The following is a 230686-nucleotide window of genomic DNA, read 5'->3' on the forward strand; positions in this document are numbered from 1 at the left end:
TATCATTCCGAATTAGCTCAGTTGGTAGAGCACACGACTGTTAATCGTGCTGTCGTCGGTTCGAGCCCGACATTCGGAGTAATTGCCGACTTAGCTCAGTTGGTAGAGCAACGGTATCGTAAACCGTAGGTCGAGGGTTCGAATCCCCCAGTCGGCATGCGATAAAGCTCTTACATTCCTTGATAAAGAGGTTTGTGGGAGTGCTTTTTATTTTCTGACACTTTTAGTGTTTGTGAAGGTAATTAAAAATTATTAGTAAGCGTACGTAACTCATTTTTGAGTTATTGTACGCTTTTTTTGTATACATTACATTATTGGTAGTAAAATAATCAGCAATAGTTTAAAGTAGAAGAAATAAGGTATACTAACTTATAATAATGAAAATAAAAAATGTTAATTTGGGGAGATTTTTATATGACTCAGAAATACTTTGGGGTAATAACCGTTAACATTACAGGAGTAGAGCTAGTAATTGTTAATCTAAAAACACATAAATCTCTTGAAAGAGTAAGTAAAGATATCAATTTGGGGGATGATATTTATCGTAATCGGCCAGTACAATTTGAAGCGGTCAGTCGCATTGTGGATGCGTTGAGTGGTTTTATTCAATTACTACGTGATTATGATGTTGATAATTACCAACTGTGGGGTAGTCAAGGGTTATCACAGGCACTTAACGCGGATTTCATCGCAGATCAATTTTATCTACATACAGGCCTAGAAATTCGGTGGCTATCAATAAGTGATGAAGCATATTACCGTAATCAAAATATTTCATTAGACTTAGCTAAAGAGAATAAAGGCATGAACAAAGTGGTTTATTTGGTAGGAATTACATCTGGTAATACTTCAATTACGCGCTTTGATGGTGGTGACTTTGTAACTTCAACGAATTTTTCTTTAGGACCTATCAAGATTGCTGAAGATTTAGAGAGCTTACGCCGTTCATCGCCTAATTCAATTGGTGTTCTAAATGATTATATTAACAGTAAGTTGAAAGATTTTGATCGTGATGGTCAAGCCAGTTTATTAGCTGGTAAAAAAGAAACACAAATTATTTTATTAGGAACTTCATCAATTAAACCAATTGTTGCTAAGTATGCAACTAATGAAAAAGATGCATCACTTTCGACTGAAGTCTTTAATGATATATTAGATGATGTTATCGATGCTTCAGATCAGTATTTAATTGATAAATTTATGATTAGCCCGTCAGCAGTACCTTTAGTATTGCCTGAATTACTACTAGTACACCGTATTAGTAAGTTAACGAATGCTAAAACATTAAGATTTTCTGATTCTAGCATTATTGATGGTGTCATTAATAATGAAGAAGTGGCATTAGGATTTTCAAAGCATGATTTTAGTGATCAAACCATTAAGATGGCTACTAATCTTGCTAACCATTATAATGTTGAACCTGTGCATCGAAAGATGGTTACAAAGTTTGCATTACATTTATTTAAGCAATTAAAACCACTACACAGGTTGGGTAAGCGCGAGGCAATTTTGTTGGAAGTGGCTTCTATTTTACATGATGTTGGTAATTATATTAGTAGTCATTCGCATTATATTCATTCTGAATATATTATTCGTCATTCGGATATTATCGGTTTGTCACAAGAAGAATTAGAAATTGTTGCTGCTATTGCTAAGTACCATAGTTCGACAACGCCAAGTGCTGATTTGAGTCATTTTGGTCAAATTTCGGCTGAAAATCGACGTTTGATTTCAAAATTAGCAGCTATTTTACGTTTAGCAGATGCATTGGATGATGACCGGCAACAAAAGATAGAAAAAATATCAGTATCAATTAAAAGCCATCATGTTGTTATTTCAGCATATAGTAATGATAATTTGGCTTATGAAAACTGGGTGTTTAATTCAAAAAGTCAGTTTTTCCAGGAAACGTACGGCTTAAAAGCAGTACTTAAACAGAGGGGGGTTAAGTAATGACAAAAATTAATTATGAAGACCCAAGTCTTTACACGAATCGTGAATTAAGTTGGATTGATTTTAATGATCGTGTTTTAGAAGAAGCACGGCAAAAAGATAATCCACTATTAGAACGACTAAAGTTTTTGAGTATTACACAAAGTAATATGGACGAGTTTGTGATGGTGCGTGTTGCATCATTAGCAAAGTTAATTGCCGTTGATTGGGATGGTCGTGATGCATCAGGTTTAACCGCACCACAACAATTAAAGGCTGTTAACAATAAAGCACATGAACAATTAATTAAACAATATACGACGTTAAATCGAATGTTGTTACCAGCAATTAAGCAAGTGGGTATTAATTTATTACGTGTGCCTGATTTAACGGATGAACAATTCCAATTTATCAAGAGTTATTTCCATGATGAATTGTATCCAGTATTAACACCAATGGCTGATGATAGTTCACGACCTTTCCCTTTTATCAGTAATGACACGATTAATTTAGCATTACGATTAACAAAAAAGGGCTCTGATACGTCATTGTATGCCACGCTGCAAGTACCTAAGATTTTTTCACGTGTGGTTAAGTTGCCGGGTGGTGAAAATGATTTTATCTTGCTAGAAGATATTATTGAACGTTTCGTTTCACAATTATTTATTAATTATGATATTAAAGAAGTTGCTATTTTCCGCGTTATTCGCGATATGGATTTGGATGTGGCTGAAGAAGATACGTCGGATCTTTTGAAGGAAGTGCAACAACAGTTAAAGTTACGAGCACACGGTAAAGTTATTCGCTTAGAAGTAACCGCAACAATTAGTAAGAAACTCAAAAAACGTTTGATTCATGAATTAGGAACGGATGAAGATTCTGTTTATGAAGTTAACGGCATGGTAGATTTGAATTTCTTAGATGAATTGGCAAGTGCGGTAACTGGGCACGATGATTTAAAGTATCCGCCATTTAAGCCATATCAAAATGAAAAATTGACGGCTGAATATAATATTTTTGACACAATCAAACAACACGATCAATTATTACATCATCCATATGATAAATTTGATTCGGTGGTGGAATTTATTCGTCAGGCATCAACCGATAAAGATGTTTTAGCGATTAAAATGACCTTGTATCGTGTGTCAGGTAATTCACCAATTATTAAATATCTCGGTCGTGCCGCTCAAAATGGTAAACAAGTGACAGTGCTAGTCGAAGTTAAAGCACGATTTGACGAAGAAAATAATGTTCATTGGGCGCGTGAGCTTGAACATATGGGCTGTCACGTTATTTATGGTCTAGTTGGACTAAAGACCCATTCTAAGTTGTCATTAGTTGTACGGCGCGAAGAGAGTGGTATCCGGCGCTACGTTCATTTGGGAACGGGAAATTATAACGATAGCACAGCCCATTTCTATACTGATCTTGGCTTGTTAACGGCTAATAATAACATTGGTATTGATGTGACCAATATTTTTAATATGCTATCTGGTTATTCACAACCGCCATATTTCCACAAATTGCATATCTCGCCTAATGGTATTCGTGAATTCATTATTGATCAAATGAATCAGGCAATTAAATTAGCTGAAACTGGTCATCCGGTTAAAGTTCGTATGAAAATGAATTCATTATCTGATCAAGAAATGATTGCGAAAATGTATGAAGCTTCGCACGCAGGTGTCACAATTGATTTAATTGTCCGCGGTATTTGTTGTTTGAAGACTGGCATTAAGGGTATTAGCGATAATATTACGGTTCATTCAATTGTTGGCCGTTTCTTAGAACATAGTCGTATTTATATTTTTGATTTTGATGGTGAGAAGCAAGTTTATTTGGCATCGGCTGATTTGATGACTCGTAATTTGAATCGTCGTGTTGAGCAGATGTTCCCAATTGAAAAGCCAACCTTGATGCAACGGGTATTGGAAATTTACCAAACGATGTGGGATGATAACGTTAAAACACGGTCATTGGCTGCTGATGGTACGTATCAACGTGTTGATCGGCGTGGTCATGTTTCACTTGACGCACAAGAATTTTTTGCTGCTCAAGCCACGAAATTATCAATAACCAGCAAAGAAAGTTTAAGTCAAAGTAATCCAAACCAGTTTCAACCCATGATGAGTCCAGAGAATCATCATGAACCCTTAAATGATTAGTAAAGGAAGTGGGAAAATATATTATGGAAAATTTTGTAGTGATCGACCTAGGCTCAAATTCAGTACGTATGACAGTTACCAAAATTAATGAAGATGGTACGCACGAACACGTTATGCAGATGAAAGAATTCGTACGTCTATCTGAAAATATGGGACCTGAGAAAGAATTAAAGTCGGCTGCGATTGACCGCACATTAAAAGCATTACATTCATTTAAGGATGTTTATGATAAGTTGGATAATGTTCACATTAAGGCAGTTGCAACAGCAGCAGTACGTCAAGCAACCAACCAAAAAGCCTTTTTGAAGAAGGTGAAGTCTGAGTTTGATATTGATTTAGAAGTTATCTCAGGTACACAGGAAGCTTATTATGATTATATCGGGGTAACCGAGACGTTATCAGTAACTAATGCAGTTTTGATTGATACTGGTGGTGCAAGTATTGAAATTGTGCTTGTTCAAAATGGTAAGGTTCAAAACTTAATTAGTATTCCAATTGGTTCAGTTACCATTTCATCTGATTTTGACTTTAGTAATAAGGTTGCAGCATCAGAATTATTTAAGGCTGTTGTGGCAATGAATGATATTTTCCAAGACATTTGGTGGCTAAAGAATGGTATGAACTTGCCTATTATTGGATTAGGAGGTAGTAATCGTACCTTAGCCAAGATCAATCGTCGTCGTGATCAATTATTTAACATGGAAGATATTCATGGTTATAAAATTGATCGTAAACGTGCCAATGATACTTTTAAAGACATTATCGGCTTAGATTATGAAGGCCGTCGTGAGGTACCAGGAATTAGTAAAGATCGTGCTGACATCATTGTTGGTGGACTGATTCCAATTGTGCTAATGATGAATGCATTGGATTCTGAAAAAATCACGTTCTCAACTAGTGGGTTACGTGTTGGTATTTTGTATGAACATCTACATGATGTACAACGTGCTGCTATTGAAGATAAAGAGAATAAATAAACGCTTAATCAGAGTCGAACATCCATGTTTGGCTCTTTTTTATATACTTGTTTTTATATACAAACTATTGACAAATACCCTAGTTGGAGATATTATAAATTACTGTAAGTTATATAAATATAACAAAACAACGTGTCGTGATGATGGCACTGAGGTCACACCTGTTCCCATACCGAACACAGCAGTTAAGCTCAGTAGCGCCAAAAGTAGTTGGAGGATCGCCTCCTGCGAGGATAGGACGTCGCGATGCATATCATTCCGAATTAGCTCAGTTGGTAGAGCACACGACTGTTAATCGTGCTGTCGTCGGTTCGAGCCCGACATTCGGAGTTCCTAGCCATTCCATTGTGGATGGCTTTTTTTGTATCAAAAGTGGGAGGATATAATGAAATTAACCATGGAAGAACAAATTAAAGAGTTATCAAGTGCTTTAGAAACAGCGCAACAAGAGGCTGATAAATGGCAAACTGGTGCTGAAATTTATGAAGCACAAGCATCTGAATTGCAGGAAACTGTGCAAGTGATGACTGAAGAAATTGAAAAGTTACGACGTGAAAATGATGCGCTTCACCAAAATGGTAACCAACCACAAACGCTAACACCACAAAATGACCAGCAGACAACTATGATGCAACAAGAAATTATGCGGTATAAAATTATTGAAGATGCATTAATTGATAAAATTCAATACTTGGAACAAGAATTAAATAAACAGAATAACTAAATTGTTATATACAAAAACCATTGGCTGATACGGCCAATGGTTTTTTAGTTAAAAGAACTTTTAATAATGTTGCTGATTTTAATTTGATCTTCTGTCATATAGTGTTGCTTTCTAAAAGCCATGTAAATATGAAAATTAGGTTGTGGTTCATCGATTAAACGAATGCTTTTTAAGCCAAGCTCATTTTCAGGCATTGCTAAGGCAGTTAAAAATGCTAAACCGATACCTTGGCGGACCAAATTTTTCATTGTGGTTACATTATTTGTTTGATAAAGAACAGAAGGATGTACACCTAATTGTTGTGACAAACTTTTAAATGCTTTTGGATGGACGAATTGTTCATCTAGTGAAATGAAGGCATCATTTGCAAAATCGGCAAATGAAGCGAATTTTCTCGGATCGTTGTCTTTAGTCACAATGACAAATGGAAATGTTGCTAGTTCAACGACTTCTAAATCAGTTAAATCAAAATTTTCTGTGGCACCAATGAGGGCAATGTCGATATTTCCTTCGCGCAGCATCGACAATAAACGGGAACTACCGTACTCTTCAGTACTGATTAAATGCAAAAAATCAGCTTCTAGTAAGCGTTTTGCGACTGTTGGAAAGAAGTACGTCCCAATAATCGGAGGCAATCCTAAACGAATTTTATTGCTTTCTAAGCGCTTTATTTCCTTGGTTGCCGTTGACCATTCCACTTGGATGTGGCGTGCACTTTGCAATAAAATCTTACCCGCTTCGGTTAAAATGATCTCTTTATGGGCTTGATTACGCGTGAATAATGGGGCGTTAACTTCCTGTTCTAAACGCTTTATGGCGTATGTGATAGTTGGTTGGGTGACATGAAATATTTCCGCAACTAAGGTGTAGTTTTTATGCACAGCGAGGCTTTCAAAATAATCTAAATCTTTTAAATGCATGTTATTTCCTCATATAAATAATTTTTATGTAAACGTATGCTTTTGACTATAATTGCTTTAACCAACTATTATACGCTTTGTACTTAATAGGAGGTATATTATTTATTATGAGTAACGGTATGCAAATTTTACGCGATCCCTTTTTGAATAAAGGGACTGCCTTTACAACGGCAGAGCGTGAAGCTTTAGATTTAGTTGGGCTATTGCCAACAAAGGTTCAATCATTATCAGAACAAATTGAACAAGCCTATGCGCAATATAACACTAAGGTTAACGATGTTGAAAAGCGCTTATTCTTAAGTCAAATTTTCAATGAAAATCGCACTCTATTTTATGCAGTTTTAGGAGCACATTTAACTGAGATGATGCCAATTGTGTACTCACCAACAGTGGGTGAAACTATTGAACATTATTCAGAGTTGTTTGTTAACCCACAAGAAGTTGCATTTTTGGATATTCATCATCCAGAAAACATTGCAGCTAGTTTGAAGAACGCAGCTAACGGTCGTGATATTGATATGTTAGTTATCACTGATGGTGAAGGAATCTTAGGTATCGGTGATTGGGGTGTTCAAGGTGCTGACATTGTTGTTGGTAAGTTGATGGTTTATACCGCTGCTGCTGGTATCGACCCTCGTCGTGTATTGCCAGTTGTTTTGGACGACGGTACTAATCGCGACACATTATTAGAAAATGAAAATTATCTTGGTAATCGTCATGAACGTGTACGTGGTGATGAATACTTTAACTTTATTGACCAATTAGTTGATGAAGCTGATCAATTGTTCCCTAACTTCTACTTGCATTTTGAAGACTTTGGTCGTTCAACGGCAACTAAGTTGTTAACGCGTTACCAAGATCGTTTGGCAACGTTTAACGACGATATTCAAGGTACTGGAATTGTTGTAACTGCAGCTGTATTGAGTGCTTTGAAGATTTCAGGTGAGCAATTAACAGACCAAACGTATGTGACATATGGTGCTGGTTCAGCCGGTGTTGGTATTGCAAATCGTGTATTACAAGAATTTATAAATGCTGGTTTGAGTGCTGACGAAGCGCGTAAGCATTTCTATTTGGTTGATCGTCAAGGATTGTTGTTTGATGATGATGAAAACTTAACACCAGAGCAACGTCCATTTGCACGTTCACGCACTGAATTTGAAAATGCTGATGCCTTAACAGATTTGGAAGCAGTTGTTAAGGCAGTACACCCAACAATCTTAGTTGGTACGTCTGGACAAGCTGGTCACTTTACAGAAGCAGTTATTCGTGACATGGCTGCACATGCAAACCGTCCAATTATTTTGCCATTATCAAACCCTACAAAGCTACATGAAGCAATTCCTGAAGATGTCATTAACTGGTCTGACGGACGTGCATTAGTTGCAACTGGTATGCCATTTGAACCTGTTAATTATGATGGTGTTACTTACCATATTGGACAAGCAAACAATGCGGTCGTTTACCCAGGTATCGGTTTGGGTGTCATCGCAAGTAAAGCAAACTTGCTAACTGAAAACATGTTATCAGCTTCAGCTGCCGCTTTGGGAGAATTGGTTGATACAAGCAAGGCTGGTAGTGCAATCTTGCCATCTTTTGAAAAGTTGTCTGAAATTTCTACTGCTGTTGCGACTGCTGTTGCTCAAGCTGCAATTGATGACAGTGTGGCACAACAACAAGGGGATGCGAAGACATTGGTTGAAAATTACCAATGGCATCCAGTATACGGGGAGGATTAAGCAATGAGTGCGATTTTAACCTCACTGGATAGCATTATTAAGATTATTTTTGTTGTATTGATTGGAATTTATTTACGTAAGAAAAATCATTTCCATGATTCTTTTAAGAAGGATTTGGAATTTTTGATTGTTAACGTTGCTTTACCAATCTCTGTGTTTGTGGGAATCCAAGAGAACTTAACTCGTGGTTTGTTAGGTAAGTTTGGTATGAGCGTTTTGTTCGTTGCCATTGGTTTCTTTATTCTTTATATTTTGAGTTTTATTGTAAATAAAGTATTCAAAATTCGCGTTGGTCGTCGTGGTATTATGATTAATACTTTCACTAACGACAATGTTATTTTTATTGGTTTGCCACTAGCATTAGCTATTTTTGGTAACAAAGCTATGCCATTTTATTTGGTTTACTACCTAGTTAATACACTTTCAACATGGGCTGTTGGTATTTTCTTCATTCAAAATGATTCAACTGAAGCACATGAGAAAACAGCTTTCAACTGGAAGAAGTTGTTGCCAGCACCAGTGCTTGGTTTCTTGATTGGTATTGTTTGGTTGTTAATTGGCTTGCCATTACCAGAAGTTGCTAGCTCAAGTTTGGATATGTTAGGTGGTCTTGTTACACCTCTTGCACTACTTTACTTAGGTATTATTATTGCTGATGCCGGTCTAAGTTCATTAAAGATTGAGCGTGATACAATTATTGCCTTGTTGGCACGTTTTGTAATTGGTCCAGCTGTGATTTTTGCTGTACTAAAGGTGGTACAACAAACACCATTTGCTTTGTCTGATTTGGGTGTGAAGGTTATCTTCCTAATGTCAGGTATGCCAGCTTTGACTGCCATGGCTTTGCTTGTTGGTCAAGCTAAAGGAGATACAAAGTTCGCAAGTAATGTAATTACTATTTCAACATTGCTGTTCATTATTTTGGTGCCAGTCTATTTGGCTGTTGGTAACTTAATTTAATATGATACAAAAAAACCGTTAAATTCATTTTTATGAATTTGACGGTTTTATCGTTTGTAAACGTGCTCCAAAAGCCTGAATCCTCAATGTAACGCATTTGCCCGCTTCATGGTCTAACGACCACAAACCGTTCAAACGACGTTACATACTGGATTCAAAGCGGCTTTTGTCGGCACTCTTGATATTAAACAGTCTTTTGCAAATTACGTAGCGTAACACTAGGATCTAGAATACCGGCGTCACTTGATAAGCTATAACGTAGATAACGATCAACATCTAGCTTAAGTTTAGGTTCTAGTTGGCTTGTGGTATAATCCTTGATGTATACGGGTCCAAAGTCACTATCAATGGTTTCATTGAAGTCGGCTGATAAGTCATCAGCCTCGCAAAGAACAAGATTGAAAGCAACATCAAATGTGCATGTTGCTGAATCAGAAAATGGACCAACACCATCATCTAAATCAAGGACGATTTTGGTGGTAGGTGTGATAAGTTGTGAAATTCGCTCTTTAGCAGAATCTGTAAATGATAAATACATAATAATTCCCCCTTTGTCGGGTATTATATCATATTTTATTATTTATTGTATGAATTTTGAAAGGATGTTTTATGTTTCATTTAATATGGGTTTTGATTATTGGTGCCGTGATTGGGGCTATTGCTGGTGCAATCACTAAAAATGGTAGTTCAATGGGTTGGATTGCTAACATTGCAGCTGGATTAGTTGGATCATGGCTTGGTGAAAAAGTTTTTGGTTCGTGGGGACCAAATGTCGCCGATATGGCAATTATTCCATCAATTATTGGCGCCGTGATTGTTGTCATTATGGTATCTTGGTTATTAAGTCGAAATGATTAATGAAGGAGTAAGTTGTGGTTAAACAAGGACATTATGCAGGCGTTCAGTCTAATAAGAAAAAGCGTTCGTTTAAGCAGCGACACCAACAAACTCAAAATAATTTGGTTAGTCGTAATGACATAGCGGACTTTTTACAAGGACGTTATGTCTTAACACAACAAGGCACTTCAAAAGTAGTCGATGAAACGATGCAGCGATTCTTATCAGAATGGTTAGTGCAGGCAACTACTTCAACTGAGAATGTTTGGCAGATTGATAAAGTGACCCAGCAAACATTGGCCCAAATTGCTAATCAGGTGCCATGGCAATTTTATGCTATTGTGGCAAAGCAGTGGTCAAAATTAAAACGATTTTTGATAAAAGAACTTCCAGCAGTACCAACAGCGGCAGCAATTAGAGTTGATAACCAAAACTTTAATTTGACGCCACTAATTAGTAAGCAACTTGCAGTTAATTGGTATTTAACGCGTTTTGGTACGGTGAGCCAATTAGCGACAGTTACGACTACCGACATTGAACAGGTGGCTAATTCATTTGTTACGGATGACCAAATTGCTTGGCAAAATGTTGCAGTCGTTTATTCAACAACACCATTTGTGGTTAATGCGAGTGATGAACAGGTTAAACAATGGTTGATTGCTTTAAATGATTTAAAAATTGAATAATTATAAAAAAACAGACTATGAAAAAACTTTTCATAGTCTGTTTTTATTATTCACGACTAGCTTCAATCGTTAAACGTGTCTTATCGACGACAGCTTGTGTTTTTTCACCTAAATGCACACCAATTAACGTGAATAGACTATCAACAATTGCAATTTGGGCAATTAATGAAGACATTGATTCACTACGGATGTTAATTTCTTCAGCCACACTAGCTAAAGTAACGGTGGCAAGTTTTGCTAATTCAGATTTAGGGAATGCTGTAATAGCGATGATCTTGACATTGTTATCCTTTAGACGTCGTGCAAGATTTAGCGTGTTGTGATTACGTCCCGAATGCGAAATAACGATTGCCACATCTTGATCAGTCATATGAACGGTTTGCATTAATTGCACGTCATAATCGGGATGTTGTTCCACGTGTAAAGGTGTGCGCAAAAACTTATGGTAAGCATCTAAAGCCACGATGGATGAACCACCAACACCAAATATGCCGATATGATCAGCGTTGATTAACAGCTTTGTTGCTGCTGACCAAGTCTGAGGTTTAATAAGATTAACAGTTGCATCAAGTGCATTTTCAGCTCCACTAAAAACTTTATGGACGATACTATTTTGATCGTCGGTTACATCAATTTCCCCAAAGAAACTATTTTGTGTAATAGGCGAACTAGCCAAACTTAATGAAAATTCGCGGAAAGAGGTAAAACCAACACGTTTAACAAAACGTGAGATGGTTGCAGTGGATACCCCAATGGCATTAGCTAATTCTTGAATAGTTAATGACCGAATTTCGGTAGGATTGCTTAAAATAAATGTTGCTATTTTACTGTCAGAACCGGTAAGTTGATCGTTCAACGACCGGATCCGAGCGAAACCTGATTGTGCCATAATTTCTCCTTAATAATTTTAATCAATATTAGATAATATAAATTAAAATAACCTATGAAAATATTTTACAACAAAATACTTGCAATGTGAAAAAGTCTTGCATTATAATGATGGAGTAGACAAAAGTAAAAGAAAAAAAGGGGTATTAAACATGAAGTTCGCAATGATCGGTCTTGGTAAGATGGGCTTGAACTTGGTAAAGAATGCCGTTGACAATGGTCATGAAGCCGTTGCATATGATTTGAGTGCTGAAACAGTTAAAGAAGCTGATTCATATTCAGATGCTGTAACTGGTGTTACTGACTTAGACGACATGTTGGCAGAATTGCCATCTCCAAAGGTTGTTTGGGTAATGGTTCCTGCTGGAAAGCCAACAAATTCAACTATCGATACTTTGATTGAGAAGATGTCAGCTGGTGATATTATCATCGACGGTGGAAACTCAAACTACAAGGATAACTTGGAGCAAAATAAGCGTACTACTGCTGCTGGTATTAAGTTCTTTGATGCTGGTACTTCAGGTGGTATGTCAGGTGCTCGTAACGGTGGAAACTTCATGATCGGTGGAGATGACGCTGAAGCATGGAAGACTATCGAACCATTGTTTGAAGGTATTGCTGAAAAAGATGGTTACCTATACACTGGTAAGCTAGGTTCAGGTCATTACTTGAAGATGGTTCACAACGGTATCGAGTATGGTATGATGCAATCAATCGCTGAAGGTTTCGAAGTATTGGAAGCTTCACAATATGATTACGACTACGAAGCTGTTGCTAAGTTGTGGAACCACGGATCAGTTATCCGTTCATGGTTGATGGAATTGGCTGAAGAGCAATTCTCAAAGGATCCTAAGCTAGAAAAGATTTCTGGTGTTATGCACTCATCTGGTGAAGGTAAGTGGACTATTGAAGAAGCATTGGACTTGCAAGTTCCAGCACCAGTTATCGCATTGTCATTGATGATGCGTTACCGTTCATTACAAGAAGACACATTTACTGGTAAGGTTGTGTCAGCTTTGCGTAATGGATTCGGTGGTCACGCAATGGATGCCGCTAAGAAGTAATTACTTGGTAAGATCTACAAAATAATTTGATTGTGAAAGTAAAGCTGGGACAGTTTATGCTGTGCCGGCTTTTTTATGCGTAAAGAGAAAAAATTGTAGTACTTCAGGCCTTTGTCACATGTTTATGCAGAGTGAGATAAAGACCGGTTTGAATCTGTAGTGTAACGTAAGAGCATGTGTCGTATAATAATAGTATTAACCGATAGGAGTCATTATGAAATACACATTAATTATTGATATGACGATGTCAGCAATCAACATAACGCTTGTTGATGAAAATGATGACGTATCGCATAAAAATTTTCCTTTTCCTAATACAGTAAAAACTTTATTTCCTAAAGATATTGTTGATAATGTGATTGCAGGAATTCAACAAGTGCAAGTTGATTTAAACAAAAACAATGATTCAATCACAACAATTAAATTTGCCGAAAATACATTGGACGGTTTGATACCTTTCGATGAAAACAATGATGCTTTAATGCCATTAACGTACGGCCATGATACACAAAAATATATTGATGCATTAAAAATGAATGGTGTAATTGGTCAAATTGAACGAAAAACGGGCTTGTTGATTCAAGAAACAACCCCACTGATTACAATGCTTTGGTTAAAAAATAATCAACCCGAGATTTTTACAAAAGCAAAACATTATATGAATATACAAAGCTATATAATTAATCAGTTATTTGGTTTGCGAATTACCTCACCGGCTGCTGCGATGCGGACTGGTTTTTATGATGTGACTCGCCAAAATTGGGATGATCAAGCGCTTGCCTTAATGGGTATAAAAGCTGATGTACTCCCAACTTTGGCTGATTTTGAGACACAAACGTTTACGCTAACCGATGAAATGCGTAATCGGCTTGGAATTGCCCAGTATATCATATTTCAGGTAAATTAAAATATGATATAATAGTAATTGTTATCGGGGATGCAGTTGGTCAAGGGGTGATGTCCTAGGACCGCCTTTACGGAGGGTGCAATGCCCTGCTGTCCGATAATGGTTTTGCTGGGGTTGTGAAGGAGCCTCAGCGAAGCGGAAGGAGTTCTAAGACGGGATTCTTAGAACAAAGGGGATTGTTAATGGGGTGGTGCCCGTTAACATGATATGGTGAAAAAGTATAAGTGGTACGTGGTGGTCCACTTATACACGAAGAGGTCTGCGCTCATTTAGTGAGAGAGACCTCTTTTTTTGTGTTATACAGAGTGCTGTAATCTGTGCTATAATTTCAGTATCATGTATGGTTCCAGTAGAAAAATAAGTGGACAAACAGAGAATTAGTGGTCGCTGTGAACTAATCAAACTTATTAACGAATTACGATCAAAAAACACATGAACGGGCATCTCACGTTACGAGAGATAAGTGGCTACAAGATGTAGCAATTTAGGTGGTACCGCGTTTAACTGCGCCCTAATCAAGAATTCTTGGTTGGGGCGCTTTTTATTTAACTATAAAACGCATCAAAAAATAATAATCAATTATTGGAGGCAAAATAAATGGCAGAAGATATATTAAATGAACTAGCTTGGCGTGGCGCAATTAACCAAGTTACCGATGAAGATGGCTTACGTGAATTAATTCAAAAAGAACAAATTGGTTTATACGCAGGAATTGATCCAACTGGTGACTCAATGCATATTGGACATTTGATTCCATTCATGATTTTAAAGCGATTCCAACTAGTTGGTCATAAGCCAGTTATCGTTGTTGGTGGTGGTACCGGAACAATCGGTGATCCATCAGGTAAGAAGTCAGAACGTAAGTTACTTTCACAAGAAGACGTTGCCGCTAATGTTGAAAAAATCCGTGCCCAAATGGTGAAATTATTTGGTGAAAATGGTTTTACAATCGTTAATAATTACGACTGGCTAGGCAAAATGTCATTGCTAGAAATGCTTCGTGATTATGGTAAGTTGTTCTCAATTAATGCCATGTTGGCTAAGGATGTGGTTGCTTCACGTTTGGATGCAGGAATTTCATTTACCGAGTTTACATACCAAATTTTGCAAGCGATTGATTTCTATGAATTGTACAAGCGTGAACATGTTCGTCTACAAATTGGTGGTTCTGATCAATGGGGAAACATCACAAACGGTGTTGATTTGATTCACAAGTTAATTGGCAGTGAAGCACCTGCATTTGGTTTGACTGTGCCATTATTGTTGAAGGCAGATGGTACTAAGTTTGGTAAAACTGAAGGTGGCGCCGTATGGTTGGACCCAGAAAAGACCACACCATTTGAGTTCTACCAATTCTGGTTGAATACTGCCGATGCTGACGTTGAAAAAATGCTAAAATTCTTCACGTTTTTGTCACAAGAAGAAATTGCTGACTTAGTAGCTGACTTGGCTGAAAACGCCTCAGCACGTAATGCACAACGTCGTCTAGCCCAAGAAGTAACGACATTTGTGCATGGTGAAGAAGCGATGCATACTGCTGAAGTCATGACGAATGTGCTATTTGGTAATGCTGATGTTGCTAGTTTAACGACTGATGAAGTGGCGGTATTGGCAGGAAATGTGCCAACATTTACAATCGATAATGCTGAAATTGGTCTATTAGATCTAATCGTTGCAGCTGGTATGGAAAAGTCAAAGACGGCAGCTCGTCGTTCAGTAAAGGACGGTGCCGTTCGGATTAACGGTGTCCAAATTAAGGATGAGGATGCTATCATTAATCCAACAGATAAATATGACGGTAAATATGTCATTGTAAAGCGCGGTAAGAAGAAGTGGGCCGTTGCGGTCGTTAAATAAGCGCTAAATTTTTAAAATTTGGCCACATGTCCGAATTTTAGGATTGTGAATGTGTAAAAATTAAGGGTTGACAATTATCTCATTGTATTCTCATAATTAGTTAAAATTTATTCATACGGGGGATTTATATTATGGCAAAAGCTAAAGCATCAGATTTTGATTGGAACAATCTAGGGTTTGCTTATCATGATTTACCTTATCGATATCGTGCAGAATATCATGATGGTGAATGGCAGCCTGGTAAGTTAGTAACAGATAGTGATTTGGGCATTAATGAAGCTGCTGTTGGACTTCATTATGGTCAACAAGTCTTCGAAGGGTTAAAGGCTTATCGTCGTAAGGATGGTGGCGTAAACATCTTCCGTCCTGATCGTAATGCAGCCCGTATGGCACGTTCAGCTGAACGACTAATGATGGCGGGTTATCCTGAAGATTTGTTTGTGGAAGCCATCAAAGAAGTGGTCAAAGCAAACCAAGATTTTGTACCACCTTACGAGTCAGGAGCAACGTTGTATATTCGCCCATTGTTGATTGCTTCCACCCCAGATATTGGGGTTCATCCTGGGGATGACTATATCTTCAATATCTTTGTAACCCCAGTTGGTGCATACTATCCAGGTGGTTTAGCTCCTACTGCTTATGTCACAAGTGACTTTGATCGTGCTGCTCATGGTGGTACTGGTCAAGCCAAGGTTGGTGGAAACTATGCCGCTTCAATGCTACCAGGTGAGCAAGCTCATAAGGCTGGTTTCTCTGACGTTGTTTACTTGGACCCACGTTTGCATGAAAACATTGAAGAGTTAGGTTCAGCGAACTTCTTTGGAATTACCAAGGATAATCGCTTCTTAACACCTAAGTCACCATCAATTTTGCCATCAGTGACAAAGTTCTCATTGCTAGAATTGGCTGAAGAAATGGGCATGCAGCCTGAAGAGACAACTATCAGCATCTATGATTTGGATCAATTTGCTGAAGCTGGTGCAATGGGTACTGCTGCCGTAATCTCACCAGTTGGTTCAATTACACATCATGGTGACAAGCATGTCTTTTATTCTGAGACTGAAGTTGGTCCGAAGACACAAGCATTGTATGATCGCTTAGTTGCTATTCAATATGGTGACGAAAAGGGTCCTGATGGTTGGATTGTTGATGTGCCATTAGACTAAAATAATAATTTTATCGAAATCAAAATCAGTTTGCGTTAGTGCAGATTTGGTTTTGATTTTTTTGTTTATTAAAGAAAAACAATTTAAATTAAAAATAAATTAGAAAAAGTGTTGACTTTCAAATTTTTAGGTCCATAATAATAAACATCAAATAAAAAACGGAGAAACAGATTATGACAAATGTAGTGATGAACAACGCAAATAACGCTTTATTACTCGGCTTAATTTTAGACGTGATTATTATCAGCTAAAAGGTCGAGCAATTTGTGTCGGCCTAAAAAAGGGCCGACTAGTTCATTACTCGAATGTGATATTCGTGAACCGCTAGTCAGGTGTAACTGACTAGCGGTTTTTTGTATTTCCAAGTTCTATGGAGAAGGGGTAAAAGTTATGGATCAAGCACAGACACAAGAAAAGAAGCTAACAACAAAGGATTATGTTTTCCTTGTTTCACAAGGAGTTTCAAACACAGTATTGGTATTTTTGGGAATTGGTTTGTTGGTTAACACTTTGGGAACCGCAATTCATTGGGATGCATTGGTGCAAGTCGGTGATATTGCACAAAAGTTGTTGGCACCTGCTTTGGGGATGGCCATCGCAGTTATGATGCGAACCTCAACATTGGTTATTGGTGGTACGATGATTGCTTCAACTGTTGGTGCCAATAGCGTCTACTTTACGGCTGGAAATGTTGCGAACACAATGACCGCTACCGGTTGGCAAGCAACACAAGATGCTGGTGCTCAAATTATGACGGCTGGTCAACCGGTATCTGCTGTGCTAGCTGGTATCATCGCAGCCATGGTTGGAAAATGGTTGACTGGTAAAACACCATTGGACATGGTTCTGGTACCATTTGCTGTTACAATGATTGGTTCCGTTGCTGGTCTAGGTTTGGCTTCAGTTACTACACCTGCTCTTAATTGGGTAAGTGGTGCTTTGGGACACACGATGCAGGTTAACCCAGTGTTGGGCTCATTGGTTGTTTCACTAGCATGGTTTGCTTTCTTGATGACACCCGCATCTTCAGCAGCATTGGCAATCGCCGTCCAGCTTGATCCAATGTCATCAGGTGCAGCTTTGATTGGAACAACCGTTGCCTTCGTTTCATTTACGGCAATGTCATACAATCAAAACACAATCGGTGGTAACATCGCCCAAGGTTTGGTTACGCCCAAGGTTCAATTTGCTAACTTGCTAAAGCGACCAATCTTGGCAGTTGGTCCAGCCGTCATTGCGATGGTTACCGCAGTCATTGCCGTTGTTGGTTTTGGTCTAAAAGTTCCTTATACACTTGCAGGTTTGGGCTTGAATTCATTGATTGCCCCATTGTGGTTGGTTGCACATGATATGCGTGGATTGATCTTGCTAATCGTGTTTGGTGTTGTTATCCCAGCCGTACTTTCATGGGCTTACTACCGTTTCTTGAAAGTTATCGGACAAACTCGTATGCAAGATTTGAAATTGCAAGAAGTTTAATTTACAGAGGCTTGCCAAATAGTTATTAAGCGTTCATACTCAAAACAGGTTAACTTGACTATTTAAGTTTTAATCGATATACTTACAATAAATAAGCAAAAAGAGGGTGTGAACATGGAATTCTATCAACCAGAATTAAATGATGATGAAGTGATTCGTCAAGAAATCGCTAAGCCTGGTAAGCAAGTAATGTTCTTGCAAGCTGATTGGTGTGGTGATTGCAAGGCGATTAAACCATTTGTAAAAGATATTAAATCAAGTGTGACATCAGCCGGTGTTAACTGGTTCGATGCTGACCGTGATGCTAACTTGGCAATTGCCCAAGAACAAGGCTTAATGGGAATTCCTGCATTTGTCTTGTTTGAAGACGGCAAGCAAGTTGATCACATTGGTAATGGTGAGCGTTTATCACCAGTGCAAGTGATGGACTGGGTTGCTCAAAACGTTTAATTAAAGCGATTCTCATAAAGTAATTGACAAGTATCTATGTAATTCGTATGATATGGTCAATTGAATTTTTAAAATTCTATGATGAGAAGAGTAATGTTATTATGCCAATTAAGAAAGCACTTGGTTGATGAGAAAGTGTTTGGCAAGTAATTTGAAGATGAACTCAGAGAATGATAATTTGTGCAAGCAATTATCACGGTAGTTACCGTTATCAACTATAGTTATGCAATTTAGCATAATACCAGAGACTTATTGCGTAGAAAATAAGTGAATTTGGGTGGTAACACGAGACATCGTCCCTTATAAAAGCAAAATCGCTTTTATAGGGGACGTTTTATTTGGAGGAATAAATCATATGACAGAACAAACAACGCCACTATTATCACAATTACTAACGTCGTGGATTACCGGTGAACAATCTGAAGAGTTTGCTTTGGCGAACTTATCAAATGCAGCCGCTATTTTATTTGAAAATTTGGATGCGGTTAATTGGGCCGGCTTTTACTTGTTTAATCAAGCAAAGGATGAATTAATTTTAGGACCTTTCTTGGGTAAGCCAGCGGTTGTTCGGATTAAGCCAGGTAATGGCGTTGTTGGCCAATCGTTTTCAAATGAAGAGACCATGGTTGTTGCTGATGTGCACCAACATGCAGGTCACATTGCTTGTGATGCTGCTTCAAATGCAGAAATTGTTGTGCCATTGACGCGTGATAATGGTGAAAAAGTTGGCGTTATCGACATTGATTCAACCAGAATTAATCGTTTTTCAGAGCAAGATAAAGACGATTTAGAACATTTTGCACAAACTTTATTAGCTTACATTTAATGAAAATCTGCGATAATACAATTAGTGAATCTTGGTAAAGGATGGTAAAAATTAATGAGTGAAATCAAACAATATGATGTCGCAATTATTGGTGCTGGTCCAGCCGGATTAGCAGCTGCCCACCAACTACATGATGCGGGCAAGCATGTCGTGATTATTGAAAAGTACTTGTGGGGTGGTACTTGCCCAAATTATGGTTGTGATCCTAAAAAGATTTTAGTGGGTGCTGTTGAAGCAAAGGAACATGCTGAATTTCTAAATGAAAAGGGAATTGATGGTCAGGTTAACATTAATTGGCCTGATTTAATGGCCTATAAAAATCAATATACAAGTGGTATCTCACAAGGGACTGAACAATCATTGACCACAAGTGGTATTGACCATTTGGCCGGTCAAGCAAGCTTTATTGATGAACAAAATGCGCTTGTGACGGCGCCTAATCAAGACGACGTGCAAGTGTATGCCAATGATTGGATTGTAGCAGTTGGTCAAAGACCTGCTGCATTATCATTTACTGGTGCTGAACTAACCATTGATTCAGAACAATTTTTGAGTTTGCCAGAATTGCCTGATGAGATTTTGATTATTGGTGGCGGTTTTGTCGCAATTGAATTAGCAACGATTGCCGCTGCTGCTGGCGTTAATGTTAATTTGGTTATTCGTGGTGACCGATTGTTACGTTCATTTGATGAAACAATGGTTGATTCATTGATGGATCAATTAGATGACCGTGGTATTCATATGTATTTTGGTACCGAAGTAACGGAATTGGTTACGGTAGACCAACATTATGAAGCAACGTTGAGCTTTGGTAATACATTAGCAGCTGATTTGGTTGTCCGTGCGGCTGGTCGTGTGGGAAACCATGATACATTAGCATTGGACAAAGCAAATGTGCAATTTAATGACAAGGGTATTTTGGTTGATCGCCAATTACGGACTAGTAATCCCCATGTTTATGCGGTAGGAGATATTGCGGGTTCACCAGTCCCAAAGATTACACCGTTAGCTTCATACGAATCACGTCATGTTGTTGAAGAAATCTTAACGGGCGACGACCGACCAATTACGTACCCAGCAATCCCAGTGGTTGTTTATGGTACGCCAAAATTAGCTCGGGTTGGTGTGGCAACTGAAACGGCTGAACAACAAGGCTATAAAGTTAATGATATTGATATGACAAGTTGGTATACGGCATATCGTCAAGGTGACCCAGCTGCGCGAATTAGAGTAGCTCTTAATGAAGCTGGTCAGCTAGTTGGAGCAACTGTGATGAGCAGTCATGCTGATGAATTAATTAATTATTTGACTAATGCGATTAATCAAGGATTAACACAAGCAGGTGTTGAACAACAACTATTTGCTTATCCTTCAGTCGCATCAGATTTACCTTATTTTTTCTAAAAATAAAATCCATTAAAGAATGGTTATCATATAGTTTGGGTTGTTTTGACGATTTGCGGTCGTTAAATCGTGAAGTGGCAAACAGTGTTACATTGAGAATCCAGTCTTTGAGAGCACGCTTAGATGCACAATGTAAAATGGTTGTTAGTTAAAAAAGGTGGTTGGAACATGTTAAGTGTTCCAACCACCTTTTTGTATATTATTAAATTGTTGCTTGATGTTTAGCATTAACATGATTCAACATAATAATTGAAATTAAGGCGAATACGATAAATACTGCACCACCAATACCGACACTGTTCAATCCTAAGTTAGCAACGACAACGCCACCAACTGCTGAACCTAGTGAAATACCTAGATTAGAGAAGATGGAATTCAATGATGATGCAAGTACCAATGATTGTGGATAATCACGTTCGGCAACGCCCATAATGTGTAGTTGCAAAGGTGAATTGATTAAGTACATAAAGACACCAACTAGCATGATATCTAATAGTCCAAAGATTTTACTGTGTAACATTAATGGCATGGCACAGAAGATAACAAACTCTATAGTGTAAAGCGTTGGCATGGCTTTTAAACCTTTATAATCAGCGATTTTACCACTAGCTTGGTTACTAATTAATGACATCACACCATAAAGTGTTAGTAGCAACGTAATCCAAGCTGGATCGAATGACAATGACTTTGACAAGAGTGGACGTAAGTATGTGTAGAATACATAAACACCAGCTAAACTACATGTTTGTAAAATAACACCTAGATAAATACGAGGATCTTTGAATAAAGTAAATTGTTGTAGAATATTACCTTGCTTTTCTTGCATTAGATTGTGTGGCAAAGTCTTAATGATTAAGAAAATCGTGATTAGACTAATAATTGTGATTGTAATAAATGTTAAGCGCCATCCAAATGTAGTACTAATCCAAGTTCCCAATGGAACACCGAATACTGAGGCAACACTGAAACCGGAAAAAATCCAACTGACTAGCCAAGCCCTTTTTTCCATTGGTGCGATAACAGTCGCAAAAGTCATTGATAATGAGACTAATGAACCAGACACAATCGCCACGATAATTCTTGAAATAACCAAAATCGTATAGTTAGGCGAAAAGATGGTTAAGGCGTTACCAAACGTAAATATGACAATTAACACCAGCACCGCGTGATATAGATTGTTTTTTAACATTGACGTGATAACTGGCGTACTAATTGCATAGACTAAAGCGAAAATGGTAACTAGATAACCTGCTGTTGCCACGCTCACTGAAAATTCCTTGGCTAGATCGTCCAGAATTCCAATAATGATGAACTCACTAAAGCCCAAAACGAATGATATTAAAATAAGGACGAAACTTTGAATTTTAAATTCTTTCACATGCAGCCTCCTAACTACTGTAATGACCCATAAAAAACCTACTCTGCCTAAATTAAAGGAATCTGCCCTCGCTTGTCAATGCTTTTTAATAATAAGTAGTTAATTGATACCAAATAGTAAACTTTTGGTTATGTTCTCTGGTGATTCATTCCAAGATAAGATGTGATATTTATGTAAATTATGTGCATGATTTGGCGAATTTTGCATATAGTTGTTTTCAAAAGTTATAATCTCTGCTATATTAAATTACGTAATAATTAAAACGTAATCACTATCGGTATAATTGTTGGAGAATGGCCAACGAGTTCCTACCTGTCTCCCAAGAGACGGACTACCGATAGTGTTTTGATATTTGAGTGCATCCATTCTGCATGCTTTTTGCGTGTGTTGGATGCTTTTTTTATTGCCAAATTTCTATTAGGGATAGTGGTTACGTAGTATCTAAATTGGAGGATAGTTTAGTTATGGAGTCGAACACATCGATGTCGACAGGACGTTTTAGCAAGTTACGTAATCTTATATTGGGATTGCAACACGTTTTGGCAATGTATTCCGGTGGTATTTTAGTACCATTGTTGATTGGTGCCGCATTACATTTCAATGCGCAACAAATGGCTTATTTGATTTCTGCTGATATTTTTATGACAGCTATCGGAACATTATTTCAACTGAAAGGTACGCGATACACTGGTATTGCAATGCCTGTCGTCATTGGTTCGGCGGTGCAAACCGTTTCGCCGTTAATTAATATTGGTAGCACACTTGGTATTGGTGCCATGTATGGTGCTACTATTGCAGCCGGTATTTTTGTATTTTTGATTAGTGGTTTATTTGCACGTTTGCGTGCATATTTCCCACCAGTTGTAACGGGTTCATTAATTACAGTTATTGGTTTTACGCTTATTCCAGTTGGTTTCCAAAACTGGGGTGGTGGTGATGTAGATGCCAAAAGTTTTGGTAGTTTAACTAATCTATCAATTGGACTTGTAACGATTATCATCATTTTATTGTTTAACTTGTTTGCAAAAGGATTTATGAAATCAATTGCGATTTTGTTAGGAATTGTTCTTGGAACTGTTTTTGCTGGCTTGTTAGGCGAAGTATCATTGCAACCGGTTGCTGACGCTTCTTGGTTCCATATGCCAAAGCCATTCTTCTTAGCTACGCCAACGTTCCATTGGTCAGCAATGATTACCATGATGATTGTGGCCTTAACCTCAATGATGGAATCAACGGGTGTTTATTTTGCGCTAGCTGACTTAACGGGTCGTAAATTGACCAACGAAGATATGGCCAAGGGATACCGTGCTGAAGGACTAGCCGTTATCCTATCAGGTATTTTCAATACTTTCCCTTATTCAACATTTTCACAAAATGTGGGAGTCGTACGTCTATCAGGTGTTAAAACGAAGCAACCAATTTATTACGCCGTTTTGATTTTGTTGTTGATTGGTTTGCTACCAAAGTTTGGTGCTTTAGCAACCATCATTCCATCATCTGTTTTGGGTGGTGCAATGATTGTGTTGTTTGGTACAATCGGAGTACAAGGAATTACAATTCTAAAGCAAGTTGATTTTAATGCAGAGCGTAATTTGATGATTGCGGGTATTTCAATTGGTGCCGCGATTGGTGTGACGGTTTATCCACAAATCTTCCAACACCTACCAGAACTTGTAAAGCTAGTGATTGAAAATTCAGTTGTTGTAACGTCAGTACTAGCTGTTGTGTTAAATATTGTGCTACCAGGTCGTGAGAAAGAGGTAATGTAGACAACATGAAAATTTTAGAAGATCGTATTAAAAAAGATGGTCGTGTCTTAGGTGAAGATGTTTTGAAAGTTGATAACTTTTTAAATCATCAAGTTGATCCAAAGTTGATGCAAGATATGGGTGATGAGTTTGCCCAATTATTTGCCGATGAAAAAATCGACAAGGTGTTGACGGTTGAATCATCTGGAATTGCGCCAGCTGTCTTTGCAGCTTTGTCTTTGAATGTGCCATTAGTCTTTGCACGTAAGAAGAAGTCAATTACGCTATCATCTGAATCATATGTTGCTGATGTTTACTCATTCACGAAACAAGAGACAAACCATGTGATGATCGATAAGCGTTTCTTACATGAAGGTGAACGCGTATTGATTATTGATGATTTCTTAGCTAATGGACAAGCTGTTACTGGTTTGATGGAAATTGCTAATGCCGCTCAAGCTGAAGTTGTTGGTGTTGGTATTGTGATTGAAAAGACATTCCAAAAGGGTCGTGCCATGTTAGATGAACAAGGTGTTCATGTTGAATCATTAGCACGTATTGCTGCTTTTGAAGATGGACAAGTTGTTTTTGCTGATTAATATAAGAGAAGAGCGTGAGCAAAAGCGGGTTGAACCTGGAGTATAACGTTGTTGACGCCAATTATGGCCGGAGCAACGCGCAGGACATGATTGGTGCCAATGACTTTATATTGAGGGTTCAGCTTTTGTGAACGCGTTTAAGAAGACCGAGACATTTTAATGTCTCGGTCTCTTTTTATAAATAAACATATTATTCCTATTTACTTTTATAAATAATGAGTATAAAATGAAATCGTTTTCTATAAAATAATAAAACGTGCACAACATTGCATGTTAAGGGAGATAATATGGGATTTTTAAAGGGATTTGATCATATTGGTGTGCCAACACAAAATTTTGAGAAGAGCATACCAGCTTATGAATCACTCGGTTTTACGTTTATCAATGAAGAAGATGAAAATGGTCACCGCGTGGGCTTTTTCCAATTAAATGATTTATTACTTGAAGTGTATGAAGGTGAATCAACTTCTGAATTTGGAACGATTAATCACATTGCCATTGCAACTGATGACATCGAAGGGGCTTTTAAATTTATTGATGAATCTGAATTTGAATTGATTGATCATGAGATTGTGTCATTACCATTCTGGGATTATGGTATTCGCTACTTTAAGTTCTTTGGTCCAAACAAGGAAATCTTGGAAGTTTGCCAAAAAAATAAAGCTTAATAACTAGACTACAAAGTTGATGAGATACGGCAACTTTGTAGTCTTTTTTTGTTAAATTAAGGGAATTTAAGATAGAATAATGAGTATAAGAATTATGATAAACGCGCGATGAAAAGGGGAGAAAAATGAAATTAGGATTTATTGGTACTGGTGTAATGGGTACTGGTATTATTAATAACTTGCTAAAGGCTGATTATGAAGTTTTTGTTTATAATCGCACGAAAGCCCATGCGCAATCAGTGATTGATAACGGGGCCGTATGGTTAGATTCACCACGTGAAATTGCTGAAACAGCTGATGTTGTGATGACGATGGTTGGTTACCCTAAGGATGTTGCCGAACAATATTATGGTGACAAGGGGATTTTCGCTGGTGCACATGCAGGTCAAATCGTAATGGATATGACTACTTCGACACCAACTTTGGCGGAAGAGCTAACAAACGCTGGTGAAAAGATTGGTGTGACGGTTCTGGATGCACCTGTCTCTGGTGGCGATACTGGAGCTAAGAATGGTACCCTAACTGTTATGGTTGGTGGTGGCGCTGCACAAAATTGGTCAATGGATAATTATGGACCACGTGTGTTGTCAGATGACTATGAACCAGGATTCTATGTAAAACATTATATTAAGGATTTGCGCATCGCATTGGATGAGGCTGAAAAGATGTCTGTACCAGTACCAATGACTAAGATGGCAGAAGAATTTTATACAAAACTAGCAGATGAAAAGCAATTAGCAGATGCTGGTATCCAAGCTATTGTACGTTTATGGACCCAGTTTGCTTAATAATGCTTGAAAGGCGTAACAAATGAATTTTTTTATTAATGCAACGATGCCTGACCATAAATCGGGGATTGAGCATGCTGAATTAAAGCGGTTGGATTTATTTAATAAACACGAAGAGCCTGTAAAAGTGGTGTTATGTGATTGGGACCCAAATGGGCATGTGACGGCAAATCAAGCCGGTATTTCAGATGAACAGATTATTAATTTGTTTGATTATTTTCAAGAAACAATGCAAGTAATTGCTAAAAAAGTTCAGGTGCAAGATGTTGAATATGGCGTTTTAAATCCTATATATACAGATGATCCTGATAATGAACGATACTTGGTTACGGCGAATGGCCAATTAGTTGCACGTGTTAATTATAATGAGGCACTTGATATGCAAGTGAAATCAGTTGAGTGGTTTGATGGTTTTAATAATTTATATTGCGTGGAACATTATGATTCACGTGGCTTTGTCTCATTAAAACAGTGGTATACGGCTGATAATAAAATTGGTACGGAAGCGTGGGTGACACCAAGTGGTCGAACGGTTATTGAAGCTTTTCATAAACAAACAATGGCAGGTGAGATGCATAAAACTGGTTGGCGTTTAACTAACCGTCAGCATAAAGTGTATCAATTTGATACGCGGAATGAATTAATAACATACTTTTTAAATTGCTTGAATGAAGATTTTTGGTCAATTGATCGACCTAATGTGTTTATCGTGGATCGTGCTCATTTGGGTGATCAAGGTTTGCTGGAATTGAAGAAACCAGCCTATACGGTCTTTCATTTGCATAATGCACATACTGCGGATGCACAAGATCCGGAGGCACCATTGTTTAATAACAACTATGAATTTGCTTTAAACGCAATTGATGGTTATGATGCCGTGGTATCAGCTACGCATAAACAAACAGCTGATGTCCGCACTCGTTTGCAACCCAAAGCACAGCTATTTACGATTCCAGTCGGAGTTGTGCCGGAAAAATTATTAAATGCGCCACGAGTTCCATTAGCTGATCGTCAATTTGGTAAAATGGTTGTTTTTGCACGAATTGCCTGGGAAAAGCATTTAGATGATTTAGTTCGGGCTATTGGGATTGTGCATCAAGAATTTCCGCAAGTTACGTTGGACTTATATGGTTATCCAGATCCAAGTGATGATTATAAGGCACGGCGTGAAGTTGAGGACGTAATTGCAGCATACAATTTAGGTGATGCGGTTACGTTAAAAGGGTATACGACTGATATTGATGCTGTTCAAAATAATGCGATGATGTATGGGCTGACGTCACGTATGGAAGGTTTTAACTTGGCAATTATGGAGGCTATTTCGCACGGCTTAATTGCTTTTTCATATGATGTCAATTATGGACCAAATGAAATTGTTCAAGATGGTGTTAATGGTGCTGTTGTACCATATGGTGATTATCAAGCGTTAGCTAATGCAATTTTGCAAGTTTTGCGTAATCCTAAGTTAGCAGAGCAATATATAAATGGTGCTTATGAGTCAGCACATCGTTATTCTGAAGCATCAGTATGGCAAGCATGGCAAGCCTTACTAGCAGATGCTCAGGATAGCTGGTCAGCTAAATTAGCTGCTACACCAGGTTATCGGAGGGAACAGTAATCATGTATTATTTCGTAAGTGAAAATATTTTTGCCTATAATTCTGGGACGGAACATGCGCAAGCTAAGCGAGTACAATTTTTTAATCGTGAAGTTGTGCAAGGTAATTTAGATCAAGCTGTTTATGTCACAAGAGATTACAATCGCTTTTTAAACCGTGATGCAACCGTCATGCACTTGAGCACGGACGAAGTGTTGAATATGTATGATTACTTTCAGGGAACGACTAGTATACCGCGAAAGAAACAACATTTGCGTTTACTACCGCAACTGCCACTAGATCAATATCATATTGTTAGTCACGGACCTAATTATTCAACAATTGAAGACGCCGGTCGTGTAATTGGTCGTATTAATGTAATGCCGGCCACAGTTGGTTTGGTCAACGACATTACTTATTATGATCGGGCCGATAATATTACTGCTCGTGAAAATTTTGATTGGCGTGGTTTTAAGTCGTCAGTCGATTATTTCCATCCTGATGGTCAATTAGCCGTACAACAATTTTTGAATTTAGCTGGGGAACCAGTTATTGAAATTACACATATGAAGATCAATGGACAATTGATGCCGACTATGTATAAATTGAAAAATTATTTAGGTCATGATTACCGGTTTAATTCACAAGATCAGCTTTTTTTGTTTTTCCTAAATGAGATTACGCGCCAACAAGACGATGTTACTCTGATTTCAGATCGACGGGGATTGGATCAAGCAGTGGCTGCTGTGCAAGGTACAACTAAAAAGTATGCCTACTTGCATGACATTCATACTGGGGATATTAAGCATCCGGTACGTGGTAAATTATATCCAGCTTATACAAATGTGTTAGAAAATTATGGGCAAGCATTTACCGCAATTCTTGTACCAACAACAGCGCAGCAAAAGGATTTAATGGCACGTTATCCGGACCTTAGGATTAAGGTTGCACCAGACATGGCATTACCATCAGCTGTTTTTGAGCAACCTCACGTATCATTGGAAGAACGGTACCGTCATCAAATGATTTATGTTGGTCGGTTGTCATCTGAAAAAAGACCTGATCAAGCTTTACGTGTGCTAGCGAAAGTGATTAAAAAAATACCTGATGCAACCTTGGTACTATATGGTTATGCAGCTTCGCAAGCAATCATGGACGAGTTGCAGTCTTTGGCAACCAAATTAAAGATTAATGATCATATTACATTTGGTGGTTATGTCACAGGGCAGTCACTTAAGCAAGCCTATGAGCAAGCACAAGTTATTTTACAACCCTCATTGGCTGAAGGATTGGGCATGAATCTTGTTGAAGCTATGAGCTATGGTGTGCCGGCAGTTAGTTACGATGTGCCATATGGTGCCCATGCTTTGATTGACGATGGTGTTAATGGTTATATTGTGCCTGATAGTTCTAGTAACGCGATGGCGCAACAGATTATTAAATTAATGTCACAGGATGACTTATGGACTAAGATGTCTGCGGCAGCCTATGAGAAAGCTAAAATGTTTGCTGACGAAGACATGCAAGCAATTTGGCAACAAGTTTTAAAATAGCATGGCAAACAAAAAGGACAAATTGACGCGACACTGTCAATTTGTCCTTTATTGTATAAGGTAGTGGCGGGAATCGAACCCGTGATGACGGTTTTGCAGACCGTTGCCTTACCACTTGGCGACACTACCATAATTACTACCACGATTACATATTATAGGGGAAATTTGGAAAACTTGCAATTGTCTAAACATGTGTAATTGATAATTAAATTATTTTTTAATAAAATGATATTTAAAAAGATGCATTTATAAGTTTTATAAAAAAATATGTTAATTTATATATTAATATCAAATATTAGTCGTGTAAGGGGTTGCCAAGTGAGCAAAATATCTGTATAATAATTTCTGTTGTTGAGATTACAACAATAATAAAAATGGACGTTTAGCTCAGCTGGGAGAGCACCTGCCTTACAAGCAGGGGGTCACAGGTTCGAGCCCTGTAACGTCCATTGGTCGCATGGTCTAGTTGGTTATGACGTTCGCCTGTCACGCGAAAGATCACGGGTTCGAATCCCGTTGTGACCGTTTATAATGGCGCGGTAGCTCAGTTGGTAGAGCATACGATTGAAGCTCGTAGTGTCGACGGTTCGATTCCGCCCCGCGCCATTTCATAATACATTGTATTGTGAAAATAACCATCTTGTAATAGGGGTATAGTTTAATGGTAGAACAACGGTCTCCAAAACCGTCGGTGGGGGTTCGACTCCCTCTACCCCTGTTTTATGATGATGGCGGTAGTGGTGAAGTGGTTAACACACCGGTTTGTGGTTCCGGCACGCGTGGGTTCGATCCCCACCTACCGCCCTTAAAGTTAGCAATAACTTTTTTATTTTTATATTGATAATAATTGGATATGCCGTTGTGGCGGAATTGGCAGACGCGCTGGACTCAAAATCCAGTTCCCGCAAGGGAGTATGGGTTCGACCCCCATCGACGGCATTGGGTAACCATTGTTAGTAAAGTTCGTATTTAATTATTATTATGCCGTTGTGGCGGAATTGGCAGACGCGCTGGACTCAAAATCCAGTTCTCGCAAGGGAGTATGGGTTCGACCCCCATCGACGGCATTCCTATAAGTCTTGAAATCCTTTATTTAGGGTTTTGAGGCTTTTTCTTTTATGTTAAAAATAAGGATTGAGACACCGTGATCTCAATCCTTAATTTTTTATATATTCCTTTGTAAAGGCAACCACGCAAAAATCTTCTTAAGTTCCCTTTCCCAGAAAACCCATTCGTGACTACCAGGGGATACTTGATAGGTTTCGTTGAGCTGTTGTTCACTCATAAAGTTAGTAAATTCATCATTGGCAACTTTAAGGAAATCATCTTCACCAATCGCACGATACCAATGAATGGCAGCTAAATCTTGATAATCAGCATTTTTAGCGAGCTCTTCAAGATAGTGCTCGGGTAATGCATTACCAAAGACACTTTTAATATCAGGCATAATTGGAATCACGTCATGCAAATCGATGACCGGTGATAGGGCCGCAACGTAGCTAAACCAATCTGGATGACTAAACCCTAGTTTTAAGGCACCAAAACCACCCATGGAATTACCAACAACGAAGTTATCTTCACGTCGACTGCTCAAAGGGAACATGTGGCGCATTTCTGGGATTAATTCTTCGGTTAAATATGTCCAATAAGGTAAACCATATGCTTCATCCATATAAAAACTACGATTGACATTGGGCATGATAATCGCAACTTGGTAATCTAATGCCAAATTTTCGACTGTTGTGCGCGCTGACCAACACGTACCACTTTCACCAAGACCATGTAATAACCAAAGCGTTGCTAATGGTTCTTTTGGTAATGTGTCCGGCAAAATAACCTCAATGTTCATATGTGTTTGCAGAGTATTTGAAAAACGTGTGATTCGTAAATGTGCCATAATTTCCCCCTAATTTAATTGGTTGCTACGTCGTTTTGTGAATAGTAAACAGTTGCTTTAATATTTTGGGGATGATTCCCAAAATCACTCCCGAATAAAGTTAAACCACCATACGTGTCATTATCGATTGGCAGTACGGCCATTTTTAACGTTAAGCGACGCGTGTGACCTAAATCAAGGTCGCTAATTTTAACGTTAGAAATGCTGACACTATCGATTGATGTATCTAGTTCCCCAATGCGAATGTGATTTAGTAAACCATATTGACTGAATTTCTTAGGCCACCAATCGGGTGTATAACGCCCATGAACGTCAGAATAATTTCCTGGTAATTCACTGGCACCAATAAAGGTATCATTTAGCCAAAAGCCAATTTTTGAACGCCAGTTATTGTTGGATAACGGAAATTCACTCGACATTTCAATATCAAATTCCAATAATTCAATTTGACCATTTTCAGGTATTTCATTAGGAATAATATATTCAATACTACCTTCAGTAAACCAAAGTAGTTGTGCTTCTAATCGATGCATACTAAAAAAGACGTTGCTATCATCCATTGGTGTGATTAATTGCGTATTGGTCGCCAACCCACAAGATGGGGCCACGTTATCAATAGCAAAATAATTTCCAATCGGAATATCATAAGTTTTCTTATAGTATTCCGGAAAGATTTTCTGTGGAAAGTTAATTGAAATTTTATCAATATTTATTTTGGGAACATTTTGACGATTGTCAGTTCCTTTTTGAAAACAAATAATATTTGCTTGTTCTAAAATATGCAAATTTTTAGAAACTGCTGCCTTACTAATGTTCATACGTTGTGCTAACTGGGTAGCGGTTATTTTTTCGTGTGAAATAATCTCAATCATTTCTAAACGGACCGGTGAATCTAGTGCCTGATAAATAGGCAAATAGTCCATACTAATATCAATATCCATAGAGCCCCCTCTTTGACATAATAGTTAACCATTTTGTTAACTATCATACGAATTATTTTCAGAGGTGTCAACAATGTTCCCATTATAATTAATAACGACCATATACCGCCATGTCAATGTTGACAGCGCTTACATTGCGGGATGATAATACACATGTTAAGAAGTTAAGGTTAACGTTAATTATTTCATTATGTGCCTAGTTTAAGAGGGGAAAGTTATGAAAAAGTCACATTTTTGGGGAGCAATTGCATCATCAATTGCACTATCATTTGGCTTAACTGGTTGGTTTAGTACCCCAGTTCATGCCGATGACACCAAAGAAATTGTTTTTTGGAATCCGTTTACTGGACCGGATGGTACTAGTATGCAGAAGCTTGTTAATCAATATAACAAGACGAACCCAGAATACAAAGTTAAGAATGTATCACTTACTGAAGCTGATATGTATTCAAAGATTCCAACAATTGTTAATTCTAAGAAAGGAATTCCAGATTTACAGATTGTCCATGTTGAGCGTATTAAGGACTATGTCAATAATGGCTTGTTAGATAATTACAATCCTTATTTGGGTAAGTTCTCTGACATCAACAAAGATAATTATGTTCCAGAAGCTTGGGAAAATGGTGATTATAGAGGTAAGCGCTACGGGATACCACTAGATATTCACACGACGTTTATGTATTACAACAAAGAGTTGGTGAAGAAGTATGCACCACACGCTTTGGATGACAATATCGTCACATTTGATGAGATTAAAGCAGCTGGTGAGAAATCACAAAAAGATGGTATCGCCAGTTTGGGATTAACTTGGTGGAAACCATTATTTCTATCAATGTACGGTCAATTAGGTGGTGAATTAACCAAGAATGGTAAGGATCCTGATTTAAATAATAAAACTTCACGTGAAGTGATTAAGACATATAAAAAGTTACATGATGAAAAAGTTACCACGCAAGACGGTGATGACCCAATGCAATTATTCTTAACAGGTAAAGAAATTTTCCATCCCGAAGGAATTTGGATGAATAACCAAATTAAAGAAGGTGACATTGATTACGGTGTAACAAACTCACCTCAGTTATCATCTGATCCAGATAAGATGGTTAACTGGTCATCAAGTCACCAGTTCGTTTTGTTGAAGCAGCCTAAGCGTGATAAAGCAAAAACAGAAGGAACATTGGCCTTTGTTAACTGGGTTCGCACTCACTCATTAAATTGGGCAAAGTCAGGGCAAAATCCTGCCGCATTGGCCATTACGAAAGATCCACGTTACTTGAAGATGCAACAGTCATTCTTATTGACAGATAAAGTTGAACAAAAGTCACTTAAGATTTTCAACTATCGTTATAACGGATACTTAGCTGACTACTTGGACCGCTACACTTACGATGCGGTATTTGGTAAGACAAGTATTTCACAGTATCTAAATAAGATGCAAAACACGGTGCAAGATGAAGTTGACGCACAGATGGATTAGTAAAAACACTGTGTACAAAAAAGAGGGAGTTAAGTACTAATGGCAGAAGTTTCTTTAAAGCCAACTGAGCAAGTGACAGCAGGTAAAAAAAATAAGCGTAAGCTAACCAAAAGCCATCCTTTGATTTACCTATTGCCACATTTGGCAATTTTTACGATATTTTTCTTCATACCTTTAATTTTTGGTATCTATATTGCGTTTACAAAATGGGATTTAGTTCGGACACCGATATTTGTTGGTTGGGATAATTTTAAAACAATCCTGTTTTCGAATTCGATTTTCCATGATCAACTAACAAGTGGTTTATGGCACACAATTTTGTTCGTACTAATTTCAGTACCATTCTGTGTGTTGGTGCCTTTGTTATTAGCAGTTATGTTAAATACAAAACCTAAGTTTGCTAAGTTCTTCCAAGGACTATTCTATCTACCAAGTCTATTTTCAATCTCAGCGGTTGTTATTGTTTGGTCATTGATTTTCAATCCTAACTACGGTCCGTTAAACACACTATTTAACCTGGATCAGGTTTGGACAGGTACGCAACCATGGGCATGGATTACCATTGTTATTTTGACTGTTTGGTGGACGATTGGTGGAAACATGATTATCTATCAAGCTGCCTTAAATGGTATTCCACAAGATTACTATGAAGCAGCTGATATTGACGGTGCTTCAAATTGGCAGAAATTTATTCACATTACTTTACCAAGTATTCGTGGTCAATTGCTATTTACGATTGTGACAACAACGATTGCCCAGTTCAACATTTATGGACAACCATTAATGTTGACGAACGGTGGTCCTAATGGGTCAACAACAGTGCTAATGATGCACGTGTAACAAAATGCGTTCGGTTCAGGACAATCATTGGCTGGAATTTCTTCAGCAATGTCAGTTATCTTGGGTATCTGCATTACGATTGTGTCAATGGTTCAACTATTTTTGCTAAGAAATAAAGATTGATGTAGGAAGGTAAAAGATAATGAAAAATAAGAAGCAGGGCACAGCACAGTGGTTATCGTTTATCTTTTTGGTCCTATTGAGTATTATTTGGATCATGCCATTGTTATATGGTGTCATGTCATCATTCAAAAGCAATATTGAAATGCAGTCAGTTGGTTTTAAGTTCTTGCCAATTAATTGGATTATCTCAAACTATTCAGATTTGCTACAAAACACAGGGAACACACCAGTATTCCGCTGGTTCTTGAATTCAATTGTCATTGCGGGTGGTTCAACAATTCTCGTATTGGTTGTCACATCATTATCAGCCTTTGCGTTCTCTCGTTTAGATTTTAAGGGAAAGAATGTGCTATTCATTTTCTTATTAGCAACGATGATGTTCCCACCAGTTATGAATATTATTCCACTATACAAAATTATGACGTTCTTAGGTTGGGCTAACACGCCTTGGGCAATGATCTTCCCAGCTGCAACCGGAGCATTTAATATTTTCTTGGTTCGTCAGTTTATGGATAATATTCCAATTGCGTATGACGAAGCTGCGCGTATCGACGGTGCTAGTGATTGGCAGATCTTTAGAATTATTATTTTGCCACTAATTAAACCAGTGTTATTCGTGGTGGCATTGTTTACATTTACAGGTTCATGGAATGATTTCTTGTGGCCATCAATCGTCTTCTCAGACATTAACAAGATGCCAATTACACCTGGTTTGAAGCTACTACAAGGTATGTATGTTGCTGATATTCCAACGTTGATGGCAGGTGCGATTATCGCAATCATCCCAACCTTTATTTTGTACTTGTTTGCACAAAAGTACTTCTTGCAATCAATGTCTTTGTCAGTAGGTGTGAAGGGATAATTGTTTATGTTAGAAAAAAATTGGGACAAAAAGCTATTAATAACGTGTGCCATTTGGCAATTTATGGATGGTGTCTTAACAATCGGATTGGGAATGTTTGATGCTAGTACCTCAACGCATGAAACATTGCTACCGGTTAGTTCACTAAGCGGCTTAGTGGGTACGTTATTTATCTTAGCCGGCTTGATTAATTTGTTAATGGCGAAGTATTTTTTGAAAGAAAAAGAATTAAACAAATGGCTATTGCCAACTGTCATTATTGAAGTCGTTGTTGCTTACTTCTGCATTGACATCATTACAGTTGCTTTGTTGGTACCAACGGCAATCATCATTAGTTTAAAGAAGAAAAGACAAAAATTAGTTAATTCATAACATAGAAAGTAGGAAAAGTATGTATCGAACAGAGTATCCTGAACCACAATTTCAACGCGAAAACTGGACTAATTTAAATGGTCGTTGGGACTTTGATTTTGATGATAGTAATGAAGGTATTAAAGAACGCTGGTATCAACAAGAAGGATTGACCAAAGAAATTGAAGTGCCATTTGCTTATCAAACGCAATTGAGTGGTGTTAATGATCAAAGCGAACACAGTGTTGTTTGGTATCAACGTCATTTTCAATCAGACCAAACTGCTGATGAAGTCACCATTCTACATTTTGGTGCGGTAGACTTTGAAGCTGATGTTTGGATTGATGGTCAACATGTAGGTCATCATGCTGGTGGTCATACGAGTTTTGCTTTTGACATTACTGCCTTTGTGCAAGCTGGTGCTGACCATGTGATTACTGTCCGAGCAAATGATCCAGTACATGATGAAGAGTTGACCCGTGGTAAGCAAAATTGGACGGGTGAAAGTGCAGGTATTTGGTATACTAACACGACTGGTATTTGGCAAACGGTTTGGTTGGAAAAGAAGCCACAAACGAATTTGGCTAGTGTTCAATTTGTGACTGATATCGATAAAGGTATCGTCGAAATTGCTGGTAAAATCGATAATTTTGTCCCAGATACAGCTGTTACCGCAACTATTAAATTCGGGGATGAGAAGTTAACCAAGCTAACCATTTATCCAGAAGATAGTTCATTTGAGTGGCATGTTAATGTTTTGGGTAATCACATTTTCCGAAGGGGTTACCACAATGAAGGTTGGCTTTGGACACCAGAGCATCCAAACTTGTTTACCATTGATTTTGAGACGACGGCACCGGATGCTAAGACTGATAAAGTAAGTTCATACTTTGGTATGCGTAAAATTCATACATCAAACGGTATGATTTACTTAAACAATCGGCCATATTATCAAAAGCTGGTTTTGAATCAAGGTTACTGGCCTGAAAGTCTCTTAACAGCACCAACCGACGAAGCTTTCCAAAAGGATATTGCTTTAGCTAAGGAAATGGGCTTCAATGGTGCCCGGATTCATCAAAAGGTTGAAGATCCAAGATATCTATATTGGGCTGATAAGATGGGCTTCATCTGTTGGGGTGAGTGTGCCGCAGCACCGGTCTTTACGAAAAAAGCTGAAACAACGTTGTACAAAGAATGGTTGGAAATCATTGAACGTGATTACAATCACCCATCAATTGTTACTTGGGTACCAATTAATGAAAGCTGGGGTGTCCCACAAGTTCACATTGACCGTCAACAACAACACTTTACACAAGCTTTGTATCATTTGATTCATTCATTAGATACAACTCGCTTAGTACAGTCTAATGATGGTTGGGCACAAACTGAAACTGATATTTGTGCGGTGCACAATTACGCACATGGTGCTAAGGATGATCAAGATACTTACGAGTATTATGAAGAAACTTTGCATTCATGGGAGAGCATTATCCGCAACCCACCTGTATGGGATATCTTCGCAGATGGATTTAAGTATCAAGGACAACCAATCTTGTTGACTGAATTCGGTGGTATTGGTTACAACAAGCAAGATGCCGATAAAGGTTGGGGTTACACAGGTGCTAAGAGCGATGATGAGTTTATTAGTGAGTACCAACGCATCATCAAGGCAGTTAGTCAGTCACATAGTTTAAACGGGATTGTTTATACGCAATTAACTGATACGGAACAAGAAGTAAACGGTTTGTTGACAGTTGATCGTCAGCCAAAGGTTGATCCAGCTGCCATCAAAGAAGCTAATGAATTCTTCATCAGAGCCTTTGTTGACTCACCACAAAAAGATGTTGAAATTGCAGATATTTTAGATGATAGCATGGACTAACAGTTCAGCATTAAAAATGATAAAAGGAACAAGGTGATTTTCTAATGGTTGAAATTGCATTAGATCATATTTACAAGAAGTATGATAACGCGTCAGATTATTCAGTAACGGATTTTAATTTGCATATTAAAGATCAAGAATTTATCGTCTTTGTTGGCCCATCAGGATGTGGTAAGTCAACAACGTTACGAATGATTGCTGGTTTGGAAGATATTTCAAAGGGTGAATTGAAGATTGACAACCAAGTGGTTAATGATGAATCACCAAAGGATCGTGACATTGCCATGGTTTTCCAAAACTACGCCTTATATCCACACATGTCAGTTTACGACAATATGGCTTTTGGTTTGAAACTACGTAAGTATGACAGGTCTGAAATTGATAAGCGTGTTCAAAATGCGGCTGAGATTCTTGGCTTAACTGAATACCTAAAGCGTAAGCCTTCAGCTTTGTCAGGTGGTCAACGTCAACGTGTTGCTTTGGGACGCTCAATTGTCCGTGATGCACCTATTTTCTTGATGGATGAGCCTCTATCAAATTTGGATGCGAAGTTACGTATCTCAATGCGTGCCGAGATTGCTAAGTTACACCAACGTCTAAAGACGACGACAATTTATGTGACTCACGACCAAACTGAAGCCATGACAATGGCGGATCGTATTGTTGTTATGAAGGATGGTGAAGTGCAACAAATCGGTACGCCACAAGAAGTTTATGACAATCCAGCAAATGTCTTTGTCGGTAGTTTTATTGGTGCACCAGCAATGAACTTCTTCCATGTTACTTTGCAAGATAACATGATTAATGAAAATGAAGGAAACTTCTCATTAGAAGTACCTGCAGGTTGCTTGAAGCAACTTAATGAACAAGGTTATCAAGGTAAAGAACTGGTCTTCGGTATTCGTCCTGAGAATTTGCATACAGAAAACACATTCTTAGAGACTTTCCCTAATGCGGTTGTCCCAGCAAAGGTCGTGGTATCTGAGCTATTAGGGGCTGAAACGCAACTATATAGTAAAATTGGTAACACTGAAGTTGTCGCTAAGGTCGACGCCCGTGACTTCAAGAGTACTGGTGAAGAATTTAATGTTGGCTTTGATTTGAATCGCGCTCATTTCTTTGACCCAGAAACTGAAGTATCAGTTTATTAATTATAATAAAGCGAGCATGCTAGCATGCTCGCTTTTTATATGTCATTAATAAAATTATATATTTGCGTTATAATTAATAATGGAAGTTAATTTTATGTTTTAAATACTATTTGGGGGAAATTAACATGACAATTAAGAATGTAACAATCGCTGGTGGTGGTGTTTTAGGTAGTCAAATTGCCTTTCAAACGGCTTTTTCTGGCTTTAATGTCACATTGTATGATATCAATGACGATGCAATTGCTCATGCTAAGGAGTTATTAGCAAGTTACGTACCTTTGTACCAATCATTCTATGATGATGGTGATAAAGCAACGACGGTTATTGAGGGGATGTCATTTGAGACTGATTTAGCTAAAGCGGTCGCTGATGCCGATTTGGTTATTGAGGCCATTCCAGAGAGCGTTAAAATTAAGGCTGATTACTACACTGAATTGTCACGTGTTGCACCAGCAAAGACCATTTTCGCTACTAATTCATCAACTTTCTTACCTTCACAGTTTGTTCAGTATGTTGATCGACCAGAAAAGTTCTTGGCAATCCACTTTGCTAACCAAATTTGGCAAAATAACAATGCTGAAATTATGGGACATAAAGACACTGCTGATGAGTATCTAGATGAGTTAGTTGCATTTGCAAAGGATATCCGCATGGTGCCATTCCGTTTGTATAAGGAACAACCAGGCTATATCTTGAATTCATTGCTAGTACCTTTGTTGGATGCTGCTCAAAAGCTATGGGTAAATGGTGTGGCAGATCCAGAAACCATTGATAAGTCATGGATGATTGCAACGGGTGCACCACAAGGCCCATTCGCAATTCTTGACGTGGTTGGTTTGAATACACCTTATAATTTGTCATTGGCTAAGGCAGATGATGATGAAGAACAAGCTCGTATTGCTAAGGCATTGAAGGAAATGATTGATGCTGGTAAGACTGGTGCATCAGCTGGTGAAGGATTCTACACCTATCCAAACCCAGCATTTGCTGAACCTGACTTTTTGAAGTAATTTTTAGTGAAACAATAGATTGATATAATACCCGAAGTTGAAGTAAATCTTTAACTTCGGGATTTTTTAATGACCAAACATTTTAAAACAAAATACTTTTTTAGTTTAAATAGTACAAAATCTAGCTTTTTGGATAATGATATTAAATTGTAAAATGTCATTTGTCTAAATTAAATCTTTTATTTTTTGTCAAATTTGAAGAAGTATTATGTTAAAACAATCAAGTAAAAAAATACAGTATAAATCAGGAAAACAGTTGGTTCATGGGGCTATTTCAATAGCAACTATGATGACTGTTGGCGCAATCGCAAATACACAGGTGTCAGCGGATACAGTTACAGATGCGACTGACAATAGTCAGGATTATGTCACAAACGATATTTTAACCCAACAGAAAATTACTTTGTCGAGTCAAACAAATCAGTCTGTTAATATTGAAAAGACCACCTCACAAGCGAATCCAAATGTGCATGTTACAGATAACCAGATGACAGCTGATTCAGCAGCAACGTCGCGTAATCAGGATAATGAGGTGCAGACTGATGATAGCCATGTAGATCAGACATCTGATGCGGATAACAAACAAACATTATCAGCTAATAATGCGGTCAATCCATCTCATCAAGAAACGCCACAAAATCAGAAGCCGAATGCGCCAGTTAATCAAAGCGAAGTAGTTCCTAATGATAGTACGACTGCAGCATCAGAGGACAATGGTGAGCAGAATGTACCGCAAGATACAGTTTCACAAAATGATGGTACGCAGGCACAAGATCATGATAATGCCCAGGTAACATCAACACCAGCAAGTGATATTAATTCGCAAACAAACCAGGTTAAAAATCACAAACAAGCGGCTGCAAATAAACCAGCAACAAGTAAATCGCAATCAAATAATCAAGCACGGCAGACACCAACCACTTCAACATTAAGAAGTGGTGTGCCAAACATTGTTGCCGGTACACCAGGATTACCACATATGGATTTTGTTGACGTTTCTAGTTGGAATGGTAATTTGACTGTCGCAGACTTTTTAAAGTTAAAGTCATATGGCGTCAAAGGGGTCATTGTTAAGCTCACACAAGGTGTTAGTTATTTGAGTCCATTTGCTCGTACACAAATTGCGAATGCGCGTGCAGCTGGCTTACAAGTTGCTATTTATCACTATGCAACTTATAATTCACAAAATAGTGCGATTGCTGAAGCAAAATATTTTGCACAGAATGTGATTAAATTAGGATTACCTAAAGACACATTACTGGTTGATGATTTGGAAGATATAGCAACACAAGTTGGTAATGTTACCGCAAATGCATTAGCCTTTCGTAATCAATTAGCAGCAGCTGGCTTCAATAATCAGATGCTTTATACGTCACCTAATTTTATTAATGTAACGGGTTTGAATGCGGCAGCATTTGGTTTGAAAAATATTTGGATGGCTTCATATCCCTATTATCCAGATGGTAATGACTTATGGCATACCCAATATGGGGCATGGCAATGGAATTCACAAACAACTTTCCCAGGTGTCAGTGGTATTTTTGATGTCAGTGTTGATTATGGATCACCATTTTTACAACCCAAAAATGGTTATTTGAATGATGGTACCGGATGGTATTGGTATGAAAATGGTACTCGTTATACTGGTTTCAGACACTATATGGGCACATATTACTGGTTTAACAACGGTGTGCGTCAGAATAATCAATGGGAAACGGCTTGGGGCAATAAATATTATGTTGGTGTAGATGGTCGGACCGTGCAAGGTTTCTGCTGGATTAAAGGCCATCAATATTATTTTGGGGATAATGGCACCTATTATCTACGCACAAATCAATTGATTAAGCGTGATAATGCAATCTATTCTGCTAACAAACAAGGCATCTTAAGTCCATGGAAAGGGTACATGCAAACAGCTAATGGTGGTTGGCGCTGGTATGAAAATGGTCAATTTTACACCGGTTTTAGATACTATATGGGAACGTATTACTGGTTTAATAATGGGGTACGTCAAAATAATCGCTGGGAAACAGCTTGGGGAAAGCAGTATTACGTCGGCGCAGATGGCCGAGCTGTGCAAGGTTTCTGCTGGATTAAAGGTCATCAATATTACTTTGGGGATAATGGCACCTATTATCTACGCACGAATCAATTGATTAAGCGCGATAATGCGACTTATTCTGCTAATAAGCAGGGCGTCCTAAGTCCATGGCAAGGGTACATGCAAACAGCTAATGGTAATTGGCGCTGGTATGAAAATGGTCAATTCTACACCGGTTTTAGATATTATATGGGAACGTATTACTGGTTTGAAAATGGGGTACGTCAAAATAATCACTGGGAAACAGCTTGGGGAAAGCAGTATTACGTCGGTGCAGATGGTCGTGCAGTTCAAGGTGTGCAATGGATTGATGGCAAACAATACTATTTTGGAGATGATGGTACCTTTTATTTACGCGAGCAATAAGTTATAAGCCGTCATCATCGTATTTAATAAGTAAAAGATTGAGATGAATACGTCCCAATCTTTTTTTATATAGATTATGTTAATAGCGAATATGTTATGATGAAAGCGGTTAAATACGATATTAATTGGGGATGATGTTTTATGACGAAATATAAGAAAATTTTAGTAACGGGTGGTGCCGGCTTTATTGGCACTAATTTTGTGCGCTATGTGGTTGAAACACATCCGAATGTTCAAATGGTTGTTCTTGATAAATTAACCTATGCCGGGAATGCTGATAACTTAAAAGATTTACCAGAAAATCGTGTGCAACTGATAGTAGGGGATATTAATGATGCGCCGTTGGTGGACCGTTTGGTAAAAGACACTGAGGCAATTGTGCACTTTGCGGCTGAAAGTCACAATGATAATGCGTTAAATAACCCGCAAGTATTTATGGAAACAAATTTAATGGGGACTTTTACGTTAATTGAGGCGGCACGTAAATATCACGTTCGTTTCCATCATGTGTCAACTGATGAAGTGTATGGTGATTTACCATTGCGGCCAACAACAGCAGATCAGGATAAGTTTACGGTTAATTCACCATATAAACCATCATCACCGTATTCGGCAACCAAAGCGGGTGCTGATTTATTAGTACGCGCGTGGGTTCGTTCATTTGGTCTTCAAGCAACGATTTCGAATACATCGAATAATTATGGCCCTTATCAGCATATTGAAAAATTTATTCCACGCCAAATTACCAATATTATGAGTGGCCTTAAACCGAAATTATATGGGACAGGTAAGAATGTTCGCGATTGGATTCATGTTCGTGATCATGTGACCGGGATATGGGCCATCTTGGAGCACGGCAAAATTGGTGAAACTTATCTACTAGGCGCAAACCAAGAATTAGATAATTTAACTGTCTTACAAATGATTTTGGAAAATATGCATCGTGAACCGAATGACTTTGATTTTGTGGCGGATCGACCAGGGCATGATTTACGTTATGCAATTGATGCGACTAAGGCTCATGATGAATTAGGTTGGACACCACAGTATACAGATTTTGCTAGTGGCTTGCAGCAGACTATTCAATGGTATGCGGATCATTTGACATGGTGGCAAGCGGATAAAGATATGGTCGAAGCTAATTATGCAAAGGCCAAACACTAATGCCAAGCATGTTGTTGCAGCTTAAAAAAGTGTAAAATAAACATTAAATAGGGAGGATGAAATATGTCACAAATTAATTTAGGTGGTTCTGGTTTAATGGTTCCCAAAATCGCATTAGGGGTAATGCGGATGGGTGATAAATCAGAAGCCCAAGCACAAGAAGTTGTGGAGACGGTCTTGTCAAAAGGTATCAACTTCTTTGATACAGCTGATATTTATGGCAATGGTGCTTCAACTAAGAGTTTAGCCAAAGCCCTTAAGGCAGTCGGGGCCAAACGTGAAGATATTATTTTGCAATCAAAGGGCGGTATCTTATCTGATGAGGGACCAGTTGCTGATGATGGCATTATCGGACCTCGTTATGAATTCTCAAAAAATCATATTGTTGCCTCAGTGGATGCTGAATTAGCTCGCTTGGGTACCGATTATTTGGATGTGTTCTTGTTGCACCGTCCAGATGTTTTGATGCAACCTGAAGAAATTGCGGCTGCTTTTGATGAATTATCAAAGCAAGGTAAGGTAAAGCAATTCGGTGTTTCAAACATGAATCCATGGCAAATTGAGTTGATTCAATCCGTTGTTGATCAAAAATTAGTTGCTAATCAACTACAATTTGGTGTGATGCACACAGGTATGGTAGATGCCGGCTTGCATGTCAATATGTCAGATAGTCGTTCAATTGATCATGATGGTGGCATTTTGCCATATTCACAATTAAAGAATATGACTATTCAAGCATGGTCACCATTCCAATATGGTTTGTTTGAAGGCCACTTTATTGACAATGACAAGTTCCCTGAACTAAATGCTAAATTGCAAGAAATTGCAGATAAGCATAATACGACTAAGAATGGTGTTGCCGTTGCCTTTATTTTGACACACCCAGCCAATATGCAAGTAATCTTGGGTTCAATGACGCCAAGTCGCTTGGTTGAAATGATTGATGGTCAAGATGTTAAGTTATCACATCAAGAATGGTATGATATTTACTTTGCAGCAGGTAATGATTTGCCATAATAAAGTAAAAGCAGTTGGAACAATTTTGTTCCAACTGCTTTTTTGCTAAACTCAAATGCCAAAAAATTTCTTTTTTCTTATATTAAGCACCAAATCTTGTAATTGTAACCAATCTGCAGAGGTTGGAATAGTTTCCCAAATAATTTGGTTCATTGATAATGATGGATTAAAGTTATTGGTTAAATATATATCTGTATTATGATTAAGTACTTTATCGATATGAACATTTAAATCACCAATGTCTGTAATAATATCCGTGACATAGTTATTTAAAAGACTATTACCGGAAAAATCGACGTATATATGGATAGCATATCGATCCCCTTTAATGATCATTTTAGGTAAAACGACTAAAAAGTAGATGTTCTCAATATGGACTTTTTCGATTTCAGTATATGAACCACCAGAAATATTAGTAATTAAATTTGTTAGATCAGTTACAATAGTGCTTACCGGACTATTAATTGGTATCTGACTGTAATCATGACTGTCAGGATCCTGGAATATTTCATTTTTGAAGAATGGGCATAGAATTTTAGCGTTGGCCGTGAATAAGTAATGTTCATAATTTTCTAATTCTAAATCATTAAATTGATGATTTAAAGTCTTTTCTAGATGGTTGATTTGTTTTCGCGTAATTTGTTTAATAAATTGGTAATCTTTCAAAAAAGGCGCATGCTTAATTGGCAAACTAAAGGTCATAACAAAGAAAGTCACAAAAAATCTAACGATTGTATACGACTCTGCTGGGAATAGCCGCCACTCTTTTGTAAAATAATTAGCGACTAATTTTAATTCATTTTCTTGCGAGATTTCGGCTAAACATGAGTCATTGCTGTCTCTAACTTTAAAACTATTTATTGTTGAGCGAAAAAAGATTACAAAACCAAAATATCTAAGTTGTTTTTGTTGACTATAAGTTGGATTAAGATGCCAAACAATTGTAATATAATTAATTGTTCGGGTAATTTGGCTAAAGTCAAAATCTGTTTTAAAGCTATCTGGTAGATAATCGAAATAAGAAAAATAAATAAGCACCTTGTAGATGTAATAACGCGCAAAAAATTCGTTACGCTTGATATGCGCAATGGTATCATCGCCAATGGCTTGATTCAGACTTTTTTGGATTCGAAAATAAGTTGCAGAACTGATGCCATTGCTTTTTTGAAAGTCTTCTGCTGATTGCTGATACATATTTAAATGGACATGTATAAATACTTTAAGAGCCATTGATTCATTGGCTTCTTTATTAATAACACGAGTCAGCACTTGGTTGTCAATATTATTCGTGTATAGTCGATCATTTTGTAGAATTAAATAATTTTCTGGCGAATCATTGGTTAATGCAATGGCTTCGTTAATAACAGTTTTTGTTTTGTAAAGGCTGATATGCAAAAAATTGGTAATTTCTGTTAGGGAAAACGACGTACCATCTTGTGCTTCAAGAAATTCAAATAATTGAATGACAAGATAACGTTCTTTATCAATAAATGGCATAAACTCTTTTAACATTTTGGTACCTCAAATATAAAACTCTCGAAATTGTGGCGTATTTGCGAATGTAAGCTAACATTAGCAAAACATCAATTTCCCTAATGATAATTTAATTTTTGAGACATTTTATTAACTAATTTGATATTAACTATCACTTTTTAACAAAAGAGTAAAAAAATGATAGTTTTATGGCTGTTTACTACTAGTAAGACAAGGTAAAATCGTTAATTGACAAGTATTTGTGTAAGTAACAATTTAAAAAATGAAAGTAATATAACATTATGAAAAAAATATTAACCAGAACATTAACAGTACTATTATTTGTCATTGCAATTGCAAGCGTGTCATACACAGCATATCAGTATAATTGGTTTGGTGTGCACGATTGGGCTGTGACCAAGCAACAAGCCAATAAAGTCACGACGGAGCACAAAAAAATTAATAAAGTTAGTGAACGTTATGCTATTCGTGATCGCATTATGCATCAAACACAAAATGACGTTAGCAAACAAGGTTTTGTCAGTATTCCTAAAGTAGGAATTTTAGAACCAGTCTTTGATGATGCCTATTCTGAAAAGGGATTAAAAGCCGGGGCAAATTATGCTAATCGAAGTGCTCAAGACCCAAATGGTAAGCAGGTGCCAGTAATGGGACAAGGTAATTATGGGTTAGCGAGTCATAATTTTGATGATGGACTAACTGGTTTTAGTGGTTTGCAACAACATTATAAAGATGATGCGCCATATTTAGTTGATGGGGAGCGCAAAGATAATAAATGGTTAAATGGCAAAGCAATTTATTTGGCAAATCATGATGGTATTTATGAATATAAGATTAATAATCAACATTTAGTTGATGCAGATGATGTTAGTGTGCTTAATCAAACCAAACGCCCACAAGTAACGATTATTACCTGCCTTTTTCCAAGTACCCAGTATCGCATTATCACAACTGGCTATTTGAAAAAAACTTATACTTGGGAAAAGAGCCCTAGTCGCATTATTAATTATTTTGATTTAACTAAACAACAAACGAATGCGCATGCAGACTGGTATAATCCGGGTACTGAAGAAGGTAGTAATGGGGATGCTGGTGGTACTAAAAATATTAAGTAGGACAAACCCTTTAATTCACGTTATCATATAGTTGGAACAACTAATAAGGGGGAATACGTCTATGATGAAAGTATTAATTATTGGTGCGCATGGAAAAATTGGTCGCATTGTTACTAAGAAAATGCAAGATAATGCAAATTTTGAACCAGTTGCTGGTTTACGATCAGCAGAACAAATCGCTGATTATCAAGCAGCAGGCGTTAATACAGTGGCGCTTGACTTAGAAAAAGAACAAACCAGTTTAGAAGATGCCATGCAAAATGTTGATGCGGTTGTTTTCGCAGCCGGATCAGGTGGTAAAACTGGCCCTGACAAAACCATGATGATTGACTTAGATGGAGCTGTTAAAGTAATACAAGCAGCTCAAAAAGTCGGTGTTAAGCGTTTTGTGATGGTTAGTGCGATTAATGCAAATAAGCGTGAATTTTGGTCATACGGTCGTCATGATTTAGGACCAACCGGGAACTTTTATTATGCGGCTAAGCATTATGCCGATGTCTTTTTGACTCAGAGTAAGTTGGATTATACAATTCTTCGTCCAACACTACTTTTGGATGATGCTGGTACTGGTAAAGTGACCTTAGTTGATGATTTGGATTCGGTGACAAACCCAGCTATGAAGATTCCACGTGAAGATGTTGCAAACATGGTTATTGCCGCCTTGGAAAATGATGCTACAAGTCGCAAGTCATTTGATTTGGATAGTGGAGATACATCGATTGACGAAGCTATTCAGTAAATGATGTCTTAACTATGGAGAATGTAATTTATGAATTTTAAGCCAATTACAACATCACGTCTGATTATTAGGCCACTAAGAACGACTGATTATGAGGCGTGGTTTGCCGGCTTTGACAAACGTCTACCATCACAGACTAAGTTTGATGATGGACATTTAGATATGTCGATGTGTACGCAGGAATGGTTTGATGATTTAGTTAGTAAACATCAAACATTGCGTGATAATGATGACGTTTATATTTTTGCTATTTTTGATCATGAGAACCATCATTTGGGGATGATTGATGTGGCTAAATTGGCACGTGATCAAATTCAATGGTCAGAGTTGGGTTACACTGTGCATAATTATTTATGGCGTAAAGGTTATGCATTTGAAGCAGTATCAGCTTTGTTGCCATTCGTAAATAATGAACTAAAGTTTCATCGGATTGAGGCACACATTAGTGTTGATAATATACCTTCGAAGTCGTTGGCAAAGAAATTAGGGTTTACTTATGAAGTGACTCGCAAAAATTTTATCAAAGAATCTGGGCAATGGTTGGACAAAGACGTGTATTATCTAAATTTTGATTAGCATAAATATTTAAGTTTATAGAAAAGGAGCTCGTGATGCTGATGAGTATATCAGCGCCACGAGCTTTTTAGCGTAATATTTTTCTTTGTCTATATTTTCGGTGTATAATCTACATCCAAAGTTGCCAAACGTTCTTTACCCCAAGAAAACATCATTTCAATAATAGGCATTAATGATTGCCCAGTTTCCGTTAATGAATAAAAGACGGCTTTACGATTATTAACTAAATCTTCTTTACGTGAAATAATACCATCTTCAACAAGTTCGTTAAGTTGTTGTGATAAAACCTTGTGCGTAGCATGGTCGAGTAAACTTTGGATTTCACCAAAACGCATTGTACCATCATGTGATAGATGATAAATAATGACGATTTTATATTTACCAGAGAACATTGATAATGTGTATTCTTTAGCACAGCTAAAATCTTTTTTCTGAATTTTTTCAATAGCATATTTTCTGACAATATCAGTCATGAAATTCTCCAATCTGTCTTTAAAACTCATACGCACAAAAAAGTGCGTTATTGTGTTACAGTTCGTTTAGGTATAAATTATATACCATAAACAAAGGAGGATGTTAATTATGGCAAAAGAAGTCGCAGTTGTTGTAACTGACTTAGTTGAAGATGTTGAATATACTGAACCTGTTGAAGCTATCAAGGCTGCAGGTCACAATGTAACAACAATCGGATTTGAAGAAGGTACGGTTGAAGGTAAGCACGGTACTAAGATCACTATTGATAAGTCAATTGCTGATGTAAAGCCAGAAGACTTTGATGCATTGTTTATTCCTGGTGGTTTCTCACCTGACCAATTGCGTGCCGATCAACGTTTCGTTGATTTTACTAAGGCATTCTTATCAACAAACAAGACAACAGCAAGTATCTGCCACGGTCCACAACTAATGATCCAAACTGGTTTGGTACATGGTCGTACAATGACTTCATACCTAACTGTACAACCTGATTTGTACTATGCAGGTGCACGTATCGAAGACGAATCAGTTGTTATCGATGGTAACTTGATTACAAGCCGTGAACCAAAAGATATTCCAGCATTTAACGAAGCAGTCGTTAATGCTTTGGCTTAATTTGGTTAACAAATTAATGATTGTGAAATAAACACGAAAAAGATTGGGGAAACCCAATCTTTTTTTGTGCTCTTTACCTGAATTATATTGCCAACTAATTTTTAAAAATCGACATAATTTTACGTCATAAAAAATATTGTTTTGTTTTATAAAAACAAGTAGCATGTTTTTATATCAAACAATATAGTAGGTAATTTTATGAAAACGAAAAAGAAGTCTATTAAATCGCTGGTGAATAGTCAAAAATTGGTGGATGATTTAAGACCTTTTGGCAAGGTTATTCAGACGACCTATCGTGGCGGTATTTTGCTGTCAAAACCACAATTAACAAAATTATCGCAAACCAGTAAAGTGATGTTGACTAGTGTGCAAAAGCAATTGGATAAAAAGCTGCTACAACAGCCATTGAACATTACGGACTTAACGTATGTTAACAATCAAAAGCAGATGCAGGTGATGGTTGTTTTGCCTAGTGGTGAACAATTTACGATTCCTTACTTTATTAAGCAATTAAATCAATTACTAATGGGTGAAATTAATGAAAATGAATTCTATCAAGTGCAAATACAACAGCCTTCAAAACCTGAAAAGATTGAGCATGTAGATAATAATCAACATGCCAATCAAGTATTAAAGCAACGTATCAGACAATTAACGGCTAATAAAGTAAAGCTAACAGAGCAGAATAAAAGTTTAAAAGATGAATTAGCGCAATTGCAAATTGAAATCCAACAACAATTGGCAATGTATCAGACGTCACAGCGGTTGGTTCAACAATTGCAGGAGAGCAATGCTGATTATCAATTTACAATAAAAAAACAGCAAGCAGAAATGAGTACTATTCGTGAAAAAACGCGTGAAAAACAGACGAAGGTAAAGCAACGTCAAAGCAAACGAGTTACAACTGAAAGCAAACATGTTTGTCCTAAGGTAAATGATGAAAAGTTACGGCAAAAAATTGCGACTTTAAAACAAGAAATGGCAGTTTTACAGCGAAAATTGCATGTCTGGCAGCATAAGCAACAGGAATCTAGTACCGGTAGTCGATCAGAAAGACTACGTCAATTAACGGGTGAATTAAATGAAAAATGCCTTAATGAGTATCACCCATTGGTACGACTAGTCGATAAATATAATCAGTTAGTTTCTGAAGATCTTATGTTATGGCAACAAGTTCAAGTTCGTTTAGCAAAGACAGCGACAGGTTGGCTTTTCATTGATGCTGATGATACTGGTTATCCATTAACGACTGAAATGATGAATGGTATTGCTATAAATGATTTAACAACTGATTATTACTATTCTGCCCGACAGCGTCCAGATACCGGGGCTTTGAAATTAATTAGACAATTAAATCAACCAGTTTTGATGAACAAAAGTGATGAAAGACAGGGGGATGATGTTGTAAAGCCATTAATTACTTTAAATCGACAAGTTCTAGTTATTTCATGGTGGGGTGAAACCGTTAAAAATGCAACGCAGCGTTTAAAACGTTTAGGTGTTAAGGTAACTTGGTTAGATCCTTCTGACATAAATAATGATAAAATTATCCATGAAATGCAAAAAACACAGTATGATTTTGAGTTGATTGTATTACGTGGTGCACATCACGAAATTGTGACAGCTGCACATCGTTTGCGACGTGAGGGTCGATGCGTTAAAGTCGCTAATAATCCAGGTGTGAGTGCCATGGTGAATTTTGTTAATGATGCATTAAGCGCTGGTGATAATGGTCCAGTTGTAGATTAATCATTTATGGCGACTTGCATAATATTAAAAAAATCAGTATTATAGATTAAGTATTAAAAAGTAAATAACTCGACATCCTATCAAGAGTCAAGGAGGGACTGGACCCCATGATCTGACACCAACTACCGGCAACGGTGATGTGGTAATTTCTAGTAGATAGGCGCATATCGACTTAAACCCCGACATGCCGCCTAAGGGTGGTAACGGGGTTTTTATTTTGGAAAATTATTTAAATCATCAAAGGAGATATTGATAAAATTATGTCAGAAAAGCGTTTATTTACATCAGAGTCAGTTTCAGAAGGTCATCCCGATAAGGTTTCAGACCAAATTTCAGATGCCATTTTGGATGCTGTTTTAAAGCAAGACCCTGAAGCTCGTACAGCTGTAGAAACTTCAGTAACAACTGGCTATGTGAATGTTTTTGGAGAGATGTCAACGAAAGCATATGTTAACATCAACGATATTGTTCGTAACACATTAAAGCGCATTGGTTATGATGATCCAGATGCTGGATTCTTAGCTGATGATATCCACGTTGGTGTTACATTGGATGAGCAATCTCCTGATATTGCCCAAGGTGTTGACTCAGCGATTGAGCAACGTGAAGATGGTGGTGTCGATCCACTTGACCAAATTGGTGCTGGTGACCAAGGTTTGATGTTTGGGTTTGCAACTAACGAAACTGAAGAGTACTTGCCACTATCAGTTGTTTTGTCACACAAGCTAGTTAAGAAGCAAGCTGATATCCGTCGTGCAGGTGTTTTGGACTACTTGCTACCTGACGCTAAAGCACAAGTTACGGTTGAATTGGACGAAGATGGTAAGCCAACACGTATTGATACGGTTGTTTTGTCAACACAACACCGTGCTTCAGTAACTTTGGAGCAATTACGTCATGATGTACGTGAATATGTGATTGACCCAATTTTGCCTGCTGACATGGTCGATGATGAAACTCGCTACTTCATTAACCCAACAGGTCGCTTTGTTATTGGTGGACCTAAGGGTGATGCCGGTATGACTGGACGTAAGATTATCGTTGATACTTATGGTGGTTATGCTCGTCACGGTGGTGGTGCTTTCTCTGGAAAGGATGCTACCAAGGTGGATCGTTCAGCTGCTTATGCCACTCGTCACATTGCCAAGAATATTGTGGCTGCTGGTTTGGCAGATAAGGTTGAAATCCAAGTAGCTTATGCTATTGGTGTTGCTGCTCCAGTTTCAGTTAATGTTGAAACATTTGGTACTGCTAAGGTTTCTGATGATGATTTGGTTGCAGCAATTCGTGATTTGTTTGAATTGCGTCCAGCAGGAATCATCGATGACTTAGATTTGCGTAAGCCACGTTATGAAGCAACTGCTGCCTACGGTCACTTTGGTCGCCCTGAGTTGGACTTGCCATGGGAGCGTTTGGACAAGGTTGATGAATTAAAGGCATATTTTAATAAGTAGAATATAATTATTTAGCGCTGTTGGAATTTTCCAACAGCGCTTTTTAAATGTCCAAAATATAAGCTATATTAGCTTTGTGAAGAAAAGTTTTTGTGAAAATGAGATATTTGAATTTGTTACTTAATTGCAGATAGTTAACTTTTTACAAATAAAAAATGTAAGAATCTTTCATATGCATATATAGTGAATGTTTGCTATGGTACGAATGATTGGCAATCAATGATTATTGACATTTTTAGAAATGTGTCTTTTTAGACAAAATCCATACTTGTGAATAAATTAGTAAATTGAATAGTAGGGAAATTTATGATTGTTAATTTTATTATTAAGTTGTAAGCTAGTTGTATTAAAAAGAAGACGCTTTCATTTGAAAAGTCTTAATAATCGTATTATTTGTTAAGCATGTAATTTTAATTCAATTGGGGCATATGATACATCGACATATGAATTATTAATTGGGAAATACTTAGCATCTATGCATGTTGTCTGTAGTTATAAGGGAGATATGATGAAATATGATGTGTTATTAGTTTCTCATAGTCAGAAAATCACTGATGGCTTGAAAGAACTAATTGAAGAAATGAACATCTCTGAGGATATGGAAATATATTCTTTGGGCGGTACCAGAGAGGGTGGTATTGGTTCAGATGTTACACGAATTACCGAAGTTATTGAAAATGCTGATCCAGAAACGCATTTCTTAGCATTCGCAGACCTTGGTAGTGCCGTTTTAAATGTTGAAATGGCCTTAGATTTGATTGATGACGAACAAAAGCAACGGTACCATCTAATTGATGTGCCATTGATTGAGGGTGCATTTGCGGCAGCCATTACAATTGGTGTAACGGATGATTTGGACACAATAATTACTGAAGCTAAGAAAACAGTTGCAGATAAGTGGTATTAGGTGAATAAAATGAAAAAAATAATTAACAACTTGGAAGATATTATTGATGAAATGATGGATGGACTTGCTGGTAGTTATGCCGATCGCATTCATCGTGTAGATGACTCACGTGTACTTGCACAAAATGATATTGCTGAAAAGCGTGTTGCTTTAGTTTCAGGTGGTGGTAGTGGTCACGAACCAGCCCACGCCGGTTTTATCGGTGATGGTATGTTGAGTGCTGCTGTTGTTGGTGACGTATTTACATCCCCAACACCTGACCAAATTTTGACAGCAATTGATGAAGTTGATCAAGGTGAAGGTGTTTTGTTAGTCGTTAAGAACTACACTGGTGACATTTTAAACTTCGAAATGGCCCAAGAAATGTCAGAAATTGATGACCATAAAGTGGCGATTGTGGTTGTCGATGATGACATTTCAGTTGAGAATAGTGAATTCACTGCCGGTAAGCGTGGTGTTGCGGGTACCATTCTTGTTCACAAGATTTTGGGTGACGCAGCGCGTAATGGTGCTTCATTAACTGAATTAAAGGAACTAGGTGATCAAACAGTTGCTAAGATTAAAACAATTGGTTTGGCCTTAGGTGCAGCTACCGTACCTGAAGTTGGTAAGCCAGGTTTCGAACTAGGCGAAGATGAAATTGAATTTGGTGTTGGTATCCACGGTGAAGCCGGTTACCGTCGTGAAGAAATTCGCCCATCTAAGGAATTAGCCCAAGAATTGGTAACTAAGATTCTAGCTGATTATGAAACAAAACCAACCAAGGTTGGGGTTTTGGTAAATGGTATGGGTGCAACGCCATTGATGGAACAATACATTTTCATGAATGATGTTTTGCACTTGCTTGCCGATGAAGGTGTTGAAGCAACCTTTACGAAGGTTGGCGATTACATGACGTCATTAGATATGGCTGGTATTTCATTAACTTTGATCGATTTAGGTGATGAAAGTCTTGAAGCAGCCTTGAAGAGTGATGTTTCAACGATTGCTTGGTAATTAGGGGAGTGAGCACAAATGAATTTAACAGTTACAGAAGTACAAGCATGGTTAGCAAAATTTAGTGCAGCCATTACGGAAAATAAAGATTATTTAAGTGATTTAGATACGCCAATCGGGGATGGCGATCACGGTAATAACATGGCTCGTGGCGTTGCCGCTTATGAAGAAGGTGTTGCTAAGACGACACCAAAAGACATTAGCGCAACATTCCAAGCTTTGTCGATGGCGATGCTATCTAAAGTTGGTGGTGCTTCAGGACCATTGTATGGTTCAGCATTTATGAAAATGACGAAGGCTACTAAATCAGTTGAAACTATTGAGTCATATGAACAATTAGGGGATATTTTAGCTGAAGGGCTAGCAGGTATTAAGGCTCGTGGTAAGGTTGAACTAGAAGACAAGACTATGATTGATGTTTGGGACCCAGTTGTGAAGGCTTTCCAAGCTGGCAAAGTTGATAAGGATATGGTTGAGGCAGCTAAGGAGTCAACTAAGGACATGGTTGCACGTAAAGGTCGTGCTTCATACTTAGGTGAACGCTCAGTTGGTCATATCGATCCAGGGGCAGCTTCAAGTGCAATCTTCTTTGAAAGCTTATTGTCAGTCATTGCTTAAAGCGTAATTAACATATGAAAAGCGCTAATGAATTTCGATTCATTAGCGCTTTTTGTTTATAGTAAATCTTGATCAATTCGCTTTTTTGTTTGTGTGACTTTCTCTTGTGCACTAGCGTAATGCTGGCTGATATATGCATAGAATAAAATATCAATTACATATAACTGTGATAGCAATCCTGTTGTTGAAGCAAAGCGGACCTTATCAAATTGTTGCATCGCGGTATATAAGATGACATCACTACCTGCAGCAATCGGCGAATCATTACCCGTCGTCAAAACAATAACTTTAAGTCCTAAGTCACGACTAATTTGTTGAAACTTAACAGCCTCGTAGGTTTGTCCTGATTCTGAGATAACAATACTGGTGTCGTTTGGGCTAGCGGCAGCTTGAACATTCGTAATCATTTGATGGAAGTCAGCATGATAAACAACTTCAATCCCAATACGAGTAAATTTTTGTTGCAAATCTTGTGCTACTAGAGAAGAAGCAGCTACACCGTAAACGAAAATATGGGTTGCTTGTCCAATTAATTGGGTCGCTTCTATGAAAGCTTGTGATGAATTTTGTTGAGCAATTGTGTCCGGGATTAATTTAAACCGGGCACTGGTTTTAGCTACAATATCATCAAAGGGTTCATTGGCAGTTATCTCACTTAATGAATGTTGACTATTATCCGAGATGGCTAACGCGATGTCTAATTTCATTGCTGGAAAACCAGGATAGCCTAGTTTTTTTGCTAAGCGGACAACGGCAGCACTACTAGCTTGAGCTTTTTCACCGATTTGGGCTGTTGTTGCTTCAAGGACCCATTGTGGTTGCTGCAATAATAAATTAGCAATTTTCATTTCACTGGTAGTAAAGTTCTTTTCAGTTGATAAACGTGCGAATAAGGAATTCATGTTTTACTCCATTTGTCTCATTGTATTACGAGTTAATCGTTATAATCGTATCATTAACTTTGACTTCTTGGGTAGGAATTCCGGTAACTGATGCAAAATCAGCACTGTTGGTAACTAAAACAGGGATAACTGTTTTATAGCCAGCGTTTGCGATTGTCTGCAAATCCATTGTTGTTAATGGATCACCAACCTTAACTTTTTGGCCATCACTGACTAGTGATTCAAAACCTTGTCCTTGTAACGCCACCGTATCAAGTCCCATATGAATCAAAATTTCTTCACCGTGATCACCAATAATGCCAATTGCATGTTTGGTTGGGAAAACCGTTTGAATTGTACCGTTAATAGGTGAAACAATATGACCGTCAGTAGGCTCAATTGCCACACCATGACCCATCATACCAGTTGAAAAGACGTCATCAGGCACATCTTCTAAAGCAATTAAGTGACCATTAACGGGACTTTTTAACTCAGTTGTGAATTTGGCAATAGCCGTTTGTTCGGTTGCGTTATTCGTATCTTTTATATCATCGGCAGCTGCTGTTTCTGGTTCAGTTGCTGCTTGTTTCATATCTTTTGGAATACCAAAGAAGTAAGTACAAATAAAGCCACCAACATAACCAGCAAGCAAACCAATTAGATAGTAGATAACTTTATGATTAGCAATCAATGGAATTAAAGCCCAGCCTGAAGGGCCAACGGCAATTGAACCAACATTACCAAATAGTCCGATAACAGCACCACCAATACCACCACCGATACAAGCAGTCATAAATGGGCGACCTAGTGGCAAAGTAACAGCATAAATTAATGGCTCACCGACTCCCAGTAAACCAACTGGTAGGGCACCTTTAATATTTTCAATTAAGCCAGCTTGTTGCTTATTGTGATGGAAGTATAACCATAGGGCAAAAGCGGCACCAACTTGACCGGCTCCTGACATTGCCAAGATAGGCAAAAGTGGCGTGCTACCCATTTGATTAATCATTTCTAAGTGGATTGGAATTAAAATTTGATGCAATCCCAGCATAACCATTGGTAGGAATAGTGCTCCTAGGACAAAGCCGGCAAGTGGACCACCAATGGTCAAAACGGCATTAATGAATTTCAACAAACCATCTGAAACCACGCCGGCAATTGGCATGATTAAGTAAATAGTTGCTAAACCAATGGTTAGTAAGCTTAGAGTTGGTGTCACAATAATATCAATTGAGTCCGGTACCCACTTATGTAACCACTTTTCTACTATAGAAAGGATCCAAACTGCGAAAATAACGCCAATAATTCCACCTTGGCCAGCAGTTAAGTCTTGACCATTGAATAGATTCTGGATGGTTGTATCATTTGTGACACCTGATAGTAGGGTAACAGCACCGACAGTACCACCAAGCGCTGGTGTGGCACCGAACTCAGTGGCGGCGTTGATACCAGTGTAGATTGCTAAGTACGTGAACAAACCATTTTTAATAACAGTTAGGATAGTTACAAATTGTGTGATGCCATCACCAGTTAGGGTACCAGCAGTAACCAGATTTTGGAAAATCGATGCAATACCAGCGATGATACCAGCACCAACTAAGGCTGGTATCATTGGCACGAAAATATTGGCTAATGATTTCAAGATTGATTTGAATTTATTAGGCTTATTATATTTTTGTTTTGCGGCTGCTTTATTTTGGCTGGTTTGTTCCGCTAGGTTTTCGTTTTTATCTGTATCATCAATCGTTTCGGATGAGGCAATTTTTGGAAAATCTTCGCCCAATTTAACACCGACCGAATCAACCATGCTTTGCGCAACTTTATTGACTTTTCCAGGGCCGACAACGACTTGTAGCGTTTCGTCTTCGACGACACCGAGTACGCCGGGGATGGCTTTCAATTTTTCAATGTCAGCTTTATCTTCATTCTTTAAAGTTAAACGAACGCGGGTCATACAGTGAATTAAACGTTCAACGTTTTCTTCACCACCAACATTACGGAAAATTTCTTGTCCCATTTCATCATAGTTTTCATTTGCCATAATCGTTTTCCTCCTTTTTAGAATGTTTGATTGATAAACCCATGAGCATCAGCTAATTTTGTACTTGCTACAGCATAATTAGCGCCAGTTAAAATCATGACAATTGCCGTTTTGACATTTTGGTTGGCGGCTGTGAATGTTTCTGAAGCTATTTTATATGAACAATCAGTGGCGATCATAATAATATGTTTTGATCGTTCTATTAATTTCTCATTGGTTGGTTGGACATCTACCATTAGGTTTTTATAAATTTTACCGATGCCAATCATTGAAATGGTCGAAATCATATTCAATACCATCTTTTGAGCGGTTCCGGATTTCAAACGAGTTGAACCAGTTAAGAATTCAGGGCCAACGTCAATTTCAATCGCGGTATCAGCGTGTTCACTAATGGTCGCGTTAAGATTCAAAGCCAAGCTAACAGTTGAAGCATTAACACTTTGGGCGTAATCTAAACCACCAATAACATAGGGTGTTCGACCACTAGCGGCAATACCAATGACGGTATCTTTATCTGTTAGATGCAAATTTTGTAAATCATTGGGGCCTAAGGTTAAACTGTCTTCAGCGCCTTCAACAGCATGGAACATTGCTTTTTCACCACCAGCAATAAGACCAATAACGGTATCGGGACTAACGCCGAAAGTAGGGACGCATTCCGAAGCATCTAAAACCCCTAAACGACCACTGGTACCTGCCCCCATATAAATGATGCGACCACCAGCTTTCAAAGAAGCAGTTGTTTTGGCAATGGCTTCTTCAATAGTAGGTAAAGCTTTCTGGACGGCTGAGGCAACACCCTGATCCTCATTATTCATTAGGGTGGCAGCCTCATGAATGCTTAGTTCGTCTAAATGCATGGTATGCGCATTTTGCTTTTCGGTTGTTAAATTATCTAAATTCATCACAAAAACCTTTCATATAATGTAAGCGCTATCTTTTGTACAAATATGATTATAAAGTAAACGAACTCATGTTTCAATAAACCATATTTTATATTATATATTGTAATTTTGTTTCAAATAAGTGCTGACACCTTAATTATATAGTTGAAAAAATTGATAATTTCAGTTTGATCCAACTGAAATGTGATTAAATTACGAATTTTATGAATTAACATTAAATGCAAAATCAAGCAATAAAGGGGCAAAAGATGTAAAAAAGTCGGCTTAAATATTAAGATTTTCTAAAGAATAAGAATACTTTAAATTAAATAAAACTGTATTATAAATAAAAGTTGAGTTTTGCCAACTAAATAATACTATCTATTTGTAATGTATATGATTAATTATGTATTAAATTTATGCAAAAATAACGGTTTGCTTTTTAAAAATCAATTAGAATGCCATTATTTTTGTAAATTTAACAAAAAATTCACAAAAAAATCTAACTTGACACAAAACTCTGTTTTACATATAATCTTAATTGGTAAAAGATAAGTAAGCGTTTACAAAGCGCGTATCGAGTAGGAGAAATGTGGAAATGTCAGAAAAGAAAATGACTGCTGGTTTAGCAGCTTTGAAAGTTATGGAAGGATGGGGCGTTCATACTATGTATGGTGTTCCTTCTGGTACATTAAGCGGTATGATGGATGCCATGGGTAATCCTGAAAACAACATCAAGTTCTTGCAAGTAAAGCATGAAGAAGTTGGTGCTATGGCCGCTGTTATGCAATGGAAATTCGGTGGTAAGATTGGTGTTACAGTAGGTTCTGGTGGACCTGGTGCAACTCACTTGATTAACGGTTTGTACGATGCAGCTATGGATAACGTTCCTGTATTGGCAATTTTGGGATCAAAGCCAGTTCGCGAATTGAACATGGACTCATTCCAAGAATTGAACCAAAACCCAATGTACGACAACATTGCAGTTTACAACCGTCGTGTCGCAACTGCAGAACAATTGCCACACTTGGTTGATGATGCAATCCGTACTGCTATTGCTAAGCACGGAGTCGCAGTACTTGAAGTACCTGCTGACTTTGGTTTTGCTGAAATTGATGAAAACTCACTATACTCAACACCTTTGTACTCATCAGGTTTGAAGTTCAAGGAATACAAGTCAGCTCCAGTTGATGAAAAAGACATCGACGAAGCTGTTGCAATCTTGAACCAAGCTAAGCGTCCAGTAATCTATGCTGGTGTTGGTACTATGGGTCACGGACCTGCCGTTCAAGAATTGGCACGTAAGATTAAGGCTCCTATCATTACAACTGGTAAGAACTTTGAAACTTTCGATTGGGACTTTGAAGCATTAACGGGTTCAACTTTCCGTGTTGGTTGGAAGCCAGCTAACGAATCTGTTCTTGAATCAGACACTGTATTGTTTGTGGGAACTAACTTCCCATTCTCAGAGGTTGAAGGAACATTCCGTAATGTTGACAAGTTTATCCAAATCGATAACAACCCAGCAATGCTAGGAAAGCGTCACCAAAACGATGTTGCTATCTTAGGTGATGCCGGTGAAGCTGTTGATGCAATCCTTGCTAAGGTTGATGCTGTTGAAGAATCAGCTTGGTGGGATGCTAACGTTAAGAACGTTCAAAACTGGCGTGATTACATGAACAAGTTGGAGCAAAAGACTGAAGGTAATCTACAAGCTTACCAAGTTTACAATGCTATTAACAAGTATGCTGATGAAGATGCAATCTTCTCAACTGATGTTGGTAACGTTACACAAATGTCAATTCGTCACTTGCACATGACACCAAAGAACATGTGGCGTACATCACCATTGTTTGCCACAATGGGAATTGGTTTGCCAGGTGGAATTGGTGCCAAGAACACTTATCCAGATCGTCAAGTTTGGAACTTGATGGGTGACGGTGCCTTCTCAATGACATACCCAGATGTTGTTACTAACGTTCGCTATGATATGCCTGTTATTAACATTGTCTTCACTAACACTGAGTACGGATTCATTAAGAACAAGTACGAGGATACTAACACTTACAACTTCGGTGTTGATTTCACTGACGTTGACTACGCTAAAATCGGTGAAGCACAAGGTGCTGTTGGTTTGACTGTTAGCCGTATCGAGGATATCGATAGTGTTATGAAGGAAGCTGTTGAATACTACAAGCAAGGTCGTGTTGTAGTTGTTGACGCTAAGATTACTAAGGATCGTCCAATCCCTGTTGAAACTTTGAAGCTTGATACTAACTTGTACAGCGAAGACGTTGTTAAGGAATACAAGGCAAAGTACGAAGCAGAAGAATTGGTACCATTCCGTGAGTTCCTTGAAGCTGAAGGTTTGACTTCAAAGTACATCAAGGATGATTCTGACAACAAGTACAGTTTCTAACCTTACGTATTAAATAATAACCGATACTGGTAGTGATATCAGTATCGGTTTTTTTGTTTTAAGTGTATGATTAATAATAGAAATAGTACTTTCTTGCAATAAATAATTAAGAAGGAGCCAATGTATGAAAGTTGTCATTGCACCAGATTCATTTAAAGGTAGTTTGACGGCTAAAGAAGCAGCGAATGCAATCGCAAAAGGTATTGCTAAGATATCACCAGCTGCCGAAATAACCGAAGTACCGATGGCTGATGGTGGTGAGGGTACTGTGCAAGCACTGGTTGATGCTACCCAAGGTCAGTTTATAACAAAAAACATTGTGAATCCATTAGGCCAACAAGCTGAAGCGACTTATGGTATTTTAGGTGATGGCAAAACAGCCGTCATTGAAATGGCAGCCGCTAGTGGTATTCAATTTATTAATGAAACAACTCAGAATCCACTAATAACAACCTCTTATGGTACCGGTCAATTAATTGTTGATGCACTTGATCACCAAGTTAAAAAGATTATTTTAGGCCTGGGTGGTTCAGCGACTAATGACGGTGGTAGTGGTATGGCACAAGCGCTAGGTGTGTCTTTATTAGATAATCAGGGTCAGCAACTCGCTTATGGTGGCGGTGCGCTAAGTCAATTGGCAACAATTGATGTCACAAATATGAATTCGCGCATCAAGGATGTCGAGATATTAATTGCTTCTGATGTCACCAATCCATTGACAGGTGATAATGGTGCCAGCGCTGTTTTTGGTCCACAAAAGGGTGCCACAACTGAAATGGTGGTGCAACTAGATGATAATTTACATCACTATGCCCGGGTTATTGCACAAGATTTAGCGATTGATGTTGAAAATCAACCAGGTAGTGGTGCTGCTGGTGGCTTGGGTGCGGGCTTATTAGCCTTTACGTCAGCCCAAATTCAAAAGGGTGTTGATATCGTGATTGAATACAGCGGTTTAGCGCAGGCATTAGAAGGTGCGGATTTGGTTATTACCGGTGAAGGTAGCATGGATTTCCAAACACAATTTGGTAAAGCCCCTTATGGTGTTGGGTTAACGGCTAAAAAAGTGGCACCGACTGCACCAGTAATTGGTTTTGCGGGTAAAATTGGCGAAAATATTGCCGCTTTATATGACACTGGTGTCATTGATGCAGTGTTTGCTGCGCCTTCTAGTGCGAAATCATTACCAAAAGCAATGATTGATTCAGCTGCTGATTTAGCATTATTGTCAGAAAATATTATGCGTTTAATTGTTAGTTTTAATATAAAGTAAGAGATGGAGAAACAGATTGAAAAAGAAACTTTTTTATGAAGCAATGCCATATTATGCCGCTAGTATTGGCGTGCATTTAATTGGAATTGTTTTGTTGATCATGGCAGCGATGCAAGATGCGAAGTTTTGGGGCATTGGTTTAATTGCATATACTTTGGGATTACGACACGCTTTTGATGCCGACCATATTACGGCGATTGATAATACTGTCCGTAAGTTGATTCAAGAAAAGAAAAGCTCTGCCGGGGTTGGCTTTTTCTTTTCGTTAGGTCATTCTACAGTGGTCTTCTTAATGGCACTGGTTGTTGGTTTATCAGTTAGATTTGCGAAAATGAATCTGCCAATTTGGCAAGAAATTGGTGGTAAAATCGGTGCATCTGTTTCAGGAATCTTTTTAATTATTATTGCCATTGCCAATGGTTTAATTTTATTGAATTTGTGGTCACAATATCGTGAGATGAAAGCTGGTAAATTTGATCAAGAAAAGTTTGATGAATTGTTGGCATCACGTGGCTTTTTAGCCAAGTTTTTGGGACCTATTTTTCGGTTTATTAAGCATTCTTGGCAAATGTATCCAGTGGGCTTTTTGTTTGGTTTGGGCTTTGATACAGCCTCAGAAATCGCATTAATTGCTTTGTCTGCTGGAACAGCTAGTCAAAGTGCTTCACTTTGGGGCGTGCTAGCATTACCAATTTTATTTGCGGCGGGTATGAATATCATGGATACCACCGACTCAGTCATGATGTCTGGTGCTTATGCGTGGGCATTTGATACACCAATGCGAAAAATATACTATAATTTAACTGTGACCTTGGTTTCAGTTATTGCCGCATTTTTGATTGGTTTTGTTGAGCTATTCCAAGTTGTTACGAGTGAAATAACCATTAAGGGTGGTATGTTTGGTTGGTTACAAAATATTGACTTTAATTGGTTAGGATATGGTTTAATTATTTTGTTTATTGTTGTATGGTTGGTCGCTTATTGCGGTTGGCGAATTCTTAACAAAAATCGCAATATATCTAATTCATAGTGGGTATAAACGTTCAATATATACAGTATTTGTAAGAATAGGAGATATAGTATTATGAAATATAGTTTGCCATATGGTAAGGAAAAATTAACGGGGGAAATTCCTGATACACGTGCAAAGGGAATTATTGCAGCTGATGCTGATGCAGCATTAGCTGATAGTTATAAATTATCTGAAAAAGAATTAGTTGATAATTCATTAGCTAATCCAATTGATTCAAAACGTTTATCAGAATTAGTTGTTGGTAAGCAAAAGGTTGTTGTGATTAGTTCTGATCACACACGTCCAGTGCCTTCTAAGAAAATCATGCCTAACATTATCGAAGAGATTCGTAAGGGTAATCCAGATGCTGAGATAACTATCTTGGTTGCAACAGGAACCCACCGTTTGACAACGCATGATGAATTAGTTGATAAGTATGGTCAAGATATTGTTGATAATATTAACATTGTTGTCCATGACAGTGATGATACTGAGAATATGATTAACATTGGTACCTTACCATCAGGTGCTGATTGTGAAATTAACCGTGTCGCTGCTGAAGCTGATGTTTTGGTTGCCGAAGGCTTTATCGAGCCCCACTTCTTTGCTGGTTATTCAGGTGGACGTAAAGCAGTCTTCCCAGGAATTGCTTCAAGAAAGTCAGTTGTTGGTAACCACAACGGTCAATTTATCGATTCAAAACATTCAAGAACTGGTATCTTGATGCACAATCCTATTCATAAAGATATGTTGGAAGCTGCTCGCTTGTCTAACTTACAATTTATTGTCAACGTCGTATTAGACCACGATAAGCGTATTGTTGGTTCATTTGCGGGTGATTCTGAAACTGCTCATATTGCTGGAACCAAGTTTGTTGATAGCATTATGGAAGCAAAGCCTATCTTTACTGACATTACGATTACAAGTAACGGTGGTTACCCACTTGACCAAAACATTTACCAAATGGTTAAGGGTATGACAGGTGCTGAAGCAACAAACAAAGAAGATGGTGTCATCATCATCGCTAGTCGTTTGGCTGATGGTACCGGTGGTGATAAATTCTATCATCAATTCAAGGATTGTGAAAAGATTTCTGATATCTATGATAATGCCGTTAAAACACCAGCTAAGGAAACTGAACAAGATCAATGGCAAGCCCAAATTTTGGCACGTGTCATGATGAAGCATCACGTTATCGTTGTCACTGATGAATCAAACAAGCAAATCATCGAAGACATGAAGATGACATATGCCGGTTCAGTTGACGAAGCCCTATCAATTGCAGATGGTATAGTTGGTGCAGATGCATCGGTTGCTGTACTTCCTGATGGTGTTTCAACGATTATTAAAGCTTAATGGTGTATAGTATTAGTATAGGTAATAATTTAGGAGGATAATGTGATGATTAGTACAACAACTGTGGTAAATGATTTAGATAAAAAAGAAGCTGTTTTAAAAGATACTTTGGCAAACTATGATCGTGTGATTGTAGCTTTCTCTGGTGGAATTGATAGTACATTAGTATTGAAAGAAGCCTTAGATGTATTGGGTAAGGATAATGTTTTGGCTGTTGTAGCTAACTCAGAATTATTTACTGATGAAGAGTTTGATAAGGCCATTGCTTTGGCAAAGGACTTGGATGCAACTGTTATGGGTACGCAATTAGAATACCTATCAAACGAAGAAATTGCTAATAACACGGCAAAGTCATGGTTCTACCAAAAGCAAATGTTCTTTAACCGTTTGGAAGACATTCGCCGTGACAAGAACTTTGATATTGTCTTAGATGGTACGATTATGGATGATAATGATGATTACCGTCCTGGACTAGTTGCTAAGGATGAAGCTGGTGTTTTGAGCCCATTGCAAACAGCTGACTTGTACAAGAAAGACATTCGTCTATTGGCTAAGAAGGTTGGTTTGAGTAACTGGAACAAGGTTGCTAGCTGCTCAGTGTCATCACGTTTCCCATACAATACTAAGATTACTTTAGATAATATTGCAGAAGTTATGGCATCAGAAAAGTACTTGCGTTCATTGGGTTGCTCAAATGCACGTGTTCGTTTCCACGGTGACGTTGCACGTATCGAGGTACCAAAAGACGAAATTCAATTTGTTATCGAAAACAAAGATGCTATTGATGATGAATTAAAGTCAATTGGTTTCAAGTTTGTTTCTGTTGATTTGGCAGGTTTCCGCAGTGGTCGTATGAACACTACGTTAACACCAGAAGAATTAGCAGTAAGTAATGGCTAATTTTTTAAATAACAGCAATTAAAATAACTGTTAATAAAGAGCTATTCTTCTTGTGATTATGATAATGCATGTTTTTAGGCATAACCATGATTATAGTCCTAGAAGGATGGCTCTTTTATTGGTTAATGAGAGTGTGTAAGAAGGGATTGTAAAATGAAGTTTGTCGATGTTGGTTCAGCTAAGGTTGATGTTGATCGCGCCCAACGCAAAGGTTTTTCCGAAGTCGTTTATGGTAGTGGTAAAACGGCTGAACAAATTGAAAAGATTGTTAATGTATTGCTAGATAAAAATGGAAATGCTTTAGTAACTCGTGTTGATCAAGAAAAGTATACCTATCTAAATAGTCGCATTGATAATTTGGTTTATGATGAAGATAGTCAAGTATTATCTGTTGGCAAGCCTAATCCTAAGATGCAACTAGGCTTAATTTACGTTGTTTGTGCTGGTACGTCTGACTTGCCTATTGCCAAAGAAGCAGTAAAGGTAGCCGAATGGATGGGTGCTAATGTGAAATACTTATGGGATGTCGGAGTTGCTGGATTAAATCGCTTGCTTTATTATACAGACGAACTACGTAAAGCCGATGTGATTATTGCAGTAGCAGGTATGGAAGGTTCGATGCCAACGGTACTAGCTGGTTTAGTTGATGCCCCCGTTATTGCTGTACCAACTTCAATTGGGTATGGTGCTAATTTGCAAGGAATTACCACCATGTTATCAATGTTAACATCATGCAGTTCAGGTATTACGGTGACGAACATCGATAACGGTTTTGGTGCTGCATACCAAGCTAGCTTAATGATTCGACGTATGAATAAATTGGGGGAGCAAAATGACTAATACATTATTTCTAGATTGTGGTTATGGTATATCAGGTGATATGTTCTTAGCTGCGCTATGTGGTTTAGGTGTTGATATTGATGACGTGCATGCAGAATTAAAGAAGGTCATCAAAGATGAATTTGACTTGTCAATTGAACCCGTCAATCGCCAAGGGATTACGGCTAATCATCTAAAGTTGCATTTTCATGATGACAGTTTAAACAATATTGATAGTGGTGAACATCATCATCATGAACATACCCATGAACATGTTCACGAGCACGTACATGACCATGGCGACCATGAACACGCACATACACACGAACACACCCATAGTCACACGCACTATGCCATGATTAAAGACCAAATTGAGCAAAGTGCGTTGTCTGATGAGGTTAAAGACCTTAGTTTACGGATGTTTGATGTGGTTGCCCAAGCCGAGAGTAAAATTCATGGCATTCCAGTTGCTGACATTGCGTTCCATGAAGTTGGGGCCGTTGATTCGTTAGTTGATATTATTGGGGGATGCATTGCCCTAAATAAATTAGGGGTGCAACAAGTGATTGCGACACCGGTGGCTACCGGAACAGGTAAGGTAAAAGTTGCACACGGTCTTTATCCAGTGCCAGCACCAGCTACATTAGAAATCTTGCAGGGTGTGCCCCTACAAGATTTTGACGTGGCGAGTGAGTTAACGACACCAACTGGGGCAGCAATTGTTAAAACTTTTGCAACTTCATTTACTGATAACCTAAAAGGAACGGTTATTAAAACAAGTTATGGTGCGGGTAACAAGCAATTTGATCATCCTAATGTATTACGCGCAGCTTTGTTAAATGTTGATGAAGCCGTAAATGAACTAGTTGATAAGACAGTCAATGAAGTTTGCGAATTAACATGTGAGCTTGATGACATGACCGGTGAAGGTTTGGGTGATTTAATCCAAAGTGTGATGGATGATGGTGCATTAGATATGTACTATACGCCAGTTATCATGAAAAAGAATCGACCAGCTTACCAAGTAACGTTGTTATGTAAAGTGGCTGATGCTGAACATTTCAAGAAGCGTTTGTTAATTGAAACAACAACGTTTGGCGTCCGTGAGACTTTGAAGAAGCGCTCAATTTTAAAACGTGAACATTCAGAAATCAATTTGGCTAATGGGGATGTTTTGAAAATTAAAAAGGGTTACTACGATGGTGAATTAGTTCGTGTGACACCAGAGTATGATTCAGTACATGCATTAGCTGAAAAAAATAATGTTTCATACAATCAAATGTATCAACGGATGATTGGTGCAATCCAAGAGAATTTTGAGATTTAAAAATTTTCTATAAAAATAAAGGAGGTCGAGATTAATATTATAGTCTCAACCTCCTTTTCAGTTTTAATAATTAAGCTTTATTGCCGTTACCAAAGACGTTGATTCGATCAACTAAGGCATTTTCAATACCTTTGACACCAGTTGCTAATAACTTACGTGGGTCATAATTCTTACCCTCTAAGTCATGATCAGCCAAGATGAATTTACGTAGTGCATCGTGGAAAGCAAGCTGGGCTTCTGAATTGACATTAACTTTTGAAACACCCATTGAAATAGCTGTTCTAATTTGATCATCTGGAATACCAGATCCACCGTGCAATACAATTGGCATTTTGTGGCCAACAGCTTCATCAACAGCAGCTGTTAGATTCTTTAGATGGTCTAAGTGTAGACCATTCCAGTTATCAGGGTAAGGTCCATGGATATTACCAATTCCAGCAGCTAAGAAATTAATGCCCGTATTAACCATAGCAACAGCATCTTTAATTGGTGCGATTTCACCGTCACCAATGATACCGTCTTCTTCACCACCAATAGTACCAACTTCAGCTTCAACTGAAATATCCTTGGCGTGGGCAAGTTCAACAATTTCACGTGTTTTAGCTAGATTTTCATCGATTGGTAAATCAGAACCATCAAACATAACTGATGTAAAGCCAGCGTTAATTGCTGACTTAGCAGCTTCGTAATTACCGTGATCAAGATGAATAGCAACTGGTACGGTGATATTTAATGAATCGTATAGATCAGTTACTAAATCAACAACGGTTTTAAAGCCACCCATGTACTTAATGGCACCCATTGATGCAGCAACAATGGTAGGTGCTTGTTGTTCTTCAGCGACACGTAGAATAGCTTCAGTCCATTCTAGGTTATTCGTATTAAAAGCGCCGATAGCATAGCCGTTTTCACGTGCATTTGAGATAATATTTTTTCCTGAAACGATAGTCATTATTATTCCCAGCTTTCTTTTTTAAATTCTGATGTTGCATGACGAAGTTGATATTGGCTTTCCTGATTAGCAGTAGCGATATCATCACGTAATGATGATTCATCAGCCTGGGCAATTTTAATTAGGAAAGGGACCAACTCTTCGGTCCAAGTCAAACGTGGATCATTACCGTATTGTAGCCAAAAACTATCTAAGTTTTCGTCATCCCAATCGCTTGCGCCATGATATGGACGGTCGTCAAGCAACATACTGTGAGGCATTTTAACGAGATCTTTTTTATGAGTTAAGACAACCCTTTTATAAAAGGGGCTATCTTCATCATTACCGAAATACTCGTTTAGCCATTCAATTTTATCTTGCCATGAACTTGGGTTTTCCCAAGGAGCAGTTGATAAAATATAAAGATCATAATATTCTGCCAATTTAAAAACCCCTTCAACAGCACCTGCGACGGGTTCTAAATGGCGAAAAATGCCAGGAATTTGATCTGGTTTTTTAACATTAAACTTTTGGACATTCTCACTTTCGGCATTTAATACCGGTAAAGTGTTAACTAGTGTATTGTCCATATCTAGAAATAGCTTTTTGATAACGCCCCTCTTTTCTCATACTATATACAGCAACCCTATGTAGACTGAGTATACCGCTAAAAATCTTGCTAATCAAGGAAAAATTAAGAATGGTATAGTTGAAATTTTAGATTTATAATATTGATTTAGTATTAAAAAAGTGCGCAATTTAGGGAAAGAATGTGATTAATAGTTATTTTAAGGCTTTTGTGATAAGCTTAACGATAGTGAAATGTATGGAAAGATTTATATTATCCTTATAAATTCTTGGCCATTAATTTTTTAATTGGTATAGTTTTTGCGTTTTGATGAAGTTGATTTTAGCGTATAATAAAAAGTAAGAAAATAGGTTATTAGAGGAGTAAACGATGACCGATGAAGAGAAATTGCGTCAGTATCAAGATTTATTAGATAGTGGCGTTATTACACAAGATGAGTTTAATGATATGACACAACATCTACGTGCTAGGTTGCAACAAAAAGATGAAACAACGCAGCAAGATGTGCCTGAAGAGAACGATTCATTTAATGAAGATAAATCTCAAAGTACTGTTGAAGAAACAGTCGATGAAGAAAGGGAGGATGAGCCTTCTGCGCCAGAGCAGGAACTAGCAAGTGAACAAGTAACATCAAATGACGTCGTCAGTGACGATAGTAAAAAACCGATTGTTTTGTTACCAAAACAAATGGTCGATTCTGATAAAGGTGTGGCGACAGATGTTCAAGAACAGCCTGAAGTACAACAGACACGTTCTTCTCGACATACAACAGTGAAGAAAGAGCACACATCAAAGCCGAAAAAGAATCATGATTTATTGATTGCAATTGTGATTGTCTTAATTGTGTTAATTGGTGGTGGTGTGTATGTTGCCCATCACAGTCAAGAAAATGCCCAAATTGAGTCTGAAAATGCCAAACAACAAAGCAGTGAAAAGGCAAGTTCGTCAAAGTCGCAAAAGAAAGCTGCGAGCGCCAAATCTGATAAGAAAAAGGCAAGTAGTGAAAAGAAATCAACACCTGAGAAGGTGCCAGCACAATGGTCAGAGAGTCAAAATGCTGAGTTAGCGAACTATATGGGAATTTGGCAAAAGGCCGTTGGCCAAGAATTTGTCGGTACTTATAATGGGGATTCACCAAAGCACTTAGATTATAAGTTTCCTGAAGCTTTGAAGGGGAACCAATTACATGATCACTTAAAGCTTGATGGTGAAAATGTTAAATTTACTTGGTCACCAAAGGCTGATAAGAAAGCTGATTATCAAGTAGTTGCCGTGGCAACAGGTTCACGACAAGGTGTTGATGCACCAACTTCTTATTTCTTTGTCATCCATGATGGTGAAGGCAAAGTTTATGCGACTGAAACAGCTAGTGGTAAGGACTTAGATCTTACTGAAACACAAAATGCTGACTTAAAGAATAATTTTGCTAGCATTGTAAATGAAAATCAGGAACAAGAACAAGATACACAAGAAGACGTTAAGTTCAGTGATGATGCAACGGTAACTGAATACTAGAGTGAGACAAAAGTTGTTTTGAATCCGGTGTATAAGGAGGTTGGTACATTTGTGTGCCAACCTCCTTTTTATTAAGTCAAAATAATAATCGAACACGTCTGAATTACTTTACGAATGTTCATTAAAAGTATATACTTACTTTTAGTAAACTAAATAGAAGGTGATGGAGCAGATGCAAACAGCAAAATATGATATTCAACATTTAACGATGCATGTTGTTGATGAACAACGTACACGAGTATTTTATGAAAAAGTTTTAGGATTAGTTGATGTGCAATCGGATGAAACACAAATTAATTATGCCTTTCGTGAAGGTGAGGCACCATTTTTAACCATGTTACTAGGTGGTAAACCACAAACGGTCGCACAAACTGGTTTATATCATATGGCGTTGCTTTTTCCAAATGCAGCTGAGTTAGCTTCTTTGTTATATCGTTTGCTATCATTACAAATTCCAGTTGGTGGTGGTGATCATGCCGTTAGTGAAGCGTTATATATTAATGACTTTGAAGGTAACGGTATTGAACTATATCATGATCGTGATGCTGCTGGTTGGAACTGGCAAGATGGTCTAGTGGAAATGGGTACGGCAGAAGTGGATGCTGATAAGTTAATTGCCAAAAAAGAGCATGACTGGACTGGTTTTCCAACTGATATGAAGATTGGTCATTTGCATTTTATGGGCAATAATTTAGCTGAAGCTGATAAGTTTTTCCTAGCCTTTTTGAAAATGGATTTAGTTTCAAAAATGGGCAATTCAGCACACTTTTATTCAAATAATCATTATCACCATCATCATGCGGTTAATTTGTGGCAAAGCCAAGACAGTGAATTACGTCATTTAGATGAAGCCGGTTTGATGAGTTGGGATGTTGTGGTTGATAATGACTATTTTGATATTTTGTCTCAACGAGCAGCCCATATGGATAATATGCAACAAATCACTGATGAATATATTAAGGTGACTGATCCAATGGGGACAACCTTAACAATTAGGCATGATTAAGTAAGATTTAACAGGTAACTGATAGAGTATCTGTTGATAGACATTTAATTAGTAAATATGCTAATCTTTGGTAAACAATCTAATGAAACAATGTTGTTTCAGAAAGCGAGATAAGAATAATGGCAACGATTTATGATTTTACAGAAACTGAAATGAATGGTAACCAAATTAATTTGAAAGATTATGAAGGCAAAGTCGTCATTATTGTGAATACTGCAAGTAAGTGTGGATTAGCACCACAGCTTGAAGGATTAGAAGCCTTGTACAAAGAACACAAGGATGATGGCTTGGTTGTATTAGGACTACCTTCTAATCAATTTAAGCAAGAGCTTGATACAGATGAAGAAACTAATGATTTCTGCCAAGTTCACTATGGTGTGACATTCCCAATGACTAAGCGTGTCTTAGTAAATGGTGATGATGAAGATGCATTATTTACGTATTTAAAAAGTGAATCTGGCAATGGCAATATTAAGTGGAATTACACGAAGTTTTTGGTCGGCCGCGACGGTAAATTAATTCATCGTTATGCCCCAATTACAAAACCTGAAAAAATGGTTGATGATGTTGTCGCAGCATTAAACGATAAATAATAATACTTGTTTGTGCAAAAATAAACAATTAACAAAGTGGTCAGTTTAGTTTTTTACTAAATTGACCGCTTTTTTTGTTCGTAAAATCACAAAAAAGCTCCTGTTAATAGGGAGTCCTGTTTATAGGATTTTAATTGTTTCATATAGCAATATACAGTAGGTTGATTACAATGGTTGAGGGCGATAGAATGTAATTGTTGATAGGAAGTATCACAAAATATAAATTGATTGTTTTAATATATAATCATTAGTCACTCGAATTATTTGGGGGTATTAACATGAAGGCAGCAGTTTGGCATGGCGTTAAGGATATTCGCGTTGAAGATGTAGATCTAAAGCCAGCAAAGGATGATGAGGTGGTTATTCGTGTTGCTTACGCAGGAATCTGTGGAAGTGATTTGCACGAATACCTAGAAGGACCCGTTTTCATTCCAGTCGATAAAGTTGATGAATTGACAGGTGGTGAAGCACCACTAACAATGGGACACGAGTTCTCAGGGGTTATCGAGTCAGTTGGTAAGGATGTTAAAAACTATAAGGTTGGGGATCACGTTTCAGTAAACCCAACTGTTACACACGGTGTGTCAGCTGATGATGTTGATGTATATGATGGTTACAGCTTTATTGGTTTAAGCTGCAACGGTGGATTTGCTGCTCACGTAAACGTACCTGAGAGCAATCTATACGCATTGCCAGATGACTTCTCATTGAAGCTTGCTGCAACAATCGAGCCAACGGCTGTCGCAGTACAAGCTGTTAAAGAGGGTGGCTTGAAGTTCGGTGAGAAGGTTGCTATCTTCGGTGCTGGACCAATCGGTGTTTTGGTAGCAGCTGCAGCTAAGGCCGCTGGTGCAACTAAGATTGTTGCTGTTGACTTGTCAGGGGTTCGTTTGGAAAAGGCTTTGGCTATGGGTGCAACTGATGTTGTTAACCCTAGTGAAGTTGACGACCCTGTTGCCGCCGTACGTGATATCTTAGGCGGTGGTGCTGATGTATCATTTGAGGTAGCTGGTGTGCAACCAACATTCGAACAAGCTATTTCAGTTACTAAGGCACGTGGAACAGCTGTAATTGTTTCAATCTTTGCCCACCCAATTACATTCGATCCAATGCAATTGATGAACGCTGGTGTAAAGTTGACATCAACAATTGCTTACTCACGTAAGACTTTCCAACAAACTGTTGATTTGGTTAGCTCAGGAAAAATCAATGTTGAGCCAGTTATCACAGACATGATTGGTTTGGATGACGTTGTTGAAAAGGGATTTGATCGCCTAACGTCTGATAAGTCTCAAGCAAAGATTTTGATTGATTTGACTAAAGAAGATTAATCCAAAATAAATTGATAATTTGTTAATGATAGAGATTGGAACATGTATGTTCCGGTCTCTTTTTAACTTATTAAAAATAAGTATTTACAACTTTGTAAAAGTAAGTTAAGATAATATCAACGACATAAAGTTGTACATAATTATAAATTTAAGGAGAATTATCATGGCAAAATTTGGTGTAATTGTTGGTTCAACTCGTAAGAATTCATACTCATTGGGTGTAGCAGAGGCATTAGTTGCTGGTTTACCAGCTGATGCAGAAGTTACATACTTGGACATTGCAAAGCTACCTTTGTATAACCAAGATTATGATGAAGCTTCACCTGCAGAATATACTGAATTCCGTGAAGCAGTTAAGGCACAAGATGCATTTATTATGGTAACACCAGAGCACAACCGTAGTGTTCCAGCTGCATTGAAGAACGCTTTGGATATCGCTTCACGTCCTTGGGGTGAAAGTGTTTGGGCAGGTAAGCCAGTATTGCCAGCTTCACAATCACCTGCAAGCCTTGGTGGTGTTGTAGCACATCACGTATTGCGTAACTCATTGGACTTCTTGGACATGAAGACTATGCACCAACCAGAATTGTTCATTGGTAACACTGCTAACCTTGCTGATGAAAATGGTAAGATTACTAACGAAGATACTAAGTCATTCTTGGCTGATGCTGCTGCTAAGTTTGCAGAATTTGCAAAGTAATCATCACATAGCTTAATGATATTAAACGTCAACGCTGATAAAGTGTTGACGTTTTTTGTTTGTTGTATGTACATTAATTCATAAGTGTAGTAAACTACCTTTTTGGAGGACGATAATATGAATAAATATTTTTTAGAAAATATTGGACCACAGATTAAAGTTGTGAATACTTTAATTGAAAAAGAACTTAATAATCGTATTTCAAATTTGATGACCGATTATAAATTAACAGGTCCCCAGATTTCATTAATGGTTTATTTATATGAAGCATCTGATCGTGTTGTTACGCAAAAAGAGGTGGCTGATAAATTTGTGCTGAGTCATCCAACGATGCGGAGCATTGTAAAAAGGATGGCAACCAATCATTTGTTAGAACTTAATCCTTTGGTAACAGACAAACGTCAGATTGTTTTATCACTAACGGTAACAGCACAGAATTTGCTTGATAAGCATATCAAGGATATTTATGCAGTTATGGACGATGTTAATCAGCAAATTGTCCATGATCTTACCGATGAAGAAATCGTATTATTGTCGAAAATGTTATCAAAAATCATAAAAGACTTTTAGTTTTTTTGATAAAATGTGTAGCTTGCTACATGTTATAAAAATTTATATCAGAAAGAAGAGATGTTATGGCAGCGAAAGTAGCTACAATTTCTAATAAAACTAGAAATTTGATGATGGCAGTTTTATTGTTGGGTGCATTCGTCGCACTATTGGCTGAAACATTTTTAAATAATGGGTTAATTAGTATTATGAATGCCTTTGATGTTAGTCAATCAGTGGCACAATGGTTAACCACCGGTTATTTATTGGTAGTGGGGTTGATGATTCCAATATCAGCTTGGATATTTAATTCATTTAATTTAAGATCGACCTTCTTAACGATGATGGGTGTGTTCTTTATTGGATCGGTTATTTGTATTTTTGCGCCTAATTTTTGGGTGCTATTATTTGGAAGAATTGTGGAAGCCGCAGCAGCTGGTGGGTTAATGCCATTTATTCAAAACGTTATTTTGATTTTGTTTAAACCAGAACAGCGTGGTATGGCTATGGGAATCACCGGATTGGTAATCGGTTTTGGACCAGCAGTTGGGCCAACGATTTCAGGTGGTATTTTGAATTACTTTGATTGGGAAATGTTGATCATTATCTTGAGTATTGTCAGTGGTATTATTGGTTTGGCAGCAATTTTCTTAGTAAAAAATATAACTGTACCAGAGAAACAAGCCGTGGATGTGACATCATTCGCTGAGTCAATTGTTGGGTTTGGGTTAATCTTGTATGTCCTATCAGAAATTGGCAATACAGGTAAAGTTACAGGTCTACTAGCATTCTTGTTTGTTGTTGGTGCTGTGATTATGTATTTGTTCGGTCGTCGTCAATTAAAGTTATCTGAGCCATTATTAGATATTCGCGTCTTTAAAAATTGGCAATTCAATTTATGCACAATGCTAAGTATGTTGAGTAACATTGCGATGGTTGGTATTGAATTAGTTTTACCATTATATTTGCAAAGTACGCGTGATGAGAGTGCTTTGACGGCTGGCCTAGTTATGATGCCGGGTGCTTTAGTTATGATGATTTGTAATCCAATTTCAGGTACTTTATATGACAAAATTGGTATTAAAAAAGTTTCTTTGTTCGGATTTACGATGCTATTGCTTGGAACCTTACCAATGTTAACTTTCGATGCTGATACTAGTTTAGTTTTGATTAGTGTCGCCTATGCTGTTCGAATGATTGGTATTTCATTTACGATGATGACAACATTTACGGCAGGTATGAATTTAGTCGCATCAGATCTTACTGCTCATGCGAATGCCGCTTCATCAACTGTTCGTCAAGTGGGTGGTTCATTTGGAACGGCGATTACCATGTTGGCAATTGCCTTAGCTGCTAATGTATCTAATAGCGGTCAAGCTGGTAGTGCAGCTAGCTTTAAGTGGGGCTTCACCTTAATGTTGGTTATTGCTTTAATTGGTTTGGCATCTTCATTGTTCTTAAATAAAAAACTATAGCTGCTAAATAAATTTAAACAATTTTAGCTAGAAGAGGTTGGGACATTTTCCTTTGTTTCAACTTCTTTTTTTATTGGTAATTAATTATGCGCCTACAAACCGCTTTTGTTTACGCTCTGGATAAACGGATCCAAAAATCTGAATCCTCAATGTAACGTATTTGCCCGCTTCGTGGTCTACGCCCACAAAGCGTCCAAACCACGTTACACTCGGATTCAAAGCGACTTTTGTCACACTCTGGATTTTGACAGGCATAAAATAAAAATGTATAGTTTTTAACGGACTTTTTAAATTTACATATTATTTTTTAGGAATTAGAGGTGCTTTATGAAAAAGAAGTGGTTATTTGTCCTAAGCATTGTGTTACTAGGTATTGTGATGCGTTCAACCTTTACGACATTGCCGGTCGTTATTGACAATGTGGCGCATTCGTTTGGGTTACCAGTATCACAATTAGGTATCTTAACGACATTACCTTTGTTAACATTTGCGGTTGTATCACCAACAACGACATTTTTTACGAAGAGGTTTGGTATTGAAAAAACCTTACTAGCAGCCTTGTTGTTTGTTGTAGTTGGATCAATTTCTCGTGTGATTAGTGCGCCAATGCTATTTATTGGTACGATTTTAGTTGGTATTGGAATTGCATTTATTAATGTCTTGTTGCCCGCAACTTTAGTAAAGTTCACACCTAATAAAATTGGTGCGTATACGTCACTTTATAGTACAACGATGACGTTGATGACGGCAGTATTTCAGATTATCGCTGTGCCAATTACGAAGGCCTTTAGCTGGCAAATGTTAGTGGTTTTCATCACAGTTATTGTACTTTTGGTCATGATTACGTGGATTGCTCATATGATTATCAATACCAATCCCGAGTTGGATAAGTCAGCAACTAGAACTGCACCTAAGGAAACCAAGAAGGTTAATCCATGGCGCAATAAGTATGCTTGGGCAATGTTGGTAATGGCCGGTATTCAATCAGCCGTGTTCTACACATCAATTGCTTGGGTACCAACAATTGCCCAACGTACTGGTGTTACTGCGACACAATCGGGTTGGATTATCGGTGTGTTATCGCTAATTGGTATTCCAGTGTCAATTTTAGTGCCAAGTTTTCTAGAAAAGGCAACTTACAAGAGTCGCCGAACATTGATTACGAGTACAACAATATTATGGTTGATTTCAACATTAATGATGTTTAATCAACATGCTGGGCTGATTTGGTGGCTATTTGTAACAGCCTTTAATGGTATTGGTGGAACGGCAGTGTTTGTATATATGGTCACATCATATGCCATTCGTACTAGTACAGCTAATGAAAGTTCTGCATTATCAGGAATGGCTCAAACGGGTGGTTATTTGATTGCCGCCGGTGCACCATGGGCATACGGTGTGTTGTATGCACAATCAGATAGTTGGTTCTTACAAACGACAGTTATGTCGATTGCCATTGTCTTATTCATTGTTTTGTTGTGGTTTGAAGAACGTGAACAGACGGTTTTTGAATAAGGTAAATCTATATTTAGAGTTGAGCTGATAAGGTTCAGCTCTTTTTTATTATGATTGCCTGATGTTGATAAACTAGTATAATAAAAGACAGTAATGCTAAAGATAATGAGAGAGATAATATGAGTCATACAATCATGCCTGTTCGGTTAGGCCAAAAATTAACCGGGCAAGTGGTAGAGGTGCTCTACAATGGATTTGGTGAGGTGATGTTGGGTGATTACCCCATCCGCATGGCAAATGCCTTTCCAGGTGAAACAGTTAAATTTGAAATTACGCAGGTTAATCGTAAATTTGCTCGTGGTGAAGTAATTGAAGTGGTCAATCCTTCACCAGACCGTGAAGAAAAAGGTAAAGATTATCTATTGGATGTTGGAATTGCACCATATGTAAACCTGCGCTATGAAGCTCAATTAAAAATCAAACAAGGCCAAGTTAAAAAATTCTACGATGCAGCTGGTATTGAAGCAAACGTTGCGCCAACGATTGGGATGGATAACCCAATTCAATATCGTAATAAGACGGTTGTGCCAATTAAATTTGATGGTGACAAATTAGTCACGGGCTTCATTAAGCGCCGTACGCCAGGTGAAATTTTGCCTTTGTCAGATTACTATGTGAATGATCCAGTAATCGATGAGACGATTGCAACAGTTCGTGATATTTTGAATGATCATCAACTATCTGTGTTCAGTGATGATACTCAGCAAGGTGAAATGCGTTATATCATGGTTCGCCGTGGCTATTATAGTCATGAGTTAATGGTTGTTTTGGTATCACAAACACCAACGATTAAGGATGAACAACAAATTGCTGAAGAAATTGCAGCAGTTGTACCAGGCATTCACAGTGTGGTATTGAATCATAATCCCCGGGCGTTACATTTATTGATGTCGGGTGATAATCGCACATTGTGGGGTGAGGATTTCATTCATGATACTTTGTTAGGTATTGAGTTTGAAATTGGCCCTAATTCGTTTTACCAAGTTAACCCACAAACCACAGAAGTGTTGTATGCGTTAGCTGCTAAGAAGGCTGAATTAAAGCCAACGGATACGGTAATTGATGCGTATTCTGGTATTGGTACAATTGGGTTAACCGTTGCTAATCAAGTTAAACAAGTGCTTGGTGTTGAAGTTATTGAACGAGCTGTGATTGATGCGCAAAAAAATGTGGCAAATAACCATGTGACGAATGCGTCATTTATTACAGCCGATGCACCTGAACAAATGCGTAAGTGGCAACAAGCAGGTGTTGAAGCAGACGTTATTTTTGTTGATCCGCCACGGCGTGGATTAACAAATGAATTGTTAGATGCAGTTGCTGAAATTCAACCAAAACGATTTGTTTATGTGTCATGTAATCCAGAAACAATGGCCCGTGATGCCAAGTATTTGATTGCACAAGGTTTTCATATTAAAGGAGATGTGCAACCTTTGGATCAATTTCCACAAACAGCACACGTTGAAGTGGTAACAGTATTTGAACCAAATGATTAAATAACAGATGATGGGATTGGAAGTAATTTCAATCCCATTTTTTGTTAAATAATGACGAGATATTGATACAATAGAGGTATGTGTTGACTAGGAGAAGGGCAAGGGTATGTAAGATGAAACCAAAACTAGAAGATGTGGCAAAATTAGCGGGGGTATCAAAAACCACAGCGTCACGTGTTTTAAATAATCGTGGTTATTTAAGTGAAAAGACTTTAAAAAAAGTGCACGATGCGATGGCAGAATTAAATTATCAACCTAATGCTGCCGCTCGTCAGTTATTTCAGCAAAAAACTGGTTTGATTTGCCTAATTTTTCCAACCGTTTCTAATCCGTTTTTTGGTGAATTAGTCGATTATCTTGAACGCGAATTGTATTCGCGAAATTTTAAAGTTATCATTGGTAACTCACTACAAGATGTTGAAAAAGAAACTGATTATTTGGATCAATTATTATCAGGACAAGTAGATGGTTTGATTGTGGGGACCCATAATCAAGGCATCGCTGAATATAAGTATAGTCATTTGCCAATCGTTGCCATTGATCGGGTTATGAATAGTGATATTCCAGTCGTTGCATCGGATAATTATGATGGTGGTAGATTGGCAACGGAAACATTAATCGCTGCCGGTGCTAAAACAATCGTACATACAAATGGCCCACTTGAATTGGAGACACCTGCAAATCGACGCCGCGATGCGTATGAAATGGTAATGAAAGCCCATGATTTAGAACCACGGGTGTTTACCATCGATTTCACGCTATCATTTCAAGAAAAGAAGCAGCGGTATAACGAATTATTTGACTTATATCCAGATATGGATGGCATATTTGTATCAAATGATGTTGATGCCAATATTATTATGGCGATTGCTAAGGAACGCGGGAAAAATATCCCCACTGACTTAAAAATTGTTGGTTACGATGGTACAGCGTTAATGCAAGCAATTGTACCAGAGTTAACCACAGTTATTCAGCCAATTGAAAAAATGGCTAAAGTTGCGGTTGATGTTTTGGTAAAACGTATTGCCGGGGAAGAAACCGAAACGGAATATATTCTACCGGTATCTTTGTGGTCAGGTAAGACAGGTACGAAAGCGTAATAATTAATTTTTTAACCAGTTTGCTGGTTTTTAGAATACATATATCAACCGGTTGACATGTTGACTTACCCAAACTATAATACAAGTAATGAAACCGATTACATAGATGATCAATTCATGATGTAGTGGCTGCATTTTACGGCTATTACTAGTCATAATATTAATGAATAATCAAGAAAATGAATGTTGGCAAATATTAGGGGGATTTTAACAATGAAACCAGAATTAGCAAAAGTTACAAATTCACGTTATCGATTAAATTATCACGTTGCCGCACCTGCTGGTTGGATTAACGATCCCAATGGCTTTGTTTACTTCAAAGGCCATTATCATATCTTTTATCAACATTATCCATACGGTGCAGAATGGGGACCAATGCACTGGGGTCATGCCCGTAGTAAGGATTTAGTGCACTGGGAAACATTACCAGTTGCCCTAGCACCTGAGAAACCCATGGATAAACATGGTATTTTTTCAGGAAGTGCTATTGTTAAAGACGACAAATTGTATTTGATGTATACAGGTCATCATTTTGGTGAATCTGGCGATGATGATGATTTTGTGGAAGATCAAAACATTGCTGTTAGTGAAGACGGTATTGTCTTTACTAAGTATGAAAATAATCCCGTGATTCCAGCATCACAAATTCCTAGTGATAGTACCAACAATTTCCGTGATCCAAAAGTTTGGCAAGAAGGTGATAAGTACTATGTCATTATTGGTAGCCAAGTTAAGGATACTGAAGTTGGTCGTGTATTAATTTATTCATCAGATGATTTGCTATCTTGGTCATATGAGGGTGCTATTGCGGAATCAAAGGGCATTGCTGAACAAGGTTATATGTGGGAATGCCCTGATATCTTTACCTTGAATGACAAACAAATTTTGTTGATGTCACCGCAAGGCATTGAAGCAACCGCAGATAAATACAAAAACTTGCATGAAACTGGTTATATGATTGGTCAATTAGATTTGGCTAAACCAGTGCTGACGCATGGCGATTTTACTGAGATTGATCATGGTCATGATTTTTATGCAACGCAAACGATGTTAAGCCCTGATGGTCGGCGCATTATGTTTGCTTGGATGAATATGTGGGAAAGTGTGATGCCTGAACAAGCTGATGGTTGGGCCGGTGCTTTAACTTTCCCAAGAGAGTTAACATTACAAGATGACCATATTTATATGAACCCGGTTGCTGAATTAGCACAATTACGCGTGGCAGGTTCAGAACAGAAATTGGCATGGGTGCCAACAAACGCTGGTAAAACTTTGTTAAAGGCAGCGCAAAGCAATGAGTTACAACTTTCAGTTGCAGCCGATAAAGACTTTGATTTGCAGTTTGTTGCCGATAATGGTGCGATTTTGACATTGCATTATACGCAATCAGAGCATAAATTAACGGTATCACGTTCAGATCGTGATGATGTCCGGATAGGTTATGTGCAACCAACTGATCAAATGAACTTGCAGTTATTGATTGATCGTAGTTCAGTTGAAATATTTATCAATGATGGTGAAACTGTCTTTACGGAACGTTATTACAATGAGGTGCATCCAGATGTCATCTTTAGTCAAGATGGTGCCAGCGAAGCAACTGCCGTAACGTATGATTTGGAAACTGACGCGATTCAATATTAATGATTGAAAAAGCGAGGCCAAGAATGGTCTCGCTTTTTTGTATACTGTTATTAATGTCGTTGAATAACTAACGCACTTTCATGGGTTAACACATCTTCATAATATGAAACACTATATGAATTTTCAGGTAATTCAGCAAAGTAATTTTTGATATCAACTAGTGAATCAGTATCTTCGCTTACTAAACATAATAGACCATCAGTTTTCAAGAACATTAAGATAGCCTTAGCTGTGTTTTTAACAGCATTTAAGTCAAGCTCCTGATTAATTTGAAAAATAGCAGTGCCAACCGGTTGTGTTGGTTCTAAATAATTAATGATATCAACAAAATTTTTACTGATTAAATCAACACGTTCATTAAGACCACTTAGAAAGAGTGATGCAGCAACGTCGTCAATTTCTTCTTTTTGATCAGAAAAGGCGAGTACCTTACCATCATCCCCAATCCGGCTAGCTAAAAAGCGGGTAATGTCACCATGACCGATGGTGGCATCGATGGCTAAGTCACCGGGTGCTAGATATTCATTTAGTGATATTTGGACTAGATTCTGAATTGTGCGCATTTTCGAAAACCTCTCGTGTGCGATATTTAAAAATAATTTCTTTTGACATAATTAGAAGAAAGACACCTAAGCCGAAACCAGCTAGGATATCTGATAAATAGTGTACGCCTAAATATACACGACTAACAGGGATGGCAATAATTAAACCTGCAAATAACGTCATGAAAGCATAACGTAAATTATCTTCTGATTTCAAATAGTAATGGACCAAAACGATCAAAGAACCGTAAAGTAGAATCGCATTTAATGCGTGGCCAGATGGAAATGAATAACCAGATTGTTCAATAACATGGTAAATATCAGGACGAGGGCGTTTGAAAATATGTTTAAACAAACTCATAACACCTAGACCAAACACACCAACGTTTACCAACATGAAAACGGCAACGTCCCACTTGCGAACTAGTAATGCAATCAATGCTGTGACGACCATGACCAATGCGGTCCATTTTGTGTTACCAGCACGGGTTACGTTACGGAAAAACCACGATCTTTCTGGTGTTAAAGGTTCGCGAATGTAGCGAAAGCCCCATTGGTCTATTGTATGGATAAAATTAAAATTGTAAATGTAGCCAATGGTAATAATCATAAAAATGGCTAGGCCACCAAATGCAATGGCTAGTTGTAGATAATCAAATTTACGTAGATGCATTGCGGGGACCTCCTTCTTATTTCTTTCTCATTTTATTAGTTTAGCACAATTTGGTTTGAAAATATGCGCTACAATTAGTTTGGTGAATCCTTGATGAATATTGAAAGCTCGGACTTTTTTTGATAAAGTAAGAATTATTAAAGTGAGGTTATCAATCATGGCATATCAACACAAATTAGTAGAGAAAAAATGGCAACATTTTTGGGATGAACATCAGACATTTAAAACTTCAAATGATTCTGATAAAGAAAAGTATTTTGCAATGGACATGTTTCCATTTCCATCTGGACAAGGCCTACACGTTGGTCATCCAGAAGGATACACAGCAACAGATATTGTATCACGTATGAAGCGGATGCAAGGCTATAATGTTTTGCATCCAATGGGCTTTGATGCCTTTGGTTTACCAACGGAAGAATACGCGATTAAAACTGGTGAAGATCCAAAGACGGTAACGGCAAAGAATGTTAAAACTTTCCGTAACCAAATGAAGTCTTTGGGATTGTCATATGATTGGTCACGTGAAGTAAATACAACTGATCCAAAGTATTACAAGTGGACTCAGTGGATTTTTGAACAATTGTATAAAAAAGGTTTAGCTTACGAAGATGAAATCATGGTTAACTGGGCCCCTGACTATAATGGTGGAACAGTGGTTGCTAATGAGGAAATTGTTGATGGTAAGACTGAACGTGGTGGCTACCCAGTTTATCGCAAGCCAATGCGTCAATGGGCTTTGAAGATTACTGCTTATGCAGATCGCTTGATTGATGATTTGGATGACTTAGATTGGCCAGAAGCCATCAAAGAACAACAACGTAACTGGATTGGCCGTTCAATTGGTGCTTCAGTAACATTCAAGGTTCAAGGATCTGATGATGCAGAAATTGAAGTGTTCACAACTCGTGCCGACACTTTGTTCGGTGCAACATATTTGGTGCTTTCGCCAGAACATGAATTAGTTGAAAAAATTGTGACTGATGAACAACGTGATGCCGTGCAAGCATTAAAGGATGACATTGCTTCAAAGTCTGATTTGGAACGTACTGACTTGAATAAAGATAAGACTGGTGTGTTCACGGGTGCTTATGCAATTAATCCGGTTAATGGTGAAGCATTGCCAATTTGGATTGGTGATTACGTGCTAGCATCATATGGAACGGGTGCTATTATGGCTGTTGCAGCTCATGATGGTCGTGACTATGACTTTGCTAAGAAGTATGATTTGCCTATTCGCCCAGTTATTGAAGGTGGCGATATTGAAAAGGAAGCTTATGTGGGGGATGGTACCCACATTAATTCTGGTTTCTTGGACGGCATGGGTAAAGATGAAGCAATTACTAAGATGATTGACTGGTTAGAAGAGAACCATGCTGGTCATAAGCAAGTTAACTTCCGCTTGCGTGATTGGATTTTCTCACGTCAACGTTATTGGGGTGAGCCAATTCCGGTTATTCATTGGGAAGATGGTACGCAATCATTGGTACCTGAATCAGAATTACCATTACGTCTACCAGAAGTGGATAATATTATGCCTTCTGGTACTGGTGAATCACCATTGGTTAATGTTGACGACTGGGTTAACGTTGTTGATGAAAATGGTCGTAAAGGTAAGCGTGAAACAAACACGATGCCACAATGGGCTGGTTCATCATGGTACTACCTACGTTATATGGATCCACACAATGAACATGAAATTGTTTCACCTGAAGCAGAAGCTTACTGGAAGAATGTTGATTTGTACATTGGTGGTGCTGAACATGCCGTTTTGCATCTATTGTATGCCCGTTTCTGGCACAAGGTTTTGTATGACCTAGGTGTTGTACACACTAAGGAGCCATTCCAAAGATTAGCTAATCAAGGTATGATTCTTGGTGAAAACCATGAAAAGATGTCAAAGTCAAAGGGTAACGTTGTGAACCCTGATGATGTTGTTGAAGAGTACGGTGCCGATACATTGCGTTTGTACGAAATGTTTATGGGTCCTTTGGATCAATCAATCGCTTGGTCTGAAGAAGGTTTGGCTGGATCACGTCGTTGGTTAGACCGTGTTTGGCGTTTGTTTATTGATGATGAAGATAAACTACGTGATCACATTACAACTGTTAATGATCACAAGTTGGACAAGATTTACAACGAAACCGTTAAAAAGGTTACTGATGACTATGAGAACTTGCGCTTCAATACAGCAATCTCACAAATGATGATTTTTATCAACGAAGCATATAAGCAAGATAATTTGGCTGTTGAATACGTTGAAGGCTTCATTAAGTTGTTGAACCCAATTGCACCACATATGACGGAAGAGCTATGGAGCTACCTACACAAGGATGAATCAATTGCTTATGCTACTTGGCCAACATACGATGAGGCTGCTCTAGTAGATGATGAAATTGAAGTTATTCTACAAGTTAATGGAAAGCTTCGTGGTCGTGTAACAATGTCAGCTGATGCTGATCGTGATGCAATGATTGCCATTGCAACTAAAGAAGAAGTTATTCAAAAGCAACTTAATGGTCAGGAGCCAAAGAAGGTTATTGCGGTACCTGGCAAGTTAGTTAACTTTGTTATTTAATTGATATTTCAATAAAATCACTGAATTCAATTGAGTTCGGTGATTTTTTATGCTCAATTTAGGGCATTATGCGTTATCATTATTAGATGTTGTGAATTACGGCTACAAACTATAAGATTTCTTGTGTATAATAATATATTAGGTTGTTATCGGCGTTATAGTTCAACTGGATAGAACAAGGACCTCCTAAGTCTTAGATCACAGTTCGAGTCTGTGTAACGTCATTAAATATGAGGAAGGGGAAGGAGCATGACTGACGATAAAAAACCCCAATCAAATAGTGAACAATCAAATTCGCCGTTTCGTAGAGATATTACTTATGAAGAACTGAACCAAATTATTAAGGGTAAAGATGTCGATGAAGTTCTTAATGATCATGACGAAGAAGTGGCTTCTTCTAATGAAGATTTGCAAGAACCAAAGCATCCAGCCAAGGCTAAAGTTAAAGTAAATCGAAATGGTGTTGCGACGTTTAAGGTACATGAAGTACCGGATACGGTTATAGATAAGTCAGCATCAACAACAGCAACCAGGCCAGAAAAAGTAGCTGCTGAATCAATTAGTGTGCGACCTTCAGCTGCTCCTGAAGAAGTTGAACCAGTGTTGGACGAATCAGCAGTAGCAGATGAGCCTGAACCAGAGGTAGAGCAGCCAGTTGAAACTGATAAAAATGCGAAATCGCGAATGTTGCGTGGTTCAGCTTGGATGACGATTGGTAGTTTGGCATCACGTTTGTTAGGTGCTTTATATGTAATACCTTGGATTGCGATGATTGGTAATGTCTATTACAATCTTGCTAATTCATTATTTTCACAGGGTTATCAAATTTATAGTGTTGCCTTGTTGATTGCAACGGCTGGTTTGCCAAATGTTTTGGCCCGGTTAGTTGCTGAGTATAGTGCATCGCGTCAATATACAGCGATTCGACATATCTTCAGGCAGGCCTTAAACTTAGGCGCAATTCTTGGAATTGTTGCAGGTGCGGCGTTGTACCTATTGGCCGGGTTACTGTCACAAGGTGATCCAAATGTTGTGCGTGTTATTCGAGCCTTATCGGCGGCAGTTGTTATCATTCCGACATTATCTATGTTACGTGGTTACGTGCAAGGATTTGAGTTTATGGGCTTGTCGGCATGGTCGCAATTCATTGAACAATTAGTTCGTGTCATTTATATGTTGGCAATGACGTATTGGATTATGATTGGTCACCATGGTGATTGGGTTGATGCAACCGTTCAATCGACCTTTGCCGCTTTCTGGGGTGCCTTAGCAGGAATTGTTATCTTGCTATTTGGTATCTTCCATCGGCGTCGCTTCTTTAAAGAAAAGCAACGCCAGAGTGTTCAAACTAAACATTTTAATGCACGTGAAGTCTTATTACGTATGGCGCGTCAGTCAGTTCCTGTTATTTTTGCAGGTGCGGCCATTTCGTTAGTACAAGTATTTGATCAATATACTTTCTTCAAGATTATTCGAGCATTTACAAGTGTTTCTCATGATGCAATGCAAGCAATGTATGCCCAATTTGCCTTTAATTCAAACAAGTTGGTGATGCTAGTCGTTTCATTGGCAGTTGGTATGTCAGAAACAGCATTGCCAATGATTGCACGAGCGCGTGAGATTGGTAACCAAGAGAATATTGGTAATCAAATTCAATTTGCCTTTAAGTTGTTAGCATTTGTCATGGTGCCCGCCGTGTTAGGAATGGTGGCAGTTGCTCGACCTTTGTATATTGTGTTTTATCAGACGTCTGATGTCACAAATGGTACATTGATTTTGCAGTTTGCTAGTTATTCAGCTATTTTCTTGAGCTTGTACATGGTTGTATTAGCTATTTTCCAAGGATTAGGACAATTAGGTTACACGATGAGATTATTAGTACTAATCTTTGGGGTAAAGATTGTTTTGCAAATTCCTTTGACCATTTGGTTGCAAGGAATGGGACCACTACTTTCAACAACATTAGCCTTTATGGTTGGTATGATTGTTGCCATTCATCATCTATCAAGGTTGTATAGTATTGATTGGACATCCTTTAATTCGACATTTGTCGTGATTCTTTTCTGGAGCCTAGTTATGTTTGCAGTTGTAACGCCAGTTACGTATACAGTTGGATTATTTGTACCAGATACAAAATTTGTTCAGTTTATATTGTTGATGGTTGCCGCATTAATCGGAGCCATTATTTATGGCGTTGCGGTCTTGAAGACCCATATTGGTGAAGTAGTTTTGGGACAACGAGCTGTTAAGTTAGCTCAGAAATTGCACTTGAAAAAATAATATGAATATTAATAAGGAAGTTGATCTTAAATAATAAGATCAACTTTTTTATTGGTCCCTGTGGAAAAATCTGTGCATAAGACTGTATATTTGTGGAAAAACCTGTTAAAAAGAGTGGAAATCTTGTAGAGTTTTCCACTAAGAGTAATTAATTTAAAGAATAAGTCATAAAATGTCTTTTTAAAAATGGTAAATATTGCTAGATGAAGCAGTTTTTATTAAAATTTTTAACACATTCTAGTGTGGAAAAGTCAGATTTATGAGTTGTTTGCCAAAATTTAAGATAGATAGCGTATAATTTAAAATAATAGATATTAGGATAAGGATACAAGTTAAACATGACACGTTTATTTAAAGAATTAACAACAGCAGAATTTGAAGCCTTTGCCCAAACCCATGCTGATGGTAGTTATCTACAAACAGCATCCCAAGCACGTTTGTTAGCTCGTCGTGGTTGGCAAACAAGTTTGGTGGGTTTAGTTTCTGATGATAAAGTAGAAGCTGCCGCAGTTTTAGGCTGGATTCCTGTCAAAATGGGAAATCTATTCCAAATTGATGGTGGTATGCTAATTGATTATAGTGATAAACAATTAGTAGCCGAATTTGTTGATGGCGTAATGGCCTTTGCAAAAGAGCGACGTGGTTTATTCTTACGGATTATGCCAAACGCAATTTATCGTAAATATGATGATAATGGCGATCAAATTGGTGAAAATGACAACACAGTCATTGATGCACTAACTGAAATTGGCTTTGAACATACACCAGCAACAAAGGGCTGGACGACGAATTCATCACCATCATGGCAATATGTTAAATCATTAGAACCAGTGTTAGAAGCTGGGGATGATCCGAAAGCATTACGTGCATCATTTGCCAAAGATGGTAAGTATTACTTGAAGAAAACCGATCAATTTGGGATTAAAGTACATCGGTTGACTAAAGATGAGTTACCAGCATTTAAAGCCTTGACGCAAGATACAGCTAATCGTTTGAACTATCATGATAAGGATTTGGATTTCTATGAGATAGTCTATGATGAGTATGGGGATGATGCATATTTTGTGTTTGCAGAAATGGATTTCCCTGCTTACATTAAAGGTCAAGAACAAGCCCGTGATCATCTAGCTGAAGTAGTTGCTAATTTAGATGCGCGCATTGCTGAAAAGCCAAATTATAAGAAGCTTAAGCGTCAAAGAGCAGAGTACGCTGATCAACATAAGCAACACGAAAAGCGGATTGCGCAAGCACAAGTAGCTCGTAAAGAAGCAGGTAAAGACATTGTTGTTATTGCGGGCGCATTGTTCTTAGCAACAGCAAATGAAATGATTTATCTATATTCTGGTACTTATGATGAGTATAAGAATTATTATGGACCATACGCTGTCCAAGAGTATGCTTTCAAACAGGCTATTGCGCGTAAGATTCCACACTATAATTTTTATGGTATTTCAGGTGTCTTTGATGGGTCTGATGGTGTGCTGGGCTTTAAGCAAGGCTTTGCTGGTCATGCAGAAGAAAAAGTTGGTTCATTCGTTAAGCCAATTAATGGACCTAAATACGCTGTTTACCATTTCCTAAAGAAATTGTTGGCACGCGGATAAGCTAATATATATAAAAAGGTCGCGACATTTTTTAATGTCGCGACCTTTAGCGTTTAATATATTACTTGCATAATCAAGTATCGTGTTATGATTATAAATAAAGATAATCTTTTCTCTATCTTACTACAAGATCTTCTTTCTTTTGGAGATTATCTTTTAGAACTCATAGTCGAACGGTATAAATCGGAGATTATTTAATTGAGTTTGAAAAAAAGTTCCTAAATTCGGTATTGTTACTATCAAATTTAGGAACTTTTTAAGTTTATGGACTATTTTTTGAAGAAACCATAATGCCACAATATTAATGTGATGATAATCATAAAAATAATGGTGATGACAATAGTGTATATCCATCCCCCGTTTGTTTTCGTTAATGGCAACATCACATTTTGTCCAAAAAATCCTGACACAATTGTTGGTACTGTGAGGACAATTGATGAAACAGTGAGTAATTTCATGGTCCAATTCAAATTAGCGTTAGCAGCATTGTCAAAAGCGTTAGCGACGCTGCTTGTGACTTCTTGGGATAGATTACCAGTATCTAATGCTTGTTGTAATTCAACAACAACGTCTTCGAGCTTTTCAATTTGATCATCATGAAGGGCATGATGCATGTTATTTTTCAAAGAAATAAGCAGTGTGCGGTCTGTTTGTAATGAATTAATAAGGTAGATTAAATCAGTCTGCAAGGACATTAATTGATTAATCGACAGCTGGGTAGGTGAGGTTGCCTTAATGGTACTTTGAATAGTAAGGCGCTTGTGATTAATTGCTAAGATAGCGCGCATAAATTCACCGGATAATGATTCGGTTAATTTTAGAATAACATCAATTGGTTGCGTATTTGCCGTTATAGCATTTTGAGTGGTAATGATTTCATTTAAGTTATTCATGACGAAAGCTGTTTCTTTACGTGTGAAAATGTACAAATTTGTTTGTTTTGAATCATACAAAAAGCTAACAGGTTCGGTAGTAGCACGTTGTGAAGTCGGTGTTACCACGTCAAAAATCATTAAGTTTTTATCAACTGTATCATCAAATTCCATACGAGCACTTTCATATGGGTCGATAGCATAATCAAGCATTTCATTCGTAATGCGTTGGCTTTTAGTCAGCCAAGTACGGTCTTCAACAGTCATATTGTCAATTTGATAGCAATTAAAATTAGTAAATTCTTTTTGTTGTTCAATCATAATCTGGACTCTTTTCGTTTACAGCATTTGAAAATATTATAAGTAATTTTCATTCTATGCGTTAATGCGGTTTAGGTAAAGCTTGCCGTTTATATTGATAATGAAGTTTTAGAAAATACGTTATCGTTAGCAACTATCTAAAAGTATGCATGATTGTGATTACTTATAGTTGACTAATGCTTAAAATGTCGGTATACTTTAACAGTTATCGATAACAAAATGGAGGAATTAAATTATGGCAACAAGATCACCATATAATACATGGGCCCGCCGTCGTCCAGTTTCACACGACTACTCAAAGAAGGTTCGTGAAGCTGAAGTTGTTAACATTCAACAATGGGCTAAAGGTAAAGCTGAACTAGAATCAAAGTAATTTGAATTTAGTAAGCTTAAAATAAGAAATAGGTCAGCGTAGATATACGCTGACCTATTTTTATATAGTTACAAAAAATTTAGAGCACCTTGTTTAAAAAATATTGTTACAATTAATAAAGATAGATTGGAGGCAGAGATGGCCAATAAATATCCAACAGCAGAATTAGTTGGTGTTGTGATGACACAAACTAATAGTGGTCAATACGAGCCCAAAGAAGAAACGCTTGACGAACAAGCTTTTCATAGTTGGCGAATTGGGAAACATACTAAGGGAAAGCTTGGTAAACCCGGCCAATTATTTTTAACAGAAAATAACATGACAATTATGTTAGTGGCTGTTAAGGATTTATCGTTTAAAGAACGGCACAATATTACCCCGATGGCTCGTTTTCTAACAGTCAGTGCACCGGAAAATATTATAAGTGAAGTGCTAGATATTTATAAAAAATAAAGCGCGTATCGATAATTAATATCGGATAATAAGCTTAATAGTATTTAAAAGTATATTGTGATGTCTTTTGAAGTGTGCTACTATTTACATAGCGTAGCAAAAGCCGTACATTAATTTGGGAGAGTTAAAGAAATGATTGGATTTATGAACAATAATAATAATAATCGTTTGAACTCAACACAATTAGTGATTGGGCGTTTTGTGTAACGCTTAAAACTGTGAGAACTTACGAAGCAGTCACCAATTACTAAATTGGCTGGCTGCTTTTTTTGTTGAAATTTATACTAGGAGAATTGTTATGGGACAGGATGTTGAATTAAAACGATCAATGGGGATTTGGTCAGGCTTATCACTGGTTGTTGGGACAGTGATTGGTTCAGGAATATTTTTTAAACAGGCAGGCGTATTACAAACAGCAGGTTCTTCAACTCTCGGTCTATTAGCTTGGTTGGCGGGTGGTATTATCACTTTAGCTGCTGGATTAACAATCGCAGAAATTGGGGCCCGTTTACCTAAAACAGGTGGTCTTTACAGTTATATTGAGTCGTTGTATGGCCCCGTTGCCGGATTTTTGACGGGGTGGATGCAAGTTGTCATTTATGCACCAGCTGTTATTGCCTCAATTGCTGGTTATGCCGCATTCTTAACGGCAAATTTTTTAGGCATTTCAACACGCTATGCGACTTGGATAGCTGTTTTGTACGTGGCCTTTATTGCAGCAGTGAATATATTTGAAAACCGTGTGGCAGCTAGTTTCCAGGTATTAACTACATCAATTAAATTAATTCCAATTGCTATTTTAATTATTTACGGTTTATTTTTTGGAAAAGTTGATGCTTTAGGTCAAACAGTTACACATACAGTGACACACGGTGGTGGCTTTGGAATGGCTATTTTGGCGACTTTGTTTGCTTATGATGGTTGGATTCTATTAGCTAATATTGCTGGTGAATTAAAAAACCCACGTCGTGATTTACCACGTTCATTGGTGGGTGGTGTTAGTATCATTGTGATTGCGTATGTCGGTGTGTCGTTTGGTGTTTATCATGCATTACCATCAGATAGAATCGTTGCCTTGCAAAATAACGCAACTTTTGAAGTTGTACGAACGGCTTTTGGTGATGTAGGTGGTCGTGCTTTGAGTATTGCCATTATTATTTCAATGTTAGGAACTTTGAATGGTAAGATGATGGCCTTTCCTCGTATGGCTTATGCAATGTCATTGGACGGTCTCTTTCCAAAGTATTTGTCAAAGTTGACGCGTAAAACACAAGAACCAACGAATGCTATTTTAACAGTTGCGGGTATGACCATTGCATTGGCAATCGTTTATACTGACGGTGTTGATCGTTTGTCAGATATTGCTATTTTTACAATTTGGATTTTCTATACAGCTGCATTTATTGGTGTATTTATTTTGCGTCATCGCAAACAAGATCCAACGTTAGACGAAAAGACATTGTTTAAAACACCATTATTCCCAATTACGCCATTAGTTGCTATCTTTGGTGCCTTGTTCGTTATTGGTTCAACTATTTTAAATGACTTTTCAGGTGCGGTTATTTCAATATTGTTAGTGGCGGTTGGATTGCCAGTATTTTACTACTATAACCATAAACGTATGCGCCAATAGGTCTTATTGTCATGACTACTGAAACGCGGTACACTGTCTTTATTATAATCTGATGAGAGGTACTGCTATGACGTGGTTAGCGCAAGCAAAGAAATATGAACAAGCTTTAATTGATGACCTTAATCAAATTGTTCGTATTCCGTCAGTCCTAGATGTTAAGACACAAACACCACAAACACCATTTGGTACGGACATGGTTCGAGCATTGAACCAAATGGAAGCTTTTGCAAATCGAGATGGTTTTCGCTATGGTCGTGTTGATAATATGGTAACTTGGATTGAATTTGGTCCAGAAGATGCGGATGAGACTGTCGGCATTTTGACACATATTGATGTTGTACCGGCTGGTGATGGGTGGTTACGTCAAGCATTCACCCCAGAAATATTGGATGGGTTGTATTTTGGTCGCGGTGCTGCCGATATGAAAGCGGATTTAATGTCCGCTTATTATGCGATGAAGATGTTATCAGATCAAGGGTGTGTTTTAAAACGTAAAATTCGTTTGATCATTGGGACAGATGAAGAAAATGGTTGGCGAGATATACCACGTTATTTAGCGCAAGAAGGTGAACCAACATTGGGTTTCTCACCAGATGGGGCCTTTCCAGTCGTTAATGGCGAAAAAGCTTTTCAAACGGTGCAATTACGTTTTCCCAGTGAATCTGAAGGCCCATATGTACTAGAACGTTTTATGTCTGGTAGTCGACCCAATGTTGTGCCTGGTGAAGCTAAAGCGCGGTTGCAAGTACCAAAGGATAGTCCTGTTATCAGAGATTTTGAAGCTTATATACACGAATATCCTTTTTTGAATGGTGATGCACAACAAAAAGATGGTACCGTTAAAATATCTTTGTTAGGGGTCCAGGCGCATGGCGCCTACCCAGCAGAAGGTAAAAATGCCGGTACGTATTTGGCTCATTTTTTGCAACGTTATCCTTTTGGTGGTGATGCGCGTGCTTTTCTGTACTTTGTAGGTTTAACTGTTCATCAAGATATTCATGCGAGTGGTTTAGGGCTAACTTATCATGATTCGCAAATGGGTGATTTAACCTTGAATGTTGGTGTGATGCGTTATAGTCATCACGGTCAAGGTTCAATTCTATTGAACTTTCGCTACCCACAAGGGGTGAATTTACAAGCTATTATTACGCAAGTACAGCGCCATTTAGGTGACTTAAAAGCTGATGTGGCCCAAGTGCAGGCGGGGATGCCACCTCATTTAGTACCGCAAGATGATGAACTCGTACAGATTTTATCAGATGTTTATGCAAAACAAACCGGTACTTATTTGCCACCGAGAACATCAAATGGTGGTTCATATGCACGCCTGTTAACACGTGGGGTTGCTTTTGGTGGGCAGTTTCCGGATGTGCCTGTCACGAGTCATCAGGCGAATGAAAATACACCAGTTGCTAATTTAACCCGAACGATGGCAATATTTGCTGAATCGTTGTGGCAATTGTGCAAGTAGTTAAAAATAATTAATAAGATATGTCTCTCGTAAGTTAAATGATTAGTTTAACTTACGAGAGATTTTTTTGGTGAAATTTCTCATGCAAATTAACGAAATAGTTAAATCAGAACTGGTAAAATAATAATATGAAAAACAATTAGTGGAGGGAATACATGGCATTAGAATTACTATTTGGTCGGGCGAGCGCCGATCATGAATTAGCTTTATTGCAACGTGCACAACAAATTTTAGCTAATGATGACCAAGCTGAAATATTCTATTTGGTGCCTAATCACATTAAGTTTGAAACAGAAATCAATGTTTTAACACGTTTGGCATCATTACTAGGTCATGAGGGAGCTGCAATATCTGTGCCACGTGTTTCGGTATTTTCTTTAAGCCGATTGGCTTGGTATTATATGCAAAATGATCCACTTTATCAGCAAGCAACAATGTCTCAAAATGGGTTAACCATGTTGGTACAAACATTGTTGCGTCAGAATAAAGATAAGTTAGAACTTTACGGCAATTTGTTAACAAAGCAGGGTTTTATTGGGCAATTTACAACGCAGTTATTAGAATTGCGCCAATCAGGGTTAAGCTGGGGAGATGTCAATAAAATGGCGGACCAATTAACTAACCAAGAGACTTTGCAAATGAAGCTACATGATTTAGCAACTATTGGTAGTGCACTAGATGATGAGCTAACTGCGCGTGATCAGTATTTGAGTAGCGATTTATTATTGGCATTGCGCGTTTATTTAGCAACTGGGGCAACAGATATTTCGCATCATTATTTTTTGATTAATGATTATTCACAGATGACATCAGTTGAACAAGGGCTAGTTGAAGCTTTAATTGATTATGGTGCGGGCGTGGTGTTGGCATTGCCAACTGATGATGGGGCTGCCAGTTTGACCGAAGCAGCAATTGAAGAAAACGATTTGTTTTATCGTCCCAAAAAATTAGGACGCCAATTACGTGATTATTCCGTTCAGCATGATGTTACGGTATTGACGAAAACCGTTGAACCACAGCGGCACATTAGTCACGGTGTTAAAACCTTAGAAGATTTTTGGATTCAATATGAACAAGTTGGTGTGACACAACAACAAGCTAACATTGATAATATTGCGATTTGGCAATTACACACACGTTATCAAGAAGTTGAGCAAATGGCGCGACTAATCCGCCAAGAGGTTGCGAGTGGCCAGCATCGTTATCGTGATTATCTGTTGATGACACGTGATTTGGGCCAATATGAAAATATTATTCCAGCAGTCTTTGCTCGTTATGATATTCCAATGTTCATGGATTTAGACCGACCAATGTCAGCACACCCCTTAGTTGCATTTTTAGATAAGTTATTGCGATTAGCACCAGCGTATACAATTACTGATATTATGAGCTTTTTAAAGACAGAGTTGTTTATTCCTGAAGGTGTTTCAATCGATGCTTATCGTGAAGCGCTAGCGGAAACCGAAAATTATGTGTTGGCTAAGAATATTACTGGTTGGCAATGGACTAATCCAACAGCTTGGCAGTATGATCGTCAAGCGCAAGTGAGTGATGACGAAATCACCCGTGAACGGGTTGCCAGTAAAGATGCGCAACTAGCAATGATTCATGATCAAATTAGTCAGGTAGTGGCACCATTTTTGCAAGATTTGCAATCAACGACGACTGCTCGAGATATGGCACGCAAGTTGTATGAATTTATTACGCAAATTGGTATTCAAAAACAATTAATTACTTGGCGTGATGATGCGATTGCTGATGGAGATTTATGGGCTGCCCAACAACCGGAACAAGTTTGGCGCGTATTTATTAGTATATTAGATGATTTCGTGGCAATTTTTGATGATGAACCAATGACTTTGGATGCGATGCAAGAAATTTTTAAAGCAGCTTTCGACACGGCTAAATATGCCGGTATTCCTTCAACAATGGACCAAGTGCGCATTTCAGAAAGTGGTATCGTGCAACGAACCGGTTATGAAACAGTCATCGTATTTGGGGCAACAAATCATAATTTACCAGCTGTTACGCGCGTGAAAGCAATTTTGCATGACGGTGATCGCAATGCCTTGCAAGCAGTCTTACCGGAAAATGTTTTTTTGAAAGAAACGTCAGAACAACAAATGGCGCAAGAGTCATTGTTGATGTATAAAGCGATGATGGTAGCCAATCAGCGCTTGATTTGGACTTATGCGACAAGTGATGGCGATAGTGCCCAACAACCGTCAACGTATATCACACGTATTCAAAAGCAATTTAATTTAGATATTACACAATTTGATGCATTGCCCGATCCACGTAGTGAGCAGGTTAGCCCATATGTAGGGACTGCAACAAGTACGATTGCCCAATTAGTTGTGGTTAATCGCCAAGCAAAATTGTATAAAAAGGGCCAGGCAAAATTAAGCTCAGCCTGGCAGCATTTAATGAACCAAGTACAAAAGATTGCGCCAAACCAATTAAAGCAATTACTGGGTGGCCTTTCATATGTAAACGAACCAGAACAATTAAAGCCTGAGTTGGTATCAGCGTTATTTGGGGATGAATTACGTGCTTCGATTTCACGATTAGAAAGTTATTCACGTAATCCATTCGAATTTTTCTTACAATACGGTTTGAAATTACAAGAGCGACAAGTGCTTCAATTAACACCTGCTGAAAAGGGAACGTTGATGCACGCATTGTTAGAAAAGGTCTTCCAAACACTGATTAATCAACAAAAAGCATTGGGTAGTTTAACGGATGTTGAACTACACGCATTAGAACATGATATTTTACATGGCATTCTATCAAGCGGTGATCCAACCTATGATATTTTTAATAGTTCTTATCGTATGCAGTTTTTGACGCAACGCTTAGCTAATCAAGTACACGAAACAATTATGAGTATGCGTCGTGGCCAGCTTGATCAAGGCGGTGTGCAAACTTTGGGTGTTGAAGCTGGCTTTGGGTTGCCACATAGTCAGTTGAAACCAGTGACCTATGAGATACCATTTGGTAAAGTGACCGTCCGAGGGAAAATTGATCGTTATGATTTAGTGACAACACCGGCTGGTAATTTTTTGACAATTATTGATTACAAATCAGGAACTCGTCAATTTGATTATAAAAAGGCATATGTTGGCCTCGAATTGCAATTAATGACATATTGGACCGCAATCTTACTTAATAAGCAGGCATTGCCAATGGGTGAGATGGCTGGTGCTTTGTTCTGGTCATTGAAAAATCCATGGATTGAGTTAAAAGATGTTAGTGGTGGCACGCTTGGACAAATGCAGGATGCGGCGAGTCAAAAGATGATTAATCAAGGTCGCTATCGTGGTGTATTGAAAAATAATGAAGATTATATTGCTCGTTTGGAGAGTGCCGATGAAGTAGTGGCACCATATGCCATTGACCGTAAAAAAGATGGCTCATTTAAGGCTGCTAGTGATGTTGTCGACGATGATGATTTAGATACGTTATTGACGTTTAATGAATTTAAAATCAAATCAATTGCCAATGAAATATTAGCTGGTAAATTCCCGCTATATCCATTTAAGGATGGGGCTAATAGTACCGGATTAATGTATTCACCGTATACTTCGGTTATGATGTTTGATGCGATGATGGGTAATAAATATCATGACATTTCAGGTGCGTTAAAAGCTAGTGCAGCTTTAGCAGCGATGCAAAGGTTCATTGATCAATATAATCCAAAATCAGTAGAAGGAGAACAATGATGAATTTTACAAATTCACAAACAGCTGCGATTACAACCAAAAATCGTAATATTTTAGTGTCAGCATCTGCTGGTTCTGGTAAAACACGTGTTTTGGTTGAACGTGTTTTGCAACGCCTGTTAGCTGGTGAAAACGTTAATGAATTTTTGATTGTGACGTTTACTGAAGCTGCTGCGACCGAAATGAAAGAACGTTTAGAAACTGAAATTCGTAAAGCGCTAGCGGAATCGAGTGGCGAAAAACGCCGACATTTGCTAAAACAACTGCGTTTATTGAATGTGGCTAACATATCAACTTTGCATGCATTTGCCTTACGTTTAATAGAGCAATATCATTATACGATTGATTTAGATCCACAATTTCGATTGATGGATGATGCAGAACGGACATTAGTGATGTTAGAGGTTTATAACACACTATTGGAAACAAATTATGCAAACGATGACGATGATGAATTTGCTGCCTTTGCGACGCAATTTACAAGTAGCACAACGGATGATCAAAATTTACAGGACGCTGTTTTTACCTTATATAACTTTGCAACGGCACGTCCTGACACCAATGAATGGATGGACCATTTAGCAGATTTGTATGATATTGGGGATGAGGATTTTACAGCTAGTCATTTTTATCAACAACATTTGCGACCAGCTCTTTTGCAAGAAGTGCAAGCCATTTGTGATAAGGCGCGTCAATTAGTGATTCAAGCGCCAGATACAATGGATGCGGCACCAGCGCTTAATCGATTGTTGAATTTACAGTCTGATGAAACAACATATCAAGATATTTTGAACTTATTACAAAATTCAGATAACCAATGGGATACAATTCGTGGCATGGTGCAACAAGCTGAACCGATGGGTTGGGGTAAAGGTGCTGACGGCAAGCGCAAAAACTTTACAGCTAAGCATGACCCGGAATTGAAAGTGGTATGGAATCAAGTTAAAGATGAGCGCGAAGCATTGGCTGATCGTTTTGATAAATTAAAGACGAAGTATTTTGCTTTAGATCAAACGGGATTACAATTTGCTATCCAGGGTGCAAATAAAATAATGCGTCAATTAGTTGCATTTACTAAGTCATTTAGTGAAGCATTTTTAAATGAAAAACTGCAACGTAAAGTACTAGATTTTAATGACTTAGAACATTTTGCGCTACAAATTGTCACGCAAGACAAGGTTAAACAAGAACTACAAGCACAATATGCAGAAATCATGGTTGATGAGTATCAGGATACGAATCAATTACAAGAAGCGATTCTGCATGAAATCACGTCACAGGATAACTTGTTCCAGGTTGGTGATATTAAGCAATCAATTTATAAGTTCCGTCAGGCAGATCCAATGTTATTTGCGCATAAATTGTCGACTTATCCGCAAACTGACAACAGTGAAGTTATTACACTGCAAGAAAACTTCCGATCGTTACCAAATGTGACAAACTTTATTAACTATATTTTTGCACAATCAATGAGCCAGTCATTAGGTGACATTGATTATAAAGGTGAAGCAGAGTTAGTTGCAGGAGCAGATTATTATCCAGATGATTTGGTTAAGAAAGCTGATTTATTAGTATATCTAAACGAAGGTGATCGTGAAGAAACCGAAGAAGAACCAGCACCTGATGTTACTGAAGAGTATACAAAAGCAACTGGTCAAATTCGGATGACGGCGCTGAAAATTCAAGAATTAATGCAATCTAAATTTGTCATTTTTGATCGTAAAGCTGGTGAATCACGACCAATTAAGTATAGCGATATTACGATTTTGGTACCGACGAAGGGGCAAAATCTTGAAGTGCTCGATGTTTTTCGTGAAATGAATATTCCAATTGTTATTGATGGTACGGAGAATTATTTCCAAACAACTGAAATCTCAGTCATGATGAGTTTATTAAAGGTTATTGATAATCCGCATCAAGACATTCTGTTAGCAGCTGTTTTACGTTCACCTTTGTATGGCATTGCTGAAAATGGTTTGGCGTTAATTCGTCTACAAGCAGTTGAAGAAGATTTCTATACGGCTGTGCAACGAACAGCAGCACTTGATTTAGACAGTAATTTGCCCGTAAAAGATGCACAGCTTTTGCAAAAAACGCAACAGCAAGTGCAAAAGTTTCTCAAAGATTTAGATGATTTTCGTAATTTGGCGGTTCAAAATCAAATTGTGGCCTTGCTTTGGCAAATTTATAACCAAACTGGTTGGCTTGATTATGTTGGCGGTTTGCCATCAGGTGCTCAAAGGCAGGCTAATTTACATGCATTGTACGAACGAGCAGCTGCTTACCAAAAGAGTAGTTTTATCGGGTTATATCAATTCATTAATTATGTGACGCAATTGCAAAGCCAGGAGAAAGATTTAGGTGAGGCAGACGCCAATGTTGCCCAAGATACTGTCTCTTTGATGACGATTCATCATTCTAAAGGTCTTGAATTCCCAGTTGTCTTTCTATTAAATGCAACGCGGACGATGATTAGTTCCCGTGAAACACAGGGGAATATTTTATTGGATGCTCAGGCTGGTGGTGGCTTGAATTATATTGATGTTGCGCATCATTTGGAATTAGTCACACCACAACATGAGTATATTGCAGAAGTCAAACGGCAAAATGCGTATTCTGAAGCGTTACGTGTGCTTTATGTTGCGTTAACACGTGCCGAACAACAATTATTTGTTGTAGGTGCTTATGACACTGTTGCACAATTATGGTCAGTATGGAAACAAAGTGCGGGGGTGACCGACTGGATGTTACCAGAATCAGTACGTTTAGCTGGTAAATCATTTATGGATTTGATGGGGATGACTTTGGCTCGTCATCCCCAGGCACCTGAAAGATTTGCTGCATTGGATCAATACGATAAAGATGGCATTGTGCAATTTGCAGATATGCGGATTAAAACGCCTAAGCAGCCATTTGAGTTTAATTTGTCAGTCTTAGATACACATGATTTAGCCACTGCCATGGTGAATTATCAACCAATAGCCGCTAATCTTGTTGAAACACCTTCGTCAGTAGCTACAACGGATGTAACTGAAGATTGGCAACAAGTATTGCAGTTTAATTATCCATATGAAAGTGCTACGCGCGCAACATCATATCAGTCTGTTTCAGAAATTAAACGTTTGTTTGAAGACCCTGATTTGGCCGCGGGTCGCCGACCAATTGATCGCCGGTTAGTAACTGATGAGTTTGCTGGTTTACGAATAACGGATGATGAATTACCAGAACCTGAGTTTATGCAAACTAGTACACCTCATGTATCACCAGCAGCTGTTGGAACAGCTACGCATTTGGTTATGCAGCGTTTAGATCTAACTGCTGGGAAGCCGACAATTGCAACGATTAAAACATTGATTCAACAATTAGTTGCAAGTAAGATGATTGATGAAAAAGTTGCCCCATTAATTGATGACGATAAAATTTATCGTTTCTTTGATGAATCGTATTTGGGTCAGCAAATGTTGGAACATGCGGACACATTAGAACGCGAAGTGCCATTTTCGTTGTTGTTAGATGCTAATCGTTTATATCGTAATTTTGTAGGTGATGACAAGGTGTTGGTTCACGGAATCATCGATGGTTATTTCCATATTGGTGATGAAGTTTGGTTGTTTGATTATAAAACAGACCGGGTCGCACCATCGCAAGCAGATCAGTTATTAAAGAAACGATATGCGGGTCAACTAAACATCTATGCGCAAGCATTAGTTGCGATGGGGATGCCCGTACCAAAGCGTTTTATTTATGCATTAAATGCTGAGAAGTTAATTGAATTAAAGGATTAATAATAAGCTAAAGAGGCCGAGACATTTATGTCTCGACCTCTTATTTTGACTAATCAATAATTGTTATATACCAGGTTCAATTCATTTTTGCTCACGCTATGAATTTTTAATTTGAAACATGTCGATGGTTTAATAACCACGTTAAAATAATGAAAAACATCATAATGATGAATATTGACATAAATAGCAATTTATATGAACCTGAGTCGATTAATAGGCCACCATATAAGGGACCGATTGCACGACCCAATGAAATAAACATCGTTAACCAACCTTGTGCGTGTCCTTTAGCATTTGGGTCACTTAACGCATCAATCCAAGCAGGAATTTGGGGACTTGCCAAAATTTCACCGAATGTCAAAATAACTATACTGATAATAAACATTGGGTAAGTTGTGGCTTGAATTAATACCAAGAATGAAATGGCAAATAAGGTTGAACCGGTCAGAACTGTCCAACGCAATGGTAAACGATCAATAAAGCGATCAAGAATACCCTGACCAAAGATAATAATAATACCGTTCAAGGTCCATAAGAATGAATAGTCTTTGGTGGTCATGCCTAAGTCAGTCATATGTGTAGCGATAACTGTTTCCCATAAAATATATGCCATGTAGAAAGCAAACGCCAAACCTAAAATGGCATAAATAACAACTGGTGTTTTAAAAGTTGTCTTGGCTGCTTTGGCAGCGGCGCGGGCACTTTGTTTGGCCAACCCTTTAACATTGAAGTATTTAAGGACTAAGATTAGGAATACAGCGTACATAACAGCTGCACCACCAAAAACGTAATTGGCGCCGTAATCAAATAGAAAACCAACAACGGCTGTACCAGCGACGACACCAACATTCATAAACAGATACTGTAAATTAAAGACTTTACGTGTATCAATTGTTTGAATAGTTGTCGCGTATGAATTTATCAAGGTATAAATTAATCCGTCAGCAAATCCTGATAGCAACATCAGGAATGCGAACACTGGCCAACTGTTCCAAAAGGTCAAAGTGACGAGGGTTGCCAAAGCAATACTGACTGAAATAACCATTGTTTCGAACGGATTCCAGCGATCAAAAAGTTTACCACCAAGCCAATTTCCAACCATCATGGCAACTGATAGCCCCATGACGACCATCCCTGACACTGTCATGCTTTTATGCAAAATATTATGCATATAAAGGGTTGTAATGGGCCAAATTAAGGACGCCCCGGTTGATTGGAAAAAGGTTGTAATGTATAAAACAATAGCGTTAATTTCGACGTGCTGTGGTTTATGCACGTCGCCGTCTAGTGACGACTGACTAATCATAAATCCTCCATAAGTGATGTAGTTTATTATAAACTCAAATTTGATGACCTATATCTATAGGCTATCGAACACAGTTTTTTTCTGTGTTTGTCCGTTTTTATTACCGAGAAAAAGTTTAGCATAAATTGTGTTAATTGGTATACTTAAAAAGAATAAGTTTTAAATTTAGACAGAATTATTGGGGAATAAAAGATGGCGATTAAGAAACCAGAATATATTTTAGCGATTGATCAGGGCACGACTGGCACCCGAGCAATTGTTTTTAATCATAATGCCCGTCGTGTGACCTCGGCGTCTGTTCCACTCACAATCGTAACACCACAACAAGGATGGCTTGAGCAACAACCATTAGATATTTGGCACACGACCCAAACTGCCATTGCTGATGCGTTAATTAACGCCGGTATTCGTGGGGATGAAATTAAAGCTTTAGGAATTGCAAATCAGCGTGAAACAACGATTGTTTGGAATCGGCAAACTGGGCAACCTGTTTATAATGCGATTGGTTGGTCATCAACGCAGTCACAAAAAATTGCCCAACAGCTTGCAGACGATGCTGAAACAACAGAATTAATTCGTCAAAAAACCGGATTGCCAATTAGTACATACTTTTCAGCAACTAAAATTCGTTGGATTTTAGATAATGTGCCTGGGGCTCAAGCCGCTGCTGAACAAGGAGATTTGCTTTTTGGAACGGTTGATACATGGTTGACTTGGCAGTTAACGGCTGGTGAAGTGCATGCAACTGATGTGACTAATGCTGCCCGGACGATGTTGTATAACATTCATACTCAAACATGGGATGAGGAGCTATTGGCATTATTTAATATTCCCGCTAGTATGTTGCCAACAGTATATAAAAGCAGTGAAATTATTGGCTATACGAGTCCAATGCTATTTTTCGGTGGTAAAGTGCCAATTGCTAGTGTGATTGGTGATCAAAACGCTTCGATGGTTGGTCAATTAGCTTTAGAAAAAGGTATGATTAAAAACACGTATGGTGCAGGTGCTTTTATGATTATGAATACAGGTAAACAACCGGTTGTTTCACATAATCGCTTGGTGACAACGATTGCCTATCAAGTTGATGATCAGCCAGTCTATGCCTTGGAAGGTTCAATCTTTGCTGCTGGAACTGCCGTTCAGTGGTTACATGATCGTTTAGATATGATTGAAACGCAATTAGATGCATGGATGTTGGCGGAAGAATCGCAAAATCATAATGAAGTCTATGTCGTTCCTGCATTTAATGGGTTGGGAGCACCTTACTGGGATGCAAACGTTCGTGGAACTGTATTCGGTATGACACGAGGAACTAAAAAAGCTGATTTTGTAAAAGCAACCTTGCAATCAATTGCTTATCAAACTGCTGATATTTTGGAAATTATGAAAAAAGATTCAGGATACACATTGGCAACTATGAAAGCAGATGGATCAGTATCTCGAAATCCTTATTTGATGCAATTTCAAGCGGATATTGCACATGTTGCAATTGAACGATCACTTGATGAAGATGCCACGCCAATGGGAGCTGCTTTCTTAGCCGGCTTGGCTGTTGGTTATTGGCATGATTTATCAGATTTGGAGCAGTATGTGCAAGCAGGTCGCTATTTTGAGCCAAACTTGCCAGAAGATAAACGTCATCGCCTTCATCGCGGCTGGCAAGCCGCCATTAAAGCAACACAATATTTTGGCGATTTTTAAAAGAAAATAAGCGACTGACGTAATAATAGAAAAAATAAGATAAAAAGTTTATAATTAAGTAGTGAATATAGTAACGAACTTACTAAATGATTATTCTAATGAACTAACTAGTAAAGGAGCATTCATCGTGCCTGAAGAAATTACAACATTGTTGACGTTTTTTGGTGGAACTGGCGATTTAGCTAAGCGTAAGCTATACCCATCTACTTATAACCTTTTTAAGAAGGGATTTTTACAAGAACATTTTGCAATTATTGGAACTGCACGCCAACCTTTGACGGATGATGAATTCCGTGAAATCGTACGTGAATCAATTGCAGATTTTACTGAAGATAAAGCTAATGCAGAGGCATTTATTGCTCACTTCTATTACATTCAACAAGATATTACTGATCAAGCTGCTTATGCAGATATGCTTGCTTTGAATAACAAGTTAGATGAGAAATATGATTTGAAGGGTAACCGCATTTTCTATATGTCTGTTGCACCTCGTTTCTTTGGTACTGTTGCAAAATACTTGAAGTCAGAAGGCTTGATTACTGAGAACGGTGAATTTAACCGTTTGATGATTGAAAAGCCATTTGGTTCATCATATGACACTGCTGAAGCATTGCAAAATGAATTGTCAGAAGCCTTTGATGAAGACCAAATTTATCGTATTGACCACTACCTTGGTAAGGAAATGGTTCAAAATATTGCCGCTGTTCGTTTTGGTAACCCATTATTTGATGCAACATGGAATAAGGATTACATTGAAAACATCCAAGTAACTTTGTCAGAGGTTTTGGGTGTTGAAGAACGTGCTGGTTACTATGATACTGCTGGTGCTTTGCGTGATATGATTCAAAACCACACCATGCAAGTTATTGGTTGGTTAGCAATGGAAAAGCCAGCTGTATTTAATGACAAGGAAATTCGTGCTGCTAAGAATGCTGCTTTTGATTCTTTGAAGATTTACAATTCACCTGAAGAAGTTGCTGAAAACTTTGTTCGTGGTCAATATGGCGAATCAGCTGATGGCTCACAAAAGAAGTACTTGGATGAGATGGACGTACCAGCAGATTCACAAAACAACACATTTGTTGCTGGTAAACTACAATTTGATATGCCACGTTGGGAAGGCGTACCATTCTACATTCGTTCAGGAAAGCGTCTAGCTGCTAAGGCAACTCGTGTTGATGTTGTCTTTAAGAAGGGTTTGAATATCTTTGGTGATGGCGTTTCTTTGGATAACCCAGTGCTATCAATTTTGATTGATCCAAAGGGTGGTATCGAATTTAAGATTAATGCCAAGGATATTAAGTCAGCCTTTGATACACGTACTATCGACTTGGATTGGCAAGTATCTGATGAAGATAAAGCTGTTACACCTGAACCATATGAGCGTATGATTCATGATGCCATGAATGGTGATGGTTCAAACTTTGCTGATTGGAATGGTGTTGGAACCGCATGGCGTTTCGTTGATGCTATTCAAGCAGCTTGGGATGCTAAGAAAGAAGACTTCCCTAATTATGTATCAGGCTCAATGGGACCAGCTGCATCTGATGAGTTGTTAGCTAAAGATGGTAATGAATGGGTCTTTAAAGGTTAATTCTTGATTTAATAAAAGCAAATAGATAAAATAAATCCTTCGCAATATCGGCTAGTATGCTAGTTTGTTGCGAAGGTTTATTTGTATTCTGATATTAGGAGTAGTCGTATGGCAAGATATACCGAAATTGAATTAACTAATATGGTGATGATTGAAAATCCGCAAACGCATGAAATATTAGTCGAAAATCGGCAAAATCCAAATTGGGCTGGGGTGACTTTTCCAGGTGGTCATGTGGAAATTGACGAAACCGTTACCCAGTCTGTCTATCGTGAAGCAAAAGAAGAAACGGGTCTAAACATTTCAGATCCTAAGTTAATGGGGATTAAAGAATGGCCATTGGAAAATGGTGCCCGATATATTGTGTTCTTGTATAAAACGACTTCATATACAGGTAGTATCCAAACTGGTCGTGAAGGAGAAATATTTTGGACGACTCGTGAAAAGTTGTTAAGTGGTGAATACCATTTACCAAATACATTTGCTGAAATGATACCAGTATTTGATAATCCGGCAATTAATGAATTGGCGTTATACGCAAATGTTGCGGGTGTTAAAAAACATGTTGATTGGCAATAATGATTAGAATACGAACGTCCGAAAAACGTGTGTTTAAATTATTAAAAATTGTTTGAATTTCGTGTTTAGTTGGTATTTTAAAACTTAATATGAACATATGTGATATAATGCCAGTATAATAAGAAAAATTACCGAACGTTCGAGGTTATAAAATTATGAAAACACGCCGAAGCGATCGCCTAGTAGATATGACTCGTTACTTATTAGAGCGACCACGTACATTAGTATCACTAACGCACTTTTCAGAAGAATATGAAAGTGCTAAATCTTCTATTTCAGAAGATTTAACGATTTTAAAACGTACTTTTCAGGAGCGCGGTATTGGTCTATTAGAGACAATTCCTGGCGCAGCTGGCGGTACGCGCTTTACGCCATATATGACACCTGAGGATGCCAAAGAATTTGTGGCTTCATTAGTTAATGCAATTGATGATGAAACACGTGTCTTACCAGGTGGTTATGTTTATTTGTCAGATATTTTGGGTCAACCATGGTTCTTACAACGGATTGGCCGTTTAATTGCGACACAATATTTGCGTGAACCAATCGATGCTGTTATGACCGCAGCTACTAAAGGTGTTCCAGTTGCTCAAGCTGTTGCTGAACAATTAAACGTACCATTCGTTATCGTGCGTAATGATACTAAGGTCACTGAAGGTCCAACGATGTCTGTTAATTATGTGACTGGTCAATCACAACGTTTAGAAAAACTAGAACTATCACGACGTTCATTACCAATGGGATCACGTGTCTTGATTGTCGATGATTTCATGAAGGCTGGTGGTACTATTCGTGGAATGGCATCATTGGTTAAAGAGTTTGAAGGCCAAGTTGTTGGTGCAGCTGTTGTTGCTGAAGGTCGCGTTGCCCACCGTGTGATTGATGATTACACATCATTAATTCATGTGGATACGAATAAGGATGACGGCATTATTGATGTTACAGCGGGTAATTATGCCGAAGAAATTTATGCTGATTTTGAAGCAAGTTTAGAAAATAAAATTAAGTAAAAGGGTGGAAGTCATGGAGAGATTTGTCATTGTTTTGGCAGCGGGAAAAGGAACGCGCATGAAATCTAGTCTACCTAAGGTATTACATCAAGTGGCTGGTAAGCCAATGGTGCAATTAGTGGTGGAGACAGTTAAACGTGCGCAAGTTGCTAAAATTGTTACAGTAGTTGGTAATGGTGCAGAACAAGTAGAGGATGTGTTGGAAGGCACTTCTGAATTTGCGGTGCAGGCTGAACAACTCGGTACAGGACATGCGATTAAAATGGCGGCCCCATTATTAGCCAATAAAAAAGGCATGACATTGATTGCATCTGGTGATGCACCAATGTTTACGACGACGACTTATGAAGATTTGTTTAGTTATCATGAACAATCTAATAATGCTGTGACCGTTTTGACGGCTAAGGCACCAGATCCAACAGGCTATGGACGTATTATTCGTGATGAACAAGGTAACGTATTGCGTATCGTTGAACAAAAAGATGCCGATGAAGACGAAAAGAAAGTTGATGAAATCAATACGGGAGTCTATGTATTTGATAACCAATTACTATTTGAAAGCTTGCAACACGTAACAAATGATAATGCGCAGGGTGAGTATTACTTGCCAGATACATTGGAAATTTTGCGCGAAGCTGGTCATACAGTTGGTGCTTTCCAAATTAATGATTTTGGTGAATCAATGGGGGTTAATGACCGCGTTGCGTTATCAAAAGCCAACCAAATTATGCGTCAACGCATTAATGAAATGCACATGCGTGCGGGTGTGACTTTGGTTGATCCTGCTAATACCTACATTGATGTGGATGTTGAAATTGGTCGTGACACAGTAATTGAACCTAATGTCTACTTGAAGGGACATACAAAAATTGGTCAAGGAGTTGTCTTAACCACAGGTACAGTTGTTGTTGATTCAGTTATAGCAGATGGCGCTCAAATTGATAGTAGCCATTTGGAAGAGGCTGAGGTCCGTGAATATGCAACCGTTGGCCCATTTGCTCACTTGCGTCCAGCTGCTTACTTAGCTAGTGAAGCACATGCGGGTAACTTTGTGGAAGTTAAGAAAGCAACTCTTGGTCATGGTTCAAAGATGGGACACTTGTCTTATCTTGGGGATGCTACGGTTGGTGCTGATGTTAACATTGGTGCTGGTACAGTATTTGTTAACTATGATGGTAAAAATAAGTGGCATTCAAATGTGGGTGACCGGGCCTTTATTGGTTCAGGTTCAAAAATTATTAGTCCAGTTGAGATTGAGGATGAAGCTTTCGTTGCTGCTGGTTCAATTATTACTAAAGATATTCCAAAACACGCTATGGGAATTGCTCGTTCGCGTCAAACTGTTAAAGAAGATTTTTGGCGCCGTACGCCATTATTTGAAAAATTTAACCAATAATTGTCGGTTGTTCTGTATTTAAGTCAATAATAATGGTTTGAAGAATACCATTAAAAAATGTACAATTAACTTATTAAAGACTTGAGTACACAATTGAATGTGTCTATGGAGGAAAGCATGTCAACTTATTCGGATCCACATTTGAAAATTTTTTCATTGAGTAGCAATCGCCCATTAGCAGAGAAGATTGCTGCTTCTGTCGGTGTGGAACTATCGGAAATCAATATCGCTCGGTTCAGTGACGGTGAGATTCAAATAAATATTGAGGAATCTGTCCGTGGAGATAATGTTTATGTTATCCAACCGACTTCAGCACCAGTTAATGATAGCTTGATGGAATTGCTTATCATGATTGATGCATTGCGTCGTGCAAGTGCACGTTCAATTAACGTTGTTATGCCTTATTATGGTTATGCACGTCAAGATCGTAAAGCACGTTCACGTGAGCCAATTTCAGCTAAATTAGTGGCCAACATGATACAAATGGTTGGTGCTACACGTGTGTTAGCCCTTGATTTACACGCATCACAAATCCAAGGATTCTTTGATATCCCTGTTGATCATATGATGGGTGCACCATTATTGGCTGATTACCTAATTACGACAGGTATTGCTGATGATAATACTGTTGTTGTGTCACCTGATCATGGTGGTGTTACACGTGCACGTGCCTTGGCTGAGTTACTAGGTTCACACGAACCAATCGCCATTATTGATAAGCGTCGTCCAAAGGCGAATGTTGCCCGTATTATGAATGTTATCGGTGATGTTAAAGGTAAGCGTGCCATCATGATTGATGACATGATTGATACTGGTGGAACTATCACACAAGGTGCTCAAAAATTGAAGGATGAAGGTGCTTCAGAAGTATACGTTGTGGCTACACATGCCGTATTTTCAGGTAAAGCTGTTGAAAATCTTCAAAATTCTGTTTTTGAAAAGGTCATTGTGACTGATTCAATTAACTTGCCAGAAGAGAAGCGTTTCTCTAAATTGGTGCAAGTTTCAACTGCAGAGTTAATTGGTGAAACAATTAAGCGTATTAATGAGAACCGACCTGTATCACCATTGTTCAAGAGCCGTTTCCATCGTACTGCTGAGTAAAGAAATATTTAATCGTTGTTCTAGCTTTGTTTAGAGCAACCTTTTTTTATCAAAAGGGGAAAATAATGGCAAAAAAGAAAATGATTTTGGATTTGGATACTGGGGTAGATGATGCATTAGCACTTGCCTATGCATTGGCAACCCCTGATGCCGATTTAATTGGCGTTGTATCATCATTTGGAAATACCCAAGTTGAAACAGCGGCCCAAAATACGTTGAAATTATTAGAATTATTGGGTGAAAAAGACGTCCCTGTATTCATGGGGGCGAGTCATTCATCAACAACGAATGATTTTGAAACGATGCAAGTATCAAAAGATATTCATGGTGACAATGCCATTGGGGACGTTGTTTTACCTGAACCTCAGCAAACTGTATCATCAGAATCAGCAGTTAACTTCTTGATTTCATCAGCTCATAAGTATGCTGATGACTTGGTTGTTGTGCCAACTGGTCCATTAACCAATCTTGCGGCTGCTTACCAAAAAGATCCTGAAATTGCTGATTTAATTGGTAATGTTACGTTAATGGGTGGTGCTTTGATTGTGCCAGGCAATGTCACATCATATACAGAAGCAAATATTAATCAAGATCCAGAAGCAGCAGACTATGTCTTTAAGCATGCGAAGCATCTAGTGATGGTTGGGTTGGACGTTACTTTGCAAACTTTGTTAACGAAGAAAGAAACCCAACAATGGCGTGATCTAGGTACTGAAAAGGGTCGTGTCTTTGCGGATATCTTTGATTTTTATATTGATGCTTATTACAATTTGGATATTAATAAAGCAGGAGCTGCACTACATGATCCATTAGCAGTTGGTGTTGCGGTTGATCCTAAATTAGTCACATTGTTGCCATTGAACATGATGGTTGACCCTGATGATGGTCGTACGATTGGTGATCCACAACGTTTGCGTGATGCCCATAAGAATAATTTTGCTGCAGTTGAAGTTGATGAGCCATTCTATCTAGAACGTTTTATGAACTATACTTTGGCAATTTTAGGTTAATAAGGGTAATGACTTGCAAATTTATGTTCGGTCGTGTATCATAAATGTTTGTGAGTTATCAAATAAATGGTAGCTTTCCTTGCCGGCAGGTAGTCGGCCATAGACCAAAAGGAGGAATATATAATGGCATACGAATTAACTTACATTATTCGCCCTGACATGAATGCTGACGATAAGAAGGCATTGGTTGAGCGTTTTGACAAAGTTTTGTCAGATAATGGTGCTACGGTGGTTGAGTCAAAAGACTGGTCATCACGTCGCTTTACGTTTGAAATTGCAGGTTACCGCGAAGGTCTTTACCACGTGGTTACTTTCACAACAGAAGATGACACAGCTATTAACGAATTTGATCGTTTGGCTAAGATTTCAGATGATATCTTGCGTCACATGGTTGTTAAGCGCGAACTAGCATCAGCTGAGTAATTATTATAAATTACTTATTTAATTTAATAATTTTAGTGACTAGGTTTAAGGAACTTGGGAGGAGGCTTTCCATATGATAAATCGTGTTGTTTTGATTGGTCGTTTGACTCGGGATGTTGAATTGCGTTATACGACTAATGGTGCTGCCGTTGCTTCGTTTACATTAGCCGTTAATCGGCAGTTTACGAATGCGAATGGTGAGCGAGATACAGATTTTATTAATGCAGTCATTTGGCGCAAAGCTGCAGAAAATTTTGCTAACTTTACGTCTAAGGGCTCATTAGTGGGTATTGAAGGCCGTCTGCAAGTGCGTAATTATGAAAATCAACAAGGACAACGTGTTTATGTCACCGAAGTCGTTGTAGAAAACTTTTCATTATTAGAAAGTCGTGCTGAAAGTGAAGCTCGTCGTGCTCAAAATGGTTCTAATAATACGAACAATTTTGGTGGCGGTCAGCAACGTAGCCAAGGGAACTATAACCCTTCTTCATCACAAAGCAATCCATTTGGTGCACCTGCATCTAATGGTAATGTATTTAATGGTGATAATTCGGCTTCGTCACAATCATCTAACGATCCTTTTAGTGGTGGTCAAGAGATTGAAATCTCAGATGATCAATTACCATTCTAAATTATTAAAGACAACATTGTCTAACGACATCATTCTATCAGGAGGAATTTAAACATGGCACAACAACGTCGTGGTGGCGGCCCTCGTCGCCGTCGTAAGGTTGACTTTATCGCAGCCAACCACATTGAATACGTGGATTACAAAGATACTGAATTGTTGGAACGTTTCATCTCAGAACGTGGTAAGATTTTGCCTCGTCGTGTGACTGGAACTTCAGCAAAGAACCAACGCAAGGTTACGACTGCTATTAAGCGTGCTCGTATCATGGGACTTTTGCCATTCGTTGCAGAAGACTAATTTGCGAATGTTAAAAAGGAAGCTCGGACTTTGTCTTGGCTTCCTTTTTGCGTTTTAGGGCATCGCAAAGTTAATGTCAGCTTTGCTGATGTCTTTTTATGTTGTTTTTGTACTATTTAAGTTAAAATATAAGCTACAGGAGGGGATTCTATGAAAAAAGTTATTTGGTTTATTGTGGTGTTTGTCATAGGAGCTGTTTTTGGTGGCGTTGGTGTTTACTATGCGTCTGATTTCCAAGCTGATCGAAGCGAAGATAAATACGAATCAAGTTATCGTGAAACCAGAGCATCTTCATTATCAAAGTCACAAGTCAGTGAGAGTAAGAGCAGTAGTACACAGACAGATAGTAGCTCAGCTGCTAAAGAATTACCCAATCAAAAGACTGTCACAAAGCATGTTCAAGATGACTTGGATAAGTTTGTTAAAGAACAAAAAGATGATTTAATTAAGCATTCATCAACCGAAGATGCAGTTGATGCGTTTGAAGATTCATATCTTGATACGTACGAGGAAGAACTACAATCACAGTATCCTGGTGATGTGAACGAAGACAAAATTGAGCATATGTTAGATCTTGCAGAAGCAACGATTAATGTGCAACAAAAAATTAAAGATGCACAATAAATATGTTAATTAGCAGGAAAAGGGTTGGAACAAGGAACGTTCTAACCCTTTTTAATGTAGATAATAAAAACACAAAAAAAGAGAGTGATTTTAAATCACTCTCTACGTTAGTGGACAAGCAGGGGCTCGAACCCTGGACCCACGGATTAAGAGTCCGTTGCTCTACCAACTGAGCTACTTGTCCAAGATGTTACATGTTATCTCGCAACAACATATAATAATATATCATATAATAAATATATATGCAAGATAAAAACTTAATAGCTTTTATCAATGGACAAGCAGGGGCTCGAACCCTGGACCCACGGATTAAGAGTCCGTTGCTCTACCAACTGAGCTACTTGTCCAAAACGTTATATACTATCTCGCAACAACGAATATTAATATACCATATAAATAAGCCCGATGCAAGCTTATTTTACAAAAAATTTAGTGAATTAATGCTTGCTTTTTTTTGTAAGCCGTGTAAAATCAATTGATAAATAAATATATCTATTATTTTTGTAGATTTAATCGTTAGATAAACGGGCTAACAAGTTTCTACCGCCTACCCAAAATAGGCGACAATCCACAAATGTTTAGAATAACTGTCGTGTTAACTAGCATTTGTAGGATACTATACTATTCTATAAATGCTTTTTTTGTATAAAAATGGAGGAACCATGGCTAAATATAGTGTTGCAAACAAATTTGTATCAATGGGTTTAACGTTTCAAGACGTCGACCTACCAATCAGTCAGACAAGTAATCAACAACAAGATGTTTTAATGCAAACTATACTTACGCCTACTTTGAAATTGAATCAACCAATTTTGTCAGCTGCCATGGATACAGTCACTGAATCAAAAATGGCGATTGCATTGGCAAAGTTTGGTGGTTTAGGTGTTGTTCATAAGAACATGTTGATTAAAGAACAGGCAGCAGAAATTAAAAAGGTTAAAGCAACTGTTGTTGATTTTTCTGAAACACCAAATGCAGCTGTCGATGTTAATAATCAATTAATTGTTGCTGGTGCTGTTGGTGTAACTTCAGATACGATTGATCGCGTGGCTGCTTTGGCAGATGCTGGTGCCGATGCAATTGTCTTAGATTCAGCGCACGGTCATTCAGCCGGAGTATTGCGCAAAGTTCGTGAGGTGCGTGATGCTTTCCCAGATATTAATATTATTGCTGGTAATATTGCTACTAAAGCAGGCGCTGCCGCATTGTATGATGCTGGTGCCGATGTTGCTAAAGTCGGTATCGGACCTGGATCAATTTGTACGACACGTGTTGTTGCCGGTATTGGTGTCCCACAAATTTCTGCTATTGTTGCCGCCCAAGCAGCCGCTAAAGAATACGGTAAAACCATCATTGCCGATGGGGGTATTAAAACAGCCGATGATATGACAAAAGCGTTGTTAGCGGGCGGTAATGCAATTATGCTGGGATCAGTATTAGCAGGAACGTTTGAAACACCTGGTCAGGTAGTAACCGATGAGAAGACCGGTCTTCGTTATAAAGCATACCGTGGTATGGGTTCAATTGCCGCAATGGAAAATGGCTCAAAAGATCGCTATTTCCAAGGAGAGGTTAATGAAGCTAATAAGATGGTGCCAGAAGGAATTGAAGGCAAGACAGCTTACAAAGGTGAATTATTAGACGTTATTCAACCATTATTGTCACAAGTTAAGACAGATCTTGGGCAAGCCGGTTTTTCATCAATTCATGAGGCAGCTGAGAGTGGTAGTTTAATCAATAAAGTTGCTAATAATGATTATGCAAAGGTTCAACAAAATGTACGTATTATGACAAAAAAGGAGGCGTTAGTATAATGGTTAATCAAAGCGGATTGGGACTTGATGAGGTATTGTTAGTACCTAGTGCTTCAGAAGTTTTACCTAATGAAATTAACATTACAACTCAAATTTCGAATCAATTGACATTATCAATTCCAGTAATTGGAGCGCCTGATTTTACAACACTAGTAGATGCAAAAGCATTTGCTAAAGAAGGTACGTTAGGAATTTTACCAAGTGAGTTGGCAACGGTTGATAATATTAAATCAATTAAAGCTGAAAATGATGATTATATGGTTGGTGCCGTTGCATCAACAGTAGCTGAAGTGGATCAATTGGTGCAAGCCAACATTGATGTTGTTGAATTATCAACCGATACTGACGACAAAACTTTGGCAGATATAATTACCGAGATTAAAGCTACGCAGCCATCATTGCCATTATGGGTTGGCCCCGTAGCAACTTTAGATACTGCCAAGCATGTTTTGGCTGCTGGTGCCGACACAATTGTAATTGGTAGTACAAAAACAACGCCAGTAACCAAAGCCTTAACAACCACGATGGCATTTGCTGAATTAGCTTCCGAATATGATGCTAGTGTCATTTTAGGGTCAGATATTAAGTATTCTGGTGATGTGGTTAAAGCATTAGCCGCTGGTGCGGTTGCTGTTATGGTTGATAAAGAAATTATTACTAATGTTATCGCTGATAATATTTTCCAAATTAGTGGTGGCCTTCGTTCAGGTATGGGTTATACTGGTTCCAGTAATGTAGAAATGCTACGTAAAGGTGCACAATTTGTTCAAATTACTGATGCTGGTTTAGTTGAAAGCCATCCCCACGACGTCGTCTTAACGAAGGATGCGCCTAATTACGCTCGTCGTTAATTTATATAAAAATCGATAAATAAAAAAATGACCGTCAGATTTAATTGACGGTCATTTTTAAACGATGGACAAGCAGGGGCTCGAACCCTGGACCCACGGATTAAGAGTCCGTTGCTCTACCAACTGAGCTACTTGTCCAGATAATTACTTTACAACAACATATAAAAATATATCATATGTCAGAAAACATTGCAATAAAAAATTTATCATTGTGGTTAGCATTTATTGATATTTAGCATATAAAAGCATAAGAAAAACGATATATTAATTTTTTATAAAGTTTTATTTTGGTAAAATTGCCTACCATGCTATAATAACAATCAGAGACCCACCATTGGGAGGAACATAATAATGAGTAAAATTTTGGTTGTAGATGACGAAAAACCGATTTCAGATATTATAAAATTTAATTTAACTAAAGAGGGTTACGACGTTGCGGTTGCAATGGATGGTCAAGAAGCTTTGGACTTGTTCGAAAGTGAAGACCCTGATTTGGTATTATTAGACCAAATGTTACCTGAGGTCGAAGGTACAGAAGTATTACGTCAAATTCGTACAACTTCACAGACACCAGTTATTATGGTGACTGCTAAAGATTCAGAAATTGATAAAGTCTTAGGATTAGAGATGGGTGCAGATGATTATGTAACTAAGCCATTTTCTAATCGTGAGTTATTAGCACGAATTAAGGCCAATTTACGGCGACAATCATCATCATCAAGTCAAGGACAGGTTGATGATAGTGGTGATATTAAGATTGGTGCTTTAACAATCCATCCAGATGCCTATATGGTATCTAAGAATGGCCAGGATATTGAATTAACACATCGTGAATTTGAATTGCTACATCATTTGTCAAAGCATATTGGTCAAGTTATGACTCGTGATGATTTATTGCAAACGGTCTGGGGTTATGACTATTTTGGTGATGTCCGGACTGTTGATGTGACGGTGCGTCGAATCCGTGAAAAGATTGAAGAAACACCTAGTCATCCGCAAATTTTGATGACCCGACGTGGTGTTGGTTATTACCTAAAGGCATCAGAAGAATAAAGTGTTTATTAAAAGGCTAGTGCCTTGCCAAATGGCATCGGCACTAGCTTTTTTCAATTAAGAGAGGCAGTATGAAAAACATGAAAAGAACGCACAAATGGCGTCATTTTTTTGCGTCGATTCATTTTAAGATTGCGTTGGTATTCACGTTAACTTTGATTGTTACATTAGAGTTGGTGGGTGTTTTCTTTGTGCGTCAATTAGAACAACAAAGTTTGTCTACTTTCCGCAATCAAATCGAACTGCCAGCCTACGTTGAAGATTCATTAACGCAACAATTATCGAGTAATAATCAAGATAATGTTAATCAAAATATTCACACTATTTTAAATTCAACAAATAACGCAGCTATATCGGAAATTCAAGTTTTTGACACAGTAGGTATTTTACGTGGTACAAACGACGTTGATAATCAGGATAAAGTTGGTCAAAAAACAACCGATAGTAATATTAAAGCGGCAATTTCAGGCAGTAAATATAAGCGAGATCCAATCATTACCCAGAATGATTCCCGTTATCAATTAGTTATTAAACCTTTAAGGCATTCAACTGATGGTAAAAGTAACATTGTTGGAGTGGTTGTTGTTCGGGCAAGTGTTGAGTCAGTTTATGATAATTTGGCTAAAATTTCATATATTTACTTTGCTTCATTGGTCTTTGCCGTTATTTTGGGTATTATTATGGCGATATTTATTTCACGTAGTATTACCCGACCAATTGCTGAGATTAGTGCCCGTACGAACAAAATTGCTCAGGGTGATTATTCAGGTGGTATTGATGTCCATACTAACGATGAAATCGGTCATTTAGCACAAAATGTTAATATGTTGGCTGAACGAATTGATGAAACGACTAATTCAATGGACTTTGAACGACGCCGTCTAGATTCTGTTCTTGAGTATATGACAGATGGTGTTATCGCCACTGATCGACGAGGCAATATTAATATTATAAATATTGCCGCATTACGCATGACCGGACTTACAGATAATAAAGATGCAGCTGGCCGTTCAATTTTAGACGTACTACAAATTGCTGATCAATATAGTCTACGTGATTTATTAGATAATCAACATGAATTGCTATTGGACTTTAGTACTGACGAACATCCATTGAATATTCGTGCCTACTTCAGTTTGATTGAACGTGCGTCAGGCTTTATTTCTGGTCTAGTTATTGTGCTACATGATGTTACGGAACAACAACGTACTGAACGTGAACGTCGTCAATTCGTTTCAAACGTATCACACGAATTGCGTACGCCATTAACATCAGTAAAGTCATACGTTGATGCTCTCCAAGAAGGAGCGGTAGAAGACCCTGAAGTAGCGCATAGCTTTTTGAGTGTTGCTCAAGATGAAACAACCCGTATGATTCATATGATTAATGACTTACTTGAATTATCACGAATGGATTCAGGAACAATGAAAATTGATAATGAATTTATCAATATTGCCAGTTTATTCAATTACGTCCTTGATCGCTTTGACATGATTATTGCCAACGATGATAAGCCAGAAAAGTACTATACAATTGAACGTGTTATTCCAAACTTCCAAATTTGGGTAGATGTGGATACTTCTAAATTGACCCAAGTGTTGGATAATATCATGAACAATGCGATTAAGTATTCGCCAGATGGTGGTGTGATTACAGCTCGATTGGAAGATCATCAAACTGAAGTTGTATTGAGTATCGCTGATCAAGGATTAGGAATTCCGCAGAAGGATGTGGTCCAAATTTTTGACCGGTTCTTCCGTGTTGATAAGGCTCGTTCACGTGCACAAGGTGGTACAGGATTGGGCTTGGCAATTTCTAAAGAAATTATTGAACGTTTTGGTGGCCGCGTATGGGTTGAGTCAACTGAAGGTAGTGGTTCTACATTCTTTATTGCTTTGCCGTACGAGCCTTATGACGAATTAGATGATGAATGGGATGATGGTGACTGGGATGAAGAAGGATAAACAGTGGCGTATTCGCCTGAGTTACTTCAGACAACGGTACGGCTTGATTATTGCATTAATCATCGCAATTTTGATTAGTATTTTCTTGTCAGTACAATTGTGGCAAAGTCCGGGTCATATTACGCAAAAAAAGCAAGCAGCACCAGCGCAACAAAAAGACGTTGTGGGAAAGAATTTGGCTAACATTTATGGTGTTTCACAATTAACTTTTAATGATGAAAAAGGAAATCGGAGTGTTATGGATTTCCAATCAAAGTCAAATCAGTTAATTTCACGTGTTAAAAAATGGCATTTAACTTATAAAGATAATAAAACGCTTTCTAAGAATGATTATTTAAAGACTCTGGCTAAAAAAGATACGGTTGTTATGAGTTTTCCAGATGCTATTTCAGGAAGTGTTATTAAACATATTTTTGGTAAAAATATTAGGATTGCTAATGACACTTTAATTGACCATGTGCGATTACCCAAAAAAGGTACTGATATTGCGCTTTATAGTGATGTAAATCGTAAAATGTATCGTTATCGTGGTAGTGATGCATCACAAACGATTAAAACAGCTAAAAAAGGGGAAGAAACAATTCCCGTTACGTACCGTTGGATTGGCAGTAATGTGGTGATGGTGCCTGATAAGCCAATTCAATTACAAAGTTATAGTTATCTATTGGATAGTGATCATACGGTGACGCAACTAGCTAAAATTTTCCCAGATAGTGGGAAACGGACAGTTACTAATGATCAAGAATTATTAACGTATACTAATGGTGATAACCAACGGATGACTCGTAATTTAAATACTGGATTAATCCACTATGACGCTTATGGTATCAATCAACATGATAATACCGTTAGTCAACGACAAAAAAATGGTTATCAATGGTTAGTTGATTTACATCAGTTATCGGATGATTTGTATTATTTTGAAGGTAATAATAAAGATAAAACATTGGTTTATCGCTTATTTGTTAATGGTCTGCCTATTTTTAACCAAACTGATAGTGGTACTGTTCAGGTAAAACATAAACCTAATCATCACGAACAAATTATTTTGTCACAGTATTCATTACGCGTACCATTACCGACTGATAAAAATAAACGGGTAACGTTACCAACGATGGATGATGCCTTAAATGATTTGGCGCGTCATGGTATTGCAACCAAGGATATTCAAAATATGATGTTAGGTTATCGTTGGGAATCTAATTCAGAAAAGCAAGTCGTTAAACTACAGCCGGAATGGTATTTTGAACAAGATGGCGCTTGGCAATCGGTTGATGGACGTATTGCGGAAGGAGGACGCTAAATGGATTTTCGAAAAGTCTTAACGGCCTTCTTAATAGTTTTTATTGCCTTGGATATTTTTCTAGGTTTCCAATGGGTTCAACAATATCCATTTAGTGATCACCGTGATCCAGAAAAACAAGTGTTAAATGAAATGCGTGATGATGGCATCACTTATGATAATTTATCAAAAAGTCGTCACACGGGTTCTTATATTGCTGGTAAAGATGGTCGTGATGATTTGGCTAATAACCAAACCCAATTAAATAGTGATTGGCAAACGGATATGAATGATGATGTTTTGACCGTTTCAATGACTAAACCATATCGCTTAGCAGAATCTGGTGAAAATAATGTTAATACGAAGGCATTAAATAAATTCATTAAAAAAGATCAGCATGTTATTAATGGTGATCAATATCGCTTTAGTAGTAAATTGACTAAGATTGCGCAATCTAATAATAAAAAGAAAGATACACAACCTTACGTTTATGTACAAAAAATTGCCAAAGAACAACGCCCATATTTAACGAATCGGGGGCAAATCACCTTTGAAGTTAGTGATGAACATCGGTTAAAAAAATATGAACAACAATATATTAGCGATACACAGTTTTTGCGCAATGATGTGCAATTGATTTCTGAACAACAAGCTTTGATTGCACTCTATCAATATAATGATTTGCCTGATGGTAGCCAAATCAAGCAATCAAAATTGGGTTACGAGCCACTCACAACTGTGGATGATGATATTATTTTTGTGCCAGTTTGGCAATTTGCGATGACTAGTAAGGGACAGAATATGTCCGTCGCTTCAGTTAACGCAATAAATGGAACGATAATGAAATAAACATTTCACAACGTGTTAAAATATAACATGTGGTGAAATCAGTAATGAAGAGCCGCTTATTTTAGTTATGCTAAAATGAACGGCTTTTTATTCGATAAGGAGTTAAGAATGTCAGACGATTTTAAAGTGTCAATGTTAGCGTCAGGTAGTAAAGGAAATGTGACGTATATTGAAACACCTAGACACAAAGTGCTCGTTGACGCCGGCCTTTCGGGTAAAAAAATAACAAATTTAATGTCACAAATTGGACGTTCACTAGATGATGTTGATGCGCTATTTGTGACTCATGAACATAGTGATCATATTGCGGGTGTCGGCGTATTAGCTCGTAAGTATGGTATGGATATTTATGCTAATCAAAAAACTTGGCAAGCAATGGCTGGTAAAATCGGGAAAATCAATACTGATCAAATACAATTATTTGAGCCAGGACAAACTAAGCTAATGGATGATTTGGATATTGAGAGTTTTAGTGTTTCTCATGATGCCGCTGATCCACAGTTTTATGCTTTCCATCATGACAATAAGACCTTTGCGATGTTAACAGATACGGGATATGTTAATGATCGTGTGATTGGAACCATTAAAAATGCTGATGCAATTTTAATGGAAGCTAATCATGATTATGAAATGCTACGTATGGGGAGTTATGCATGGCCATTAAAGCAACGTATTTTGAGTGACCAAGGTCATTTATCTAATGAAGATGGTGCGTTAGCTTTGACACAAATTTTGGGTGATAAAACGAAACAAGTGTATTTGGGTCATTTGAGCCAAGAAAATAATCAAAAACCATTAGCGCATTTAACAGTTCAATCAGTATTGGAAGAACATGATTTTGGCGTTGATCATGATTTTGGTTTGTTAGACACTGACCCTGCCGTGGCAACACGATTAATCCAAATATAAGGTTTATTAAGGGTTATATTAAGTCGATTTAAAGGGAAATGGTTTAATATTAGGTATAATATAACAAGTTAATCAAACAGAATAGATATGGGGCAAAGATATGAAATCATCTTCGGGAACAAAAATTATAATAATGAGTGTTGTCGCAGGTTTGATTGGTGGTGGAGTTGCAGCAGGGGGTGTTGTACATTTTACACAGGATGATCAAACGTCTAGTGTGACAAAATCAAATACCAAACCAGTAAAGGTGAATGATAATAACGTTAAGGGCACTTCTAGTGCTACTAAAGCATTTAAGAACGTTTCTGGTGCGGTTGTTTCGGTAATTAATTTACAAAAGCAACAATCATTACAGTCGGATTTCTTTGGAGAACAAACAAATGGTGACAAAGATGATGATTCTGGCTTACAAACAGCTTCAGAAGGATCTGGAGTTGTTTATAAGAAAAATAATAATACAGCATATATCGTGACAAATAATCACGTTGTTGCCGGATCGAATGAAATCCAAGTATTGCTAAGTGATGGGACTAAGTTGAAGGCAAAACTAGTTGGAACTGACGAACAAACTGATTTGGCCGTTTTGCAGGTTAATGCCGATAAGATTAGCGAAATTGCTGACTTTGCTAATTCGAATAAGGCGGAAGCTGGTCAGTCAGTTTTGGCCATTGGTTCACCATTAGGCTCAGAGTATGCAACTTCAGTTACTGAAGGAATTATTTCAGCGACAAAGCGTCAAGTTGATGCAACAGACGAATCTGGTAATTCTCTTGGTAAAGCAACGGTTTTGCAAACTGATGCGGCTATCAATCCTGGTAATTCAGGAGGACCACTTGTTAATTTAGCTGGTCAGGTTGTCGGTATTAATTCCATGAAATTAGCCTCTTCTGAAGATGGTACTTCGGTAGAGGGTATGGGATTCGCAATTCCTTCAAACACAGTTGTTAACATTATTAATGAGTTAGAGAAGAATGGTAAGATTGAACGTCCTGCTTTGGGTGTTTCAATGGTTGATTTGAGTAATGTATCTGCTAGTGACCAAAGTGATGTCTTGCATCTGCCAGCAAATGTCTCAGATGGTGTTATCATTGTCGACGCTGAAAATGGTTCACCAGCAGCTAAGGCTGGTTTGAAGCGTTATGATGTCATCACAAAACTTGATGATACTAAAGTTAGTGATTCAGGTGAATTACGTGATGCGCTTTACAAGCATAAAGTTGGCGATACTGTAAAGATTACTTACTATCACCGTGGTGATGAAAAGACGGCTGATGTTAAGTTAGATAAAACAACAAGCTCATTAAAGAGAGAACAATAATTAGTTAAGTAAGAGAGGTCGGAACACTTGTGTTCAGGGTTCTCTTCTTTTTTGTAAATAAATCGATAAAATTGTGAAACTTTTTTGTAACTTTGGTTGTATATATTATACGTATTCACTTTTGTTAGTGGAATTCATTACTCCCCAAAGTATATGAAAATTACATAGTTCCCCAAACTATGTATCCCCCCTTCACTGGTTGCGATAGTACCCGGTGGTGGACCATCGTTGCGTTCCCCCTCTTGCACGGTGGTCTTTTTTTATACCAAAAAAAGCCGTTTACAAAAGAATTGACGTGGGTCAATCGTTTTTTGTAAACGGTTTTTGCTTTATGCGTTATTTTCTGATACGACTAGTTGTAAGGCGTAAGTGCCAATAACACTGTTATTATTTAATAGTTCATACGTTACGTTAATTTCACCATAAGGATGTTCAGCTGAAATTTGATTAGTAAGTTGGGTTGCTTTAACAGCGATGGGGACGTTTCCTTGTGATGTGACATATTGCGTTTGAAAAGTCTTACCGGGTACAAAATGTAATTGGACATCAGTGAATTGATTATGACGATGTAATAAAATATCATCTGTTTGGGTGATTTTAAAGGTGGTTGGTGTTTTAAAGCCTTCTTGATGCTCTGTATAACGAATGTATAAAGCATTCGGCATTACGGTTACGGTACTGGTTTCTTGGAATGAAAATTCTTCAATATCATTACCTTGGCTAATGGTGGTAGTTAAGGTAATGGCTGTTGACCAACTTTTTCCTTTAGGTTGCATATTAAACTCCTTTAATTAAAGACTACTTGTACCTATTATACAGGGTTCAATGCGGTATAATATAGAAAATAGCGATTATTTAGCAGAATAGAAAGGAAATCATGGCACAATTTATTAAGACAGGTTCAGAAAAAGTATTTAGGGATCCCGTGTTAAATTCAATACGAGTAAAAGATCAGGTTATTCTGGATTTAATTGGGACGTCAGAATTTCAGCGGTTACGTCGCATTAAACAGCTTGGTGTCGCTAGTGCTGTGTTTCATGGGGCGGAACATTCAAGATTTTCACATTCACTAGGTGTTTATGAAATTGCGCGTCGCTTTGCTAATCATTTGGAACAATTTTATCCTTCACAAGAACCCGGGGATGGGTTATGGGATGTGAATGAACGTTTAGTGTTATTATGTGCAGCGTTGCTTCATGATGTTGGACATGGCCCATATTCACATACATTTGAGCACATTTTTAATACAGATCATGAAGGATACACACAAGCCATAATCTTGTCACCTGATACTGAAATTCATCAGGTTTTAGCAGGTGTGTCTGATGACTTTCCAGAAAAAGTAGCCAGTGTTATTGCTAAAACATATCCAAATCCACAAGTTGTGCAGTTGATTTCTAGTCAAATTGATGCTGACCGGATGGACTATTTGTTGCGTGATGCTTATTATTCAGGTGCAACATATGGACAGTTTGATTTATCACGAATTATTCATATGATGCGTCCATATGCTGGCGGTATCGCATTTGACGATAAGGGTTCATATGCCATTGAAGATTACGTTGTATCACGTTATCAAATGTATGTACAAGTGTACTTCCATCCTGTTTCAAGGTCTTTTGAAGTATTGCTACAGCATCTATTAGAACGGGCAAAATTTGTATATGATGAAAGTCAAAAGGATCCACGTGTTAGCGCAGAATTTATTTCGCCGATCTTACGACCATTGTTTGCTGGTGATTTAACGTTGCAGCAATATCTTATGTTAGATGATGCAGTGATGTTAGCTGATATTAGTACTTGGCGGTATGCTGAAGATTCTGTTTTGGCTGATTTAGCAATTCGTTTTCTTGATCGTAAGCCTTTAAAGTCAATTGTGATTACTGAAGAAACGAGAAGCTTACTACCAACTATTAAAAGGTTGATTGATTCGGCTGGTTTTGATACGAGATATTATACGGCAGAAAATGATAGTTTTGATTTGCCATATGATGCCTATAACCCTAAGGTGAAAAAGCCCCGTACACAAATTGAACTCATGCAATTAGATGGTTCGTTAGTTGAATTATCAACGCGTAGTGCGCTAGTTGAAGCGATGACAGGACGCATTTTTGGTAATGCACGGTTCTTCTTCCCACGTGAGATGTTGGTACAGCATGCGGTAGATGATATTATGGCGCCGGTTTATCAAGAATTTCAACGTTACGTGCTCAATGAAACATTAATTGACCCAGAAGGAGAGTAAAGAATAGGATTAAACATGGCGATTAAACTAATTACAATTGATATTGATGACACATTGGTCAATTCTGAAAAGAAGATTACACCACGTGTTAAAAAAGCGTTGCAAACAGCCGCCAATCAAGGTGTAAAAATTGTCTTGACTACGGGACGTCCGTTAGCGGGTGTAAAAAATTATTTAAGTGAATTAGGTTTAGATAATCAAACAGACCAATTTGCGATTACGTATAATGGTAGTGTTGTGCAGACCACGACAGGTGAGCAATTAGGTGGTCATGAATTGGCATTGGCTGACTATAAAAAATTTAAGCAAATAGCTAGTGAATATAACGCCTATTTTCAAATTGAAGCATTGGATCATGCTGTTACCGAAAATCATTGGATTAACCGTTATGCAAATGGCGAAAATAATATGGTGCAAATGCCGTTACAAATTAAATCAATCACTGATATGACGACTGATGAGCATTATGTAAAGTTTATGTTCATCGATGAAGAAACAAAGGTTAAGCAATTAGTGGCTAATATGCCAAAGTCTTTGCGGGATGACTATTATATCGTGCAATCAACACCTAATTTTTTGGAAGTGATGCATAAAGAATCGACTAAAGGTAACGGTTTAAAGATTTTAGCTGATAAGCTAGGTGTTGATATATCAGAAACCATGGCATTGGGTGATCAACATAATGATTTGACGATGATTCAACAAGCCGGCTTGGGTGTTGCGATGGCTAATGCGGTTGATGAAATTAAACAGCAGGCTGATTTTATAACAACGTCACAAAATGAAGATGGTGTTGGGCTAGCCGTTGAAAAATGGGTTCTGGGTCAAAATGTGCCTGAACTAGAAAATTAAAATGAAAAATATTTGCTCAAATGCTAGAAATATTGTAATATTAGACATTGAGTAAGACCGCGAAAGGACGTGCAGTGATTTGGCATTAACACAATTTGACGGCCAAAATAAGGATGAGCTTTCAATGATTGAAGTTGCTCGTGCAATTTTGTCTGACCGTCATGAAACCATGGGATTTAATGATTTGTTGAATGAAGTACAATCATTCACGGGTAAGTCGGACGAAGAAATTCGTGCGCGCCTAACACAATTTTATACTGATTTAAATATTGACGGTTCATTCATTTCATTGGGTGATACAATGTGGGGATTGCGTTCGTGGTACCCAATTGACTCAATTGATGAGGCCGTTCATTTGGATCTAGATGAAGAAGTTGAAGGTAAGCCAAAGAAGAAGCGTAAGAAGATTAACGCATTCTTGGCAGATGCCGACGATGATGATGACGTTATTGATTACAATAATGATGATCCTGAAGATGATGATTTTGACGTCGAAGATACTGACGATGTCGCTGATGATGCCGACGACGATGACGATGATGAGGATTCTAAGTCAACTGATGATTTTAATCATGATGAAGTCGCTGGTGGTATCGGTGACGAGATCAGTGGTATCAAGACTGACGTTGATGATGATTATGGTTCAGGAGATATTGAACATTAATTTTGATTGATTGTTTGACAGGTCCGGTGATTTCATGTATTATTAAATTCCGGGCTCTTGTATTAGGTTACAAGGCGTAATCAAAGTTGATTAATGCTCCCAACGCTACCAAGCATTGGGAGCTTTTTTATTTTTTATTGGTATTGACAGAGAACTCGGAGGATATATTTATATGACGGCTAAATACATCTTTGTTACTGGTGGTGTGGTTTCATCATTGGGTAAAGGTATCGTTGCAGCTTCATTAGGACGCTTGTTGAAAAATCGTGGATTTAAAATTGCAGTACAAAAATTTGATCCATATATTAACATTGACCCAGGTACGATGTCACCATACCAACACGGTGAAACTTTTGTTACCGAAGATGGTCTAGAAACTGACTTGGATTTAGGTCATTATGAGCGTTTCATCGATATTAATTTAAATAAGTATTCAAACGTTACTTCTGGACGTGTTTATTCAGAAGTACTTGCGAAAGAACGTCGTGGTGATTATGATGGGGCAACAGTTCAAGTTATTCCACATATCACGAATGCACTAAAAGAAAAAATGATGCGTGCTGCTGAAACCACTGATGCAGACATTGTGATTACTGAAGTTGGTGGAACAGTCGGTGATATTGAATCATTGCCATTTATTGAAGCATTGCGTCAAATGAAGAGTGAAGTTGGTGCTGAAAATGTTGCTTACATTCATACTTCATTGATTCCATATTTGCGTGCCGCAGGTGAAATGAAAACTAAGCCAACGCAACATTCAGTTTCTGAATTGCGTTCATATGGTATCCAACCTGATATGCTAGTGGTTCGTACTGAACAACCTATTACACAAAGCATGCGTGATAAGTTAGCACTATTTACTGACGTAAAGCCAGAAGCTGTTATCGAATCACTTGATGTTGATATTTTGTATGAAGTTGTTTTGAACATGCAAAAGCAAGGTATGGATGATGTTATTTTGAACCGTTTGGGTCTAACTGCTCCAGCTGCTGATTTGACTGAATGGCGAGCAATGATTGATAAGATTCGTTACTTGAAGAAGGAAATTAATATTACTTTGGTTGGTAAGTATGCGGATCTACAAGATGCTTATATTTCAGTTAATGAGGCTTTGCGTGCCGGTGGTTATGCTGTTGATGCTGACGTTAGAATTAATGCGATTAATTCTGAAAAGGTTAACGCTGATAATGTGGCTGAAATGCTTGCAGATGCCGATGGTGTCATTGTTCCTGGTGGTTTTGGACCACGTGGAACAGAAGGGAAGTTAGCTGCTATCAAATATGCACGTGAAAACAATGTGCCATTCTTAGGTGTTTGCCTAGGAATGCAATTGGCAACAGTTGAATTTGCTCGTGATGTCTTAGGACACACTAATGCTAATTCAATTGAGTTAGATGAAAATACTGACACACCAGTTATTGCTTTGATGAATGACCAAAAAGAGATTACTGATCGTGGTGGTACTATGCGTTTGGGATTGTATCCAGCTGTTCTAAAAGAAGGTAGTTTAACGAAGAAGTTGTATGGTAACAAGTCTGAAATTATGGCACGTCACCGTCATCGTTATGAGTTTAATACTGCTTATCGTCAAGAACTAGAAGATGCAGGTATGGCCTTTGTTGGAACTTCACCTGATGAAACATTGATGGAAATTGTTGAAATTCCAGCAAATGATTTTTTCGTGGCAGCACAATATCATCCAGAATTTACTTCACGTCCAAATCATCCAGAGCCATTATATGCGGGCTTTGTTAAAGCCGCATTGGCAAAACATGAAAAATAATAGCTGAATGATAGAAAAAAAGACTGATAATTTTGAAATTATCAGTCTTTTTTTAGGTTAGTATAGTGTTCAATTGTTATAATTATAACCATAGTTATTTTTGAGAAGTATGGTCAATTTTAAGAAAATTTACTAACGACACGTTGTTGTAATTTAATTGTAACTACTGTAAAATTAATTGAGTATATTGTTTACGATGGTATGGGATCATCAGCGTCTGGCGATAGTCAAACGATAGAAAATAACAAAATTTTGAATGAATGGACCTTAACAAAGGATGATAGAGTATTTACTCTAAAAGGATTGATAAAATGAAGAAGTTGGTTATCCATGGCGGACGGCGACTCAGTGGTGAAGTAACCATTGGGGGGGCTAAAAATTCGACTGTCGCATTAATTCCAGCAGCTATTTTAGCTGAGACACCTGTGAAATTCGACAGTGTACCTGATATTTTAGACGTATATAATTTACAAGCCATTTTGAGCTCTATGAACGTGAAGTCAACGTTTGAGGGTGGTGAACTAATGATTGATCCAACTAATATTGTTGAATCAGTTTTACCATCAACAGCTATTAAGTCATTAAGAGCATCTTATTATTTCATGGGTTCTTTGTTGGGCCGTTTTGGTCGTGCTACAGTAACATTTCCTGGTGGAGATAATATTGGACCTCGACCAATTGATCAACATATTAAGGGTTTTCAAGCATTAGGTGCAACTGTACATGAAGAAAATGACACAGTGTATATTAATGCTGAAAATGGTTTAAAAGCAGCTCGTATTTTCTTAGATGTTGTTTCAGTAGGGGCTACCATGAATATTATCATGGCAGCAGTTCATGCTGAGGGAACGACGGTTCTAGAGAATGCAGCGCGTGAACCTGAAATTATCGACTTGGCAACGTTCTTGAATAATATGGGTGCACAAATTCGTGGTGCTGGAACTGATGTGATTCGTATCACGGGTGTTGAGCATCTAGAATCAAAGAACACACATACAATTATTCCAGATCGTATTGAGGCTGGTACGTATCTTGCATTAGCAGCAGCGCAAGGGGATGGTATCCTAGTTAAAAATGTTATTCCTGAACATTTGGAATCATTTACGGCTAAGTTATTTGAAATGGGTGTTAAGTTAGATGTACGTGAAGATAGTATTTATGTACCTAAATCAGTTGATTTGCAACCAGTTCAAATTAAAACAGCACCATTCCCTGGGTTTGCAACTGACTTACAACAACCGATAACACCTTTGCTAACATTGGCACACGGAGAGAGTGTTGTTTATGAGACAATCTATCCAGAACGGACACGTCATATACCTGAATTGCAAAAGATGGGGATGTTAGTTTCAAATCCAGAACATGGCAAGATGGTTGTTCAACAATGCAGTGGCTTCCACGGTGATCGTGTTTCTGCTGCCGAAATTCGTGCTGGCGCATCATTAGTTTCAGCAGGCTTAATGGCCGATGGTGTGACTGAGGTTATTAATGCAGAACACGTACTACGTGGTTATGATCACATTGTACATAAGTTAACGATGTTGAATGCTGATATTGAAATTGCTGAAGAATAAATAAACATAAAAGATAATAAAAAAATGTAAAAAGCAAATGTGTTATGAACAGAACATTATGTTTTTTACATTTTTTTTGCAATTATCTAGAAAAACCGATTTAAAAGGTTGCTAATTAGTAATTATAAGGATAAACTAGATAAGTTACAAAAATAGCGGACGATTACTAAGAACAGACGCAGTATGGACGCCGGATTGTGTCTAGTCTGTTTTTATGTTGATAAGTTCAAGACATTAGAGAACGATTGTTGCGGCAATCGTTACTGGAGGAAAAATTTTGAAGTTTTCAGAGTTAGGTCTTACACAAGACCTTTTGACAGCCATTGAGAAGCATGGCTATGTAGAAGCTACGCCAATTCAGGAAAAAACAATTCCTTTGACAATGGCTGGTAAAGACGTTATTGGTCAAGCCCAAACAGGAACAGGAAAAACAGCTGCTTTTGGATTACCAATCTTAGAGATGATTGATACTGACAATAAAGATGTACAAGCTTTAGTTGTCTCACCAACCCGTGAATTAGCTATTCAAACCCAAGAAGAACTATTTAAGCTTGGTCGTGATAAGCATGTTCGTGTTCAAGCTGTGTTTGGTGGTGCTGACATTCGTCGTCAAATTAACGGTTTAAACCATGGTGCTCACATTGTTGTGGGAACACCAGGTCGTTTAATTGACCACATTCGTCGTGGTACGATTAACTTATCACATGTTAAGACGTTGGTTTTGGATGAAGCTGATGAAATGTTGAACATGGGATTCTTAGAAGATATTGAATCAATTTTGAAGGCTGTTCCGGATGAACGCCAGACATTGTTGTTCTCAGCAACTATGCCAGCTGCTATTAAGCGTATTGGTGTGCAATTTATGTCAAATCCTGAACATGTTCAAATTGCTGCTAAGGAATTGACCACTGATTTGGTTGATCAATATTACGTTCGTGTTCGTGATTTTGAGAAATTTGATGTGTTGACTCGTATCTTAGATGTGCAACAACCAAAGCTAGCAATCATGTTCGGTCGTACAAAGCGTCGTGTTGATGAATTAACACGTGGTTTGGAGTTACGTGGTTTCAACGCTGCTGGTATTCACGGTGATTTAACACAACAAAAGCGTACGCAAGTTTTGAAGCAATTTAAGAATGCTGAAATCCGCATCTTGGTTGCAACCGATGTTGCTGCTCGTGGACTAGATGTATCTGGTGTTGACTATGTTTACAATTTCGATATTCCACAAGATTCAGAATCATATGTCCACCGTATTGGTCGTACCGGTCGTGCTGGTGCTCATGGTACTTCAGTAACATTTATTTCAAATTCTGAAATGGATTACTTGAAGGACATTGAAAAGTTGACCAAGAAGCGTATGCAACCATTAAAGCCATACACACATGAGGAAGCTCTTGCTGGTCGTATGAGCGTTGCTGCTGATTCTGTTGATGACATTGTAAAGTCTACAGCTAATGTTGCTGATTCAGACTTGGTTACACAATTGGTTGAAAAGTATGATGCTCGTCAATTAGCAGCTGCTTTGCTTGGTGCAGCTGCCAATGTTGAGCAAATGGATGCTGAGTACAAGTTGTCACACGAACGTCCACTACCACATAAGCATGGTAATGGTGGTCGTCGTGGAGGCCGTGGCGGTGGCTATCGTGGTCGTCGTGATGGTAATCGTCATCACAATAATGGTGGCTATCGTGGCAACCGTGGTCAACGTGAACGTCGTTCATACGATCGTGGATCTCGTAATGGTTCTGGTGATCGTTCACAACGTGGCCGTTCAGGTTCATCTCGTCGTCAATCACGTAATTTTGTCATTAAGAACAATGATTAATCATTAAATAAAATTTTTATATAAGCATCATAAGCGTTTATTCAAATTCTTATGGTGCTTTTTTGTATGATAGAATAAAAATTAAGCGAATGCTAAAGTAGTTTAGAGGGTATAATAGAAATAATAATTAGGGAGGTATGTACATGATTGTCGGACACGGAATTGATGCACAAGTAATCAGTCATGTAGATGACGTTGCACAGCGTCGTCCAGGGTTCATTGATGTTATTCTGACACCAGCTGAACGAGCTGTGTATGATAATCGTAAGGGGAAACATCGCCGTGAATTTTTAGCAGGTCGTTTTTCAATTAAAGAAGCATATAGTAAAGCAATAGGGACAGGGATTGGTTCGCAAGCACGTTGGCAAGATCTTGAAATATTACCAAATGAAGCGGGTCAACCGATTATGGTTAAACATCCAAAAAAGGGTGAAGTTAACGTACATATTTCAATATCACACACGAGTGATACAGTTTATAGTTCAGTTATTTTAGAAGCGGATGCATCACAATCAGCATTGTCGGACGCAATTGATGTAACAGATCAGTCAGTTATTAGTACACGACGTCCAGCATGGGTAGAGGTTTCAGCTAGTGCAATTCAACACAACATTACGGCTATCCGTCATTTGACAGGTGTTAAGCGCTTTATTGCAATCGTTAAAGCGAATGCGTATGGTCATGGACTAACACAGGTTGTATCAGCTACTGAAAATGCCAACGTCGATGGTTATGGAGTAGCGACAATTGATGAAGCAATTTGGCTACGTCAATTTGGTGTGCAGTTACCTATTTTTATTTTGGGTGTTACACCAGCTAAATATGCTGCTGATTTAGTTAAGTATCGGTTAATTCCAGTTGTAACCAGTGAAGCGTGGCTTGATGAATTAATGGCTAATTTATCAGGAACCAAGCAATTATCAGTTTCAATTGGTGTTGATACTGGAATGGGTCGCATTGGTATTCGTGATGTTAATGAGTTAGAACGAGTGGTTGATAAAATACAATCTCATAGCCAATTACGACTTAAAGCAATAGGCATGCATTTTGCAACTGCTGACGAACCTGATGCAATGTATTATCAAAAACAAGTTGCAACGTGGCATAAATTAGTGGATAAGCTAGCCTTACCAGCAGACATCTGGTATCATATGGCTAATTCAGCAACGGCGCTTTGGCATGAACAGCCAACTTTAGATACAGTGCGTGTTGGCGCAGCTATGTATGGCTTCAATCCATCAGGTGATGCTTTAGCAACTGACAAACTAATTCCGGCATTATCACTAAAAGCTGAACTTGTGCATGTCAAGCAGGTGGCACCAGGTACATCAGTGTCTTATGGTGCAACTTATACGTCAACAGAAACTGAATGGATTGGTACATTACCAATTGGCTACGCAGATGGTTATTCACGTCAGTTACAAGGCATGTATGGTTTATTACCAGATGGCCGTCGTGTTGAAATTGTTGGACGGATTGCCATGGATCAGTTAATGGTACGTTTACCAGAGCAATTACCTGTCGGTACAGTTGTTACTTTAATTGGCCAGGCTGGTCAAGAAGAAATTACACTTGAAATGCTAGCTAAGCGCTTATCTACGATTCCGTATGAAGTGGCAACTAGTTTGGCGCCCCGCTTACCACGTAAATTAGTGAAGTAAAGAGAGACGTATGGTAAATAAAAAAGATATTAAACGCGGTGATATTTTCTTTGCTGATTTATCGCCAGTAATTGGTTCGGAACAAGGTGGTCAACGGCCAGTTGTGATTATTCAAAATGATGTTGGTAATCAACATTCACCAACTGTTATTATTGCACCTATCACAGCTAAAATTGCTAAGCCAAAGTTACCGACCCACGTAGGACTCCCTGCTGAAGCAACCGAAGCCGGTATTGGTCGTGACTCAGTTATCCTGTTAGAACAAATTAGGACGATTGATAAACGACGTCTACAAGATCAAATTGGAATTGTGCCTGATAATCTGTTGATTAAAGTTGATCAAGGCCTTGTGATTAGTTTGGGACTAGTATAATTTAATGAAGGATAGGTGGATAAAACGTCATAGTTTTAGCCGCCTGTTTTTATTAGGACTGTATAGTGAGAAGGAGGTCAAGATGCATAAAGAACAAGCAGCTGAACAAGCGAGATTAAATGACGTCGTTCAAAGAATTGACCAACAGTTACAGCAGGCAGAAACCAATTATGACAAGGCACATTCTGAAACACGGGCCGTTGAAAGTAATTATATTGCGAATACATCAATTAACACAGCTGAAGTTGATGATGCTATGGAAACCAATGCCGAAATCCAACAGCAACGAAATATTGTGGCACGGGTAACTGAGACTGAAAACATTATGTCAAAAACAGTTGATACCCTTAAGTTGTTACGTACCAGTCCATATTTTGGACGTGTTGATATTATTGAAGATCAGTTGTCAGATACATTATATATTGGATTATCATCTCTACAAGATGAGACTGGCGATTTTTTAATTTATGATTGGCGCGCACCGATTAGTGGTATTTATTACAATGGTACGTTGGGTAAAGTCAGTTATCCAACACCTAATGGTGAACAAACTGTTGACTTACAGAAGAAACGACAATTTGTTATTAGTGATGGTCAAATAACGAATATGTTTGATACGAATGAAACTGTTGGTGATGAAATGTTGCAATATGCACTTGGTCAACAGAATGATGATGAGATGCGTAATATTGTTGCGACTATTCAAAAAGAGCAAAATCAGATTATTCGAGATACATCAAGTGATTTATTAGTTGTGCAAGGTGTTGCTGGCTCAGGTAAGACGTCCGCTATTTTGCAACGAATTGCTTTTTTGCTATTCCATTCACGTGAAGAGCTTAACTCTGATCAGATCGTGCTGTTTTCACCAAACCGTCTCTTTTCAAGTTATATTGCGGGTGTTTTACCCTCATTGGGTGAACGTAATATGCGTCAAGTCACGTTGTCAGAATTTTTTAGTGCCCGTTTACAAGGACTAAATGTACAAACCCTGTTTGATCGTTATGAACAGGAACAACGTTTTGTTGGTGAAGCCAGTTTAAAGGTACGTAAAATATTAGAAAGTAGTCAGATTGTCGCACTACTTGATGATTATATTAAGCAATTAGATGCTGATAGCATTCATTTTGTTGATGTCTACTATGAAGATAAAGTTTTCTTTGGTGCCCGAGAGTTTGCAGAGTATCTTAAAACAATTCCAGTTAGTTATGATATGCGTGAGCGACTTGATCAAGTCCAAAAACATTTTATGCAAGTATTAGCAGATCGCATTGAAGATTTACAAGATGCAGATTGGGTACTGGCAGAATTGGATAATTTAACTGATCAAGAGTATCAGGACTTGATTGGTGAGACGGATGTTGAAGAAGCATTGGCGACTGAGGATGAAGAAGATATTATTTCGTTTGTTGCTAAGCGTTATTTAATGAAACATTGGCAAGTGATTGATGATGCTTTGTACAATAATTTTTATTTGGACATTTATCAACAATATGCTGATTTTCTACGTTTCATTACTGAACAGCAACCGGACAACGAACAGGTCGGCTGGTGGGAAGCTAAGCAACGACGTTTTGAGTTACAGTTAGAATACCATCATATTGACTTAGAAGATGCTGCACCATTGTTGTTTTTACGTGATAAATTGACCGGTGGTGGCACTAATCAAGCAATGTCATATGTTTTTGTGGATGAAATGCAAGACTATGCGATGGCGCAACTATTATATTTGAAGCATGCGTTTCCACGGGCTAAATTTACGGTACTTGGGGATGCTGAACAAGCGTTATTCCGAAAGGTTGAAACGCCACAAGCACTTTTGGATAAGTATGCACAAGGATTTGCTGCACGCAAACCGACGTTGATTAAGCTAAATCGTGCTTATCGTTCAACGCAAGAAATTATGAATTTTGCTAAAGCCCTCTTACCTGATGGTAATGAAATCGTGACTTTTACCCGTCATGGTGACAAACCGCGTCTACTAGCTGCGGCAGTTGATACGTTAACGGATGTTTTGGTCAACGAGTTAACTCGGTTACGCCAAGATTTTAAAACGGTTGCAATTTTGACTAAAACAGCTGAACAAGCGGAAACCGTAGTAGATATTTTACGAAACTATTCAGAAACAGTACAATTGCTACATGCATCAGATCGCACACGGGTTGCAAATGTATTAGTGATGCCAATTTATTTAGCTAAAGGTTTAGAATTTGATGCGGTAATTGGTTATGATGTTTCACAAGTTAATTATCCCGATGACCAAGCGATTGGCTTGTTATATACGCTAGCCTCACGAGCAATGCATGCGTTGAGTTTTATTACGATTGGTCCAGTATCACCATTAATAAATGGTGTACGACAAACAATTGATTATCAATAACAATTAAGTGCTTGTTATCGCAAGCAAAAACTTTTACAATTGGTTTTGACGAATTTAAATTTGTGGGATTCCCGCAATGGAAAGAAGAAAATTTATGGCTGAAAAGAAAGTTTTGTTGACCGGTGATCGTCCAACTGGTAAATTGCACATTGGACATTACGTCGGTTCTTTAAAGACCCGCGTTGCAATGCAAAATTCTGGTCTATATGATCCATTTATTATGGTTGCTGATAAGCAAGCTTTTACAGATAATGCGCGCAATCCTGAAAAAATACAAAACTCTCTTTTGGAAGTAGTTTTGGATTATTTGGCAGTCGGCATTGATCCTGCAAAGACAACAATTTTTGTGCAATCAGCAGTACCTGAATTATCTGAATTAACAGAGTACTTCCTCAATTTAGTTTCAGTTGCGCGTGTACAACGTAATCCAACTGTTAAAGCTGAGATTCAACAAAAGGGCTTTGGTGAAAGTATTCCAACTGGCTTCTTTATTTACCCAGTGTCACAAGCAGCTGACATTGCTTTATTTAAGGGACAAGTTGTGCCAGTTGGGGATGATCAAAAGCCAATGCTTGAACAAACGCGTGAGTTGGTACGTACGTTTAATCGTTATTACAATACGGATATTTTGGTTGAGCCAGAAGGAATTTTCCCACCAGAAGGACAGGGTCGTATTCCTGGATTAGATGGTAATGCAAAGATGTCAAAATCTTTGAATAATGCGATCTATTTGAGTGATGATGAGGACACTTTGTGGACCAAAGTTAAGTCAATGTATACTGATCCAACTCATGTTCGATTAACTGACCCTGGTCACGTTGAAGGTAACATGGTCTTTACATACCTTGATATTTTTGATGAAGATAAAGCATATGTCGCTGATCTTAAAGCACAGTATCAAGCTGGTGGTTTAGGTGACATGAAGATTAAAAAGTATTTGTTTGAAGTATTAAATAAAGAATTAGCACCAATTCGTGATCGTCGTGCACAATATGCAGAGGATCGCGATGCTGTCTTGCAGATTGTTAAAGAAGGTTCTGAAAAGGCACGTGTATTGGGACAACAAACCATGGCTGAGGTTCGTCATGCTATGGGTGTTGATTATTGGGGTTAATGATTAATTAGTGCCTTTAAGGAGTATTAAATGAGTTATTTAGCAGTCATCGATTTGGGTTCAAACTCAACTCGGATGGTAGTTGAGGAACTACAAGCAGATGGGAATTTTGTTGAATTACGTCGTCGTAAGTTAGATACGCGTTTGGCTGAAGGTATGGCCGAAAACGATGGTGAACTAACTGATGCGGCTATGACGCGGGTTGTTAACGCTTTGTTGGAATTCCAACAAGACTATATGATGTATGAGGATATTACGGTTGTTGGTATTGCAACAGCAGCTGTTCGTGAGGCAGACAATCAAGACGAATTTTTAGATAAAGTTTTTCGGGCAGTTGGTGTAGAAATTCGTGTCTTAACTGGTGACCAAGAAGCATATTATGATTATCTTGGTGCTGCTTCAGCGTTGGATATTTCAGATGCTTGGTTATTAGATACTGGTGGTGCCAGTGTTGAATTAGTTGGTATTGAAGATCGTATGGCAACCAATATGATGAGCTTGACATTTGGTGCGGTTAATTTATCAGAGAAATTCAAGTTAAATGTTGATGGTGTCATTTCACCAGAATCAATTGCGAAAGCATATAAGTATGTGGAAATGCAATATAGTAAATTACCTTGGTTAGACGATACGGTAACGTTGCCAGTTATTTTGTTGGGTGGTGCTAACCGCTCATTAGCACGTCTTGATCGTGCTAAGCATGGTATACCAGCTGATTCAGATTTTCATGGTTATGAAATGACAACAAGTGCAGTCATGGAGACTTATGATAAGTTGATTACAATGACTAAGGCGGAACGTGAAGAATTGTTAGATTTGGAAGCTAATCGAGCAGATATTATTATTAGTGGATTATTACCATTAATTGTATTGATTAAGCATACAGGTGCTAGCAAGGTTGTTTTCTCAGCTTCAGGTGTTCGCGAAGGCTTGTTACAAGAATATCGGATGGAAAATTAAAAAATGATTGGATCGAAGGAAACTTCGGTCTTTTTTTGACTTTCCATATAAATTATATGTAGAGGGGATTTTAAATGAAACAGCGATGTGATTGGGCGCAAACAGGTAATGAATTGCTACAAGACTACCATGATAATGAATGGGGTGTACCGGTTAAAGACAGCCAACAACTTTTTGAATTATTGATGTTAGAGGCATTTCAAAGTGGTTTGAGTTGGCAGATTGTGTTAAATAAACGCGAGAATTTTAAAAGAGCCTTTGATAATTTTGATTTTCAAAAAATTGCATTATATGATGACGCTAAAATTACCGAACTTATGAACGATAACGGTATTATTCGTAATAAAAGGAAAATAGTTGCAACAATTAATAATGCAAAACTTTTGCAAAAGAAGTTTCCAAATGAACAGTTTAGTGAATTCATCTGGTCATTTACTGGTAATCATATCATCACACATAATTATTCATCGACGACAGATATTCCTAAGTATGATTATTTAGCTTTAATTGTTAGTAAAAGTTTGAAGGTAGCAGGGTTTACTTTTACTGGTCCGGTAACAATATATTCATTTTTACAAGCAGCAGGCATTGTTAATGATCATGAAGTCAGTTGTTTTAAACATGGATAACACCTTATTTGTGACTCCAAAACGGTTGCTTATCAGCTCTGAATAAACACAAAAAAGCCGCCGGCTCGTTGACCCGCGACAACTTCTGTTAGGGGTTAAAGATAGCCTGCCTAACAAGGGGCGCACTTGAATTTGCGACCCTATATTCAATTGTTGTGGTATAAACTAGAGGTCTAATCTGCAGTTTTAAACGACTGTCGCTAGAAATACCGAAACCAACTACATCTTGCTCGCAACTACTGCATCCAATCTTATTCGTTTAAAAAGCGAATCGTGTCGGGAGCAGCCTTCAATCAAGATACATGCTTACGCCCAGTTACGGGTTATCGTATGTTGTTGAAGTAACTGATGCTAATGACAACAAGATAGTCAATTCATGACTTAATGTTTACCGTTAATATTTGATACTAAAATTATCTTGCCTCATTACTGTGACACGCCCATATGGATTGTAGTAGATGAAGTGATGTTTGTGGCTAGATTAGAATAATCTGTCAAATCACTACCTACCTTTCCTTTTGGTACACCATTATAGTAACACGTAATGTAAGCGGTTACAACTAAAACAATTGATTTTATTTATCAAAATTTACGATATGTGGGTTAGACGTTGATGTACCAGCATCTAAAATCCGCATCGTTGTTAATAATTGTTCATCAGAAACAAGTTTCTCTTGATGATTTACGAGTGTTTCATAAATGCTATCGTAAACGCGACCATAGTCTCCAACAATCGTAGGAATAAATTTTTCTAGACGATCATTATTTTGATTATAATAAGTTACTTTACCAAAATCTTGTGGCGCATCAAGACCAAAGCCAACATCGCCTGGCATAATGCCAGTCTTTAGATCATATTCTTGTTGATCAATATTGTGCTTGATATATGATCCTTTGGTACCATGTAATACCCATTTTGGATAGTGAACAACGGTTGTTTCACTTGATTGAATCGTTGCTTTAAAGGCGTTTTCGTAAAATAAGTTAACTTCAAATTGATCTGATAAGTCAGCATTTAAATCTCGAACCGTGCGTAAATCATAGACAGCTTTTTGTGGTTGGCCAAATAGTGAAACCATTTGGTCAACTAAATGTGCCCCATGATCAAACCAGGTTGTTTCCATCGTGCCGCCAGTTTGTTTAGCATCATTTGGCCGATAGTGATCCATATGTAGTTCAAGTTCAATTGGACGTCCCACATAACCACTGTTTAAAACGTGCTGCAGCGTTAGGAAGTCACTATCAAAACGTCGATTCTGGAATGGCATGAAGAAAGCTTGTTTTTGTTTGGCTAAGTCAATTAATTCGTGAACTTCTGCGACTGTTGCCACAACCGGTTTATCAATCAAGACATTTTTACCGGCACTTAATAATTGCTTGGTAACGGCAAAATGAGTAGGTGCAGGGGTTACGACGACAACTAAGTCAAGGTTTGTGTCAGCAATGATATCTTGAATATCTGTTGAAAAAATGGTTCCGTTTGCTTCTAAAGCAGCTCGCTCGCTAGGACGTTTGTTGATATGTGGGGCAACAACCCGACTGATATGGAATTTATTTGGTCGTTGTTGCACATAAGGAATATGATAACGATTGGTACTTTTACCAAAACCAACATAAGCAATATTAAGCATAAAATCCTCCAAGTAATTGTCATTAAATTGTAGACGTTATTATCATTTTCACTTAATTCATGTATTTGTGCAATAGATGATAGAATAGTAGTATGAAGTAAGAATATTAGTGAATTTTATACCACATATCTGGACGCGGTATAATTGATATACTACACAAACGGAGAGTTATCATGGATATTAATGAATTAAAGTCAGATATTTTACATGAAGTTATTGTAAGGCGTCCTGATGATAGCCATAAGGGGGATTATGGTCGTGTCTTGTTAATTGGGGGCAGCATGCAATATGGTGGTGCCATCCTAATGGCTGGGCAAGCCAGTATTGGTGCCGGTGCTGGTCTGACAACTGTTGCGACTGATAAAGTTAACTTGACAGCTTTGCATTCACGATCACCTGAAGCAATGTTTTTGGATTGGCAAGATGATGAACAATTATTAGCCAATATTGAAAAAAATGATGTTATTGTCATCGGCCCTGGCTTAGGCAATGATCAACATGCTTTACATTTAGTGAACTTAGTTTTTAAAGCTGTTACAGAGAAACATATCTTGGTAGTCGATGGCTCTGCATTAACGGTTATGGCTGAGAATCATTTGCCATTTCCTAGTAAGCCGTTTACCGTTGCGACACCACATCAAATGGAGTGGGCACGCTTAAGTGGTGTGCAATTAAATTATCAACGCGAACATGAACTAAATGAAGTGCAGCGTCAAATTTTAAATTTGGATGTGTTGGTTTTAAAGCAACATCATACGTTGATTTATGCAGCCAATGAATTACGTCAAATTATGATTGGTGGTGCCTATCAAGCAACTGGTGGTATGGGTGATGTATTAGCCGGTATCATCGGTGGCTTTGTGGGTCAATTTAAGAGTAATCATCTAAAAGCTGTTGAAGCAGCTGTTTATGCGCATTCAATCATTGCGCAAGAGATGGCAACGCACAGTTATGTAGTGAAACCTTCATTTATAGCAGATGCGTTACCAAACTATATGTCGCGTATTCAATCTAATTTATAGCACATACACTAAGGTGTTTAATAACGATAAAGAAGTGTATAATTGAAAACAAATATGAGCCTTGGAGGAATTTACAGATGGTAAAACAATGGCATGCTGAAGCCTTGAAATATGAAGATGATTTACTAGCAGATTTGAAAGAAATGTTAGCAATTAAGTCTGTTCGTGATGATGAAGCAGCAACAACTGATGCACCTTTGGGTCCTGGACCTAAGGAAGCTTTGTTGAAGTTTGAGGAATTTGCAAAGCGTGATGGTTTCCGTGTTGGTAACTATAAAAACTTGGTTGCTTATGCAGAATTAGGTCCTGAGGACGCAGACGAAACCGTTGCAATTATTGGCCATTTGGATGTTATGCCTGAAGGAGATGGCTGGACAAAGGATCCTTGGACACCAGTTATCGAAGATGGACGTTTGTATGCTCGTGGTTCTTCAGATGACAAGGGACCAACTTTTACTGCATACTATGCCTTAAAGATGATTAAAGATTTGAAACTAAAGCTAAACCGTAAGTTGGTTTTGGTTGTCGGAATTGATGAAGAGTCTGATTGGACTGGAATGGATGAATTCTTTGCTGACTATGGTGAGCCAACAATGGGATTCTCACCTGATGCTGAATTCCCAATTATTAATGGTGAAAAAGGAAACGTTTCAATCGTAACGCGCTTTGCTGGCACGCAAGGTGGTTCATTGAAGTTGGTTTCATTTACAGCAGGTGAGCGTCCAAACATGGTGCCTGGTGTTGCAAAGGCCGTTGTTGAAACAGCTGATGTTGCTGCTTTAACTGCAGCAATGAGTGATTACTTAGAAGCTGAGCCTCGTGTTAAGGGTGAAGCTGATATTGATGGTGATCAAGTAACCATTACATTCTATGGTAAGCAAGTACACGGTGCCCAACCAGAAACTGGTGAGAATGCTGGAACTTACTTGGCTAACTTTTTACAAGACCAAGACTTTGGTGGTAACGCTAAAGGTTTCCTAACCTTCTTAGGTACACAATTACATGATGATACCGTTGCAGCGAAGATTGGTGCTAAGACACATGATGATTTGATGCATGATTTGTCAATGAATGTTGGTATTCAACGTTTTGCTGATGGTGAAGATGGCTTTGTTAACACAAACTTCCGTTACCCACAAAATACGTCAGCTGAAGAAATTGAAGGCCACGTAGCTGCTTCATTGCCAGAAGGCTTTGATGCCACTGCTAAGGCTGAAGGGCATGCACAAGTACCTCACTATGTATCTGGTGAAGATCCATTAGTTCAAACTTTGTTGCAAGTTTATCGTGATCAAACTGGTTTGCCAGCTGCTGAACAAGTTATCGGTGGTGGTACATTTGGTCGTTTGTTGAAGCGTGGTGTTGCCTTTGGTGCAATGTTTGAAGGTGTACCAGATACAATGCATCAAGCTGATGAATTTTATCCAGTTGCTGATTTGACTCGTGCAATGGCTATCTTTGGTCAAGCAATGTACGAATTGGCAAACGTTTAATAATATAATAAACAAGCAAAAGAATGGCTGATTCAGCCATTCTTTTTTTCGATTACACAAAAATTGTGTTACAATTATGTAACACGTTGTGTACTGATTGTGTGTAGGAGCCAAAAAGATTTAAAATATAACTATATTCACATTAAAGGCATGCACATATTTGTACATGCTTTTAATGTGAGTAGCGAAGTTTTTAATTAATAGAAAATAGAAACGAAATGTTAGGGAATCTTAAGCATAACGCATTATACTAATAGTAGTGAATAAAGAGAGTAGAAAGAGTTATGGATCGAAAAATTTTCGTTTTGACTGGAAATACTGGGACAGGGAAAACTACAGTTGCCAATTATTTAAATGAGTTTTATGAAATGCCACAGGTGATTACACACACGACGCGACCACCGCGCGAAGGCGAGATGGATCAAGTTGATTATTATTTCGAATCAAATGATAGTTTTTCAGAAAATCATTATTTGGAAAGTGTTGCCTATGCTAATTATCAATATGGATCATCATATGAAGGACTTGAGCGCGCTTGGGATAAAAGCCCATTTATTACAATTGTTTTGGATACCGCAGGTGCTAAAACTTATGCACAAAAATTGGGGGATGCGGCCGTCATTATTTTTTTGACAGTGACGAAGACCGATGAAATCCTTGGTCGCTTGTCTAGACGTGGTGATAATTTAGAAGAAATGCGGCAACGGATAGAAAGCGAGGAGTATCAACGTGATATTCAGTTACCAGCATCTTTGCAAGACATTGCACATGTTGTGGTAAATGATGATTGGCAAAGTACTAAAGTCGCAATTGATAATATTGTAAAACAAGCCGTGGTTGTGGACCCGGAGGAGGAATAACGTTATATGTCATATCGTACACCACCATTCATGACGCCAGTTGCCTTGGTGTCAATTATTTTAGCAATTAGTGCTGGAAATGCAGTTGTTAACGTATCCACGCATTCATCAAATGGTGCGCCTAAATCTTCAAAAGTCTCAAAAAGTTCATCGGTATCTGAGGTAAAGTCCTCAAATGATGATGAATCATCAAAGACAAACAAATCATCTAGTGTTGATGATGATGACGAGGATGTTTCAAATAGCAAGCAATCAGTCTCGGATGATACAGATGCAACATCAAATTCATCAACTAACGACACTAGCAGTAGTCAAACAGGTAATCAACAATCTTCAACAGATGATGATGCCACTAATAGTTCTGCAAGCACAGATGATCAAACTGGTACAAATAATAACCAAAACCAAGACACACCAGCAGATAATACAGCACCTGCCACAGGTAATAATACGACAGGTGGTGCAACTGGCGGTGATGCAAATAATGCAGCACAGGGAGGAGCAACTAATTAATGTTATCAATATTAGATTTACTTAATCATTATTTAGGTATGTTCAACGTTAATGCACGTTGGAAAGGCCAAGTTTACTCAATCCTTGCCGGTGTTGGAAACTTTTATATTTTGTATTTAGCTATCCGGCATATTCAAAATGGTGCTTATTTACGAGGCATTGGCTTATCATTAGCATTCCTATTTATTTTATATTGTGTTGTTTTAAACTTTATTTACTACTATACACAGAAAACTGTTAAATGGGATGTTTCACCTGTCATTGAAAAAATGTTGGGTGGTGCTAAAGAAGGCGAAACAACAAGTAATCCAGCTATGCCTTATGTACCAGCAAATGGACTATACGATAAAAATCAAGTTTTGCCAGCAACAGCTGTATCAGATGGTGATATGCAAGCTGAACTAGATAAAGTTGTTGACCAGTTGCGTGAAAGTAAAATGGTATCAGACAATTATGGGGGTTTATCAGAAAAGGACCAAATGGCTTTTCTAGCAACAGGTCAGGATCATATTTTTGCTAATCATCCAGGTACGCCGTTACCATATTTCCGTTTAGAGGAAGAGCGTGGTGGTTTAGCTATTTATGGTGGTGTTAATGAAATGTTAGCAGCTCGATTAGCACGTATCGAAACCATTGGATTGCAACCTGTAGAAATGGCATTAGAATCATACAATTTATATATTGCTTCGGTTGTGATTTCAGGTGGTCCTGGTAAATCTCGAGGCCGACAGTCTTTGACACCAATTGAAGAACCATATTTCTTGTCTGTCGAACTTGCATATACAAAAAAATAATAAATTATATAATAACTTAGTCTTTGCAATGTCAATAAACTTAACAAGATGTTTGACATTTTAGATATTTTCAGATTATTATTAGTTTAGCGACCCGTCACGAAAAACTCGCGGCGGGTCATTTTATATACATTAAGATAGTCTATTAGGGAGATTATCTATAAGGAGGAACCGTTATGTCGATGATCGAGTTCAAAGATGTCAATAAATTTTATGGTGATTTCCATGCTTTGACGGACATTAATTTAGAGGTAGAGGCTGGGGAAACGGTTGTTTTAATTGGACCTTCTGGTTCAGGTAAATCAACTTTAATTAGAACGATCAATGGTCTAGAACCGGTTCAAAGTGGGCAGTTAATTGTTAATGGCCAGGATTTAGCTAATCCTAAAACTGATATGAATCGTACGCGTAAAAATGTTGGTATGGTTTTCCAACACTTTAATTTATACGCAAACAAGACTGTTTTGGAAAACATAATGCTTGCACCACGTTTGGTATTACACCGTGATGAAGCTGAAAATAAAAAGACGGCAATGGAATTGTTAGATCGTGTTGGCTTGGTTGATCAAGCTGAAAAAGTACCATCAGCTTTGTCTGGTGGACAACAACAACGTATTGCGATTGCACGTTCATTAGCTATGAAGCCTAAGGCATTGTTATTTGATGAGCCAACATCAGCACTTGACCCTGAAATGGTTAACGGTGTTTTGAAGATCATCAAGGATATTGTTAACGATTCATCAATGACTACTTTGGTTGTTACTCACGAAATGGGCTTTGCTAAGCAAGTTGCTGATCGTGTTATTTTCATGGATCAAGGGCAAATTTTGGAAGATTCTCCAACTGAACAATTCTTCGCGCAACCAAAAGAACCTCGTGCACAGGAATTCCTATCGCAAATTATTCGCTAAGGAGGAACAACATGAAAAGTAAATTTCAAGTTGTTGTAAAGTCAGTTTTGGCTGCTTCAGCATTTGCGCTCTTTACTGGGATGACTTCAGTTAATGATGTGCATGCTGCAGATAATGCCAAAAACGAAACCTACAATCGTATTATGAAAACCGATCGCATGAACTGGGGTGTAAAGGGCGACACCAAGTTGATGGGATTAATGAATATTAAAAGTGGTAAACTTGAAGGCTTTGACGTTGACATGGCTAAGGAAATTACGAAGCGTGTTAATCCTGATGCAAAGGTTGTTTATACCCAAATTACATCTGGTACACGTGTGCCAATGTTGATCAATGGTAACATCGATGCCATTATTGCCACGATGTCTATAACGCCTGATCGTCAAAAAGTGGTTGATTTTTCAAAACCATATTTTAATGCTGGTCAATCAATCTTGGTTAAAAAAACAAGTAAGTATCATAACGTTAAAGACTTGAATACACCAAAAGCACGTGTGCTAGCAGTGCAAGGGTCAACGTCAATTGACGAAATTAAAGAATTTGCACCAAAAGCCAAGGTTGTTGGTTTGCAAGATTATGCGACTGCTTTGACTGCTTTGAAAGCTGGTCAAGGTGACGCACTAACAACTGATAATGGTATTTTGTATGGTATGGCTGCTGGTTCTAAAACATTAGAGGTACGTGGGGGTACTTTTACGAAGGAACCATATGGTGTTGCGATGCAAAAGAAAAATCCTAAGCTAGTAAAGGCTGTTAATAAGGCTGTCGATGAAATTAAGACTGATGGTACTTATGAGAAGATGGCCAAGAAGTGGTTTGGTAACGTTAAGGGCATGGATTGGAAGGAGTTGGCTGGAGAATGATAACATTATTTCAAGAACATGCCGGTGAATTCTTAACCGGTTTTGGATGGACAATCTTGTCATCCGTGTTAGCGTTAATTGGTTCAACTATTCTAGGAACAGCATTTGCGCTTTTGGAAGTTGTACCAAGTAAGACAGCTAACGTTATTGGACGTATTTATATTGAAATTGTACGTAACATTCCATTGCTAGTTATTACAATGTTCTTCTATGTTGTAATTGCTAATGTCATTAAAATTAGTGGTTTTGCCGCTGGAACCTTTGGATTGACACTTTATACATCAGCATTCATTGCTGAAACGGTACGTGCTGGAATTAATGCTGTGCCAAAAGGTCAATTAGAAGGGGCTATGTCAAACGGATTATCATGGTGGCAAGGTATGCGTTATATCGTTTTGCCACAAGCTTTCAAGCTAGTTATTCCACCACTAGGTAACCAATTTATTAATTTGATTAAAAACTCATCTGTTTTAGCATTCGTTGCTGGATTAGATTTGATGTATCAAGCTAACCAAATTTCACAAGCTACGTTCGATACCTTCGGACCATTTATCATTGTTGGTATTTTCTATCTTATTTTGACAATGCCACTAAGCTACTATATGCGTTATTTGGAAACACGCCTTGAGAAGAATGGAGGCCAAGCATGAGTGATTTCTTTTCAGCCTTTTCGTGGGTTAACATGCGTTTCCTAATGTCAGGATTAGGAGTCACGGTTGAAGTAGCTGTGGTGTCAGTTATCCTAAGTTTTATTATTGGCTCAATTTTGGGTGTAATTAGATATGTCAAAATTCCATATCTTTCACAAATTGTTGGTTTTATTATTGATTTGATTCGTAATTTGCCATTGTTGTTGATCATCTTCTTTACATATTTTGCGCTACCAAAGGTTGGTATTCACTTTGGTGTTGTGACGTCAACAATTTTCGCCATGACAATCTTTGAATCAGCTATGTTGGCCGAAATTATTCGTTCAGGTATTATGGCTGTGCCAAAGGGTCAGTTAGAAGGTGCTTTATCAAATGGTTTGAGTTTTAAGCAAGCATTATGGCACATTATTTTGCCACAAGCTTACAAGAAAATGATTCCACCGATTGTGTCACAATTCGTGTCATTGATTAAGGATACGTCACTAGCAACGATTATCATGTTGCCAGAAGTAACTTATCGTGCCCAAATTGTTTACGCACAAAAGCCTGATGCAATTATTTCAATGTTCTTTGCATTAGCGGTTATTTACTTTATTTTGAATTTCATTATCTCAAAGATTGGAGATATGTTGGATCGCCGTATGGCTGCGTAATAACAGAGCGAGAACAAAAGCGGTTTGAATTCGGTGTGTAACGATGCTTTGCTGCTTTGCGGTCTTTAGACCGTGGAGTGACAAACAGAGTTATATTGAGAATCCAGTCTTTGTGAACGCGTTTACGCTTACAAAAAAATAAATAATGAGTCGTCAAAAAGACTGGAAATTAATTTCCAGTCTTTTTTTGATGAGTAAAACAATATTTGCAAATGAGTATAAAATTAGAAAAAATTATATTAGTAAAAGGCTTTAATAACAGTTAAAACGCTGGTTTATCAACAATTCAGCTTTTGTTAATTAAAAATAACCTTAAATAAATTGTTGACTACCTCACGGGTTTATTATATCATTATGAAAAAGTTATCACATATTATGAAAGTGATTATAAGGAACGGGGAAAGATTATGAATAAGACATTAAAGGTAAGTGCTTTGTTGTCTGGAGCAGTGATTTTAGGATCAGCTGTTGTACCGGTTACTGCAAGTGCTGCAAAGTATAAGACAATTAACTGGACTGAAGGTGCCAACGTTGGAACAATGGATCCATCAAAGACAACTGCAGCGATTGACTTTACTTATCTACAATCAATTGGTGAAGGTTTGTACCGTACTGACAAGTCAGGAACACCAAAGTTGGCTGGTGCAACATCAGTTGATAAGTCTGATGATGGATTGACATTAACTTATCATTTGCGTGATGCTAAGTGGTCTAATGGTGACCCTGTTACAGCTGACGATTATGTATATGGTTGGCAACGTACTAATGACCCTAAGACAGCATCACAATATGCATACTTGTTCTCAGGAATTAAGAACGCTGATGATATCCAAAAGGGTGACAAGCCAGTTTCTGATTTAGGAGTAAAGGCTCTTGACGATAAGACACTTCAAGTTACACTTGATCGTCCAATGCCACAATTAGAGTCAGTTATGACTATGGCAACTTTTGAGCCACAAAACAAGAAGTTTGTGGATAAGGTTGGTAAGAAATATGGTACTGCTGCAAAGTACACAATTTCTAACGGACCTTTCGTTATGAAGGGTTGGACTGGTTCAAACAACAAGATTTCTTTGGTAAAGAACGATGATTACTGGGATGCTAAGACAGTTAAAACACCAAAGGTAACTATCCAAACAATCAAGGACCAAAACACTGGTTACAACTTGTACAAGTCAAAGAAGGTTGATTACACAACTTTGTCACCTGATCAATACAAGGCTTCAAAGAACAAGAAGGACTTCACGATTATTTCACAAGCTTCAACAGCCTTCCTAGAATTTAATGAAAACAAGAAGCCATTGGATAACAAGAACATTCGTATGGCCCTATCAAAGTCAATTGACCGTGAGACAATGTCATCAAAGATTCTTGGTGGTGGTGGTAAGCCAGCTTACTCATTCACAGCTGCTAAGTTAGCTAAGGATCCTAACTCAGGTAAGGACTTTGCTAAGGTTGCTGCCGACAAGGATGCTACTGGTTACAACTTGAAGGAAGCTAAGAAGCTATGGAAGCAAGGATTGAAGGAGTCAGGTAAGAAGAAGGTTAACCTACAATACCTAACTGATGATACTGACGGTGCAAAGCGTTCAGCACAATTCATTCAATCACAAATGGAGAAGTTGCCTGGTTTGAAAGTTACAATCAAGACTGTATCATTTAAGCAACGTATCTCATTGTCAGATGACAAGAAGTTTGACATGGTTAACACAATCTGGGGTGGTGACTACGCTGATCCATCAACATTCTTAGATTTGTACACGTCTGATTCATCATTTAACAATGGTAGCTGGAAGAATGCTGAGTACGATAAGTTGATGAAGGCCGCTAAGACGACTGATGTTAACGACGAAAATAAGCGTTATGATGACTACTTAAAGGCTGAAAAGATTCTTCAAGAAGATGCCGCTATTGCACCTGAGTACTACCAAGCAAAGCCATCATTGTTGAACAAGTCAGTTAAGGATGTTGTATCAAATACTACTGGAGCACCATTCGATTGGAAGTGGGCTTACAAGAAGTAATTTAATAAATAGATTAAATAACTGATTAGAAGAGGGAGGAGCGACGAATAAGTATTTGTCCTGCTACTCTCTTTTTTAATCACTAAAATAAGTCGTGAACAAAATAATATCGATTAGATAAATGCTAGATTTTAGCTATGTATATAAAGTTAATTAATATAAAAATTAAATAATTATGTGAAAAAATATCACAAACTCTTTTATAAATAGGAAACGTCTGGTAAAATTAAAAACATCTAATTAATAGCTATGAGATATGAGAGTATGGTTATTTTCAGAATGACTTTCTAGCATATTATGAGTAGAAGTAAAAAATAGGGAAAGGCATAGCCATGTTCAAATATATAATTAAACGGTTAGCTATCATTGTGCTAACTTTGATCTTGATTATTTCAGCAACGTTCTTCTTGATGAAGCTGATGCCAGGATCACCGTTGGCTAACGCAGAACGACTATCTGCTAGTCAACAAAAGATGATTGAATCACAATATGGATTGGATAAGCCATTGGTTGTGCAATACGTGACATATCTATGGGACGCATTACACTTTAACTTTGGAGTTTCATTCCAATTCGCTAACCAACAAGTTTCAACATTAGTTGGTCAACGTCTTGGTCCATCTGCACAACTTGGTTTGCAAGCATTGGTCTTCGGACTAGTTGCAGGTACTGGACTTGGAGCAGCCGCTGCTGTTCGTCGTAACACAAAGACTGATACATTCCTATCAATTTTGGCTGTTTTGGGAATTTCAATCCCATCATTCGTTTTCGCCGCATTGCTACAATACTGGATTGGTTTGAAACTAGGTTGGTTGCCAATTGCCGGCTGGAAAGGATTCGCAGCTACGATTCTTCCAACGATTGCGTTGGGAATGAGTCCGCTAGCAACGTCAGCTCGTTTCATTCGTACTGAAATGGTTGATGTTCTGGGGTCCGATTATATCGAACTTGCACGTGCTAAAGGTCTTTCACGAGGTGAAATTATTTGGAAGCACGCACTACGTAATTCATTGATTCCGTTGGTAACGTTGGTTGGTCCAATGGCAGTTAATTTGTTAACTGGATCAATTGTTGTTGAGAACATCTTCTCAATCCCTGGAATTGGAAGTCAATTCGTTGATTCAATTTTGACGAATGATTACCAGATTATCATGGGAACAACGATTGTTTATTCAATGATGTTGATGGTTGTTTTGTTGATTACTGATATCCTTTACGGTGTCATTGATCCACGTATCCGATTGGCAGAATAGGAAGGAGTCGCTCATGTCTGAAAAAGTAACTTTAACAGCAGATGATTTTAAATTGCTTCCCGCTGATCGTCATACTGATAATGAAAAGATTTTAAAGCCATCAGTTAGCTTTTTGAAAGATGCTTGGCGTCGTTTAAAGAAAAATAAAGGAGCATTCATTTCGCTTTGGATTTTGGTTGCTGTGTTTGTGGTAGCTTTTGCTTCATCACCAGTAGCAAATTCAAAGGCAACATCAAAACAAGATGTTACCATTCAAAATCTACCAGCTCGTCTACCTGGCGTTTTAGGTGATATTCCTGGTTTTACCGGTGAAGCTAAAATTGATGGTACTAAGGTTGACCAATATGAGTCAGCTGGCGTTTCTGATAAGAAAAACTATTGGTTTGGAACTGATCAATTCGGTCGTGATATTTTCAAGCGTGTCTTGTATGGAACACGTATTTCTCTAGAAGTTGCGCTAATAGCCACGATTATGGATTTGATAATTGGAGTCGCGTATGGAATCATATCCGGTTGGCGCGGGGGTAAAACCGATATTGTGATGCAGCGTATCATTGAAATTGTTTCTTCAATTCCAAATTTGGTTGTCTTCGTGCTTTTGATTCTGGTTATGAAACCAGGTATGTTGTCTATTTCATTAGGTATCGCGCTAACGTCATGGACGTCCATGGCCCGGCTGGTTCGAGCGCAAGTGCTAACAGCTAAAGAGCAGGATTATATTTTAGCTGCTCGTACTTTGGGTTCTTCAACGTGGCGTATTGGATTACGTCATTTGGTACCAAATATAAGTTCAACAATTATCGTGCAATTGATGTTCACAATTCCATCAGCAATCTTCTTCGAGGCATTGCTTTCATTTATTGGATTAGGAATACCAGTACCAATGGCTTCATTGGGAACACTATTAAATGATGGACAAAAAGCAATGCAATTCTATCCATATCAATTGGTTATTCCAGCTGTAATTTTGGGTATTATTATGATTGCGTTTAACTTGTTAGGTGATGGATTACGTGATGCGTTTGATCCACGTACAAAGGATTAATGGAAGAGAGTGAAGATATGGCAGAAAAAATTCTTGAGGTTGATGACCTTAAAATTAATTTCAATACTTATAATGGAAGTGTTCAGGCCATCCGCGATGTTTCATTTGATTTGTACAAAGGTGAAACATTGGCGATTGTTGGTGAGTCTGGATCAGGTAAGTCAGTAACAACCCGTTCATTGATGGGATTATTGGCTAAGAATGCTCGTATTGAAAAAGGTTCAATTACCTTTAAGGGTGAAGAAATTATTGGTCGGTCAGAGGATAAAATGCAAAAACTTCGTGGTTCAGAAATCGCGATGATTTTCCAAGACCCAATGACTTCTTTGGACCCAACGATGAAAATTGGTAAGCAAATTGCTGAACCACTTATTAAGCATCAACATATGCCTAAGAAAAAAGCCTTGGAAAAGGCTTTGGAAATGATGAAGTTAGTCGGTATTCCAAATGCTAAGGCACATATTAACGACTACCCACACCAGTTTTCAGGTGGTATGCGTCAACGTATTGTTATCGCGATTGCCTTAATTGATAATCCTGAGATTCTAATCGCTGACGAGCCGACAACAGCTTTGGATGTGACGATTCAATCACAAATTCTAGATTTGATGAGAAGCATTCAAGAACAATCAGAAACATCAATTATTTTCATCACCCACGATTTGGGTGTTGTTGCTGGAATGGCTGATCGTGTTGCCGTTATGTATGCTGGTGAAATTATTGAAATTGGTAAGGTTGATGAAGTATTTAACTTCCCACAACATCCATATACATGGGGCTTGTTAAATTCAATGCCAACGACTAAGACTGAACGTGGTAAGTTGGAAGCAATTCCTGGTACACCGCCAGATTTGTTGAATCCACCAAAGGGAGATGCCTTTGCTGCCCGTAATCGTTATGCCGTTGCGGCTGATGAGAAGGTTAAGCCACCATTCTTTAAGTTGTCAGACACGCATTATGCAGCAACTTGGTTGTTGGATGAGCGTGCACCTGAAGTTGAACCTCCTTTGGAAGTTCAAAAGCGTTGGGCTCGTTTCCAAGCTGAACATCCCGAAGCTGATCGTTCAAAAGCTGTTGCTGTTGAAAATTCAGCTGTCCTTGGTAATGGAGGTGGCAAATAATGGCTGATGAACGTAAAAAATTAGTACAAATTCAAGGATTAGATATCACATTTAATGCTGGAAAGTCTAACGAAACTAAGGCTGTTCAAAATGCTTCCTTTGATATTTATGAAGGTGAAACATTTGGGTTAGTTGGTGAGTCTGGTTCTGGTAAAACGACAATCGGCCGTGCCATTATGAAGTTGTACAAACCAACAGCTGGAAAGATTTTCTTTGAGGGTAAGGAATTATCTAATATTAAGAAACATGGTGAACTAAGTAAGTTCCATCAAGCAGCACAAATGATTTTCCAAGACCCACAAGCATCACTTGATTTGCGTATGAAGGTTAAGGATATTGTTGCTGAAGGAATTGATGTTAATCATTTGGCTAAAAACGATGCTGATCGTTCAAAGCAAGTTGAAGATTTGCTTGAGACGGTTGGACTAAATCGTGATCATTCTAGTCGTTACCCACACGAATTTTCTGGTGGTCAACGTCAACGTATTGGAATTGCACGTGCTTTAGCAGTACGTCCTAAGTTTATAGTTGCTGATGAGCCGATTTCAGCGCTGGACGTTTCGATTCAAGCGCAAGTTGTTAACTTGTTGAAGGACTTGCAAAAAGAACAAGGTTTGACATACTTGTTTATTGCGCACGACTTATCAATGGTTAAGTATATTTCTGATCGTATTGGTGTTATGCATTGGGGAAAGATGGTCGAAATTGGCACAGCTGATGAAGTTTATAATCATCCATTACATGATTATACTCGTTCATTGCTAAGTTCGATTCCAGTGCCCGATCCAACTGCTGAAGAGCAGCGTGAGCCAATTGTTTATGATCCAACAGATGAATTAGATGGCCGTGATCGAGAAATGACTGAAATTGCGCCAGGACATTTTGTTTGGGCAGCAGAAGATGAAATTGCACAGTACCAAGAGCGTGCTCGTGAATTTGGTTTGATTGATTAAACTGAATAAAAGATAAAAGGCGAAGTTGGTTCTAGTTGAACGGCTTCGCCTTTTTTGTGTTCATTTTATTGAAATAGCCTTTATGTTATAATAAAACGATACAAACAAAAGAATAGGCTAGGTGAAACGGGTGAGAAAATTACCGACATTCTTTAAAAACCAACGCCTTGGTGGAATGGCGACTTTGATGTTAGCCATTGCAATCGTGGGGGCAGTTCTAGCTTGGCTAGTAAATTGGATTGTGGGCATAATTTGGCTAGTAGTAGTCGTTATAGCATTAATTGTATTTTTTAAAGCATTACAAAATTTAAGTGAACAAACAACACATTATATTGAAAATCTATCTTACCGTATTAATCGTGGTGAGCAGGAATCAATCATTCAAATGCCACTAGGTGTTATGTTGTATACCGATGAAGGTACCATTGAATGGGTTAATCCTTATTTACAACAATTATTAGGTGAAGACACCATTGTAGGTCAGAATTTACAAGATGTTTCTGAGAAATTAGCTGAATGTGTTTCAGTATGGTCAAATCCAGAAGAACGGATTACGGAATGCCATTGGCTGGATTGTGTTTTCCAAATTCAAGTGCAACCGGAATTGAATGCGATGTATTTAATGGATATGACCGCATCAGCTCAAGTTACTGAAGATTATGAGAATCATAAGTTATTCCTGGGAATCGTTTCTTTGGATAACTATGATGAAGTCACTGAAGGTATGAGTGATTCAGAAGCTTCAACATTAAGGACTTATGTAACAAAGACTTTGTCAGATTGGATGACTGATCATGGCATTTATGCACGACGTTTATCTGTTGATCGCTATTTATTAGTTGGGTATCGTGAATCGTTGACGAAGGCGGAAAATGATAAGTTTAATTTATTGAAAGAAATTCGTGAAACGACGTCACTTCAAAATACACAAATCACGTTAAGTATTGGAATTGCTTATAATGAAATGGCTATCGATGTCTTAGCAGAAAACGCCCAATCTAATTTGGACTTGGCACTAGGACGTGGTGGTGACCAAGTTGTTGTTAAGTCATCAACAGGTACTGCTCGCTTCTATGGTGGTAATACTAATCCGATGGCTAAACGTACGCGTGTGCGTGCCCGTGTTATTTCACAAGCATTAGCTGATTTGTTTGATTCAGCGGATCAAGTATTTGTGATGGGACACAAGCGTCCAGATATGGATTCATTTGGTGGTGCTCTTGGTGTGCGCAGATTAGCCGAGATGCTAGGTAAACCAGCTTGGGTTGTCTATGAAGAAACTGGGCAAGAGCATTCTGATATTCGCTTGTTGTTAGATCAATTGTCAGAGGACACCGGTGATGAAGATGCAATTTTGGCGCCAGATGATGTTTTGAATCAAATGACTGACCAGAGTTTATTGGTCATGGTTGATCATTCAAAGCCTTCATTATCAGAATCAGCTGATGTTTTTGAGGCAATGAAGGAACAATTAGTAATTATTGATCATCATCGTCGTGGTGAAGAATTCCCTGAAGAACCACAATTGGTTTACGTCGAATCATATGCTTCATCAACTTCAGAGCTAGTTGCTGAGTTGTTTGAGTATCAACCACGCCGAGCACAAGGTTTGCGCCGTATTGAAGCGACTGCCATGTTGGCCGGTATTCAAATTGATACCAAGTCGTTTACATTACGTTCTGGAACCCGAACTTTTGATGCAGCTAGTTATTTGCGTGCAGTTGGTGCTGACGGATCATTACTACAAGACTTTATGAAAGAATCCGTTGATTCATATCGTCATCGGGCACATCTTATTGAATGTGCGCAAATTCATGATACGGTGGCTATTGTTGTTGGTGAAGATGATGTGCAATATGATTCAGTGGTTGCCGCACAGGCAGCTGATTCATTGTTGCAAATGATTGGTATTCAATCATCTTATGTCATTAGTCGTCGCGATAGTAACACAGTTGCTGTTTCGGCACGTTCAACAGGTACTGAAAGTGTTCAGTTAGTGATGGAAGCCATGGGTGGTGGTGGACACCTAAGTAATGCAGCTACACAAATTAAAGATACAACGACCGATGATGTATATGAAATGTTGTTAGCTGAACTTAATAAAGACAGTGATTAAAAGAACTATTAAAAAGAAGGTATAGATTAATGAAAGTTATTTTCTTAGAAGATGTTAAAGGTCGCGGTAAAAAAGGTGAAGTGAAAGACGTACCAGATGGTTACGCCAATAACTTTCTAATTAAGAATAAAAAAGCTAAACCTGCTTCAAATGCAAATGTTTCAGCTATGCGTGGTCAAAAGAAAGCCGCTGATCGTGAAGCTAAGGAAGCCAAGGAAGCAGCTGTTGATTTAAAAAATAAGTTGGAAGATGATAACACAGTTGTTGAATTAAAAGCCAAGTCAGGTAAAGATGGTCGTCTATTTGGTGCTATTTCATCAAAGCAAGTTGTCGCTGGTTTACAAGATCAATTTGGCATCAAGATTGATAAGCGTAAGATGGACATGAAAGAGCCAATTCGTGCCTTAGGTTATAGCAATGTGAAAGTAAAGCTTCATCATGATGTTGAAGCAACTATTCGCGTTCACATAGATGAACAATAATTGAAAGTATCAGATAATAGGTCTGCTTATAAAAGTAGACCTATTTTTACTTTTAAGACCAAAAAGGCTAGTTATTTGGTACAATAAAAAATAGATTTATAAATAACGGAGAGGAGGTTATGTTCGCATGGCTGATCAAAATGATGGCTTACCCTTGCAGGTACCGCAAGACGTTGAAGCAGAACAAGCCGTTTTAGGTTCGATTTTGTTAGCAACGGATCCACAAGATTTACTGGCTGATTTAATGACGATTTTACAACCAGATGATTTTTATCGTACGGCACATCGTTTAATTTATTCAGCCATTTTGGCATTGGATGAATCACAACGTGCAATCGATATTTTAACGATTACTGATGAATTAGATAAAGATAATCAGGTTGAAAATGTGGGTGGCATGGCCTACCTAACCGAATTAGCATCAAGTGTGCCTGTGGCAGGGAATGCGATGTATTATGCACGAATTGTACGTGAACGTGCAGTTAGACGTAATATGATTGATACCTTGCAGAATAGTTTGACGCAAACTTATGAAGGCAGTGATTCAATTGATGATGCGGTGGCTGATTTATCAACTAAACTGGATCTAATTAATAGCGGTGAAAAAAGTGCCGATTTTAAAAACATTGCTGATGTTGTTAATAAGTCATTTGAAGAAATCGAAGAAAATTCGCGTACGGAAGATACTGTTACCGGATTAGCTTCAGGATATCCAGCGTTAGATAATTTAACAACTGGTTTTCATGATGGTGAAATGATTATTATTGCGGCTCGTCCGGCTGTTGGTAAAACGGCCTTTGTTTTGAACATTGCGCAAAAAGTTGCGGTGGCTGACCCAACTTTGCCAGTCGTTATTTTCTCACTTGAAATGCCAGATACGGCTTTAGTTAATCGTATGTTGGCGGCTGAGGGTAATATTAATTCGCAACATATGCGAACGGGTCAATTAGAATCTGAAGAATGGGATTCTTTGGTAGTAGCGACTGATTCGTTAGCACGGACTAATATTTATATTGATGATACACCAGGAATTAAAGTCACGGATATTCGTTCAAAATTACGTCGGTTATACAAGCGTGAAGGTCAGTTGGGCTTAGTAATTATTGATTACTTGCAATTGATTGAAGGAACTCGTACTGATGGACGTCAACAAGAGGTTTCTGCAATTTCACGTGCGATTAAAATGATGGCAATGGAAATGGATGTGCCAATTATCGCGCTATCACAGTTGTCACGTAGTGTTGAGCAACGTCAGGATAAGCGGCCGATGTTGTCTGATATTCGTGAATCTGGATCAATTGAGCAGGATGCGGATATCGTTGCCTTCTTGTATCGTGATGATTATTATGATAAATCAAATGATGATACTGATAATCAGAACGACCCACGTGACGAAGAACAGCAAGATATTGGTGAAATTGAAGTTATCCTGGAGAAGAATCGTTCCGGTGCGCGTGGAACAGCCCGGCTACTATTTGTGAAATCGTATAATAAGTTTTCAAATATTGATTATCATAATGAAGAGCCTGGTGGGTTTAATTAAATAGTTATCATGAAGAGTCGAGGTTAATGGTATTTATCATTGACCTCGCTCTATTTTGTGTGAATAGGAGAGAAAAGGGTTTATGATGCAACAAAGTGGCACATCGGGCATGTCTTTGCGGTGGTTGTTGATAGCAAGTTTTATTAATAGTTTTGCGTTTGGATTTATTTGGCCGTTAACATCAGTTTATTTATACAATGAGCTATATCAAACATTGGTAACAATTGGTTGGGTTATGATGGCCAATGCAATTGGGCAAGCAATTGGTTCATTAGTCAGTGGTCGATTATTTGATCGGTTTAAACCATTTATGTTGATTCAAATTGGCGTTATTTCAATGATTATTTTGCAGATTGCCTTTATTATTTGGCATGGTTGGCCAATTTATGCAGTTATTTTGACTTTGGTTGGTTTCTTTGGTGGTTGGATAACAGCCGCTATTAATTCATATGGCACCCAAGTTCGTTCACATGATGGCCGTTTCGTGTTTAATATGTTGTACTTTACGAGTAATTTCGGGATGGTTTTCTCAACAGCCTTAGTTGGACCGATTTATCCGTTTGGTATTACTTGGCTGTTTGCTTTAGCATTAATTTTATATGTTATTTTATTCGTGATTGTGCACGTCAAGTTTAACTTTACGTTAGAGAACCGGATAACTGGTAAGCAAGTCGTCAAATTCAATTTGCCCAAATGGAATTTATTGTTAGTCTATGCTAGTGTATTAGGTCTAGTTGTCTTATGGATTTCATATGCGCAATGGCAAGGTAATTTGTCGGTTTACATGAACAGTGTTCTAAAACTCCCATTGTGGCAGTATTCGATGTTGTGGACAATCAATGGTATTTTAATTGCCGTTATCCAATTAGGTATGAATGCATTGAATTTGTCAGCCAATCACAAGTCGATGTTCATTCAAATATTCTTGGGAATTGTCATGTTTGGCCTATCATTTTTGATTTTGCCATTTAGTCATCACTTTGGTGGTTTTGCGTTAGCAATGATTATTACCACAATTGGGGAAGCAACGGCATTCCCAATGATTCCAGCCTTGGTTAATGAATTGACTCCAGTTGCATTAAAAGGGCGCTATCAAGGCTTGTCGGCAGCTGCGCCTTCAGTTGGACGAGCAATTGGGCCACTAGTTGGTGGGTTTATTATTCAACAACAAGGTTATAGTACATTATTTTATTCGGCAGCCGCTTTAACTTTTGTGGCTTTTATTGGGTTGTTATTTAGTATAATTGTTGGTTATCGTCGTACAGTTCAGTATGAAGAAAGCTAAAGTATTAGTCGTCGGTTTCACATAATAGTGACACCGGCTTTTTTGTATATTAGAATTATTTGTATAAAATACAAGGGGATATAAGATGACAGAGCAAGATAAAATAGCTTTCCTAAGTGATTTAGTGGCCATGAATACTGTGGCAGATCATGAAAAAAATATTGCAACTTATTTAAACGATTATTTTTTGGCTCATGGCATTACCAGTCAATTGGTTGAAGTGACGCCAACGCGGGCTAATCTAATTGCTGAAATTGGTGATGGTGATGGACCAGTACTAGCATTTTCGGGGCATATTGATACCGTCCATGAAGGAGATATTAACACTTGGCATAGTGATCCATTTAAGTTAACGCAACACGGTGATAAACTATATGGCCGTGGTGTCACGGATATGAAGGGTGGACTAGCTGATTTTGCGATGGCTTTTGTTGCATTACACGAAAGTGATGAATCATTGCACGGTACGTTGCGTTTCATTGCGACAGCTGATGAAGAAAGGAATGAATTAGGTGCTGACAAGTTAGCTGCTGATGGTTACTTAGATGACATCGATGCTGTGATTATTGGTGAACCAACTGCTGTGGCACTAGACGAAGTGTCAGATTACTTTAATAGTGGTGGGGCTGTGATTGATCCTAAAACTTTGTCAGACTTGCAAGCTGTGATACCAACGTCAAAAGCACCTGAACAACACTTTATCTTTTTTGCACATAAGGGTTTTCTAGCTTATGAAGTCACAGCGACTGGCCGGGCGGCCCACAGTTCAATGCCTAATTTAGGGGTTGATGCCATTGCAAATTTGGTCAAATATTATCAGGCTGAACAAAAACTTTATGATAATTTATCCGAAGAAAGTCCCATCCTGGCCAAAACAATGCGTGGTGCTAATATTATACATGGGGGTGCCCAACAAAATTCTGTACCTGATTCAGCTACCTTAACTGAATTAACCCGTACGATTCCAGAGTTACCAGCTGAAGAATTAATTGCTCGCCTCGAAGAATTAGTTAAGCAACTTAATCAAGCTGATGATGACATGCAATTATCTTTGCAAGTTAATGCGTATGATGATGCAGTTGTAACACCTCAAGATAGTGACCTCATTAAAATAGTGCAAGCAGTGATGCCAAATTATTTTAATGAACCATTGGATGCCCCAACGATAGCGGTATCTTTGGGTACTGATGTTGCTGCGTTTGTCCATGCTAATCCGGATGTTAAATTTGCAATCATTGGTCCAGGAAATACAACCGCTCATAAAGCTAATGAATATGTGATGACATCAGCTTATTTTGCAATGGCTGACGTTTATCGCGATGTTGCTAAGGCGTACTTAAAGTAAATTAATCAGTGGTGTTAACCAAGGAGTTGCCGACTATTACCGCATCTTTCAGGCTAAATGTTTCGAAATTTGTAACAACTTGCTATAATTAACATAATTATGAAAGGATTTAGCCATGATGGAAGTATTAGAGCAGGCATATGCCAAACTAAATATAAGCCTTGATACCCCATTTATTCATGATAATGGTGAACAAGAATGGGATATGTTAATGGTTGCCATTGATTTGGCTGATACTGTGACGATTAGGACAACGACTAAACATCATCAGATTGTGGTTGAATCGACAAGTGGTGTGCTACCATTAAACGAAAAAAATCTGGCTTACCAAGCTGCGTATTTAATACGTGAAATTGCGGGAAAAAATGAAGGTATTGAAATTCATATTATGAAGCGTGTGCCAGTGGCAGCTGGATTAGGTGGTGGTTCGTCTGATGCTGCCGCTGTATTACGTGGCCTGAATCGTATTTGGAAATTAGGCTATAGTGAAGAAAAGCTGGCACTGATTGGACTTCAAATTGATGCTGATGTGCCGTTCTGTGTTTATTCACGACCAGCACGCGTTCGGGGTCGTGGGGAGATTGTTGAACCACTTAATCAAATCCTACCGCCTTTGTGGCTAGTGGTTGCGAAACCAGGGATTAGTGTTTCAACACCTAAAATTTTAAAGATGGTTAATTATGACACCATGCAACATGGTAATATGACAGCATTGATGGCAGCGGTTGATAAGGGGGATTTTCAAACCGCTTATCAGCAAATGTTTAATGTGTTGGAAGCAATTACCGGCGCTAAGTATCCTGAAATTTTGAAGTTAAAGCAAAAAATGTATGACTTTGGGGCAGTAGCCGCTCAAATGTCAGGAACGGGGCCAACTGTCTTTGCAATTGCAGAAAAGTCATCACGGGCGAAACGTATTTATAATGCGGTCAGTGGCTTTGTATCAGAAGCATACCTGGTGCGTTTGGTTAATTCAGAAAAATGCAAATAAAACAGTAAACGTTCGTGTTTTGACAACACGGCGTTTTTTTTATTAGCCAAATTACGACTTAAAACGGATTAATCACTTTACTTTTAGAACTTTATCTATTATATTTAATGAGTAGTTCGTAATTAACGAACAATCTAATGGGTCTTTTAATAAAAAGGAGTAAAAAAATGGCTTCAAACGCAAAGATGTGGGTGGCAGGTGCCGCAGTTGTAATTATTGCCGGAGGTGCTTACGCCGCTTGGTCTGGAAACAAGTCAAATGATAGTAATAATGACAAAACGTCAGTCGCTTTAATCACTGATGGTGGTGGAATTGATGATAAGTCATTTAACCAATCAGCCTGGGAAGGTATCAAGTCTTGGGCTAAAGATAACGATGTCAAAGAGGGTAAGGGTGGTTATTCTTACTATCCTTCAAAGACCAGTGCTGATTTTACAACGAACATGGATCAAGCACGTTCTGATGGTTTCAAAAACATTTATGGAATTGGTTTCCAATTGGTTTCAACAATTAATGAGCAATCAAAGAAACATCCTGATACGAATTACATGATTATTGATGATATTGCTAAGGAACGTAAGAATACAGTTTCCGTAACTTTCAAGTCTGAACAATCATCATACTTGGCTGGTGTTGCTGCTGCTAAGACGACTAAGACTAACAAAATTGGTTTCGTTGGTGGTATGAAGTCTGCTGTTGTGCAATCATTCGAGGCTGGCTTTACTGCTGGTGCTAAGTCAGTTAATCCTGATATTAAGGTTGATGCTCAATACGTTGGTAGTTTTACTGATGCTGGTAAGGGTAAGACAATTGGTTCAACGATGTATCAAAGTGGGGCTGATGTTATCTTCACTGCTGCTGGTGGTTCAGGAGCTGGTGTCTTTACTGAAGCTAAAGACTTGAACGAAGAAAAGAATGCAGCTGATAAAGTATGGGTAATCGGTGTTGATCGTGATCAAAACGCTGATGGTGCTTACACTGCTAAGGACGGTAAGTCTAACTTTACCTTGACGTCATCTGTTAAGAAGGTCGGTAAGGCTGTAACAGATGTTACTAAGAAGACTGCTAAGGGTAACTTCCCTGGGGGTAAGCACTTAGTTTATGGTTTGGATGATAAGGGTGTTGCCTTAACACGTGGTCATTTGTCTAAGGATGCTTGGTCAGCTGTCCAAGATGCTAAGCAAGATATTATTGATGGGGATGTTAAGATTCCAAGTAAATAATAGTTAAATAATAGGAGCCGGAGCACTTTATAAGTATCTCGGCTCCTATTTTTTGTTTAGCAAAACAATGTTCGTGATTAAACGTTTTTATAAACTTATAACACGAACATTATTTATTTAACTCGCCTTTTTTAGCAAATCGATGTGCTTAAACCCGAATTATCCGTTTACAATCACTAGTATTTAAGGTAATATAATTATAGGTGCTTGAGGGGAAACGCAAGCCAAAAAATACATATAGAAGTATGATTTATTATTAGGAAATAGCTTTACTTCTAAATTGGGGTAAGTTGTTTTTTGACATATTTTGATCTGGTGAAGATTGGTGAGCGACCAATCTTTTTTAGTTTCTAATGGAAATGACAAGCCTGACAAACATAGGGATATCCGTTATACTTGTTAGAAGGATATGAGAAATAGTAAGGAGAATATTCACGCATGGCTAACGATAATCAAGATGAAGAATTGAAAAATGATAAATTGCTAGATGCAATGGCAGTTTTTCGTGAAGAGCAAAATGAGGTTACTGAACATAATTTCATTCAAGCATTAATTGATGCTGTCTTTGTTGCCCCTGTAAATTTCTCGAAGCAACCGGTTATTACTGATGATGGGGATGTTGATATTCCAGATGATGCCCAAATGCAATTAATAACATTTGAGTTAGAAAATGGTAATGGTGTTTTCCCAGTATTTACTGATTTAGATGCTTATAACGCACATCCCATTGAAGCTGATTTACCAGTTTATCCATGGGCAATGGCCTTGTCAGATTATTTGCCTATTTTGCAAGAAGATAGTGCCCAAAATATTGAAGGCTTAGCATTGAACCCATTTACGAATGGGATGCCAATTACTCGTGATAACATAACGTATATTGCCCAACAAGTGGCAGAATCAGTTGAACATCAGGAAGCTAATGCATCAGAAGATTCAGGTGATAGTGAAATGGAAATTTCTTCAGCCGAAGAAATTATTCCAACACCGTTACGCTATGATTTGATTGGTATTGCTGATGATGCGATGGGTGTCATTGAGAGCATGTATTTGCTTTGGTTAACGAATAAAGACTCACAAACGGCCAATTATCTATTAGTAATTGATGGTCCAAACCGTGATGATGTGCAAGCATTGTATCAAAAGATTGCAACAACTTTTGAGGAAAAGTCAGGTGATGAAGGTAGCGCGGTCGATATTGTCTTTGCGGATGATTTCCAAGTTGATCTATCTGAATTTGATAGTTTGTACAATCGTAATTTAGAATAATAAACAACATTAAAACAGATGTTAGGAGGTTTAAATACGATGAATAAAGATGTAGATTTAACAATTATTGGTGCGGGTCCCGTTGGGATGTTTGCTGGCTTTTATGCTGGTTTACGTGAATTGAAAGTCGCAATGGTCGAAAGTTTAGCTGATTTGGGTGGCCAAATCACGAATTTCTATCCTAAGAAGATGATTTTGGATATTCCAGGTTATGTGAATGTTTCAGGAAAAGATATTGTGACTGACTTAACCGCTCAATTAAAGCAATTTGATCATAAAATGTTGCTGGGTACGACAGTTACAGATATTGTCAGTGCTGATGAAGGTTACCAAATCAAAACTGACAAGCAAGACAACTTTCATACGAAGGGAATCATTCTTGCTACAGGAGCAGGTGCCTTTGAACCACGCCGTATTGCTGATGATATTTTAGGTGAAAATGTCAACGATAATATTCACTATTCAATTCATGATTTGCAAGCCTTTGCAGGTAAGCGTGTTTTGGTAGCCGGTGGTGGTGACTCAGCTGTTGAAATGGCTTTGCAATTGGAAGGGACTGCCCAAACGGTTAGTTTGACACACCGTCGTGATAAGTTCCGTGCACTTGAGCATAGTTTAACTAAGTTAGCTCAATCAGGTGTGACGACTGAAACACCATACACGATTAAGAGTATTGATCGTGATAACGATGGTGCCTTGGCTGTAACACTACAATTAGCTCGTTCTGAAGAAACGAAAGTTGTGACGGTTGATGATGTCGTTGTAAGTTATGGTTTCCAAACTGAAAATAAGATTATGGCTGGTTGGACTGTGCAACCTGAACTTAATGAACAAAGCCAAATCACTGTTGCTCAGAATATGATGACATCGGTACCAAACATGTATGCAATTGGGGACGTTGCGGCTTATGCAGGTAAGTATGATGTGATTGCAACTGGTTTTGGAGAAGCACCTACAGCTATCAATGATTTGATGACGCATATTATGGATGATGCTAAGGGACCAGCTCATTCAACTGCCTTAACGGTTGAAAATGGTAAAGTGCAACGTTAATCATAAATGAGAAACTACTAAAACTTCGTGAAGTTTGATACAATGGTAACGAACAATATTAGAAAAAGAGGTGTACCAATGGCAAAGTTGGTTTTAATTCGTCACGGTCAAAGTGAATGGAATGCATTGAACTTATTCAATGGTTGGATTGATACAAAGTTGAGCGATAAGGGTATCGCACAAGCAAAAGAAGCAGGTCAATTGATTGCTAAAGAAGGTATTCAATTTGATCAAGCTTATACTTCAGTTTTGACTCGTGCCATTACAACATTGCACTTAGCTTTGGAAGAAACTGACCAATTGTGGGTACCAGAAGTTAAGTCATGGCGCTTAAATGAGCGTCACTATGGTGCTTTGCAAGGTTTGAACAAGGCCGATGCAGCAACTAAGTGGGGTGATGAACAAGTTCACCAATGGCGTCGTTCATACGATGTTTTGCCCCCACTTCTAGATGAGCAAGCTGCCACAATGACTGTTGAAGGTAAGACATATCCAGCTATGGATCGTCGTTACCAAGATGTACCAGAAGGTGAAATGCCAAAGGGTGAAAACTTGAAGGTTACTTTGGAACGTGTATTGCCATTCTGGGACTCAGATATTTCAAAGGCATTGAAGGATGGTAAGAACGTTATTATCGGTGCTCACGGAAACTCATTGCGTGCATTGGTAAAGCATATCGAACAAATCTCTGATGATGACATCATGGGTGTTGAGATTGCTAACGGTCAACCATGGGTTTATGACTTGGATGAAGATTTGAACGTTGTTTCAAAGAAGATTTTGAAGTCAGAAGACTAATTCATTGATAAATAAAAGTCGCTAAGTTGAAATTACTTATATTTCAGCTTAGTGACTTTTTTATTATTTTTGGAAAGCATTAACACCATCCATATACAGCTTTTTATTTAGTAACATTAACTCTTCAATTGGTAGGTCCTTATTATTTTTTAACCACAAATGGAACAAGTTGATAGTAGTTGTGATATGAAAATTGATTAGATATTTCTTGTACGGATTTTCATCATCTAATTGCATCTCGATCAGGTCTAATTCAATGTTTTCAGCTATACGATCAATATAATCCATATCACCATACTCGCCTAATAAGGCATCAAAATATAAGGCATTTTCTTCATAAATATTTACCATAAAATTTATAAAATTATGGCTATCAATATTCATCTTACTTCGCTGTTCTTTGATGAGATTTGTAAATTCATGTTCAACAGTAGTTTTTAAGTCTTGCATATCTGAAAAATATTGGTAAAAAGTCGTACGATCATAGCCAGCAACTTTGGTTAAATTGCTAACGGATATTTTATCAGCGAACATTTTTTTATTGAGTAAGCAAAAGGCTTGGATAAAATTTTGCTTGGCGTTCTGTACAGTCATAAAAATCAACACTCCTAAATATACTGTTGTAGCATTTGATTAGCTTTTATTATATTCTAACATTATAGAACAAGGAAAGAACTACTTACCAAGGGGGAGTCTATTATGGCAGAGGTAAAGGTTTTATTTAAGGTTGATGGTTCAGTTTGGGAGCCAGTGCATATTGAGCAACTAGCATATCAACGTAATCTACACGTTCTTCACCAAATGCGACGTCATGGTTTGGATATCAGGCGTGGTGATCAACTATTAGATGATGATGATATTGATTATTTAACAGATGCTGAAGCTTGGGAAGTTTCGATTGATAATCGTTTAGCTTATACAGGTGAAACGGTTAAAGAAGCTTACAAGGATTCATTTGCTAGGTCAGATGAAATGTGGAAAAAATTAGGCTTTTCACAAAATAAGCCAATGAAGGTGTCACGAACAACCATGCATGTTGAAGGTATCTCATTAGAAAAATATATGGGTATTATGCGTGCTATGCAACAAGATGAAAAGGTTGGTTTGTCTGCCCATCCAGAACATTTCCAAGCCATTATAGGCAAGAAGGTGCTTACAGGTATTGAGCCATTTGGTATGTATGGAACACCAACACTTGCACGTGTTACGATTGTTGATGAAAGTGAATTAAGTGAACAAATTTTGGCAGATAAGGATGAGACTTACCCAATGTCTATGGCTGGGTTGACCCATTTGACTGACGAAACGACTGAAGTTAACATCCCTTATCATCAATTTAAGCCAACCGAAAATGGTTTTGATGCTAAGTTAGCCGTTTATTGGCCAGAAACGTGCCTCATGAAATGGTCGAGGGACACGGATTACACTTAGCGACAGAGTTCTACGAAGGTCTAAAGTTGATAGTTGATGATGATACAACTATTGTAAGCATGTAAGATAAACCTTAATAACGTGTATTGCGGCAGTATCTATTGTTGGAATGCACGTTATTTTTATGTTAAAAATTGTTTTTCAAATTTTGGTATAATGAAAGAAACTTTATTAGAAAGGCGCGAGCATATGTACCAAGAAAAAAGATTTGGGAATAATTTTCGTTGGATTAGTGTTAATGATCCATCCGATGAAGATATTCATAATTTACAGCAAGAATTTCAACTGAGTCGTAAATTTGAGTCATATGTTCGTGACCCACGTGAACGGTCTCGATTTGATTATAATGTTCAAACAAATACGGGCATGTTGATTTGGCAAGTTGTTGTGAAAACCAGTGATACCAACATTTATCAGGTGTTGCCAATAAGCTTTATTGTGACCCATGATACTTTGATATCAACAATTCCAGCAACTGCTAAACATGTAAATCAAGAATTGGCTAAATTAGTGACCAAGGTCATTGAAAATGACAGTACCCTGACGATATTGTTACGTTTATTGTGGCGTTTGAATGATGAATACATGGATCAAATTGATGATATTAATGTGACACGTGAAGGATTAGCAAGTTTCAATAAAAATCCCAGCAATCGTCAAATCAAACAGTTAGCATCATTAAGCAATCAATTAGTGCATCTAACAACGGCAACTGATAATAATGTGATGGCGATTAAACAATTAAAACTGACGGGTGATGATGCTTCTGATGAACTGACCTTAACAAATAAAGAACGTGATTTAGTGGCAGATGTTGAAATTGAAACGGCCCAAAGTCAACAAATTACCCAAGATACATCAGATTTAGTTGAACGTTTGTCAAATACTTATAATAATTTATTGAATAACTCATTGAACGATAATATGCGTTTTCTAACGGTTTGGTCATTAATCCTGGCTGTGCCGCCGATTATTTCCGGATTTTATGGCATGAATGTGTACTTACCTTTAGCACAAGGCCCATGGGCGTGGGTTGGTACTTTGGGAATGACTTTACTTTTGATTATTATCGTGATTTATTTAGTTAAAAGAAGAAAATAATCGGTCATTAAAGACTGCTGGTAAAGCAGTCTTTTTATATGTTTATATGGAAAACATAAAAAAATATTTTTTATGTATAAAATGGTATGATATTAATTAATATAGAAAAGAAGACTGGAGGATAAGAAATGGCAAATATTCAAGATATTGCAACATTAGCTGGTGTTTCAAAAGCGACAGTTTCAAGAATATTAAATCAAGATCCAACATTTTCAGTATCTGAAGGTACCAAAAATCGGGTTTGGCAAATTGCCAATCAATTACACTATAAATTAGCCAATGTCGCTAATCGCAATAATCAAGATAAATTGCACATTGCCATTGTTACCGCTTTAACGATGGAAGAGGAGTTAGGGGATCCTTACTTTCAAAAAATTTTGGCTGGCTTAGATGAGCAAGCGAATTTATGGGGCATGAAAATAGATGATAGCTTGCGGCTACCAACGGATGATGAGATAGACTGGCAAAATTTGTCGATTTATGGTGCGATTATTGTTATCGGGATGTTGACGACCGATGTGTTAGCTAAAATTTATGAATATAATAAAAACATTGTTATCATTGATGATTCTAGGACGTTTGATAATTATGATGTGATTCGTAATGATTTTGGTCGGCAAACAACCCAATTATTAAATCTATTATTAGATAAAGGCCACCAGCGGATTACTTTTATTGGTGGTCGGAAGGACCTTGTCGGTAGTGATCAAATTGAAGCAGCCAATGATTTAGATATCCGCCATCAAGCATATTTGAACTGGATGGTGTTACATAAATTTGATGACGACATTGATGCGCATATTACCAAGTGGACATCAGAAGATGCGATGCAAGTAACCAAAGAGATTTTGGCACAAGATACTTTACCAACCGCCATTTTTGCTAGTAACGATTTACAAGCCATTGGGGTGTACCGGGTCCTTCAAGAAAGTGGTCTAAAAATACCAGACGATATTGCCGTGGTGAGTTTGGACGATATTGAAACCGCTGAGTATTTGTACCCATCATTAACGACGGTGCGTCCAGCAACTAAAGAAATGGGTAAAGAGGCTGTTAATTTAGCCCGTGAGAAACTAGTTGGTGATCGTGAATCAGCAATGCAATTAACTATTAATTCAAAATTGATACTACGTGAAAGTTTATAAGTCATAGTGAGAAAAGCGCAGCCTTTATGAAGGTTGCGCTTTTTTTGTGCGTTTAGTGTATTATTTCCTGCGTAATGGCTGACAGTTATGTCGTGGTATAGAGGAATATTGTTATCTATAAACTTTTTAATAAATAGCATTTATATATTTGTTCTCCAAAGAGACATTTATACCTTGCCCTAAAGGATAAGTCAGATTACCAATATTACAACAGTTATTATGGATTTCTTCTAACATGAGTTGATTTTCATCCAGGACAATAAAAATAAATTAAGCAAATTACTTGATTATCTGAAAGAAAGCGTTTACAATTCATAGTGTTGGTTGGTAAACAAGTAAACAAAACAACTTATTTGTTTATCAACAGGTTATTGTTGCTATTTTTATAAGAATCATAGGGGAAAAATGATGGATAAAGTTAATGATCAACAGAATCAACAAACACCATTACAAAAAGTGGTTTCGCGTGTTTCCTATGCGTTTGGAGCTTTTGGTAATGATGTGTTCTATGGTGCGTTATCAACATACTTCATAATGTTCGTAACGACCCATTTGTTCAACACGGGTGATAAGGCGCAAAATGATCGCATGATTATGTATATCACTGGGATTATTACGATCTTACGTGTTGTGGAATTAGTTATTGATCCATTTATTGGTAATTGGATTGATCGTACCAAAACACGTTTTGGACAGTTTAAGCCATGGGTTGTTGTTGGTGGTACGATTACATCAATTGCTTTGATGTTACTATTTACTGATTTAGGTGGCTTGAATCAAAGTCATCCATATTTGTACCTAGTGGTATTCGCTATCCTGTATATTACGATGGATATTTTTTATTCGTTTAAGGATGTGGCGTTCTGGTCAATGATTCCGGCGCTTTCATTTAGTTCAAAAGAGCGTGAACGTACATCTTCATCAGCTCGTATCGGATCAACCTTAGGTGGTGGACTAGTTGGTGTTGTTGTGATGCCACTTGTCTTATTCTTCTCAGTTAATCAAGCTAACGGTACTGGTGATGCACGTGGTTGGTTTGCCTTCGGATTAATTGTTGCCTTAGTTGGTATTGCTACTTCATGGATTGTTGGATTAGGAACGAAAGAGGTCCAATCTGATTTACGTAAGAACGTGAAGGATACCGTTGGTTTTAAACAAATTTTTTCAACGTTGGCACACAATGATCAATTGATGTGGATTGCCTTAACATATGGTATTTACGCAATTGGTATTAATATTGAGAACTCTTTGGTGTTGTATTACTTTACATTTATTATGGGAAAGTCAACGTTATTCTCAGTGTTCCAAGGTGTTAACATTGTGATTAGTCTAGTTTCAGTTTCACTATTCCCAAAGTTGGTTGATAGTTTCAATCGTCGCCGTGTCTTTGCGACTTGTATCGGTATTATGTTAGCCGGATTGTTACTATTCTCATTTGCTGGTAAGTCATTTGCACTAGTTATTATTGCTGCTGAAATGTTCCAAGTACCACAAGCCGTTATCTTTTTGGTTGTCTTAATGATTATTTCAGATTCCGTTGAGTATGGTCAGTTAAAGCTAGGCCATCGTGATGAATCTTTGACATTATCAATTCGTCCTTTGTTAGATAAGCTAGGTGGTGCCCTATCAAACGGAATTGTTGGTCAAGTTGCCGTTATTGCTGGTATGACCACGGGTGCAACAGCAGCCTCAATTACGGCTAGTGGTGCTTTCAAATTTAAGATTATGATGTTCGGTGTTCCGGCAATCCTATTAGTTATTGCGTTCTTTATTTTCTGGCGTAAGTCAACTTTGACTGAGGAACGACACGCTGAAATTGTTGATGAATTAGCTAAGACATGGGGTCAAACGCTTGAGACTGAAGAAAATGAAAATATTGATGTTAAGAAATTCAACATCACTTCACCAGTTGATGGAACAGTTAAAGCCTTAGCTAATGTCTCAGATGAAACGTTTGCGAGTGGTCAAGTTGGTCAAGGATTTGCGATTGAACCAACCGATGGTAAGGTTTATGCACCATTTGATGCCGTCGTAAGGCAAGTATTCCCAACACGGCATGCCATTGGCTTAGTTGCTGATGATGGTACGGCGTTATTAATTCATATTGGTTTTGGAACTGTTCATATGCAAGGAACAGGTTTTACGAGTGTTGTTACCGATGGTCAACCAGTAAAGAAGGGGACTGAATTGATTGAGTTCTGGGATCCAGCAATTAAGAAGGCCGGTTACGATGATACGGTTGCGGTTGTTGTTACAAATGATCAGGAGTTTAAGGACTTTGAGTTATTAGTAACACCAGGAACACAAGTATCGGCTGGTCAGGAACCTGTATTTACTTTGCAACATACCGATGATTAAGGAGTAGAGTTAATGAGTCAAGAAAATTTGATTTCTTTTGATGAGAAAACACAATCATTTCACTTGCATAATGACACAATCTCTTATGTATTGGGCATAGAGCCTGGTGGTGTCCTATCTCATTTGTATTATGGACAACGTATCAAACAATATCATGGCCAATTGACGCATCCGCGTTTAGATCGTGGTTTCTCTGATAATTTGCCAGGCACCACTGATCGTACCTATTCACTAGATTCAATTTTGCGTGAATACAGTTATGAAGGAGATGGCGATTTTAGAAATCCAGCCATTATTGTTCGTCAAGCAGATGGCAGTCGCTCAGTTCGGTTTGCATACCAAGATTACACAATTATAGATGGTAAACCTAAGTTAGCTGGTTTGCCTGCGACTTATGTTGAAGATGATGATGAAGCACAAACGTTAACTATTAATATGGTTGATGAACTTAGTCAATTAACATTGGCTATGTCATATACAATTTATCGTCACCGTCCAGTTGTGACGCGTTCAGTGCAAGTTATTAATAATGGAACCCAACCTGTACATCTAGAAAAGGTTGCTTCGATGATGCTTGATTTGCCAACGGGTGATAAAGAAGTGATTTCATTGCCTGGTGGTCATGTTAATGAACGTCACATTAATCGAGAACCAATTACATTTGGATCAAAGGTATTCCAAAGTCGTCGTGGTACAACTAGTCACCACATGAATAACTTTATTGCCATTAGTGATCCTACGACTAATGAATTCCAAGGTGAAGTTGTTGGTTTCAGTTTGGCATATTCAGGTAATCATAAGGAAGAGGTTAGCAAAGATCCTTATGGTACTCATCGCATTACGATTGGAATTAATGATGATCAATTTGATTGGGAATTAGCTGCACAAGATAGTTTCCAAACACCTGAAGTCATTATGACCTATTCAAATACCGGTCTTAATGGTATGAGCCAAGCTTTGCACAGTTTGTTACGTCAACGAATGGCTCGTGGTAAGTATAAGGAAGCCATTCGGCCAATTGTTGTGAATAATTGGGAAGCAACCTTCATGGACTTTGATGAAGCCAAGTTACAACCAATTGTTGATGAAGCGAAGGATATGGGCATCGAGATGTTCGTATTGGATGATGGTTGGTTTGGTCATCGTGATGATGACAATTCATCGCTTGGTGATTGGCAAGTCATGGCGAAGAAGTTCCCACAAGGCTTACAACATTTCGCCAATTATATTCATGACCGTGATTTGAAATTCGGTATTTGGTTTGAGCCAGAAATGATTTCGATCGATTCAAATTTGTATGAACAACATCCAGAGTACATGTTGCAAGTACCAAATCGTGAACCAAGTCCTTCACGTAATCAATATGTATTAGACTTGGGACGGCCAGTTGTTCGTGAAAATGTTTATGAACAAATGTGTGCTATTTTCGATAATAATGATATTGATTATGTGAAATGGGATATGAATCGTAATTTGACTGATATTTACGCAAGTGACCTGCCAGAAGAGCGACAAGGTGAAGTTATGCACCGTTACGTATTGGGATTGTATGATTTGCTAGAAAAGCTAACAACTAGATATCCAGATATTTTGTGGGAAGGTTGTTCTGGTGGTGGTGGCCGTATTGATGCTGGCTTTATGTACTACATGCCACAATCATGGACCAGTGATAATACCGATCCGGTGGCACGTATGAATATTCAATACGGCACGTCATTGGCCTATCCAACATCATCATTTACGTCACACGTTTCTGAATCACCTAACCAACAAACAGGTCGGTATACGTCATTACAAACACGTGGTGCTGTTGCGATGAGTAGTGTGTTTGGTTATGAGTTAGATTTGACGCAAATGCCTGACGACGAAAAGCAAGCTGTTAAAGAACAAGTGGCGGAATATAAGTCAATTCGTTCATTAGTACAATACGGTGAGTATTCACGTTTGCTTGATCCGAATGATGGTAATCGTTGTGCTTGGATGTTTGTAAGTGCTGATAAGAATGAAGCCTTGGTCTTCTCATTTAACATTTTGTCTGCGGCCCAGCCAGAAAATGACATGTTAAAGTTAGTTGATTTGGATCCAAACAAGCAATATCAAGAAGTGACAACCGGTGAAGTACTAGGTGGTGACGAATTGATGTATGCCGGTATTTATGAACCAGCAGTCTTTTCAGATTTTGCTGCTAAGGTATATCATTATCAAGCGGTGTAATAAACATAAAGGTTGAGATAATTATGTCTCAACCTTTTTTGTGTGCACATAAAAAGTTAGCGTGATAGAATAAAAATAGTAGGTGAGTGATTACTTACTTTTGCTAAAAATGAAATAAATGGGGAGGCCAGTATGGTTAAAACAATTATTGCATTAAAAAATGTCAAAAAAAGTTTTGGCGATGCAACCGTGTTAAAAGATGTAAATTTTGTCGTGAATAAGGGAGAAATTGTTGGGCTAATTGGGCCTTCTGGTGCGGGTAAATCAACTATCATCAAAATCTTATTGGGGATGGAAAAAGCCAATGCCGGTAGTGCCCATGTTTTTGATACGCAAATGCCAAACCGCCTTTTATTGAATAATATTGGTTATATGGCGCAATCTGACGCTTTATATGATGATTTGAGTGGTTATGAAAATTTGGAATTTTTCGCTCAAATGAAAGGCATTAAGAAAGCCGATATTGAAGATGAAATTAAGCACGTGGTGACAGTTGTTGATTTGTCTGATGATCTTAAAAGACGTGTGACTGGCTACTCTGGTGGTATGAAACGGCGTTTATCGTTAGCAATTGCCTTGTTAGGTGAACCCGATTTGCTGATTTTGGATGAACCAACTGTGGGAATTGATCCCGGATTAAAGCGGAAAATTTGGCAAGAAATGCAGCAGATAAAAGCTGAAGGGCGGACAATTTTAATCACGACACACGCCATGGATGAAGCTGCCTTAACTGACCGTGTTGTGTTATTGCTTGATGGTGACATTATTGCCGATGAAAGTCCAGATCAATTGGTGAAGGATTACGAGGTATCATCAGTTGAAGATGTATTTTTGAAAGCGGAAGGTGAATTATAATGCGGATATTAGCTATTACAAAACGTGTTTTAAAAGAGCTATTACGAGATAAACGTACATTGGCTTTAATCTTTATTGCACCGTTAGTTGTGCTAGCTTTGATGTCATACATTTTCAATGTTAATACAACTAACAATGCAATAGTTGCGAGTGTTGGTGTAAATCAGCAGATAGAAAAGACTTTGGATGATACTAGTCATATTAAGGTTAAAACTTATGACAATAAGGGCAGTGCTAAAAAGGCGTTAGCCGATAAAAAGGTTGATGCGGTTATTCAAGATAAACATCATGATTTGTATGTTACTTATGCCAATACCGATGTCGGTAAAACTAATGTTGTGAAGGGCGGCTTACAAGGCGCCCTTACGAAGACAAAAGTCACACAATTGACAACAGCCTTTAAAAAGTTGCAACAGCAATTACCAGCAAATCAGCAAATTATTGGTGAACAGCCAAAGTTACCATCAATTCATAATAGTTATAATTATGGGGATGGTGATTCAACCTTCTTTGATAAGATGATGCCAATTATGATTGGATTCTTCATTTTCTTGTTCGTCTTTTTGATTTCTGGTATGGCATTACTTAAAGAGCGTACTTCTGGTACATTAGATCGGTTATTGGCAACACCAGTTAAACGTTCAGATATTGTATTTGCTTATCTATTAAGTTATGGCTTAATTGCGATTATTCAAACCTTAATTATTGTGAGTTTTACAGTAACCGTATTAGATGTTGAGGTAGCTGGATCGGTTTGGTTAGTCATGTTAATTACTGTGTTACTTGCCTTAGTTGCGTTAGCACTTGGAATTTTCATTTCAACCTTTGCTAAATCAGAATTCCAAATGATGCAATTTATGCCAATCGTGGTTATTCCACAATTATTCTTCTCAGGATTAGTACCATTAAGTGCGATGGGTGATTGGGCGCAATGGTTAGCAGACATCTTACCTTTGAAGTATGGTTCATCAGCTCTTAATACGATCATTTTAGATGGTGGTACCTTTAGTGATATTGCAGTTGATGTAGTCGTTTTGATTATCTTCATTATTATTTTGTCAGCTGGTAATATTGTGGGCTTGAAGCGTTATCGAAAGGTATAAGATTATGAATACAACGAATCAAAGCTTTGATGATTGGTTAGCACGTACAGATATGGCCAAAGGTAAACGTCAAATTTTAAAAGCAACCGTAAAATTATTTGCGGACAATGGTTATCAAGGTACCTCAACGGCGATGATTGCTAAAGAGGCAGGTGTGAGTGAAGCAACCATTTTTAAACATTTTAAATCTAAAAAAGTGTTGTTGGATGCCATTTTACAACCAATCATTGAACAACTTTTACCTGATGTCAGTGAGCATTTTGTTAATCAAGTCCAGCATCATGCCACAACATTAGATGACTTAATTGCCTATGTGGTACGTGATCGTTACTACTTTTTATTGAACAATTACCAAATTGCGATCATCTTATTAAATCAAGTGTTAGTTGATGAAGCATTTAGTGAAACATTAAAACAAACGTTAATGTCTGAAATCATACCAGGTTTACAACAAGTTCAAAGTTTGCTAGATAAAAGTGATAATGTTGATCCAAAAATTGAAGTGAGTGATATTATTAAGTTGATTGTCGGTCAGTTTATAGCCAATTTTTTGGGCACTTATAAATTAAATATTTCGCAAGATGATCCGGAAAGTGTTATTAAAAAAATAACATTAATGACACAACGAGCTATTCGTTTGTCTGATTGATCGTTGTAAACAAAAAAGCCACTGATTTAGTTAATCAGTGGCTTTTTCAGTGTGATCATAATATGTTCGGTAAAAGCAGTCACATGCTATTAAATTTCGATATCGTTAATATCAACACCAATGGCATCAGCAACACGCTTGCCGTAATCCATATCGGCACGGGCCATTTGTTGAACCATCAACTTCTTGTTTTCAAGGCTATCGATTGTACCAAGATTTCCCTTGAAGGTTTCAACTAGACGTTGCTTCTCATCTTCACTCATGATGTTGTATAGACGACCAGCAGCAGAATAATAATCTGTATCATATGGTTCATATGCACCAGTCATACCCTTGAACATATCACCAGTAATTGATGCGTGTGGATCTTCAACCGGACCATCTTGACTGTTTGGTTCGTAGTTGACACTACCATCTTGACCTTGAGCCATGAATCCATCACGGGCATAGTTATGAACTTCATTACGAGGACGGTTAGCCTTCAAGTTTTCATAGTTAGCACCTAGACGGTAACGTTGGGCATCCTTGTATGAGAACAAACGACCTTGTAGCAACTTATCCATTGAAGGCTCGATACCAGGTACCAAGTTAGCTGGTGAAACAGCTAATTCTTCAACATCTTCAAAGTAGTTATCAGGGTTAGCGTTTAAGGTCATGACACCAATTTCGTGAAGTGGATAATCTTTGTGTGACACAACTTTGGTGACATCAAAGATATCATACTTATAATCCAAACCTTCTTGGTATGGAATAATTTGAACTGAAAGGGTCCATGAAGGGTAGTTACCGTCTTCGATAGCACTGAACATCTCATTTTGTAGATAATCAGTATCTTCAGATGCCAATTTATCAGCCAATTCGTTGGTCATATTTGAGACACCTTGGTTACTAATAAAGTGGTACTTAACCCAGTATTGTTCACCATCAGCATTGACCCACTTGTAAGTGTGGCTACCATAGCCATTCATCGTACGGTAACTAGTTGGATTACCACGGTCTCCCATTAAGTAAGTGACTTGATGAATTGATTCTGGTGAATGTGCCCAGAAATCAAATTGCATATTAGCATCCCGCTTGTGTGTACGTGGATCACGTTTTTGTGAATGAATAAAATCAGGAAACTTCAATGGATCATTGATAAAGAAAACTGGTGTGTTGTTACCAACGATGTCGTAGTTTCCTTCTTCTGTATAAAACTTAACAGAAAAACCGTGTACGTCACGAATGGTATCTGGGTAACCAGATTCACCAGCAACTGATGAAAAACGAACAGCGAGTGGGGTTTCTTTGCCAACACCGTTGAACAAATCAGCCTTCGTGTACTTGCTCATGTCGTGGGTAACTTTGAAGAAACCCTTGGCACCAGCTCCTTTGGCGTGAACAACACGCTCAGGAATACGTTCACGATCGAAATGCGCTAACTTTTCAAGTAATTGATAGTCTTGCATTAGTACAGGACCGCGCTCACCAGCAGTTAAACTGTGTTGGTTATTGGCCCATGGTTGACCGGCTTGTGTCGTTAACTTGTTTGTCATTGTGTTCCCCCTATATAAAACATTTTTAAATTACGAATACGATTATAGATTAGTAATCTATGATTAATTATACACTTTAAGTAAGTAATGTGTAAATGGCTATACTTATTATAATAATCTTATTTATATAAAAATGTATGCTTTATAAACGTTGTAGCACTGCTTTATCAGCTTATTTTGTTTGTAATGACTAATTGAAATTTTAAAATTTATTTGTATTTACTACATATTAAAAATTTAAACACTGTATAATATGACGTAGGAGGCATGCTATGACAAATGATAAAAACCAAATAACAAGTTATTGGCAAAGTTTTTGTGAATTACATGATATTTCAACTAGTACGCCATACTCAGCTTGGTCATATGGTGAAACAGCCCAAATGGCTGATGAGTTAGCAGATTTAACAGTTCGAGGGATTAAAACTGCGACAACATCGGCTGCAGATTTATATGAAGAGAATGAACCAAAACCTTACATTGGAGAATACAACATTATCTTAGATGGCAAAAATAAACCAGTTTGTGTGACACAAACAAAGGTTGTTGAAGTTGTACCATATAATTTGGTTTCTGCTGAACATGCCTATCATGAAGGTGAGGGTGACCGAACACTACGCTACTGGCGTAAAGTACACGATGAATTTTTTAGAACTGTGTATGCTGAAGAAAAGCGGATCTTTAATGAAAGCATTCCTTGTATTTGTGAAGTTTTTGAAGTAATTGATTAAAAATGGGGGAGTTATGATGACACAAAAGACATTTACAATGCAGCAATTTGATTTAACTGGTAAGGTTGCGATTATTACGGGTGGTGCATCAGGGTTAGGACAATATTATACGAAGGCCCTTAGTACAGCCGGTGCTGATGTGCTAATTATTTCACGTTCACACAATGGTTGGGATGATATTAAAGCACATGTTGAGCAAACTGGTCATCGGGCTGAATTTTTTGCAATTGATTTAACAGCAGAAAATGCAGCTGAGCAAATTGTTGAGTATGCGGTTGAAAAATTTGGTAGGATCGACATTTTAGTAAATAATGCGGGGATGCAAATTCGTCATGAATGGGATGAGTTCCCTAAGGAAGATTGGGATAAAGTGATTAATCTAAATCTGAACGCTTTATATTACTTATCACAAGCAGTCGCTAAAGTAATGGCAAAACAAGAGAGCGGTAAGATTATTAATATTGCATCAATGCAATCATATCGTGCTGGTAAGTTTATTTATCCGTACGCTGCAAGTAAGCATGGGGTCGTTGGGTTAACAAAGGCTTATGCTGATGCACTAGCAGCTCATAATATTCAGGTAAATGCGATTGCACCAGGATACGTCAATACAGAGATGACTAAGCCATTGCAAGAAGACCCAGTACGGGGACCAGAAATTTTGGGTCACATCCCAGCTGGTCATTGGGCTGACCCATCAGAATTGATGGGAGTTGTTGTCTTTTTGGCCAGCGACGCTGCTAGCTATATAACTGGGGTTACCTTGCCGGTTGATGGTGGTTATTTGTTGCGTTAAAAATATGAATATGTAACAGAAAGTTCTGGTTTGTAGCCAGAATTTTTTTGTTTATCTGATATACAAAAATCTTAAATATAAGACTTTGTGAAAATAAATGACTTTTCCTTAAATTAGTACTAGCCAAATCATGTGAAAACGGTTACAATTATTTAGGTCGCTTTGATGCAACCGTTTTCATTTTATTGAGTTGATATTATAAGGAGAGTTAGTTATGCCATTATTTTGGGTTTTGGTAGGAATTATTTTGTTGATTTTACTAATTGTAAAATTCAAATTAAATACCTATGTCTCATTGTTGGTAACAGCTGTATTTTTAGCACTTGTATTAGGAATCCCAGTTGATAAAATTGGACCAGCTATTGAAACAGGAATTGGTAGTCAACTTGGGCATTTGGCCATTGTCTTTGGACTTGGTTCAATGATTGGAAAGCTTGTTTCTGATACTGGTGGTGGTTATCGAATTGCCCACACATTGATTGAAAAATTCGGACGTAAACAAATTCAGATAGCCATTATTTTAGCATCATTCATTGTTGGAATTGCATTGTTCTTCGAAGTTGGGTTAGTTGTTTTGCTACCAATTTTGTTCGTAATTGCGAGTGAACTAGGAATTCCATTATTGTATCTTGGTATTCCAATGGCAGCTACTTTGAATACTGCCCACGCATTTTTGCCACCTCATCCAGCACCAACTGCTGTTGCAGGAGTCTTTAATGCTAATATTGGGCAAGTTTTGTTGCTAGGTATTATTGCAGCAATTCCAACTATTTTGATTGCTGGACCATTGTTTAACATGGTTTTGAAGAAAGTCTATCCAAGTGCTTATCACAAGGAAACACCAAATGTGTTTGGTGAATTTAAGACGTTTAAGTTAGAGGAGACACCAGGCTTTGGTATTAGTATTTTGACATCAATGATGCCAGTTATTTTAATCGGAATTGCCACAATTTTGGAAGCATTTATCAATAAAAAAACGGTTTTCGGTCAAATCATTACGTTTGTTGGTAGTCCAGACATTGCCATGCTATTGTCATTGCTATTTGCGGTCTTTACAATGGGAGTATTCCGTCATGTTAAGATGAATGAAATTGGTAATACTTTGACTGAATCAATTAAGCAAATCTCTATGATGCTACTAATTATTGGTGGTGGTGGTGCTTTGAAAGAAGTCCTAGTTAAAGGTGGTATTTCAGATTATGTTTCAGCATTATTTGCAGATACATCAATGTCACCAATCTTGGCTGCTTGGTTGATTACGGCCGTACTACGTGTCAGCTTGGGATCATCAACGGTTGCTGGTATGACAGCCGCTGGTTTGATTGCGCCATTGGTTGCATCATCATCAGTTAATCCGGCTTTGATTGTACTTGCTATTGGAGCAGGTTCAGTCTTTGCAGATCACGTTAACGATGCCGGTTTCTGGATGATTAAAGAATACTTTGGTCTATCACTTAAGGAAACATTGCTATCTTGGACAACTTTGACCAGTGTACTTGCGTTAGCCGGATTAGGTTCAGTGCTAGTATTGTCATTGTTTGTTTAAAATACGTTACATTAAGGATTCAGTTTTTTGGAACACGTTTAGATAGAGTGAAAAAACGTACAAATTAATAACTAATAAAAAGGATTGCGACGTGTCGCAATCCTTTTTTGTATGGTTAGATTAGTTATTTGTAAAGTCGATGACCATTCGACCAACAATTTGATTATTTTTCATTTCATCAATAATATCGTTGATTTCTGATAACTTACGTGTATGCACGATTGGCTTAACTTTGTTTTCAGCTCCGAATTGGAAAGTTTCAGCTAAGTCTTGGCGGGTACCAACCAAAGAACCAGCAACTTTAATGCCATCTAAGACGGTCTTTGAAATGTTCAATCCCATATCACCTTTAGGTAGGGCGATGGCTACTAAAGTACCATCTGGTCGTAATGCATTGACTGCTGTTGTGAATGAATCAGGACTAACGGCAGTAATGAGTGCACTGTGCACACCACCAACCTTATCTTGTAGAATTTGTGATGCATCCTTTTCACGAGAATTAATGGTTAAATCAGCACCGAGTGATTTAGTTGCTTCTAACTTATCATTATCAATATCCACGGCAGCCACGTGTGCTCCGAAAACATTGTGAGCATATTGTACGGCTAAGTTACCTAAACCACCGGTACCAACAATTTCTACCCACTGTCCAGGCTTAACATTACCAGTTTTTAGACCTTTGTAGACCGTAACACCAGCACAGGTTAATGAAGTTGCTTCAATTGGATCAAGACCTTCAGGAACTTTAACGGCATAGTCAGCAGGGACGATGCATTCTTCAGCCATGGCACCATCAACGTTGAAACCAGAATTTTGTACCTGGCGACACAATGTTTCACGACCAGTTGTACAGTATTCACAGTGGCCGCAACCCTTGTAGAACCAGGCAACTGAGACTCGATCACCAATTTTTAGATTAGTAACATCATCAGCTGTTTTAATGATTTTACCAACACCTTCGTGGCCAATAATACGACCGGGAACTTTACCAAAATCACCAGCGGCAACATGTAAATCTGTGTGACATAATCCACAATATTCCATTTTTACAAGTGCTTCGCCATGTTTTAAATCACGTAATTCAACATCTTTAATATCAACGTAACCATCACAGTTATCTCTTACGACTGCTGCTTTCATAGTGTTTACCTCACTTTTTTGGCTTATTTCTTAATGCACCTAAATCATAACAAAAAGATATCCAAAGGTAAAGTGAAAACATTCACAATGTGATAAAATTAATTATTTTAATTAATACTTCATGATGGAAATACAGTGGCGCAAAAAACGCAAGCTGAGTCACATAATGAATGACATCAGTTTGCGTTTTAATTGTTCAATGATAATGGGTTAATTTGCTACTTTATCTTCGTGTGATTTCTTATTAATATTGCTAGCATCTTGTACACCTAAGATACTTAGGATAAACGCCACAATAGGAATACCAATAATTAAGCCCCAACCACCTAGTAGATGTTCCATGACAATGATGGTTGAAAATGTTAGGAAAATTGGTAATTCAGTTCGGTTCGCCATTAGACGTGGGTGTAGGAAGTATGATTCAAAGAGGTGGATAACTCCAACTAAAATCCATACCTCGAACATACCAGTCCAGCCGAGAGCCGCAAATGAAATGATACTTAATGGAATCAAAGAAATTAAGACACCTGCAATTGGGATGAGCCCCAGAATAAATATTAATAGCGCCATAACCATGATGCTTGGTACCTTAATAATATATAAGCCAATTACCATTAAGATGGTATTAATAAAGGCAATGGTTAGTTGAACTTCAATGACATTACCCAAGATAAGAATAAAAGTACTACTCAAATCGTAGACATTTTTAAAAAATACTGGATAGTCAGAAGTTAAGAATTTCGTACCAAATTTCTTCAATTTATTCCATGATAATGCACAGATAAGACTTAAGAAAATTGATAAAGCAATTTTAGATAAGATACTACCAATAACATTAAGCGTGTCTAAGCCACTTGCTAATAATGCTTTCCAATTCTTCGTTACTTCGTTTAGTAAATCAAGATTTTGATAAGTTTTATCAAGGTATTTTTTAACATCTGGGAAGTTACGAATAAACTTCATGACTTCATCGGGAATAACTGAAAATTGTTCAATTAAAGTTGGCATAACAAAGACAAATGACATACCAAAGATGATCAAACTAACAACAAAGACAAGTAAAACAGATAGACCATAAGGAATTTTAGTCCACTGTTTAATTTTATTGGCAACGTTAATTGCTAAATAACTAAAAATAATAGTAAGTAATACAATGCTAATTAAATCTCTGACAATGTACAAAACAATTAAAATAAAAATAAGAGCAATTAATTTTTGGACGTCTGTTCGTTTAAATAAGCTTTTTAAATCCGTCACGTATACACTCCTTAGTTTTTTGTTTAATTACTATTATAACCATTTTTAAAATAAAACGACACGGTCACGATACTGAAATAGGCGCATCAACATTAAAAATGTTGTTAATTTATTTTGTTACATAATTGTAATCCAAAAAATTAACGAATAGTCCATTTTAAAATTAGCTTTAGGTTATTTTTTAAAACGTTTTATACCAAACAATAATTTGATTAGTTAGATAATTATTCGCCTTTAAAGTGCTGGTTACCCTAAAAACTGCGTAAAACACTATTAATATAGATTGCGCAAGTGCGGGTAACAGGCTATACTTATCAAAGAAATTTAGCGGTTTAAGTCTTGTTAACCAAATTGTTTACTAGAGACAAAGCATTGACTTAGACAAACGAAAGTTGAGGAAAATGAAACATGGTTTCACGTCGTAATTTAGTAATTGGTGGAGTAGCTGTTGTTATTATCGCAGGTGTTGGTGCCACAATGGTTGGTAATAAGAATTCATCTTCTGACAAAAAAGACTTTTCAGTTGCTATGGTGACTGATGTTGGCGGTGTGGACGATCGTTCATTTAATCAATCTGCTTGGAAGGGTGTTAAAGATTGGGGTAAGTCACACGATTTGCAAAAGGGTAAAGATGGTTATAACTACTTTGCTTCTAAGACTAATGCCGACTTTGCACCGAACTTCCAACAAGGTGTATCAGCCAACTACAATATGTTGATTGGTGTTGGTTACGCAACTAATGATGCATTGGTTGAATCAGCTGAAAAAAATAAGAAAACAAATTACGTTCTAATTGATGATAAAGCTAAGAAACCATTAAAGAACGTTGCTTCAATGATGTTTAAACAACATGAAGCTTCATATCTTGCTGGGGTTGCTGCTGCAACTAAGGCACAAGAGTTAGGCGACAAAAAAGTTGGTTTTATTGGTGGTATGAGTTCAGCAACAATTAAGGCTTTTGAAGCTGGCTATATTGCCGGTGTTAAGTCAGTTGATCCTAACATCAAGGTTGATACACAATATATTGAATCATTTACCGATACTGCTAAGTCAAAGACAATTTCAGATGCTATGTATACATCTGGTACTCACATTATTTTCCAAGCTGCTGGTCCAGCCGGAAACTCAGTATTTACCTCAGCTAAGGATATCGATACTAAATTAGCAGCCGATGATAAAAACAAAGCTTGGGTTATCGGGGTTGATATGGATCAAAAAGACCAAGGAAATTACAAAGATAAGGATGGCAAGGATGCTAATTTAACAATGGCATCAGCTATCAAGAAAATTCCTAATTCAATTGTTAAGGTTGCCAACCAAGCTATGAAGGGTAATTTCCCTGGTGGTAAGACGGTGACATTTGGTTTGAAAAATAATGGTGTTGGTTTGACCACTTCTAATTTGGATGAAAAAGAGAAGCAAGCTGTCCAATCAGCTGAGAATGCTGTTAAGGACGGGGATGTTAAGGTTCCTAGCAAAATTAAGTAAATTTCATTAGCACTGATACGTAGTAGTTGAAAAAGCGGAACGAAACAATGTTCGGCTTTTTTGATTGTTAGCACATATATTATGATAACTATGTAACAAAAATATTAAAAGACGAATTATTTTGAGTTGAATACTAGTAAAAGCAACCTAATATATGTAAAATTACCTTTATATATTAAGTTAAGAGTAAGCAAGTTTAATTTTTCAGGGAGAAATGAAATATGGCAGATGAGCCAATTGTGTTGGAAATGCGCAACATTGTGAAGCAATTCGGTGAGTTTCGTGCGAATGACAACATTAACTTACAGGTTAAACGTGGTCAAATTCATGCGTTACTTGGTGAGAATGGTGCGGGTAAATCAACGTTAATGAACCAGTTATCTGGTTTATTGCAACCAACTTCGGGTGAAATTTTAATTAATGGTCAAAAGACTGTTGTTGATAGCCCATCAAAAGCAGCAGAATTAGGAATCGGGATGGTTCACCAACATTTTATGTTGATGGATGCTTTTACCGTAACTGAAAACATTGTTTTAGGTTCAGAACCAGTTAATGGTATGAAACTAAATATCAAAAAAGCCACCCAAGATATTAAGGATTTATCAGAAAAATACGGTTTGGATGTTAATCCAGATGCTTTAGCTGGTGATATTTCGGTTGGTATGCAACAACGTGTAGAAATTTTGAAGACCTTATACCGTGGTGCTGATATTTTAATTTTCGATGAGCCAACAGCGGTATTGACACCTCAAGAAATTGATGAATTGATGAATATTATGCGTCATTTGGCAGCAGAAGGTAAGTCAATTATTCTAATTACTCACAAATTAGATGAAATTAAAGCTGTTGCTGATCAAGTGACTGTCATTCGTTTGGGAAAGTCAATTGATTCGTTCCCAGTCGAAGGTGTGTCATCACAAGAATTAGCTGATATCATGGTTGGTCGTACTGTTTCGTTATATAGTACTGAAAAGACACCGGCACAGCCAAAAGATACGGTGATGTCATTAGAGAATTTGACAGTAAAAGATAGTCGTGGTGTTACAGCAGTTAATAATTTGAGTTTGGATTTTAGAGCTGGTGAAGTTTTGGGAATTGCTGGTATTGACGGTAATGGTCAATCTGAATTGATTTCAGCAATTACTGGGTTAATGCCAGTGGCTTCTGGAAAAGTTATGTTGCATGGTAAAAATATAACTAATAAAAAGCCCCGTCAAATTACTGAAGCTGGGGTCGCTCATATTCCAGAAGATCGTCATCGCTTTGGACTAGAGTTGGAAATGACGTTGGCTGAAAATATTGCTTTGCAAACGTATTACAAGCGACCACTTTCAAAGTCTGGTGTGTTAGATTACAACGCAATTAATGAACATGCGCGTGATTTAATTGAAAAGTTTGACGTGCGAACAGTGAATGAGTTAGTACCAGCTGGTTCATTATCAGGTGGTAATCAGCAAAAGGCGATTATTGCGCGTGAGTTAGATCGTGATTCTGATTTTGTCATTGCCGCTCAACCAACACGTGGATTAGATGTTGGGGCGATTGAATACATTCATCAACAATTAATTAATCAACGTGATGATGATAAGGCAGTTATGTTAGTTAGTTTCGAGTTAGATGAGATTTTGAATGTTGCTGATCGGATTGCAGTTATTTCACACGGTGAGATTACAGGTATCGTGAATGCAAATGAAACATCGAAGAATGAGCTAGGATTATTGATGGCGGGTATGTCATTGGATCAAGCTCGGGCACAATTGGCAGGAGAATAATCTCGTGAATAAAATTAATTCATATAGTACAGGACTGGTTGCTGGGTTAGCGGTCTTCTTTGGTTTGATAGTCGGTGCGGTTATCATGCTATTTTCAGGTTTCAATCCAGCTACTGGTTATATTAGTTTAGTACAATCAGCATTGGGTTCTTCATTAAACATTGGTGAAGTGTTACGTGCGATGACACCTCTTATTTTGACGGCAGCTGGTTTCATGGTTGCCCAATCAGCCGGATTTTTCAACATTGGACTTTCTGGTCAAGTTTGGGTTGGTTGGATTGCTTCTACTTGGTTTGTATTAGCTAATCAAGGCATGAATCCTTGGATTTTAATCCCCACCGCTGTTATTATCGGTGCAATTGGGGGTGCTGTGATGGGGTTCATCCCCGGATGGTTACGTGCCCAATTCGGTGCATCCGAAGTTATTACAACAATTATGTTGAATTACATCGTTTTGTATGGTGGAAACGCCATTGTGCAGGGGTTGCCTAAAAAGTTAATGGCAACGACGGACATGACGAAAACGTTAAGTGATACTGATTCATTGCGTTGGGACTTTCTATCTAACTTGACTGGTGGTTCACGTTTTAACATTGGCTTTATTATTGCTGTTGTAGCTTTAATTGCTATTTGGTTCATTATGAAACGAACAACGTTAGGATTTGAAATCAGAGCGGTTGGATTAAACCCAGATGCTGCACGTTATGCGGGTATGTCAGCTAAGCGTAATGCAATTATGGCGATGACAATCTCAGGAACGTTAGCTGGTTTAGCTGGTGCAACCGAAGGATTAGGAACTTATCTAAATATCTTCTCGCAATCAGCAGCACCACAAGTCGGTTATGATGGTATGGCCGTTGCTTTGCTAGCATCAGGCTCATTCCTTGGTATCATCTTTGCTGCTTTCTTGTTCTCAGTCTTATCTGTTGGTGGTCTAGGAATGCCTTTGGCTACTGGTGTACCAACAGAATTAGTTTCTGTTATAACGGCATCAATTATCTTCTTTATTGGTGCTAATTATCTAATTCGTTTGATTTTGGTTAAATTAGATGAAGATGATGAAAAATCCAAAAAGAAAAAAGATCAAAAGAAAAAAGTAGCAAAAACTGATAAAAAGGAGGCCAAGTAATCATGAGTTTGGAAACAATTTTACAATTGGTTATTTCAAGTACATTAGTTTACTCAGCGCCATTGATTTTTACGGCGTTAGGTGGAACTTTCTCAGAACGTTCAGGTATTGTTAACGTGGGACTTGAAGGAACCATGGTTATGGGGGCTTTCGCAGGAATTGTCTTTAATCTTAGTTTTGCTGATAAATTCGGTGGCGCAACTCCTTGGTTAGGACTGGTTGCCGGCGCACTTGTTGGACTAGTATTCTCATTGCTTCACGCTGTTGCCACGATTACGTTACGTGCCGATCACATTGTGTCAGGTACAGTTATGAACTTGATGGCACCTGCTTTAGGTGTTTACATCATTAAGTTGATGTATGGTAAGGGACAAACTTCAATGATTTCAGAAAACTTTGGTTACTGGAACGTTCCTGGTCTAAGTAAAATTCCATTTATTGGGCCAATCCTATTTACTAAGACGTCATCAACAGCCTGGGTAGCAATTGCAATTGCGTTTGTCGCGGCCTGGTTATTGTTTAAAACCCGTTTTGGATTACGTTTACGTTCAGTAGGTGAAAATCCACAAGCTGCTGATACGTTAGGTTTGAATGTTTACGGCTTACGTTATGCTGGTGTTTTGATTTCTGGTGTACTTGGTGGAATTGGAGGTGCATTATTTGCACAATCAATCGCTGGTAATTTCTCAGCTTCAACAATTGTTGGACAAGGATATATGTCAATGGCCGCAATGATTTTTGGCCGTTGGCATCCAGTTGGTGCCATGGGAGCCGCATTGTTCTTCGGCTTCTCACAATCAATGGCGATTGTCGGTGCTCAGCTACCAGTTGTTAATCAAATCCCAGCAGTTTATCTACAAATCGCGCCTTATGTCTTAACAATTTTGATTTTAGTTATCTTCTTTGCTAAGTCAAAAGCACCTGCTGCAGATGGTGTTAACTATATTAAATCAGTTTAGAATGTATAGTAATTAAGAGAGCGAGAACAAAGACGCTTTTGTGAACGCGTTTATGCTCATATTATAAAACAGTTAATAGTTAGCTAAGTAATAGCAGCCGGGACACTTAATGTCTCGGCTGCTATTTTATTATCATTAAATGCTATAATTAAGGGGAATAATGCAATGAATAGGGGACTGGGAAATGATTACAACAATTGCACTTGATTTAGATAATACATTATTAAATTCAAATAAAGAACTTTCAGCAGAAAATGAGCGGGTGTTGAAACAACTTCATCATGCCGGTAAACGAATTGTTTTATGCACTGGTCGACCAATTCAGGGAATTCAAAAGTTACTAACGCAATTGGAGTTATTTGAGCCTAATGATTTTGCGATTACCTTTAATGGTGGTTTGGTTCAACATAACAAAACAGAGCGCATCATGGCACAGACAACCTTGAACAAGCAAGATATTGAAGCTTTGTATACGGATGCTAAAGATAGACATTATCCAATTGATGCCATTGGAGCCGATCAAGTTTATTCATTGATTGACTTAGGCAAGTCAGATTATGAAGATTATATGGGTACTGCGTTGCATTTTTCAAATGTCACTTTTGATGAATTACCAGACACATCTTTTGGTAAAGCCGTTTGTTCAGCACCAGCTGACAAGGTTAAAGAAGTTAGAGCGGGGATGTCGGCTGAATTAAGGTCACGTTTGCACATTGTACCTTCACGAGCTGAATTGTTAGAATTTTTGCCTAAGGAAGTGAATAAAGCACGTGGATTAAAACAATTAATGGCGCATTTTGATGAATCATTAGATAATGTGATGGCCTTTGGGGATGAAGAAAACGATTTTGAGATGATTGACCAAGTCGGTATCGGTGTTGCAATGGACAATGCAATTCCAAAAATTAAAGAAGTTGCCAATGCAGAAACTTTAACTAACAATGAGGATGGTGTGGCAGCATATTTGAAGTCGTATTTTGAATTAGTTTAAGAAAAAATGTTTACACTTATAATGCAGATGAAAAAAGAGGTTGGAACTTTTGGTTCCAACCTCTTAGTCTTTTAATAGTTAATCTGCTTTGATTTTTGCAACGATGTCTTCTAAGTGAACACCATGTGAACCTTTAAGCATAACCATATCATCGGCTGTTAAGTCAGCTAGCAAATCTTTTAGTAAGGTTGCTTGGTCAGCAATGGCGTAACGTTTTACTGTACCAGATGGATAAACGTTATTTAGTGCCTCTTCAAGAGAAACAATCTCTTCACCAACTAAATAAACATGTTGAATTTTAGCTGGATCTAAACTCTCGGCTAGGCTTGCATGTAAATCTGCTGAAGCTTCACCAAGTTGTAGCATATCGCCAAGAACGGCAATTCGATTACCAGAAGTTGGCACATCAGCGAAAAACTGCAACACCTCTTTGGCAGCAGTCGGATTAGAGTTATAGACGTCAGATAAGATTTTGCCACCAAAATTACCATCTAACCATTCAGTACGGTTTTCAGTAATTGGTGCATTAGTCAAAGCATCTGCAATATCTGCATCAGAAATTTCTAACAAATGACCAACGGTGATAGCAGCTAGTGCATTAGCAACATTATATCTACCAGTTATTGGAATGGTAAATTGTTGGTCACTTTGATTTGTGACAAAACTAGCTTGTAGTGGGGTCATGTTCACTTCAGTTGCGTATAAATCATTCGTATTATCTAACCCGAATGAATCATGATTTAATGCTTGATGCTTGGCAACACGTTCATTTAATAGTGGCTCATCCCCATTAAACACAAGGCGACCATTGTCTTTTAGACCATTAATAATTTCCATCTTACCATCTGCAATATGAGCACGCGTTTTGAAGAATTCAATATGCGCTTCACCAATCATGGTTAACAAGGCAATATTTGGCTTAACTAGTTTTGATAAGAAATCTAAATCACCAGGGTGATCCATTCCGATTTCAATGACTAATAATTCTGTGTCATCAGACATTGATAAAATAGTTTGTGGGACACCGATTTCATTATTGAAATTAGCCGGTGTTTTGATTGTGCGATACTTTTTTTGACCAATCGCAGCAATAAAGTCTTTTGTGGTTGTTTTACCATTTGATCCAGAAACTGCTACAACGATTGGATCGACTTGATCAAGGTAGTAGCTGGCTAATTGTTGGTAGGCAGCTAGCGTATCGGGTACGATAATGACTGGTAAATCACTTGGTACATCAGTATGGTCAGCTTGCCATAATGCGACAGTTGCCCCGTTTTCTTTGGCAGAAGTAACGTATTGGTGGCCATCGTTATCAGCAACTAATGGCACGAATAAACTATTGGCACTTACTTTGCGTGAATCAAAGTTTGTGTTAGTGACAAAAACATCAGCTTCATTTTTAATCGGCGCATGTAAAATAGCAGCCATTTCTTGAATTGTTAATTTCATTTACCTGGTTCCTTTTTTAATTTTGGATGAGACATCGTTAGTATTATTTTACTCTGTTAATAAACTGCCGGCAATCAATGAGAATGGATGTTGATTTTGCAAGATTTTTTTGTGTGTATGGTTTATACTATTAAAGATAGTATTTAGAAATTTTGACGAGCTTGCTCGATAAAAATAAGAGGTGAAATTCATGTCCAAAGAAATCGGCGTTGATTTAGGAACGGCAAATGTGCTGATTTATGTTGATGGAGAAGGTATCATTTTAAATGAACCATCCGTAGTGGCAATTGATACTAAAACAGAAAAGATTCTAGCAGTCGGTACGGAAGCCTATCAAATGGTTGGTCGTACACCAGGCAATATTCGTGCTGTTCGTCCGTTGAAAGATGGTGTAATTTCTGATTTTGATATGACTGAAGCGATGTTGTCGCGCTTTATGTCAAAGTTAAATGTGAAAGGTGTGATGTCACGACCAAATATTATGGTTTGTGCACCAACTAATATTACCGGTATTGAACGTAAAGCAATTATTGGAGCTGCCGAAAAATCTGGTGGTGGTAAAGTTTACTTGGAATATGAACCAAAAGTTGCCGCAGTTGGTGCTGGTTTAGATATTTTCTCACCAATTGCCTCAATGGTTATTGATATGGGTGGTGGAACTACTGATATTGCCATATTGTCACTTGGTGATATTGTAACGTCAGAATCAATCCGGGTTGCCGGCGATAAGATGAACACTGATATTTCGGCAATGGTTAAAAATGATCATGGTCTACAAATTGGTGAACGAACTGCTGAACAAATTAAAATTCAGATTGGAACGGCGAACCCATTAGACGAACCAGAAGAAATGGAAGTTCGTGGTCGTGATAGCTTTACGGGTATGCCAAGAACAGTTACTTTGGATGCCAATGAAGTAGAAGCAGCTATGCATGATACTTTGATTCAAATCGTTGATACTGCGCATACCGTATTATCACGCATCCAACCTGAGTTAGCTTCTGATATCATTGATCGTGGTATCGTCTTAACTGGTGGTGGTGCATTATTACGCGGTATTGATAGTTTGATTGCGCAACAACTTGGTGTGCCGGTTATGATTTCTGAAGAGCCACTTGATAATGTTGCGAAGGGTGCCGGTAAACTTTTGGCACATATGCACGAAAAATAAGGAAGGTAAAATATGGCGCGTAAAAATAAACCAGTCGCTTTTGAAGTAAATGAATTAGATGATAATGTTTCTGAAGTTGTCATCAATAAAGTTGTTTTAGGTACAGTCGATGAAAAAGAGTCACCACTTGTGGTAACTTTTGCCGATGGTCATAAGACAACAACTAATAATTTCGATGATGCAGTTGCAAGTCTACTTGCAGAATACAATTTACATCATTAATAAATGAACCAAGAAAAAGGGGGAAACATGATTAAACGTTTTTTCTCAAAAGATGGTGGTGAAATTGATTGGTCAATCATCTTTGTTGTCATGATGTTAGCGCTGATTGGCTTGGCTTCATTGTATGTTGCGGGAACTCATGATTCCGGGGTTAATGTTATTAGGATGGTTGTTTTACAATTAGCCTATTATATTGTCGGCATTATTGGGGTCGCAATTTTAATGCAGTTTGATTCAGAACAGTTATGGCGTGTAGCACCATATGCATTTGCTGTCGGTATGGTACTGATGGTTGCCGTGTTATTCTTTTATTCTGAGTCTTATTATGCAAGTACTGGTGGTAAGTGGTTTGCAATTGGACCGTTAACTTTCCAACCAGCCGAAATTATGAAACCAGCCTTTATTATTATGTTGGCACGCATTATTACGAATCATAATATTGTTAATCCAACACATACATTGAAGTCTGACTGGCGCTTGCTATTGAAAATCATGTTATGGACAGTGCCCGTGTTAATCGTTAATGGTAGTGATTTTGGTACTAATTTAGTATTTATGGCTGTTGTTTTCGGAATGACATTGGTATCAGGTCTTTCATGGTTGATTTTAGGACCAATTATTGCCGTGGTTGGTGCGCTAGGTACGGGTGCAATTTTGTTAGTTACCCAAACGTGGGGTCGTCATCTGTTAGAACAGGTTGGTTTTAAAGCTTATCAGTTTACACGTATTGATGCGTGGTTAAATCCACAGAATGATACGTCAAATGGTGCTTATCAACTATGGCAATCAATGAAAGCAATTGGATCTGGTGGCTTAACAGGAACCGGATTTAACGTGTCACACGTTAATGTGCCAGTTCGTGAATCTGATATGATTTTTTCAGTTATTGGTGAGAACTTTGGTTTCTTTGGTTCCGTATTGTTGTTGATTCTATACTTCTTGTTAATTTACCAAATTATTCAAGTCGTGTTTGATTCGTCAAATCAGTTTTATGCTTATATTGCAACGGGTGTGGTTATGATGTTGTTATTCCACATTTTTGAAAATATTGGTATGAACATAGGATTGGTACCTTTGACAGGTATTCCATTACCATTTATTTCACAGGGTGGTTCTGCCTTGATTGGTAATATGATTGGAATTGGTTTAATCATGTCGATGCGTTACCACAATAAATCGTTCTCATTATCCGAACGTGAAGGCTTCTCATAAAAATGGCTCAATTGCAAATAGCGTGAAAATCATGAAATTGTCTAATTGAGTTTGTGAAATTGGCTCGTAAATTTGATGTTAACTACATCGGATTTATGGGCCTTTTGCTTATTAATAAGCAATTAAAAGTATTTTGTAATGCATGGTGATTAAATAGTTCAAAGCGAATTCTTAAAGCGTAAGCTTTAAAACTATGAAAGCCATAAGATGTACGATTAATTTGCTTAATACGACGATTGATGCCTTCCATACGACCATTTGAGTAGTTGTTTAGGAAGGCATTTTTAATGCCTTTTAAATTCTTTTTGTAACTACTAATAACTGAATCCATTGCGGAATGGTTAAATTGATAGTTTTCTAAAATTGTTTGAAAGTCTTCAAAGGCACGATGACGTTGGGAATTTAAAACAGCTTGATAGACTTCATAAGTCTGTTTGAAGTTGGGAGAAATATCAAATACTAATCGTAATGCATCTTGTGGGTACATAAATTCGTTAATACCTCTAAACCAGCGTGCCTGTTGGAAGTTTAAACGATTTTCATCTGTAATAAAGAAACGCCAGTTTGCTTTGAGCAGTTTATAGATACGACTTTTATGGTTATCTAAACTACGTTGTAAATTAATACGTGTACTTTGAACAGCTTTTAAAGCCAGTTGAATAATGTGAAAACGATCAATAATCAATTGAGCATTGGGAAACATTGTCCGTAAAGGTGTTTGATAGTTTGCATTCATGTCGGTGATAACAAATTGAACATTCTCTCGATTAGCTAGGGCGTAATTGGAAAGGTTCTTTTTAATTTTAGGACCAGTTCGTTTGGAAAATAGTTCAATTAAATCACTGGTCTGGCCATCAATCATTTCAAAACTAAATTGGTTTTTAGCGTAACGAATTTCATCAACACAAATGACACTAGGCAAAGCACGCTCGTAGTTAGTTTGATAGGCTTCAGCAGCATTATTCATTAAGCGATTAATTTTACTAGTAGATAAATGTAAGATGTGTGCAATTTCCTTTTCAGAAATATCACGTTTAGCCAAATCGATAATTTGATAAAGTAATGGACGTGTAATCTTAGAACGTGGCATAAAATCACATGATTGAGCGATTAAACTTTTAAGGCAATTACGACATTGATAACGCTGTTTTTTAACGGATAGTACTTGTTCAAAACCATTAGCTGTGGGTAATTGATAATCGGCTGTATCTTTACCATTTAAATAAACGTTATCTAACAAGGGACAACCACAGCTAGGGCAACGTTCAGGCAGTGTATTTAAACTTGCACGATAGCGCAATACTAAGTGATGATCATGTCCTTTAGGAACCACCTCATTAAAAGTACCGTCATTAGAAATTAAAAAATTGATATTTTTATCTGTCAAACCAACTGAATTTAAGATAGAATCATTTATAGACATCGATAAATACCTCGTTTCTTATTGTGTGGACAACTATATTTTACGCCGGTATTTTTATTGGTGTCTTTTTAATTGTGAAAAAGAGCAAAATAAAAGCGTGAAATTTTTACTTTCACGCTAAAAAGTATAGAGCCATAAAAATTTAGAGCATACAATCAAGGGGATGATATCTCTTTCGTTGTATGCTCTTTCTTTTGCGATGATAAGCACTATGGTATGATTAAAAATAATGATAAATGATAATAAAGAGGTGTGACATGTTAACAATTGGATTTATTGGGGCCGGTAATATGGCTCAGGCGATGATGAAAGGGTGGTCAGGTAATCCAGAAGTACAACTAACCGTTTATTCACCACATTCAGGTCAAAAAGTAGCTGATGAGTTGAAAATTACGGCAAAAAGTTCAGCAATGGAAGTTTGGTTAACTGCTGATATGGTTGTTTTGGCAATGCCAGCAGATCAATTAGCAGCTACGGCAAATGAATTGCAGCCAGCTATTTTAATGAAGCCAAGTGTTATTGTCGCCTCCGTATTAGGGGGGATTTCATTGGCTCAGTTGCATCAAGCATTGGGCGATAATTTAATTGTGGCACGTGCATTGCCTAATGTTAATGTCAGTGTAAAATATGGCTACACAGCATTGGCTTTTGATGAAATAACCGATGCTGAGATTAAGGGAGCCATTGCGGCCTTGTTCTTAGAATTAGGTCGGACTGATGAATTACCAGAAGACCAGTTTGGTGCTGCTAGTGCAGTCGCTGGATCAGGACCAGCTTTTGTGGCCGCATTTACTGAATCATTAAAACAAGCTGCTATGAAAAATGGTCTTGAAGAATCAATTGCGGCTCGTTTAGCAGAGCAAACAGTTGCGGGTACGGCTCAGCATATGACGCAAGCTAAGAAAACACCAGAAACATTGGCTAATGAAGTCATGACACCAGGTGGTTCAACGGCAGCTGGTTATGATGTGCTAGAAAATGGTGGATTGAATCAACTAGTATTAGATACAATTAATGCGACGATGGCCAAGAACGCTGAATTTGAATAATCAATTAAAAAAGTATTGCATTGTTTTTTGGAAACTGGTATTATTATTTATGTTGTTGAGGCAACAAAGTAATAATGGCTCATTGGTCAAGCGGTTAAGACTCCGGTTTTTCACACCGGCATCCAGGGTTCGACTCCCTGATGAGCTATAAGTTTAAAGAGGTTGAACCAGAAATGGTCCAACCTCTTTTTTTAGTCGTGTTATGCAAACACTATGATAAAATAATACCAAGTATAATTATTAAAGATAATTAATAGGGGGATTACAATTTTATGGTAGCAGCAAAACGTTTGGTGGATGTTTTTCAACCATCACATTACGATATTTATTTAGATATTAATCGTGCAGCAAAAACCATTGCTGGAGAAACAACGATTAAAGGAGTAGCTGAGCAAGCTGATGTTTTATTGAATCAAAAGTTTATGACAGTAACGGATGTCCAAGTAGATGGTCAATCTGTAGCAGCAACAACTGATGATGAAAGTGAAACAATTGCGTTTACTACACCACATACTGGTGAAATGACCATTAAGGTTGTCTACACTGCGCCCTTGACAGATACAATGATGGGTATTTATCCATCTTATTATCAAGTTGATGGTGAGAAGAAACAATTAATTGGTACGCAATTTGAAACGACGGCTGCTCGTCAAGCTTTCCCAAGTATTGATGAACCAGCAGCTAAGGCAACGTTCTCATTGGCTATTAAGTACGATGAGCAAGCAGGTGAAACAGTCATTGCTAACATGCCTGAAGAAAAAGTTGTTGATGGCGTTCATTACTTTGCTGAAACTGTTAAAATGTCAACTTACTTAGTTGCATTTGCGTTTGGTGATATGCAAAGTAAATTGACAACAACTAACAGTGGTGTGCAAGTAGGGGTATTCGCAACGAAAGCACATAAGCCATCAGAATTAGATTTTGCTTTGGATATTGCAAAGCGTTCAATTGAGTTCTATGAAGATTACTATCAAACACCTTATCCATTGCCACATTCATGGCAATTGGCATTACCTGACTTTTCTGCTGGAGCCATGGAAAACTGGGGCTTGGTAACTTATCGTGAAGCTTACTTAGCTCTAGATGAAGCTAATGCATCATTGAGTATGAAGCAACAGGTTGCCACAGTGATTGCCCACGAGTTAGCTCATCAATGGTTTGGTGACTTAGTAACGATGCAATGGTGGGATGATCTATGGTTGAACGAGAGTTTTGCTAACATGATGGAATATGTGGCGATTGATGCTTTAGAGCCAGATTGGCACATTTGGGAATTGTTCCAAACATCAGAAGCAGCAGCTGCTTTGCAACGTGATGCAACTGATGGTGTGCAATCTGTCCATGTGCAAGTTGAAAAGCCAGCTGAGATTGATGCAATTTTCGATTCAGCGATTGTGTATGCTAAGGGATCACGTATGTTAGTCATGGTTCGTGCATTAATAGGTGACGATGCTTTGCGTCGTGGTTTAAAGGCTTATTTTGCCGCTCATCAATATGGTAACGCCCGTGGTGCTGATTTATGGGCCGCTTTGGGTGAGGCTGCTGGGATTGATCTAACAGCAATGATGGATACTTGGCTAGAACAACCAGGTTACCCAGTATTAGATGTGACAGTAGTTGATGGTCAATTGAAGTTAACACAAAAGCAATTCTTTATTGGTGATGGTGTTGATCAAGGTCGTCAGTGGCAGATTCCTTTGAATAGTAATTATGAAGGACTACCCGAGTTGATGGCAGAAAAATCATTAACATTGGGTAACTATCAAGAATTACGCGAAGCTGCTGGTGAGCCATTCCGTGTGAATGTCGAAAACAATGCGCACTTTATTGTGAATTATGCGCCAGAATTGTTGCAAGATATTGTAGATAATGTAGCTGACTTAGATGCCATTACACAATTACAAATCTTACAAGATTTGCGCTTGTTGGCAGAAGGTCGTCAAATTTCATATGCCGTGGTTGTCCCATTGTTGCATGAATTTGCCGATAGTACATCAGGTGTTGTTAATACAGCACTTTACCAAGTAATCAGTAATTTAAAGAAGTTCGTAAAGCCTGAATCAGCTGCTGAAACGCAATTAAAGCAATTAGTTAATAAGTTGAGTGCTGACCAATTTACTCGATTGGGTTGGCAAGGTAAGGCTGGCGAATCAATTGATGATCAAGTGAGTCGTTCAGTAATTGTTGATGCTGCCTTATATGCTGAAAATGAGGAAGCTATCCACTCAGCACATGCACTAGTATCAGAGAATCGTGATGCTCTAGTAGCATTGCCAGCTGACGTTCGTGCTAATTTGCTTGCCAATGAAGTTAAGCATTATGGTGATCGTGACTTGTTTGACCAATTACTATCAGATTATCAAACGACTGCAGATGGTGGTTATCAAGGTGATATTCGGGTCGCCTTGACGAAGACAACTGATCCAGCTTTGTTGCAAGAAATTGTTAGTTACTTTGAAAATAGTGAAGTCATTAAGCCGCAAGACTTACGTGGTTGGTATCGTGGCGTTTTGGCGAACGACCGTGGTCAACAATTAGCCTGGGACTGGTTACGTGATGAGTGGTCATGGTTGGAAAAGACTGTTGGTGGTGATATGGAGTTTACAACTTATATTACAGTGACATCTGGTATCTTTAAGACAGCTGATCGCTTAACTGAATTTAAGGCCTTCTTCGAGCCAAAGGTTGATGTGCCAGGTTTGGGTCGTGAAATTACGATGGATATTAACGTTATTGCTGGCCGTGTTGCTTTAATTGATGATGAACAAGCGGCTGTGCAACAAGCGATTAATGCTGCATTATAATTAGTAAAGGGGAGAACAACATGACGCGTTTATTTGTAAGTGATTTGGACCAAACGTTTTTGGATATAAATCGCGAATTCAATGCACCTCGATTTGCCGCAATCCTTGATAAATTAGATGCTCAGGGCGATCAATTTGCAGTTGCAACAGGACGTGATGAAAATTGGGTTCGCAATAAGTTTGGCGCATTAGCTGATCGAATCCATTTAGTTACTGGTAATGGGGCAACGTGGCGTGTCAATGGCTCTGATGAATTGCACATCCGGAATGTCGATGCGGTTACTTTGCCAAAATTAGAAGAATTAGTATTGCAGCCAAAATTTTCAGCAGTGCGTGTTATTGCATTCTCGGCTGATAATATGTATTACTTATCTGGACTTAGTGGTACTGCTGATAATGCGCAAGAAGATGTTATTCAGACCTATTCAAATATTATTACAGTTGATCATCTAGCGGATATTGATGAACCATTAGCGAGTGTTACTGGTGAATTTTCTAAGGCACACGCTGAAGAAGTAATCAAAGAAGTGGAGGCTAATCAGTTACCATTACATGTCACAACATCTGGCTATGGTACGGTTGATATTTTAGCTGCTGGTGTTAATAAGGCCACAAGCTTGGCTAAGTTAATCGCTGAAATTGATATCGCACCAGAGAATTTGATTGTGTTTGGGGATGGTATGAATGATTTAGAAATGATGCAATTAGCTGGTCAAACTTATATTATGCCTAATTCTGATAAGCGCCTCTTCAATCGTGGTTATCATGTTGCTGAATATGATAATGATCATGAGGGTGTCTTAGCTGAAATCGAGAAAATTATTAAATAGATGAATGAGAGGTTGGAACAAAAGCAAATGTTCCAATCTCTTTTTGTAGGGTGTCATAGTAATTGACGGTATTATGCAATTAGCGTACACTAAACGAATAATTATGATATTGATAATGAAATATCTGGAGGAGCGTAGATGGCATATTTAGAATTAAGAGATATTCAAAAAGCTTACTATCTTGGTAAAGAAAAGTTCCCGGTTCTAAAAGGAATTGATTTAGATTTTGAATTAGGTGAGTTTGTCTCAATATTAGGTGAATCAGGTGGTGGTAAATCTACCTTGATGAATATTATTGGTGGTTTAGATCGTGAATTTGAGGGTGCAGTTACCATCAATGGTAAAACGTTAGATCATCATTTAGAAGAACAGTTAGATGCTTATCGTCGCGGTACGATTGGCTACATCTATCAATCATATAATTTAATTAGTCATCTATCAGTTTTGGATAATGTGTTAGTTTCGTTAGAAATGACGACATTGTCACAAGCTGACAAAACTAAGCGCGCAACGGAACTATTAGAACGGGTGGGATTAGGTGAACAGATTCATAAACACCCTAACCAATTATCTGGTGGTCAGAAACAACGTGTCGCCATTGCGCGTGCCCTAGCATCAGATCCACAAGTTATCATTGCCGATGAGCCAACTGGTGCTTTGGATGCCGAAAACACAGCTGATGTTTTGGAAATCTTAAATGAAATTGCTGCTGAAGGACGGTTAGTTATTGCCGTAACGCATTCGGAGGATGTTGCTAATCACGGTACCCGAATTGTGCATTTGGCAGATGGTAAGATTGATAATGATACTCGTATTCGTGAACCATATGCGGTTCCTGAAAACGTGACGCGTTTAGCAGATCAACCATTACCAGCTAGTTCTTCATATCGTAATGCTTACAAGCATTTAACTTTTAGTTTTTGGCGTAATTCATTAATTATGTTGGGAACGGCGATTGGTTTATTTGCTGTGATGTTGTTTTCTGGATTAGGAAACGGTGTTAAAGCATATATCAATGATCAAGTTAATTCATTAGCAAATCCGACAGCGATTACCGTTTCTCGTTATCAAGATGATGAGGATGGTGAAGGTGGTGTTGGTCAAATGTCAGCCGGTGGTGGTGGAGCAGTTGATCTTAAAAAGACAACCATTTCAGATAAGCAAATGAAACAAATTCGTCATACCAAAGGGGCTAAACATGTACAACCTGGTTATCAGTTGTCTGGTGTTAACGGAAAAATAGCTGATGACGAATATAAGTTAGGAACCGTTCAAACTTGGTCAGCAACATATCAAAAGAAGATGATTAAGGCTGGTCATGTGCCTGGTAAAAACGAAATCTTAGTTGATAAGAAGACCGTTGCTAAGCACTTTGATAAAAAAGATTGGCAATCAATTGTTGGTAAGAAAATTAATGTCGACTGGGTAACGGTCAAAGAAGATGGTCGTACACCAGTGCCAATGAAGAAGACACTAAAGATTGCGGGTGTTATTGATGCTGGTAAAGCGGGTGCCGTTAATGTGGTAAACGCAAATATGGTTCGTGATGCTTATAAGAAATCTGGTGCTGCAACGAATGCTTTGTTTGCCACGGTTAGTGTGAAAGATGCAGATGCTGTTAAGCCTTTCCAAAAAGCAATTCACAAGCTTAAGGATGATGACAATAATCGTTTGTTCTCAGCCTTAACGGTTGGTTCTGTTTTGGACACAATTAATACAATCGTATCATTGGCAACGAATGTTCTAGCTGCTATTGCTGCTATTTCACTAATTGTTTCAGCTTTGATGATTATTGTAACGATGTTCATGTCAGTTTCAGAACGTACTAAGGAAATCGGTATCTTGCGTGCTCTAGGAGAGAGCAAGAAGGATGTGCGTCGTCTATTCACGTCTGAATCAGTCTTGATTGGTTTGGCAAGCTTTGTCTTAGCTGTTATTTTAGCTTTCGGTATTGGTGCTATTCTAAATCAAGTTTTGTATAAGATTGCATCATTCGATATGATTCAAATTACATTTGGTAATGTAGTGACAACACTGATTCTAGCGTTGATTATTTCGTTCTTGGCAGCATTATTGCCAGCACGTCGCGCGGCTAAATTAAATCCAATTGATGCTTTAGCAGCTGATTAATAAAATATTATTGTTTTATGGAGTTAGAATAAAAATTCTGGCTCCTTTTTTTAATTTTTATATCCCATTTTGGGAAAGTTGATGACTAGAAAAATCGGTCTATACCGTGTAAACTTAAAGACAGTTAAAGATGAATTTCAGACGGTTGTATTCCGCTTGTGTCATTTAATAAATAAGGGGATTAATCATGAGCAAAGTATTAACACATGCAACTATTTATACAGGAGACGATGCCCAACCAGTGTTAAAGGATGCTTATATTCGTTTTGATAAGCAAATTGAAGCAATGGGTCCAATGACAGAATTAGTTATTAGTGCAACTGACGAGTTGGTTCGAGCTGATCGTCAAGTCATTATTCCAGGTTTTATTGATGTTCATACACACGGTGCCTATGGATTTGACACAATGGATGGTAATACACAAGACGTTATTAAAATGGTTCATGGCCAAATTTCAGAAGGAATTACCTCAGTATTTCCAACCACAATGACGCAATCAGTTGAAAATATTTCTAAGGCCATGGTGGCGATTAATGAAGCCGCTGAACAAGAACCTGCGATTATGGGTGTTCATTTAGAAGGACCATTCATTAATCTACATTTTAAGGGTGCTCAACCAGAACAGTACATTATTGCGCCTAGCAAAGAATTGGTCCAAAAGTGGCATGAATTATCAGGGAATCGGGTGCGCTTAATTACATACGCTCCTGAACAAGCTGAGAACGTTGCGGCCTTTGAAGACTACTTAGCTGAGCAAAATATTATTGGTTCAATTGGTCATTCTAATGCAACGCGTGATTTCTTGAAAGAAAATTCAAAAGCTAGTCATATCACCCATTTGTATAATGCACAAAGGCCAATGCTACACCGTGAACCAGGGGTAACTGGTCATGCTATGTTAGAAGATAATATTCGTACTGAATTAATTGTTGATGGTTTCCATGTTTATCCTGATATGGTTAATTTGGCTTATAAGTTAAAGACCGCTCATCGGATTGATTTAATTACTGATTCAATGCGCGCTAAAGGGTTAGGCGATGGTGAGTCTGAATTAGGTGGTCAAAAAGTTTGGGTCAAGGATAAACAAGCTCGTCTAGCGGACGGTACATTGGCAGGATCTGTTTTAGAGTTCGATGATGCTTTCCGTAATATTATGGCCTTTACGGGTGCTTCAGTTCATGAAGCAATTCAAATGGCGTCAGTTAACCAAGCTGTTGAGTTTGGCCTTGATACTAAAGGAACTTTGGCTATTGGAAAAGATGCTGATTTAAATGTATTTAATGCTGACTTTACAGAGTTAACTGCTACTTATAGTATGGGTCGTCGTTTTTCTAAGCAAGATGGTGTCGAAACAAAGGAGTAAATATTATGGGCTCTCCGGTTTATATTCAAATTCATGATGAAATTCATGAGGCCATTGATGGTGGTCGTTGGGTGCCAGGTGATCGCATTCCCGCAGAACGAGAATTAGCTGATCAATTTGGTGTATCACGAATGACATTGCGACAAGCAATTATGTTACTGGTTGATGAAGGAATTTTAGAGAGACGCGTAGGTTCTGGAACTTTTGTATCTGAACAAAAAGTGCAAGAACATTTGAACGGTATTACGTCATTTACTGATTTGATGGCCGATGCTGGTAAAAAAGCAACGTCAAAAACAGTTAGTTTCCACGTTGGTCGTGCTTCAAATTCAGAACAAGAACAACTATTGCTAAATGAAGATGATCGCGTACTTCGTATGGAACGTGTTCGTTATGGTGATAATGAGCCAATCGCTTTTGAAGTAGCGGCAATACCAGAATCATTAGTTACGGGTTTGTCACGACAAGCGCTAACAGATTCATTGTATCGGACCCTAGCTAAAGAACGTAATTTAAAGATAGGAAAAGCACAACAAATTGTCACGGCAGCAGCTGTCAATGAACGTGTTTCAGAATATTTATCAATTAAACGTGGTGATCCTGTTTTAGTGTTACGTCAGATTACTTATGATGAAAAAGGCGTACCGTTTGAATATGTGCAGACACAATATGTCGGCTCACGTTTTGAATTTTATATGGAAAAATCGTAACCTTGGGTAATTAAGCCTTGTTTATTGATGAATAATTTGATAGACTATTGAAAGTGTTGAAAACTGCAGCGGGTTGTCCGCAAGCTCGTCAACAATTTACCGACCCGTTTCAATTATGGCGGAGAACAATACTAGTACCTGCGCTGCAGCAGTGAAAGTTTGGGTGAATTGCACGAATGTGAGGCAACTCTCTAGAATTCAACAAAATAAAAAATTCTGGAGGACATTTTAATATGTCACGTTATACTGGTCCTAAGTACCGTTTGTCACGTCGTTTAGGCGTTTCATTGTCAGGTACTGGAAAAGAACTTGCTCGTCGTAACTACGCACCTGGTGATCACGGTGCCGGACGTCGTTCAAAGCCATCTGATTATGGTATTCAATTAGCTGAAAAACAAAAGGTTCGTTTTACTTACGGTTTGACTGAGCGTCAATTCCACAACTTGTTCTTGAAGGCAGGTAAAATCCGTAAGGGTACTCACGGTGATAACTTCATGTCATTGCTAGAGCGTCGTTTGGACAACATTGTTTACCGTCTTGGTTTGGCAACTACTCGCCAACAAGCACGTCAACTTGTAAACCACGGCCACATCTTGGTTGATGGTAAGCGTGTTGACATTCCTTCATACGAAGTAAGTGTTGGACAAGAAATTTCAGTTCGTGAGAAGTCACAAAAGAACGTTTATATCCAAGCTGCTGTTGAAGCACAAGCTGGAACTCTACCATTCGTTGAGTTCGATAAGGATACATTAAAGGGAACTTTGGTTCGTGAACCAGAGCGTGCTGAGTTGGATCACGATTACAACGAAGCCCTAATCGTTGAGTACTACAACCGTATTGGATAATTTTATTATCTTATCGGTATATAGTTATACGATACAAAAAAAGCTAAGACAATTGTCTTGGCTTTTTTGTTTATCCAATAATTTTTAGGATGATAAAAGTTAAAAAGTGTTAAAGAACGACAAATAAACACTAAAACGACTAAAAAGATTAACATGAACTTGTCTTCTCGTGGTACGCTAAACATATTAGAATTCCCGAAAGTAAGGAGTATGGTAACAATAGTTCACCAGATACAGGAGTATGACACAGATTGGACATATTGTAATTGGCTTAATTATTGTGGTTGCAGCCATTTATTTGGTTATCTTTGTCTCTCAACGATTGACGGCACGTAAGGTTAATCAGTTAGTGCAACAGAAAAATAAGCTAGCTGAGATGCCAATGCGTGATCGCTTAATTAAAGGACGTCAGTTAAGTTTAACGGGACAAACTTTGAAGCAATTTCAATTGTTAGAAGCTAAGTACAATCATTTAGAAAAAACTGAATTTAATAGTATTGATTTAAAAGCAAATACCGTCTTGTTTGATTCACAAGGATTGAACTTTTTAAAAACAGCGCAAGGTTTGAAAGAATTAAAACGTCAAATTAAGGAAGCTGAAGCAACCATTGACGTTGTTAATCAAGGATTAGATGATTTAGAGCAGTTAGATGAAGCACATAAGCAAGCTGTAAAGGATTTAGAAGCTAAGTATCAAGAATTACGGAAAGTATTGTTGTCACAAAACTTTTCATTTGGACCAGCTATTGATAAGTTGGAAGAAATTTTAGGTTCTTTGGAAGAAGACTTTGATGAATTTGCTCGTTTAACAGAAATGGGTGACCATGCGACTGCTGCTGGTATCTATGAAACTTTGGGAATGGAAACGAATCAGTTAGAACAACGCATTGAGCAAATTCCACCAATTAATACCGCATTATCTGAAGAAATTCCAGGCCAATTGTCTGAACTGCAAGAGGCTTATGACAAAATGTCAGCAGAAGGTTTTAAATTTGAGACGAATATTGATACTGAATTAAGTAATATTGAAGAAGAACGTCAAGAAGCTTTGGAGTTATTGAAAGAATTAACTTTGAAAAAAGCCACTGAAGAGATTGCTCATATGAAGTCACAAACTGAGATATTGTATGAGACTTTTGATCAAGAAGCGAGTGCAGCCCAGACTGTTTGGGAAAATAATGAGAAGTTAACGCGTTATGTTGCGCAAAGCAAGCGACAAAACCATGAATTATATGCCCGTTTAGATCGTTTGAATCAAGATTTTGTATTTACAAAGGATGAGCTTGGTCAAATTCGCAGTTGGGAAATTCAATTAGGTAATAACACTGTCAATTTTGAAGAGTTGAAGCATGCGATTGCTCAACATGAAGTTGTCTTTTCTAAATTGATTCCGCAACAGGATGCAATGGCAACTGATCTTGAACGAATTGCTAAAGAGCAAACTGGTATGTGGGAAACTTTCCAAGAATTACCAAATGTCCTAACACAGTCAAAGAAACGAGTTACTTTGCTGGCTGATAAATTACGCTTAATCCAACGTTCGTTTGAGCGTCAAGGATTGCCCGGCTTACCTGATTCATATCTATCAATGTTTTATTCTGTTAGTGATGAATTAGAACGGGTTAAACAACAATTAGGTTTGGCACGCATCAATGTTGATGACGTGTTAAGACAATTAAGTATTGTGACGGCAGATTTGGATACGCTTGAAGAGCAAACTGATAGCTTAATTGAAGCAGCAGCTGTTACGGAACGTCTTGTACGTAAAGCATTGATGTATCGTGATAATCCAGCTGTTGCACAATCAACGAAACAAGCTCGCTATTTTTATGAAACTAGCTATGATTACGAGCAATCTATGAAGACGCTTGGCGTTATGTTGGATCAATTGGAGCCAGGTTTGACTGACCGAACGATTCAGCAATATCGGCAAGAACAAGCAACTTTAAAAGCAGAATTTTCTGAAGAAGATTAAAAATAAACACGCTAATGGAGAGTTATGTCTCGATTAGCTTGTTTTTTTGTATATTGCATTCAATTTCGTTACATACCGGATTCAAAGTGTCTTTGCTCGCGCTCTCGTATAAAAAGTTACGTTTTGGCTTAAAACTTTACAAAAGGTTATGTTTTTGCTAGAATAATAACTGAAGCATGATGAAATTTTATATAGAGAAGGAGAAGTCTATGAAAGAAAATTCAAATAAAGAACATGATCCGACAAAAGTCGATATTAATTATGGTTTAACAACCGAACAGGTGCAGGAGTCGCGAGAAAAATTTGGACGAAATGTGTTCAAAGAAGCGCCTAAAGAACCGTTATGGAAAAAGGTAAAGCGTAGTCTGAGTGATGTGGCAACCATTATTTTGATTATTGCAGCAATAATTTCACTAATAACATCATACTCTTCAGGTGATGGTCATTACTTTGAAAGTATTTTGATTATTGCCATTGTTATTCTTAATTCAGTTTTGTCTATTTATCAAGAAGGACGAGCTGAGGATGCGCTTGATTCCCTAAAAAGTTTAGAGGTGGCTGAAGCAACCGTTAAACGTGATGGTAAGTTAACGACAATTCCACTTTCAGATATTGTTGTTGGGGATGTATTAGTTCTTGAAAACGGTGAGCGGATATCAGCCGATGCGCATTTGATCGAAGCAACTGAATTACAAGTTGAAGAATCTGCGTTAACTGGAGAAAGTGAGCCAATTGAGAAGGATGCCGATTTTGTCTCAACTGAAGATGATGATTTGGGTGACCGTTTAGATCGCGTTTACCGTGGAACTGCTGTTGTTAATGGTCGTGGAACAGCGACTGTAACAGCTGTTGGTATGGAAACTGAAATGGGTAAGATTGCCGGCTTATTAGGTGGTCAAAAGCAAGAACAAACACCGCTACAGATGCGTTTAGCCCAGTTGGGTAAGCGATTGAGTGTGATTGCCATCTTAGCTGCGCTAGTTGTTATTGGTTTAGGAATTGCTAATGGCGAACCTTTGATGGACTTGTTTATGACAGCTGTCTCACTAGCCGTTGCGGTTGTGCCTGAAACATTAATGATTATTGTGACGATTACCTTAGCATTGGGTGTCCAAAAGATGGCTCACCGTAATGCGATTGTGCGTCGTCTACCAGCAGTTGAAACCTTAGGATCAGCTACGGTGATTGCTTCTGATAAAACCGGAACATTAACACAAAATAAAATGACAGTTCGTCGTGCTTGGGATGCACAGGCGAATAAAGTATATGATGATGAAGATATTGCAACTAACATACCAGATGTTTTGAAGTTTGGTGCATTATCAACTAACGTATCAAAACCAGAAGACGAAATTGTTGGTTTACCAACCGAAGTTGCAATGGTTAATACGTTAGGTGAATATCCTGAATACGAAAAGCTACAAGCTGAGTATCCAAAAGTATTTGAAATTCCATTTAATTCAACGCGTAAGCGCATGACAACCGTGCATAAAGTTACAGATGGTTATTTAGCGGTAACTAAAGGTGCCTTTGATGTGTTGTTGCCAAAATTCCCTGAAAGTGTCCATGCTGATGCTGAAAAAATGAATGAGCAATTTGGTTCAAAAGCCTTGCGTGTGATTGCTGTGGGGGCAGTCAAATTAGCAACACTTAGTGCAGAACCAGATGAGCACGAATTAGAAAGTAATATGACTCTACTAGGGTTAGTGGGGATTATTGACCCACCACGTGAAGAATCAGCAGCAGCTGTTGCTGAAGCACGTGCTGCTGGTATTAAACCAATTATGATTACTGGTGATCACGTGGTAACTGCCAGTGCAATTGCCCGTGAAATTGGTATTTTAGGTGAAGATGATATGGCTTTGTCAGGAGCTGAATTGCATAAAATGTCTGATGAGCAACTTGATAAAAATGTTGATCGTTATGCAGTTTACGCTCGTGTCACGCCGGAAGATAAGATTCGAATTGTTAAGTCATGGCAAAAGCGTGGCGATGTCGTCGCAATGACTGGAGACGGTGTTAACGATGCGCCAGCTTTGCGTAGTGCCGACGTTGGTATTTCAATGGGTGAGACCGGAACTGACGTTGCTCGTGAGGCATCAGCAATTGTCCTAACTGACGATAATTTCGCAACAATTGTTCGTGCTGTGGAAACTGGTCGTGGTATTTACGGTAATATCCGTAAGACAGTCAATTTCTTGATGAGTGCCAATATGTCAGAGATTGTGATTATTGTGGCCGCCATGTTACTTGGTTGGGGTTCACCATTAGTCGCAACGCAACTATTGTTCATTAACTTGGTTGCCGATGGTTTGCCAGGATTTGCGTTGAGTCGTGAACCAGTTCATGATAACGTGATGAATCAAGATCCAGTTAGTCCTAAGGCAAGTATTTTCGCCAACGGTTTGACGGGAAGAATTGTGGCCAACGTTATTTTGTTCGCGGCAACAGTTTTGCTAGCACAAGGTTATGGTGTTTACACTGGTAATACTGAAGCTGGTAACACAATGGCATTCATTGTGTTGTCATTAACATCAATCTTGCACGTCTTCAACATCCGTAGTGATGAATCGATGTTTAAGATTAAATTCAGTGCTAATCCGATGTTAGTATTGATGGCTGGCTTTGCAGTCTTGTTAACGATTCTATTAGTTACGATTCCGGTAACAGAAACTTTGTTTAGTTTCGTACCGTTGTCAGGAATGCAGTGGTTAATTACAATTGTTTTGTCATTAGTACCAAATGTTTATTGGGAAATTGTTAAGGCTGTTAAGCACGCTAAAAATTAAATAATGAAGCACAAGACGTTCGGCTCTTGTGCTTTTTTTATTGGTTAATATGTATAAAGGTCGTATTTATCGTGTTAAAGCTGATTTTTTAAATAGATTAACGATTAAAAGTCGAACTTTTATTTATAATTTTATTGAAAGGGCCGCTATTTGTTGCTAAAATTAATTAAGTAGTGAATAAATTGAATTATTCGTTTTTAACGAATTTGGAAATAGGAGGCCAATATGGCAGGGATCGTAGTTGTTGGTAGTCAATGGGGTGATGAAGGTAAAGGTAAAATTACAAACTTTATCTCACAAAATTCTGATATGGTTGTCCGTTACCAAGGTGGTAATAATGCCGGTCATACAATTTATGTGGATGGTACAAAGTTTGAGTTATCTTCAGTACCATCAGGTATTTTTAACCCAGAGCGACTAGCAGTTATTGGGAATGGTGCAGTTGTTAATCCAAAAGCTTTATTGGAAGAATTACATCAAATTCAAGACAAGGGTGTTACTACTGATAATCTACGTATTTCAGACCGTGCCCATGTTATTTTCCCTTATCACATGTTGATGGATAAGTTAGCTGATGCTAAAAAGGGTGATGGCAAAATTGGAACAACTGGACGTGGTATTGGTCCTACTTACATGGATAAAGCTGCTCGTATTGGTATCCGCATTGTTGATTTATTAGATAAAGATATTTTGCGTGAACGTTTGACAAACGTTTTGGCAGAAAAGAATGAAATTTTAGAAAAGGTCTATGACCATGAGCCATACGATGTTGAAACATTAGTTGATGAATATTATGGTTACGGTCAAACCTTGAAGCCTTATATTGTTGATACAACTGTTTTGATTAATGAGTATCTAGATGATAACAAGCGTGTGCTATTTGAAGGTGCCCAAGGCGCTATGTTGGATATTGATCAAGGAACGTATCCATATGTGACATCATCTTCACCAGTTGGTGGTGGTGCAACAGTTGGTGCTGGTGTTGGTCCAACAAAGATTGACCGTGTTGTTGGTGTTGCTAAGGCATACACTTCACGTGTGGGGGATGGTCCTTTCCCAACAGAATTATTTGATGAAGTCGGTGATCGTATTCGTGAAACTGGTCATGAATACGGTGTTGTTACGAAGCGTCCACGTCGTATTGGTTGGTTAGATACGGTTGTGCTACGTCACTCTGCTCGTATTGGTGGCTTTACACACTTGTCATTAAACAGTCTAGATGTGTTGTCAGGTCTTGAAACTGTTAAATTGGCAGTTGCTTATGAGTTAGATGGCAAGCGTATTTCACATTATCCAGCTAGTTTGAAGGATGTGCAACGTGTTACCCCAATCTATGAAGAATTACCAGGTTGGTCAGAAGATATTACAGGTATCAAGTCACGTGAAGAATTACCAGAAAATGCTGAAAATTACTTAAAGCGTGTCGAAGAATTAATTGGTGTACCTTTGTATACTTTTGCTGTCGGTCCATCAAATGAGCAAACAATTATTTTATTTGATATCTGGAATAAGGAGTAATCATGCCTGAAATGAGATTAGCACGCACGATTTTATCTGTTGAGGAGATTGACGCAATGGTCAATCGAGTGGCTGGTGAATTAAATGAAGTACTAGTTGATGTTGAACGTCCCGTATTCGTCGGGGTTATGAAAGGTGCATACATGTGGATGGCTGATATTATGCGTGCAATGCATCGTGATATTGAGCTTGATTATATTGATGTGTCTAGTTATGTTGGTGATCAATCAACAGGACATATTACCATTCAACGTGATTTGAAAGTTGATTTAAAAGACCGCACCGTAGTCATTTTAGATGAAGTTGTCGATTCAGGGTTAACGTTACGTTATTTGAAGGCGGATTTTGAAGCACGTGGTGCTAAAAAGGTTTATGTTGCGGTGGCAACTGATAAACGGCAATCAGAATCAGCTGGTGGCATTACACCAGACTTTATTGGGGCACATGTGCCAGATGAATTCTTAGTTGGTTATGGTATGGATTATAATGAATATTATCGTAGTTTGCCATACGTTGCTGTTCTAGAGTTGAATCCAAAAAATGATTAGTAAAAGAGAGCGAGAACAAAGAAGGATTAGATTCGGTGTGTAACGGTGTTTAAGCGTTTTGCGGTCGCCAGACCGTGAAGCGCCCAAATTCGTTACATTGAGAATCCAGTCTTTGAGAACGCGTTTATGCTATAAAAATTACAGGCTTATAATTCAAATAATTTTAGCAAAAAGAGGTTGGAACTTTTTCTTTCGTTCCAGCCTCTTTTTGTATTAATAGATTAAATTGTATTAAATGGTTCGTCGGGCATGCCTTTTTCTAATTGAATTGTCGTGTGCTGAATATGCATATCATCTTGTAGCATGTGACCAAGATGTGATAATAATTCCATATCGCTTGGATTTTCAACAATTAAGTGGACTGTCAAAGCCGTTTCTGTAGTTGAAATTCCCCAGATGTGTAAGTCGTGCATGCTAATAACATTTGGCGTTGCAAGAATTGCATTTTTAACAGCTTCTTCGTCGACATTTTCCGGTACACCATTAAAGATAAGTAGAATTGATTCCTTAAAAACATCCCATGAAGAAATGATAATGACCAAGCCAATTAAAATCGAAACAATTGGGTCAATCCAATACCAATCTGTCAGCATGGTTAGTAATCCGGATATTACAACACCAAATGAAACGCCAGCATCGGCCATTAGATGAATGTAAGCGCCCTTGGCATTAATATCATGTTCATGGTCACCTGACATGGCGAAAAATTTGGCTGCCACAAAATTAACAACAATTCCGATAGCTGATACAATCATAATTAGATTACCAGCAGGTTCACCGCCACTATTAAATAATTTATCAATTGCTTCAAACCAGATAATAAAGACAGCAACCAGTAAAAAGAGGGCATTGATAAAACTAGCTAAAATAGTCGCATTGTGCCAACCATAAGTATGGGTTGACGTTGCACGTAAACCAAATACGGCAACGGCTGCCCATGCTAAAATCAGTGAAGCAACATCGCTAATACTATGTAGGGCATCAGCAAATAAAGCAGTTGAATTTGCATAGTAAGCGAAAATCATTTCAGCAATGATAAAAAGTGAATTTAAAATGATACCTGTTAAATAGGGTAGTTGTCTCTTTGGAACCCCTGCATGCTCATGATGATTATGCATTTTATAATTTTTCCTCCAAGTGTTTTGTTGCTAAAGCAATGATACTGCGAATATGATCATCCTTTAAGGCATAAAAGACTTGTTTGCCATGACGATGTGAACTGATGATATCAGCTTGTTTTAGCATTTTTAATTGTTGCGAGATATTTGATTGTGAATAGTTCGTTAACATAACCAAATTGGAGACGTTTTGTTCATGATTAGCTAAAATTTTTAATATTTTTAGCCGTAAGACATTTGAAAATAGTTTAAAAAATTCTGATAATTGTTCATCCATAAATATATTATAAAACGTTAATATGTTTTTTTGAAGTATTATTAACAAATTAACCAAAAAACAGGCTAGAACATAAGTGTTCCAGCCTGTTTGTGTTTTATTAACGTTGTTGTAAGAAGATGATCATAATCGTTATGGTTTGCAAAACCGTAAAGAACGTCATTTGGTAACGTTGTTTTAGATTTAAATTAATTAAAACTGCCCAAGTGAATATGATGATTAGAACTGCTAAAACCATCCAAAAATTCCAATTTAAGGCGAGCACATTGATTAATAGGATAAGTCCAAATATAAACGAAATGATTCGTTTATGGCGACTGCCAGAAATAAATAATGCACTCATGAAATATAGATAACTAAAGAATAGTGGGAATAAACTAAATAAGAAAGGTTTTGTTAAAAAGGTGTTTTGTTGATAAAAAATAACAACTGGCATCACCAAAGAGGCAATCCCTGAATATAAGATCAATCCCAATATATTTTTAAGTTTTAAGCCTGGCACATTAATCAATAGTAAAGTAATTGGTAGCAAAGTAAGTAACATGACTTGTTGACCAGTAAAATGACGATACAAAAAGTATAAAAATAATACCGGTATTAGTATCAAAATATAATTAAACCATTGTGCAAAGTTACGATTAAACGTTAAGAAAATTGCAATGGATAATATGATACTATACGTTAGGAGCAATGGATTATGTTGAATTTGCCCACTGGCTAAACGATTAGAGTAAATTAAAGGATAGACCCACCACACAATATTTTGCGCTATAACACTAATGAGCATTGATAGCCACGGAATTTTATTTTTGGTTAAATGATAAAGTTTTGCGGCACTAGTGCGGGGGTGATTTCTGTTTGTACGAGTATCTTCAGTATCGGAACTTGAGTTCATAGTAAAGCCTTCCTAGCTAATAAATTCTATAATTATTGTAGCAAACTAACCGTTTAGGTGTGAGTCTGATATAATATTTTGAGTATATTTTTTTAAGTTGAGCGAAATGGAGTAAGAAAATGCACACAATTATTGCGATGGCAACTAAATATCGTATGCAATTAATGTATTTAGTATTTGGTGGATTAACAACGGTAGTTAATATTGTTGTGTATAGTGGTACACGTTGGATAAATTTATCGATTAATGCATCATATATATTAGCATGGTTGTTAAGTGTATTATTTGCTTATTTAACAAATCGCAAATGGGTATTTGATAGCCAAACGACAGGCTTCAGTAACATTATACTAGAAATGATAAGATTTTTTATGGCTCGTTTAGCTACTGGTATAGTGGGTTACCTAATTTTACTTTTTGGTGTTCATGTATTGCATCAAAATGATATGATATGGAATATTATACAAAATGTTTTTGTGATAGTTTCCAACTATATATTAAGCAAATTAGTAATATTTAAGTTGAAGGAGAAAATTAAAAATGACGATTAAATTAATTGCAACTGATATGGACGGTACTTTGCTACGTGATGATCGTACATTTGATTATGCACGTATGGAAGACTTGCTAGATGAACTTGATGAGCGTGGCATTCGTTTTGTCGCCGCAAGTGGTAATCAATACACGCAATTGCGCTCATATTTTAATCCGGTAGATCCTGACCGTATTACATATATATCGGATAATGGTGCTTTGGTTATGAATCAAGGCAAGACGATTGCCGAGTCTTCAATTACTAACGAACAAATTGATCGCGTTATTGACTGGAATAACCGTACAAATGCCAAGATGGAAAATTTGATTGTCTTATCAGGACATAACGGGGCCTATGTATCTAATCATGCAACCCCTGAAATAATTGGTATGGTTAAATATTTCTATCCAACGGTTCATCAAGTTGAGAAATTTAAAGAAATTGATGATAATATTTTCCGTTTTACCTTTGTTTGGCCACAAGGTATTGATGTTCATAAATATATTCAACAATTACGTGAAGAATTTGGTGAAGAATTACATACAACAGGTTCAGGATTTGGAACTGTTGATATCTTAGCACCCGGTGTTAATAAGCGAACTGGGTTAATTGAGCTTGGTAAAAAGTGGGATATTAAGCCAGAAGAAATGGCAGCCTTTGGTGATAATGGTAATGATTTGGAAATGCTACGTTATGTAAAATATCCATTTGTCATGCCAAATGCGGAAGACTTCATGAAGGTCCGTATTAACAATTTGGCTGTAAATGATAATAATCATAATGGTGTGTTAGATACAATTGAGGCATTATTAGCAGGTGCCTTTGACGATAAAGCTGGTAAAATTTTTGATAAATAATTGATAATCCTGAAATCTTGTCTAACAACCTGTTATAATATATAAGATTATAATGTGTTATGCGACTTATAGCGATTATTTGTCGGGATATCGGAGGGAAAATCGTGTTATTTAATAACCGACATGAGGAACATATTGATATGCAACAAAATGAATTGGATGATCAACAGATTCCTAATCATATTGCGATTATCATGGACGGGAATGGACGATGGGCCAAGCAACGGAATTTACCACGAGTTTCTGGTCACCAGCGTGGTATGGAAGTTGTCAAAGACATCACGAAAGCAGCGAGCGATTTGGGCGTGAAAGTATTAACTTTATATGCTTTTTCGACAGAAAATTGGAAACGTCCAGAAACTGAAGTAGGTTTTTTGATGAAGTTACCTAGCAAGTTTTTTGATACGTTTGTACCAGAACTAACTGCTAATAACATTCGTGTTAATGTCATTGGCTATGTTGACCAATTACCAGCACAGACAAAAAATGCCGTTAATAAAGCTGTTGCACAAACTGCTAATAATACTGGCATGGTTTTGAACTTTGCATTTAATTACGGTGGTCGTGCTGAAATCGTATCAGGTGTTCAACAAATTGCCCAACGAGTTGTGACGGGTGAAATTAAACCAGAGGATATTGATGAAAAGATGGTTAATCAATCAATGATGACAGCATCACTTGAATATCCAGATCCTGATTTATTAATTAGAACCAGTGGTGAAGAACGCTTATCTAATTTTTTGCTTTGGCAGGTTGCATATGCTGAGTTTGTCTTTGTTGATGAACACTGGCCAGAGTTTACACCAGAAGTCTTACGACGGACGATTGCTATTTATCAATCACGTCATCGTCGTTTTGGTGGGTTAACAGAAAATAATAGTGATAAGAAATAGGAGACAAAAACATGAAGACACGGGTGATTACGGCAGTCGTTGCATTAGCCATTTTTATACCCATTCTAGTAGCAGGTGGTGTCTGGATTCAGATTGCCGCTTCTGTGTTAGCATTGGTAGCTGCTTCTGAAGTTGTTTTGATGCGTCGTACTTTGTTAATAGACTTTGGTGCGATTTTGACAATGTTAGGAGCGGTAGTGATGACACTACCAACGACGATTTGGCAAGACTTTGATTTGCCAATGATATTACAACGTAATTCATTATTATATATATTTGTTATTTTAATGTTATTACATACAGTTGTTGCACGAAACAAATTTAATTTTGAAGATGCCGGTGTATTTACCCTAACCATGATTTATGTTGGACTAGGATTCAGCATGATGGTAGCAGCAAGAATGTCAGGTTTGGATACCCTGATGTATGCCTTCTTAATTGTTTGGACAACAGATTCAGCTGCATATATGGTTGGTCGAAAAATTGGAAAGAACAAGTTAACGTCTATTTCACCTAATAAAACCTGGGAGGGTTCAATTGGTGGTAGTGTCATTGCGGTAGTATTTGCAGCAATTTATTTGTACTTCTTCCCACAACGTTATAGCTGGGGTGTGATGGTACTTATCAGTATTGTTTTGTCAGTTGCTGGTCAATTTGGTGATTTAATTGAATCAGCATTAAAGCGCTTCTATCATGTCAAGGATTCAGGAAATGCTTTGCCAGGACACGGTGGTATTTTGGATCGATTTGATTCAATGTTGATTGTGTTACCATTGATGTACTTGTTAGGGGTTTTTTAATAAATAAACTGTAAAAAAGGATTGATGTTATCATCAATCCTTTTTTGATAGTACCTTATTAACCATTTTTATTGTATACTAACCCTACTTAGATTGGGGATGGAGAAAAGAATGACAGCAATTATTACATTTATTATTGTGTTCGGTGTAATCGTGATTGTGCACGAATTCGGTCACTTTTATTTTGCTAAAAAATCAGGGGTTCGTGTCCGTGAATTTGCTATCGGTATGGGCCCAAAAATATTACAAACCCAACGGAACGGGACAACTTATACGTGGCGTATTCTACCAGTTGGTGGTTATGTGCGTATGGCTGGCCGCGGTGATACTGATAATGAACCCATTCAACCAGGGATGTCGATAACTGTCGTTAGTCTTGATGATGTTGTAACTAAGATTAATCTTTCTGAACAAGAAGAGTTGGTTGGTGGACGAACGATTACAGTTAATCAAATTGATTTAGTTGATGGCATGTTTATTGAAGGTTATTGGGCTGATGATGATCAATTGGTTCGACTAAAAGTTGATCATGATGCAGAAATTATTGAACCTGATGGCACAATGGTCCTAGTCGCACCACGTGATACACATATTGAATCAGCAAAGCTTTGGCAACGTGCCATTATTAATTTTGCTGGTCCGATGAATAACTTTATTTTGACGTTAATTTTGTTCATTGGTTTAGCATTTACATTACCAGGTGTATCAACAACCACGGTCGATCAAGTAACTAAAGATTCACCGGCAGCATTAGTTGGTTTGAAGCATAACGATGAAATTACGGCTATTAACGGTAAGCCAATTCATTCATGGCAAAAAATGCAAAACACGATTCAAACTAAGGCTGATCAAAATGTTCGACTTACTTATAAACGTGATGGTAAAACGAAACATGCCAATCTTAAGCCTAAAGGTGTTAAAAATGGTGGTATGGTGATTGGCCAAATTGGTGTAACTTCTAAACAAACGGGTGCGCTTAGTGCTCGTGTTCGTTATGGATTCCAAATGACTAGTCAATCCATGACGCAAATTTTTAGAGCTATCAAAAATCTTGTTCAAGGGTTCTCATTGAATAAATTGGGTGGTCCAGTTGCTATTTACCAAAATACTTCGCAAGTTAGTCATATGGGAGTATTAGCGATTGTGTCATTTATGGCATGGTTATCAGTTAATTTGGGGATGATGAATTTGTTGCCAATTCCAGGACTAGATGGTGGTAAGTTGCTATTTAATATTGTGGAAGCAGTGATTAGACGTCCAGTGCCCGAAAAGGCCGAACTAGCAGTGACCTTAGTCGGTGTTGGCTTATTGTTTGTCTTAATGATTGCTGTAACTGGTAATGACATATTACGATATTTTGTTAAGTAAGTAATCTGCTCGAAATGTCGTGATTAGACAAATGTGGTAAGATAGAAAAAGAATTTTAATGCGTGTAAAACGCAAAGGTTAGGAATGGGTATAAATCATGAAACAGTCAAAGGTTTTTATTCCCACATTACGTGAAACACCTGCAGATGCGGAAGTAATTTCCCATCAAATGATGTTACGTGCGGGATATGTTCGTCAAGTTACAGCTGGAGTGTATGCTTATTTGCCATTAGCACAACGGGTTTTAAATAAGATTACAGCCATTATGCGTGAAGAAATGGAAGCAGTTGATGCTATTGAAATGACAGCACCAGTTTTGTTACCAGCTGAATTGTGGCAAGAATCAGGCCGTTATGAAACTTATGGACCTAATTTATTCAAATTACGTAATCGTCATGGCCGTGATATGATTCTTGGTCCAACACACGAAGAGACAATGACAACATTGATTCGTGACGACATTAAGTCATATAAGCGTTTGCCATTGACGCTTTATCAAATCCAAACAAAGTTGCGTGATGAAGATCGCCCACGTTTTGGTGTTTTACGTAGTCGTGAATTTATTATGAAGGATGCCTATTCATTCTCTATCGATGAAGCTAGTTTAGACGAAGCATATAAGAAGATGGAATCAGCATATGTTAAGATTTTTGACCGTGTTGGTTTGAACTACCGGATCATCGTTGGGGATGCTGGAGCAATGGGCGGCTCAGATTCTAAGGAATTTTCTGCTCCTGCTGCAGCTGGTGAGGATACAATTGCTTATTCTGATGAATCAGGTTACGCTGCTAATTTGGAAATGGCTAAGGATTTGTATGTGCCAAATAAGTCACATGCGCCTTTAGCTGATCTACAAAAGATTGCAACGCCTGAAGTTGGTACCATGGCAGAGTTAGCAGAATATCTACAAACAACTGAGGACCAATTGGTTAAAACTTTGTTTATGATAGCTGATGGTCAACCTGTTATGATTTTGGTTCGTGGTGATTTTGAAGTCAACGAAGTTAAAGTTCAAAACTATTTGCATGCTGATGAATTGCGTTTAGCAACGGAAGAAGAAACTCAACAATACTTGGGGGCACCATTTGGTTCATTAGGTCCAGTTGGCGTTGGTGAAGATGTTAAGATTATCGCTGATGAATGGGTTACCGACATGGTTAATATCGTTGTTGGTGGTAATGAATTAGGTTTCCATTATCTAAATGCTAACGTTGATCGTGACTTCAGAATTGACGAAGTTGCTGATGTCCGTGTTGCTCGTGAAGGCGATATGTCAATTGATAACAAAGGACATCTAAAGTTTACTAAGGGTATTGAGGTTGGTCATATCTTTAAGTTGGGTACCCGTTATTCTAAAGCAATGGGTGCACAAGTTTTGGATGATAATGGTCGTCAAGCCGATGTCATTATGGGATCATATGGAATCGGTGTATCACGTTTGTTAGCAGCAATTGCTGAACAAAATGCTGATGAAAAAGGATTATCATGGCCAGCTAGTGTTGCCCCATGGGATGTTCACTTAATTCCAATTAAGTACAAGAATGAAGAACAAGTTAAATTAACAGATGAGCTATATGATAGCTTGATAGCTGCGGGTTATGAAGTGCTACTTGATGATCGTAATGAACGTCCAGGTGTTAAGTTTGCAGATTCTGACTTAATTGGTTTGCCAGTTCGTGTGACAGTCGGTAAAAAGGCCAGTGAAGGAATCGTAGAAGTAAAGTTGCGTAAAGCTGACGAAGCCATTGAAGTTCGGGCTGATGAGTTAGTATCAACGTTACGTGTATTTTTAAGTGGTAATCAAAATTAATTATTTTTAAAGTCTTTATCTTTATTTTAAGATTTTAGATTTATATTATAACCATCGATGAATGATACAGAGATATCACATCGATACCCATAATGATTACTCATAACCTAGCAGGAATGCCCATTCCTGCAACTACTCCTTAAACTGGTATATAGTAATATACCTTATCCAATTAATTTAGAAGCCCATCTAGATTAATAATAATGGCATAGTATTAGTACTATTCATTATTTAAAGAGGAAGCAACTTGCCCGTTGCTTCCTCTTTTTTATGTTTAACAAATCTATTAATCGTTTTGTTATTTTCATATTCTTAGGACAATGTATAATAACAGTAGATTATAAAACTTAGGAAAGGGGCTATAAGTAATGGCGTTGAATCCGCAAGAACAATTTCAAGTATTGTTACAACAGTTGCAATACGAGGAGGTGCCTGACATCTTCCAAGATGCCACCCTTACCAAGTTAACGGTACACAAGCAGTCGCGAGTTTGGCAATTCCATTTTGCGTTGCCAGAATTACCTGAAGTCACGACGTTAGCGACATTGATTAGTAAGCTACAAACAACTTTTGCTAGTATCGCAACGATTAATTATGAAATTAAATTGGTAAATCAACCACAATTATCACAAATTGTGAATTATTGGAGCTGGGTTTTACAGCAACATCAAAATGAACCAGGCGCATTTCAGCGGGCTTTTAATCAAGTTATGCCGGTTGTTGATGATGGTAAGCTGGTGTTAAACTTTGCATCTAATACTTGGGAAAAGTATGCTAAACAAACTGGATTACCATTAATTGAGCAGACCTATCAACAATTAGGCGTTAGCAATAAATTACCATTTGTCGTAAATGTGGATGCTGATTTGGTGGCCCAATCACAAGCTGCAGCTTTAGCACAACGCGCTTCACAGGATGAAAAATTGTCACAACGCGCTCAGGTACAAATTGAACAAGCTGCTAAGCAACGTAAGACAGTCAGTCATAGTGGTGGTAATGGTGGTGCTAGTAATTTGGGTCGTAAGATTGCTAGTGATGCTGAAATTACAGATATGGTCGATATTATCGATGAGGAACGCTCGGTTGTCGTAGAAGGTTATATCTTTGATGCAGAGGTTAAAGTTTTAAAGTCAGAACGACAATTGTTAACCATGAAGGTGACTGATTATACGAGCTCGTTTGTATTAAAAAAGTTTTCACGTGACGATGCAGATATTGAATTCTTTGAAAACATTAAAGCTGGTATGTGGATTAGAGCCCGTGGACCAGTTCAACAAGACGATTTCTTGCATGATTTGACAATGATGGCCTATGACATTCAAGTTGTGAAACACCAACCTCGTCTTGAAACTTATGAAGGTGATGGCAAGCGAATTGAATTGCATACCCATTCGTTGATGTCAACGATGGATGCGACAAATGGTATTAAAGATTATGTTAAACAAGCCCATGACTGGGGCATGTCAGCAATCGCGATAACAGATACCGCCGGTGCTCAAGGATTCCCAGAAGCGGCATCAGCGGCTGCGGATAATGATATGAAAATGATTTATGGTGTGGAAGTTAATTTAGTCGAAGACGGAGAACCCATCATTTTCAATCCAGCCCACATTGATTTGAGTGAGTCAGAATTTGTTGTTTTTGACGTGGAGACCACTGGATTATCAGCAGCTTATGATAAAGTTATTGAATTATCAGCTGTTAAAATGCAAAAGGGAAATGTGGTTGAAGAATTCTCTGAATTTATTGATCCAGGTTTCCCATTAAGTCAGACGACCACAGATTTAACTTCAATTACGGATGATATGGTTCGTGGTTCAAAAACTGAAGAAGAAGTTTTTAAAGCATTCCGTGAATTTTACGGTGACGCTATTTTGGTTGGACATAATGTAACCTTCGATATGGGCTTTATGAATGAGGGATATGAACGACATGGTATGTCAGCAATTACTAATCCTGTAATTGATACGCTAACGTTGGCACGTTTCTTATATCCGCACATGCGTTCATATCGGTTGAATACATTAGCCAAACATTTTGGTGTGCAACTTGAACAACATCACCGTGCAATTTTCGATTCGGAAACAACGGGACATTTGAACCGCATTTTTCTTGATGAGGCACGTGAGAAATATGGGATTACTCATGCTGATCAATTGAATGATCATATGACAGAAAATGATGCTTGGCGCCATGGACGCCCTAATCATGCGGTTGTATTGGTTAAAAGCCAAGTTGGTGTTAAGAATCTTTACAAAATGATTTCGGAGTCAAATATTCATTATTTGTACCGTACACCGCGCGTACCGCGTTCGTTATTGAATAAGTATCGTGAAGGTCTGCTACTAGGAACTGGTGATAGCTCTGGTGAGTTTTGGGAAGCCTTGATGCAAAAAGGTTATGCAGCTGCCAAGGCTAAAGCAAAATATTATGATTATATTGAAATTCAGCCATCAGCTAATTACTTGCCTGAAATTGAAGGTGAACTGATTAAAGATGAGGCGCGCTTGCGTGAATTAATGATGCAAGCTGTTAAAATTGGTGATGAATTGGATAAACCGGTGGTTGTTACGGGTAATGTCCATTATCTTAACCCAGAAGATGCAATTTATCGTAAGATTTTGGTTAGTTCGCAAGGTGGGGCTAATCCTTTAAATCGGCATAGTTTACCGGAGTTGCATTTTAGAACTACCCAAGAAATGTTGAATGATTTTAGTTGGATGGGTGACGAATTGGCTCATAAATTAGTTATTGATAATACACATGTTGTTGCTGATATGATTGATAATGTTGAGGCAATTAAAACTGGTAATTATCCACCTAATATGCCAACTGCAAATGATGAAATTCGTCAAAAATCATATGATACGGCTTATCGAATGTATGGTAATCCATTACCACAAATTGTTGAGGCTCGTATTGAACAAGAATTAAGTTCAATTATTAAAAACGGATTCGCGGTCATTTATCTGGTGGCACAACGTTTAGTTGCGAAGTCAAATAAGGACGGTTATCTGGTTGGATCACGTGGTTCTGTTGGTTCATCATTAATTGCCTTGTTAATCGGAATTACTGAAGTGAACGCATTGCCACCGCATTATCGTAGTGTAAATGGTGATTACGTCGAATTTGTTGATCCTAGAGAGTATGAATCAGGTTATGATTTACCTGAAAAGTTGAGCCCGATAGATGGTACGAAATTGATTGGGGATGGTCATAATATTCCGTTCGAAACTTTCTTAGGATTTAAAGGTAATAAAGTTCCTGATATTGATTTGAACTTTTCTGGGGATTATCAACCATTTGCGCATAATTATATGAAGTCATTGTTCGGTGAGAATAATGTGTTCCGTGCCGGAACAATTGCGACCGTGGCAGATAAAACTGCGTTTGGATATGTGAAAGCTTATGAACGTGATCATGATAAACAATTTAGAGGTGCTGAGGTGGAACGCCTAGCAATGGGTGCAACTGGGGTTAAACGAACTACTGGTCAGCATCCAGCTGGAATTTTGATTGTGCCGGATGATATGGAAATATATGATTTCACACCAATTCAATATCCAGCTGATGATCTTTCGGCAACATGGCGTACAACTCATTTTGATTTTCATTCTATTCACGATAATATTTTGAAAATGGACATTCTTGGACATGATGATCCAACGATGATACGTGCATTACAGGATATGTCTGGTATTGACCCAACGACTATTCCAATGAATGATCCCGGCGTTATGAGTCTTTTCTCATCGCCAGAGGTACTAGGTGTAACTGAGGACCAGATTTTTTCTAAGACGGGTACGCTGGGGGTTCCTGAATTCGGAACGGCCTTTGTACGTGGTATGTTGGAAGAAACTCATCCTAAGAATTATTCTGAATTGCTACAAATTTCTGGACTATCTCATGGTACTGATGTTTGGCGTGGAAATGCGGATGAATTAATTGAACGTGGTGTCGCAACTATCGGTACCGTTATTGGAACGCGTGATAAGATTATGACTGATTTAATTAATTATGGTGTTAATCCGGAATCATCTTTCCAAATAATGGAAAAAGTACGTAAAGGTAAAGGAATTGCTGATAATTTCCAAGCTGAAATGCGTGCTGCAGGTGTGCCAGAATGGTATATTGAATCTGGTTTGAAGATTAAGTATATGTTCCCACGTGCGCATGCGGCTGCTTATGTGTTGATGGCTTTGCGAATTGCTTATTTTAAAGTTTATTTCCCAACTTTGTACTATGCTGCTTATTTCTCAGTGCGTGCTAGTAATTTTGATATTGTTTCGATGTCACGAGGTTTAAATAGCACAAAGGCTAAGATAATGGAGATTAAGCATCAAGGCAATGATGCATCAGCAAAAGATAAAGATTTACTGACCGTACTTGAAATTGCAAATGAAGCGCTTGAACGTGGCATTGATTTTAGTATGGTGGACTTATATAAGTCAGATGCTGAAGAATGGTTGATTGATGGTAACACTTTAATTGCACCATTTAATTCAGTACCAGGATTAGGGGATAATGTTGCAAAGCGGATTATTGCTGCGCGGGCAGCGGGTGAATTTCTTTCAAAGGAGGATCTTGCACAACGTGGTGGTATCTCAAAGACGTTATTACAATTTTTGGATGATAATGGCGTTCTGGATGGAATGCCTGATGAAAATCAATTATCTTTGTTCTAATTTGAATAATATGTTTTTATAGTCATAAGAGCTAGGGTATGAATGCCTTGGCTCTTTTTGTTTATATATTAATTTTAAAAACATTGACTCTTATTAAATATGTGTGTATTATATATCAAGTTGGCAATGATATTGCATTGATAAATCAAGTCTTGATTATGTTTGAAAAAAAGTGTTGACAAAGTACTTTTGTTTCTGTAATATAGATTAAGTTGTCAGCGAGACAACAAATGTTGATCATTGAAAACTGAATATCGTTTCGATAGAACAAATGTGTAGGGTCATCAAGCAATTTGCTTGATACAAAAAACATTTGCGAAGTCAATTCGCTAATAAATTCGTTTAACTTCTGTTAAACAAATAACAAATATTGAGTTATACTCAAACTTTTAAAATGAGAGTTTGATCCTGGCTCAGGATGAACGCTGGCGGCGTGCCTAATACATGCAAGTCGAACGCTTTGTGCAAATTGATATGACGAGCTTGCTCTGATTTGATTTTTGATTTCAAAGAGTGGCGAACGGGTGAGTAACACGTGGGTAACCTACCTTTTAGCAGGGGATAACATTTGGAAACAAGTGCTAATACCGTATAATACCAACAACCGCATGGTTGTTGGTTGAAAGATGGTTCTGCTATCACTAAGAGATGGACCCGCGGTGCATTAGCTAGTTGGTAAGGTAATGGCTTACCAAGGCGATGATGCGTAGCCGAGTTGAGAGACTGATCGGCCACAATGGGACTGAGACACGGCCCATACTCCTACGGGAGGCAGCAGTAGGGAATCTTCCACAATGGGCGCAAGCCTGATGGAGCAACGCCGCGTGTGTGATGAAGGGTTTCGGCTCGTAAAACACTGTTATAAGAGAAGAACGGCACTGAGAGTAACTGTTCAGTGTGTGACGGTATCTTACCAGAAAGGAACGGCTAAATACGTGCCAGCAGCCGCGGTAATACGTATGTTCCAAGCGTTATCCGGATTTATTGGGCGTAAAGCGAGCGCAGACGGTTATTTAAGTCTGAAGTGAAAGCCCTCAGCTCAACTGAGGAGTTGCTTTGGAAACTGGATAACTTGAGTGCAGTAGAGGAAAGTGGAACTCCATGTGTAGCGGTGAAATGCGTAGATATATGGAAGAACACCAGTGGCGAAGGCGGCTTTCTGGACTGTAACTGACGTTGAGGCTCGAAAGTGTGGGTAGCAAACAGGATTAGATACCCTGGTAGTCCACACCGTAAACGATGAGTGCTAGATGTTCGAGGGTTTCCGCCCTTGAGTGTCGCAGCTAACGCATTAAGCACTCCGCCTGGGGAGTACGACCGCAAGGTTGAAACTCAAAGGAATTGACGGGGACCCGCACAAGCGGTGGAGCATGTGGTTTAATTCGAAGCAACGCGAAGAACCTTACCAGGTCTTGACATCCCTTGCAAACATTAGAAATAGTGTGTTCCCTTCGGGGACAAGGTGACAGGTGGTGCATGGTTGTCGTCAGCTCGTGTCGTGAGATGTTGGGTTAAGTCCCGCAACGAGCGCAACCCTTATTATTAGTTGCCAGCATTCAGTTGGGCACTCTAGTGAGACTGCCGGTGACAAACCGGAGGAAGGTGGGGATGACGCCAAATCATCATGCCCCTTATGACCTGGGCTACACACGTGCTACAATGGCATATACAACGAGCCGCTAACCCGCGAGGGTACGCTAATCTCTTAAAGTATGTCTCAGTTCGGATTGTAGGCTGCAACTCGCCTACATGAAGTCGGAATCGCTAGTAATCGCGGATCAGCACGCCGCGGTGAATACGTTCCCGGGTCTTGTACACACCGCCCGTCACACCATGAGAGTTTGTAACACCCAAAGCCGGTGGGGTAACCTTTTAGGAGCCAGCCGTCTAAGGTGGGACAGATGATTAGGGTGAAGTCGTAACAAGGTAGCCGTAGGAGAACCTGCGGCTGGATCACCTCCTTTCTAAGGAAAATCGGAACCTACACATTCTATACGAAACGATATTTAGTTTTGAGTGGTTAACACTCAACATTAGTTCTTTGAAAACTGAATCATAATTGTAAATTTTTAAATTCATTTATATTGATAGTATCAATAAAATTGAGCCGAAAAAATACACCGCGTAATTTTTTGAGTTTTTTAAATAAGTTTAAAATCGCTTGTGACCATTGAGTCACAATACTCAAACGAAATCATCAACGAAAGTTGATCGGTTAAGTTATTAAGGGCGCATGGTGAATGCCTTGGCACTAGAAGCCGATGAAGGACGGGACTAACACCGATATGCCTCGGGGAGCTGTAAGTAAGCTTTGATCCGGGGATTTCCGAATGGGGGAACCCAGCTTGTTATGCAAGTTATCGTTTAGTCAATACATAGCTAAACGAAGGTAGACGTTGTGAACTGAAACATCTCATTAGCAACAGGAGCAGAAAGAAAAATCGATTCCGTCAGTAGCGGCGAGCGAACGCGGAGTAGCCCAAACCAGAGTGCTTGCACTCTGGGGTTGTAGGACTACCGTTGTGGAGTTACAAATTTGTTTATTAACAGAATCAGTTGGGAAACTGAGCGAGACAGGGTGATAGCCCCGTATGTGAAAGTAAGCAAACTCCCGTGTAGGATCCTGAGTACGGCCGGACACGTGAAATCCGGT

At 38.0% G+C, this 230686-nt stretch carries 187 protein-coding genes, 16 tRNA genes, 3 rRNA genes, 1 pseudogene, 3 riboswitches and 1 other annotated feature (1 of these 211 cut by a window edge); of the genes and pseudogenes, 175 read left to right on the forward strand and 32 right to left on the reverse strand.

Annotated features, from left to right (window positions below; all coding sequences use genetic code 11):
• Positions 1-6 precede the first annotated feature (6 nt).
• The 8 genes from ACSYSF_RS00005 (at position 7) to ACSYSF_RS00040 (ending at position 5801) form a co-directional block, all read left to right on the forward strand.
• Positions 7-79: transfer RNA gene (locus tag ACSYSF_RS00005), tRNA-Asn, on the forward strand.
• 5 nt (positions 80-84) lie between these two features.
• A tRNA-Thr gene (locus ACSYSF_RS00010) sits at positions 85-157 on the forward strand.
• Between the two features lie 257 nt (positions 158-414).
• Positions 415-1953, forward strand: coding sequence for an HD domain-containing protein (locus ACSYSF_RS00015; protein ID WP_489867719.1), 1539 nt, complete (start codon positions 415-417; stop codon positions 1951-1953).
• Positions 1953-4100 carry an RNA degradosome polyphosphate kinase gene (locus ACSYSF_RS00020; protein ID WP_489867720.1) on the forward strand — a complete coding sequence of 716 codons (2148 nt, stop codon included), beginning with the start codon at positions 1953-1955 and terminating at the stop codon, positions 4098-4100. The genes ACSYSF_RS00015 and ACSYSF_RS00020 overlap by 1 nt, the downstream gene beginning before the upstream one ends.
• 23 nt (positions 4101-4123) lie before the next feature.
• A complete protein-coding gene (locus tag ACSYSF_RS00025) occupies positions 4124-5077 on the forward strand; it encodes a Ppx/GppA phosphatase family protein (protein WP_489867721.1) in 954 nt (317 codons plus the stop codon).
• 133 nt (positions 5078-5210) lie between these two features.
• Positions 5211-5327: ribosomal RNA gene (rrf, locus tag ACSYSF_RS00030) — 5S ribosomal RNA — on the forward strand.
• Between the two features lie 7 nt (positions 5328-5334).
• Positions 5335-5407: transfer RNA gene (locus tag ACSYSF_RS00035), tRNA-Asn, on the forward strand.
• 55 nt (positions 5408-5462) lie between these two features.
• Entirely contained in the window at positions 5463-5801 is a 339-nt protein-coding gene (locus tag ACSYSF_RS00040) for a hypothetical protein (RefSeq protein WP_489867722.1), read from the forward strand.
• 44 nt (positions 5802-5845) lie between these two features.
• Here the strand turns inward: ACSYSF_RS00040 and ACSYSF_RS00045 are convergent, their stop codons facing one another.
• The gene (locus tag ACSYSF_RS00045) at positions 5846-6721 is read right to left on the reverse strand and encodes a LysR family transcriptional regulator (protein ID WP_489867723.1); all 876 of its coding nucleotides are present in this window, start codon (positions 6719-6721) and stop codon (positions 5846-5848) included.
• 107 nt (positions 6722-6828) lie between these two features.
• Here ACSYSF_RS00045 and ACSYSF_RS00050 point away from each other — a divergent pair, with 107 nt between their 5' ends.
• Both ACSYSF_RS00050 and ACSYSF_RS00055 read left to right on the forward strand, forming a co-directional pair.
• Positions 6829-8460: a malolactic enzyme gene (locus ACSYSF_RS00050; RefSeq protein WP_489867724.1), complete on the forward strand. Its 1632-nt coding sequence runs from the start codon at positions 6829-6831 to the stop codon at positions 8458-8460.
• Positions 8461-8463: 3 nt separating this feature from the next.
• Positions 8464-9420 (forward strand): AEC family transporter, encoded by a 957-nt coding sequence (locus ACSYSF_RS00055; protein WP_489867725.1) that lies wholly within the window; start codon positions 8464-8466, stop codon positions 9418-9420.
• A 184-nt stretch (positions 9421-9604) separates the two neighbouring features.
• Here ACSYSF_RS00055 and ACSYSF_RS00060 read toward each other — a convergent pair whose 3' ends face one another.
• The gene (locus ACSYSF_RS00060) at positions 9605-9958 is read right to left on the reverse strand and encodes an iron-sulfur cluster biosynthesis family protein (protein WP_489867726.1); all 354 of its coding nucleotides are present in this window, start codon (positions 9956-9958) and stop codon (positions 9605-9607) included.
• A gap of 71 nt (positions 9959-10029) precedes the next feature.
• Between ACSYSF_RS00060 and ACSYSF_RS00065 the strand changes: the two genes are divergently transcribed.
• Both ACSYSF_RS00065 and ACSYSF_RS00070 read left to right on the forward strand, forming a co-directional pair.
• On the forward strand, positions 10030-10278 hold the full coding sequence (locus ACSYSF_RS00065) for a GlsB/YeaQ/YmgE family stress response membrane protein (RefSeq protein ID WP_489867727.1): 249 nt from the start codon (positions 10030-10032) through the stop codon (positions 10276-10278).
• A 14-nt stretch (positions 10279-10292) separates the two neighbouring features.
• Complete coding sequence (locus tag ACSYSF_RS00070) at positions 10293-10943, forward strand: hypothetical protein (protein ID WP_489867728.1); 651 nt, start codon at positions 10293-10295, stop codon at positions 10941-10943.
• Between the two features lie 46 nt (positions 10944-10989).
• On the opposite strand, the gene ACSYSF_RS00075 is transcribed toward ACSYSF_RS00070, so the two are convergent.
• Entirely contained in the window at positions 10990-11832 is an 843-nt protein-coding gene (locus tag ACSYSF_RS00075; RefSeq protein ID WP_489867729.1) for a MurR/RpiR family transcriptional regulator, read from the reverse strand.
• A gap of 151 nt (positions 11833-11983) precedes the next feature.
• Here ACSYSF_RS00075 and gnd point away from each other — a divergent pair, with 151 nt between their 5' ends.
• From gnd to ACSYSF_RS00115, 8 genes are all read left to right on the forward strand, one after another.
• The gene (gene gnd, locus ACSYSF_RS00080) at positions 11984-12895 is read left to right on the forward strand and encodes a phosphogluconate dehydrogenase (NAD(+)-dependent, decarboxylating) (protein ID WP_489867730.1); all 912 of its coding nucleotides are present in this window, start codon (positions 11984-11986) and stop codon (positions 12893-12895) included.
• A 214-nt stretch (positions 12896-13109) separates the two neighbouring features.
• The gene (locus tag ACSYSF_RS00085; protein WP_489867731.1) at positions 13110-13802 is read left to right on the forward strand and encodes an FGGY family carbohydrate kinase; all 693 of its coding nucleotides are present in this window, start codon (positions 13110-13112) and stop codon (positions 13800-13802) included.
• A 597-nt stretch (positions 13803-14399) separates the two neighbouring features.
• The gene (gene tyrS, locus ACSYSF_RS00090) at positions 14400-15659 is read left to right on the forward strand and encodes a tyrosine--tRNA ligase (protein WP_489867732.1); all 1260 of its coding nucleotides are present in this window, start codon (positions 14400-14402) and stop codon (positions 15657-15659) included.
• A gap of 131 nt (positions 15660-15790) precedes the next feature.
• Positions 15791-16825, forward strand: coding sequence for a branched-chain amino acid aminotransferase (locus tag ACSYSF_RS00095; protein WP_489867733.1), 1035 nt, complete (start codon positions 15791-15793; stop codon positions 16823-16825).
• A 390-nt stretch (positions 16826-17215) separates the two neighbouring features.
• The gene (locus ACSYSF_RS00100) at positions 17216-18304 is read left to right on the forward strand and encodes a PTS sugar transporter subunit IIC (RefSeq protein ID WP_489867734.1); all 1089 of its coding nucleotides are present in this window, start codon (positions 17216-17218) and stop codon (positions 18302-18304) included.
• 114 nt (positions 18305-18418) lie between these two features.
• Positions 18419-18754 carry a thioredoxin family protein gene (locus ACSYSF_RS00105; RefSeq protein WP_489867735.1) on the forward strand — a complete coding sequence of 112 codons (336 nt, stop codon included), beginning with the start codon at positions 18419-18421 and terminating at the stop codon, positions 18752-18754.
• Positions 18755-18823: 69 nt separating this feature from the next.
• Positions 18824-19058, forward strand: a binding site (T-box leader).
• A gap of 51 nt (positions 19059-19109) precedes the next feature.
• Positions 19110-19580 (forward strand): GAF domain-containing protein, encoded by a 471-nt coding sequence (locus ACSYSF_RS00110; protein ID WP_489867736.1) that lies wholly within the window; start codon positions 19110-19112, stop codon positions 19578-19580.
• A 54-nt stretch (positions 19581-19634) separates the two neighbouring features.
• Entirely contained in the window at positions 19635-20984 is a 1350-nt protein-coding gene (locus tag ACSYSF_RS00115) for a dihydrolipoyl dehydrogenase family protein (protein ID WP_489867737.1), read from the forward strand.
• Positions 20985-21186: 202 nt separating this feature from the next.
• Here ACSYSF_RS00115 and ACSYSF_RS00120 read toward each other — a convergent pair whose 3' ends face one another.
• Entirely contained in the window at positions 21187-22362 is a 1176-nt protein-coding gene (locus ACSYSF_RS00120; RefSeq protein WP_489867738.1) for an MFS transporter, read from the reverse strand.
• 255 nt (positions 22363-22617) lie between these two features.
• A riboswitch (purine riboswitch) is annotated at positions 22618-22716 on the forward strand.
• A gap of 128 nt (positions 22717-22844) precedes the next feature.
• Here ACSYSF_RS00120 and ACSYSF_RS00125 point away from each other — a divergent pair.
• From ACSYSF_RS00125 to ACSYSF_RS00150, 6 genes are all read left to right on the forward strand, one after another.
• Entirely contained in the window at positions 22845-24131 is a 1287-nt protein-coding gene (locus ACSYSF_RS00125; RefSeq protein WP_491737233.1) for a nucleobase:cation symporter-2 family protein, read from the forward strand.
• 5 nt (positions 24132-24136) lie between these two features.
• The gene (locus tag ACSYSF_RS00130) at positions 24137-24709 is read left to right on the forward strand and encodes a xanthine phosphoribosyltransferase (RefSeq protein ID WP_489867740.1); all 573 of its coding nucleotides are present in this window, start codon (positions 24137-24139) and stop codon (positions 24707-24709) included.
• Between the two features lie 287 nt (positions 24710-24996).
• Positions 24997-25377: a VOC family protein gene (locus ACSYSF_RS00135; RefSeq protein WP_489867741.1), complete on the forward strand. Its 381-nt coding sequence runs from the start codon at positions 24997-24999 to the stop codon at positions 25375-25377.
• Positions 25378-25502: 125 nt separating this feature from the next.
• Positions 25503-26165, forward strand: coding sequence for an NAD(P)-dependent oxidoreductase (locus ACSYSF_RS00140; RefSeq protein WP_489867742.1), 663 nt, complete (start codon positions 25503-25505; stop codon positions 26163-26165).
• 22 nt (positions 26166-26187) lie between these two features.
• Positions 26188-27783, forward strand: a complete 1596-nt coding sequence (locus ACSYSF_RS00145) for a glycosyltransferase (RefSeq protein WP_489867743.1) — start codon at positions 26188-26190, stop codon at positions 27781-27783.
• A 2-nt stretch (positions 27784-27785) separates the two neighbouring features.
• Positions 27786-29315, forward strand: a complete 1530-nt coding sequence (locus ACSYSF_RS00150) for a glycosyltransferase (protein ID WP_489867744.1) — start codon at positions 27786-27788, stop codon at positions 29313-29315.
• Between the two features lie 58 nt (positions 29316-29373).
• On the opposite strand, the gene ACSYSF_RS00155 is transcribed toward ACSYSF_RS00150, so the two are convergent.
• Positions 29374-29444: transfer RNA gene (locus ACSYSF_RS00155), tRNA-Cys, on the reverse strand.
• Positions 29445-29691: 247 nt separating this feature from the next.
• Between ACSYSF_RS00155 and ACSYSF_RS00160 the strand changes: the two genes are divergently transcribed.
• The 7 genes from ACSYSF_RS00160 to ACSYSF_RS00190 all read left to right on the forward strand — a co-directional run bounded on the left by ACSYSF_RS00160 (position 29692) and on the right by ACSYSF_RS00190 (position 30382).
• Positions 29692-29764, forward strand: a tRNA-Val gene (locus ACSYSF_RS00160).
• A gap of 2 nt (positions 29765-29766) precedes the next feature.
• Positions 29767-29840: transfer RNA gene (locus tag ACSYSF_RS00165), tRNA-Asp, on the forward strand.
• 8 nt (positions 29841-29848) lie between these two features.
• Positions 29849-29921: transfer RNA gene (locus ACSYSF_RS00170), tRNA-Phe, on the forward strand.
• 41 nt (positions 29922-29962) lie between these two features.
• Positions 29963-30033: transfer RNA gene (locus ACSYSF_RS00175), tRNA-Trp, on the forward strand.
• Positions 30034-30046: 13 nt separating this feature from the next.
• A tRNA-His gene (locus ACSYSF_RS00180) sits at positions 30047-30119 on the forward strand.
• A gap of 51 nt (positions 30120-30170) precedes the next feature.
• Positions 30171-30254: transfer RNA gene (locus ACSYSF_RS00185), tRNA-Leu, on the forward strand.
• 44 nt (positions 30255-30298) lie between these two features.
• Positions 30299-30382, forward strand: a tRNA-Leu gene (locus ACSYSF_RS00190).
• Between the two features lie 98 nt (positions 30383-30480).
• Here ACSYSF_RS00190 and ACSYSF_RS00195 read toward each other — a convergent pair.
• On the reverse strand, positions 30481-31212 hold the full coding sequence (locus tag ACSYSF_RS00195) for an alpha/beta hydrolase (RefSeq protein ID WP_489867745.1): 732 nt from the start codon (positions 31210-31212) through the stop codon (positions 30481-30483).
• A gap of 14 nt (positions 31213-31226) precedes the next feature.
• Positions 31227-32153 (reverse strand): ArsR/SmtB family transcription factor, encoded by a 927-nt coding sequence (locus ACSYSF_RS00200; RefSeq protein WP_489867746.1) that lies wholly within the window; start codon positions 32151-32153, stop codon positions 31227-31229.
• 217 nt (positions 32154-32370) lie between these two features.
• On the opposite strand from ACSYSF_RS00200, the gene ACSYSF_RS00205 reads away from it, so the two are divergent.
• From ACSYSF_RS00205 to ACSYSF_RS00250, 10 genes and pseudogenes are all read left to right on the forward strand, one after another.
• Complete coding sequence (locus tag ACSYSF_RS00205; RefSeq protein ID WP_489867747.1) at positions 32371-33630, forward strand: extracellular solute-binding protein; 1260 nt, start codon at positions 32371-32373, stop codon at positions 33628-33630.
• 39 nt (positions 33631-33669) lie between these two features.
• Positions 33670-34593: pseudogene (locus ACSYSF_RS00210) on the forward strand (carbohydrate ABC transporter permease).
• 19 nt (positions 34594-34612) lie between these two features.
• Entirely contained in the window at positions 34613-35455 is an 843-nt protein-coding gene (locus ACSYSF_RS00215; RefSeq protein WP_489867748.1) for a carbohydrate ABC transporter permease, read from the forward strand.
• 6 nt (positions 35456-35461) lie between these two features.
• Positions 35462-35827 carry a hypothetical protein gene (locus tag ACSYSF_RS00220; RefSeq protein WP_489867749.1) on the forward strand — a complete coding sequence of 122 codons (366 nt, stop codon included), beginning with the start codon at positions 35462-35464 and terminating at the stop codon, positions 35825-35827.
• A gap of 19 nt (positions 35828-35846) precedes the next feature.
• Positions 35847-37688, forward strand: coding sequence for a glycoside hydrolase family 2 protein (locus ACSYSF_RS00225; protein WP_489867750.1), 1842 nt, complete (start codon positions 35847-35849; stop codon positions 37686-37688).
• A 44-nt stretch (positions 37689-37732) separates the two neighbouring features.
• Positions 37733-38839, forward strand: a complete 1107-nt coding sequence (locus tag ACSYSF_RS00230; protein WP_489867751.1) for an ABC transporter ATP-binding protein — start codon at positions 37733-37735, stop codon at positions 38837-38839.
• Between the two features lie 125 nt (positions 38840-38964).
• The gene (locus ACSYSF_RS00235; protein ID WP_489867752.1) at positions 38965-39849 is read left to right on the forward strand and encodes a 3-hydroxyacyl-CoA dehydrogenase; all 885 of its coding nucleotides are present in this window, start codon (positions 38965-38967) and stop codon (positions 39847-39849) included.
• Between the two features lie 208 nt (positions 39850-40057).
• Positions 40058-42316, forward strand: coding sequence for a GH25 family lysozyme (locus tag ACSYSF_RS00240; RefSeq protein WP_489867753.1), 2259 nt, complete (start codon positions 40058-40060; stop codon positions 42314-42316).
• A gap of 141 nt (positions 42317-42457) precedes the next feature.
• Positions 42458-43480 carry a dTDP-glucose 4,6-dehydratase gene (rfbB, locus tag ACSYSF_RS00245; protein WP_489867754.1) on the forward strand — a complete coding sequence of 341 codons (1023 nt, stop codon included), beginning with the start codon at positions 42458-42460 and terminating at the stop codon, positions 43478-43480.
• Between the two features lie 63 nt (positions 43481-43543).
• Complete coding sequence (locus tag ACSYSF_RS00250; RefSeq protein ID WP_489867755.1) at positions 43544-44497, forward strand: aldo/keto reductase; 954 nt, start codon at positions 43544-43546, stop codon at positions 44495-44497.
• 51 nt (positions 44498-44548) lie between these two features.
• Here ACSYSF_RS00250 and ACSYSF_RS00255 read toward each other — a convergent pair whose 3' ends face one another.
• Positions 44549-46009 carry a hypothetical protein gene (locus ACSYSF_RS00255; protein ID WP_489867756.1) on the reverse strand — a complete coding sequence of 487 codons (1461 nt, stop codon included), beginning with the start codon at positions 46007-46009 and terminating at the stop codon, positions 44549-44551.
• A 263-nt stretch (positions 46010-46272) separates the two neighbouring features.
• Here ACSYSF_RS00255 and ACSYSF_RS00260 point away from each other — a divergent pair, with 263 nt between their 5' ends.
• The 3 genes from ACSYSF_RS00260 (at position 46273) to ACSYSF_RS00270 (ending at position 48421) form a co-directional block, all read left to right on the forward strand.
• Positions 46273-47106: a class A sortase gene (locus ACSYSF_RS00260; protein ID WP_489867757.1), complete on the forward strand. Its 834-nt coding sequence runs from the start codon at positions 46273-46275 to the stop codon at positions 47104-47106.
• Between the two features lie 61 nt (positions 47107-47167).
• Positions 47168-47845, forward strand: coding sequence for an SDR family oxidoreductase (locus ACSYSF_RS00265; protein WP_489867758.1), 678 nt, complete (start codon positions 47168-47170; stop codon positions 47843-47845).
• Between the two features lie 30 nt (positions 47846-47875).
• On the forward strand, positions 47876-48421 hold the full coding sequence (locus ACSYSF_RS00270; RefSeq protein ID WP_489867759.1) for a GNAT family N-acetyltransferase: 546 nt from the start codon (positions 47876-47878) through the stop codon (positions 48419-48421).
• A gap of 89 nt (positions 48422-48510) precedes the next feature.
• Here the strand turns inward: ACSYSF_RS00270 and ACSYSF_RS00275 are convergent, their stop codons facing one another.
• Complete coding sequence (locus ACSYSF_RS00275; protein ID WP_489867760.1) at positions 48511-48894, reverse strand: winged helix-turn-helix transcriptional regulator; 384 nt, start codon at positions 48892-48894, stop codon at positions 48511-48513.
• Positions 48895-49003: 109 nt separating this feature from the next.
• Between ACSYSF_RS00275 and ACSYSF_RS00280 the strand changes: the two genes are divergently transcribed.
• The 6 genes from ACSYSF_RS00280 (at position 49004) to dhaL (ending at position 55234) form a co-directional block, all read left to right on the forward strand.
• Positions 49004-49510, forward strand: a complete 507-nt coding sequence (locus ACSYSF_RS00280) for a type 1 glutamine amidotransferase domain-containing protein (protein ID WP_489867761.1) — start codon at positions 49004-49006, stop codon at positions 49508-49510.
• A 198-nt stretch (positions 49511-49708) separates the two neighbouring features.
• Positions 49709-51259: a hypothetical protein gene (locus ACSYSF_RS00285; protein WP_489867762.1), complete on the forward strand. Its 1551-nt coding sequence runs from the start codon at positions 49709-49711 to the stop codon at positions 51257-51259.
• 74 nt (positions 51260-51333) lie between these two features.
• A riboswitch (SAM riboswitch) is annotated at positions 51334-51422 on the forward strand.
• A 97-nt stretch (positions 51423-51519) separates the two neighbouring features.
• Complete coding sequence (gene metK, locus ACSYSF_RS00290) at positions 51520-52713, forward strand: methionine adenosyltransferase (RefSeq protein ID WP_489867763.1); 1194 nt, start codon at positions 51520-51522, stop codon at positions 52711-52713.
• 508 nt (positions 52714-53221) lie between these two features.
• Positions 53222-53620, forward strand: coding sequence for a dihydroxyacetone kinase phosphoryl donor subunit DhaM (dhaM, locus tag ACSYSF_RS00295; protein WP_489868270.1), 399 nt, complete (start codon positions 53222-53224; stop codon positions 53618-53620).
• A 9-nt stretch (positions 53621-53629) separates the two neighbouring features.
• Positions 53630-54616 (forward strand): dihydroxyacetone kinase subunit DhaK, encoded by a 987-nt coding sequence (gene dhaK / locus ACSYSF_RS00300; RefSeq protein ID WP_489867764.1) that lies wholly within the window; start codon positions 53630-53632, stop codon positions 54614-54616.
• 18 nt (positions 54617-54634) lie between these two features.
• Positions 54635-55234, forward strand: coding sequence for a dihydroxyacetone kinase subunit DhaL (gene dhaL / locus ACSYSF_RS00305; protein ID WP_489867765.1), 600 nt, complete (start codon positions 54635-54637; stop codon positions 55232-55234).
• Between the two features lie 56 nt (positions 55235-55290).
• On the opposite strand, the gene ACSYSF_RS00310 is transcribed toward dhaL, so the two are convergent.
• The 3 genes from ACSYSF_RS00310 to murQ are packed head-to-tail and all read right to left on the reverse strand — an operon-like array spanning position 55291 to position 59061.
• Positions 55291-56136, reverse strand: coding sequence for a MurR/RpiR family transcriptional regulator (locus tag ACSYSF_RS00310; protein WP_489867766.1), 846 nt, complete (start codon positions 56134-56136; stop codon positions 55291-55293).
• A gap of 25 nt (positions 56137-56161) precedes the next feature.
• Positions 56162-58156: a glucose PTS transporter subunit IIA gene (locus ACSYSF_RS00315; RefSeq protein ID WP_489867767.1), complete on the reverse strand. Its 1995-nt coding sequence runs from the start codon at positions 58154-58156 to the stop codon at positions 56162-56164.
• Positions 58157-58173: 17 nt separating this feature from the next.
• Entirely contained in the window at positions 58174-59061 is an 888-nt protein-coding gene (gene murQ / locus ACSYSF_RS00320) for an N-acetylmuramic acid 6-phosphate etherase (protein ID WP_489867768.1), read from the reverse strand.
• 577 nt (positions 59062-59638) lie between these two features.
• Between murQ and spxB the strand changes: the two genes are divergently transcribed.
• From spxB to larC, 7 genes are all read left to right on the forward strand, one after another.
• A complete protein-coding gene (gene spxB / locus ACSYSF_RS00325) occupies positions 59639-61459 on the forward strand; it encodes a pyruvate oxidase (RefSeq protein ID WP_489867769.1) in 1821 nt (606 codons plus the stop codon).
• A 124-nt stretch (positions 61460-61583) separates the two neighbouring features.
• Positions 61584-62732 carry a glycerate kinase gene (locus tag ACSYSF_RS00330; RefSeq protein WP_489867770.1) on the forward strand — a complete coding sequence of 383 codons (1149 nt, stop codon included), beginning with the start codon at positions 61584-61586 and terminating at the stop codon, positions 62730-62732.
• Between the two features lie 16 nt (positions 62733-62748).
• Complete coding sequence (locus tag ACSYSF_RS00335; RefSeq protein ID WP_489867771.1) at positions 62749-63762, forward strand: HoxN/HupN/NixA family nickel/cobalt transporter; 1014 nt, start codon at positions 62749-62751, stop codon at positions 63760-63762.
• Between the two features lie 51 nt (positions 63763-63813).
• The gene (gene larA, locus ACSYSF_RS00340) at positions 63814-65100 is read left to right on the forward strand and encodes a nickel-dependent lactate racemase (RefSeq protein ID WP_489868271.1); all 1287 of its coding nucleotides are present in this window, start codon (positions 63814-63816) and stop codon (positions 65098-65100) included.
• Positions 65101-65145: 45 nt separating this feature from the next.
• Positions 65146-66000: an ATP-dependent sacrificial sulfur transferase LarE gene (larE, locus tag ACSYSF_RS00345; RefSeq protein ID WP_489867772.1), complete on the forward strand. Its 855-nt coding sequence runs from the start codon at positions 65146-65148 to the stop codon at positions 65998-66000.
• Positions 66001-66153: 153 nt separating this feature from the next.
• Positions 66154-66840, forward strand: coding sequence for a nickel pincer cofactor biosynthesis protein LarB (gene larB, locus ACSYSF_RS00350; RefSeq protein WP_489867773.1), 687 nt, complete (start codon positions 66154-66156; stop codon positions 66838-66840).
• Positions 66833-68146 (forward strand): nickel pincer cofactor biosynthesis protein LarC, encoded by a 1314-nt coding sequence (larC, locus tag ACSYSF_RS00355; protein ID WP_489867774.1) that lies wholly within the window; start codon positions 66833-66835, stop codon positions 68144-68146. The genes larB and larC overlap by 8 nt, the downstream gene beginning before the upstream one ends.
• A 70-nt stretch (positions 68147-68216) precedes the next feature.
• Here larC and ACSYSF_RS00360 read toward each other — a convergent pair whose 3' ends face one another.
• A complete protein-coding gene (locus ACSYSF_RS00360; protein ID WP_489867775.1) occupies positions 68217-69098 on the reverse strand; it encodes a class II fructose-bisphosphate aldolase in 882 nt (293 codons plus the stop codon).
• A 2-nt stretch (positions 69099-69100) separates the two neighbouring features.
• On the reverse strand, positions 69101-69667 hold the full coding sequence (locus tag ACSYSF_RS00365) for a 5' nucleotidase, NT5C type (protein ID WP_489867776.1): 567 nt from the start codon (positions 69665-69667) through the stop codon (positions 69101-69103).
• Positions 69668-70035: 368 nt separating this feature from the next.
• Here ACSYSF_RS00365 and ACSYSF_RS00370 point away from each other — a divergent pair, with 368 nt between their 5' ends.
• The 11 genes from ACSYSF_RS00370 (at position 70036) to ACSYSF_RS00420 (ending at position 82587) form a co-directional block, all read left to right on the forward strand.
• Positions 70036-71181 carry a DUF4767 domain-containing protein gene (locus ACSYSF_RS00370; protein WP_489867777.1) on the forward strand — a complete coding sequence of 382 codons (1146 nt, stop codon included), beginning with the start codon at positions 70036-70038 and terminating at the stop codon, positions 71179-71181.
• A 172-nt stretch (positions 71182-71353) separates the two neighbouring features.
• Positions 71354-72187, forward strand: a complete 834-nt coding sequence (locus ACSYSF_RS00375) for a VOC family protein (protein WP_489867778.1) — start codon at positions 71354-71356, stop codon at positions 72185-72187.
• A 119-nt stretch (positions 72188-72306) separates the two neighbouring features.
• Positions 72307-72780 carry a glutathione peroxidase gene (locus tag ACSYSF_RS00380; protein WP_489867779.1) on the forward strand — a complete coding sequence of 158 codons (474 nt, stop codon included), beginning with the start codon at positions 72307-72309 and terminating at the stop codon, positions 72778-72780.
• Positions 72781-73058: 278 nt separating this feature from the next.
• The gene (locus ACSYSF_RS00385; protein ID WP_489867780.1) at positions 73059-74111 is read left to right on the forward strand and encodes a 2,3-butanediol dehydrogenase; all 1053 of its coding nucleotides are present in this window, start codon (positions 73059-73061) and stop codon (positions 74109-74111) included.
• A gap of 163 nt (positions 74112-74274) precedes the next feature.
• Positions 74275-74811, forward strand: a complete 537-nt coding sequence (locus ACSYSF_RS00390) for an NADPH-dependent FMN reductase (protein WP_489867781.1) — start codon at positions 74275-74277, stop codon at positions 74809-74811.
• 117 nt (positions 74812-74928) lie between these two features.
• Positions 74929-75381, forward strand: a complete 453-nt coding sequence (locus tag ACSYSF_RS00395) for a MarR family winged helix-turn-helix transcriptional regulator (RefSeq protein ID WP_489867782.1) — start codon at positions 74929-74931, stop codon at positions 75379-75381.
• A gap of 65 nt (positions 75382-75446) precedes the next feature.
• Positions 75447-76835 (forward strand): DHA2 family efflux MFS transporter permease subunit, encoded by a 1389-nt coding sequence (locus ACSYSF_RS00400; RefSeq protein ID WP_489867783.1) that lies wholly within the window; start codon positions 75447-75449, stop codon positions 76833-76835.
• 327 nt (positions 76836-77162) lie between these two features.
• Positions 77163-78350 (forward strand): MFS transporter, encoded by a 1188-nt coding sequence (locus ACSYSF_RS00405; RefSeq protein ID WP_489867784.1) that lies wholly within the window; start codon positions 77163-77165, stop codon positions 78348-78350.
• A gap of 119 nt (positions 78351-78469) precedes the next feature.
• A complete protein-coding gene (gene rlmD / locus ACSYSF_RS00410) occupies positions 78470-79846 on the forward strand; it encodes a 23S rRNA (uracil(1939)-C(5))-methyltransferase RlmD (protein WP_489867785.1) in 1377 nt (458 codons plus the stop codon).
• Positions 79847-79959: 113 nt separating this feature from the next.
• On the forward strand, positions 79960-80946 hold the full coding sequence (locus tag ACSYSF_RS00415; protein ID WP_489867786.1) for a LacI family DNA-binding transcriptional regulator: 987 nt from the start codon (positions 79960-79962) through the stop codon (positions 80944-80946).
• Positions 80947-81159: 213 nt separating this feature from the next.
• The gene (locus ACSYSF_RS00420; RefSeq protein ID WP_489867787.1) at positions 81160-82587 is read left to right on the forward strand and encodes a glycoside hydrolase family 32 protein; all 1428 of its coding nucleotides are present in this window, start codon (positions 81160-81162) and stop codon (positions 82585-82587) included.
• A gap of 50 nt (positions 82588-82637) precedes the next feature.
• On the opposite strand, the gene ACSYSF_RS00425 is transcribed toward ACSYSF_RS00420, so the two are convergent.
• Both ACSYSF_RS00425 and ACSYSF_RS00430 read right to left on the reverse strand, forming a co-directional pair.
• Entirely contained in the window at positions 82638-83150 is a 513-nt protein-coding gene (locus tag ACSYSF_RS00425) for an rRNA methyltransferase (RefSeq protein WP_489867788.1), read from the reverse strand.
• Positions 83110-83802: a phosphatase PAP2 family protein gene (locus ACSYSF_RS00430; protein WP_489867789.1), complete on the reverse strand. Its 693-nt coding sequence runs from the start codon at positions 83800-83802 to the stop codon at positions 83110-83112. Before ACSYSF_RS00430 ends, ACSYSF_RS00425 begins: the two co-directional genes overlap by 41 nt.
• A 157-nt stretch (positions 83803-83959) precedes the next feature.
• Between ACSYSF_RS00430 and leuS the strand changes: the two genes are divergently transcribed.
• The 4 genes from leuS (at position 83960) to ACSYSF_RS00450 (ending at position 90261) form a co-directional block, all read left to right on the forward strand.
• Positions 83960-86377, forward strand: coding sequence for a leucine--tRNA ligase (leuS, locus tag ACSYSF_RS00435; protein WP_489867790.1), 2418 nt, complete (start codon positions 83960-83962; stop codon positions 86375-86377).
• A gap of 151 nt (positions 86378-86528) precedes the next feature.
• Positions 86529-86601: transfer RNA gene (locus tag ACSYSF_RS00440), tRNA-Arg, on the forward strand.
• A gap of 25 nt (positions 86602-86626) precedes the next feature.
• The gene (locus ACSYSF_RS00445; RefSeq protein ID WP_489867791.1) at positions 86627-88657 is read left to right on the forward strand and encodes a putative polysaccharide biosynthesis protein; all 2031 of its coding nucleotides are present in this window, start codon (positions 86627-86629) and stop codon (positions 88655-88657) included.
• A 338-nt stretch (positions 88658-88995) separates the two neighbouring features.
• Complete coding sequence (locus ACSYSF_RS00450; protein ID WP_489867792.1) at positions 88996-90261, forward strand: aminoacyltransferase; 1266 nt, start codon at positions 88996-88998, stop codon at positions 90259-90261.
• Positions 90262-90530: 269 nt separating this feature from the next.
• On the opposite strand, the gene ACSYSF_RS00455 is transcribed toward ACSYSF_RS00450, so the two are convergent.
• Entirely contained in the window at positions 90531-91454 is a 924-nt protein-coding gene (locus ACSYSF_RS00455; RefSeq protein WP_489867793.1) for a magnesium transporter CorA family protein, read from the reverse strand.
• Positions 91455-91689: 235 nt separating this feature from the next.
• Between ACSYSF_RS00455 and ACSYSF_RS00460 the strand changes: the two genes are divergently transcribed.
• The 6 genes from ACSYSF_RS00460 (at position 91690) to addA (ending at position 102891) form a co-directional block, all read left to right on the forward strand.
• Positions 91690-91827 carry a hypothetical protein gene (locus ACSYSF_RS00460; protein WP_165845925.1) on the forward strand — a complete coding sequence of 46 codons (138 nt, stop codon included), beginning with the start codon at positions 91690-91692 and terminating at the stop codon, positions 91825-91827.
• Positions 91828-91965: 138 nt separating this feature from the next.
• Positions 91966-92280 carry a DUF7671 family protein gene (locus tag ACSYSF_RS00465; protein WP_489867794.1) on the forward strand — a complete coding sequence of 105 codons (315 nt, stop codon included), beginning with the start codon at positions 91966-91968 and terminating at the stop codon, positions 92278-92280.
• A 298-nt stretch (positions 92281-92578) separates the two neighbouring features.
• Positions 92579-93913 carry an APC family permease gene (locus ACSYSF_RS00470; protein ID WP_489867795.1) on the forward strand — a complete coding sequence of 445 codons (1335 nt, stop codon included), beginning with the start codon at positions 92579-92581 and terminating at the stop codon, positions 93911-93913.
• Between the two features lie 67 nt (positions 93914-93980).
• Positions 93981-95384, forward strand: coding sequence for a dipeptidase PepV (gene pepV / locus ACSYSF_RS00475; protein WP_491737234.1), 1404 nt, complete (start codon positions 93981-93983; stop codon positions 95382-95384).
• Positions 95385-95539: 155 nt separating this feature from the next.
• Complete coding sequence (locus tag ACSYSF_RS00480) at positions 95540-99106, forward strand: PD-(D/E)XK nuclease family protein (RefSeq protein ID WP_489867797.1); 3567 nt, start codon at positions 95540-95542, stop codon at positions 99104-99106.
• On the forward strand, positions 99106-102891 hold the full coding sequence (addA, locus tag ACSYSF_RS00485; protein ID WP_489868272.1) for a helicase-exonuclease AddAB subunit AddA: 3786 nt from the start codon (positions 99106-99108) through the stop codon (positions 102889-102891). The genes ACSYSF_RS00480 and addA overlap by 1 nt, the downstream gene beginning before the upstream one ends.
• Before the next feature lie 106 nt (positions 102892-102997).
• On the opposite strand, the gene ACSYSF_RS00490 is transcribed toward addA, so the two are convergent.
• A complete protein-coding gene (locus ACSYSF_RS00490) occupies positions 102998-104197 on the reverse strand; it encodes an MFS transporter (protein ID WP_489867798.1) in 1200 nt (399 codons plus the stop codon).
• 192 nt (positions 104198-104389) lie between these two features.
• Here ACSYSF_RS00490 and glpK point away from each other — a divergent pair, with 192 nt between their 5' ends.
• From glpK to ACSYSF_RS00545, 11 genes are all read left to right on the forward strand, one after another.
• Positions 104390-105901 carry a glycerol kinase GlpK gene (gene glpK, locus ACSYSF_RS00495; RefSeq protein ID WP_489867799.1) on the forward strand — a complete coding sequence of 504 codons (1512 nt, stop codon included), beginning with the start codon at positions 104390-104392 and terminating at the stop codon, positions 105899-105901.
• A gap of 127 nt (positions 105902-106028) precedes the next feature.
• A complete protein-coding gene (zwf, locus tag ACSYSF_RS00500; protein ID WP_489868273.1) occupies positions 106029-107495 on the forward strand; it encodes a glucose-6-phosphate dehydrogenase in 1467 nt (488 codons plus the stop codon).
• A gap of 108 nt (positions 107496-107603) precedes the next feature.
• A complete protein-coding gene (locus tag ACSYSF_RS00505) occupies positions 107604-108074 on the forward strand; it encodes an 8-oxo-dGTP diphosphatase (RefSeq protein ID WP_489867800.1) in 471 nt (156 codons plus the stop codon).
• Between the two features lie 155 nt (positions 108075-108229).
• Complete coding sequence (gene purR, locus ACSYSF_RS00510; protein WP_489867801.1) at positions 108230-109084, forward strand: pur operon repressor; 855 nt, start codon at positions 108230-108232, stop codon at positions 109082-109084.
• 13 nt (positions 109085-109097) lie between these two features.
• The gene (gene glmU, locus ACSYSF_RS00515) at positions 109098-110480 is read left to right on the forward strand and encodes a bifunctional UDP-N-acetylglucosamine diphosphorylase/glucosamine-1-phosphate N-acetyltransferase GlmU (protein WP_489867802.1); all 1383 of its coding nucleotides are present in this window, start codon (positions 109098-109100) and stop codon (positions 110478-110480) included.
• Positions 110481-110597: 117 nt separating this feature from the next.
• The gene (locus ACSYSF_RS00520) at positions 110598-111584 is read left to right on the forward strand and encodes a ribose-phosphate diphosphokinase (RefSeq protein ID WP_489867803.1); all 987 of its coding nucleotides are present in this window, start codon (positions 110598-110600) and stop codon (positions 111582-111584) included.
• 65 nt (positions 111585-111649) lie between these two features.
• A complete protein-coding gene (locus ACSYSF_RS00525) occupies positions 111650-112594 on the forward strand; it encodes a nucleoside hydrolase (RefSeq protein ID WP_489867804.1) in 945 nt (314 codons plus the stop codon).
• Positions 112595-112717: 123 nt separating this feature from the next.
• A complete protein-coding gene (rpsF, locus tag ACSYSF_RS00530) occupies positions 112718-113017 on the forward strand; it encodes a 30S ribosomal protein S6 (protein ID WP_489867805.1) in 300 nt (99 codons plus the stop codon).
• A gap of 73 nt (positions 113018-113090) precedes the next feature.
• Positions 113091-113648 carry a single-stranded DNA-binding protein gene (gene ssb / locus ACSYSF_RS00535; RefSeq protein ID WP_489867806.1) on the forward strand — a complete coding sequence of 186 codons (558 nt, stop codon included), beginning with the start codon at positions 113091-113093 and terminating at the stop codon, positions 113646-113648.
• Between the two features lie 54 nt (positions 113649-113702).
• Positions 113703-113945, forward strand: a complete 243-nt coding sequence (rpsR, locus tag ACSYSF_RS00540) for a 30S ribosomal protein S18 (protein WP_002828737.1) — start codon at positions 113703-113705, stop codon at positions 113943-113945.
• 150 nt (positions 113946-114095) lie between these two features.
• Positions 114096-114569 carry a hypothetical protein gene (locus ACSYSF_RS00545; protein WP_489867807.1) on the forward strand — a complete coding sequence of 158 codons (474 nt, stop codon included), beginning with the start codon at positions 114096-114098 and terminating at the stop codon, positions 114567-114569.
• Positions 114570-114680: 111 nt separating this feature from the next.
• On the opposite strand, the gene ACSYSF_RS00550 is transcribed toward ACSYSF_RS00545, so the two are convergent.
• Both ACSYSF_RS00550 and ACSYSF_RS00555 read right to left on the reverse strand, forming a co-directional pair.
• Positions 114681-114753 (reverse strand) — tRNA-Lys (locus tag ACSYSF_RS00550).
• A 90-nt stretch (positions 114754-114843) separates the two neighbouring features.
• Positions 114844-114916: transfer RNA gene (locus tag ACSYSF_RS00555), tRNA-Lys, on the reverse strand.
• A 138-nt stretch (positions 114917-115054) separates the two neighbouring features.
• Positions 115055-115156: riboswitch (purine riboswitch) on the forward strand.
• A gap of 75 nt (positions 115157-115231) precedes the next feature.
• Here ACSYSF_RS00555 and guaB point away from each other — a divergent pair.
• Positions 115232-116383, forward strand: coding sequence for an IMP dehydrogenase (guaB, locus tag ACSYSF_RS00560; protein WP_489867808.1), 1152 nt, complete (start codon positions 115232-115234; stop codon positions 116381-116383).
• The gene (locus tag ACSYSF_RS00565; protein ID WP_489867809.1) at positions 116383-117234 is read left to right on the forward strand and encodes an IMP dehydrogenase; all 852 of its coding nucleotides are present in this window, start codon (positions 116383-116385) and stop codon (positions 117232-117234) included. Before guaB ends, ACSYSF_RS00565 begins: the two co-directional genes overlap by 1 nt.
• Positions 117235-117299: 65 nt before the next feature.
• On the opposite strand, the gene ACSYSF_RS00570 is transcribed toward ACSYSF_RS00565, so the two are convergent.
• Positions 117300-117372, reverse strand: a tRNA-Lys gene (locus ACSYSF_RS00570).
• A gap of 213 nt (positions 117373-117585) precedes the next feature.
• On the opposite strand from ACSYSF_RS00570, the gene yycF reads away from it, so the two are divergent.
• The 6 genes from yycF (at position 117586) to ACSYSF_RS00600 (ending at position 124609) form a co-directional block, all read left to right on the forward strand.
• Positions 117586-118287, forward strand: a complete 702-nt coding sequence (gene yycF, locus ACSYSF_RS00575; RefSeq protein ID WP_489867810.1) for a response regulator YycF — start codon at positions 117586-117588, stop codon at positions 118285-118287.
• Between the two features lie 71 nt (positions 118288-118358).
• The gene (walK, locus tag ACSYSF_RS00580) at positions 118359-120251 is read left to right on the forward strand and encodes a cell wall metabolism sensor histidine kinase WalK (protein ID WP_489867811.1); all 1893 of its coding nucleotides are present in this window, start codon (positions 118359-118361) and stop codon (positions 120249-120251) included.
• Positions 120238-121554 (forward strand): hypothetical protein, encoded by a 1317-nt coding sequence (locus tag ACSYSF_RS00585; protein WP_489867812.1) that lies wholly within the window; start codon positions 120238-120240, stop codon positions 121552-121554. The genes walK and ACSYSF_RS00585 overlap by 14 nt, the downstream gene beginning before the upstream one ends.
• On the forward strand, positions 121555-122382 hold the full coding sequence (locus ACSYSF_RS00590) for a two-component system regulatory protein YycI (RefSeq protein WP_489867813.1): 828 nt from the start codon (positions 121555-121557) through the stop codon (positions 122380-122382).
• Positions 122383-122490: 108 nt separating this feature from the next.
• The gene (locus ACSYSF_RS00595; RefSeq protein ID WP_489867814.1) at positions 122491-123291 is read left to right on the forward strand and encodes an MBL fold metallo-hydrolase; all 801 of its coding nucleotides are present in this window, start codon (positions 122491-122493) and stop codon (positions 123289-123291) included.
• Between the two features lie 100 nt (positions 123292-123391).
• On the forward strand, positions 123392-124609 hold the full coding sequence (locus tag ACSYSF_RS00600) for a S1C family serine protease (RefSeq protein WP_489867815.1): 1218 nt from the start codon (positions 123392-123394) through the stop codon (positions 124607-124609).
• Positions 124610-124938: 329 nt separating this feature from the next.
• Here the strand turns inward: ACSYSF_RS00600 and ACSYSF_RS00605 are convergent, their stop codons facing one another.
• Entirely contained in the window at positions 124939-125385 is a 447-nt protein-coding gene (locus ACSYSF_RS00605; protein ID WP_489867816.1) for a YwiB family protein, read from the reverse strand.
• A gap of 101 nt (positions 125386-125486) precedes the next feature.
• On the opposite strand from ACSYSF_RS00605, the gene ACSYSF_RS00610 reads away from it, so the two are divergent.
• The 12 genes from ACSYSF_RS00610 to ACSYSF_RS00665 all read left to right on the forward strand — a co-directional run bounded on the left by ACSYSF_RS00610 (position 125487) and on the right by ACSYSF_RS00665 (position 140669).
• Positions 125487-126854 (forward strand): HD domain-containing protein, encoded by a 1368-nt coding sequence (locus tag ACSYSF_RS00610; protein ID WP_489867817.1) that lies wholly within the window; start codon positions 125487-125489, stop codon positions 126852-126854.
• A 15-nt stretch (positions 126855-126869) separates the two neighbouring features.
• A complete protein-coding gene (yidA, locus tag ACSYSF_RS00615; RefSeq protein ID WP_489867818.1) occupies positions 126870-127706 on the forward strand; it encodes a sugar-phosphatase in 837 nt (278 codons plus the stop codon).
• Positions 127707-127785: 79 nt separating this feature from the next.
• Entirely contained in the window at positions 127786-128370 is a 585-nt protein-coding gene (rpoE, locus tag ACSYSF_RS00620; RefSeq protein WP_489867819.1) for a DNA-directed RNA polymerase subunit delta, read from the forward strand.
• Positions 128371-128542: 172 nt separating this feature from the next.
• Entirely contained in the window at positions 128543-130153 is a 1611-nt protein-coding gene (pyrG, locus tag ACSYSF_RS00625) for a CTP synthase (RefSeq protein ID WP_489867820.1), read from the forward strand.
• A 311-nt stretch (positions 130154-130464) separates the two neighbouring features.
• The gene (murA, locus tag ACSYSF_RS00630; RefSeq protein WP_489867821.1) at positions 130465-131727 is read left to right on the forward strand and encodes a UDP-N-acetylglucosamine 1-carboxyvinyltransferase; all 1263 of its coding nucleotides are present in this window, start codon (positions 130465-130467) and stop codon (positions 131725-131727) included.
• Between the two features lie 277 nt (positions 131728-132004).
• Positions 132005-133555: a degradosome RNA helicase CshA gene (cshA, locus tag ACSYSF_RS00635; protein ID WP_489867822.1), complete on the forward strand. Its 1551-nt coding sequence runs from the start codon at positions 132005-132007 to the stop codon at positions 133553-133555.
• A 143-nt stretch (positions 133556-133698) separates the two neighbouring features.
• Positions 133699-135216, forward strand: a complete 1518-nt coding sequence (gene alr, locus ACSYSF_RS00640; RefSeq protein ID WP_489867823.1) for an alanine racemase — start codon at positions 133699-133701, stop codon at positions 135214-135216.
• Between the two features lie 10 nt (positions 135217-135226).
• The gene (locus tag ACSYSF_RS00645; protein ID WP_489867824.1) at positions 135227-135589 is read left to right on the forward strand and encodes a type II toxin-antitoxin system PemK/MazF family toxin; all 363 of its coding nucleotides are present in this window, start codon (positions 135227-135229) and stop codon (positions 135587-135589) included.
• Positions 135590-135671: 82 nt separating this feature from the next.
• Positions 135672-137966 (forward strand): RNA polymerase recycling motor HelD, encoded by a 2295-nt coding sequence (helD, locus tag ACSYSF_RS00650; protein ID WP_489867825.1) that lies wholly within the window; start codon positions 135672-135674, stop codon positions 137964-137966.
• Between the two features lie 94 nt (positions 137967-138060).
• Positions 138061-139080 (forward strand): tryptophan--tRNA ligase, encoded by a 1020-nt coding sequence (trpS, locus tag ACSYSF_RS00655; protein WP_489867826.1) that lies wholly within the window; start codon positions 138061-138063, stop codon positions 139078-139080.
• A gap of 30 nt (positions 139081-139110) precedes the next feature.
• Positions 139111-140040, forward strand: coding sequence for a Ppx/GppA phosphatase family protein (locus ACSYSF_RS00660; protein ID WP_489867827.1), 930 nt, complete (start codon positions 139111-139113; stop codon positions 140038-140040).
• Positions 140041-140114: 74 nt separating this feature from the next.
• Positions 140115-140669 (forward strand): DNA-3-methyladenine glycosylase I, encoded by a 555-nt coding sequence (locus ACSYSF_RS00665; protein ID WP_489867828.1) that lies wholly within the window; start codon positions 140115-140117, stop codon positions 140667-140669.
• 575 nt (positions 140670-141244) lie between these two features.
• Here ACSYSF_RS00665 and ACSYSF_RS00670 read toward each other — a convergent pair.
• Positions 141245-142300: a Gfo/Idh/MocA family oxidoreductase gene (locus ACSYSF_RS00670; protein ID WP_489867829.1), complete on the reverse strand. Its 1056-nt coding sequence runs from the start codon at positions 142298-142300 to the stop codon at positions 141245-141247.
• A gap of 173 nt (positions 142301-142473) precedes the next feature.
• Here ACSYSF_RS00670 and ACSYSF_RS00675 point away from each other — a divergent pair, with 173 nt between their 5' ends.
• The 24 genes from ACSYSF_RS00675 to gpmA all read left to right on the forward strand — a co-directional run bounded on the left by ACSYSF_RS00675 (position 142474) and on the right by gpmA (position 168557).
• Positions 142474-143322 carry an NAD(P)H-hydrate dehydratase gene (locus ACSYSF_RS00675; RefSeq protein WP_489867830.1) on the forward strand — a complete coding sequence of 283 codons (849 nt, stop codon included), beginning with the start codon at positions 142474-142476 and terminating at the stop codon, positions 143320-143322.
• A 77-nt stretch (positions 143323-143399) separates the two neighbouring features.
• On the forward strand, positions 143400-144815 hold the full coding sequence (gene pepV, locus ACSYSF_RS00680; protein WP_489867831.1) for a dipeptidase PepV: 1416 nt from the start codon (positions 143400-143402) through the stop codon (positions 144813-144815).
• A gap of 284 nt (positions 144816-145099) precedes the next feature.
• Positions 145100-145675: an AAA family ATPase gene (locus ACSYSF_RS00685; protein WP_489867832.1), complete on the forward strand. Its 576-nt coding sequence runs from the start codon at positions 145100-145102 to the stop codon at positions 145673-145675.
• A 6-nt stretch (positions 145676-145681) separates the two neighbouring features.
• Entirely contained in the window at positions 145682-146188 is a 507-nt protein-coding gene (locus ACSYSF_RS00690; protein ID WP_489867833.1) for a hypothetical protein, read from the forward strand.
• Complete coding sequence (locus tag ACSYSF_RS00695; protein WP_489867834.1) at positions 146188-146982, forward strand: DUF6681 family protein; 795 nt, start codon at positions 146188-146190, stop codon at positions 146980-146982. The genes ACSYSF_RS00690 and ACSYSF_RS00695 overlap by 1 nt, the downstream gene beginning before the upstream one ends.
• Positions 146983-147158: 176 nt before the next feature.
• A complete protein-coding gene (locus ACSYSF_RS00700; protein ID WP_489867835.1) occupies positions 147159-147893 on the forward strand; it encodes an amino acid ABC transporter ATP-binding protein in 735 nt (244 codons plus the stop codon).
• A gap of 11 nt (positions 147894-147904) precedes the next feature.
• Positions 147905-148756 carry a glutamate ABC transporter substrate-binding protein gene (locus ACSYSF_RS00705; RefSeq protein ID WP_489867836.1) on the forward strand — a complete coding sequence of 284 codons (852 nt, stop codon included), beginning with the start codon at positions 147905-147907 and terminating at the stop codon, positions 148754-148756.
• Entirely contained in the window at positions 148753-149406 is a 654-nt protein-coding gene (locus tag ACSYSF_RS00710) for an amino acid ABC transporter permease (protein WP_489867837.1), read from the forward strand. Before ACSYSF_RS00705 ends, ACSYSF_RS00710 begins: the two co-directional genes overlap by 4 nt.
• On the forward strand, positions 149403-150059 hold the full coding sequence (locus ACSYSF_RS00715) for an amino acid ABC transporter permease (protein WP_489867838.1): 657 nt from the start codon (positions 149403-149405) through the stop codon (positions 150057-150059). The genes ACSYSF_RS00710 and ACSYSF_RS00715 overlap by 4 nt, the downstream gene beginning before the upstream one ends.
• Positions 150060-150466: 407 nt before the next feature.
• Complete coding sequence (locus ACSYSF_RS00720) at positions 150467-152083, forward strand: peptide ABC transporter substrate-binding protein (protein WP_489867839.1); 1617 nt, start codon at positions 150467-150469, stop codon at positions 152081-152083.
• A 332-nt stretch (positions 152084-152415) separates the two neighbouring features.
• Positions 152416-153336, forward strand: a complete 921-nt coding sequence (locus ACSYSF_RS00725) for an ABC transporter permease (RefSeq protein WP_489867840.1) — start codon at positions 152416-152418, stop codon at positions 153334-153336.
• A 13-nt stretch (positions 153337-153349) separates the two neighbouring features.
• Positions 153350-154381 carry an ABC transporter permease gene (locus ACSYSF_RS00730; protein WP_489867841.1) on the forward strand — a complete coding sequence of 344 codons (1032 nt, stop codon included), beginning with the start codon at positions 153350-153352 and terminating at the stop codon, positions 154379-154381.
• 17 nt (positions 154382-154398) lie between these two features.
• On the forward strand, positions 154399-155502 hold the full coding sequence (locus ACSYSF_RS00735) for an ABC transporter ATP-binding protein (RefSeq protein WP_489867842.1): 1104 nt from the start codon (positions 154399-154401) through the stop codon (positions 155500-155502).
• Positions 155502-156455, forward strand: a complete 954-nt coding sequence (locus ACSYSF_RS00740) for an ABC transporter ATP-binding protein (protein WP_489867843.1) — start codon at positions 155502-155504, stop codon at positions 156453-156455. The genes ACSYSF_RS00735 and ACSYSF_RS00740 overlap by 1 nt, the downstream gene beginning before the upstream one ends.
• Positions 156456-156630: 175 nt before the next feature.
• Positions 156631-158571 (forward strand): DHH family phosphoesterase, encoded by a 1941-nt coding sequence (locus ACSYSF_RS00745; protein WP_489868274.1) that lies wholly within the window; start codon positions 156631-156633, stop codon positions 158569-158571.
• A 29-nt stretch (positions 158572-158600) separates the two neighbouring features.
• Positions 158601-159053 (forward strand): 50S ribosomal protein L9, encoded by a 453-nt coding sequence (rplI, locus tag ACSYSF_RS00750; protein WP_489867844.1) that lies wholly within the window; start codon positions 158601-158603, stop codon positions 159051-159053.
• A 127-nt stretch (positions 159054-159180) separates the two neighbouring features.
• Positions 159181-160596 (forward strand): replicative DNA helicase, encoded by a 1416-nt coding sequence (gene dnaB / locus ACSYSF_RS00755; protein ID WP_489867845.1) that lies wholly within the window; start codon positions 159181-159183, stop codon positions 160594-160596.
• Between the two features lie 82 nt (positions 160597-160678).
• Positions 160679-161881, forward strand: a complete 1203-nt coding sequence (locus ACSYSF_RS00760; RefSeq protein WP_489867846.1) for an MDR family MFS transporter — start codon at positions 160679-160681, stop codon at positions 161879-161881.
• 85 nt (positions 161882-161966) lie between these two features.
• On the forward strand, positions 161967-163226 hold the full coding sequence (locus tag ACSYSF_RS00765) for a M20/M25/M40 family metallo-hydrolase (RefSeq protein ID WP_489867847.1): 1260 nt from the start codon (positions 161967-161969) through the stop codon (positions 163224-163226).
• Between the two features lie 118 nt (positions 163227-163344).
• Complete coding sequence (ispE, locus tag ACSYSF_RS00770; RefSeq protein WP_489868275.1) at positions 163345-164217, forward strand: 4-(cytidine 5'-diphospho)-2-C-methyl-D-erythritol kinase; 873 nt, start codon at positions 163345-163347, stop codon at positions 164215-164217.
• 167 nt (positions 164218-164384) lie between these two features.
• Positions 164385-165440 carry a BMP family lipoprotein gene (locus ACSYSF_RS00775; RefSeq protein ID WP_489867848.1) on the forward strand — a complete coding sequence of 352 codons (1056 nt, stop codon included), beginning with the start codon at positions 164385-164387 and terminating at the stop codon, positions 165438-165440.
• A gap of 438 nt (positions 165441-165878) precedes the next feature.
• Positions 165879-166706, forward strand: a complete 828-nt coding sequence (locus ACSYSF_RS00780; RefSeq protein WP_489867849.1) for an SseB family protein — start codon at positions 165879-165881, stop codon at positions 166704-166706.
• Positions 166707-166745: 39 nt separating this feature from the next.
• Entirely contained in the window at positions 166746-167759 is a 1014-nt protein-coding gene (locus ACSYSF_RS00785) for an NAD(P)/FAD-dependent oxidoreductase (RefSeq protein WP_489867850.1), read from the forward strand.
• Between the two features lie 78 nt (positions 167760-167837).
• The gene (gene gpmA / locus ACSYSF_RS00790) at positions 167838-168557 is read left to right on the forward strand and encodes a 2,3-diphosphoglycerate-dependent phosphoglycerate mutase (protein ID WP_489867851.1); all 720 of its coding nucleotides are present in this window, start codon (positions 167838-167840) and stop codon (positions 168555-168557) included.
• A 63-nt stretch (positions 168558-168620) separates the two neighbouring features.
• Here the strand turns inward: gpmA and ACSYSF_RS00795 are convergent, their stop codons facing one another.
• Positions 168621-169151, reverse strand: a complete 531-nt coding sequence (locus ACSYSF_RS00795) for a TetR/AcrR family transcriptional regulator (RefSeq protein ID WP_489867852.1) — start codon at positions 169149-169151, stop codon at positions 168621-168623.
• 105 nt (positions 169152-169256) lie between these two features.
• Here ACSYSF_RS00795 and ACSYSF_RS00800 point away from each other — a divergent pair, with 105 nt between their 5' ends.
• From ACSYSF_RS00800 to ACSYSF_RS00835, 8 genes are all read left to right on the forward strand, one after another.
• Positions 169257-169988, forward strand: coding sequence for a hypothetical protein (locus ACSYSF_RS00800; protein WP_489867853.1), 732 nt, complete (start codon positions 169257-169259; stop codon positions 169986-169988).
• Between the two features lie 189 nt (positions 169989-170177).
• Positions 170178-171089 (forward strand): magnesium transporter CorA family protein, encoded by a 912-nt coding sequence (locus ACSYSF_RS00805; protein WP_491737235.1) that lies wholly within the window; start codon positions 170178-170180, stop codon positions 171087-171089.
• A 128-nt stretch (positions 171090-171217) separates the two neighbouring features.
• A complete protein-coding gene (locus ACSYSF_RS00810) occupies positions 171218-172234 on the forward strand; it encodes a LacI family DNA-binding transcriptional regulator (RefSeq protein WP_489867855.1) in 1017 nt (338 codons plus the stop codon).
• 408 nt (positions 172235-172642) lie between these two features.
• Positions 172643-174592: a sugar MFS transporter gene (locus ACSYSF_RS00815; RefSeq protein ID WP_489867856.1), complete on the forward strand. Its 1950-nt coding sequence runs from the start codon at positions 172643-172645 to the stop codon at positions 174590-174592.
• Positions 174593-174604: 12 nt separating this feature from the next.
• A complete protein-coding gene (locus ACSYSF_RS00820) occupies positions 174605-176806 on the forward strand; it encodes an alpha-galactosidase (RefSeq protein WP_489867857.1) in 2202 nt (733 codons plus the stop codon).
• A 132-nt stretch (positions 176807-176938) separates the two neighbouring features.
• Positions 176939-177661 carry an ABC transporter ATP-binding protein gene (locus tag ACSYSF_RS00825; protein WP_489867858.1) on the forward strand — a complete coding sequence of 241 codons (723 nt, stop codon included), beginning with the start codon at positions 176939-176941 and terminating at the stop codon, positions 177659-177661.
• Entirely contained in the window at positions 177661-178764 is a 1104-nt protein-coding gene (locus ACSYSF_RS00830; RefSeq protein WP_489867859.1) for an ABC transporter permease, read from the forward strand. Before ACSYSF_RS00825 ends, ACSYSF_RS00830 begins: the two co-directional genes overlap by 1 nt.
• A gap of 4 nt (positions 178765-178768) precedes the next feature.
• Positions 178769-179413, forward strand: coding sequence for a TetR/AcrR family transcriptional regulator (locus ACSYSF_RS00835; RefSeq protein WP_489867860.1), 645 nt, complete (start codon positions 178769-178771; stop codon positions 179411-179413).
• An 89-nt stretch (positions 179414-179502) separates the two neighbouring features.
• On the opposite strand, the gene ACSYSF_RS00840 is transcribed toward ACSYSF_RS00835, so the two are convergent.
• A complete protein-coding gene (locus tag ACSYSF_RS00840) occupies positions 179503-180948 on the reverse strand; it encodes a catalase (protein ID WP_489867861.1) in 1446 nt (481 codons plus the stop codon).
• 272 nt (positions 180949-181220) lie between these two features.
• Here ACSYSF_RS00840 and ACSYSF_RS00845 point away from each other — a divergent pair, with 272 nt between their 5' ends.
• The 3 genes from ACSYSF_RS00845 to ACSYSF_RS00855 all read left to right on the forward strand — a co-directional run bounded on the left by ACSYSF_RS00845 (position 181221) and on the right by ACSYSF_RS00855 (position 184021).
• A complete protein-coding gene (locus ACSYSF_RS00845; protein WP_489867862.1) occupies positions 181221-181679 on the forward strand; it encodes an ASCH domain-containing protein in 459 nt (152 codons plus the stop codon).
• 13 nt (positions 181680-181692) lie between these two features.
• Positions 181693-182475, forward strand: a complete 783-nt coding sequence (locus ACSYSF_RS00850) for a glucose 1-dehydrogenase (RefSeq protein ID WP_489867863.1) — start codon at positions 181693-181695, stop codon at positions 182473-182475.
• Between the two features lie 214 nt (positions 182476-182689).
• The gene (locus ACSYSF_RS00855) at positions 182690-184021 is read left to right on the forward strand and encodes a gluconate:H+ symporter (RefSeq protein ID WP_489867864.1); all 1332 of its coding nucleotides are present in this window, start codon (positions 182690-182692) and stop codon (positions 184019-184021) included.
• A gap of 120 nt (positions 184022-184141) precedes the next feature.
• On the opposite strand, the gene adhP is transcribed toward ACSYSF_RS00855, so the two are convergent.
• A complete protein-coding gene (gene adhP / locus ACSYSF_RS00860; protein ID WP_489867865.1) occupies positions 184142-185161 on the reverse strand; it encodes an alcohol dehydrogenase AdhP in 1020 nt (339 codons plus the stop codon).
• Between the two features lie 210 nt (positions 185162-185371).
• Positions 185372-186418: an AI-2E family transporter gene (locus ACSYSF_RS00865; protein ID WP_489867866.1), complete on the reverse strand. Its 1047-nt coding sequence runs from the start codon at positions 186416-186418 to the stop codon at positions 185372-185374.
• A 408-nt stretch (positions 186419-186826) separates the two neighbouring features.
• On the opposite strand from ACSYSF_RS00865, the gene ACSYSF_RS00870 reads away from it, so the two are divergent.
• From ACSYSF_RS00870 to ACSYSF_RS00890, 5 genes are all read left to right on the forward strand, one after another.
• Entirely contained in the window at positions 186827-187906 is a 1080-nt protein-coding gene (locus tag ACSYSF_RS00870; protein ID WP_489867867.1) for a BMP family lipoprotein, read from the forward strand.
• A 221-nt stretch (positions 187907-188127) separates the two neighbouring features.
• Entirely contained in the window at positions 188128-189678 is a 1551-nt protein-coding gene (locus ACSYSF_RS00875; RefSeq protein ID WP_489867868.1) for an ABC transporter ATP-binding protein, read from the forward strand.
• Between the two features lie 4 nt (positions 189679-189682).
• Entirely contained in the window at positions 189683-190807 is a 1125-nt protein-coding gene (locus ACSYSF_RS00880) for an ABC transporter permease (protein WP_489867869.1), read from the forward strand.
• Positions 190808-190809: 2 nt separating this feature from the next.
• Positions 190810-191766: an ABC transporter permease gene (locus ACSYSF_RS00885; protein ID WP_489867870.1), complete on the forward strand. Its 957-nt coding sequence runs from the start codon at positions 190810-190812 to the stop codon at positions 191764-191766.
• Between the two features lie 184 nt (positions 191767-191950).
• Positions 191951-192757: a Cof-type HAD-IIB family hydrolase gene (locus ACSYSF_RS00890; protein ID WP_489867871.1), complete on the forward strand. Its 807-nt coding sequence runs from the start codon at positions 191951-191953 to the stop codon at positions 192755-192757.
• A gap of 78 nt (positions 192758-192835) precedes the next feature.
• On the opposite strand, the gene ACSYSF_RS00895 is transcribed toward ACSYSF_RS00890, so the two are convergent.
• Positions 192836-194206 carry a UDP-N-acetylmuramoyl-tripeptide--D-alanyl-D-alanine ligase gene (locus ACSYSF_RS00895; protein ID WP_489867872.1) on the reverse strand — a complete coding sequence of 457 codons (1371 nt, stop codon included), beginning with the start codon at positions 194204-194206 and terminating at the stop codon, positions 192836-192838.
• A 190-nt stretch (positions 194207-194396) separates the two neighbouring features.
• Here ACSYSF_RS00895 and ACSYSF_RS00900 point away from each other — a divergent pair, with 190 nt between their 5' ends.
• The 3 genes from ACSYSF_RS00900 to ACSYSF_RS00910 are packed head-to-tail and all read left to right on the forward strand — an operon-like array spanning position 194397 to position 196811.
• Positions 194397-195377 carry a rod shape-determining protein gene (locus ACSYSF_RS00900; protein ID WP_489867873.1) on the forward strand — a complete coding sequence of 327 codons (981 nt, stop codon included), beginning with the start codon at positions 194397-194399 and terminating at the stop codon, positions 195375-195377.
• Between the two features lie 12 nt (positions 195378-195389).
• The gene (locus ACSYSF_RS00905; protein WP_489867874.1) at positions 195390-195599 is read left to right on the forward strand and encodes a DUF2969 family protein; all 210 of its coding nucleotides are present in this window, start codon (positions 195390-195392) and stop codon (positions 195597-195599) included.
• A 27-nt stretch (positions 195600-195626) separates the two neighbouring features.
• The gene (locus tag ACSYSF_RS00910; protein ID WP_489867875.1) at positions 195627-196811 is read left to right on the forward strand and encodes an FtsW/RodA/SpoVE family cell cycle protein; all 1185 of its coding nucleotides are present in this window, start codon (positions 195627-195629) and stop codon (positions 196809-196811) included.
• A gap of 82 nt (positions 196812-196893) precedes the next feature.
• On the opposite strand, the gene ACSYSF_RS00915 is transcribed toward ACSYSF_RS00910, so the two are convergent.
• Complete coding sequence (locus ACSYSF_RS00915) at positions 196894-198234, reverse strand: ISL3 family transposase (protein ID WP_489867045.1); 1341 nt, start codon at positions 198232-198234, stop codon at positions 196894-196896.
• Positions 198235-198491: 257 nt separating this feature from the next.
• Between ACSYSF_RS00915 and proC the strand changes: the two genes are divergently transcribed.
• The 12 genes from proC (at position 198492) to ACSYSF_RS00975 (ending at position 214795) form a co-directional block, all read left to right on the forward strand.
• Positions 198492-199283, forward strand: a complete 792-nt coding sequence (gene proC, locus ACSYSF_RS00920) for a pyrroline-5-carboxylate reductase (protein ID WP_489867876.1) — start codon at positions 198492-198494, stop codon at positions 199281-199283.
• Between the two features lie 76 nt (positions 199284-199359).
• Positions 199360-199431 (forward strand) — tRNA-Glu (locus tag ACSYSF_RS00925).
• A 124-nt stretch (positions 199432-199555) separates the two neighbouring features.
• Positions 199556-202087: a M1 family metallopeptidase gene (locus ACSYSF_RS00930; RefSeq protein ID WP_489867877.1), complete on the forward strand. Its 2532-nt coding sequence runs from the start codon at positions 199556-199558 to the stop codon at positions 202085-202087.
• A gap of 20 nt (positions 202088-202107) precedes the next feature.
• Positions 202108-202917, forward strand: a complete 810-nt coding sequence (locus tag ACSYSF_RS00935) for an HAD family hydrolase (RefSeq protein ID WP_489867878.1) — start codon at positions 202108-202110, stop codon at positions 202915-202917.
• Between the two features lie 138 nt (positions 202918-203055).
• Positions 203056-205047, forward strand: coding sequence for an ABC transporter ATP-binding protein/permease (locus tag ACSYSF_RS00940; protein WP_489867879.1), 1992 nt, complete (start codon positions 203056-203058; stop codon positions 205045-205047).
• A gap of 187 nt (positions 205048-205234) precedes the next feature.
• Positions 205235-206410, forward strand: a complete 1176-nt coding sequence (gene nagA, locus ACSYSF_RS00945) for an N-acetylglucosamine-6-phosphate deacetylase (protein ID WP_489867880.1) — start codon at positions 205235-205237, stop codon at positions 206408-206410.
• Positions 206411-206415: 5 nt separating this feature from the next.
• Positions 206416-207120 carry a GntR family transcriptional regulator gene (locus ACSYSF_RS00950; RefSeq protein WP_489867881.1) on the forward strand — a complete coding sequence of 235 codons (705 nt, stop codon included), beginning with the start codon at positions 206416-206418 and terminating at the stop codon, positions 207118-207120.
• Between the two features lie 233 nt (positions 207121-207353).
• Positions 207354-207965 (forward strand): 30S ribosomal protein S4, encoded by a 612-nt coding sequence (gene rpsD, locus ACSYSF_RS00955; protein WP_489867882.1) that lies wholly within the window; start codon positions 207354-207356, stop codon positions 207963-207965.
• 241 nt (positions 207966-208206) lie between these two features.
• Positions 208207-209940: a septation ring formation regulator EzrA gene (locus ACSYSF_RS00960; RefSeq protein WP_489867883.1), complete on the forward strand. Its 1734-nt coding sequence runs from the start codon at positions 208207-208209 to the stop codon at positions 209938-209940.
• Positions 209941-210149: 209 nt separating this feature from the next.
• Entirely contained in the window at positions 210150-212729 is a 2580-nt protein-coding gene (locus tag ACSYSF_RS00965) for a calcium-translocating P-type ATPase, PMCA-type (protein ID WP_489867884.1), read from the forward strand.
• Positions 212730-212954: 225 nt separating this feature from the next.
• Complete coding sequence (locus ACSYSF_RS00970; protein WP_489867885.1) at positions 212955-214247, forward strand: adenylosuccinate synthase; 1293 nt, start codon at positions 212955-212957, stop codon at positions 214245-214247.
• A 2-nt stretch (positions 214248-214249) separates the two neighbouring features.
• The gene (locus tag ACSYSF_RS00975; protein WP_489867886.1) at positions 214250-214795 is read left to right on the forward strand and encodes a phosphoribosyltransferase; all 546 of its coding nucleotides are present in this window, start codon (positions 214250-214252) and stop codon (positions 214793-214795) included.
• A 221-nt stretch (positions 214796-215016) separates the two neighbouring features.
• Here ACSYSF_RS00975 and ACSYSF_RS00980 read toward each other — a convergent pair whose 3' ends face one another.
• From ACSYSF_RS00980 to ACSYSF_RS00990, 3 genes are all read right to left on the reverse strand, one after another.
• Positions 215017-215913, reverse strand: a complete 897-nt coding sequence (locus ACSYSF_RS00980) for a cation diffusion facilitator family transporter (RefSeq protein ID WP_489867887.1) — start codon at positions 215911-215913, stop codon at positions 215017-215019.
• Between the two features lies 1 nt (position 215914).
• On the reverse strand, positions 215915-216190 hold the full coding sequence (locus tag ACSYSF_RS00985; protein ID WP_489867888.1) for an ArsR/SmtB family transcription factor: 276 nt from the start codon (positions 216188-216190) through the stop codon (positions 215915-215917).
• A gap of 100 nt (positions 216191-216290) precedes the next feature.
• Positions 216291-217085 (reverse strand): hypothetical protein, encoded by a 795-nt coding sequence (locus ACSYSF_RS00990; protein WP_489867889.1) that lies wholly within the window; start codon positions 217083-217085, stop codon positions 216291-216293.
• Between the two features lie 119 nt (positions 217086-217204).
• Here ACSYSF_RS00990 and ACSYSF_RS00995 point away from each other — a divergent pair, with 119 nt between their 5' ends.
• The 9 genes from ACSYSF_RS00995 to ACSYSF_RS01035 form a co-directional block, all read left to right on the forward strand.
• A complete protein-coding gene (locus ACSYSF_RS00995) occupies positions 217205-217636 on the forward strand; it encodes a GtrA family protein (protein ID WP_489867890.1) in 432 nt (143 codons plus the stop codon).
• Complete coding sequence (locus ACSYSF_RS01000; protein WP_489867891.1) at positions 217626-218477, forward strand: Cof-type HAD-IIB family hydrolase; 852 nt, start codon at positions 217626-217628, stop codon at positions 218475-218477. The genes ACSYSF_RS00995 and ACSYSF_RS01000 overlap by 11 nt, the downstream gene beginning before the upstream one ends.
• 104 nt (positions 218478-218581) lie before the next feature.
• Complete coding sequence (uppS, locus tag ACSYSF_RS01005) at positions 218582-219370, forward strand: undecaprenyl pyrophosphate synthase (protein ID WP_489867892.1); 789 nt, start codon at positions 218582-218584, stop codon at positions 219368-219370.
• Between the two features lie 11 nt (positions 219371-219381).
• Entirely contained in the window at positions 219382-220170 is a 789-nt protein-coding gene (locus ACSYSF_RS01010) for a phosphatidate cytidylyltransferase (protein ID WP_489867893.1), read from the forward strand.
• Between the two features lie 111 nt (positions 220171-220281).
• A complete protein-coding gene (rseP, locus tag ACSYSF_RS01015) occupies positions 220282-221538 on the forward strand; it encodes an RIP metalloprotease RseP (protein ID WP_489867894.1) in 1257 nt (418 codons plus the stop codon).
• 97 nt (positions 221539-221635) lie between these two features.
• A complete protein-coding gene (locus ACSYSF_RS01020) occupies positions 221636-223348 on the forward strand; it encodes a proline--tRNA ligase (protein WP_489867895.1) in 1713 nt (570 codons plus the stop codon).
• A 368-nt stretch (positions 223349-223716) separates the two neighbouring features.
• Positions 223717-228033, forward strand: a complete 4317-nt coding sequence (locus ACSYSF_RS01025) for a PolC-type DNA polymerase III (protein ID WP_489867896.1) — start codon at positions 223717-223719, stop codon at positions 228031-228033.
• 390 nt (positions 228034-228423) lie between these two features.
• Positions 228424-229997 (forward strand): 16S ribosomal RNA (locus tag ACSYSF_RS01030).
• 249 nt (positions 229998-230246) lie between these two features.
• Positions 230247-230686: ribosomal RNA gene (locus tag ACSYSF_RS01035) — 23S ribosomal RNA — on the forward strand; it runs 2476 nt beyond the window's last position.
• Together the 16S and 23S rRNA genes form the textbook arrangement of a ribosomal RNA operon.

Source organism: Weissella sp. ESL1139 (assembly GCF_058506735.1).

Excerpts from the sequence above, each read along its gene's own strand:
- ACSYSF_RS00015 (WP_489867719.1), top strand. The coding sequence starts at position 415 with ATGACTCAGAAATACTTTGGGGTAATAACCGTTAACATTACAGGAGTA.
- ACSYSF_RS00020 (WP_489867720.1), top strand. The coding sequence starts at position 1,953 with ATGACAAAAATTAATTATGAAGACCCAAGTCTTTACACGAATCGTGAA.
- ACSYSF_RS00025 (WP_489867721.1), top strand. The coding sequence starts at position 4,124 with ATGGAAAATTTTGTAGTGATCGACCTAGGCTCAAATTCAGTACGTATG.
- ACSYSF_RS00040 (WP_489867722.1), top strand. The coding sequence starts at position 5,463 with ATGAAATTAACCATGGAAGAACAAATTAAAGAGTTATCAAGTGCTTTA.
- ACSYSF_RS00045 (WP_489867723.1), bottom strand. The coding sequence starts at position 6,721 with ATGCATTTAAAAGATTTAGATTATTTTGAAAGCCTCGCTGTGCATAAA.
- ACSYSF_RS00050 (WP_489867724.1), top strand. The coding sequence starts at position 6,829 with ATGAGTAACGGTATGCAAATTTTACGCGATCCCTTTTTGAATAAAGGG.
- ACSYSF_RS00055 (WP_489867725.1), top strand. The coding sequence starts at position 8,464 with ATGAGTGCGATTTTAACCTCACTGGATAGCATTATTAAGATTATTTTT.
- ACSYSF_RS00060 (WP_489867726.1), bottom strand. The coding sequence starts at position 9,958 with ATGTATTTATCATTTACAGATTCTGCTAAAGAGCGAATTTCACAACTT.
- ACSYSF_RS00065 (WP_489867727.1), top strand. The coding sequence starts at position 10,030 with ATGTTTCATTTAATATGGGTTTTGATTATTGGTGCCGTGATTGGGGCT.
- ACSYSF_RS00075 (WP_489867729.1), bottom strand. The coding sequence starts at position 11,832 with ATGGCACAATCAGGTTTCGCTCGGATCCGGTCGTTGAACGATCAACTT.
- gnd (WP_489867730.1), top strand. The coding sequence starts at position 11,984 with ATGAAGTTCGCAATGATCGGTCTTGGTAAGATGGGCTTGAACTTGGTA.
- ACSYSF_RS00085 (WP_489867731.1), top strand. The coding sequence starts at position 13,110 with ATGAAATACACATTAATTATTGATATGACGATGTCAGCAATCAACATA.
- tyrS (WP_489867732.1), top strand. The coding sequence starts at position 14,400 with ATGGCAGAAGATATATTAAATGAACTAGCTTGGCGTGGCGCAATTAAC.
- ACSYSF_RS00095 (WP_489867733.1), top strand. The coding sequence starts at position 15,791 with ATGGCAAAAGCTAAAGCATCAGATTTTGATTGGAACAATCTAGGGTTT.
- ACSYSF_RS00100 (WP_489867734.1), top strand. The coding sequence starts at position 17,216 with ATGGATCAAGCACAGACACAAGAAAAGAAGCTAACAACAAAGGATTAT.
- ACSYSF_RS00105 (WP_489867735.1), top strand. The coding sequence starts at position 18,419 with ATGGAATTCTATCAACCAGAATTAAATGATGATGAAGTGATTCGTCAA.
- ACSYSF_RS00110 (WP_489867736.1), top strand. The coding sequence starts at position 19,110 with ATGACAGAACAAACAACGCCACTATTATCACAATTACTAACGTCGTGG.
- ACSYSF_RS00115 (WP_489867737.1), top strand. The coding sequence starts at position 19,635 with ATGAGTGAAATCAAACAATATGATGTCGCAATTATTGGTGCTGGTCCA.
- ACSYSF_RS00125 (WP_491737233.1), top strand. The coding sequence starts at position 22,845 with ATGTCGACAGGACGTTTTAGCAAGTTACGTAATCTTATATTGGGATTG.
- ACSYSF_RS00130 (WP_489867740.1), top strand. The coding sequence starts at position 24,137 with ATGAAAATTTTAGAAGATCGTATTAAAAAAGATGGTCGTGTCTTAGGT.
- ACSYSF_RS00135 (WP_489867741.1), top strand. The coding sequence starts at position 24,997 with ATGGGATTTTTAAAGGGATTTGATCATATTGGTGTGCCAACACAAAAT.
- ACSYSF_RS00140 (WP_489867742.1), top strand. The coding sequence starts at position 25,503 with ATGAAATTAGGATTTATTGGTACTGGTGTAATGGGTACTGGTATTATT.
- ACSYSF_RS00145 (WP_489867743.1), top strand. The coding sequence starts at position 26,188 with ATGAATTTTTTTATTAATGCAACGATGCCTGACCATAAATCGGGGATT.
- ACSYSF_RS00150 (WP_489867744.1), top strand. The coding sequence starts at position 27,786 with ATGTATTATTTCGTAAGTGAAAATATTTTTGCCTATAATTCTGGGACG.
- ACSYSF_RS00195 (WP_489867745.1), bottom strand. The coding sequence starts at position 31,212 with ATGGCACATTTACGAATCACACGTTTTTCAAATACTCTGCAAACACAT.
- ACSYSF_RS00200 (WP_489867746.1), bottom strand. The coding sequence starts at position 32,153 with ATGGATATTGATATTAGTATGGACTATTTGCCTATTTATCAGGCACTA.
- ACSYSF_RS00205 (WP_489867747.1), top strand. The coding sequence starts at position 32,371 with ATGAAAAAGTCACATTTTTGGGGAGCAATTGCATCATCAATTGCACTA.
- ACSYSF_RS00215 (WP_489867748.1), top strand. The coding sequence starts at position 34,613 with ATGAAAAATAAGAAGCAGGGCACAGCACAGTGGTTATCGTTTATCTTT.
- ACSYSF_RS00220 (WP_489867749.1), top strand. The coding sequence starts at position 35,462 with ATGTTAGAAAAAAATTGGGACAAAAAGCTATTAATAACGTGTGCCATT.
- ACSYSF_RS00225 (WP_489867750.1), top strand. The coding sequence starts at position 35,847 with ATGTATCGAACAGAGTATCCTGAACCACAATTTCAACGCGAAAACTGG.
- ACSYSF_RS00230 (WP_489867751.1), top strand. The coding sequence starts at position 37,733 with ATGGTTGAAATTGCATTAGATCATATTTACAAGAAGTATGATAACGCG.
- ACSYSF_RS00235 (WP_489867752.1), top strand. The coding sequence starts at position 38,965 with ATGACAATTAAGAATGTAACAATCGCTGGTGGTGGTGTTTTAGGTAGT.
- ACSYSF_RS00240 (WP_489867753.1), top strand. The coding sequence starts at position 40,058 with ATGTTAAAACAATCAAGTAAAAAAATACAGTATAAATCAGGAAAACAG.
- rfbB (WP_489867754.1), top strand. The coding sequence starts at position 42,458 with ATGACGAAATATAAGAAAATTTTAGTAACGGGTGGTGCCGGCTTTATT.
- ACSYSF_RS00250 (WP_489867755.1), top strand. The coding sequence starts at position 43,544 with ATGTCACAAATTAATTTAGGTGGTTCTGGTTTAATGGTTCCCAAAATC.
- ACSYSF_RS00255 (WP_489867756.1), bottom strand. The coding sequence starts at position 46,009 with ATGTTAAAAGAGTTTATGCCATTTATTGATAAAGAACGTTATCTTGTC.
- ACSYSF_RS00260 (WP_489867757.1), top strand. The coding sequence starts at position 46,273 with ATGAAAAAAATATTAACCAGAACATTAACAGTACTATTATTTGTCATT.
- ACSYSF_RS00265 (WP_489867758.1), top strand. The coding sequence starts at position 47,168 with ATGATGAAAGTATTAATTATTGGTGCGCATGGAAAAATTGGTCGCATT.
- ACSYSF_RS00270 (WP_489867759.1), top strand. The coding sequence starts at position 47,876 with ATGAATTTTAAGCCAATTACAACATCACGTCTGATTATTAGGCCACTA.
- ACSYSF_RS00275 (WP_489867760.1), bottom strand. The coding sequence starts at position 48,894 with ATGACTGATATTGTCAGAAAATATGCTATTGAAAAAATTCAGAAAAAA.
- ACSYSF_RS00280 (WP_489867761.1), top strand. The coding sequence starts at position 49,004 with ATGGCAAAAGAAGTCGCAGTTGTTGTAACTGACTTAGTTGAAGATGTT.
- ACSYSF_RS00285 (WP_489867762.1), top strand. The coding sequence starts at position 49,709 with ATGAAAACGAAAAAGAAGTCTATTAAATCGCTGGTGAATAGTCAAAAA.
- metK (WP_489867763.1), top strand. The coding sequence starts at position 51,520 with ATGTCAGAAAAGCGTTTATTTACATCAGAGTCAGTTTCAGAAGGTCAT.
- dhaM (WP_489868270.1), top strand. The coding sequence starts at position 53,222 with ATGAAATATGATGTGTTATTAGTTTCTCATAGTCAGAAAATCACTGAT.
- dhaK (WP_489867764.1), top strand. The coding sequence starts at position 53,630 with ATGAAAAAAATAATTAACAACTTGGAAGATATTATTGATGAAATGATG.
- dhaL (WP_489867765.1), top strand. The coding sequence starts at position 54,635 with ATGAATTTAACAGTTACAGAAGTACAAGCATGGTTAGCAAAATTTAGT.
- ACSYSF_RS00310 (WP_489867766.1), bottom strand. The coding sequence starts at position 56,136 with ATGAATTCCTTATTCGCACGTTTATCAACTGAAAAGAACTTTACTACC.
- ACSYSF_RS00315 (WP_489867767.1), bottom strand. The coding sequence starts at position 58,156 with ATGGCAAATGAAAACTATGATGAAATGGGACAAGAAATTTTCCGTAAT.
- murQ (WP_489867768.1), bottom strand. The coding sequence starts at position 59,061 with ATGAATTTAGATAATTTAACAACCGAAAAGCAAAATGCGCATACCATG.
- spxB (WP_489867769.1), top strand. The coding sequence starts at position 59,639 with ATGTCAGAAAAGAAAATGACTGCTGGTTTAGCAGCTTTGAAAGTTATG.
- ACSYSF_RS00330 (WP_489867770.1), top strand. The coding sequence starts at position 61,584 with ATGAAAGTTGTCATTGCACCAGATTCATTTAAAGGTAGTTTGACGGCT.
- larE (WP_489867772.1), top strand. The coding sequence starts at position 65,146 with ATGATTAGTACAACAACTGTGGTAAATGATTTAGATAAAAAAGAAGCT.
- larB (WP_489867773.1), top strand. The coding sequence starts at position 66,154 with ATGAAGTTTGTCGATGTTGGTTCAGCTAAGGTTGATGTTGATCGCGCC.
- larC (WP_489867774.1), top strand. The coding sequence starts at position 66,833 with ATGACTAATACATTATTTCTAGATTGTGGTTATGGTATATCAGGTGAT.
- ACSYSF_RS00360 (WP_489867775.1), bottom strand. The coding sequence starts at position 69,098 with ATGACTATCGTTTCAGGAAAAAATATTATCTCAAATGCACGTGAAAAC.
- ACSYSF_RS00365 (WP_489867776.1), bottom strand. The coding sequence starts at position 69,667 with ATGGACAATACACTAGTTAACACTTTACCGGTATTAAATGCCGAAAGT.
- ACSYSF_RS00370 (WP_489867777.1), top strand. The coding sequence starts at position 70,036 with ATGACCGATGAAGAGAAATTGCGTCAGTATCAAGATTTATTAGATAGT.
- ACSYSF_RS00375 (WP_489867778.1), top strand. The coding sequence starts at position 71,354 with ATGCAAACAGCAAAATATGATATTCAACATTTAACGATGCATGTTGTT.
- ACSYSF_RS00380 (WP_489867779.1), top strand. The coding sequence starts at position 72,307 with ATGGCAACGATTTATGATTTTACAGAAACTGAAATGAATGGTAACCAA.
- ACSYSF_RS00385 (WP_489867780.1), top strand. The coding sequence starts at position 73,059 with ATGAAGGCAGCAGTTTGGCATGGCGTTAAGGATATTCGCGTTGAAGAT.
- ACSYSF_RS00390 (WP_489867781.1), top strand. The coding sequence starts at position 74,275 with ATGGCAAAATTTGGTGTAATTGTTGGTTCAACTCGTAAGAATTCATAC.
- ACSYSF_RS00395 (WP_489867782.1), top strand. The coding sequence starts at position 74,929 with ATGAATAAATATTTTTTAGAAAATATTGGACCACAGATTAAAGTTGTG.
- ACSYSF_RS00400 (WP_489867783.1), top strand. The coding sequence starts at position 75,447 with ATGGCAGCGAAAGTAGCTACAATTTCTAATAAAACTAGAAATTTGATG.
- ACSYSF_RS00405 (WP_489867784.1), top strand. The coding sequence starts at position 77,163 with ATGAAAAAGAAGTGGTTATTTGTCCTAAGCATTGTGTTACTAGGTATT.
- rlmD (WP_489867785.1), top strand. The coding sequence starts at position 78,470 with ATGAGTCATACAATCATGCCTGTTCGGTTAGGCCAAAAATTAACCGGG.
- ACSYSF_RS00415 (WP_489867786.1), top strand. The coding sequence starts at position 79,960 with ATGAAACCAAAACTAGAAGATGTGGCAAAATTAGCGGGGGTATCAAAA.
- ACSYSF_RS00420 (WP_489867787.1), top strand. The coding sequence starts at position 81,160 with ATGAAACCAGAATTAGCAAAAGTTACAAATTCACGTTATCGATTAAAT.
- ACSYSF_RS00425 (WP_489867788.1), bottom strand. The coding sequence starts at position 83,150 with ATGCGCACAATTCAGAATCTAGTCCAAATATCACTAAATGAATATCTA.
- ACSYSF_RS00430 (WP_489867789.1), bottom strand. The coding sequence starts at position 83,802 with ATGCATCTACGTAAATTTGATTATCTACAACTAGCCATTGCATTTGGT.
- leuS (WP_489867790.1), top strand. The coding sequence starts at position 83,960 with ATGGCATATCAACACAAATTAGTAGAGAAAAAATGGCAACATTTTTGG.
- ACSYSF_RS00445 (WP_489867791.1), top strand. The coding sequence starts at position 86,627 with ATGACTGACGATAAAAAACCCCAATCAAATAGTGAACAATCAAATTCG.
- ACSYSF_RS00450 (WP_489867792.1), top strand. The coding sequence starts at position 88,996 with ATGACACGTTTATTTAAAGAATTAACAACAGCAGAATTTGAAGCCTTT.
- ACSYSF_RS00455 (WP_489867793.1), bottom strand. The coding sequence starts at position 91,454 with ATGATTGAACAACAAAAAGAATTTACTAATTTTAATTGCTATCAAATT.
- ACSYSF_RS00460 (WP_165845925.1), top strand. The coding sequence starts at position 91,690 with ATGGCAACAAGATCACCATATAATACATGGGCCCGCCGTCGTCCAGTT.
- ACSYSF_RS00465 (WP_489867794.1), top strand. The coding sequence starts at position 91,966 with ATGGCCAATAAATATCCAACAGCAGAATTAGTTGGTGTTGTGATGACA.
- ACSYSF_RS00470 (WP_489867795.1), top strand. The coding sequence starts at position 92,579 with ATGGGACAGGATGTTGAATTAAAACGATCAATGGGGATTTGGTCAGGC.
- pepV (WP_491737234.1), top strand. The coding sequence starts at position 93,981 with ATGACGTGGTTAGCGCAAGCAAAGAAATATGAACAAGCTTTAATTGAT.
- ACSYSF_RS00480 (WP_489867797.1), top strand. The coding sequence starts at position 95,540 with ATGGCATTAGAATTACTATTTGGTCGGGCGAGCGCCGATCATGAATTA.
- addA (WP_489868272.1), top strand. The coding sequence starts at position 99,106 with ATGAATTTTACAAATTCACAAACAGCTGCGATTACAACCAAAAATCGT.
- ACSYSF_RS00490 (WP_489867798.1), bottom strand. The coding sequence starts at position 104,197 with ATGATTAGTCAGTCGTCACTAGACGGCGACGTGCATAAACCACAGCAC.
- glpK (WP_489867799.1), top strand. The coding sequence starts at position 104,390 with ATGGCGATTAAGAAACCAGAATATATTTTAGCGATTGATCAGGGCACG.
- ACSYSF_RS00505 (WP_489867800.1), top strand. The coding sequence starts at position 107,604 with ATGGCAAGATATACCGAAATTGAATTAACTAATATGGTGATGATTGAA.
- purR (WP_489867801.1), top strand. The coding sequence starts at position 108,230 with ATGAAAACACGCCGAAGCGATCGCCTAGTAGATATGACTCGTTACTTA.
- glmU (WP_489867802.1), top strand. The coding sequence starts at position 109,098 with ATGGAGAGATTTGTCATTGTTTTGGCAGCGGGAAAAGGAACGCGCATG.
- ACSYSF_RS00520 (WP_489867803.1), top strand. The coding sequence starts at position 110,598 with ATGTCAACTTATTCGGATCCACATTTGAAAATTTTTTCATTGAGTAGC.
- ACSYSF_RS00525 (WP_489867804.1), top strand. The coding sequence starts at position 111,650 with ATGGCAAAAAAGAAAATGATTTTGGATTTGGATACTGGGGTAGATGAT.
- rpsF (WP_489867805.1), top strand. The coding sequence starts at position 112,718 with ATGGCATACGAATTAACTTACATTATTCGCCCTGACATGAATGCTGAC.
- ssb (WP_489867806.1), top strand. The coding sequence starts at position 113,091 with ATGATAAATCGTGTTGTTTTGATTGGTCGTTTGACTCGGGATGTTGAA.
- rpsR (WP_002828737.1), top strand. The coding sequence starts at position 113,703 with ATGGCACAACAACGTCGTGGTGGCGGCCCTCGTCGCCGTCGTAAGGTT.
- ACSYSF_RS00545 (WP_489867807.1), top strand. The coding sequence starts at position 114,096 with ATGAAAAAAGTTATTTGGTTTATTGTGGTGTTTGTCATAGGAGCTGTT.
- guaB (WP_489867808.1), top strand. The coding sequence starts at position 115,232 with ATGGCTAAATATAGTGTTGCAAACAAATTTGTATCAATGGGTTTAACG.
- ACSYSF_RS00565 (WP_489867809.1), top strand. The coding sequence starts at position 116,383 with ATGGTTAATCAAAGCGGATTGGGACTTGATGAGGTATTGTTAGTACCT.
- yycF (WP_489867810.1), top strand. The coding sequence starts at position 117,586 with ATGAGTAAAATTTTGGTTGTAGATGACGAAAAACCGATTTCAGATATT.
- walK (WP_489867811.1), top strand. The coding sequence starts at position 118,359 with ATGAAAAACATGAAAAGAACGCACAAATGGCGTCATTTTTTTGCGTCG.
- ACSYSF_RS00585 (WP_489867812.1), top strand. The coding sequence starts at position 120,238 with ATGAAGAAGGATAAACAGTGGCGTATTCGCCTGAGTTACTTCAGACAA.
- ACSYSF_RS00590 (WP_489867813.1), top strand. The coding sequence starts at position 121,555 with ATGGATTTTCGAAAAGTCTTAACGGCCTTCTTAATAGTTTTTATTGCC.
- ACSYSF_RS00595 (WP_489867814.1), top strand. The coding sequence starts at position 122,491 with ATGTCAGACGATTTTAAAGTGTCAATGTTAGCGTCAGGTAGTAAAGGA.
- ACSYSF_RS00600 (WP_489867815.1), top strand. The coding sequence starts at position 123,392 with ATGAAATCATCTTCGGGAACAAAAATTATAATAATGAGTGTTGTCGCA.
- ACSYSF_RS00605 (WP_489867816.1), bottom strand. The coding sequence starts at position 125,385 with ATGCAACCTAAAGGAAAAAGTTGGTCAACAGCCATTACCTTAACTACC.
- ACSYSF_RS00610 (WP_489867817.1), top strand. The coding sequence starts at position 125,487 with ATGGCACAATTTATTAAGACAGGTTCAGAAAAAGTATTTAGGGATCCC.
- yidA (WP_489867818.1), top strand. The coding sequence starts at position 126,870 with ATGGCGATTAAACTAATTACAATTGATATTGATGACACATTGGTCAAT.
- pyrG (WP_489867820.1), top strand. The coding sequence starts at position 128,543 with ATGACGGCTAAATACATCTTTGTTACTGGTGGTGTGGTTTCATCATTG.
- murA (WP_489867821.1), top strand. The coding sequence starts at position 130,465 with ATGAAGAAGTTGGTTATCCATGGCGGACGGCGACTCAGTGGTGAAGTA.
- alr (WP_489867823.1), top strand. The coding sequence starts at position 133,699 with ATGATTGTCGGACACGGAATTGATGCACAAGTAATCAGTCATGTAGAT.
- ACSYSF_RS00645 (WP_489867824.1), top strand. The coding sequence starts at position 135,227 with ATGGTAAATAAAAAAGATATTAAACGCGGTGATATTTTCTTTGCTGAT.
- helD (WP_489867825.1), top strand. The coding sequence starts at position 135,672 with ATGCATAAAGAACAAGCAGCTGAACAAGCGAGATTAAATGACGTCGTT.
- trpS (WP_489867826.1), top strand. The coding sequence starts at position 138,061 with ATGGCTGAAAAGAAAGTTTTGTTGACCGGTGATCGTCCAACTGGTAAA.
- ACSYSF_RS00660 (WP_489867827.1), top strand. The coding sequence starts at position 139,111 with ATGAGTTATTTAGCAGTCATCGATTTGGGTTCAAACTCAACTCGGATG.
- ACSYSF_RS00665 (WP_489867828.1), top strand. The coding sequence starts at position 140,115 with ATGAAACAGCGATGTGATTGGGCGCAAACAGGTAATGAATTGCTACAA.
- ACSYSF_RS00670 (WP_489867829.1), bottom strand. The coding sequence starts at position 142,300 with ATGCTTAATATTGCTTATGTTGGTTTTGGTAAAAGTACCAATCGTTAT.
- ACSYSF_RS00675 (WP_489867830.1), top strand. The coding sequence starts at position 142,474 with ATGGATATTAATGAATTAAAGTCAGATATTTTACATGAAGTTATTGTA.
- pepV (WP_489867831.1), top strand. The coding sequence starts at position 143,400 with ATGGTAAAACAATGGCATGCTGAAGCCTTGAAATATGAAGATGATTTA.
- ACSYSF_RS00685 (WP_489867832.1), top strand. The coding sequence starts at position 145,100 with ATGGATCGAAAAATTTTCGTTTTGACTGGAAATACTGGGACAGGGAAA.
- ACSYSF_RS00690 (WP_489867833.1), top strand. The coding sequence starts at position 145,682 with ATGTCATATCGTACACCACCATTCATGACGCCAGTTGCCTTGGTGTCA.
- ACSYSF_RS00695 (WP_489867834.1), top strand. The coding sequence starts at position 146,188 with ATGTTATCAATATTAGATTTACTTAATCATTATTTAGGTATGTTCAAC.
- ACSYSF_RS00700 (WP_489867835.1), top strand. The coding sequence starts at position 147,159 with ATGTCGATGATCGAGTTCAAAGATGTCAATAAATTTTATGGTGATTTC.
- ACSYSF_RS00705 (WP_489867836.1), top strand. The coding sequence starts at position 147,905 with ATGAAAAGTAAATTTCAAGTTGTTGTAAAGTCAGTTTTGGCTGCTTCA.
- ACSYSF_RS00710 (WP_489867837.1), top strand. The coding sequence starts at position 148,753 with ATGATAACATTATTTCAAGAACATGCCGGTGAATTCTTAACCGGTTTT.
- ACSYSF_RS00715 (WP_489867838.1), top strand. The coding sequence starts at position 149,403 with ATGAGTGATTTCTTTTCAGCCTTTTCGTGGGTTAACATGCGTTTCCTA.
- ACSYSF_RS00720 (WP_489867839.1), top strand. The coding sequence starts at position 150,467 with ATGAATAAGACATTAAAGGTAAGTGCTTTGTTGTCTGGAGCAGTGATT.
- ACSYSF_RS00725 (WP_489867840.1), top strand. The coding sequence starts at position 152,416 with ATGTTCAAATATATAATTAAACGGTTAGCTATCATTGTGCTAACTTTG.
- ACSYSF_RS00730 (WP_489867841.1), top strand. The coding sequence starts at position 153,350 with ATGTCTGAAAAAGTAACTTTAACAGCAGATGATTTTAAATTGCTTCCC.
- ACSYSF_RS00735 (WP_489867842.1), top strand. The coding sequence starts at position 154,399 with ATGGCAGAAAAAATTCTTGAGGTTGATGACCTTAAAATTAATTTCAAT.
- ACSYSF_RS00740 (WP_489867843.1), top strand. The coding sequence starts at position 155,502 with ATGGCTGATGAACGTAAAAAATTAGTACAAATTCAAGGATTAGATATC.
- ACSYSF_RS00745 (WP_489868274.1), top strand. The coding sequence starts at position 156,631 with ATGGCGACTTTGATGTTAGCCATTGCAATCGTGGGGGCAGTTCTAGCT.
- rplI (WP_489867844.1), top strand. The coding sequence starts at position 158,601 with ATGAAAGTTATTTTCTTAGAAGATGTTAAAGGTCGCGGTAAAAAAGGT.
- dnaB (WP_489867845.1), top strand. The coding sequence starts at position 159,181 with ATGGCTGATCAAAATGATGGCTTACCCTTGCAGGTACCGCAAGACGTT.
- ACSYSF_RS00760 (WP_489867846.1), top strand. The coding sequence starts at position 160,679 with ATGATGCAACAAAGTGGCACATCGGGCATGTCTTTGCGGTGGTTGTTG.
- ACSYSF_RS00765 (WP_489867847.1), top strand. The coding sequence starts at position 161,967 with ATGACAGAGCAAGATAAAATAGCTTTCCTAAGTGATTTAGTGGCCATG.
- ispE (WP_489868275.1), top strand. The coding sequence starts at position 163,345 with ATGGAAGTATTAGAGCAGGCATATGCCAAACTAAATATAAGCCTTGAT.
- ACSYSF_RS00775 (WP_489867848.1), top strand. The coding sequence starts at position 164,385 with ATGGCTTCAAACGCAAAGATGTGGGTGGCAGGTGCCGCAGTTGTAATT.
- ACSYSF_RS00780 (WP_489867849.1), top strand. The coding sequence starts at position 165,879 with ATGGCTAACGATAATCAAGATGAAGAATTGAAAAATGATAAATTGCTA.
- ACSYSF_RS00785 (WP_489867850.1), top strand. The coding sequence starts at position 166,746 with ATGAATAAAGATGTAGATTTAACAATTATTGGTGCGGGTCCCGTTGGG.
- gpmA (WP_489867851.1), top strand. The coding sequence starts at position 167,838 with ATGGCAAAGTTGGTTTTAATTCGTCACGGTCAAAGTGAATGGAATGCA.
- ACSYSF_RS00795 (WP_489867852.1), bottom strand. The coding sequence starts at position 169,151 with ATGACTGTACAGAACGCCAAGCAAAATTTTATCCAAGCCTTTTGCTTA.
- ACSYSF_RS00800 (WP_489867853.1), top strand. The coding sequence starts at position 169,257 with ATGGCAGAGGTAAAGGTTTTATTTAAGGTTGATGGTTCAGTTTGGGAG.
- ACSYSF_RS00805 (WP_491737235.1), top strand. The coding sequence starts at position 170,178 with ATGTACCAAGAAAAAAGATTTGGGAATAATTTTCGTTGGATTAGTGTT.
- ACSYSF_RS00810 (WP_489867855.1), top strand. The coding sequence starts at position 171,218 with ATGGCAAATATTCAAGATATTGCAACATTAGCTGGTGTTTCAAAAGCG.
- ACSYSF_RS00815 (WP_489867856.1), top strand. The coding sequence starts at position 172,643 with ATGGATAAAGTTAATGATCAACAGAATCAACAAACACCATTACAAAAA.
- ACSYSF_RS00820 (WP_489867857.1), top strand. The coding sequence starts at position 174,605 with ATGAGTCAAGAAAATTTGATTTCTTTTGATGAGAAAACACAATCATTT.
- ACSYSF_RS00825 (WP_489867858.1), top strand. The coding sequence starts at position 176,939 with ATGGTTAAAACAATTATTGCATTAAAAAATGTCAAAAAAAGTTTTGGC.
- ACSYSF_RS00830 (WP_489867859.1), top strand. The coding sequence starts at position 177,661 with ATGCGGATATTAGCTATTACAAAACGTGTTTTAAAAGAGCTATTACGA.
- ACSYSF_RS00835 (WP_489867860.1), top strand. The coding sequence starts at position 178,769 with ATGAATACAACGAATCAAAGCTTTGATGATTGGTTAGCACGTACAGAT.
- ACSYSF_RS00840 (WP_489867861.1), bottom strand. The coding sequence starts at position 180,948 with ATGACAAACAAGTTAACGACACAAGCCGGTCAACCATGGGCCAATAAC.
- ACSYSF_RS00845 (WP_489867862.1), top strand. The coding sequence starts at position 181,221 with ATGACAAATGATAAAAACCAAATAACAAGTTATTGGCAAAGTTTTTGT.
- ACSYSF_RS00850 (WP_489867863.1), top strand. The coding sequence starts at position 181,693 with ATGATGACACAAAAGACATTTACAATGCAGCAATTTGATTTAACTGGT.
- ACSYSF_RS00855 (WP_489867864.1), top strand. The coding sequence starts at position 182,690 with ATGCCATTATTTTGGGTTTTGGTAGGAATTATTTTGTTGATTTTACTA.
- adhP (WP_489867865.1), bottom strand. The coding sequence starts at position 185,161 with ATGAAAGCAGCAGTCGTAAGAGATAACTGTGATGGTTACGTTGATATT.
- ACSYSF_RS00870 (WP_489867867.1), top strand. The coding sequence starts at position 186,827 with ATGGTTTCACGTCGTAATTTAGTAATTGGTGGAGTAGCTGTTGTTATT.
- ACSYSF_RS00875 (WP_489867868.1), top strand. The coding sequence starts at position 188,128 with ATGGCAGATGAGCCAATTGTGTTGGAAATGCGCAACATTGTGAAGCAA.
- ACSYSF_RS00885 (WP_489867870.1), top strand. The coding sequence starts at position 190,810 with ATGAGTTTGGAAACAATTTTACAATTGGTTATTTCAAGTACATTAGTT.
- ACSYSF_RS00890 (WP_489867871.1), top strand. The coding sequence starts at position 191,951 with ATGATTACAACAATTGCACTTGATTTAGATAATACATTATTAAATTCA.
- ACSYSF_RS00895 (WP_489867872.1), bottom strand. The coding sequence starts at position 194,206 with ATGAAATTAACAATTCAAGAAATGGCTGCTATTTTACATGCGCCGATT.
- ACSYSF_RS00900 (WP_489867873.1), top strand. The coding sequence starts at position 194,397 with ATGTCCAAAGAAATCGGCGTTGATTTAGGAACGGCAAATGTGCTGATT.
- ACSYSF_RS00905 (WP_489867874.1), top strand. The coding sequence starts at position 195,390 with ATGGCGCGTAAAAATAAACCAGTCGCTTTTGAAGTAAATGAATTAGAT.
- ACSYSF_RS00910 (WP_489867875.1), top strand. The coding sequence starts at position 195,627 with ATGATTAAACGTTTTTTCTCAAAAGATGGTGGTGAAATTGATTGGTCA.
- ACSYSF_RS00915 (WP_489867045.1), bottom strand. The coding sequence starts at position 198,234 with ATGTCTATAAATGATTCTATCTTAAATTCAGTTGGTTTGACAGATAAA.
- proC (WP_489867876.1), top strand. The coding sequence starts at position 198,492 with ATGTTAACAATTGGATTTATTGGGGCCGGTAATATGGCTCAGGCGATG.
- ACSYSF_RS00930 (WP_489867877.1), top strand. The coding sequence starts at position 199,556 with ATGGTAGCAGCAAAACGTTTGGTGGATGTTTTTCAACCATCACATTAC.
- ACSYSF_RS00935 (WP_489867878.1), top strand. The coding sequence starts at position 202,108 with ATGACGCGTTTATTTGTAAGTGATTTGGACCAAACGTTTTTGGATATA.
- ACSYSF_RS00940 (WP_489867879.1), top strand. The coding sequence starts at position 203,056 with ATGGCATATTTAGAATTAAGAGATATTCAAAAAGCTTACTATCTTGGT.
- nagA (WP_489867880.1), top strand. The coding sequence starts at position 205,235 with ATGAGCAAAGTATTAACACATGCAACTATTTATACAGGAGACGATGCC.
- ACSYSF_RS00950 (WP_489867881.1), top strand. The coding sequence starts at position 206,416 with ATGGGCTCTCCGGTTTATATTCAAATTCATGATGAAATTCATGAGGCC.
- rpsD (WP_489867882.1), top strand. The coding sequence starts at position 207,354 with ATGTCACGTTATACTGGTCCTAAGTACCGTTTGTCACGTCGTTTAGGC.
- ACSYSF_RS00960 (WP_489867883.1), top strand. The coding sequence starts at position 208,207 with ATGACACAGATTGGACATATTGTAATTGGCTTAATTATTGTGGTTGCA.
- ACSYSF_RS00965 (WP_489867884.1), top strand. The coding sequence starts at position 210,150 with ATGAAAGAAAATTCAAATAAAGAACATGATCCGACAAAAGTCGATATT.
- ACSYSF_RS00970 (WP_489867885.1), top strand. The coding sequence starts at position 212,955 with ATGGCAGGGATCGTAGTTGTTGGTAGTCAATGGGGTGATGAAGGTAAA.
- ACSYSF_RS00975 (WP_489867886.1), top strand. The coding sequence starts at position 214,250 with ATGCCTGAAATGAGATTAGCACGCACGATTTTATCTGTTGAGGAGATT.
- ACSYSF_RS00980 (WP_489867887.1), bottom strand. The coding sequence starts at position 215,913 with ATGCATAATCATCATGAGCATGCAGGGGTTCCAAAGAGACAACTACCC.
- ACSYSF_RS00985 (WP_489867888.1), bottom strand. The coding sequence starts at position 216,190 with ATGGATGAACAATTATCAGAATTTTTTAAACTATTTTCAAATGTCTTA.
- ACSYSF_RS00990 (WP_489867889.1), bottom strand. The coding sequence starts at position 217,085 with ATGAACTCAAGTTCCGATACTGAAGATACTCGTACAAACAGAAATCAC.
- ACSYSF_RS00995 (WP_489867890.1), top strand. The coding sequence starts at position 217,205 with ATGCACACAATTATTGCGATGGCAACTAAATATCGTATGCAATTAATG.
- ACSYSF_RS01000 (WP_489867891.1), top strand. The coding sequence starts at position 217,626 with ATGACGATTAAATTAATTGCAACTGATATGGACGGTACTTTGCTACGT.
- ACSYSF_RS01010 (WP_489867893.1), top strand. The coding sequence starts at position 219,382 with ATGAAGACACGGGTGATTACGGCAGTCGTTGCATTAGCCATTTTTATA.
- rseP (WP_489867894.1), top strand. The coding sequence starts at position 220,282 with ATGACAGCAATTATTACATTTATTATTGTGTTCGGTGTAATCGTGATT.
- ACSYSF_RS01020 (WP_489867895.1), top strand. The coding sequence starts at position 221,636 with ATGAAACAGTCAAAGGTTTTTATTCCCACATTACGTGAAACACCTGCA.
- ACSYSF_RS01025 (WP_489867896.1), top strand. The coding sequence starts at position 223,717 with ATGGCGTTGAATCCGCAAGAACAATTTCAAGTATTGTTACAACAGTTG.